Annotated in this window: 200 protein-coding genes, 8 pseudogenes and 1 other annotated feature (2 of these 209 only partly in view); of the genes and pseudogenes, 96 read left to right on the plus strand and 112 right to left on the minus strand. The window is 59.9% G+C overall.

Annotated elements, in window-relative coordinates; translation table 11 throughout:
• Together IVB40_RS22060 and IVB40_RS22065 are read right to left on the minus strand one after the other, a co-directional pair.
• A protein-coding gene (locus IVB40_RS22060; RefSeq protein ID WP_247816265.1) for an Mrp/NBP35 family ATP-binding protein crosses the window boundary here: on the minus strand, positions 1-289 show its 5' end (the start). It extends 854 nt beyond the left edge of the window; 289 of the gene's 1,143 nt are visible here — the first part of the coding sequence; it begins with the start codon at positions 287-289; its stop codon lies beyond the left edge, outside the window.
• A gap of 53 nt (positions 290-342) precedes the next feature.
• Positions 343-780: a VOC family protein gene (locus IVB40_RS22065; protein WP_247816266.1), complete on the minus strand. Its 438-nt coding sequence runs from the start codon at positions 778-780 to the stop codon at positions 343-345.
• Positions 781-962: 182 nt separating this feature from the next.
• On the opposite strand from IVB40_RS22065, the gene IVB40_RS22070 reads away from it, so the two are divergent.
• From IVB40_RS22070 to IVB40_RS22090, 5 genes are all read left to right on the plus strand, one after another.
• Positions 963-1,835, plus strand: a complete 873-nt coding sequence (locus tag IVB40_RS22070) for an NAD(P)-dependent oxidoreductase (protein ID WP_247408074.1) — start codon at positions 963-965, stop codon at positions 1,833-1,835.
• Positions 1,836-1,859: 24 nt separating this feature from the next.
• Positions 1,860-3,137, plus strand: coding sequence for a sodium:proton antiporter NhaD (nhaD, locus tag IVB40_RS22075; protein WP_247816267.1), 1,278 nt, complete (start codon positions 1,860-1,862; stop codon positions 3,135-3,137).
• A 137-nt stretch (positions 3,138-3,274) separates the two neighbouring features.
• Entirely contained in the window at positions 3,275-4,870 is a 1,596-nt protein-coding gene (locus IVB40_RS22080) for a HAMP domain-containing sensor histidine kinase (RefSeq protein WP_027569397.1), read from the plus strand.
• Between the two features lie 44 nt (positions 4,871-4,914).
• Positions 4,915-5,118: a DUF1289 domain-containing protein gene (locus IVB40_RS22085; protein WP_027569396.1), complete on the plus strand. Its 204-nt coding sequence runs from the start codon at positions 4,915-4,917 to the stop codon at positions 5,116-5,118.
• Positions 5,119-5,146: 28 nt separating this feature from the next.
• On the plus strand, positions 5,147-5,701 hold the full coding sequence (locus IVB40_RS22090; RefSeq protein WP_027569395.1) for a TIGR02281 family clan AA aspartic protease: 555 nt from the start codon (positions 5,147-5,149) through the stop codon (positions 5,699-5,701).
• Positions 5,702-5,733: 32 nt separating this feature from the next.
• On the opposite strand, the gene dusA is transcribed toward IVB40_RS22090, so the two are convergent.
• Complete coding sequence (gene dusA / locus IVB40_RS22095) at positions 5,734-6,732, minus strand: tRNA dihydrouridine(20/20a) synthase DusA (RefSeq protein WP_256468228.1); 999 nt, start codon at positions 6,730-6,732, stop codon at positions 5,734-5,736.
• Between the two features lie 129 nt (positions 6,733-6,861).
• On the opposite strand from dusA, the gene IVB40_RS22100 reads away from it, so the two are divergent.
• Both IVB40_RS22100 and IVB40_RS22105 read left to right on the plus strand, forming a co-directional pair.
• The gene (locus tag IVB40_RS22100) at positions 6,862-7,950 is read left to right on the plus strand and encodes a site-specific integrase (protein ID WP_247816268.1); all 1,089 of its coding nucleotides are present in this window, start codon (positions 6,862-6,864) and stop codon (positions 7,948-7,950) included.
• 783 nt (positions 7,951-8,733) lie between these two features.
• On the plus strand, positions 8,734-9,579 hold the full coding sequence (locus IVB40_RS22105; RefSeq protein WP_247816269.1) for a hypothetical protein: 846 nt from the start codon (positions 8,734-8,736) through the stop codon (positions 9,577-9,579).
• A 196-nt stretch (positions 9,580-9,775) separates the two neighbouring features.
• Here the strand turns inward: IVB40_RS22105 and IVB40_RS22110 are convergent, their stop codons facing one another.
• The 3 genes from IVB40_RS22110 to IVB40_RS22120 form a co-directional block, all read right to left on the minus strand.
• Entirely contained in the window at positions 9,776-10,381 is a 606-nt protein-coding gene (locus IVB40_RS22110) for a hypothetical protein (RefSeq protein WP_247816270.1), read from the minus strand.
• Between the two features lie 157 nt (positions 10,382-10,538).
• Positions 10,539-11,588, minus strand: a complete 1,050-nt coding sequence (locus IVB40_RS22115; RefSeq protein WP_247816271.1) for a hypothetical protein — start codon at positions 11,586-11,588, stop codon at positions 10,539-10,541.
• Positions 11,589-11,859: 271 nt separating this feature from the next.
• Complete coding sequence (locus IVB40_RS22120) at positions 11,860-12,975, minus strand: Fic family protein (RefSeq protein WP_247816272.1); 1,116 nt, start codon at positions 12,973-12,975, stop codon at positions 11,860-11,862.
• Positions 12,976-13,214: 239 nt separating this feature from the next.
• On the opposite strand from IVB40_RS22120, the gene IVB40_RS22125 reads away from it, so the two are divergent.
• Positions 13,215-13,625, plus strand: coding sequence for a hypothetical protein (locus IVB40_RS22125; RefSeq protein WP_247816273.1), 411 nt, complete (start codon positions 13,215-13,217; stop codon positions 13,623-13,625).
• Between the two features lie 1,066 nt (positions 13,626-14,691).
• Here the strand turns inward: IVB40_RS22125 and IVB40_RS22130 are convergent.
• On the minus strand, positions 14,692-15,195 hold the full coding sequence (locus IVB40_RS22130; RefSeq protein ID WP_247816274.1) for an isochorismatase family protein: 504 nt from the start codon (positions 15,193-15,195) through the stop codon (positions 14,692-14,694).
• 428 nt (positions 15,196-15,623) lie between these two features.
• Between IVB40_RS22130 and IVB40_RS22135 the strand changes: the two genes are divergently transcribed.
• A complete protein-coding gene (locus IVB40_RS22135) occupies positions 15,624-15,872 on the plus strand; it encodes a helix-turn-helix domain-containing protein (RefSeq protein WP_346283263.1) in 249 nt (82 codons plus the stop codon).
• Positions 15,873-15,874: 2 nt separating this feature from the next.
• Here IVB40_RS22135 and IVB40_RS22140 read toward each other — a convergent pair whose 3' ends face one another.
• The gene (locus IVB40_RS22140; protein WP_247816275.1) at positions 15,875-17,266 is read right to left on the minus strand and encodes an EAL domain-containing protein; all 1,392 of its coding nucleotides are present in this window, start codon (positions 17,264-17,266) and stop codon (positions 15,875-15,877) included.
• A gap of 302 nt (positions 17,267-17,568) precedes the next feature.
• Between IVB40_RS22140 and IVB40_RS22145 the strand changes: the two genes are divergently transcribed.
• Positions 17,569-17,775: a hypothetical protein gene (locus IVB40_RS22145; protein ID WP_247816276.1), complete on the plus strand. Its 207-nt coding sequence runs from the start codon at positions 17,569-17,571 to the stop codon at positions 17,773-17,775.
• A 125-nt stretch (positions 17,776-17,900) separates the two neighbouring features.
• Here IVB40_RS22145 and IVB40_RS22150 read toward each other — a convergent pair whose 3' ends face one another.
• From IVB40_RS22150 to IVB40_RS22170, 5 genes are all read right to left on the minus strand, one after another.
• Positions 17,901-18,911 (minus strand): M23 family metallopeptidase, encoded by a 1,011-nt coding sequence (locus IVB40_RS22150; RefSeq protein ID WP_247816277.1) that lies wholly within the window; start codon positions 18,909-18,911, stop codon positions 17,901-17,903.
• Positions 18,912-18,927: 16 nt separating this feature from the next.
• Positions 18,928-20,010 (minus strand): helix-turn-helix transcriptional regulator, encoded by a 1,083-nt coding sequence (locus IVB40_RS22155; RefSeq protein WP_247816278.1) that lies wholly within the window; start codon positions 20,008-20,010, stop codon positions 18,928-18,930.
• A gap of 177 nt (positions 20,011-20,187) precedes the next feature.
• Positions 20,188-21,552: an HlyD family type I secretion periplasmic adaptor subunit gene (locus IVB40_RS22160; RefSeq protein WP_247816279.1), complete on the minus strand. Its 1,365-nt coding sequence runs from the start codon at positions 21,550-21,552 to the stop codon at positions 20,188-20,190.
• Entirely contained in the window at positions 21,549-23,264 is a 1,716-nt protein-coding gene (locus IVB40_RS22165; RefSeq protein ID WP_247816280.1) for a type I secretion system permease/ATPase, read from the minus strand. The genes IVB40_RS22160 and IVB40_RS22165 overlap by 4 nt, the downstream gene beginning before the upstream one ends.
• A 128-nt stretch (positions 23,265-23,392) precedes the next feature.
• Positions 23,393-24,694, minus strand: a complete 1,302-nt coding sequence (locus IVB40_RS22170) for a calcium-binding protein (protein ID WP_247816281.1) — start codon at positions 24,692-24,694, stop codon at positions 23,393-23,395.
• A 1,532-nt stretch (positions 24,695-26,226) separates the two neighbouring features.
• Here IVB40_RS22170 and IVB40_RS22175 point away from each other — a divergent pair.
• On the plus strand, positions 26,227-26,493 hold the full coding sequence (locus IVB40_RS22175) for a hypothetical protein (RefSeq protein ID WP_247816282.1): 267 nt from the start codon (positions 26,227-26,229) through the stop codon (positions 26,491-26,493).
• A gap of 128 nt (positions 26,494-26,621) precedes the next feature.
• Here the strand turns inward: IVB40_RS22175 and IVB40_RS35800 are convergent, their stop codons facing one another.
• Both IVB40_RS35800 and IVB40_RS22180 read right to left on the minus strand, forming a co-directional pair.
• Positions 26,622-26,753, minus strand: coding sequence for a hypothetical protein (locus IVB40_RS35800; protein ID WP_256468199.1), 132 nt, complete (start codon positions 26,751-26,753; stop codon positions 26,622-26,624).
• Positions 26,754-27,095: 342 nt separating this feature from the next.
• Complete coding sequence (locus tag IVB40_RS22180; protein ID WP_247816283.1) at positions 27,096-27,263, minus strand: hypothetical protein; 168 nt, start codon at positions 27,261-27,263, stop codon at positions 27,096-27,098.
• Positions 27,264-29,296: 2,033 nt separating this feature from the next.
• Here IVB40_RS22180 and IVB40_RS22185 point away from each other — a divergent pair.
• Both IVB40_RS22185 and IVB40_RS22190 read left to right on the plus strand, forming a co-directional pair.
• Positions 29,297-30,082, plus strand: coding sequence for a hypothetical protein (locus IVB40_RS22185; protein ID WP_247816284.1), 786 nt, complete (start codon positions 29,297-29,299; stop codon positions 30,080-30,082).
• 202 nt (positions 30,083-30,284) lie between these two features.
• On the plus strand, positions 30,285-31,424 hold the full coding sequence (locus IVB40_RS22190; protein ID WP_247816285.1) for an FAD-dependent oxidoreductase: 1,140 nt from the start codon (positions 30,285-30,287) through the stop codon (positions 31,422-31,424).
• 479 nt (positions 31,425-31,903) lie between these two features.
• Here IVB40_RS22190 and IVB40_RS22195 read toward each other — a convergent pair whose 3' ends face one another.
• From IVB40_RS22195 to IVB40_RS22220, 6 genes are all read right to left on the minus strand, one after another.
• Positions 31,904-32,575: an ATP-binding cassette domain-containing protein gene (locus IVB40_RS22195; protein WP_247816286.1), complete on the minus strand. Its 672-nt coding sequence runs from the start codon at positions 32,573-32,575 to the stop codon at positions 31,904-31,906.
• Complete coding sequence (locus IVB40_RS22200; RefSeq protein WP_212256425.1) at positions 32,572-33,315, minus strand: ABC transporter ATP-binding protein; 744 nt, start codon at positions 33,313-33,315, stop codon at positions 32,572-32,574. The genes IVB40_RS22195 and IVB40_RS22200 overlap by 4 nt, the downstream gene beginning before the upstream one ends.
• Positions 33,315-34,271, minus strand: coding sequence for a branched-chain amino acid ABC transporter permease (locus IVB40_RS22205; RefSeq protein ID WP_247816287.1), 957 nt, complete (start codon positions 34,269-34,271; stop codon positions 33,315-33,317). Before IVB40_RS22205 ends, IVB40_RS22200 begins: the two co-directional genes overlap by 1 nt.
• A complete protein-coding gene (locus IVB40_RS22210; protein ID WP_247816288.1) occupies positions 34,271-35,170 on the minus strand; it encodes a branched-chain amino acid ABC transporter permease in 900 nt (299 codons plus the stop codon). Before IVB40_RS22210 ends, IVB40_RS22205 begins: the two co-directional genes overlap by 1 nt.
• 69 nt (positions 35,171-35,239) lie before the next feature.
• Entirely contained in the window at positions 35,240-36,544 is a 1,305-nt protein-coding gene (locus tag IVB40_RS22215; RefSeq protein WP_247816289.1) for an ABC transporter substrate-binding protein, read from the minus strand.
• A gap of 36 nt (positions 36,545-36,580) precedes the next feature.
• Positions 36,581-36,877 carry a hypothetical protein gene (locus IVB40_RS22220; protein ID WP_247816290.1) on the minus strand — a complete coding sequence of 99 codons (297 nt, stop codon included), beginning with the start codon at positions 36,875-36,877 and terminating at the stop codon, positions 36,581-36,583.
• A 348-nt stretch (positions 36,878-37,225) separates the two neighbouring features.
• On the opposite strand from IVB40_RS22220, the gene IVB40_RS22225 reads away from it, so the two are divergent.
• From IVB40_RS22225 to IVB40_RS22250, 6 genes are all read left to right on the plus strand, one after another.
• Complete coding sequence (locus IVB40_RS22225) at positions 37,226-38,104, plus strand: N-acyl homoserine lactonase family protein (protein WP_247816291.1); 879 nt, start codon at positions 37,226-37,228, stop codon at positions 38,102-38,104.
• A complete protein-coding gene (locus IVB40_RS22230) occupies positions 38,101-39,138 on the plus strand; it encodes an ABC transporter ATP-binding protein (protein WP_247816292.1) in 1,038 nt (345 codons plus the stop codon). The genes IVB40_RS22225 and IVB40_RS22230 overlap by 4 nt, the downstream gene beginning before the upstream one ends.
• Positions 39,135-39,836 carry an ABC transporter permease gene (locus IVB40_RS22235; RefSeq protein ID WP_247816293.1) on the plus strand — a complete coding sequence of 234 codons (702 nt, stop codon included), beginning with the start codon at positions 39,135-39,137 and terminating at the stop codon, positions 39,834-39,836. The genes IVB40_RS22230 and IVB40_RS22235 overlap by 4 nt, the downstream gene beginning before the upstream one ends.
• Positions 39,837-39,840: 4 nt before the next feature.
• Positions 39,841-41,376, plus strand: coding sequence for a GldG family protein (locus IVB40_RS22240; protein WP_247816294.1), 1,536 nt, complete (start codon positions 39,841-39,843; stop codon positions 41,374-41,376).
• 8 nt (positions 41,377-41,384) lie between these two features.
• Complete coding sequence (locus tag IVB40_RS22245; protein ID WP_247816295.1) at positions 41,385-41,915, plus strand: DUF4340 domain-containing protein; 531 nt, start codon at positions 41,385-41,387, stop codon at positions 41,913-41,915.
• Positions 41,916-42,007: 92 nt separating this feature from the next.
• Positions 42,008-43,015, plus strand: a complete 1,008-nt coding sequence (locus IVB40_RS22250) for a HupE/UreJ family protein (protein ID WP_247816296.1) — start codon at positions 42,008-42,010, stop codon at positions 43,013-43,015.
• Positions 43,016-43,635: 620 nt separating this feature from the next.
• On the opposite strand, the gene IVB40_RS22255 is transcribed toward IVB40_RS22250, so the two are convergent.
• Positions 43,636-44,253 (minus strand): hypothetical protein, encoded by a 618-nt coding sequence (locus tag IVB40_RS22255; protein WP_247816297.1) that lies wholly within the window; start codon positions 44,251-44,253, stop codon positions 43,636-43,638.
• A gap of 313 nt (positions 44,254-44,566) precedes the next feature.
• On the opposite strand from IVB40_RS22255, the gene IVB40_RS22260 reads away from it, so the two are divergent.
• A complete protein-coding gene (locus IVB40_RS22260; RefSeq protein WP_247816298.1) occupies positions 44,567-44,755 on the plus strand; it encodes a hypothetical protein in 189 nt (62 codons plus the stop codon).
• Positions 44,756-45,035: 280 nt separating this feature from the next.
• Positions 45,036-45,284, plus strand: coding sequence for a hypothetical protein (locus IVB40_RS22265; protein WP_247816299.1), 249 nt, complete (start codon positions 45,036-45,038; stop codon positions 45,282-45,284).
• Positions 45,285-48,343: 3,059 nt separating this feature from the next.
• Here the strand turns inward: IVB40_RS22265 and IVB40_RS22270 are convergent.
• Positions 48,344-48,715, minus strand: a complete 372-nt coding sequence (locus IVB40_RS22270; RefSeq protein WP_247816300.1) for a hypothetical protein — start codon at positions 48,713-48,715, stop codon at positions 48,344-48,346.
• A gap of 31 nt (positions 48,716-48,746) precedes the next feature.
• Here IVB40_RS22270 and IVB40_RS22275 point away from each other — a divergent pair, with 31 nt between their 5' ends.
• Positions 48,747-48,974, plus strand: coding sequence for a hypothetical protein (locus tag IVB40_RS22275; RefSeq protein ID WP_247816301.1), 228 nt, complete (start codon positions 48,747-48,749; stop codon positions 48,972-48,974).
• 14 nt (positions 48,975-48,988) lie between these two features.
• Here the strand turns inward: IVB40_RS22275 and IVB40_RS22280 are convergent, their stop codons facing one another.
• The gene (locus IVB40_RS22280) at positions 48,989-49,378 is read right to left on the minus strand and encodes a response regulator (RefSeq protein ID WP_247816302.1); all 390 of its coding nucleotides are present in this window, start codon (positions 49,376-49,378) and stop codon (positions 48,989-48,991) included.
• Between the two features lie 664 nt (positions 49,379-50,042).
• Between IVB40_RS22280 and IVB40_RS22285 the strand changes: the two genes are divergently transcribed.
• From IVB40_RS22285 to IVB40_RS22315, 7 genes are all read left to right on the plus strand, one after another.
• Positions 50,043-50,795: a Crp/Fnr family transcriptional regulator gene (locus IVB40_RS22285; RefSeq protein ID WP_247816303.1), complete on the plus strand. Its 753-nt coding sequence runs from the start codon at positions 50,043-50,045 to the stop codon at positions 50,793-50,795.
• Between the two features lie 31 nt (positions 50,796-50,826).
• Positions 50,827-51,096 carry a hypothetical protein gene (locus tag IVB40_RS22290; RefSeq protein WP_247816304.1) on the plus strand — a complete coding sequence of 90 codons (270 nt, stop codon included), beginning with the start codon at positions 50,827-50,829 and terminating at the stop codon, positions 51,094-51,096.
• Between the two features lie 516 nt (positions 51,097-51,612).
• Positions 51,613-52,014 carry a response regulator gene (locus tag IVB40_RS22295; RefSeq protein ID WP_346283264.1) on the plus strand — a complete coding sequence of 134 codons (402 nt, stop codon included), beginning with the start codon at positions 51,613-51,615 and terminating at the stop codon, positions 52,012-52,014.
• Between the two features lie 375 nt (positions 52,015-52,389).
• Positions 52,390-52,749, plus strand: coding sequence for a hypothetical protein (locus IVB40_RS22300; RefSeq protein ID WP_247816305.1), 360 nt, complete (start codon positions 52,390-52,392; stop codon positions 52,747-52,749).
• Positions 52,750-52,754: 5 nt separating this feature from the next.
• Positions 52,755-52,961 (plus strand): GDCCVxC domain-containing (seleno)protein, encoded by a 207-nt coding sequence (locus IVB40_RS22305; RefSeq protein WP_247286735.1) that lies wholly within the window; start codon positions 52,755-52,757, stop codon positions 52,959-52,961.
• A 399-nt stretch (positions 52,962-53,360) separates the two neighbouring features.
• On the plus strand, positions 53,361-53,582 hold the full coding sequence (locus tag IVB40_RS22310; RefSeq protein WP_247816306.1) for a hypothetical protein: 222 nt from the start codon (positions 53,361-53,363) through the stop codon (positions 53,580-53,582).
• 17 nt (positions 53,583-53,599) lie between these two features.
• Complete coding sequence (locus IVB40_RS22315; protein ID WP_247816307.1) at positions 53,600-54,022, plus strand: hypothetical protein; 423 nt, start codon at positions 53,600-53,602, stop codon at positions 54,020-54,022.
• Positions 54,023-54,160: 138 nt separating this feature from the next.
• On the opposite strand, the gene IVB40_RS22320 is transcribed toward IVB40_RS22315, so the two are convergent.
• From IVB40_RS22320 to IVB40_RS22330, 3 genes and pseudogenes are all read right to left on the minus strand, one after another.
• Complete coding sequence (locus IVB40_RS22320; RefSeq protein WP_247816308.1) at positions 54,161-54,382, minus strand: hypothetical protein; 222 nt, start codon at positions 54,380-54,382, stop codon at positions 54,161-54,163.
• Positions 54,383-54,384: 2 nt separating this feature from the next.
• Positions 54,385-54,606, minus strand: coding sequence for a hypothetical protein (locus IVB40_RS22325; protein ID WP_247816309.1), 222 nt, complete (start codon positions 54,604-54,606; stop codon positions 54,385-54,387).
• Positions 54,607-54,669: 63 nt separating this feature from the next.
• A pseudogene (locus IVB40_RS22330) lies at positions 54,670-55,014 on the minus strand (transporter substrate-binding protein); the annotation flags it as partial.
• 93 nt (positions 55,015-55,107) lie between these two features.
• Between IVB40_RS22330 and IVB40_RS35805 the strand changes: the two are divergent.
• Positions 55,108-55,233: a hypothetical protein gene (locus tag IVB40_RS35805; protein ID WP_256468200.1), complete on the plus strand. Its 126-nt coding sequence runs from the start codon at positions 55,108-55,110 to the stop codon at positions 55,231-55,233.
• A gap of 295 nt (positions 55,234-55,528) precedes the next feature.
• Here the strand turns inward: IVB40_RS35805 and IVB40_RS22335 are convergent, their stop codons facing one another.
• From IVB40_RS22335 to IVB40_RS22345, 3 genes are read right to left on the minus strand one after another with little or no spacing between them, the layout of a single operon-like run.
• A complete protein-coding gene (locus tag IVB40_RS22335) occupies positions 55,529-56,350 on the minus strand; it encodes an N-acyl homoserine lactonase family protein (protein ID WP_247816310.1) in 822 nt (273 codons plus the stop codon).
• 19 nt (positions 56,351-56,369) lie between these two features.
• Positions 56,370-56,756 (minus strand): carboxymuconolactone decarboxylase family protein, encoded by a 387-nt coding sequence (locus IVB40_RS22340; RefSeq protein WP_027568074.1) that lies wholly within the window; start codon positions 56,754-56,756, stop codon positions 56,370-56,372.
• 28 nt (positions 56,757-56,784) lie between these two features.
• Complete coding sequence (locus IVB40_RS22345; protein WP_247816311.1) at positions 56,785-58,161, minus strand: MmgE/PrpD family protein; 1,377 nt, start codon at positions 58,159-58,161, stop codon at positions 56,785-56,787.
• Between the two features lie 238 nt (positions 58,162-58,399).
• On the opposite strand from IVB40_RS22345, the gene IVB40_RS22350 reads away from it, so the two are divergent.
• From IVB40_RS22350 to IVB40_RS22415, 14 genes and pseudogenes are all read left to right on the plus strand, one after another.
• Complete coding sequence (locus tag IVB40_RS22350) at positions 58,400-59,293, plus strand: NAD(P)-dependent oxidoreductase (protein WP_247816312.1); 894 nt, start codon at positions 58,400-58,402, stop codon at positions 59,291-59,293.
• Positions 59,294-59,323: 30 nt separating this feature from the next.
• Entirely contained in the window at positions 59,324-60,718 is a 1,395-nt protein-coding gene (locus IVB40_RS22355) for an MmgE/PrpD family protein (RefSeq protein WP_247816313.1), read from the plus strand.
• Positions 60,719-60,812: 94 nt separating this feature from the next.
• Positions 60,813-61,748: a branched-chain amino acid ABC transporter permease gene (locus IVB40_RS22360; protein WP_027568078.1), complete on the plus strand. Its 936-nt coding sequence runs from the start codon at positions 60,813-60,815 to the stop codon at positions 61,746-61,748.
• Positions 61,745-63,523: a branched-chain amino acid ABC transporter ATP-binding protein/permease gene (locus tag IVB40_RS22365; protein ID WP_247816314.1), complete on the plus strand. Its 1,779-nt coding sequence runs from the start codon at positions 61,745-61,747 to the stop codon at positions 63,521-63,523. Before IVB40_RS22360 ends, IVB40_RS22365 begins: the two co-directional genes overlap by 4 nt.
• On the plus strand, positions 63,510-64,217 hold the full coding sequence (locus tag IVB40_RS22370; protein ID WP_247816315.1) for an ABC transporter ATP-binding protein: 708 nt from the start codon (positions 63,510-63,512) through the stop codon (positions 64,215-64,217). The genes IVB40_RS22365 and IVB40_RS22370 overlap by 14 nt, the downstream gene beginning before the upstream one ends.
• Positions 64,218-64,249: 32 nt before the next feature.
• Positions 64,250-65,499, plus strand: a pseudogene (locus IVB40_RS22375) (ABC transporter substrate-binding protein).
• A gap of 35 nt (positions 65,500-65,534) precedes the next feature.
• Positions 65,535-66,770 carry an ABC transporter substrate-binding protein gene (locus IVB40_RS22380; protein WP_247816316.1) on the plus strand — a complete coding sequence of 412 codons (1,236 nt, stop codon included), beginning with the start codon at positions 65,535-65,537 and terminating at the stop codon, positions 66,768-66,770.
• A gap of 27 nt (positions 66,771-66,797) precedes the next feature.
• The gene (locus tag IVB40_RS22385; RefSeq protein WP_247816317.1) at positions 66,798-67,178 is read left to right on the plus strand and encodes a carboxymuconolactone decarboxylase family protein; all 381 of its coding nucleotides are present in this window, start codon (positions 66,798-66,800) and stop codon (positions 67,176-67,178) included.
• Between the two features lie 15 nt (positions 67,179-67,193).
• Positions 67,194-67,964 (plus strand): SDR family oxidoreductase, encoded by a 771-nt coding sequence (locus IVB40_RS22390; protein WP_247816318.1) that lies wholly within the window; start codon positions 67,194-67,196, stop codon positions 67,962-67,964.
• A gap of 24 nt (positions 67,965-67,988) precedes the next feature.
• A complete protein-coding gene (locus IVB40_RS22395) occupies positions 67,989-68,729 on the plus strand; it encodes an SDR family oxidoreductase (protein WP_247816319.1) in 741 nt (246 codons plus the stop codon).
• Positions 68,730-68,752: 23 nt separating this feature from the next.
• A complete protein-coding gene (locus IVB40_RS22400) occupies positions 68,753-69,469 on the plus strand; it encodes a GntR family transcriptional regulator (RefSeq protein ID WP_247816320.1) in 717 nt (238 codons plus the stop codon).
• Between the two features lie 24 nt (positions 69,470-69,493).
• Positions 69,494-70,468 (plus strand): tripartite tricarboxylate transporter substrate-binding protein, encoded by a 975-nt coding sequence (locus IVB40_RS22405; protein WP_247816321.1) that lies wholly within the window; start codon positions 69,494-69,496, stop codon positions 70,466-70,468.
• 832 nt (positions 70,469-71,300) lie between these two features.
• Positions 71,301-72,497: pseudogene (locus IVB40_RS22410) on the plus strand (IS3 family transposase).
• Positions 71,585-71,701 (plus strand) — a sequence feature (AL1L pseudoknot). (Overlaps the previous pseudogene by 117 nt.)
• 155 nt (positions 72,498-72,652) lie before the next feature.
• Positions 72,653-73,444 (plus strand): Crp/Fnr family transcriptional regulator, encoded by a 792-nt coding sequence (locus IVB40_RS22415; protein ID WP_247816322.1) that lies wholly within the window; start codon positions 72,653-72,655, stop codon positions 73,442-73,444.
• 210 nt (positions 73,445-73,654) lie between these two features.
• Here IVB40_RS22415 and IVB40_RS22420 read toward each other — a convergent pair whose 3' ends face one another.
• A complete protein-coding gene (locus IVB40_RS22420) occupies positions 73,655-74,143 on the minus strand; it encodes a phasin family protein (protein WP_247816323.1) in 489 nt (162 codons plus the stop codon).
• Between the two features lie 1,343 nt (positions 74,144-75,486).
• On the opposite strand from IVB40_RS22420, the gene IVB40_RS22425 reads away from it, so the two are divergent.
• A complete protein-coding gene (locus IVB40_RS22425) occupies positions 75,487-75,759 on the plus strand; it encodes a hypothetical protein (RefSeq protein WP_247816324.1) in 273 nt (90 codons plus the stop codon).
• A 12-nt stretch (positions 75,760-75,771) separates the two neighbouring features.
• On the opposite strand, the gene IVB40_RS22430 is transcribed toward IVB40_RS22425, so the two are convergent.
• Positions 75,772-76,518, minus strand: coding sequence for a response regulator transcription factor (locus tag IVB40_RS22430; RefSeq protein ID WP_247816325.1), 747 nt, complete (start codon positions 76,516-76,518; stop codon positions 75,772-75,774).
• A 957-nt stretch (positions 76,519-77,475) separates the two neighbouring features.
• On the opposite strand from IVB40_RS22430, the gene IVB40_RS22435 reads away from it, so the two are divergent.
• Positions 77,476-77,817 carry an H-NS histone family protein gene (locus tag IVB40_RS22435; protein WP_247816326.1) on the plus strand — a complete coding sequence of 114 codons (342 nt, stop codon included), beginning with the start codon at positions 77,476-77,478 and terminating at the stop codon, positions 77,815-77,817.
• A gap of 58 nt (positions 77,818-77,875) precedes the next feature.
• On the opposite strand, the gene IVB40_RS22440 is transcribed toward IVB40_RS22435, so the two are convergent.
• The 4 genes from IVB40_RS22440 to IVB40_RS22455 form a co-directional block, all read right to left on the minus strand.
• Positions 77,876-78,106, minus strand: coding sequence for a hypothetical protein (locus IVB40_RS22440; RefSeq protein WP_247475334.1), 231 nt, complete (start codon positions 78,104-78,106; stop codon positions 77,876-77,878).
• Positions 78,107-78,276: 170 nt separating this feature from the next.
• The gene (locus IVB40_RS22445; RefSeq protein WP_247816327.1) at positions 78,277-78,816 is read right to left on the minus strand and encodes an acyltransferase; all 540 of its coding nucleotides are present in this window, start codon (positions 78,814-78,816) and stop codon (positions 78,277-78,279) included.
• Positions 78,817-79,598: 782 nt separating this feature from the next.
• Complete coding sequence (locus IVB40_RS22450) at positions 79,599-79,742, minus strand: hypothetical protein (protein WP_247816328.1); 144 nt, start codon at positions 79,740-79,742, stop codon at positions 79,599-79,601.
• A gap of 229 nt (positions 79,743-79,971) precedes the next feature.
• Complete coding sequence (locus IVB40_RS22455; protein ID WP_247816329.1) at positions 79,972-80,364, minus strand: hypothetical protein; 393 nt, start codon at positions 80,362-80,364, stop codon at positions 79,972-79,974.
• 243 nt (positions 80,365-80,607) lie between these two features.
• Here IVB40_RS22455 and IVB40_RS22460 point away from each other — a divergent pair, with 243 nt between their 5' ends.
• The 3 genes and pseudogenes from IVB40_RS22460 (at position 80,608) to IVB40_RS22470 (ending at position 83,179) form a co-directional block, all read left to right on the plus strand.
• Positions 80,608-81,468: a YqaJ viral recombinase family protein gene (locus IVB40_RS22460; protein ID WP_247816330.1), complete on the plus strand. Its 861-nt coding sequence runs from the start codon at positions 80,608-80,610 to the stop codon at positions 81,466-81,468.
• A pseudogene (locus IVB40_RS22465) lies at positions 81,452-82,607 on the plus strand (ERF family protein). Before IVB40_RS22460 ends, IVB40_RS22465 begins: the two are co-directional and overlap by 17 nt.
• Positions 82,604-83,179, plus strand: coding sequence for a hypothetical protein (locus tag IVB40_RS22470; RefSeq protein ID WP_247816331.1), 576 nt, complete (start codon positions 82,604-82,606; stop codon positions 83,177-83,179). The pseudogene IVB40_RS22465 and the gene IVB40_RS22470 overlap by 4 nt, the downstream one beginning before the upstream one ends.
• A gap of 178 nt (positions 83,180-83,357) precedes the next feature.
• Here the strand turns inward: IVB40_RS22470 and IVB40_RS22475 are convergent, their stop codons facing one another.
• The 24 genes from IVB40_RS22475 to IVB40_RS22590 all read right to left on the minus strand — a co-directional run bounded on the left by IVB40_RS22475 (position 83,358) and on the right by IVB40_RS22590 (position 114,324).
• Positions 83,358-83,969 carry a hypothetical protein gene (locus IVB40_RS22475; protein ID WP_247816332.1) on the minus strand — a complete coding sequence of 204 codons (612 nt, stop codon included), beginning with the start codon at positions 83,967-83,969 and terminating at the stop codon, positions 83,358-83,360.
• 637 nt (positions 83,970-84,606) lie between these two features.
• Positions 84,607-85,209 (minus strand): hypothetical protein, encoded by a 603-nt coding sequence (locus tag IVB40_RS22480; RefSeq protein ID WP_247816333.1) that lies wholly within the window; start codon positions 85,207-85,209, stop codon positions 84,607-84,609.
• A gap of 465 nt (positions 85,210-85,674) precedes the next feature.
• Positions 85,675-86,289, minus strand: a complete 615-nt coding sequence (locus IVB40_RS22485) for a transglutaminase-like cysteine peptidase (RefSeq protein WP_247816334.1) — start codon at positions 86,287-86,289, stop codon at positions 85,675-85,677.
• Positions 86,290-87,090: 801 nt separating this feature from the next.
• Complete coding sequence (locus IVB40_RS22490; protein ID WP_247816335.1) at positions 87,091-88,404, minus strand: HlyD family type I secretion periplasmic adaptor subunit; 1,314 nt, start codon at positions 88,402-88,404, stop codon at positions 87,091-87,093.
• On the minus strand, positions 88,401-90,104 hold the full coding sequence (locus IVB40_RS22495) for a type I secretion system permease/ATPase (protein WP_247816336.1): 1,704 nt from the start codon (positions 90,102-90,104) through the stop codon (positions 88,401-88,403). The genes IVB40_RS22490 and IVB40_RS22495 overlap by 4 nt, the downstream gene beginning before the upstream one ends.
• Positions 90,105-90,427: 323 nt before the next feature.
• On the minus strand, positions 90,428-93,160 hold the full coding sequence (locus tag IVB40_RS22500) for an Ig-like domain-containing protein (RefSeq protein WP_247816337.1): 2,733 nt from the start codon (positions 93,158-93,160) through the stop codon (positions 90,428-90,430).
• 652 nt (positions 93,161-93,812) lie between these two features.
• Positions 93,813-94,850 carry a glycosyltransferase family 2 protein gene (locus IVB40_RS22505; RefSeq protein WP_247816338.1) on the minus strand — a complete coding sequence of 346 codons (1,038 nt, stop codon included), beginning with the start codon at positions 94,848-94,850 and terminating at the stop codon, positions 93,813-93,815.
• Entirely contained in the window at positions 94,840-95,988 is a 1,149-nt protein-coding gene (locus IVB40_RS22510; RefSeq protein ID WP_247816339.1) for a glycosyltransferase family 4 protein, read from the minus strand. The genes IVB40_RS22505 and IVB40_RS22510 overlap by 11 nt, the downstream gene beginning before the upstream one ends.
• 125 nt (positions 95,989-96,113) lie before the next feature.
• Positions 96,114-97,304, minus strand: a complete 1,191-nt coding sequence (locus IVB40_RS22515) for a GNAT family N-acetyltransferase (RefSeq protein WP_247816340.1) — start codon at positions 97,302-97,304, stop codon at positions 96,114-96,116.
• An 88-nt stretch (positions 97,305-97,392) separates the two neighbouring features.
• The gene (locus tag IVB40_RS22520) at positions 97,393-98,190 is read right to left on the minus strand and encodes a right-handed parallel beta-helix repeat-containing protein (protein WP_247816341.1); all 798 of its coding nucleotides are present in this window, start codon (positions 98,188-98,190) and stop codon (positions 97,393-97,395) included.
• A 303-nt stretch (positions 98,191-98,493) separates the two neighbouring features.
• Complete coding sequence (locus tag IVB40_RS22525; RefSeq protein ID WP_247816342.1) at positions 98,494-99,846, minus strand: hypothetical protein; 1,353 nt, start codon at positions 99,844-99,846, stop codon at positions 98,494-98,496.
• 90 nt (positions 99,847-99,936) lie between these two features.
• Positions 99,937-100,794: a 2OG-Fe(II) oxygenase gene (locus IVB40_RS22530; protein ID WP_247816343.1), complete on the minus strand. Its 858-nt coding sequence runs from the start codon at positions 100,792-100,794 to the stop codon at positions 99,937-99,939.
• Positions 100,795-100,985: 191 nt separating this feature from the next.
• A complete protein-coding gene (locus IVB40_RS22535) occupies positions 100,986-101,843 on the minus strand; it encodes a hypothetical protein (protein ID WP_247816344.1) in 858 nt (285 codons plus the stop codon).
• Between the two features lie 269 nt (positions 101,844-102,112).
• Positions 102,113-103,303, minus strand: coding sequence for a glycosyltransferase family 4 protein (locus IVB40_RS22540; protein WP_247816345.1), 1,191 nt, complete (start codon positions 103,301-103,303; stop codon positions 102,113-102,115).
• Positions 103,304-103,306: 3 nt separating this feature from the next.
• Positions 103,307-104,344, minus strand: coding sequence for a glycosyltransferase (locus tag IVB40_RS22545; protein WP_247816346.1), 1,038 nt, complete (start codon positions 104,342-104,344; stop codon positions 103,307-103,309).
• Positions 104,345-104,538: 194 nt separating this feature from the next.
• A complete protein-coding gene (locus IVB40_RS22550; protein ID WP_247816347.1) occupies positions 104,539-105,738 on the minus strand; it encodes a DegT/DnrJ/EryC1/StrS family aminotransferase in 1,200 nt (399 codons plus the stop codon).
• A complete protein-coding gene (locus tag IVB40_RS22555; protein WP_247816348.1) occupies positions 105,678-106,679 on the minus strand; it encodes an NAD-dependent epimerase/dehydratase family protein in 1,002 nt (333 codons plus the stop codon). The genes IVB40_RS22550 and IVB40_RS22555 overlap by 61 nt, the downstream gene beginning before the upstream one ends.
• The gene (locus IVB40_RS22560) at positions 106,676-107,851 is read right to left on the minus strand and encodes a DegT/DnrJ/EryC1/StrS family aminotransferase (RefSeq protein ID WP_247816349.1); all 1,176 of its coding nucleotides are present in this window, start codon (positions 107,849-107,851) and stop codon (positions 106,676-106,678) included. Before IVB40_RS22560 ends, IVB40_RS22555 begins: the two co-directional genes overlap by 4 nt.
• A 93-nt stretch (positions 107,852-107,944) precedes the next feature.
• Complete coding sequence (locus IVB40_RS22565; protein WP_247816350.1) at positions 107,945-108,466, minus strand: acyltransferase; 522 nt, start codon at positions 108,464-108,466, stop codon at positions 107,945-107,947.
• Positions 108,467-108,493: 27 nt separating this feature from the next.
• Positions 108,494-109,969 carry an oligosaccharide flippase family protein gene (locus tag IVB40_RS22570; RefSeq protein ID WP_247816351.1) on the minus strand — a complete coding sequence of 492 codons (1,476 nt, stop codon included), beginning with the start codon at positions 109,967-109,969 and terminating at the stop codon, positions 108,494-108,496.
• 51 nt (positions 109,970-110,020) lie between these two features.
• A complete protein-coding gene (locus IVB40_RS22575) occupies positions 110,021-111,082 on the minus strand; it encodes a Gfo/Idh/MocA family oxidoreductase (protein ID WP_247816352.1) in 1,062 nt (353 codons plus the stop codon).
• 61 nt (positions 111,083-111,143) lie between these two features.
• On the minus strand, positions 111,144-112,406 hold the full coding sequence (gene wecC / locus IVB40_RS22580) for a UDP-N-acetyl-D-mannosamine dehydrogenase (protein WP_247816353.1): 1,263 nt from the start codon (positions 112,404-112,406) through the stop codon (positions 111,144-111,146).
• The gene (gene wecB, locus IVB40_RS22585) at positions 112,399-113,523 is read right to left on the minus strand and encodes a UDP-N-acetylglucosamine 2-epimerase (non-hydrolyzing) (protein ID WP_247816354.1); all 1,125 of its coding nucleotides are present in this window, start codon (positions 113,521-113,523) and stop codon (positions 112,399-112,401) included. Before wecB ends, wecC begins: the two co-directional genes overlap by 8 nt.
• 3 nt (positions 113,524-113,526) lie before the next feature.
• Positions 113,527-114,324 carry a WecB/TagA/CpsF family glycosyltransferase gene (locus IVB40_RS22590; RefSeq protein WP_247816355.1) on the minus strand — a complete coding sequence of 266 codons (798 nt, stop codon included), beginning with the start codon at positions 114,322-114,324 and terminating at the stop codon, positions 113,527-113,529.
• Between the two features lie 191 nt (positions 114,325-114,515).
• Here IVB40_RS22590 and IVB40_RS22595 point away from each other — a divergent pair, with 191 nt between their 5' ends.
• On the plus strand, positions 114,516-115,403 hold the full coding sequence (locus IVB40_RS22595) for a glycosyltransferase (RefSeq protein ID WP_247816356.1): 888 nt from the start codon (positions 114,516-114,518) through the stop codon (positions 115,401-115,403).
• 1 nt (position 115,404) lies between these two features.
• Here IVB40_RS22595 and IVB40_RS22600 read toward each other — a convergent pair whose 3' ends face one another.
• The 9 genes from IVB40_RS22600 to rfbC all read right to left on the minus strand — a co-directional run bounded on the left by IVB40_RS22600 (position 115,405) and on the right by rfbC (position 130,818).
• A complete protein-coding gene (locus IVB40_RS22600; RefSeq protein ID WP_247816357.1) occupies positions 115,405-116,592 on the minus strand; it encodes a hypothetical protein in 1,188 nt (395 codons plus the stop codon).
• 24 nt (positions 116,593-116,616) lie between these two features.
• Positions 116,617-118,044: an HlyD family type I secretion periplasmic adaptor subunit gene (locus IVB40_RS22605; RefSeq protein ID WP_247816358.1), complete on the minus strand. Its 1,428-nt coding sequence runs from the start codon at positions 118,042-118,044 to the stop codon at positions 116,617-116,619.
• Positions 118,041-120,245 carry a peptidase domain-containing ABC transporter gene (locus IVB40_RS22610; RefSeq protein WP_247816359.1) on the minus strand — a complete coding sequence of 735 codons (2,205 nt, stop codon included), beginning with the start codon at positions 120,243-120,245 and terminating at the stop codon, positions 118,041-118,043. Before IVB40_RS22610 ends, IVB40_RS22605 begins: the two co-directional genes overlap by 4 nt.
• Positions 120,223-120,549, minus strand: a complete 327-nt coding sequence (locus IVB40_RS22615; protein ID WP_247816360.1) for a hypothetical protein — start codon at positions 120,547-120,549, stop codon at positions 120,223-120,225. Before IVB40_RS22615 ends, IVB40_RS22610 begins: the two co-directional genes overlap by 23 nt.
• An 11-nt stretch (positions 120,550-120,560) precedes the next feature.
• Positions 120,561-127,301 (minus strand): DUF4082 domain-containing protein, encoded by a 6,741-nt coding sequence (locus IVB40_RS22620; RefSeq protein WP_247816361.1) that lies wholly within the window; start codon positions 127,299-127,301, stop codon positions 120,561-120,563.
• 91 nt (positions 127,302-127,392) lie between these two features.
• Positions 127,393-128,268, minus strand: a complete 876-nt coding sequence (rfbA, locus tag IVB40_RS22625) for a glucose-1-phosphate thymidylyltransferase RfbA (protein ID WP_247816362.1) — start codon at positions 128,266-128,268, stop codon at positions 127,393-127,395.
• Positions 128,177-129,166: a dTDP-4-dehydrorhamnose reductase gene (rfbD, locus tag IVB40_RS22630; RefSeq protein ID WP_247816363.1), complete on the minus strand. Its 990-nt coding sequence runs from the start codon at positions 129,164-129,166 to the stop codon at positions 128,177-128,179. Before rfbD ends, rfbA begins: the two co-directional genes overlap by 92 nt.
• A 7-nt stretch (positions 129,167-129,173) precedes the next feature.
• Entirely contained in the window at positions 129,174-130,232 is a 1,059-nt protein-coding gene (rfbB, locus tag IVB40_RS22635; RefSeq protein ID WP_247816364.1) for a dTDP-glucose 4,6-dehydratase, read from the minus strand.
• A 28-nt stretch (positions 130,233-130,260) separates the two neighbouring features.
• Positions 130,261-130,818, minus strand: a complete 558-nt coding sequence (gene rfbC / locus IVB40_RS22640; RefSeq protein ID WP_247816365.1) for a dTDP-4-dehydrorhamnose 3,5-epimerase — start codon at positions 130,816-130,818, stop codon at positions 130,261-130,263.
• 350 nt (positions 130,819-131,168) lie between these two features.
• Here rfbC and IVB40_RS22645 point away from each other — a divergent pair, with 350 nt between their 5' ends.
• The 3 genes from IVB40_RS22645 (at position 131,169) to IVB40_RS22655 (ending at position 137,158) form a co-directional block, all read left to right on the plus strand.
• Positions 131,169-133,505, plus strand: coding sequence for an AAA family ATPase (locus tag IVB40_RS22645; protein ID WP_247819575.1), 2,337 nt, complete (start codon positions 131,169-131,171; stop codon positions 133,503-133,505).
• A 67-nt stretch (positions 133,506-133,572) separates the two neighbouring features.
• A complete protein-coding gene (locus IVB40_RS22650; RefSeq protein WP_247816366.1) occupies positions 133,573-135,579 on the plus strand; it encodes a hypothetical protein in 2,007 nt (668 codons plus the stop codon).
• A gap of 223 nt (positions 135,580-135,802) precedes the next feature.
• Positions 135,803-137,158, plus strand: a complete 1,356-nt coding sequence (locus IVB40_RS22655; protein ID WP_247819576.1) for an exopolysaccharide biosynthesis polyprenyl glycosylphosphotransferase — start codon at positions 135,803-135,805, stop codon at positions 137,156-137,158.
• Positions 137,159-137,226: 68 nt separating this feature from the next.
• On the opposite strand, the gene IVB40_RS22660 is transcribed toward IVB40_RS22655, so the two are convergent.
• Positions 137,227-137,595, minus strand: coding sequence for an H-NS histone family protein (locus tag IVB40_RS22660; RefSeq protein ID WP_247816367.1), 369 nt, complete (start codon positions 137,593-137,595; stop codon positions 137,227-137,229).
• A gap of 31 nt (positions 137,596-137,626) precedes the next feature.
• On the opposite strand from IVB40_RS22660, the gene IVB40_RS22665 reads away from it, so the two are divergent.
• A complete protein-coding gene (locus IVB40_RS22665) occupies positions 137,627-137,983 on the plus strand; it encodes a hypothetical protein (protein WP_247816368.1) in 357 nt (118 codons plus the stop codon).
• Positions 137,984-138,303: 320 nt separating this feature from the next.
• Positions 138,304-138,687, plus strand: a complete 384-nt coding sequence (locus tag IVB40_RS22670) for an H-NS histone family protein (RefSeq protein WP_247816369.1) — start codon at positions 138,304-138,306, stop codon at positions 138,685-138,687.
• Between the two features lie 70 nt (positions 138,688-138,757).
• On the opposite strand, the gene IVB40_RS22675 is transcribed toward IVB40_RS22670, so the two are convergent.
• From IVB40_RS22675 to IVB40_RS22685, 3 genes are all read right to left on the minus strand, one after another.
• Positions 138,758-139,834 carry a nucleotidyltransferase family protein gene (locus tag IVB40_RS22675; protein WP_247816370.1) on the minus strand — a complete coding sequence of 359 codons (1,077 nt, stop codon included), beginning with the start codon at positions 139,832-139,834 and terminating at the stop codon, positions 138,758-138,760.
• Entirely contained in the window at positions 139,821-140,936 is a 1,116-nt protein-coding gene (locus IVB40_RS22680) for a serine/threonine protein kinase (protein ID WP_247816371.1), read from the minus strand. Before IVB40_RS22680 ends, IVB40_RS22675 begins: the two co-directional genes overlap by 14 nt.
• 219 nt (positions 140,937-141,155) lie before the next feature.
• Positions 141,156-141,401, minus strand: coding sequence for a hypothetical protein (locus IVB40_RS22685; protein ID WP_247816372.1), 246 nt, complete (start codon positions 141,399-141,401; stop codon positions 141,156-141,158).
• A gap of 695 nt (positions 141,402-142,096) precedes the next feature.
• Here IVB40_RS22685 and IVB40_RS22690 point away from each other — a divergent pair.
• Positions 142,097-142,312 (plus strand): hypothetical protein, encoded by a 216-nt coding sequence (locus tag IVB40_RS22690; RefSeq protein ID WP_247816373.1) that lies wholly within the window; start codon positions 142,097-142,099, stop codon positions 142,310-142,312.
• A gap of 616 nt (positions 142,313-142,928) precedes the next feature.
• Here the strand turns inward: IVB40_RS22690 and IVB40_RS22695 are convergent.
• Positions 142,929-143,132 carry a hypothetical protein gene (locus IVB40_RS22695; RefSeq protein ID WP_247816374.1) on the minus strand — a complete coding sequence of 68 codons (204 nt, stop codon included), beginning with the start codon at positions 143,130-143,132 and terminating at the stop codon, positions 142,929-142,931.
• 1,577 nt (positions 143,133-144,709) lie between these two features.
• Between IVB40_RS22695 and IVB40_RS22700 the strand changes: the two genes are divergently transcribed.
• From IVB40_RS22700 to IVB40_RS22720, 5 genes are all read left to right on the plus strand, one after another.
• Positions 144,710-146,110, plus strand: coding sequence for a hypothetical protein (locus tag IVB40_RS22700; RefSeq protein WP_247816375.1), 1,401 nt, complete (start codon positions 144,710-144,712; stop codon positions 146,108-146,110).
• A gap of 124 nt (positions 146,111-146,234) precedes the next feature.
• A complete protein-coding gene (locus tag IVB40_RS22705) occupies positions 146,235-147,254 on the plus strand; it encodes a TAXI family TRAP transporter solute-binding subunit (RefSeq protein WP_247816376.1) in 1,020 nt (339 codons plus the stop codon).
• Positions 147,251-147,811 (plus strand): hypothetical protein, encoded by a 561-nt coding sequence (locus IVB40_RS22710; RefSeq protein WP_247816377.1) that lies wholly within the window; start codon positions 147,251-147,253, stop codon positions 147,809-147,811. The genes IVB40_RS22705 and IVB40_RS22710 overlap by 4 nt, the downstream gene beginning before the upstream one ends.
• Positions 147,812-147,845: 34 nt before the next feature.
• Positions 147,846-148,442 (plus strand): DsrE family protein, encoded by a 597-nt coding sequence (locus tag IVB40_RS22715; RefSeq protein WP_247819577.1) that lies wholly within the window; start codon positions 147,846-147,848, stop codon positions 148,440-148,442.
• Between the two features lie 473 nt (positions 148,443-148,915).
• On the plus strand, positions 148,916-149,212 hold the full coding sequence (locus tag IVB40_RS22720) for a hypothetical protein (RefSeq protein WP_247816378.1): 297 nt from the start codon (positions 148,916-148,918) through the stop codon (positions 149,210-149,212).
• Between the two features lie 610 nt (positions 149,213-149,822).
• Here the strand turns inward: IVB40_RS22720 and IVB40_RS22725 are convergent.
• The gene (locus IVB40_RS22725) at positions 149,823-150,353 is read right to left on the minus strand and encodes a hypothetical protein (RefSeq protein ID WP_247816379.1); all 531 of its coding nucleotides are present in this window, start codon (positions 150,351-150,353) and stop codon (positions 149,823-149,825) included.
• 181 nt (positions 150,354-150,534) lie between these two features.
• Between IVB40_RS22725 and IVB40_RS22730 the strand changes: the two genes are divergently transcribed.
• Positions 150,535-150,693: a hypothetical protein gene (locus IVB40_RS22730; protein ID WP_007592914.1), complete on the plus strand. Its 159-nt coding sequence runs from the start codon at positions 150,535-150,537 to the stop codon at positions 150,691-150,693.
• 663 nt (positions 150,694-151,356) lie between these two features.
• Here IVB40_RS22730 and IVB40_RS22735 read toward each other — a convergent pair.
• Entirely contained in the window at positions 151,357-151,572 is a 216-nt protein-coding gene (locus IVB40_RS22735) for a hypothetical protein (RefSeq protein WP_247816380.1), read from the minus strand.
• 80 nt (positions 151,573-151,652) lie between these two features.
• Between IVB40_RS22735 and IVB40_RS22740 the strand changes: the two genes are divergently transcribed.
• From IVB40_RS22740 to IVB40_RS22755, 4 genes are all read left to right on the plus strand, one after another.
• Positions 151,653-152,081, plus strand: coding sequence for a hypothetical protein (locus IVB40_RS22740; RefSeq protein WP_247816381.1), 429 nt, complete (start codon positions 151,653-151,655; stop codon positions 152,079-152,081).
• 1,143 nt (positions 152,082-153,224) lie between these two features.
• A complete protein-coding gene (locus IVB40_RS22745) occupies positions 153,225-153,428 on the plus strand; it encodes a hypothetical protein (protein ID WP_247816382.1) in 204 nt (67 codons plus the stop codon).
• 899 nt (positions 153,429-154,327) lie between these two features.
• Positions 154,328-154,732 (plus strand): hypothetical protein, encoded by a 405-nt coding sequence (locus tag IVB40_RS22750; RefSeq protein WP_247816383.1) that lies wholly within the window; start codon positions 154,328-154,330, stop codon positions 154,730-154,732.
• 1,043 nt (positions 154,733-155,775) lie between these two features.
• The gene (locus IVB40_RS22755) at positions 155,776-156,108 is read left to right on the plus strand and encodes a hypothetical protein (RefSeq protein ID WP_247816384.1); all 333 of its coding nucleotides are present in this window, start codon (positions 155,776-155,778) and stop codon (positions 156,106-156,108) included.
• On the opposite strand, the gene IVB40_RS22760 is transcribed toward IVB40_RS22755, so the two are convergent.
• A complete protein-coding gene (locus IVB40_RS22760) occupies positions 156,109-156,333 on the minus strand; it encodes a hypothetical protein (RefSeq protein ID WP_247816385.1) in 225 nt (74 codons plus the stop codon). It abuts the gene before it with no gap.
• 43 nt (positions 156,334-156,376) lie between these two features.
• Complete coding sequence (locus IVB40_RS22765; RefSeq protein ID WP_247816386.1) at positions 156,377-156,589, minus strand: hypothetical protein; 213 nt, start codon at positions 156,587-156,589, stop codon at positions 156,377-156,379.
• Positions 156,590-157,284: 695 nt separating this feature from the next.
• On the opposite strand from IVB40_RS22765, the gene IVB40_RS22770 reads away from it, so the two are divergent.
• The 3 genes from IVB40_RS22770 to IVB40_RS22780 all read left to right on the plus strand — a co-directional run bounded on the left by IVB40_RS22770 (position 157,285) and on the right by IVB40_RS22780 (position 162,792).
• Entirely contained in the window at positions 157,285-157,503 is a 219-nt protein-coding gene (locus IVB40_RS22770) for a hypothetical protein (protein WP_247282802.1), read from the plus strand.
• Positions 157,504-159,650: 2,147 nt separating this feature from the next.
• Positions 159,651-160,229 carry a DUF2939 domain-containing protein gene (locus IVB40_RS22775; RefSeq protein WP_247816387.1) on the plus strand — a complete coding sequence of 193 codons (579 nt, stop codon included), beginning with the start codon at positions 159,651-159,653 and terminating at the stop codon, positions 160,227-160,229.
• Positions 160,230-162,387: 2,158 nt separating this feature from the next.
• Positions 162,388-162,792 carry a hypothetical protein gene (locus IVB40_RS22780; RefSeq protein ID WP_247816388.1) on the plus strand — a complete coding sequence of 135 codons (405 nt, stop codon included), beginning with the start codon at positions 162,388-162,390 and terminating at the stop codon, positions 162,790-162,792.
• 1,276 nt (positions 162,793-164,068) lie between these two features.
• Here the strand turns inward: IVB40_RS22780 and IVB40_RS22785 are convergent.
• A pseudogene (locus IVB40_RS22785) lies at positions 164,069-164,303 on the minus strand (transposase); the annotation flags it as partial.
• A gap of 439 nt (positions 164,304-164,742) precedes the next feature.
• Positions 164,743-164,976, minus strand: coding sequence for a hypothetical protein (locus IVB40_RS22790; protein ID WP_247816389.1), 234 nt, complete (start codon positions 164,974-164,976; stop codon positions 164,743-164,745).
• A gap of 802 nt (positions 164,977-165,778) precedes the next feature.
• Here IVB40_RS22790 and IVB40_RS22795 point away from each other — a divergent pair.
• From IVB40_RS22795 to IVB40_RS22805, 3 genes are all read left to right on the plus strand, one after another.
• The gene (locus tag IVB40_RS22795) at positions 165,779-165,952 is read left to right on the plus strand and encodes a hypothetical protein (protein WP_247359611.1); all 174 of its coding nucleotides are present in this window, start codon (positions 165,779-165,781) and stop codon (positions 165,950-165,952) included.
• A gap of 711 nt (positions 165,953-166,663) precedes the next feature.
• Entirely contained in the window at positions 166,664-166,834 is a 171-nt protein-coding gene (locus IVB40_RS22800) for a hypothetical protein (RefSeq protein WP_247816390.1), read from the plus strand.
• Positions 166,835-166,867: 33 nt separating this feature from the next.
• Positions 166,868-167,080 carry a hypothetical protein gene (locus IVB40_RS22805; RefSeq protein ID WP_247816391.1) on the plus strand — a complete coding sequence of 71 codons (213 nt, stop codon included), beginning with the start codon at positions 166,868-166,870 and terminating at the stop codon, positions 167,078-167,080.
• 335 nt (positions 167,081-167,415) lie between these two features.
• Here IVB40_RS22805 and IVB40_RS22810 read toward each other — a convergent pair.
• Positions 167,416-167,715: pseudogene (locus IVB40_RS22810) on the minus strand (transposase); the annotation flags it as partial.
• Between the two features lie 371 nt (positions 167,716-168,086).
• Between IVB40_RS22810 and IVB40_RS22815 the strand changes: the two are divergent.
• Positions 168,087-169,619 carry a patatin-like phospholipase family protein gene (locus tag IVB40_RS22815; RefSeq protein ID WP_247816392.1) on the plus strand — a complete coding sequence of 511 codons (1,533 nt, stop codon included), beginning with the start codon at positions 168,087-168,089 and terminating at the stop codon, positions 169,617-169,619.
• A 6-nt stretch (positions 169,620-169,625) separates the two neighbouring features.
• Here IVB40_RS22815 and IVB40_RS22820 read toward each other — a convergent pair whose 3' ends face one another.
• The gene (locus tag IVB40_RS22820) at positions 169,626-172,976 is read right to left on the minus strand and encodes an adenylate/guanylate cyclase domain-containing protein (RefSeq protein WP_247816393.1); all 3,351 of its coding nucleotides are present in this window, start codon (positions 172,974-172,976) and stop codon (positions 169,626-169,628) included.
• 513 nt (positions 172,977-173,489) lie between these two features.
• Here IVB40_RS22820 and IVB40_RS22825 point away from each other — a divergent pair.
• The gene (locus tag IVB40_RS22825) at positions 173,490-175,103 is read left to right on the plus strand and encodes a glycosyl hydrolase family 17 protein (protein ID WP_247816394.1); all 1,614 of its coding nucleotides are present in this window, start codon (positions 173,490-173,492) and stop codon (positions 175,101-175,103) included.
• 3,495 nt (positions 175,104-178,598) lie between these two features.
• Here the strand turns inward: IVB40_RS22825 and IVB40_RS22830 are convergent.
• Positions 178,599-178,742: a hypothetical protein gene (locus tag IVB40_RS22830; protein ID WP_247359613.1), complete on the minus strand. Its 144-nt coding sequence runs from the start codon at positions 178,740-178,742 to the stop codon at positions 178,599-178,601.
• 423 nt (positions 178,743-179,165) lie between these two features.
• The gene (locus IVB40_RS22835; protein ID WP_247816395.1) at positions 179,166-179,657 is read right to left on the minus strand and encodes a DUF4142 domain-containing protein; all 492 of its coding nucleotides are present in this window, start codon (positions 179,655-179,657) and stop codon (positions 179,166-179,168) included.
• A 780-nt stretch (positions 179,658-180,437) separates the two neighbouring features.
• Here IVB40_RS22835 and IVB40_RS22840 point away from each other — a divergent pair.
• Both IVB40_RS22840 and IVB40_RS22845 read left to right on the plus strand, forming a co-directional pair.
• Positions 180,438-181,055: an NYN domain-containing protein gene (locus IVB40_RS22840; protein WP_247359614.1), complete on the plus strand. Its 618-nt coding sequence runs from the start codon at positions 180,438-180,440 to the stop codon at positions 181,053-181,055.
• A 145-nt stretch (positions 181,056-181,200) separates the two neighbouring features.
• Positions 181,201-181,533 carry a hypothetical protein gene (locus IVB40_RS22845; RefSeq protein WP_247816396.1) on the plus strand — a complete coding sequence of 111 codons (333 nt, stop codon included), beginning with the start codon at positions 181,201-181,203 and terminating at the stop codon, positions 181,531-181,533.
• On the opposite strand, the gene IVB40_RS22850 is transcribed toward IVB40_RS22845, so the two are convergent.
• The gene (locus IVB40_RS22850) at positions 181,534-181,740 is read right to left on the minus strand and encodes a hypothetical protein (RefSeq protein ID WP_247816397.1); all 207 of its coding nucleotides are present in this window, start codon (positions 181,738-181,740) and stop codon (positions 181,534-181,536) included.
• A gap of 455 nt (positions 181,741-182,195) precedes the next feature.
• On the opposite strand from IVB40_RS22850, the gene IVB40_RS22855 reads away from it, so the two are divergent.
• Entirely contained in the window at positions 182,196-182,432 is a 237-nt protein-coding gene (locus tag IVB40_RS22855) for a PilZ domain-containing protein (RefSeq protein WP_247816398.1), read from the plus strand.
• A gap of 520 nt (positions 182,433-182,952) precedes the next feature.
• Here IVB40_RS22855 and IVB40_RS22860 read toward each other — a convergent pair.
• Entirely contained in the window at positions 182,953-183,111 is a 159-nt protein-coding gene (locus IVB40_RS22860) for a hypothetical protein (RefSeq protein ID WP_247816399.1), read from the minus strand.
• A gap of 2,504 nt (positions 183,112-185,615) precedes the next feature.
• Here IVB40_RS22860 and IVB40_RS22865 point away from each other — a divergent pair.
• Together IVB40_RS22865 and IVB40_RS22870 are read left to right on the plus strand one after the other, a co-directional pair.
• The gene (locus tag IVB40_RS22865; RefSeq protein WP_247816400.1) at positions 185,616-185,807 is read left to right on the plus strand and encodes a hypothetical protein; all 192 of its coding nucleotides are present in this window, start codon (positions 185,616-185,618) and stop codon (positions 185,805-185,807) included.
• Between the two features lie 154 nt (positions 185,808-185,961).
• A complete protein-coding gene (locus tag IVB40_RS22870; protein ID WP_247816401.1) occupies positions 185,962-186,261 on the plus strand; it encodes a hypothetical protein in 300 nt (99 codons plus the stop codon).
• Between the two features lie 695 nt (positions 186,262-186,956).
• Here the strand turns inward: IVB40_RS22870 and IVB40_RS22875 are convergent.
• Together IVB40_RS22875 and IVB40_RS22880 are read right to left on the minus strand one after the other, a co-directional pair.
• On the minus strand, positions 186,957-187,133 hold the full coding sequence (locus IVB40_RS22875) for a hypothetical protein (protein WP_247816402.1): 177 nt from the start codon (positions 187,131-187,133) through the stop codon (positions 186,957-186,959).
• A 56-nt stretch (positions 187,134-187,189) separates the two neighbouring features.
• Entirely contained in the window at positions 187,190-187,351 is a 162-nt protein-coding gene (locus IVB40_RS22880) for a hypothetical protein (RefSeq protein WP_247816403.1), read from the minus strand.
• A 204-nt stretch (positions 187,352-187,555) separates the two neighbouring features.
• On the opposite strand from IVB40_RS22880, the pseudogene IVB40_RS22885 reads away from it, so the two are divergent.
• From IVB40_RS22885 to IVB40_RS22895, 3 genes and pseudogenes are all read left to right on the plus strand, one after another.
• Positions 187,556-187,917 (plus strand): annotated as a pseudogene (locus IVB40_RS22885) (hypothetical protein).
• Between the two features lie 158 nt (positions 187,918-188,075).
• On the plus strand, positions 188,076-188,279 hold the full coding sequence (locus IVB40_RS22890; RefSeq protein ID WP_247816404.1) for a hypothetical protein: 204 nt from the start codon (positions 188,076-188,078) through the stop codon (positions 188,277-188,279).
• Between the two features lie 349 nt (positions 188,280-188,628).
• Entirely contained in the window at positions 188,629-188,823 is a 195-nt protein-coding gene (locus IVB40_RS22895) for a hypothetical protein (RefSeq protein ID WP_346283265.1), read from the plus strand.
• Positions 188,824-189,547: 724 nt separating this feature from the next.
• Here the strand turns inward: IVB40_RS22895 and IVB40_RS22900 are convergent.
• The 3 genes from IVB40_RS22900 to ligD all read right to left on the minus strand — a co-directional run bounded on the left by IVB40_RS22900 (position 189,548) and on the right by ligD (position 193,230).
• Positions 189,548-189,751 (minus strand): cold-shock protein, encoded by a 204-nt coding sequence (locus IVB40_RS22900; RefSeq protein ID WP_247816405.1) that lies wholly within the window; start codon positions 189,749-189,751, stop codon positions 189,548-189,550.
• Positions 189,752-191,932: 2,181 nt separating this feature from the next.
• The gene (locus IVB40_RS22905; protein ID WP_247816406.1) at positions 191,933-192,109 is read right to left on the minus strand and encodes a DUF3606 domain-containing protein; all 177 of its coding nucleotides are present in this window, start codon (positions 192,107-192,109) and stop codon (positions 191,933-191,935) included.
• 185 nt (positions 192,110-192,294) lie between these two features.
• The gene (ligD, locus tag IVB40_RS22910; RefSeq protein ID WP_247816407.1) at positions 192,295-193,230 is read right to left on the minus strand and encodes a non-homologous end-joining DNA ligase; all 936 of its coding nucleotides are present in this window, start codon (positions 193,228-193,230) and stop codon (positions 192,295-192,297) included.
• 324 nt (positions 193,231-193,554) lie between these two features.
• Here ligD and IVB40_RS22915 point away from each other — a divergent pair, with 324 nt between their 5' ends.
• The 5 genes and pseudogenes from IVB40_RS22915 (at position 193,555) to IVB40_RS22935 (ending at position 198,880) form a co-directional block, all read left to right on the plus strand.
• The gene (locus IVB40_RS22915; RefSeq protein ID WP_247816408.1) at positions 193,555-193,788 is read left to right on the plus strand and encodes a hypothetical protein; all 234 of its coding nucleotides are present in this window, start codon (positions 193,555-193,557) and stop codon (positions 193,786-193,788) included.
• 400 nt (positions 193,789-194,188) lie between these two features.
• Positions 194,189-195,718 (plus strand): SUMF1/EgtB/PvdO family nonheme iron enzyme, encoded by a 1,530-nt coding sequence (locus tag IVB40_RS22920; RefSeq protein ID WP_247816409.1) that lies wholly within the window; start codon positions 194,189-194,191, stop codon positions 195,716-195,718.
• A 17-nt stretch (positions 195,719-195,735) separates the two neighbouring features.
• A pseudogene (locus IVB40_RS22925) lies at positions 195,736-196,026 on the plus strand (DUF4399 domain-containing protein); the annotation flags it as partial.
• 264 nt (positions 196,027-196,290) lie between these two features.
• Positions 196,291-197,352: a hypothetical protein gene (locus IVB40_RS22930; protein ID WP_346283301.1), complete on the plus strand. Its 1,062-nt coding sequence runs from the start codon at positions 196,291-196,293 to the stop codon at positions 197,350-197,352.
• Positions 197,353-197,779: 427 nt separating this feature from the next.
• Positions 197,780-198,880: a tripartite tricarboxylate transporter substrate binding protein gene (locus IVB40_RS22935; protein ID WP_247816410.1), complete on the plus strand. Its 1,101-nt coding sequence runs from the start codon at positions 197,780-197,782 to the stop codon at positions 198,878-198,880.
• Positions 198,881-199,078: 198 nt separating this feature from the next.
• On the opposite strand, the gene IVB40_RS22940 is transcribed toward IVB40_RS22935, so the two are convergent.
• The 4 genes from IVB40_RS22940 to IVB40_RS22955 form a co-directional block, all read right to left on the minus strand.
• The gene (locus IVB40_RS22940) at positions 199,079-199,573 is read right to left on the minus strand and encodes a hypothetical protein (RefSeq protein WP_247816411.1); all 495 of its coding nucleotides are present in this window, start codon (positions 199,571-199,573) and stop codon (positions 199,079-199,081) included.
• 117 nt (positions 199,574-199,690) lie between these two features.
• Positions 199,691-199,918: a hypothetical protein gene (locus IVB40_RS22945; protein ID WP_247430601.1), complete on the minus strand. Its 228-nt coding sequence runs from the start codon at positions 199,916-199,918 to the stop codon at positions 199,691-199,693.
• A gap of 254 nt (positions 199,919-200,172) precedes the next feature.
• A complete protein-coding gene (locus IVB40_RS22950; protein ID WP_247816412.1) occupies positions 200,173-200,679 on the minus strand; it encodes a hypothetical protein in 507 nt (168 codons plus the stop codon).
• Positions 200,680-200,773: 94 nt separating this feature from the next.
• Positions 200,774-201,373 (minus strand): SGNH/GDSL hydrolase family protein, encoded by a 600-nt coding sequence (locus IVB40_RS22955; protein WP_247816413.1) that lies wholly within the window; start codon positions 201,371-201,373, stop codon positions 200,774-200,776.
• A gap of 2,242 nt (positions 201,374-203,615) precedes the next feature.
• Between IVB40_RS22955 and IVB40_RS22960 the strand changes: the two genes are divergently transcribed.
• A complete protein-coding gene (locus tag IVB40_RS22960; protein ID WP_247816414.1) occupies positions 203,616-204,203 on the plus strand; it encodes a site-specific integrase in 588 nt (195 codons plus the stop codon).
• Between the two features lie 33 nt (positions 204,204-204,236).
• Here IVB40_RS22960 and IVB40_RS22965 read toward each other — a convergent pair whose 3' ends face one another.
• From IVB40_RS22965 to IVB40_RS22975, 3 genes are all read right to left on the minus strand, one after another.
• A complete protein-coding gene (locus IVB40_RS22965) occupies positions 204,237-204,500 on the minus strand; it encodes a hypothetical protein (protein ID WP_027569393.1) in 264 nt (87 codons plus the stop codon).
• A gap of 288 nt (positions 204,501-204,788) precedes the next feature.
• Positions 204,789-205,202, minus strand: coding sequence for a nucleoside diphosphate kinase regulator (gene rnk, locus IVB40_RS22970; protein ID WP_035962398.1), 414 nt, complete (start codon positions 205,200-205,202; stop codon positions 204,789-204,791).
• Positions 205,203-205,211: 9 nt separating this feature from the next.
• Positions 205,212-205,703: a GreA/GreB family elongation factor gene (locus IVB40_RS22975; RefSeq protein WP_247359630.1), complete on the minus strand. Its 492-nt coding sequence runs from the start codon at positions 205,701-205,703 to the stop codon at positions 205,212-205,214.
• A 479-nt stretch (positions 205,704-206,182) separates the two neighbouring features.
• Here IVB40_RS22975 and IVB40_RS22980 point away from each other — a divergent pair, with 479 nt between their 5' ends.
• The 8 genes from IVB40_RS22980 (at position 206,183) to IVB40_RS23015 (ending at position 213,592) form a co-directional block, all read left to right on the plus strand.
• Positions 206,183-206,338 (plus strand): hypothetical protein, encoded by a 156-nt coding sequence (locus IVB40_RS22980; protein ID WP_155809939.1) that lies wholly within the window; start codon positions 206,183-206,185, stop codon positions 206,336-206,338.
• Positions 206,339-206,501: 163 nt separating this feature from the next.
• Positions 206,502-209,423 carry a monovalent cation/H+ antiporter subunit A gene (locus IVB40_RS22985; protein ID WP_247816415.1) on the plus strand — a complete coding sequence of 974 codons (2,922 nt, stop codon included), beginning with the start codon at positions 206,502-206,504 and terminating at the stop codon, positions 209,421-209,423.
• The gene (locus IVB40_RS22990) at positions 209,423-209,764 is read left to right on the plus strand and encodes a Na+/H+ antiporter subunit C (RefSeq protein WP_027569389.1); all 342 of its coding nucleotides are present in this window, start codon (positions 209,423-209,425) and stop codon (positions 209,762-209,764) included. The genes IVB40_RS22985 and IVB40_RS22990 overlap by 1 nt, the downstream gene beginning before the upstream one ends.
• Positions 209,761-211,392: a monovalent cation/H+ antiporter subunit D gene (locus IVB40_RS22995; RefSeq protein WP_247816416.1), complete on the plus strand. Its 1,632-nt coding sequence runs from the start codon at positions 209,761-209,763 to the stop codon at positions 211,390-211,392. Before IVB40_RS22990 ends, IVB40_RS22995 begins: the two co-directional genes overlap by 4 nt.
• A complete protein-coding gene (locus IVB40_RS23000) occupies positions 211,389-211,877 on the plus strand; it encodes a Na+/H+ antiporter subunit E (protein WP_247816417.1) in 489 nt (162 codons plus the stop codon). Before IVB40_RS22995 ends, IVB40_RS23000 begins: the two co-directional genes overlap by 4 nt.
• Positions 211,874-212,155 carry a K+/H+ antiporter subunit F gene (locus tag IVB40_RS23005; protein ID WP_247468046.1) on the plus strand — a complete coding sequence of 94 codons (282 nt, stop codon included), beginning with the start codon at positions 211,874-211,876 and terminating at the stop codon, positions 212,153-212,155. The genes IVB40_RS23000 and IVB40_RS23005 overlap by 4 nt, the downstream gene beginning before the upstream one ends.
• Entirely contained in the window at positions 212,152-212,502 is a 351-nt protein-coding gene (gene mnhG, locus IVB40_RS23010; protein WP_247468042.1) for a monovalent cation/H(+) antiporter subunit G, read from the plus strand. Before IVB40_RS23005 ends, mnhG begins: the two co-directional genes overlap by 4 nt.
• Positions 212,503-213,298: 796 nt before the next feature.
• A complete protein-coding gene (locus tag IVB40_RS23015; protein WP_247816418.1) occupies positions 213,299-213,592 on the plus strand; it encodes a universal stress protein in 294 nt (97 codons plus the stop codon).
• Positions 213,593-213,852: 260 nt separating this feature from the next.
• Here IVB40_RS23015 and IVB40_RS23020 read toward each other — a convergent pair whose 3' ends face one another.
• The 14 genes from IVB40_RS23020 to acnA all read right to left on the minus strand — a co-directional run.
• Positions 213,853-214,779: an alpha/beta hydrolase gene (locus IVB40_RS23020; RefSeq protein ID WP_247816419.1), complete on the minus strand. Its 927-nt coding sequence runs from the start codon at positions 214,777-214,779 to the stop codon at positions 213,853-213,855.
• Positions 214,780-214,783: 4 nt separating this feature from the next.
• Positions 214,784-216,703: a CoA-transferase gene (locus tag IVB40_RS23025; RefSeq protein WP_247816420.1), complete on the minus strand. Its 1,920-nt coding sequence runs from the start codon at positions 216,701-216,703 to the stop codon at positions 214,784-214,786.
• The gene (gene phaC, locus IVB40_RS23030; RefSeq protein ID WP_247816421.1) at positions 216,703-217,824 is read right to left on the minus strand and encodes a class III poly(R)-hydroxyalkanoic acid synthase subunit PhaC; all 1,122 of its coding nucleotides are present in this window, start codon (positions 217,822-217,824) and stop codon (positions 216,703-216,705) included. The genes IVB40_RS23025 and phaC overlap by 1 nt, the downstream gene beginning before the upstream one ends.
• Positions 217,821-218,495, minus strand: coding sequence for a poly(R)-hydroxyalkanoic acid synthase subunit PhaE (locus IVB40_RS23035; RefSeq protein WP_035962397.1), 675 nt, complete (start codon positions 218,493-218,495; stop codon positions 217,821-217,823). Before IVB40_RS23035 ends, phaC begins: the two co-directional genes overlap by 4 nt.
• A gap of 22 nt (positions 218,496-218,517) precedes the next feature.
• Positions 218,518-219,690, minus strand: a complete 1,173-nt coding sequence (locus IVB40_RS23040; RefSeq protein ID WP_247816422.1) for an iron-containing alcohol dehydrogenase — start codon at positions 219,688-219,690, stop codon at positions 218,518-218,520.
• Entirely contained in the window at positions 219,687-220,301 is a 615-nt protein-coding gene (locus tag IVB40_RS23045; RefSeq protein WP_247816423.1) for an adenylate kinase, read from the minus strand. The genes IVB40_RS23040 and IVB40_RS23045 overlap by 4 nt, the downstream gene beginning before the upstream one ends.
• 21 nt (positions 220,302-220,322) lie before the next feature.
• Entirely contained in the window at positions 220,323-220,850 is a 528-nt protein-coding gene (ppa, locus tag IVB40_RS23050; RefSeq protein ID WP_247816424.1) for an inorganic diphosphatase, read from the minus strand.
• On the minus strand, positions 220,847-222,817 hold the full coding sequence (acs, locus tag IVB40_RS23055; protein WP_247816425.1) for an acetate--CoA ligase: 1,971 nt from the start codon (positions 222,815-222,817) through the stop codon (positions 220,847-220,849). Before acs ends, ppa begins: the two co-directional genes overlap by 4 nt.
• Positions 222,818-222,942: 125 nt before the next feature.
• The gene (locus IVB40_RS23060; RefSeq protein WP_247816426.1) at positions 222,943-223,311 is read right to left on the minus strand and encodes a phasin family protein; all 369 of its coding nucleotides are present in this window, start codon (positions 223,309-223,311) and stop codon (positions 222,943-222,945) included.
• Positions 223,312-223,384: 73 nt separating this feature from the next.
• Positions 223,385-225,043: an acetolactate synthase large subunit gene (locus IVB40_RS23065; protein WP_247816427.1), complete on the minus strand. Its 1,659-nt coding sequence runs from the start codon at positions 225,041-225,043 to the stop codon at positions 223,385-223,387.
• Positions 225,044-225,117: 74 nt separating this feature from the next.
• On the minus strand, positions 225,118-226,440 hold the full coding sequence (locus IVB40_RS23070) for an MFS family transporter (protein WP_247819579.1): 1,323 nt from the start codon (positions 226,438-226,440) through the stop codon (positions 225,118-225,120).
• A gap of 4 nt (positions 226,441-226,444) precedes the next feature.
• A complete protein-coding gene (locus tag IVB40_RS23075) occupies positions 226,445-227,482 on the minus strand; it encodes an isocitrate/isopropylmalate family dehydrogenase (protein ID WP_247816428.1) in 1,038 nt (345 codons plus the stop codon).
• A 62-nt stretch (positions 227,483-227,544) separates the two neighbouring features.
• A complete protein-coding gene (locus IVB40_RS23080; protein WP_247816429.1) occupies positions 227,545-228,864 on the minus strand; it encodes an MFS transporter in 1,320 nt (439 codons plus the stop codon).
• 24 nt (positions 228,865-228,888) lie between these two features.
• Positions 228,889-230,686: the 3' portion of an aconitate hydratase AcnA gene (gene acnA, locus IVB40_RS23085; RefSeq protein ID WP_247819580.1), read on the minus strand. The gene runs 914 nt beyond the window's last position; only the last 1,798 of its 2,712 coding nucleotides appear in the window; its start codon lies off the right edge, out of view; it ends in the stop codon at positions 228,889-228,891.

The raw sequence follows: 230,686 nt of genomic DNA on the forward strand, positions 1-230,686 counted from the left end.
TGCCGCGACTGGGCGTTGGCGGCGGCGGTGGTGCCGCGCCCGCCTTCCGCTCCGCCGTGAGCGCCACCATGACGGTGGTGACGCCGGGAATGGCGCGCACAGCGGCCTCGGCCTCGGCCCGGACGGATTCCCAGGCGCGCGCCTCGGCGGCATCGACATTGATCGAGAAGAACACCTTGCCATCGGCCGCGCTGATCGCGCTCAGCACGTTGGCATTGGTGAGCGCGACCCCGCGGGGCGACTTGATCCTGGCGAGGCTGTCGAGAACCTGTTGCTGCGTCACGCTCAAAGCGCATCTCCTAGAATTCAAGATGCCCCATTAGAGCGGAAACGCCCAAAATGCTACTGCCTGCCGATATCGTCAGCCATCTCGGCGGGCGCCGCGCCCTGCTCCAGGGCAGCCTCGTAATTCAGCTCGATCATGACCCCGTTGGGGTCATGGACGAAGATCTGCCAGAGTTCGCCGCCGGGCACCTGGCGGGAGTCGAATTTCATCCCCTTTGAGGCCAGCCGCTGCTTCATGCCGTCAAACCCGCGGCTGGCGAAGGCGACGTGGTGGACAACGCCGGAATCCGGCTTTTGTGGCTCGGCAGTCGGAGAAATATCGACGAGGTGCACCACCGGCTTACCCTCGCTGTACATCCAGGCGCCGGGAAAGGCGAAATTCGGCCGGGCGCCCTTTTCCAGGCCCAGCACGTCCTCGTAGAAGCCGACGGTCTCGGCCAGATTCCGGGTCCGGATATTGAAATGATCGAGCACGCCCACGCTTACGCCGCCCATGCCTTCGCTCCCTTTTTTTGAAGTCCTTAGGTCCGCCACCCTAGCACAAGCGGGGGCCAAACGAACCCGTTGCCCTCCGGCCTCAAGGGTTTATGGTGCGGCCGATCTGCCGCAATGGCGGAACCGGGCGGCCCTCGCCCGGCAAGAACCGTAAAACCCAAACTACGGACAAGGTACCACAGATGGCTAAAGTCGCTTTCCTCGGTCTCGGCGTGATGGGCTTCCCCATGGCCGGACACCTCGTGAAAAAAGGGGGCCATGAGGTCACCGTCTACAACCGCACCGCGGCCAAGGCGAAGGAGTGGGCGGACAAGTTCGGCGGCAAGACCGCCGCGACCCCGAAGGCTGCAGCCGAGGACCAGGACTTCGTGATGTGCTGCGTCGGCAACGACAACGATCTGCGCGCAGTCACGATCGGTGCCGACGGCGCGTTTGCCGGCATGAAGAAGGGTGCGACCTTCGTCGACCACACCACCGCGTCCGCCGAGGTCGCGCGTGAGCTCGATGCTGCCGCCACCAAGGCCGGCTTCAAATTCATCGACGCACCCGTGTCCGGCGGGCAGGCCGGCGCAGAGAACGGCGTCCTGACGGTGATGTGCGGCGGCGCACAGGACGCCTATGCGGGTGCCGAGCCGATCATCACAGGCGCCTATGCGCGGATGTGCAAATTGCTAGGGCCGGCCGGCTCCGGCCAGCTGACCAAAATGGTCAACCAGATCTGCATCGCCGGCCTCGTCCAGGGCCTCTCCGAGGGTGTTCACTTCGCCAAGAAGAGTGGCCTCGATGTCGCCGCCGTGATCGAAACCATCTCAAAGGGCGCCGCGCAGTCCTGGCAGATGGAAAACCGCTACAAGACCATGAACGAGGACAAATACGATTTCGGCTTCGCGGTCGAATGGATGCGCAAGGATCTCTCGATCTCGCTGGCCGAAGCCCGCCGCAATGGCGCCAATTTGCCGGTGACCGCGCTGGTCGACCAGTTCTACGCGGAGGTCGAGAAGATGGGCGGCAAGCGCTGGGATACGTCGAGCCTGCTCGCGCGCCTTAATCGCTGACCTCTCTGACGAAGTGATTCTGCCTTGCTGATCGCACTCGCCGCAATCTTCGTCCTCGCCTATGCGGCGATCGCGCTTGAGCATCCGATCGGGGTGAACAAGAGCGCGTCTGCGCTACTCGGCGCCGGCGTGCTCTGGACAATCTATGCGCTCGCGACCGGTGACCACACAGTGGTCGGCCGTCAGCTAGATGAGTCCGTCGCCTCCACCGCGCAGATCGTGTTCTTCCTGATTGGCGCGATGACGATCGTCGAGGTCATCGACGCCCATGATGGTTTCGAAGTCATCACCTCCCGCATCAGCACGACCAGCCAGGTCCGTCTGATATGGCTGATCGGTTTCGTGACCTTCTTCCTCAGCGCGATTCTCGACAATCTGACCACCACCATCGTCATGATCTCGCTGATCCAGCGGCTGATCGCCAAGCGCGACGACCGATTGCTGTTCGCCTCCCTCATCGTCATCGCCGCAAATGCCGGTGGTGCATGGACCGTGATCGGCGACGTCACCACGACCATGCTGTGGATCGGCGGACAAATTTCGCCCCTGAAAATCATGGGCGCGGTGTTCCTGCCCTCCCTGCTGAACCTGCTGGTGCCGCTCGCATTCATTAGCTTTTCGCTCAAGGGCAAGACCATCGCACCGCCGCCGAAAGAGGACGGATTGCAGGGCGTCGATCCGTTCGAGCGGAACGTGATGTTCTATCTCGGACTCGGCGTACTGATCGCGGTGCCCGCCTTCAAGACGGTCACGCACCTGCCGCCCTTCATGGGTGTCCTGCTCGGGCTTGGCGTCGTGTGGCTGGTGGGCGAGATCGTTCATCGCGACAAGGATGAGCATGTCCGTGGTCCGCTCACGCTGGCGAATGCGCTGACGCGGATCGACATGGGCTCGATCGTGTTCTTCCTCGGAATCTTGCTCGCGGTCGCCTGCCTCGAACATGCCGGCTTGCTCTCCATGCTGGCCAAATGGCTGGACACCGCGATCGGCCGACAGGACATCATCGTGATCGTGCTCGGGCTGCTTAGCGCCGTCATCGACAACGTGCCGCTGGTCGCCGCGACCATGGGCATGTACGACCTGGCGCATTATCCACCCGACAGCTTCCTCTGGGAGTTCATCGCCTATTGCGCCGGCACCGGCGGTTCGATCCTGATCATCGGCTCGGCCGCGGGCGTCGCCGCCATGGGGCTCGAGCGCATCGAGTTCCTCTGGTACGCCCGTCGCATCGCCCTCCCGGCGCTCGCCGGCTATCTGGCGGGAGCCGTGGTGTACATCGCGCAGCACGCGGCGCTGCATTGAGCGGCTCACGTCGGATCCAAAATTAACGCCGGGTTAACGTAATTCTTTAGCTCCTTAAGTCACCTCTTAAGGATTTCTTGCCAGAGATAGACAATGCAGAAGGCCCGTCCCGCGCGGGCAGGAATTGTTGTTGTGCGATGAGTAAACCCGCTGAAAAGCCCGAGGTTGTGCAGCTTCCGGCCGAGCCGGTGAGCGTGCCGTCGGCGAGCCATCGCCGGGCTGCGGCACAGCGGGTGCGCGAGGCGCGCGACAAGTTAACGTCGACCAGTGGAACCCGGCCGGCTTTCGACGCAGAGATGCTGCGCCATTACGCCCAGACCCGGCTGTCGGCCTCCTATGTCGTGATGCTGCTTGTGGTCGCGACGGGCGTGTTGTTTGGGCTGTGGATGCAGCCGATCCCGGCGGCGGCCTGGACCGCCGGCATGCTGTGCATCCATGCTGCGATGATCCGCAGCTGCCACCGCTTCCTGGCCGAACCCGCCTCGCCCGCAGCAACGCGCGCATGGCAGACGCGTTTCGTCGTGCTCGACCTGCTCTATGGCCTTTGCTGGATGGCGATCCTAATCCATCCCGTGCTCGACATGATCACGGAATCGCTGATGATGTTCCTGATGCTGCTGGTGATCGCAGTATCGAGCATGCTGGCCGCCAATCTGCCGATCGCCGCCCTCGCCGCCACTGCACCGGTCGCGGTCGCGATGGCGCTGAGCTTCGTGATGACGGGCTCGCTGGACAATTACATCCTGGCCGCGCTCGCCCTCGCCGCCGAAGGCTATTTCGTGCTGCTGGCCCACCGCCTGCACTCTTCGACCTTCGCCACGCTCGAGGCGCGCGCCGAGAAGGACGCGCTGATCGGTGAGCTCGAACAGGCCAAGGCGATCTCGGACGAGGCGCGCCACCGCGCCGAATCCGCCAACGTCGCCAAGTCGCGCTTTCTCGCTCAGATGAGCCACGAATTGCGGACGCCACTCAATGCGATCCTCGGCTTTTCCGAGGTGATGAAGAGCGAGATTTTCGGCGCGCATGCCGTGCCGGTCTACAAGGAGTACTCGGCGGACATCCATAATTCCGGCGTCCACCTGCTCAACCTCATCAACGAGATCCTCGATCTGTCGCGGATCGAGGCCGGCCGCTACGAGCTCAACGAGGAAGCGGTCTCGCTGGTCGGCATTGTCGCCGACTGCCATCATCTGATGAAGCTGCGCGCCTCGAGCCGTGGTATCACCATCCACGAGGTGTTCGAGCAGGCGATGCCGCGACTGTGGGCCGACGAGCGCGCGATCCGCCAGGTCGTGCTCAATCTGCTCTCCAACTCGATCAAGTTCACTCCGCAGGGCGGCGAGATCTGGCTCAAGGCCGGCTGGACGGCCTCAGGCGGACAATATCTCTCGGTGAAGGATACCGGCTCCGGAATCCCCGAGGACGAGATCCCGGTCGTGCTGGCCTCGTTCGGCCAAGGCTCCAACTCGATCAAGTCGGCCGAACAGGGCGCCGGTCTCGGCCTGCCGATCGCCAAGAATCTGGTCGACCTGCATGGCGGTACGTTCACGCTGAAATCGAAGCTGCGCATCGGCACCGAAGTGATCGTCACCTTCCCGCCCGAGCGCGTGATGAGCGCGCTGGCGCCGATGTCGGATGATTCTCCGCCGCTCCAGCCCGAGAGTTCCGCGGTAGCGGACGAGAAGCGCCGGCCCCGTCGCAAGCCGATCATGAGCGCAGGTACGGGCTCGTAACGAGATGCTTGCAGACATGCCCGACCATCCGCCACTATGTCCGAATGAGCAAAGAAACGCCGTGCGTGGCCGTCTGCATGATCGATCCCAAGACCAGGCTGTGCTTCGGCTGCGGACGCACGTTGCCGGAGATCGCGCGCTGGCACGCCATGGAGAGCGCGGAACGGCTCGCGGTCATGGCGCTGTTGCCGGCGCGCATGAATCAGGCTGGACTTGCGCCCATCGCGGGATCGCCGGAACGCACCTGACCGGCCTGAGCGCATCGGGAGGTGCGCAATGATCCGATTCCTGCTCGTTCTCACCATGCTCGCCTGCACGGCAGGTGCCGTCGTCGCCTATGGCGATTCCGACCAGATCGCGCGCGCGAGCAGCAAGGTCTCGCATATCTTTCGCGCGCAGACCGCAGCGCCCGCCCCCGCCGTGCAGATCCCGCGCGGCCAGGGCGGCGAATTCGCGCTGCGCGCGAAGATCAACGGCGTGGCCGCACCGATGGTCATCGACACCGGCGCGACTTCGGTAGTGCTTACCTGGGAAACCGCGAAAGCGATCGGGCTGCCGCTCGAGATGCTCGAATACGACGTCGATCTCGAAACCGCGGGCGGTCACACCAAGGCGGCCCGCCTCACGATCGACCGCCTCTCCGTCGGTCACCTCGTCGAGAAATCGGTGCCGGCCCTCGTCGTGCAGCGCGGGCAGATGAAGACCAACCTGCTCGGCATGAGCTTCCTGGACCGCCTGGAGAGCTGGGGCGTGCGCGCCGACAAGCTGATGCTCACCGGTTATCCGGAGCTCCAGACCAGTCAACGCCGCTCGCGCCTGGCAGTCGACTAGACTTTTGCAATCCGGCTCGCCATGTGCCTCGGCTAGGCTGCCGCCTCCGCCGGCGCGCGGGCACCGACACGCGCAATCGCATCGCGCAGCACCTCGAGGCCGGCGCCCGGCTTCACCCCCTGCTCGGCAAGATGGCGGCGGAAGGCGCGCGCGCCGGGCACGGCATGGAATGCGCCGACGAAATGCCTCGTCATGGAGTGCAGCCGCGTGCCGCGCGCGAGCTGTCGTTCGATGTAGGGCATCATCGCTTCGAGCGCATCCTGCATCGAGGCATGCGGCGCCGCCTCGCCGAAAATGTCGGTATCGACCGAGAGCAGCCGCCACGGCTCCTGATAGGCGGCTCGTCCAAGCATCGCGCCGTCAACGTGATCGAGATGTGCTCTTGCCTCGTCGATGCCGGGGATGCCGCCGTTGATGATGACAGGCATATCGGCCATCGCTCGCTTGAGGCGATAGACGCGATCATAGTCGAGCGGCGGGATGTCGCGATTTTCCTTCGGTGACAAACCGCTGAGCCATGCTTTCCGGGCATGCACGATCAACGCATCGCAGCCGGAGGCAACGACCCCGCGCGCAAGGTTGTCGAGCGCGACTTCCGGATCCTGGTCGTCGATACCGATGCGGCACTTCACGGTGACGGGCACGGCAACCGCACCCTTCATCGCCTCGACACACCTCGCCACGAGATCGGGCTCTGCCATGAGGCAAGCGCCGAAACGGCCGTCCTTCACGCGGTCGGATGGACAGCCGACATTGAGGTTGATCTCGTCATAACCGAACTCCTCGCCGATCCGCGCCGCCAGCGCCAGCTCGCGCGGATCCGACCCGCCGAGCTGAAGCGCGACCGGGTGCTCCACCAGGTCGAACCCAAGCAACCGCTCCCGGTCACCATGAATGATGGCACCAGTGGTCAGCATCTCCGTATAGAGCAACGCCCGCCGCGTCAGGTGACGGTGGAACACCCGGCAATGCCGGTCGGTCCAGTCCATCATGGGCGCAACAGAAAAGCGATAGCCTTGATCTTTCAACAGTTTATCTTACTCTTCAATGGGATGAACCGCGAACGTGTGCACTCCAAACTAGGCGAAATTGCACACGTTTGTACCCGTTTTGACCTCTCAGTGCACACATAGTGCACACGAAAGTCGGAGTGCACACGCGTGGCGACCTTCACACAAATGGCATCAGGGAACTGGCGCGTCCAGGTCCGCCGGAAGACCCGCTATGTGGCCGAGACATTTCGACGGCGCAAGGACGGCGAAGAATGGGCGCTCGAGATGGAGCGCAATATCGATCGCAACGGATCGTCCAAGCCACGCGTGGCGCGGAACGTTCGCACGTTTGGCGATCTGATCCACCTGCACGATGAAGACATGCATGAAGTTGGAAGGCCCCCTCGCCGGTCAAAAGCTGCTGTAATGGCGTCGCTCAAGACTGCGCTCGGAAGCGTGAAGCTTCCCGCGCTCAATCGAGAGCGGCTGATCGAATTCGGAAGGAAGCGCGCCAAGGAAGGCGCCGGTCCCGCAACGTTGGCCATCGATTTATCTTTCATCCGGACAATCATAACTCATGCCGCCGCGGTGCACGGTATCGAGGTTTCTGCCGAGGAAGCCCGCCTCGCACGCGTCGCGTTAAGTCACCTCAATCTGATTGGAAAGAGCAACGAGAGGGACCGACGGCCCACACAAGACGAGCTCGACGAACTAATCGAATACTTTGAGACGAACCCGCGGCAGTTCATACCGATGGGACGAATCGTCAGATATGCCGTGGCAACGACATTGCGCCAGGAAGAGATATGCAAACCCGAGTGGCCCCTGGTCGACATGAAAAAACGACTGGTGGTCATTAGAGACAGAAAGGATCCGAGGAATAAGGATGGAAATGATCAGAAAGTACCTTTGCTCAATCTAACAGGGTATGACGCATGGGAGGTCATACTTCAGCAGAGGATTGTGACTCGTGGCTATGGACGGATCTTTCCCCATAACCACAGATCCGTAAGTGCGGCATTCACCCGCGCTTGCGATGAACTCAAGATCGAAGACCTGCACTTCCACGATCTGCGTCACGAGGGAACGAGCCGTCTGTTCGAGGCAGGCCTTCCAATCGAAAAGGTAGCACTGGTCACCGGCCACAAAGATTGGCGCCAACTCCAGCGCTACACCAACCTTAAGGTTGAAGATCTTCTCAAGCTGCAACACGCGCAGCAACCGTCGATGGAAGAGTTCATAAAGTTGTTGGCGTAACTACTATCAACGCACGTGGCGCGATCATGGGTGCGGCGCCGAACTGCGCACCAGCAATCACGGGCTAGTTTGCTTGGTAGCGTGCACGTGACGTGAAACGGGAAATCCTGTGAGAGATTCTCTCGGAGAAATTCGCAAGGGCAAAGGAGGCAGGGCCCGCCGAGAAAACGACAAGCCCGAAGCGGACGATGTTCAAGGACAATGCTAGCGATATAGGCCGTGAGTCCGGACGCGGACGAAACATCACTCCCAAGCCGCCCGGAGGTAGAAAACCTACTTGAACCCGCTTCCAGCTTCGAGGCGATACTTAAATTCTATGAGGTATAAGGGAATGTTTCGGGTACAATTCAGAGGCCATGCTCAGCCCGGAACGATATCAAGGTCATATTCTTCTTAAAAGCGCCCGCATTCCGCTGACTACAACTGTCTCTGCAGATTCATCCGGAGAACTGAAGTTTGACGTGGAGCCTCTGCCATTTGAGGGACAACAGTCGGCCCTCCTCGAGCTGATGCAAACGATCGGAAAGTTGGGAACTGAAATCGCGGAATTCGGGATCGAGTGCAGCGAAAGCGGAAAGCAGCTAAAGTCGGAACGCGTTTTTCTAGCCGGCTACCACCACAAGAGCGGCGTCCTTGAGATCTCCCTTGAGGCTTACGAAGCCGAGCTTCGGATCCAGATTTCCCAGCCGTCGCCGCCGGCTCTGCAATTCCGCCTTCGCGGCATTCGCAGCTTTGGTCCTGGACTCAATGGCACGACGCGCTTGGGAAACGTCTACGCGCGGAATGACGGAAGTCTCCGGTCCCTATGCAATAACGGGGCATCTTACAGTTCAAGCGCCAGAAGGTGAGTTGCCTGCCAACTGGCGCGGCGAGGCCAATGACCTCCTCCTGCATCTCAGGATGGCTCTGTCCTTTGCGAACGGGCGACACCTTAGTTCGCCCATCGTTGAGTATCGGGTAAATGACACCCTTACGGTGACATTCTATCGCACAGCCAGCAGTGGGACTTCTGAGCTGCCGGTGCAGCACTTCCTGAATTTGCAGCCGTTCTTCCATTCCGTCGCGGCTAATTTCGATGCTGCTCGACATAATCGCGACGCGTTGGCCAACGCGATCGGCTGGTTGCACGTCGAGACAACGCACGATGAAGTACGCTTCCTAAGCGGCATGACCGCTCTTGAACATTTGGCCTCGCATCATCTTCCCGAAGAATCGCGGCAGCTTATCCCCGCGCCTGATTTTGAAAGGATCAGAGGCGAGATTGAAGACCTCCTAGAGAGGAGCACCTACCTGTCCGATGATGTCAAACAGGCCCTCAAAGTTCGGCTGGAAGGATTAAGTCGCCAATCGCTCGCACAAAATATCAGGGCACTCTTCGACCTCTGGGGCGTCAGCAAAACCGACATCACGAATAAAATGTTGCGTCGACTGGTGACGACCCGAAACGATATCGTGCATCGCGGCATCGCTTCCGATAGAAAAACCCTATGGGATCTCATCGTGATCGTGCGCGAAATTAACGCACGGCTCATTTTAGCCCTGCTGAAATTTCAAGGTAATTACGTGTGCTATATGGGCGGCCGCCACATGCGGCAGTTTCCAGCTTGCGAACGGATTCCGAACTCCTGAAGGCCCGTCCCAACGGCGAAAGTAGACTACTTTCACCCGGCGTGATCTGATCGACGCAATATCCGAAGGCGTCCGTCTGCCCTTTGGCTTCCTAGAAAGAGGCGCAGAATGCACTTTCGGGTCGGAACCTGCATATTGGCTCTCCGTTTTGAGAGCCACGAGGTCCGTTGCCGAGACGCAGCTTCGGTAAACTCTCTCAGGAGGTTTTTTTCCTTGCACCCGATTTTGCACGTGCTTTTACAGCATCCAAATACGGCGACTCCGTACTTAGGAGAAGTTGGCGTGCATAGGTGCGGGAAGCCTCGCGAACGGCATCCTCTGAAGAGAACACTGCGAGATATACAGCGTGCAGAACGGCGATCACGAAAACGGGGATGAGATCAAGCGAGTATTTCTGCGGCAACGCGTACCAATATGCGAGGGCGCAGCCGATCATAATTGCGGCGTTCAGAGTCAATGCCGGCCATTTGAGCGCATATAGATTGCGCCGGTAGCCGTAGGTGACATTCTCGTTGAACAGGATATCGAACTTCTTCTTGTCGCGCGTATTCTCGCGCAGCCACGTTCCTGCACGCATGTAATAACCGTCGGCCGCAGCGGGATCGGCTTGCTCCTGGGCAGCGGTGGGTGCCTGCTCGGACAGCTTTGCAGAAATGATCGCGTGCATCCTCGCCTTCGTCAGAGCGTCGATGGAGCTATCTTGATGCCGAAGCATGGTGATGCTGGGAAGGCCTCCCATACGGTCGATCAATTTTGGTTCGATGCGCTTGCCCTGGCGCCGGGCAACGTCAGCAAAAACCATAAGGAGGACTGTGAGCGCAGTTCCGGCTTATTGCATGGGTGACGCTTAGAGATTTGCCCGATACAGCGACCCAAGCAAGAGCGATCGCTGGCGCCGCTGCGATGATGGCAGGGAACAGCCGCGCGAAGAGCGTGTACTTATCGAACTTTGGCAGAGGTTAATCCTCAACGTCTGGCGAAAAGGGAACAGTTGTCGCGTAGCCCATATTTGGTCTGCGATCATAGCCGCTGTGGAAGTTTACCCAGCCCGTGTCGGTCTTGTAGACATCAAAGCCCCGTCGAACAAAAGCGTTGGCAACCTTCGCGCGCGGATACCGAGATTCATCCTTGCCAACCGACGCGATTGCGTCGCCACGGCGTGATGATGGATACGAACCGAGCCAACGATTGAGGACCGCAGCCGTGACATTGCGGCGGCTTCCGTGGTGGGGGATTTGAATCAGGTTGGGTTGGATTTGGAGATAGAGGCTCTCGGCATACTGGGCGGCTTCGTCGAGTCCCTCGGGGCCGACATCGCCCGTGAGCAGCACGCGCTCTGTGCCGAACGTGCCCATCTGGACCACCGAGGACTCGTTTGATGCAGACGTAGCTGGCGGGTTGTTATCTAGCGTCTCGAGGTCCAGGCGTTCTTTGATCTTCTCGACGATATTCTTTAGCGCAGACCCGAAGATGCCGCCAACTGTCGACGCCGAATCGCTGGCGTAGGAAGGCGGCGTCTTGTCGAGATCAGGGATTAGGACGACGTATCGTGCGCGGCTCGGCGCTAAAACAGTAAAGGCACCGATCTGGGCTCCCTGCAACGGCGCGCGGATAGCGATGCCGCGCCGCGCGGCGATCTTTTCCATCTCAACCAGATATGGATGCATCTCGCGCATCTTCTTGACTAAGCCTTCGCGAGTATAAAGGCGGTGGAATTTATCCAGTACCTCATCAACGTAATCCCATGGACGGTTCATCCAAAGGGTATGAATCGTGAAATGTGGGTGCTCCAAGAGCTTGATGAGACCAGTAGCGTGATCATTGTCGGCGTGTGTCAGAACGACGTTGGCGATGATTGCTCGGTTCGAATGATACCGCTTGATGTGAGCGATAATCTGGTCGCCAGTGTCGGTGAAACCACCATCCACGACATTGAGATAGAAATCGCTGTATTTGGAGTCGCCCCATTTGACGACGATGGCATCGCCGTTACTGTCGCCGGCACGCAAGAAATCAATCTCGCATGGCAACGCGCGAACTCCTATGATCGCTACATGGTAGGCGACCGTTGGATCGACGTGAAACGCGGGCAGTATTCTGGCGAGTACAACCCCCTCCGCACAGCTATGTGGTGCGCGGCTCGGAGGCTGCAAGCGTAGAAGAGAATTTAAATCTCAAAGATTGGCTAATCGAGAGGCCAAGTGGCTACAATTCCAATAGGTCAACTTTATTGACTGTATCGAGCTTGCCGACCTTCACGCCGGTCCGTGGCCCGACCAGCTATTCGTCTGCGACCGAAATATTCAAGTGATATCTCGTATGACGTAGCTCGCCAGTTTTTGTGAGCGCGCCCATGTTCACGAGATTCTGCAAATCTCGCGTTGCCGTAGCGCGGGAAGTCTTCGTGATGCTGATGTAGTTCTCTGCGCTAAGGCCACCCTTAAAGCCGTCGATGCCTTCGCGAAACATCCGGGCAATCGCCTTATCTTGACGTTCGTTGAGCTGGTCTCGCAGCGTTTCGTACAACTTGGTCTTGGCGAGATAGAAGTTCACGCGCTTGATCGTATTGGCCTGCGCATCAGTGATAGTGTTCGCGAAATAAAGAAGCCAGTCGGTGATTTCCATGTCCTTGTTGTTGCGTTCGAGAGCGGAATAGTAATCCTTTCTCGATTTCTCAATTGTGTATGAGAGTGCAATCAGGGTCGGTTGCGCCAGATTTTGCGCGAGCGATTTTTCCGCGAGGGCTCGCGCAATACGGCCATTACCATCCTCGAACGGATGGATGCTTACAAAATATAGATGAGCGAACCCGGCGCGCGTCAACGCCGCAAGCGGATGCTTTCCGCCCGGTGCCGTTTCGTTGAACCAGGACACGAACGCATCCATCTCCTCCGTCATTTTTGAAGACGGGGGCGCTTCGAAGTGAACCTTCGGATGACCGATGCTGCCCGAGACCACCTGCATGGGGTCCGGGTGAGTGCGATAGGCCCCAATTGTATGGATGCTCCCAGCCCCGCTCATAAGCATGCTGTGCCAGGCAAACATGGTCTCGTGAGAAAGGGAGGTGTCAAAGTTCTTGTAGAGATCGGCCATCATCTCCGCGATGCCGTTTTCGGCTGGCAGAATGCGTTGGCCATCGTTCCCCAGGCCGAACTGCCGCCGAAGGGAAGATTGCACGCTATCCCTGTCCAGCACCTCGCCCTCGATCTCTGAGGTTTTCAGCGCCTCGTCACTTATCAACTCAATTTTTAAGGTCTCCCGGTCATCCGGGCCGATGTGCTTAAAAGCGCCTATGAACTCCCCTGCGCTAAGCAGAAATTTGCGCTCCAGCGCCTCTAAGTCGCTCGATTGATAAGTAAATTCTGGCCAAGACGGCCGCTCCCAGTTCCATGGCATGAGCTATAGCGCCCCTCTCTATAACTCATGATACCAGAAATAATGAGCTATAGGGAACCTTCCTATAGCTCATAGTACAACCATGCGGGGAAATCAGTAGGCTCTGCCTCAGAAAAACCCTGAATCGGGTTCCATCTCTGTTCTCGTAAATCCCCAGACAGCCGAAATACTGCCTGTGCTCGAAGGACTGCAATCATTTGATCAATCGCTAGAACAAATATCGAACGAAAGCTCCGCTCATGACCGCTACTATTACCTTCTTCCCCGTGTCGAACGGCGACATGACCCTTCTGCGTTTTGACAACGGTCAGACGTTTCTTGTCGACGTGAATATCCGTGGGGCCGCCGACGACGAAAACGACGATACGCCCGATGTCGCGAACGAGCTGAAGGACCGGAAAGCCCCGAACGTGAAGGCGGACCGCACCGGAACGGCCGGAGCGTCAGCGGAGGACCGCGCCAAGCACACAAGCGGCGCAGAGAGCCTAAGCGAGGCGCGGTTGCGGACCGCCGGTTCGGGGCTATGCGGGAGCGCCGCCCACCGCGCCGTCCGGGGGCTCATCAAAAGCGCCGGCCGCCTGCGGCCGGCTCCCCGAGAGCATCGCCCTCAGGAGCCTTGCCGGCGGGTCACCGAGACCCGTCGCGCTTGACCAATCGCGCAGTCGACACGCACTCGCCGGCGCAGACGACGCCTATTGCGCCAGGGCTCGACGCCGGAGGTCAAACCGCCAAGCGGCTCGGTCCACGAGAGCCCGGCCCGCAAGCAGCTGCTTGCGCGAGGCGCCATTTGGGAGAGCAATTCCTGAACCTTCCGGCTGAGGGCCTTGTCGTCCAGCGACACGACGCATTCGAGCAGAGCCTGTTGGACGGTGGCGGCGAGGACGCGGTGATCAGCTAAACGCCATAAGGCAAGGCACCGATCGGCTTCATCACGTGCGACCGACAATCCGAGTGCAACCGCATGTCGCAGCCGTGCCGCAAGCCTTCCAACGCTGCAATCAGCAGCTCTTTTCAAGGAATGCTCCGCCCTGAAAGACGACGCCGGCACCTGATTCCGCAAGGCGTGTCGGAAGTCGTGGATCCCGCCACACGGACGGGGCGTCGACATCGAGATGCACGAGCCAAGCGCAACATGATGGGGAAGCTGCCCCGCTGCCAGGCGTGCGCCAAGGGCGCATCGCCTTGACGCAAAATGGCACCCGGAGAGCGTGAGCATAGCGACCCGAAGGGGCACGCGGGTCCGAGTGCAGCGAGGAGACCGGTTAACAGCGGCACCCGGGAACGGGGCAGTGATAGCGATCGCCGAAGGCGAGCCCCTTTTCCGAGTGCCCCCGGCGAGGAGCTCTGTCATTCCCGCATGAGAGATACCGCATGGCCGAGACGCAAAGCGGCTCGGTGCACGAGAGCCCGCTGCGGCGCAGCCGCGACGCGCACCACAGCGAGGCTCACGCCGATGGAAGCACTGTATCGTCCCGACCATCGGTCTTGGCATCAAGGACTCCGATCTGAAGCTTGGGAAAAAGCAGCGTCAGCTGCCCGGCAGCGCTCTCGGCAGCGCTCCTGGCCCCCTCCCTCCTTGCAAATTCGGGCTTACGGCGCCCGCCAATTTCAAGCGCGTAAGCTGAAGCAGGCAGTTCAAGGGCGGCAAAAACCATTTGGTTCCAGAGAGCAGATCGGCGTTCGCGCTGTGCTGTCGCCCCGGCAAGCTAGCGTCCGTTATGACAACAACCGCCCGACCTTGTGCTTCAGGAGCGGATCGTTCAAGAACACCGCCCATTCCAGCAACAACTGACGAACAGTCGTTGCGAGCACGCCATGAAGAGCTAACCTGTCAAGCACGATCGCTCCGTCGCGCTCCACGCGCGGGGACGTGAGGTCGCAAGGCAAGCGGACGTCATAGCCCCGCCTGGCGGCTTCCAATGCCGCAATGAAAACGTCCTCCTCGAGCCAGGCGCCTCCCAGCACGATCGCCCCCGCCGTGGACGCCTCCAGCGCATCTGCAAAGCCCTGATCGTCCCAAAGATAGAGGCCGCTCGCATTCACCTGCACGAATGACGCGCCGGCCTGCTCGGGAAGCTGTAACAGCTGCGATTCTCCGGCGACGATGATCTTGGTGCCAAATAGGCCGGCGCCGGCCTGCAGCAACGAAAGGGTTGCAGCACCCGCTGCTCCGTCCGATGTCGTGCGGGTTTCGCCACGCATCGGGTTGACGAGGACCACTCGACTGCTCCGCGGGTCTATCAGCATCTCGAGCTCCAGATCGAGCTGGCCCGGACCGCGCTGCCGAACAGGCAGCGGCGCCTACCCAGCAACGCGAGCTGCGCCTCTGCCGATGCGCCCGATCGGGACACCGGCCGCAGCATGGCTGCGCAGCGACTCGGTCCCTGAACGCCCAGCGGCTTGCAAGCGCTCAAGTCTCGGCTATGGCGACGAATCCGTCAGGACGTACCAGGATGATGGCATCATCCGCTCGCTCGGTCAGAGACGACCAGTTGAGTCCGCTCAGCGCAGATCAAGGCGATGGAGCAGGGGGTCCGTGAAGCGCGACGGGCAAGTTGCCGGCACCGATCGCCGCCTTGACCAGATCACTGATATGCGCGTCCGACCATAGTTCGGGGTTGGCGTGAGCGGGACGGCACCGTGCGCGCTTGATGCGCGCGCTCGAGAGGCTGGCGGAAGGGAACGCCGTGACCACGGTTGCACTTGACCTTGGATACAGCAGCGTCAGCGGATTTATCGCCCTATTCCGCCGCGCATTCGGCGTAACACCGGCCGCCCATCCTCTCAGCCGGGTCCGATCGGCACTCAAGCTTCCTACTATATCCAGCTGGCCCGGAGGAGCTCCCGGAATAACGCGGAAGAGGACTGAAGCACTCACCGCCGAACCGGGCCGCTGAGCTCAGGCGCCCACCCAGGCGGGCGTGGGAAGGAAGTCCTCACCGACTCCCTGTGGCAAACCTTGAGGACGCCCGATCAGGTATCCCTGCATTTCGTCACACCCCATAGACACCAACATCGACATCTGCTCGTTGGTTTCGACGCCCTCGGCGAGCACTGGAATACCAAAGCTGTGGGTCAACCCGATCACTGCACGAACAATGCCGATCGACTTATCGCTCGTACCAAGGCTTGCGACAAAGAAACGATCAATCTTTATGCGGTCGAGCGGAAATGCGTAGAGATACGATAGTGAGGAGTAGCCGGTCCCAAAGTCATCCAAGGCAATCAAGACTCCGAGGGATTTCAATCGTTTCATCGTCTCACTCGCCCGGCCGACGTCTTCAATCAGCACGCCTTCCGTGATTTCCAATTCAAGTCTGGCCGGCGCAAGCCCGCTCTCTCGCAGAGCTCGCTTCACCTGGGTCTCGAGGTTTTCGCGACGGAATTGAGCCGCGGAGATGTTGACGGCGATCCTGAGCGGCGTTTCCCACAACGTCGCGGCGCGACACGCTTCCTTGAGGACCCACTCGTCGATTTTGGTGATCAAACCGCTCTCTTCCGCAATCGGAATGAACTCGCCTGGTGCAATAACGCCGCGAATGGGATGCTGCCACCGCACCAGAGCCTCGTAACCGACGATTTGCCTGAGGCTGTCCACTTGCGGCTGATATTCCAGGAACAGCTCGGCATTTTCTACAGCCGAACGCAGATCGTGCTCGACGGCACGTCGCTGGCGCAGCTGCTGATCCATTGCGCTGGTAAACAGGCGGATCGCGCCTCGGCCATCGTGCTTGGCGCGGTAAAGGGCCGCATCCGCATTGGCCAGCAGCGAGACGTCGTCCTCGCCATCCCTTGGGTATACCGCGACCCCGATGCAGAGGTCGAGCTCCAGACTATGACCGCCTGTCTCGATCGGGATCTCAAAAGCCGCGCGCATTCTTTTAGCGAGCAGCTCGGCAGCGCCTGGAAGCGGCACCTGTTCGGTAATCGCCATGAACTCGTCGCCCCCAACCCGGGCAACGTAGGCCCCTTCAGCGGCATTGTTCAAGCGGCGAGCAGTTTCGCGCAAAACGGCGTCGCCGATTGAGTGCCCGAAGAGATCGTTGATGTCCTTGAACCGGTCCAGATCAATGCACAGCACCCCCACACTGCCATTGATTTCCCGCGCTCGCTCCATCGCGGCCAGGAGTGCTCCATCTAGCGCGGTTCGGTTCGGCAGCTCGGTTAAAGCGTCGTGGGACGCCAAATGACTGACCCTGCGTTGGCTTCGGTTGCGCTCGGTGACGTCGAAGGCGGCGACGACGTGTGCCGGCTTGCCCTCGTACATCAAGGAACGACGTTCAACGACCACCTCGATTTCACAACCACTACTGCGCCTATCGCCGTGCCGGCAGAGTATCAAGAGCAGCCCGCACCGCATCTAGCGTATGTTAAATCGGGGTGCCCCACGTTGACGCCCCTGATTACTCTCTTGGCCCGAAGGCGAGACGATGCGCAGCAGTTCGGATTCGCCTCAATGCCCCGTTCTTTCCCAGTGACTGCTCCTCTTTCGGAACAGGAAAATATGGCAGCAAACTTAGCGTAGGTTATTTCTCACTGCCGCGATCCGGCGAAGCATCGGCTCCCTTCCAGTGGCGTTCTGGGGAGCTTCACATGTCAATCAAGAGCACAACTATTGCTGCACGCGCCGAACTTCTCACCGACCGGCTCCGGCGGCTTGCCGTCAGATCGCACATTGAGGAGCAGTACGACGAGGTCCTCATTCAGAGAGAGACACTTCGGATCGCCAGCGCCGATGCCAGGAAGCTTCGGCCGCTGCACGCGAAGGATACCGATGGTAACCTTGCTGCGTTACCTTAATCCCAGCGCGCACTTGCAGGGCGCCTGACCACCGCAGCAGTATCGCAGTGCCAGTCGTCTGACCGCGTATAGCGGGAGCGGGCGTTCCGGCAACCAGTCGGGCGCCCCCGAGCACAGGCGCGGCGCTAGAGCATGAGCTCCAGGTCCTTCCTGAGCACGACCTGGCCATCCCGCTCGACAACATAAGTGGCCTTGTAGGACCCGCGTTCCCAACCCCCAGGGGGTCGCTTCTTACCCGCAAAGAGCATGAATTGCGCCTTGTTGGCCTGAAGCGGCGCAGACCGATTTTCCGCAATGACGTGCTCGAGAGGATCCTTGATGACCAGCCATTGCGCATCGCCTGCCTTGAGCCCGATAGCCCGCACGAATGCGACGATCGCCATCGAACTGGCAGACGGCATTTGCCTCTCGGCACTACCGTCCTCGATGAGTTCCATCGTGACCGGACCCGTCGTAAAGCCGGCATTGAGGATGGCTCGTTCCTGATACTCGAGTTTCTGGCGCAAGGCAGTAAGCCAGAGGGATTGACCGCCTTGGCAAGACTCGGGACGTACGCCATACGCAAATGGATCGACGACCACGCCATTGTGCCTCACCGTGAAATGCAGGTGAGGATACTCCGTGAGGCCGGAGAGACCGACACGGCCGATCGGCTGTCCAAGTTCGACCTTGTCTCCAAGTTTGACCAACACACTTCCGGCGGCCAGGTGGCAGTACTGGGTTTCCCACTGCTCCGGGTGTTCGATGACGACGCCATTGCCGCATTCGGTCTCGCGCACCGCTTCGCGCCCCGATTTTGTAAAAGTCCCGTCTGGAGCGTCATTGCGGATACGAAGAATGCGGCCGCCTGCCGCTGCGCGCACTTCCACGCCGGCCTTTTGCACTGCCAGTGAGGGCAAGCGAAAGTCGGTGCCGTTGTGTTCGTCATAAGTCAGCGTGCCGCACTTGTAATCTCGCGCCGACCGAGACGGATCGAGATCCGTGTAATTCTGGATGTAGCAGGTGCGGCCAGGCTCGCAGGCAATAGGAAGCGCCAATTGAATGCTCTGGGCATCGGCATGGAAGCCGGCCCCAACCAATACCAGGGCGGCAAACGCCCGGTGGAGCAAACCTGCGCAGCTCATGCGATTCGACATCGCGGAGACCCCGTACTCAGTCAGGCGAATGCTTGCCAACCCTCCGCAATCGCATCGAGCCCTCTTCATCCAATCGAAGGTCGGAGACCAGCCGGCTCATCGAGTTCTCCCGCCTGCCAGCGCCAAAAGGCGATTGGGTGAGATGATACAGAAGAAAGAATTCCGACTGTCGATTGATCCCTAGTTTCAGCATGATCCTCTTGGTGTAGGTTCGCACCGTTGCCTCGGTCAGCCGAAGCTCGGCTCCAATATCGCGAGGGCACTGGAATTGAAGAATCCGGGTGACGATTCTTTCCTCAGCCCAGTTCAATCGGAAGGCAGATGCAATGCAGTGCGCGCCCTGCACGTCGTCGAATTGCGGCACGACAATGAGGGCCTGTCCCAGCTTGTCATGCGTTGGAACAACGCCGATCTTGGCGAAGGCGAACTGCTGACGATCCATCGAGAGCGGTACCGTAGTATTGAATGATCCATGAGTCCCGCTCTCGATCAGCACCTTCCCGACTGCCTCCCGCAAGCTCTCGGTCACGGAGCCGCATGAGCCCGCGAGCCTGCCTCCGTCCATCCTTAGCAGCTGGCGCTTGGCAAGCAGTACTCGTCCACCACGATTGACTGCGTAAATGTGCAGGCTCTGGTCCGCAACGATGGCGGGAAAAGTCAGCTCTTCGAGCCAGAGTTGCGCATCGACATGCCCCGGGGTTTGCCGGGCAAGTGAATGAGCGGCGTTCCATAGCGGGCGTACGGTATGCGCCAAACCAGGAATCTCGGCTGCCGCAAGCGCGGTCGGTCGCCATCCGGCCACGAATACGACCGTGGCTCGCTCATCGGAAGCAAACCTACCAATGACTGAATGACTCTTTACTGGGGGTTCCGCACCGATCAACTTGCGGACGAACCAGGTCCGGGAATTGATCGGCTCGAGCGAGGCGATGTCCTCAGGGGTGCCCGTGCGCGCAATTCGCTCAACCATCGTCGTGCATGACGGATCGGTTGGGGCGTCTCCGATTCTGACTTCTTCAAGCCCGGAGGAGGATATCATCGCTACGTAGCAGCTCCGGCAACCGAGCAATTCCGCCATGGCCTTCGCGAAATATTCCATTGCGATCTGTGGCGGGCGCGGCTCCGGACAAGGCCCTGATAGACCACATCCATCATTGCCTTGCTTCGAAGCGCGCTCGACGCAACCGGAACGAAAATCATCCTGTGCGGACGGTAGTGCCTTACTGCACTCATGCACGGTCGCCTCCCTCGTAGGCCGGCCCACCCTCACCAGCTCTTAATTCTCCCTGAACGCACGGTTGATCCGTAGCGTCATCGGCTGCAACAGATATTCCGCAAAGGTTCGTTCCCCCGTCTCGACAAATATCTCGACAGGCATTCCAGGCATCAATGTGGAGATGTAGGAGGCTGTCGGCGCGTTGGGGTCCAGCTCAACCTCGGCCAAATAGGAGCTCTCGCCGGAACGGGTGTCGGTCAGCGCGTCTGCCGCAACGCCGACGACCCTTCCCTCGAGCATCGGCCGGCGACGAACGTTCAGCGCGTGAACCCGCACACGCGTCATCTGTCCGACATAGACCTCTTCCCGATCGGCAGGCTTCAATGTCGCCTCGATGACAAGCCGATCTTGCGTCGGAACGATTTCCAAAAGGGTTTCCCGAGGTCCAAGCACGGCATTGAGGTCCCTGCTGTTGAGGCCGACGATCCTTCCACTTTCCGGGGCACGCAATTCGGACCGGACAAGCTGGGCACGCAACGCGGCAATTCGATGTCTGAGGTCACCGATTTCCTCGCTCGTCGCATGCCGCTGCTTGGCGATATCCTGATTTTGGTTGAACCCTAGCTGCCGGCGTCTGTCCTGCAACTCCGAGATCTTGCCCTGCATCTCCGAAATTGATGCGGCATTGCGATCGACCTGTCCGGCAGCCTCGGCTTCCGCGCGTTGCAACGCCAACACACGTGGTTTCCGGGCGAGGCCCTTTGCGAGGAGATAGCTCGTGTCGGCTATCTCTTCTCGCAACAGTTTGAGCTGCTGTTCAAGTCCTTGAGCGTTGCTCTCCAGGCCGCGGATGGCATCCGCGTTTTGGAGCATCTGCTGATCGATCACCTTGCGCTCGTTTTCAATCGCGGCCAGTCGCGCGGCAAATTCAGCCTCCTGGGTTTGAATGGCGATACGTGCGGAGAGACGGGTCGCACTTTCCCGCAATTCGTCCGGAAACCGGATTGACTTCGCGGCGTCTTGCTCCGCCGCCAGCCGGGCCTCCATCGCTAGGTCAGCAAAGAACTTCGTTTCGAGGGAACCAAGGGTCGCTTCAATCTGCGCGGTGTCGAGCCGCGCAATGAGTTGACCGGCTTCGACATGATCGTTCTCCCGAACATAGATCGATTTGATGATTCCGCCCTCCAGATGTTGCACCGCCTTGCGCTTTGAATGGACCTTGATGAATCCTGGTGCCACGACGGCGCCGCGGAGCGGAACCGTGGTTGCCCACAAGCCGAAGCCGCAAAATTGCAGGACGAGCAGCACACAACCCCAGGCGATGATCCGTCGCATGTCGGATCGCGGTTGCTCCGTCGGCCACGTCTTCGAGCCGAGGCCGGCAACAGGCGCGGAAATCGCGGAGGCATGACCGGTCTGCGTCATGGTAGGACCCTCCTGCCTGGCAGCTTCTGAGGTTCGACATTGCGAGGGAGGCCAGGCGAACCGGGTACCGGTGCCGGCCGCTGGGCGCGAAGAACTTCAAATGGCGGTCCGAAGGTGATCTGGTTGCCGTCCCTCAACAGCAGCACAGCATCGGCGATGGTCAACAGCCGCGGTCGGTGGGTGACGATCACCGATGCCGCGCCGCGCGCTTTGGCTGATTGAATGGCGGAGCACAATGCTTCTTCGCCGTCCGGGTCGAGATTGGCATTGGGCTCATCCAACAGGATCAATTTGCGATCGCCGAAGAAAGCGCGTGCAAGACCAATGCGCTGACGCTGGCCGCCAGATAGCCTGCTGCCGTCGCGGCCGATCTCGGTCTGATAGCCGGCCGGAAGGGACAGGATCATTTCATGCGCCTGCGCGAGCATGGCCGCGGCGACGATAGCCTCGTCCCGTGCGCATTCATCAAACCCGGCAATGGCTTCGGCCACCGTTCCACCCAAGAGCTGCACGTCTTGGGGAAGGTAGCCGATGAATTGCCCAAGCTGATCGGGATCCCAGGTATGGAGTGCTGCGTGGTCCAACCGGATTGTACCGCTGCTCGGCCGCTCGAGGCCTGCCATCAAGCGCAGCAATGTGGATTTTCCAGCGCCGGTCGGTCCGATCACGACGACAAGTTCGGATGGCCGGCATTGAAATGATGTGCCCGCGAGAACGGGACGCTGCGTTCCGCCAATCCGGAATGTCACCCGTTCGACCTGGAGAATGCCGGATGGCGGCGGAAGCAATGTCTTCCGCGCACGTGCAAGAACCGGCATCGCAGCGTTGCTGACTTGCGTCCAGGCGTCCTGCGCAGATGCCAACGCGCGCCAAGCCGAGACCAACCCTTCCATGGGCTGCAATGTGCGAGCTATCAGGATTGAACTCGCGATCAGACTGCCGGAGAGCACCTCGTTCCGGAGCACGAGCCAGGCACCGGCGCCGATCGCGGCAATCTGCAGAATCGTCCTGACCATTCGGGCGGCGGCCGCAATCGTGTAGATGCGTTCGCTGGCCCGCACCACCGGAGACAGGGCTTCGTCATTGAGGCTCATGAAGGCGCGGATGGCGCCTCGGGTCCAGCCCATTGCCCGCACCACGCTGGAGTGACGGACGATTCCATCGAGCATCGCCTGCGTCTTCAACGCGGCTTGCGAAGCCTGCGCAATTTCCCCGCGCGCGATCCAGTGGCTTGCAACACCCATCGCCAACAGGACCCCCACCCCAATCAGGGCTATGACGCCATACCAGGGGTGCAGGAAGAACAGGAGAAGAATGAACACCGGGAGGAATGGAGCATCTATCAGCGATGTGACCGTTCCGCTCGACACGAAACTTCTCAACTCGCGAAGCTTGACGAGATCGTGCTGCCGTCCGTCGCCCGGCGCCGTGCCGATGATGCTGCCCTCAAGGATGATCGGAGCGAGGCAATGCTCGAACCCAACCGCGAACCGACTCAACAGTCGGTTACGAAACGTGTCGAAGGCGGCGCTGAAGGCGAGAGCGCCCACGGCGATGAGGGTGAGGCCGACAAGCGTCTCAACGCTACCGCTGCTGAGCACACGGTCGAACACTTCGATGGAATAGAAAGGTACGACCAGCAGCAGCATGTTTACGCACACGCTGAAACACACGATCCACATCAACGCGAATCGTCCCGGAATCAAGGTCACCAGCAATCTTTGGCCAGATGCTGGGATAGCACCACGGTTACGAGAATACATAACGGGCCGACACTATCACTGACTGAAAACATGCAGACGGCGGGGCGGCCTGACAGCCGCCCCGCTGCTAGTCGGCGCTAGACAACTTCGATCGCCGTATAACCGGCGGCATTGTTGATGTCATCGATCGACTCGAACGGCGTCGCACCGCCCGAGACGCCGTCGAGCTGGATTGTGCCGAAGCCGAAATCCAGCACGGTGTTGGTGCCGTCGTCGTCCACGACGACGGTGGCCGGGTCAAAGCTGGGCGGAGCATCGACATGAACGACATCGCCGTCCGCAGCACTGAGATCGGTGACCTCATCATTGCCGAAGTTGGTCGCCGTGCCGTCACCGAAATTGTGCGTATCGGTACCTGCGCCGCCCGTCAGCACATCGTCGCCAAGCCCGCCGCTGAGGACATCGGCGCCGTTGCCGCCGCTCAACTCGTCATCGCCGGCATCGCCATTCAGGGTGTCGTTGCCGGCCCCTCCCGACAGTGAGTCGGCCCCATCTCCACCATTCAGGACGTCGGTGCCGTCGCCGCCGGCCAGCGTATCGTCTCCGGCGTCGCCGTTGAGCGTATCGTTGCCGGCTCCGCCGCTGAGTTCGTCATCGCCATCACCACCGTTCAGGATGTCGTTGCCCGCACCGCCGGCCATGACGTCGTCTCCGGCATCACCGAACATCGTATCGTTGCCCGCGCCGCCATCCATGAGATCATCACCGGCATCGCCGTGCATGGTGTCGTTGCCGTCGCCACCGTTCAGCGTATCGGTGCCGGCACCACCGTTCAGGATGTCGTCGCCCGCACCGCCATTCAGCAGGTCATTGCCAAGTCCGCCGTTCAGCGTGTCGTTGCCGGCGTCGCCATTCAGAGTGTCATCCCCGAGGCCGCCGTTGAGTACGTCGTTACCGCCGCCGCCGTTCAATACGTCATTACCGGCGTCGCCGCTCAAGGTATCGTCGCCGGCGTCGCCCCACAGGGCGTCGGCACCCGCGCCGCCATGGACGTCATCGTTGCCGTCCCCGCCGTGAATGCTGTCGTCGCCGGCGTCACCAAAGAGGTGATCGTCGCCGGTTCCGCCATCGATTGCATCAATGCCCGCGTTTCCATGGATGGTGTCCACGCCGGCATTTCCGCTCAGCGTATCGTTGCCCGCGCCGCCATTGATCGTGTCATCGCCATCGCCACCGGTGATCGTATCGATACCGGCATTTCCATCCAGGGTATCATTGCCGGCACCGCCATCTATGACATCGTTGCCCGGGCCGCCGCTTACGGTATCGTTTCCGTCGAGAGCGCTGATGGTGTCGTTGCCTTGCAGGCCGTTGATCTGATCATCCGCAGCCGTGCCAACCAGCGGATCGTCGCCTGCTGTTCCATTGATGAGTGCCATGGTCTCCGCTCCCTTTGCATGGAAATGCGCGACGCGAGTCCCATTGCGACCCGTCATGGACGTCGCAGATTTCGGGTTTGGCTTGATGCCCATCACCGATCGATGTGGGCTCCGATCAGGCAATCTTGGACGAAAGGAGAGCGATGCCGCAATCCCCATTTGGGGACAAAAGAATACGGCAATCTGGTGGACCCAATGACGTGGCACCGAATGAGTCCGTCAAGGTGCCGTCGGCCTGAGTGCGAGCGGAGATGCTGCCGTTAATGTCCGCCATGTACCCGACGACGCCTTTCAAGGTGGTCGGTGACAAAACGGTAGAACTTCTCACAGTGCATATCGTCGATAAAGGCAAGCCCCTCTACGACAAACCTCCAGCGAAGTAGATCGGCTGTGAGAGGTAGGTTCGCAATTGCCGGCAGCATCGCGAGAAAATCCATTGACCGCTGACATCTGTTGCAGATGTGGGTTGGTGCATTGTCCGTGTCACCGCCGCGCGGCTTTGCGGGTCCGGCCAAAGGTGAGGCTGAAGGGCCGCGGAGGATTCGAAGATCGAAGGGAAGCTGACTACCTGCCGAATGGGCGTGCTGAACAAACGAGAAGCACCGATCTGAGCCGCCCTGATCGGTATCACCCACTGTGCTGGCGGGGTTTCCGGTAGTCAGAAAGTTTGAGCCCGAGTATTACATTCAGCTATGCGCGGATAGCTATGCTCGGATCACGAAAAACATTGCGGCAAGCTCATCAGCTGACGAGATCACCGAGTTGAAATGTAAGCTCACGATCATCAGAGATGGCGCCCTGGCAGAGGCCGAAGCTGAACGTCGATGCCGAATGTGGAAACTCCCAGATGTCTGGAAGCGCATCATTGGTGGAGCGGGCGTACCGGAGAAGCCGATCCCGAGGGCGGACGCACTTCGCCTGATCGATTACTTCGCTGTACCTCCAGCAGGTACACTAGGCTTGCTGTCGAGCTCGCAGATGGCACATCTTGCCGACCAATGCGAAGGATGGCGTGCACACCGAACTTGCACGACTATGAAGCGGCTCGCCTGGACGGCAAGGCGATAGGATTGCGCCGTTTGGCAGAATACCTAGGGCCTCTTCACCAACCTCATGAGCCCCCTGAGTCACTTCATAGGGTTCTGGCAGGAAAAGCCTGACGGAGCAGCTATGATCCCCCGCAGTCGCTCTGAGTGCGATTTTACAAAATTGCTCCCGGAGCTTGGAGACTTGTGGCAAGGTCAAGCACAGCGATACACGAGACGGTCCGGCCACTATCCGCCCAGGAGCCGTGCGGAATGGCTGGCCGACCGCCATGTGACCTGCAACATCCAATGCCTGAACGGCCGCTGCAATCACAAGGTCGAGTGCGGCTCGTGTGCTCCCGCAGGATCAGCCGTGGTCGCGCGTCGGTTTGCGCTTTGTCTGTTCGGCATGCGGCGCCGCAGGATCTGTGCATATCGTCCCGGACTGGCATGACAGTCGCGGGCAAGTCAGGCCAAGCATGGGCGCTTGAGGTTTTGATTCCAGCGATGAAGCACGTCACCGAACGCCCTTTTGCAAATCCACAAGCCGCAGCCCGCAAGCTGATCGAGCTCGCCGCCGGCATACAGCCGGTTCAGGACGGCCGTATCCACATTGAGAAGGTAAACTATCCCTTCCTCTTCACGCTGAAGGGAAGCGGCCCGGAGTTCGGCGCCGGCATCAAGTGCGCTATCGAGAAGGGTTGGCTGGAGCTGCACGAGAGCGGTACCTACGTGCGGCTGCTGACGCTGGGCGAGGATTTGTTGGCGCCTTAAGGAACCTGCCGGGGGCGTTTCCGCTTGAATCCGCGCTGGCTCGCCGCCCGAGCTGGCGGAGCGGCCTCGGCCTAACCTCAAAAGCCCCCCTGAAGCCGGGGCCGTCTCTCCTGCGATGGAGTGAGCGTCTAGCTCTCGATATTTCGTGCGGCTAATTCCTGGTCCAGCTCCTTCAAGCGCCCGAGGAGGTTTTCCACGATCTCCATGCAATCGGATTGCCGCAATGATTGCACGCCGCGCGCCGCCAGCTCGCGCTCCAATATAGTCTCCATGATTACTTGGATGCTCACAAATCCCCCTCGAAAACCTTGTTTCCTCAGGTGCGCTCATGGGAAAAGCCGCAGCGTGGTTCCAGCCCCACTGCGGCATTCCCGGGAAACTTGAAATTGGTTGGTATTTAAATCGCGCCGGTGTTCTCACAGTAGAACGCCCCGTTCCGAAAATGGACTCCGGACAACTACCGGATTCCGGTTTTGTACGCGTTGTCGATGTAGGGCGAACCTGGCATCGCTTGGTTTCCAGCCCCCAATGCTCCCGGCAGCCGATCCAATTGCGGATTAGAGCGCCGGGAGTGCTAGGGCCGCCAGCGTGACCGGCAGCCCTCAACCCCGCAGTTGGATACCAAAGCTTCCCGCCACACGCTTCACTGATGCAACGTATCTATCCAACGCGCTTGCAATCTGGACCGCGCCGGCGCCTTCGCGCGACAGCGCGAGCAGAAGTTGCACCTCTGCATCGGTCCATTCTTTGGGTTTGTCGTTTCTCTTCATCCGCGCAATGCTTTGATGAACTAATCAGACTGGTTTCGAAAAGCAAGAAAGCCCGCCAGGTGCGTTAGCTAGCGGGCTTCCAGCCGGAAGTCGCAGCGAGTTCACCATTGCGACCGACGAATATGAACGGAACAAGGTTTACACTTTGTTAGCGGCGGCTGCGTAGCGTGTTGCTTGGGACGGGGCCGTGGGGGACATACGCCGCCTTGTGCTCGGGGTGAGAGCCCGCCAGCTAGCCAGCCCCGGCGGCGCTCTCCCTCAGCATAGATGGTTCGGATTCATTACAAATTTGAATTGTGATTTAGATCATATTCCCTTGCCCAATGGCCCAGTATGATGGCCTCCACCCGGGCTGGCTCCATATTTCACTTAGATCTTTTTCACCCGTTTTTCTTGACAATGAGGCCGCAGCGGGCCCCCTGCTGCGGCCTTCGTTTAGGGTGCTTAGCATCTAGGATCAACCCGGCTGCCGCCATTTCACACCAGTGCTGATTGCCCTTGGAGAACGGATTGTGCCCAAAGCAAATTGCCTGATCGTTCGTGCTGCCGGAAGACAACTGGACCTTTTACGCGGCGAAGCCTCCCGCATCGCGAGAGGCAATAACGTCGATTGGTCGATTGATCGCGCGGAGGTCGGAGCTCGTTTCTGCTTCGAGGATGCAAAGGCAAAAGAGTCATTCGCTCTCGCGTGTGACAACCTCGGTATTTCCTGCCAAGACGGCTAGTCCACAGTCCTGCTGTAAGCCAATCGCAGTCGGAAACCATTATAGCACTCAGCGCTAATCCGGCCCCCGTACCTGGAGGTCCGCACCTTCGATCCAAAGCACGGGAGCCGAGCGCGTCGGCGCCGCCGCCGACAGCGGGCTTATGAAGCACGCACCTGTGAAGGGAGCAACAGAGTTGGCGTAGTTCGATTAGCGGTCGAGCAGCCATTGCCCCGGGGGTGCCTTGCTTTTCTCGATGCTGGAGGTATGCGGTCCTAGCTCGTTCGCCAATGACATGCTGACGCCCACCAGCTAACGAGAAGGCCGCCCCCTGAGGCGGCCTCTCGCTTCCGCTCTCAGGCTCGTGGCACGCCTTTCCCGGCATCTGCGCGGCGCGCCTAGCCTTCGATCCAAATCGTACATCTGGATGCCGTGAACTACGCTGGGGCGGTGCTACGAGGTGACGGTGGAGGCAAGAAGAGCGCGCGACGAGCGGAACCCGCTAGGACAATGGATGGGTCGAATCCAGACACTCTGTAGCTGAGCGACGGCTGCTAGGGGAACTTCGTAGCTAATCACCGTACCAATTTGCGCGCAGCTTCACTGAAGCGCCAAGAAGCGTTGCCTTCACAGTAGCTTGCGACCGATGGTGAGGAGGAGTGGATATCCTCGGCGCGGCGAGAACCAGGGGACCAGTAGCTCGCCCCCTTCCGCGAAAGCGCTCTGCGTTTTTTCCGCGCGGAGCTTGCCACTTCTACGGTTCGAGCCACGTTGACACATTAGATCGCGGGAGCCGCTAGGCTCAGTCGCGCTTGACCGAAGTGAGGTGTGGGGCTCCCGGCTGCGGCTAGCCTCACAAGCCACTTGCGGAATCCTCCGCGAAAAGTGTGGAGAGGTAGTCTGGAGCGGCCGGATTATGGGCGCGATGATCCATGCGCAAGGAGCCCGCGAGCGCGCCCAGGAGGCCGTTCGAGAAGCCGACCGGGCGGAGGCGGAAGCCTGGTCCGTCCGCATGGAATGCTACGCGGGCCCGGCGCAGCCCTGCCCGACGATCGATCAATGCTTAGTGGCGGACTCGCCTGGCTGGAGGTTGAGTGCGCCCCCTGCAAGACACGCGAGCCTGCCAGTCGACGTCATACATCGGCATAAGCACACGCCGCTCTGGAGTTTAGGCGCTTTTTCCTGCCTCGATCAGCCTCGAACTTTCGGCGATCGGACTCATTTGCCGACGGCGCCTTCGCGCGCAGCGCTGGGCCCGAGCGCACAGGCTAAAACTGTGCTAAACAACGAAAGTCAGCACCGTCGTCAAGGGTTCATATGGAGCACCAAATGGCTTCCACGCGGGACGACAGCGTCGCGGAACGGCAGATCGCGGAGGAGCTTTCGCACCTGACGCGCAAGGCGGAAGACGGTCCCTCGGTCCAGCCGACCATGGAGACGTCTCGCGCACCGGCAACGAACCATCAACCGACGAAACAGCCCCACGTGGCCTTCGTCTGCTCTCTGTTGGCTGTGTCCTTTGCTGCTTGGTGGTGGTGGTCGTCCTCCGCTCAACCGGCGATGAGGGCCCCTTCGGACCCTGCACCCCTGACGCGGGGCCCCCGAGATGCTGCGGCGCCGAAAGACGCGGCGCCGTCTGCAATCGACCTGGTTTCCGACTTGACGCAGCAGGTGCAGGCGATGACGCGCGATCTCGCTGCCTTGAGGCAAGCAGTCGAACAGCTTAACGTGACGCAAGAGAAATTGGTCCACGACAATGAAAATGTCGCGCGCCAACTCAAGACAGGCCAGGAAGAACTCGCACGTAACAGCCGTGTCATCGACGATGTCAAAGGGATCCAGATCCAGATGGCACGCGAAAGTCAAACGCTCACCGATCGCCTCAACGCAAACCAGGAGCAACTCGCCCGCGCCACGGCGAACGCCTCAGCACCAAAGGAGATGATGCCTGAAGTTACGAACGCGATCCCAGAAAAGCCACAGGTCATGCAGGAAGTAACATTGCCGCGTCCACGGCAGTCGGCCAATGTTGCCCAGGCGCCAAAGCCGGCGCCAATTGCCAGACCGCAAGCTATAAAACCGCAACCGTCGTTATCGTGGCCATGGTCGCGCTAAGCTGCGACCGACCTGCTCCTGCGGCCGAACTAAAGCTATGGAGACGGGCGCCGTTGACTGCGGCTCCTATTCAGACTTTCGGATCTGGCCCGCTGTCGCCCCGTGGTCCCTTTCGCTACGTAATCGCCCTCCCGTAAGACCTTGTAAACCCGCGAAATCATCAGGATGATCGGCGAGTCGTAGCATCGCTCGCGAGGCCTTCATGCGAAAATGCGAAGTCGCCGTGCTGGGTCTAGGACTCATGGGCGGAGCAGCGCTCAACTCATTGTTGGATGCCGGCGTCGATGCGCTCGGCTTCGACCCTGTCGGACCCGGTTCGGATCGAGGCTCGTCACATGGTTCATGTCGAATTTTCCGTCGCTTCAATTTCGAAAACCCCAACTACACCAGCCTGAGCGACGAGGCTCATGCCGGTTGGATCCGGCTGCAGGCCGAAAGCCGTCAAACGGTACTGACGGAAACCCCTGTTTTGGAGGCAGGCCTCCCCGGCTCTGCGATGGTGGCGTCGTCACGCGCGGCCGCGATCGCGAAAGGGCGCCCTGATCCGATGTTGACCGCGACCGTAGCGAACAAGGAATTTCCGGCTTTCACCCTGCCCGACGACTGGGACGTCGTAGTACAAGACGGTGGCGCGATACTGCGGACCGGTGTCGTCATGAGACTGATGCGCTCACGCGCCGGGAACCGTGTGATTCCGGAACGCGTGAGCTTCACGCCGCACCACGACGGCGTATCGATCCGCACGGTGACCGAAGAGTTCTTCGCCGAGCGCGCGATTCTGGCGCTGGGTCCATGGCTCGGTCGCGCACTCCCGAGACTGGGCGCGCTGCTCAACGTGACCCGACAGGCGGTCGGCTGGTTCAAGCCGACCCGCCCTGACACTGTGGCGCTCGGTCGTTTCCCGATCTTCATTCTGGACCGAGGTCCGAACGACGTGGTCTACGGCTTTCCGGACTTCGAACAGCGCGGCGTCAAAGCGGCGCCTCACAACCACGGGCCCGTGGTCGGCCCCGATGACTGGGGTCCGCAGGCCACCGAGGCCGAACTCCGCCCGGTCGGCGATGCGTTGGCGGCCCTTGTCCCGGGCGCGGCCGGGCCAATCATCGATCGAGACGTCTGCCTCTACACCAACACCGTGCCCGCCGACCGCCTGCCCGATGCGGGCGAGGAATTCATCATCGATCGCTGGCCGGATTCCCGCCTAATCGTCTGCTCCGCGTGTTCAGGCCATGGTGCGAAGTTCGCGCCAGCCATCGGGCAAAGGCTTGCCCGACTGGCCACCGATCCGTCCTACGAAGCAGAGTCCTTCTTTCAGCTTTCCCGATATTCTCAATTCGCCTGAGCGGATATCGCGGCGTGGCCGGATCGGCTACGTGACCTTGGCGGTGTCACTGGCCGATATGTTCTGCGCCGGCGAGCTTCGGCGCGGGACCTCCGAATTCGCGCGCGAAGACTCTTGAAGCGCGAATTGAGCCTTGAGCCGTGGTGTGAATCGGCGTGGGGGTCCTGAGGCTGATCGGCACGATAAGTCTCTGATTCACATCACATTGGAGGGGGCATGCTTCGATGCCGATTCACATCCCGGCCTTCCGCCGACCTGCACGCTCGTCGGCCGGACGTGCTGCGGTGGTCTCGGGTCTCGCCGAGCATGCTTCGTCGCTAGGCCGTCAGGCGGCCGTGGTGCGACCACCGCAAATCCCCTGGCGGCTTCGCCGGCGCGGGCCGCCTCGTGTTGCATTGAGCGCCAGTAGATTCGTCTGTTCGGCAAGCCTCGATGGAGCTTGGCTTGACCGTCTGTTTTGCGCGCCGAACGGGCGAGCGCTACACCCGGACCCGGCTTTCGATTTCGCCGCGCTCGATCGTCAGCGTCACGTCGGCGAAGGTCTCGAGCAGCTTCGGATTCGACTCCGTGATCAGAAGGGTAATGTCCCGGTCCTGCGAACGAAGCCGACGCAGCGCCTCGGCGTACCTCTGCGCCAGCACAGGGGCGAGGCCCTGGAAGGGCTCGTCCAGAATGACGAGGCGGGTTCCTAACATCAGGGCGCGTCCGAGGGCGACCATCTTGCCTTGGCCGCCCGAGACGGAGCCCGCCGGGCGACTCGCCAGTTCCTTGAGCTCCGGCAGGACCGAGTAGGCTCGCTCCAGCCGCCGGCGCGCCTCGTCCGCGCCAAGTTTCGCGACGCGACCGGGCAAAAGAATGTTTTCTTCCACCGTAAAGGCTGAGAAGAGACGACGGTCCTCGGGGGCGTAGCCGATGCCTAAGAAGGGCCGGCGGTGCGGAGGAACATGTCCCAGGTCCTGTCCGCCCAGGCGCACGGTGCCGCTCGCCTTCGTGAAGCCCATGATGGTCCGTACGGTCGTGGTCTTGCCGGCGCCATTTCGCCCGATGAGCGCGGCGGTCGCACCCGGCGGCAGCGAGAAGCTGACGCTGCGCAGCACCGGCGCATCGGCGATCGCGACGTTGACGTTCTCGAAGTCCAGCATCGCCGTCATATGCCGATCACCTGTTCGCGGACCTTGGGATCGGCCAGAACCTCCGCCGGCGTGCCGACCTTTTGAATCTTCCCGACGTTCCACACCGCGACTCGGTGGGCATAGCGCTCCACCATGTCCATGTCGTGCTCGACGAAGACCGAAGTCACATTCTCCTTGGCGAGCGCGGACGTCAGGATGTCCATGATCTCCAGCTTCTCGGCGGAGGCGACGCCCGAGGTGGGCTCGTCCATCAGCAGCAGTCTGGGCTTCAGCGCGAGCGCCAGAGCGATGTCGACCAGCTTGCGTTGTCCCTCGGGAAGCTCCCTCGCCTTGCGAGACGCGTACAACTTGACGCCGACGAGATCCAGAAGGCGCTCCATTTCAGGCAGCTCAGGCAGGGCGGAAAGAGCCGTAAAGCCGGAAGGGCTTCCCAGCCGTGAGGCCGCGGCGATCAGCATGTTCTCCATCACAGTCTGATCGAGAAAAAGCTGCGGTATCTGAAAGGCCCGCGCGATGCCGAGCTTGGTGATCGTGCGCGGGAGCTGCGCCGTGATTTCCTGGCCTAGGAAGGTGATGCTTCCGGCCTGCGGCCGCAGATAACCCGTCGAGATGTTGAGGAAGGTGGTCTTTCCGGCGCCGTTCGGTCCGATGATCGCGAGGTTCTCGCCTTGGAGCACGTCTAGGTCAATACCGTCGGCGGCGACGACGCCACCGAACCGGATCTTGATGCCCTTCGCGGAAAGGAGGACGTTGGCCATCAATGTCCTCCCTGCTTCGCCTGGCCGTGGCGCTGCCTGAGACCTATCAGTCCGTTAGGCGCATAGAGAATGATGACGATCAAGACCACGCCGAGGATCAGCTGCCAGGTGTCGGCCAGGTGGGCCGCCGCATAGAAGCGCACGCACTCGAACATCGCCGCGCCGGCGAACGCTCCGAAGGCGTGGGCGCTGCCGCCGAGGATCGCGATAAAGACGAACTCGCCCGACTTTGTCCGGAACCCGAACTCGGGCGTGGCGATCTGCTGGATGATCGCCACCAGCGTGCCGCCGATGCCGCCGAGAAAAGCCGAGATCACGTAGCCTATCAGAAGCACGCGCCGTGCGGACGTCCCGAGGTACTCGAGCCGGGTCTCGTTCGATTTGACGGCACGCAGCATGTGTCCGAGCGGGCTATCGAGATAGCGCTGCACGCCGTAGAACGCGACGACCGCGATCAAGAGGCTCACGTAAAGAATGACGTACTGGAAGGTTTCGGGCGTAAACGACAGCCCTAACAGGGCCGGACGAGGGACCCGGATGCCGTCGGCGCCGTTGGTGTAATGAAACATCTTCTCCAGCAGCGACCACAGCACCATCGAAAACGCCAGATTCAGCATTCCGAAAAAGATTTCCCGGTAGCGCACGACGAAGAGCCCGATGACAAGGCCGAAGACGGCGGAGGTTGTGCCGCCCAGCACGATGAAGAGCACGATGTCGCCGCCACCGACGTACTTGCCCCAGAACGCCGCGGTATACGCCCCGGTAGCGAAGAACATTGCATGTCCGAACGACACCTGCCCCGCCTGCAGCAGAAGAATGATACCGAGAACGACGATGCCCTTCGCGAGGATCAACGCGAACAAGGTCGCCCAGCTCGATACCAAAAGGGGCGCGACGGCGCTGACCAGAAAGAAGATGATCGCGATCGTGGTGACCGGCTTGATGCGACCGCTCATCATATTTTCCTTGCCTGCACGGCGCCGAACAGGCCGAACGGACGCACCAGAAGCACCAGCACCATCAGCAGATAGGGAACGAGAACTTCGAATTCCGGCTGGAGATAGATCACGAAGGCGCGGGTCAGGCCGATCATCAGCGCGGTGAGCGCGGTGCCCTCGATCTGGCCGAGACCTGCGGTCGCAGCGACGGCAAAGGAAAGCACGATCATATCGGCGCCCATACCGGGGACCAGCGAGGTCGTCGGCGATGCCAGCGCTCCTCCCAACGCGGCCAGACTCGCGCCGATCACGAAGGTGACGAAATATACGCGTTTTGCGTCAATCCCGATGGCCGTCGAAGCTTCGCGGTCCTCCGTGACCGCAAGGATCACCGCTCCCGACAGCGTCCTGCGCAGGAAGTAGCGGAGCCCGAACAGCGTCGCCAATGCGACGCCGGGCAGCAGAATGACCTGGTACGACGTGTAGCTGACGCCGAACACGGCGACGTTGGGAAGTAGTCTCAACGGCTCCGCGGCGAAGATGGGCTGCACGCCCCAGATCAGACGCTGCAGGTTGTCCATGATCATGAAGGCGGCGAAAGTGATCAGAAGCTGGAGGACGTCCTCCTGTCCGGAGAGCGGCCGCAGCAGAAACCGTTCGATGAAACCGCCGCACACGACGCCGATCACGACGGAGGCGACCAGCAGCGCGGGATAGGTGAGCCAAGGCGAGATCGGCGCGATTGCAAGGCTGAACGTCGCAGCCAGGTAGGCGCCGAACGCGTACAGCGAACCGTGCGCGACGTTGACCACGCGCAGCACGCCGAAGATCAGGCTGAGCCCGACCGAGACCAAGAACACCAGTGCGGCGTAGCTGATCCCATCGAGGATAGCCAAGATAGCGAGTGTCGAGTTCATGATGGCCTTCGGAAAAGGTCCGTCCTCCGGGACGAGGCTCGGAGGACGGGAAAAAAGTCGAGCGTGCCGCTACTGAGCTTTGAAGGTCGGCACGTCCATCTTGACGAAGTCCGGCTTGAGCGTCTTGAGCCACTCAACCGACCGTACGCCAGCCGGGTTGGTGATCATCTTCGGATCGAAGATCATAATGTTGTCGAGCAGCTTGAAGTCGTACCCCGGAACGGACTTGGTGACGCCGACGAGCTGAGCTTCGAGACCCTGGTTGTCCTCTGGCCGCAGCGTAATCGGACGGCCGAAGCCGGTGGCGAACTCGGCGCCCGCCGTCGCGTCGACGACCTGTTCCCGTGTGGGCCAGTTGCCGCCGTTGGACTTGATCGCCTTGTCGTAGGCCGTCTGCAGGGCCTTGAACGCCTGCGCCATGTGATAGACCGGGTAGATCGGCCATGCACCGGTCTTCGCCTTGAAGGCTTCATTGAACGCCTTGAAGGCCGCGTCGTTCTTCTTCTCGGGATGCAGGAACCAGTGGTCTCCGCGCGCGCCGACGATCAGGCCTTCAGGCAAGTCCTTGCCCAACCGCTGGATCGATGATTCGCCGATCCCGAGCACGAAGATCGACTGCTGCAACAGGCCGCGCTGACCGGCCTGGCGGACCAGCGTGTCGAGATCTCCGCCCCAAGACGTGGTCAGAACCACATCCGGCCGCAGCGCCAACAGACGGGAAACTTCAGTGGAGTAGTCCGGTGCGCCGAACTTCGGGAAGAGCTCCGCGACGACTTGCACGTCCGGCTTCATCGCCTTGAGCGCGGTCGAAAAAATCTCCCAGCTCTCCCGACCCCATGCATAATCCTGATTGACCACCGCGATCGTCTTAAAGTCGGGCTTGGTTTTGAGCAGGTAAAGGAGCACGGCCAGCATTTCCGGCGTGCCGTTCGCCTGAGTCCGGAAATTGTAGCGGTACTTCTTGGTTTCGAGGATCGAGGCCGCACCGCAGTCCCACATGAAATTCATGACTTTGAGGTCTTCGGCGACCGGCACCAACTGGGTGCAGCTGCCCGACGAGATCGAAGCAAACGTGGCATCAACCTTTTCGTCCTGCACCACGCGTCGGTAGTTCGAGACGAGCGCTTCGCCTCCCGCGCCTTCGTCGATGAAGGAGAGCTTGACCGGCACGCCGCCGATGCCGCCCTTCTTGTTGAGGTCCTCCGCGATCATCTCCGCTGCGACCTTCGCCGGCACACCGAAGACTGACGCAGGGCCCGACAGGAACGTCGTGATGCCGATTTTGAGCTCCGACGGCTTGCTCTGCGCAAGCGAGGTGCCCGTAAAGGTCACAACTACAAGCCCGGCCGCAACCGCAGCCTTGAGAAATTGCATCGAAAGTCCTCCCTCTTCTATGTGTCGCGTCCGGCTTCAGCCGCCGTGCGCTTCTTCTTGCAACAACGCTACTATAATTGGCGCGTGTTGCCAGCCCTCTTCGCCGCCATTCGCGAGCCTACGGTTCGACGACGCCGCCCATTTTGTCGGCTGCGCATCGATTGGAACGGACAAGGTCCCCGAAATGATCGATGCCTCCAATCCCAGGGTGGGATAAAAGCTCCGGCCAGAGCTGCTACGCTCCATTCGTGCCTGCTCTTCCTCTGCGACGTAGGCTTCCGAATAGCGTCGAAAGGCCATGGCCTGTCCTTCGCGTACCAGCCAGCCGTTCACGGACTGCCTGGAGGATTGGGTTTGGACCATAGCGGGCATTGGAATTACGACACGTGACATTTGGAAATTGAGCGCCCCAGGAGAGCTATACGTCTACTGAAATTCCACATTTGGCCTGCTGCGGTTGAAGACTGGTTTCAGCAGGAATGCCCCTCCCATCCACTCACGCAACGAGCCTCAGCCAATCCTGACCACCGGCGCCGCAGTACCGTCGGGTGAACCGATACACCGTCCAGAATTATTGACAGGTCTACTGCGGCGTGTTGAACTTAGGTGCATCCTGCCGGCGCCTCTGCGGCTTTGCACAGAAGCAAAACATAACAAAATTCGCGACGAGGGAGGCAAAGAATGACCTGCAAATATTTGACGGCAATGGTCGCTCTTCTCGGGAGCGTATTATCGAGTACGGCACTAAGCGCACAAGACCTTAAGCTCTACGCGTTCAGTTCCGGCGCGTTGACTCTCGGCAAAGGATTTTTGGTGAACGGCGCACCCATGGAGCCGGCGATCCAGGTTCCGGTCGGTTTTTACGTGATCAAACATCCGAAAGGGAATGTTCTCTTCGATACGGGTAACAACGACAAGATTATCACCGACCCAGGCTACTGGGGTGCCGCGTTCACCGGGTTGAAGCCGGTCAACACGCCAGATGTCGCGATCGATACGCAGCTGAAGAAAATCGATCTTACGCCCGACGATATCACCTACGTCGTGGTGAGCCACCTCCACCTCGACCACGGCGGCAACGTGGCCAAGTTCCCGAAGTCGACGCTCGTCGTGCAAAAGAGCGAGCTTCAGAACTTCTTCTGGCCGGAGCCCGGCACCGGCTCCAATTACGTTCTCGGCGACGTCCTGCCGCTGCGCGGAAACATGACACCAAGCGCAAACGCGGTGAAGATGTTGCAGCTCGAAGGCGATCAGGACCTGTTTGGAGATGGCACGCTCGTCGTGAAGCGCTGGGTTGCCCACACGCCGGGCAGCCAGATGATGACGGTGCGGCTGAAGAACACCGGCCTCACCATCCTCACCGGGGACAACGTCTATTTCCGCGAGAACGTCGAGCAGAATATACCGCCGAGCACCCCGTTGGTCTATTCGACATCGGGATACTACTCGGCCTTCGAGTGGATCAGACGGGAGATGGCGACGCAGAAGGCAAATTTCTTCACTGCCCACGACCCAGACGCGTTCAAGGCGATGAAGAAGGCGCCGGAATTCTACGATTGACCGGCTCGACGCCGACAGTGGACCGGCACCTGACCGATCGACCGCCCCGAGCCCCGGCGGGGCTTGGCATTGCGCCGGCTGAAAGCTCGCGGCACGGCATCGCCGTCGCCTCCGTCGAACGGCTGGGCAAACGTTATGGCCGCCGCCAGGCAGTGGACGGCGTCTCGTTCGAAGTGAAGGAGCGGGAAGTGGTGGGCCTGCTTGGTCCCAACGGCTCCGGTAAGACCACCATCCTGCGCGTCATCACCGGCTATCTGAGGCCGAGCGAAGGAACTGTCCGCATCGACGGCTTCGATGTGGTCCGCGACGGACACCAAGCGCGCGCGCGGATCGGCTACGTGCCCGAGAACGCCCCGCTCTACGGCCATATGCGGGTGGACGAATTTCTCCACTTCATGGGCCGGTTGCGGGGCTTGCGGGGAGGCGCGTTGCGCCGAGGCATCGAGTCCGCCCGCGCGCGGCTCGCGCTCGAGCCGGTCGGCGACGCCGTGATTGGCCGGCTGTCGCGCGGCTATCGGCAGCGCGTCTCAATCGCCCAGGCCGTGCTGAACGAACCCAAGTTGTTGGTGCTCGACGAGCCGACCAACGGCCTTGACCCGCGTCAGGTCATCGAGCTGCGCGGGCTGCTGCGGACCCTGGCCCGCGACAGCGCGGTCCTTGTCACCTCGCACGTCCTTGCCGAGATGGAACGCGTCGCCGATCGGGTCGCGATCCTGCTCGACGGGCGGCTGCTCACCGTCCACCAGCTCGCCGGCGCGGGGCGCGGCACTTCGCTTCGCGTCCGCGCCCGAGCCGATCGGGCGGACGAGGTCGCGGCGGCGTTGTCCGGCCTGGCGGGGATCGGCGGCGTGACCCGGGAGGAGCCGGAGGACGGCCTCGCCGGCTGGCGGGTGGAGATGTCGGAGGCCGGCGCAGCCCCCCGTGTCGCCGCCGCCCTCTGCCTCGCCGGCATCGCCAGCGTCGAGACGGTTGAGACGGCTTCAGACCTGGAGGAGCTGTTCCTCCGGCTAACGGCGAGCCGAGCGTTCCAGTGACGGCGTTCCTCGCCCTGGTTACCAAGGAGTTGCGCGCGCTGTTCGTCTCGCCGATCGCTTACGCCGTCATCGCCGTCTTCCTTGTGCTCAACGGCTATGGCTTCGCCGTCACGCTCATCGCCACCAAGCAGGCGACGCTGGTGAACGTCTTCTTTCAGGCGGCCGTGCAGCTCGTCCTGTTCGTGCCGCTCGTTACCATGCGGCAGTTCGCCGAGGAACGCCGGGGCGGCACCCTCGAGCTGCTGCTGACGTCGCCGGTGCGCGAGGGCGACATCGTGCTGGCCAAGTTCGCAGCCTCGATGGGCATGCTGCTCGCGATGGTCGCGCTCACTTTGGTGTATTCATGGATATTGGCGCGGTTCAGCACTCCCGATTGGGGCCCGATCTACAGCGGCTACCTCGGCCTCACCTTGCTCGCCGGCGCCCTGGTCTCGATCGGTCTTGCCGTTTCCGCGCTCACCGCCAACCAGGTCGTGGCCGCGGTCGTTTCGCTCGGCGTGTTCGGGATGCTGTGGGCGATTGACGCCTGGGCCGCGTTGCTGCCGTCGCCGATCGACAATTGGGTGCTCGGGCTGTCGCTGCTGGCGCGCTTCCAGCCTTTTGCCCTCGGAGCCATGTACGCTTCGGATTTCGGCTTCTTCCTCGCGGTGACCCTGCTCGGGCTGTTCCTCGCCGCGCGCGGGCTGGCCCGGCGCTGACGCCATGGAGCACCCCGAGCTCGACTGGAACGCGTTGCTCTGGGCTGGTGGCTGGCTCGCTGCCGTCCTGGTGCTGTTCGCGACCGGGCTGAGACTGCCGCTGCAGACCGCGCTCGCGGGCTGGCGGGGGCGGGCCTATTCGGCCGGAGTCATCCTGATCGCGCTCGGCGCCGCGGTGCTGGCCAATGTCGCGCTGCATCTGCATGACGTGCATTTCGACCTGACTCGCGAGAAGGTCTATACGCCCTCGGGGGCGGCCATGCGGGCGATTGACGAGGTCTCCCGCGAGGTAACCGTCACCTACTTTTATCGGTCGCAGGATCCCGCGGGGCGGCGCGCGCGCGACCTCCTTGCGATCATGGCCCGGCGGAACCCGCTGCTCAAAGTCGTCGCAGTCGATCCGGACCGGGACCCGAGACTCGCACGCGAGAAGGCAATCCAGATCTACAATGCCGCGGTCGTGGAGGCGGAGGGACGTCGGGTGCTGGTGCAAGGCACGGACGAGACGGAGATCGCGATAGGTATCCAGCGCGTATTGCGCGGGCGCGCGATTACGGCCTGCTTCCTCGAGGGCCACGGCGAGCTGCCGATGGACAACTTCGAGTACCACACGCACCTGGAAAGCGGCGCTGGCCACAGCCACGACGACGCCAGCTCGCAGGTGGTGGAGATGCCGGGCCACGGCGCGGGGCGGCTGCGCCGCGCTCTCGAAGCGCAGGGTTATGAGGCGCGGAAGCTCATCCTCGCCACCGAGGGTGACGTGCCGACCGGGTGCACCCTCCTCGTCACGGCAAATCCGCGGACCACGTTCCTGCCGGCTGAAAGCGCGGCCTTGCGCGCCTATCTGCGGCGCGGCGGGTCGGCCCTTCTCCTGCTGGACCTGGGTTTCGTGCTCGAACCCGGGCTCGCCCGGCTCGTGGCCGAGCTCGGCGTCCGCCCGGAGCAGGAGGTCGTCGTCGATCCGTTGAGCCACTACTCGACCAACCCCGAGATCGTGGCGGTCACGGGTTACGACCCTCACCCGGTTACGCGCTCGGTCTCGCTCACCTTCTACCCCGGCATCCGCCCCATCACGATGCTACCGACGGCGGGCGACCTCCGCGTGACGGCCCTGCTGCTCAGCAGCCGGGACAGCTACACGCGCCCGGTCAAACCGGTGGGGTCACACGCGGTCGAGCCTGACGCGGCGCGTGATAAGGACGCGGCAGCGCCCCCGGTCCCCGGCCCGCGCGTCTTGGGCGTCGCCGTGGAAGGGCGCCTCGACAGCAACTCCGAACCCATGCGCGCCATCGTCGTCGGCGACAGCGACTTCGCCAGCAACTCGTTCTTTCCTTATATGGCAAACAGTGACCTTTTGCTCTCGGCGGCCCGCTGGCTGGCACGTGAAGAGCGCACGACAGCCGTCGCCGCGCGCGTTCCCGTGCCCCCCCTCATCGCGTTGACGGGGCGGCAGTCGAATGCGGTGTTCTTCCTGGTCGTCTTCGCAATGCCGCTCCTGGTGGTCGCGCTCGGCTGCGTCGTTTGGTGGCGGCGCCGATGAGGCGGCACGTGCTGCACCCGGTCCTCGCGGCGCTCGCGCTCCTCTACCTTGCGGCGATGGTGGTGAGCGGCGCCATGCCGGTGCAGCGCCAGCTCGTGCGGTTCGAGCCCAAGGGCGTGCTCAGCCGCGCGCCGGAAGAGGTCACGCGGGTAGAGTTGAGCCGCGGCACGCGACGCGTTACCCTGCTCCGCGCGGGCGAGACGGCGTGGGCGACGCCTGACGGAGTCAACATCGGCACCGCCGGGCTCCGGGTCAGCAAGGCCGTCCAGATCATGCACAATTCCGGTCCTGTCCGCGAGATCGAGGCGGCGGAGCTGGCGGGGAGCGACCCGGCGCCGTTCGGCCTCGACCCGCCGCAGCTCTCCGTGAAGCTCTACGGCGGGCACGGCGAGCCGGTTCTCAGCGCCCGCTTCGGCGAGTTCAACCCCGAGGGGTACCTCCAGTACATGCGCATCGATGGCAATCCGCGGCTCTACCTCATGTCCCGCTTCGTCGGCGGCGAATGGGCCGAGGTCATGACTGAAGCGGACGCGCGATGACACCTCCTGCCTCTCTGCGCCGCGCCGCGCCGTGGACTGCCCTCGCGCTGCTGCTACTACTCGGACCAGCACAAGGGCACATCGCCGGCTCCATGGGCTATGCCACCGTGAGCCTGCACGGCGGAACTGTCCGATACAGCCTCACTCTCGGCCCCGATGCGCTCGCGGCGGCCGGCGGCGAGGCCGCCGGGGTGCGGCTGGCGCCTCGTGGAGACTACGCCACGCTGGCCGATTTGGTGGCGCGCAAAGTCGGCATTTCCGCGAATGGGGTGCGATGCGAGCCGGTGCCCGGAACGGTCACGCCGCCCACGTCCGACCGCGCCAATGCCGTAGTGATCATCGATTACGCCTGCCCTGGTACCCCGCGCGAACTTGTGCTGCGCGACGACCTGTCCGACGTCCTCGGCAACGACTACCACACGCTTGTCCGCGTCGAAGCCCTGGGGAGCGTGCAGCAATACACCCTCGAACGCGACCGGCGCGAGGCTCTCCTCGCCGTCGCGGCACCGAGCGGGAGGCCGGCGCCCGAGGTTACTGCCGGGAGCGGCGTCTTCGCCTTCTTTCGGCTCGGCATCGAGCACATCCTGACGGGAGTTGATCACCTCCTGTTCGTGCTGGCTCTCGTCCTGGGCGGCGGAGGAATCGGATCCTTGTTCGCCGTCATCACCGCCTTCACGGTGGCGCACAGCATCACCTTGGCCGTGGCGGTCCTGGGCGCGGCGTCGCCGCCTAGTTGGATCGTCGAGCCGGTGATCGCGCTGTCGATCGTATACGTCGCGGCCGAAAACATTTTCCTCAGACGCACGGCGTCGTGGCGCTGGGCCGTTGGCTTCGCGTTTGGCCTCGTGCATGGCTTCGGCTTTGCCGGCGCGTTGCTCGATCTCGATCTGCCCCCGGCCGCCCTGGCCGGGGCGCTCGTGTCGTTCAACCTCGGCGTTGAAGCCGGCCAGGCAGCGGTGATCGCCGCTTTCCTGCCGGTCCTCCTTTGGTTTCGGCGCGCCGCGTGGGAGCGGCAGGCGGTGACGGCGCTCTCCGCGCTCGTGCTGGTCGCTGGGCTCGCCTTCCTCGTCGATCGCGTTCTGGTCGCCGCGAACTGGTGAGATTCCGCCAAGTCGGACGACCGCCTCGTTATGTTGACCTCCTCAACTGGTGCGGCTGGTCATCTTCAAGTCGGAGGGCTTTCGCTGCAGGATCTGCTTCTGGGCCTGTTGCAAACATTGCAGGATTAGCATCGTCGCGCGATGATCAACAACTGGCTTGCCGATATCCGTACATCGCTGTCTGTTTGATTGCTATTGCGCTGGTTCCCGCGCACCATGGGGCTGTTCTTTCTTGGAGCGTTCATCTGGCGGAGTGACGTTGTACGAAAGCCAGACCGGGTGCTCTTATGCTCAACAGCGGCCGCATGCGTTGGTCTGGGCGCAGCTTTGATCTTTCTGAAAGTCAACGGCGTTTTAGCGAGCCGCAGTCTTGACGGAGTGGCCACACCCGCCGGCACGATCCTGCTCGCTCTCGGCTATCGAAGGCATTCGGCCGAATTCCGCGATTTGACAAATTCGTAGTGCCCTGCCCTTCGGGCCCGCTCGCAGCGGCGAGCAAATCTGTAGCTTGTAACCGTAGTTAGTCACGTCAACCGCGCCTCACCGCGCCGAAAATTTTAGAATCCTCAACGCCTTGGTCATTCCCGTTTGGAGGAGCGGTGAACGTCGGCAGCACAACCTTAGTCGTTCTTGCGTGCGTGTTCCTTAACTCTCTCAATGAATTTGAGAGCTTCGCCCTGCGGCAATCCTTTTCCGATCGAAAGGCTGAGATCGCGCCGCACGGAGCTGATAAACCTCGCTTCGTCAAATCCAAGATTTTTTTCACGATAGTTGATCAACTCGACGTGCAGCAGCCGGCCCTCTTTGATCGAGTCCTTCAGTTTGTCGGAGGCGTAACCGCTCAGCTCCACCATGGGCCGGGTTTTTTGCGGCTCCTTCGAACCTTCTCTTTTGTATGTCAGTTCCTGCTCGTCGGCTATTATCTTGAACTCTGCTCGCAGAAATCCTTGCAACAGCGATCTGCCGAACCCCGAGACATCTTCGTAAACCATCCGGTAGAGATGACCGCCTTTCTGGGTGGGCCTGAGGGAAACTACGGCATGTACCGAAAGACCACCCGCTTCGTCGGCGGCCCGCCTCGGAATCCTGACCTTTCCAGTTTTGATATTGGTGAACCCTGGATCCGCCTTGTCTCTGTCGCCCAAACAGAACAGCATTGCGACTGCCGGCGAGCCATTGGAGAGCTTCACTTCCCTAACGGCGGAGAGCCGGATCACGCGTCGTTCGTTGTCGATCACCTGGAAGCACAGATCATTCTCCTGCCGCTTCTTTAGGTACGGAATGAAGTCCGTTAGCGGCAGAGGTGGTGCGTCAGAAGGATGCGGTGCGCCACGGCGAGATCAAAAAAACAAAATGAATCGCTGATTGCCTTTAAGCATAATGCCCCGAAATAATTTTCGGGAAGACTTGCACATCCAGCAATAGACTCAACAGAGTGAAATGTCTTTGCACCAACGAATTTGGGCTTGACCGTCAGCTTGAGCTTTGGAGCGGACCTGTCCCCCAGCGCTAGCGGCTTTCCTCGGGATTGATTCAGCGCGATTATGCGCGGTGTCCCCACGCATCATCCAAATTCCGCTCCCAGGCGGCGACCGCAAGGCCCAGGTCAAAGGCATCCGCCAAGCGCACGGGCTGCATGCGAGCTACTACGCCCAGTCGGTCCTGATCCGCAGTGCGGCAGAGGAGAAGCTTCGCGAGGCCGACCGGCTGGAATGCGACGCCTGGAACGCGATCATGTGAGCCGGCGGCCCCGCGATGCCGTCACCCAGCGAGCCACAGGCCAATCCGACCATCGCCAAGGCGCGCCGGCTATGACCTGATCGAGGCCAAGTGCAACCGCTGCGGCGGATCTCCCTGCTCTCGCTGCGCGCGATCAAGCGGCCGGCCGCCCCCCTCTGGAAGCTGGAGCCTGTGCTGTATTGTGAGCCGTGCTCGGTCATGCGAGGCAGGCGGCAGCGTGCGCATATTCTCCGGCTGACCTTCGCTAAGCCTGATGGGAGTCGACGGAGCAAGCCCAACCATGAAATACGCCAACGCCCGCCCGTTCTCCGATCCTGAAGCGGCCGCCCGAAAGCTGGCCGAGATCGCTTCCGGTATCGAGTCGGTCCAGGACGGCCGCATTCATATCGAGAAGATCAATTACCCCTTCATCTTTCGGTTTCAGGGAAGCGGGCCGGAGTTCGGCGCAGGTATCCGCTACGCCGTCGAGAAGGGCTGGCTAGAGCTGCATGAAAGCGGCACTTACGTGCGGTTGCTGACGCCGGGCTGAGGCAGCCTTACTCTGGATTTGTAAGGTCGCTCTGGATCCACCCGGCCGCCGCTTTTATCGGGTCTGGCACTTCGATGTCCCACGAGTGGTCGCAACTCGGACACTCGTAGCTCTCTCGAACGATGCCAGCGGTTACTGGCATGACCCGAGCAAGCATGGACCGCTTACTACAGTTCGGACACACCGGACGCTGGAGCATGACTGAACCACGACGTGCGTTAGGGATGTCGAAGCTTAGGCTCCTTCTCCCGAACCCAGCAATAACAAAAGTCAAACCAGGCCGTCGCGAGAATGAATTGGGCGACCAGACAAACAGGCCAGTACCCATCCGGCCGCCGCCTAACTGGGCAGCGAAGGGCCATAGCGAGCACGGCGTCCACAGCAAAAGCGGAGGTCGCCCGGCCTCGAAGGGACCATCGTCAGCCATCCCGGAAGTAAGCTCTTGTGCGAAACAAAACGGCCCCTGTCGGTTACCGACAGAGGCCGTGCGGATGGATGGCATAAGGCTAAGCCGGGTTTAGGTGTCACGCACAAGGACCCGCCTTTCTGAAACGCTCGGCGCCCGTTTTGGGATCAGCGGAATTTGCAGGCAATGTGCGCAAAGTTTGACGGTGACTGGAGAATTTACCGGTCGGCGCCCCTGTTGGAACGACAGGCGCGGCCGGACATTTGAATCACAGCTGGCTCGCCGCCAGAGCTGGCGGAGCGGCCCCGGCCTTAACCTCCAGTGTCCCCAGCAGCCGGGGCCGTCTCTCCGCAAGTGAAGCCATTTCGCACCTCGGCGAAATCTTCTTGAAACAAAGCAGGTGGAAGCTGGCCGCATCAAATACGAGGAAGCCAAGATGCTAGTCCTAATGAACCTGATATGGCGGCGGCTTGCCTACACGATGCTGATCGGTATGCGCTCCAGGCTCGTACGGCAGTAAGGGTAAGGCGGCTCTCGTCCGGAGGCCACCAACCGTGCCTAAAGAAATCGCTATAGCGCTCTGGTCCTTGGCAGTTGCCTGCGTAATCGCATTCAGCATGGCGGCGCTGGTTGCGACCCACTAGATAAGAGAACTCGAGCGTGAGCCTGCACCCGGCAGAAGGTTTGCCGTCCGAGGCCATCGATCTCGCTTCGGCTGTTCCCATGAGATTTTTTGGCAACCGGAGCACCGAAAGATAGTCATCAGTCCGTCCGGCGAACTAATTGCGGCCATGAATAGCATGGGTTTGTTGCACGCTGCACAGATCGGCAGGTGGTTTCTCGTTTCGCCATTTCCGCGCAACGCGGGAACAGCGGGGGAGTTTCTATTCTTCTGGAAGCTCAGGGTGCCAGATACTCGGAACCTTATGCCGGAGCAGTGCCATCGAAATCGCGATCTGCTCCCGAGAACGGCACAGCATCTCTCGCGTCATTTGGCTTCCATCGATCCGGTGCATTGTCTGCTCGTCCAGATACGCCTCAAATCCTTCTTGGTGAGCATGAGACAGGCCCTTTCGTCTTTCCTGTTCCATTCGCGAGAGTAGGTCGAGAACCAAACTTGGACAGTCCAAAAGTGAACTCAGGACGCTCTGAATCATCGCGGACAACACGCGATGCCCACGGGAGCTAGGGCGACGACCACGGGGATTTAGGGGTTGCAATCACGCGCGTTCGGCAAGTTAGCGATGATGACGAAACCGGATGCGCGCAAGCAATCGCTAAACCGGGCCGCGCGCCGGTTCTGGAACGCAATACACGATAGCCATACTTCGGTTCCCCCGAACTTTCGCTTGCAATCGAGAAAAGGTTAGCGCTAAATTTCGCTACCGGGGCTGGCTGCATATTTCACTTAGTTCATTTTACCCGGCCAATTTGGACCATGCGCGGGCCGCAGCGATTTAACCTCCCGCTGCGGCGTTCGCATGTGCGGTCACACCCGCCGCGTGAACCGGCGGGCCTCTTTGCAAAAGCGAGCAAGGATGCTCCTAGGCCCCACAGTCCCTCAACTACGCGATCGCCTCTCGTTACGCTTCCGTCAGCGAACAAGCGCCCATCTAGCGATGCGTGCCCATAGTTCATCTCGTTGTAATCCTCGCGCACGTAAGCCCTGGCTGTTCTCGCGACAATCTCGATAGCAACGCGCCCTCCGAGAATATCGAGTATCAGTCGCCCCATCACTTCGTCTCGGATGTGACGGGGCAACTTTCGGGACACAGCGGCATCGACCGCTGAGAACGTTTCATCAGGTTGCGCCGCGATCCGCCCCGTGAGTGTGGGAATCCGAAGATTTGACGTGCCGATGCTGCGCCTCAGATTGAGACGTGGCGTCTTCTGCGCGGTTGACGATATGACGAACCGATCGAACTCCGGATTTAGCCCGCGGTAAAACTTTAGCTTCCGATAGCTGAAAAGTTCTTGAATCCGTTTGGCTGCAACTTGTCCTGTGCAAATGAGGTTTAGCGAAGTACCGCTGCTTAATGCTGCCATCACCTGCGGGATCTGCTTTTCAATGGAGGCCAGCGGGGGGTTCTTCTCTTGCCTCTCTGGCACGTTAAACACCTGCGGAATCTTCCTCCTCCCTCAATTCGGATGTTTGCCCCTGAAAGCGGGTGTCCAAATCTGCAGTTGGTCTGGTTGCGCCGGTGACCTTTGTCCACGGCTTTAGCGTTCGCTTCTGCTAGTCGTCTGGCTTCAACAGCCCACACGGGGTACAAATCGCAAATGTTTTTTGAACCGCTGGGGAGTCACCAGCGAGGCGCCACACCTTTTGTCGCCCGACGTGATCTTTCGCAGCGTGTCTCCCGCAATCAACTTCGCATAAACACATCAGCAAGTTCTGGCGTGATGCCTGGGGGTGCATTGAGCCACTTCAATCTGGCCGCGCTGCGTTCTTCATGAGATCGGTATTTTTGAACACGGGATGGCATGCTCGTCTCCCACTAGCGCTTGATTGCGCTTGTGGGATGCCGGACCTGAGTCGCGGCGAGCAGGTGGCGGCTCCCGCCATCCTGGTTTCACATTGAGCGTAGCTCCGCGATTCGTCAGCTAACCCGAATGAAAGGCGTGGCGGGAACGAACGCGGTCTGGGTCATGCTCACAAAACCCGCATGATCTTGTTGAGTGCGATCGTCGGTTGCATGTTCGTGAAGGCCGTAGCGTTCTGCCCCGAAAACGCGGTTCCGTTAAAGCTCGCTGTGGTGGTCGCCTGAGATGCCGACAGAGGCGAACCAGACACACCGAACGCGCCGCCGCCGCCCACACCCGAGCCGGAGCCAGAGCAAATAAGTTGGCTCTGCCCGTTGATCGTGATCGCGCCGTTGCTGACGGAAATCGTACCTGAAGGCGTCTGCGCCGGCAGGTTCGTGGTTGCGAGTGCGCCGGACTGTCCGCCGCCCGTGGCGCCAAGCGTCGCGCCGTCCGGCGTCATGCTTGCCGAGGTAATGACGGTTGCCCCGCTGTCCAGCATGGCGACGACGCGTCCGCGGAGGTTCGGAAGCATGAAAGTCGTGGAGCCATCGCCGCCGCCGATACCGAGCGGGCGCACCAGTAGATTTCCGTTGAGTGGTTGGCTGGGCTTGCCGCACCCGCGGGCCGAGCGGGGCCTCACCGCCGCTGATCGCGCGGATGCACTTCGCGTCGTCAACGACGCGCTCGGGTCTTTCCTGCTGCGCGCTGGCGAGGTGATTGATCAGGTGCGGATGTCTGCTTATGACCCCCAGAGCTGACATCGGCGGCCCCGTCACGCCGAGCTAAGCTGACGGTCACACAGCATGCTGATCTCACCCGAGATCGTCTCAACGTCACAGGGCTTCTCAAATCGCCGCACATTCCTGAAACGGTGAGGAATGGCATCGGCACCGTAGCCTGTTGCAAAAATAAAGCGTTTCCGGAGACGTATCAGTTCGTCCGCAATCGGATAGGCTAAACATCCGCGCAGGTTTATATCGACCACGGCAACATCAAAGGCATCCGGCTCGATTGACATCGCATCGCCAAGCTCGGGGACGGGCCCGATCACTTCGTAGCCGAGCAACCGAAGGGCGGTCACCAAGTCGTGTCCGAGGAAGTATTCATCCTCAATGATCAGAACGCGGCACCCTTTCACCGAACGTTGAGCGTGGTCCGTCATCGGGTTCACCTCTCGATCGCGCCGTCTGCCATCTTGATCAAACGGGGGCGCTGGGTTCCAAGTTCCGGCGAACTAGCGCGTCCCCGAAGCCTACGTCGGAAAGGTTAGCGTCAAGGTCCGGCAGTAGTAGCCTGTCACCTGCGCACCGGCTGGAGCGCCCCCGCCTCCGCCGGCTCTGTCCGAGTTCGGCGCTTTTCGAAGTAGCATCTGGCCTCGCGGATGTCCGCTGACTGAGGCACGGGCCAGATTTGCTCAGGTTGAGTTCTTCGCCTTGTGACCCCGGAGCTGACATTCGCATCGGCGCATGACCTTCAGCCCGCGCAGCCGGGGTCTCGTTACGGCATCTTCGAACCCTGCTGTCAGCAGCGCAATCAGTCCGACGGCGCGAAGTGCATCCCGCCCCTTTTGGTTAGCCTCATCAAGCGCTGATTTGCGAGGAGTCCAGTCAAGCTTCCTGCATCCCTTCGCTGCATGACAGACAGCCCGATGCGTGCAAACGCCGCTCCATCTGGCCGGAGCGCGAGGAAGCCATCTTCGTTGCCGAAGAATCTGGAGCGCTGGCGAATTTCATGCTTTACTGAAGCATCACCGGCCGAGGCTTTGTCCGTAGGCGTCGGTGGCTGAGAGATCGTGCGCTCCCGCCTGCTTGTGCAAGGGAGCGATCATGCCGCACCGCAAGCTAATAGCGCGCCTACAGGCAGTCGGCGGTCTGTTCGAACAAGATAAGCTTAGACTCGCGCGCATACCATACAGGGTGAAGTCCTTGGCTGACGGCGAATACGCGGTGCGCGAGGGAGACAAGCCTAGCAGCTGCATCGTTGTGATCGACGGCTTTCTAGCCCGGCAAAGGGTGGTGAATGATCGAAATCAGATCTCGTCGTTCTACCTAGCGGGGGACATGCCCGACTTGCCTACCCTGCTTTTGCCGATCGCGGATTGTGATCTTTGCAGCGTCGGCAACTCGACCATAGCCACTGTGCCCCATTCATCTCTCAGAGAGATGATGACCGAATCTCTCGGACTTGCACACGCTTTTTGGCGCGAAACGCTGATACACGCTGCCATCTATCGCGAATGGGTTGAGAATCTCGGAGCGCGCCAAGCCTTAGGTCGACTCGCGCATCTTGTTTGCGAGCTCACCACTCGGATGGAATTCGTCGGGCTGGCGGACAACGGCAGTTTCACGATACCGCTCACGCAACAAGATGTTGCCGATGCATGTGGACTTTCGATAGTTCACGTGAACAGGACGATCCAGGAACTCAGGGCTTTGGGTCTCATCGAATGGGAAAAACACACCGTTACTCTGCTCCGCGCACAGGAACTGCAAGCTGTAGCCGAGTTCAGCCCTGAATATCTGCATGAATTGAACCCAAGCGCAGGATCAAAGCTCGGCAAATCTGGCTCAGGGTTTTAGGAACGCGCGGGCATTTACTAACTTAGCGCAAATGCCGCGTTTTCATTTCGACTATCATGAAGCGGAACGGGTCACTCTCGACGAGTTCGGCCAGGAAATGCAGAGCATTGTTGCAGCTCACAGGATGGCCATGGTCGCGCTAGGCGAGGCCGTGCGCGATTTTACCCTTGCTGCTCGTCCAGGCACCATCGCGATTGTCGTTAGGAAGGACGGCGGCGTTCTCCTGACAGTCTCTGCTACTGTTGCGCAGACTGAAGGGGAGACTTGGGCGAAAGAGGCCGCCGACTGCCGCGGCTTTTAAGGCTTACTCCGTCGCGCCTTGTGCATCCGGATTTGCTCCGCGCAACGCGCGAGGCATCGTTAGTCTGGGCGATGTTCCGCAGCGTTTCCCTCACAGGCGGGTGTTCTGCGTTGTCGGCCTTAGTCCGAACTCGTTTGCGTCGGGAACAAAGCCGCCAAGGTGTCCCTCAGCGGCTTGTGGCGTTGCATTGCGTTGCGTTTGTTGCCGCGCCGAGCGGTGCTCTAACGTAGCCCAAGCCTGCCACCCACAGGACGCACAACCTTCACGAATGAGGCAGTGGATGCGTCATCGCATGAGGCAGTCGATGCGCTACGTACAGCCGTTTTGTTCAAGTTGGAACGAACAAATCCGCGCCTAGAAACACGACGTGCCGATCAGCGGATCCGTGACTTCTACCAGCCAGCAATTCGCTCCCTTTGAAGTGAGCGGACGGCATCGTATGTGCACTTTGGAACATAACTCGCTCTCATGAGTTCCTGATCCGGAACAAACCTGACCGGCGACAGGGAGCGAGGGATGCAAGGGGCCGCGGTTCTAATCTTGGTCGTGGAGGACGATCAGCTTGTCCGTGACCTGGTGGCAGATGCATTGTCCGACGGCGGCTTTACGACCGAGGTCAGCGTCTGTGGAGAGGATGCCGTCAAACTTCTTCTAAGCGACGCCACCAAATATCGAGCCCTCATCACCGACATCAATTTGGTTGGTACTGTTGACGGTTGGCAAGTCGGCCACCACGCCAGAGAGTTAAATCCTGACATCCCTGTTATTTACATGACGGGTGCGGCGGCCGATCAGTGGTCCGCTCACGGCGTGCCCAACAGCATCCTATTGAGCAAAGCCATTTGCGCCAGCGCAGATCATAGCAGCCGTCGCTCAGCTTCTGAACAACGGCGCGCCTCCAGCGTAGTGTCACACTGATGCCTACAAAGAAAAGAAGGCCAAGAAGTCAACCGCTTCGTCGAAGCCGGGTCGAGAAGCTGCCATGCAGCAGACGATCCTGAATGAAATGGCCGAACTGCGGGCCTTGTGAAGAAGCTGCTGCGCAAGCCCAACTGATCGGTGCTCCCTTGAAGAGAGTGATCGGCGCCCCTAGGGAATGCCAGGGAACAACGGCCGTCGATCGGCCTTAATATGCGATGACGGAGACCGCACCGACACAAGTCGTCTTTGCATGCGCGAGATGCGGCCAAGCGTACAGCGCTGTTCAATTCCGCTCTTCGTTGACGAGAGCAAGCTCTTTCAAGTGCCTATCCTGCGACGCTGTAGTTATCGCCTGGATGGGTGACTACGACTATGGGAATTGGAAGCCACTTCCCCGCACCACCCCAAAGAACGGTCTGCCCCGAGCGCAGTGACGCGCCGCAAAAAAACGGCAGCAATGTTGCCTGTTTATTTCTAGCGACGCCGCACCGCAGTTGGCTGTATCGTTCCATTTTTCCAACAGCGGATTTGATTGCCATGCACCATATCCAGAGTAGGCATGTTGCCGCGATCCTCAAACTGACCGACCAGCAGCTTGAAGCAGTTCGCACCGCTCCAGAGATCCAAAAGGAATATTCCGAAATCCTCGTCTTGAGAGAGAAGATAAAACTGGCGACCGATCTGAAGAAAGCTCGCCGGCAGCTCCTTGCTCCCTGCCTGCCACGCGCCTGAGGTAAATGATCCTGAACTCCACGATCACGTGTCCCAACTGCAGTCACGCTGCTGCCGAGGTCATGCGGACCGACGCTTGCCAGTTCTTCTATGACTGCAAAGGCTGCGGCGAGCGCCTGAAGCCGCTCCGTGGCGACTGCTGCGTGTTCTGCTCCTTCGGCACCGTTCCCTGTCCGCCGGTTCAAGAGAACGGCAAGGGCTGCTGTAGCTAGCTGCCCTGAAGGGAGCGAGCCGACATCCCTGAGGGAGTGAACACTCGCCGGAAGGCTTGCCGTGTGGATCCAGCCGGTTTTTAGATCGGAGAAGGAAGCCGCTTCTGTCGGGCGCGCGTCCGCCAACGGGCTCTTTGAAGCAACCGCTGATGGCGCTGCACGACCGCGGAATGCAACTTAGGTCAGGAGCGCGCTCCTAATCGCTCGCGAGGCCGACCCGATATCTTCACGTGCCCGCAAATTTTGATCCATCCATTTTAGAACGCTGCAAAATTTAATCGCGCTTCCGGTGCCGCCCGCATTGCGGCGGGTGCCGCGACGAAATCCGGCGAGAATGAACACTATTCGGAGCCGCGAGGTTCTTCCCGTTAGAGGCTAATGGAATGCGGAGTTTCTTCCATGGCTACCCAGATCGTTATGGACCACAGAGGCGACAGCAGACATTTCTTTGAACGAACTGATCCGAAGGGGCTCGCCAAGGCTGAACGGCGATTTAAGCAGCTCACTGATCAGGGATTTACCGCCGCCACGCGGACGGCGGGCAGTGAACTAAAGGTCACACGGTCGTTTGATCCCACCGCGGATGAGACGCTATTTTATCCGCGGCTCGTCGGCGGCTAAGCTATCGAGATGCGACAATGTTTCTGTTCAGACGCAGGGACGTCAACAGTGCGCGCTTCCGTGCCCTCCGTGAGCTTTATCGGAGCTTCACCGAGCAAAACGGCCCGGAAGCGCGTTCGCGGCGTCTGCTGCGGGATTGGCTATCTCCAGAGCAGCGCGCGCAATTCGATGCCAACAACTATTTCGAAGTCACCGGTTCTCACACCGGCAGACGATATCGAGTTCAATATGGTACCCTGAGCAATGTTGTAGAGCTTGACGTAACTGGGAAGCCCGCGATCGGCTGGTGTTTCGTTCCCGATTGTGCTCTGGCGGCTGGCGATGTGATGCTGGCTCAGAAAATCGCTCTCGAAACCGACGAAGCCGCGGTGCTCGCGCTTGCCCACCAGTTTTCTCCGAGACTGCCATCCCTGCCCCAAGTAGTGCGGCGTGCTTACTAGTTCGCTCACGGACCAGGCTGCCGTTGTGACGGTGACGTCTAGCGGTTCCATTCACGATCAGCGAGGTAGCGCCGAACGCGATCCTATTGGAGACCGCGCCGATAGAAGCTGTGTCGCAGGAGACGACCGCATTCCGTCCTACTGTTCAGGATTTCCGATGTCGAACGCGCCGAGACGATATTCTTCGCCGACTGGCTGCTCATCCGCCGTTTGCCTTATCAATGTAAACGTCGCGCCCGGATAGTGTGCCCACACATCGAGGTCCTCGGGCGTGACTGTGAGATATCCGAAAAAGCACTTATAGCGACCCGGCTCCGTCACCCTGCCGATTTTGTCCGAATTGATCTTGTTAACGCGCATCGCTAGCTCCACTCGTTCTCAGGGAGTGAACCGGGCGGAGGTTTAAGTTCTTCGAGCCCGGCTTCGATCACAGCCAGTTCGTCCTGGATCGCCCTGACCGCGTTTTCGGGGTTGATGCCTGATACGGCCTGCAATTCAGCCAGCACCTTGCGCCGATGCGCCAGCAGGTCCGTCAGCGCGCGACGGTCCCGCACCTTCACGTAGCTGGCAACGATCAATTCCATGGCCTGTGACACGTTCGTCGATTTCCCACCGGTTTGCGCCTATCTGCGGCGGCTAAGTTCAGTCGTGTAAATGACGTTATCCGAGCTCTCGAAGCCCTCGTAGTGAGACGGATACCACAACAGTCCATCGAACTTCTCAAAGCACGGGATTACCTCCTTGCGGCTCGACGAGGTGTAGCAGCCGACCACGTGCCGGATGCCGGAACCGAGCAGCTCGAGACTGAGCGAACGATAGCGCGCGAGGTCGCCGGATGGGTCGACGACCACGGGCTCGAGCGCCATCTCCTCACGGCTCGCATTGACTTCCTGGAACGCCAGCAATGCTCCGTTGAGGATAGAGCGCGCGACGACGCTGTAGGGACCCGTCGTCGAGAACATCACACCGATCCGGTATCGCTTCTGCGTCATCACTCGATCGAAAACAAAAAAGCACCCGTCGGCTGTGAAGCCGAGGGCGCCCTCGCCGCCAACCGAACACGCGATGAAAGCGTGGCGTTGGAAATGGTTGAACTCACCGCGTTGATGGGCCGTCTTGCCCTACGCTTGCACGATACGGTCGTTGAGATCGGATACTATGTCAAGCGCGTTGTTGCAGCGGAAATTGCCGCAATTCGTGCTGGCCTGTAGCAAAACTATGCACGCTAGTTCATGACCGCGAAAGGGCCTACCAAGGCGGCAGGCATGACGGCGGGCCAAAGATCGCCCGCATGCCGGACCTCCACCGGCACGGCGAAATACGGACAATGCTGCCTCAGCGCGGCATGCGAGGGATGCCAGATGCGCTCCCAACTGAAGTTCAGCCCCCGCGGTTCAATCTCCGTCCATTGAGGACTCCCGCACATATGGAACTGTAGCGAACTCGTCGGATGACCCAAAGCTGCGAACAGGATGAAATACGAAACCGAAACAAGTCAGGCTGCCGCTAGGGAACGTCCGAGCGCCGAGCAGCGCCGGAGGGTGCCACGTCGAGGCGAACCGCTATGCCGTACAGCGCTGGGCTGGGCGCCGGATAGAATTCCATGACGAGCGGATCGTGGCCGGGAACGATGTGGTCCGGATCTGGCGCTGCGGCCCGCAGCTTGTCGAACCCCACCAGCATGTCACCGACATGAAACGCTGTCGTGAACGGACGCTCGCTGGTCATGTTCTCGTAGAAATGGCTGACGTCGGAGGCGAGCACGACGGGGCCACGGCGCGTGTTGACGCGGACGAACTGGAGGCCGGCCGAATGCCCGCCCGCCGCGTGGACCGTCAACCCGGGCGCGATCTCGGCGTCGCCGTCATAGAACAGCACCCGGCGCGCGTAGTTCAGCCGCACGATCCCGCAGACATCCTCGACCTCGAAGGAATGCGACAGCCGCGGATATTGCATGTAGCGCCCGGTCGCGTAGGCGAGCTCGCGCTCTTGAAGGTGAAACCGTGCGTTCGGAAACCGGTCGAAATTGCCGGCGTGGTCGTAGTGCAGATGCGTGAGGATCACATTCCCGATGTCGGCGGCATCGATATCGAACGCGCGCAGCGTCTCCACCGGGCAGCGCAGGAAGGTCCGCCTGCGCTGCTTCGCGATTTCGGCATTGAACCCGGTATCGATGACGAAAGAGCGCCCGCCGCCCCTCGCCAGCCACATGAAATAGTCCATCGGCATTGGTTCATCATGCGGATCACCGCCGATGAAGTGCTCGCTCCGCTGCGCGTCGCGCGTTGCGTAACGGATGGCGAAGAGCTCGTATTCCGGGTCGGCCATGGGGCTTCCATTCAACGGCTCAGGAGGCAGCATCGACCTCGTTGAAGGCCTCGCGCGCATTGCGGAAGGCATCGATTCCGGCCGGAACGCCGCAATAGACGGCAACCTGGAGCAGGATCTCCTTGATCTCCTCCTTGGTCAGCCCGTTCTTCAAGGCGCCCTTGACGTGCAGCTTCAGCTCGTGCGGTCGGTTCAAGGCGCCGAGCATCGCCAGATTGACGATCGAGCGTGTGCGCCGGTCGACGCCGGGTCGCGTCCACAAGGCGCCCCAGCAGAATTCGGTCGACCATTCCGCCATCGCGCGCGTGAAGTCGTCGGCTCCGGCAATCGACTTGTTGACATAGTCTTCGCCGAGCACCTCTTTGCGAACCTTGAGGCCCTTTTCGAATAGTTCGGTCTTGCTCATGATCGTCCCTTTCCGGTCTTGAGAGAGTCTAGTTGGAAGTTGTTTGGAGCGATGCCGATTGCGGTCGCAGCGATTGCAGGAGATGGCCGGCGTCGTCCACCATATCGAATCGCCAGACCGCGTCGATCACACGGTCCGCATCCCAATCGCTTCGACCGGACCGCACGCCTTCGCGCAGCTTGCCCTCGAGATCACTGTCAGTGAGAGGAGCATCCCGGCTACCACGCGGCGACACTGCGGCCTCGCTGAGGACATCACCGGACGACAGGCGCAAGATCACGCGCGCGGCACCGTCGGGCATCCCGCCGTCGAACTCCGCCCTCACTTTCTGCCGCAACTGCGCGATGTCGGAACGAACCACGCTCTCGTGTGCGAATTCGGTAACGCCGGCCGCGCCGAGCAGCAATCCGCACGCCACGCAATGATGGATGCTGACCCGCGCATCGCGCTCGTTGTTGACGGGGCGGTCGCCGCGGGCGAGCAGCAGCGCCGAGCCCTGCACCGTCACCGACTCGACCTGGTCGACCCGCAGACCCATGCGTTCGCGCAGCAGCAGGCAGGCGTCGATCACCGAATGGAACACAATGCCGGCGGGATAGGGCTTGTAGGTGTTCTTCGCGATCTCCCAGGTCTTGCCGAGGCCGTCGAACAGGCGGGCGAGATCAGGCTCGTCGCCCATGGTGCGGGCCCAGCCGAGCGGACCTTCGATGGCGCGCGGCGCGGCCTCATAGCCCTGCTGCGCGAGCAATGCGGCGAACAATCCGTTACGTGCCGCATTGCCGACGCTGACATTCTTCGCCGCACTCGGCAGGTTCTCGACATTGCCGGCCGATTGGCTCGCCGCCAGTCCGATCGCGTTCGCAATCCCCTCAGCCGGCAATCCCAGCAATTTCGCACACGCCGCCGCCGCGCCGAAAATCCCGCAGGTCGAGGTGATGTGCCAGCCGCGCGCGTAATGGCGCGGCGAAACGGCATTGCCGATGCGGCACTCGACATCCACGCCGAGGATGAAGGCACTCAAGACGTCACGCCCCGACAGCTTACGCATCTCCGCCAGTGCCAGTATCGGTGCGGCGACTGGTGCTGCTGGATGAATGATCGTCCCGGGATGGGTGTCGTCGAAGTCGAGCAGGTTCGCAGAGACGGCATTGAGAAACGAGGCGCACAGCGCGTCCATCGGCTCGGAGTGGCCGATCACGGTCGATGTCGCGGCACCGCTGAACGGCGACAGCGTGCGCATTGCCGCGGTGACCACGGGATCGCGCGCAGAGCCGAGCGCGGTCGCAAAGAAATTGAGGATGGATCGCTGCGCCTCGTGGCCTTGCGCCTCCACGTCCGTCCATGACGAGGACGCGACGAAATCGGCGAGCGTCCTGCTCACACTCGGAATTGAATCTTGCGGCACGCGGGGCGTCTTCCTCGTTTTCCCGGACCTTATGCCGATCCGCGGCAAACTGTCGACCCCAAATGTTATGCTTGACAGCTTGTCTGACAATCATAACAATCCGACCATTGGCGCGGGATCCCGCGGCCACGACGACGGCGGCTGACACGGCCGGCCGGCGAAAACGGTCGACCGGAAATATCGGCCACAAGATCAAGAAGGCGCGCCCGGCACGGGATCGCGCGACAGGGAGTAGACGATGGCGGGAGAGATTCTCGGCGTAATCGGCACGGGCCGCATGGGCGGCCCCATGGCGGGGCGACTGATCGATGCGGGCTATTCGCTCGTCATCTATGACACACAAAGTGAGGCGACCCAGCCGCTGGTCGAACGCGGCGCGCAACTTTGCAAATCGCCGGCCGACGTTGCTTCCCGCGCCGACATCGTGCTCGCCAGCCTGCCGACGCCCGACATCGTCAAGGCGGTCACGCTCGGCCAGGACGGCATCAGCAGCGGCAGCCGCGCGAAGATCGTCATCGATCTGTCGACCTCGGGACCCGGCGCGGCGAAGATCGTCGCGGAAGGCCTGAAAGCCAAAGGCATGACGCTGGTCGACGCGCCCGTGAGCGGCGGCATCAAGGGCGCCGTCAACGGCACGCTGGCCGTGATGGTGTCCTGCCCGCAAGCGACCTACGAGACCGTGCAGCCGATCCTGAAGAATTTCGGCAAGCTGTTCTATACCGGCGACAAGCCCGGCGTGGCGCAAACGGCCAAACTCGCCAATAATCTGATGGCGGCCGCGGCGCTGGTGATCACGTCGGAAGCGGTCGCGATGGGCGTCAAGGGCGGCGTCAACGCAAAGGTGCTGATCGACATCATCAACGCCAGCAGCGGCCGCAACAGCGCGTCCGAGGACAAATTCCCGCGCGCGGTGCTACCGGGCACGTTCGATTTCGGCTTCACCACCGGCCTCTCCTACAAGGACGTCCGGCTTTGCGTCGACGAGGCCGAGGCCATGGGCGTGCCGATGGTCTGCGGCGCGGTGGTGCGGCAGATGCTCGCGATCACCAACGCCAAATACGGCGCGGCATCGGATTTCACCTCGATCGCCAAGGTGCTCGAGGAGTGGGCCGGCGTCGAAATGCGCGGTTGATCACGCATACATTCAGGGAGAGCGATTGCGATGACGATCGGCCCGACCGTATCAGGCAAGGTCTCGCTCGCGCGCCAGATGGCGCGGAGCGTGCTTGCGCTCGATCTCGGTGAGTTCGGGCGGGACGTCGTCGCCAAGGCCAAGCTCTGTCTGCTCGACTTTTTGTCCTGCGCTTTCGAAGCAGGCAACCATCCCTGGAGCCGTCAGGCGGTCGCGATCGCGCAAGGCAGTGGCAGCGCGACGATCATCGGGACGTCGCAGCTCTCCTCACCGGCCGACGCCGCCTTCGCCAATGCCGTGATGGGACACGGCCTGGTGCGGGAAGACATGCATGCGGCCAGCATCGCCCACCACGGCGTCGTGATCTGGCCGACCCTGCTCGCCCTATCCGAGCAGACGCCGCTGCACGGGGCGAAGCTGCTGACCGCCGCCATCATCGGCTACGAGACCGGTGCGCGGATCGGCCGTGCGCTGCTGACCTCCGATCTCGCGCGCCTCTATCGCCCGACCGGCCTCGTGACACCGCCCGGCGCGGCGCTGGCGGGAAGTTTTGCGCTTGGCCTTTCCGAGGATGCCGCGACCAGCGCCATCGCGATCGCGGCCAATACATCCAGCGGACTGAACGAATGGCCGCATGCCGGCGGCTCCGACATGTATTTCCATCCGGGCTTTGCCGCCAGCAATGCGATGAAGGCCGTCGGCCTTGCTGCGGCCGGCGCGTTCGGCTCTGAGACCATCCTCGAAGGCGAAGCGGGCCTGTTCGCCGCCTATCGCCGCCAGGCCGCGCCCGACAGCATCGCGCTTTTCCCGGATGGCGAGTGCGAAATCATGGCCGTCTACAACAAGCCGGTTCCCGCCTGCAATTTCGCGCAGACCGCGGCGCAGGCGGCGCTTCGCGTCTCACTTGAGCTTGCGGACGCCGGCGAGATCGACCGCGTCGTCATTCGCGCCCCCGATGCCGCCGTTCGCTATCCTGGCTGCGATTCCACGGGCCCATACCGCAACGCGCTCCAGGCCAAGATGAGTATTCTCTTCAGCGTCGCCGCGACGCTCGCACGGGGCGACATCGAGGAAGAGAACTATTCCGACCTCGATGATGCCGACATCCTCCGCCTGGTTTCGGTCACTGACCTCAAGGTAGACCTCGGCTTCACCGCCGCCTTTCCCGGCAAGCAGGGCGCGGACGTGACCGTGCATCTGCGCAGCGGCCGGACGATCCGGCACGCCCTGCCCGACGTCGTCGCCGCGACGCCTTCAGATATCCGCGCGCGCTTTCGCGCTGCCGCCGGCCGTGCGCTCGGCGAGGACCGTGCGCACCGGCTCGAGCAACTCATCGACGACTGCGAGCAGCTCGGCAACGCCGGTGTCATCGCAGCGCAATGCCGTCTGGACACGACGGAACGGGTTTTACGATCGGCATCATAAGAAATGCCGGAGAGTACGGGGGAAACATGGTCGATCTGGAGACCAGCTTGGCATCGTCAGCAATCAGCACGACTGCTGCGCGGAGGCGGGGCTGATGGAAGGATTTCTGCAAGCGCTCGCCGCGGGCCTCCTGATCGGCGCCGTCTACGGCCTGATGTGCGTCGGGCTCGGCCTGATCTTCGGCGTCATGCGCGTCATCAACTTCGCCCATGGCGATTTCATGATGCTCGGCATGTATGCCGCCTTCTATCTCTTCACCACGGCCGGCATCCAGGCGCTGTTCGGTAATACGGTCGGACCGTTCGTCGCGATTATCCTGGCCGGGCCGGTGCTGGCCGTGTTCGGCTATTTCGTCCATCTGGCTCTGATCTCGCGCGTCTCGGGTACGCGTACCGCCTCGCTCGAGGGTGATGGCCATTACGCCCAGCTCATCCTCACGCTCGGCATCGCGCTGATCCTGCAGAACGGCGGCCTCATCGTGTTCGGATCGGTGCTGGCTTCGATCCGCACGCCGCTGTCGAGCTCGGCGTGGGAGTTCATTCCGTTCCTCGACATCAGCATCTTCCTCAACAAGGCGCGCAGCATCGACGCGATCGTTTCGCTGGCGATCATGATGCTGCTGTCGCTGCTGATCACGCGGACCCGGATCGGCAAATCGCTGCGCGCCGCCGCGGACAATCCAACCGCCGCGACCTATATGGGCATCGACGTCGACCGCGCGCATCGCACCGCTTTCGCGCTCGGCTGCGGCATCACCGCGATTGCCGGCGGCCTGCTCGCCACCAACTATCCGTTCCATCCCTTCGTCGGCCTCGAATACGTCATCGTCATGTATGCCGGCGTCGTGCTCGGCGGCATGGGCAGCATCATCGGCGCCTTCTGGGGCGGCATGACGATCGGCCTCGTGCAGCAGATGTCGACGCTGATCCTGCCGACGCAGCTGCAAAACGCCGCGATCTTCGCCGTCTTTCTCCTCATCATCTTCTTCCGCCCGCAAGGCTTCTTCGGGCGCATGGTCGAGAGGACATGACCATGCTCCCGCTGCGATCATTGCTGCCTCCCCTGCTGTTCACGCTCGCCTATGCCGGGATCTCGCTCGGCGTCAGCAACTCCTATTACCAGCTGATCCTGACGCTGGTGCCCGTATGGGCGGTGTTCGGCCTGTCCTGGAATCTGCTCAGCGGCTACACCGGGCTGATCTCGTTCGGCCACGCGGCCTTCTTCGGGATCGGCGCCTACGCGACCGCGCTCGGGCAGATCTATTTCGACATCTCGCCCTGGCTGCTGATCCCGATCGCCGCCATGCTCGGCGGCATCGCCGGGCTCCTGATCGGCTTTCCGACTTTCCGCCTGCAAGGCCACTACTTCGCGCTCGCGATGCTCGCCTATCCGCTCGCGATTCTCTACGTGTTCGAATGGCTCGGCTTTCAGGAGGTGACGCTCCCGATCAAGCGCGATGCGCCGATCGCCTATATGCAGTTCGCCGATCCCCACATCTACACCCTGCTGGGGCTCGCCATCATGCTGGCGACCATCGTGCTGACGCAAATGATCGAGCGCTCGCGCTTCGGCATGGCGCTGCTCGCGATCAAGCAGAACGAGGCCGCGGCTGAAGCTGCCGGGATCAACACGCTGGCGTGGAAGCTGCGCGCGATCATGCTCAGCGGCGCGATCGCCGCCACCATCGGCGGGTTCTATGCGCAGGTGCTGCTGGTCGTGACCCCGGCATCGGTGTTCGGCATGCTGGTATCGGCTCAGGCGCTCACGGTTGCGATGTTCGGCGGTGTCGGCACGGTCTGGGGCCCGGTCATCGGCTCGGTGATCTTGATCCCGCTTGCCGAGATCCTGCACGCGGAGGCCGGCGCGCGAATCCCCGGCATTCAGGGCGTGATCTTCGGCATTGCCATCGTCTGCGTCATCCTGCTCGCGCCGGAAGGCCTGTTCTGGAAACTGCGCGATCTCCTGCGCAAGCGGAATGCCCCCACGGCGGCGGCCAGCGCCGCCCCGGACACGACCGCGGTCAAGGTCACGGCGCTGAAGCCCGCCGCGCGGCAACGTACAGCGACCGGTGAGGTCGTGCTCGAGGTTCGCAACCTTTCGCGCTCATTCGGCGGCCTCAAGGCCGTGCAGGACGTCAGCTTCAAGCTGCACAAGAATGAGATCCTCGGCATCATCGGCCCGAACGGCGCCGGCAAGACCACGCTGTTCAATCTCCTGAACGGCTTCCTGAAGCCGAGCCAGGGCGAGGTGCTGATCGACGGCCGCAACATGTCGGGCCAGCGGCCGCATGTGATCTGCGAGGCCGGCATCGGCCGCACCTTCCAGGTGATGCGGCCGTTCCTGCGCATGTCGATCCTCGACAATGTCGTGGTCGGCGCCTATGTGCGCGCCCGCACCGACACAGAGGCTCGCAAGCTCGCGGCCGATGCCGTTGCCAGCGTCGGACTCTCCGCCGTGGCCGACCGCGTCGCCGGCGAGCTTTCGACCAAGGAACTGCGGCTGATGGAGCTCGCCCGCGCGATCGCCGGCCAGCCGCGCATCCTGCTGCTCGACGAAACGCTCGCGGGCCTGGGTCACGGCGAGGCGGACGAGGTCGTCGCCGTGATCCAGCAGCTCGCGCGCAACGGCATGACCATCGCCATCATCGAACACACCATGCAGGCGATGGTCCGCCTGGTCGACAGCTTCCTCGTGCTCGACCACGGCGCCGTCATCACCGAGGGCCTGCCCGAGGTAGTGACGCGCGACAGCCGTGTGATCGAGGCCTATCTCGGCAAAAAATGGGCGGGCCATGTTGCGAATTGAGGGATTGAGCGCGGGCTATTCGGCAAAACCGGTCCTGAACGGCGTGTCGATCAACGTCGGCGCAGGTCAGTTCGTCGCGATCGTCGGTCCCAACGGCGCCGGCAAGACCACGCTGTTCAAGACCATCTCGGGCATCGTGAAGCCGAGCGGCGGAGCCATCTGGTTCGACGGCGTCGATCTCCTCGCGGTACCGCCGCCGCAGCGTGCGCATCTCGGCATCGCCCACGTCCCCGAGGGGCGCCAGGTATTCCCGTCACTGACGGTGATGGAGAATCTGGAGATGGGCGCGATGACCGAAAGCGGCCGGCGCGACTGGCCGGCCAATATCGAACGCATCCTCGAGTGGCTGCCGGTGCTGAAGGAGCGCCGCACCCAGTTCGCCGGTACGATGTCCGGCGGCCAGCAGCAGATGCTCGCGATCGGCCGCGGCCTCGCCTCCTCGCCGAAGCTGCTGATGTTGGATGAGCCCTCGATGGGGCTCGCGCCGTCGACCGCGGATTTCATCTTCGAGCGGCTGATCGATATCCGGCGCCAGTCCGGGCTGACCATGCTGCTGGTCGAGCAGCGCGTCGCGGAGGCGCTGGAGTCAGCCGATCACGGCTATGTCCTCGAAGCCGGCCGCGTCGTGCTCGAAGGCAACAACGACACGCTGCGCGCCGACGACCGCGTGCGAAAAGCTTATCTCGGCATGTGACGAACAGAAAACAATGACCAGGGAGACGACAAATGAACAAGGCATCGAGAGGCAAGACATCGAATGGCTTGACGCGCCGTACCGTGCTCTCCGGCGCTGCCGCGATCGGCCTCGCCGGCGTCGCACGCGCGCAAACGCCGGCCGAAGTCAAGGTCGGGCTGATCGTGCCGCTGTCGGGCATCTACACCCGCCCCGGCCAGGTCATGAAGATGGGCGCCGAGATGGGCATCGAGCACATCAACGCGCAGGGCGGCATCAAGGCGCTCGGCGGCGCCAAGCTGAAGCTGGTCGTGATCGACTGCGGTGACACCACCGAGAAGGCCAAGAACGCGGCACAGCGCATGGTGGCGCAGGAGCCCGACCTCGTCGCCGCCACCGGCTCTTATCTCTCCTCCTTCACCCTCGCCGTGACCGAGGTGACCGAGCGCGCCGAACTGCCGGTGCTAACGCTGTCTTATTCGGACCTGCTGACCGATCGCGGCTTCAAATACATCTTCCAGACCGCGGCAACGGCGAGCCGCCAATCGGAGCTTGGATTGCCGACATTGATGAAGCTCGCCGAGAATGCGTCGGGCAAGAAGCCGAAGACCGTGGCGATGCTGATGGACAATACCGCGACCTCGGTTGCGACCGCCAAGGCGCTCAAGGAAAAGCTGCTGGCGCAGGAAGGCCTGCAACTCGTCGTCGAGGAGGTCTGGACCCCGCCGCTGTCGGATGCGACGCCGCTGATCCAGAAGGTTCGCTCGGCTAAGCCCGACCTGCTGCTATTCATGCCGAACGCGGTCTCCGATGCCAAGCTCGGGTTGGAGAAGATCAGCGAGTTCGGCCTCGGCCAGGGCAAGATCCCAACGGTGTCCTTCAGCATCACCATCGCCGAGCCCGACATGCTCCAGAGCGTCAGCCCCGAGACCGTGCAGGGCATTATGACCATCGTCGCCAATTGGGGCTCGAAAGGCCACGAGGCCCTGATCGCCGAGCTGAAGACCAATACAAGGAGCCCTGGATGACGCAGAACGTCATCTCGACCTATGGCGACATGTGGTTGATGAAGGAGGCGCTGGAAAAGGCCGGCAAGGCCGACCGCAATTCGGTCGCGCAGGCCTTCCGCACCATGGATGCCGGCCCGTCGCAATATTATCCGGGCGGCCAGCTCAAATTCGACGAGAAGGGCCGCCGCGTCGGCGCCGGCGTCGTCATCGTGCAATGGCAATCGGGCGTGCCTGTCACCGTTTATCCGCCCGAGCTCGCGCAAGCGCAACCGTTCTGGCCGAAGAAATCATAAAGCGCTGCGAGAATTTTTCAGGGAGGAGAATTGTCATGACTGCAAAGAGCAAGATCACGATCTCGCGGCGAACATTGCTGGCCGGCGCCTCCGGCACGCTGATCGCATCCCGCGCCTGGGCGCAGCAGCCATCCGAGGTGAAGGTCGGCCTGCTGGTACCGATCTCCGGGCTCTACGCCCGCCCGGGAACGGTGATGCGCGAGGGCGCCGAGATGGCGGTCGATCACATCAACGCGCAAGGCGGCATCAAGGCGCTCGGCGGCGCCAAGCTGAAGCTGGTCGTGCTCGATTCCGGCGACACCACGGAGAAGGCCAAGAACGCCGCCCAGCGCATGGTCGCGCAGGAGACCGATCTGGTTGCGGCCAGCGGCGCCTATCTGTCCTCGTTCACGCTTGCGGTGACGGAAGTGACCGAGCGCGCCAGCCTGCCCGTCCTCACCCTCTCCTATTCCGACCTGATCACCGACCGCGGATTCAAATACGTATTCCAGACCGCGGCCACCGCTGGTTCGCAGGCACGGCAGGCGCTGCCCCAGCTCATCAAGCTGGCGGAGACGGCCGCCGGCAAGCGGCCGAAGACGGTCGCGATCCTGACTGACAACACCGGGGCCTCGATCGCCTCCGCAAAGGCGATGCGCGAGGGTTTGCTGGCGGAGAACCAGCTGCAGCTGATCGTTGACGAGACCTTCACACCGCCGCTGGCGGACGCGACCTCGCTGGTGCAGAAGATCCGTTCGGCGAAACCCGACCTGCTGTTCTTCCTGCCGACGGTGATATCGGATGCAAAGCTGCTGCTTGAGAAGATGAACGAGTTCGGCCTCGGCCAGGGCAAGGTACCGACCATCTCGTTCGGCATCGCGATCGCCGAGCCGGACATGCTGCAAACCGTCAGCCCCGAGCTGCTCCAGGGCGTGCTGACCTGCGTCGCGAGCTGGGGCGCCAAGGGCCACGAGGCGCTGATCGCGGAATTGAAGACCCGCTACAAGGAGCCGTGGATGACGCAGAACGCGATCTCCACCTATGGCGACATGTGGGTGATCAAGGATGCGCTGGAGAAGGCGGGCAAGGCCGATCGCGTCGCGGTCGGCGAGGCGCTGCGGACCATGGATGGCGGTCCCTCGAAATATTATCCGCTGGGCGAGATCAAGTTCGACGAGAAAGGCCGCCGCGTCGGCGCCGGCATGACCATCGTGCAATGGCAGGCCGGCGTACCCGTGACGGTGTTCCCGCCCGAGCTCGCGCTGGCAAAGCCGTTCTGGCCGAAGAGCTGACCCCGCCTCAAGACAACGGAGAACAACATGGATAAGGCGACTTACGACCGCGGCCTCGAAATCCGCAAGAGCGTGCTCGGCAACGGGTTCGTGGACAAGGCGATCGCATCCGCGGACGACTTCAATCGCCCGATGCAGGACCTCACCACGGAGTATTGCTGGGGCTACGTCTGGGGCCGCGAAGGCCTGACGCGCAAGACCCGCAGCTTCCTCAATCTAGCAATGCTCTGCGCGCTCAATCGCCCGCATGAATTGAAGACCCATGTCCGTGGCGCGCTCGCCAACGGCGCAACCCGCGAGGAGATCCGCGAGGTCTTCATGCAGGTCGCGATCTATTGCGGCGTGCCGGCCGGCGTGGATGCGTTCCGGAACGCGAAGGAAGTCTTCGCCGATCTCGACAAGACATAGCGGAGCGTGGTTGCGATGAAGGGCAAATGGGCACTTGTGACCGGAGCGACGGCAGGCCTTGGGCTGGCCGTCGCGGAAGGCTTGGCTGGTGCCGGCGCCAATATCATCCTTCACGATCTCGTTGCGCCGAAGCAGGCCGCGGATGATCTCCGCACCCGTTTCGGCGTCGAGGTCGTCACGGCCGGCGTCGATCTCGCGCAACGTGACGCGATCGAGGCCATGGTGACCGATTTGCTCGACCGTTGCGGGGCCGTGGACATCCTCGTCAACAACGCGGTGGTCCGGCATTTCTCGGCAATCGAGCAGTTTCCGCCCGACCGCTGGGAGCAGGCGCTGGCCGTCAACCTGTCGGCGCCGTTCCATTTGATCCGCCTGGCGCTGCCGGCGATGAAGCAGCGCGGGTGGGGCCGGATCATCAACATGGGCTCGATCTATTCGAGCCGCGCGATCGAGGACCGCATCGACTACGTCACCACCAAGACGGCCATCCTGGGCATCACCCGCGCCGTCGCCATTGAGACGGCGCGCCGCGGCATCACCTGCAATACGCTCTGCCCCGGCACGCTGCCGACGCCCGCCATCCTCGACAAGATTGCCACTTCGGCGGCGGATAGCGGCCGTCCGGTCGAGGACATGACGCGCGAATATCTCGGCGAACGCCAGCCGACGCAGCGCTTCATCGAGATGAATGCCGTCGCCGCCATGGTCGTCTTTCTCTGCGGACCCGCCGCAAACGACATCACCGGAGCCAGCCTGCCGATCGACGGCGGCTGGTCGGTCGCATGAGGGCATCGGAATGGGAGTGTTGCGATGACTGAACAATTGGGCCAGACCGTCGTGCTGACGGGCGCCGCCGGCGGCATGGGACGCGCCATCACCAAGGCGCTGCTGGAAAGCGGCCGTCGAATGGTGCTGGTCGACCGCGATGCAACGGCACTTGCGGAGCTGGCAGCGACGGTCGGTGACGCGGTGTTTCCGATCCAGCTCGACATCAGCGATGCAAAGGCCGTGGATGGCCTGCCGGATGCCATTCCCGGTCATTTCAAACCGGTCGACGTCCTCATCAACAACGCCGGCCACGATATCGGCGGCCGGACGCGCTTCGATGCCGGCTCCGCGGACGACTGGTCCAATATCATCCAGACCAATCTGATCGGCCTGATGCGCGTCACGCGCGCGATCCTCCCTGGCATGGTCAAACGCAATTCCGGTCATATCGTCAACATCAGCTCGATCAACGCGGTCCGGATCGTGCCTGACATGGCCGCCTACAGCACCAGCAAGGCGGGCGTGCACATGTTCACCGAGACCCTGCGGGGCGAACTGGCGGAAACCGCGATCCGGGTGACCGAGCTGCAGCCCGGCCTCACCCGGACCAACATCATCCTGACCCGCTACCGCGGCGATCGGCAGAAGGAAAAGGACTATTTCGACCAGTTCAAGCTGGCGCTCGAGCCGACCGACATTGCCCGCTCGATCGTCTTCGCCCTTGACCAGCCCGCCCACGTTCAAATTGCCGAAATGATGATTCTGCCTGTAAACCGGTACTGACTTTTCCCGAACAGGATTCGGACATGGATAGACGTAGCGAATTGCAGTCGACACTCCGCGTCGAGGACGTCCCGACCGTCCGCGCGATCGTCGCGCAGAAGCTGCGCGAGGCGATCATGTCGGGCAACCTGAAGCCGGGCCAGCGGCTGGTCGAACGCGAGCTCTGCGAGATGATGGGCGTCAGCCGCCCCTCGATCCGTGAAGCGCTGCGGGCGCTGGAGGCCGACGGGCTGGTGACGACGGTCCCCCACCGCGGCCCCTTGGTCTCCACCATCAGCCTGGAGGAGGCCCGGCAGCTCTATACGGCACGAGCCGTTCTCGAAGGATTCGCCGGCCGTGAATGTGCCAGGCTGCACGACCCGGAAGTCGTGCGCCGGATAGGCGACGCCCTGACACGGCTGAAGGCGGCCGCAGCGAAGCAAGACCTCGTCGGCTGCCTCGAAGCCAAGACCGACTTCTACGGCGCGCTGATCGGCGGCTGCCGCAATGCCTTCATCGAACGCATGCTGCGGCCCTTGCACGATCGCATTCAGCTGTTGCGCATCACGTCGATGTCGCAGCCGAAGCGAATCAACAAGAGCCTGCGCGAGGTCACCGCGATCTGGCGTGCGATCCAGAGCGGCGATGCGGATCTAGCCGAGCGCTGCTGCGTCGACCACATCAATGCAGCCGCAGTGGCCGCGCTCGACATGATCGAAAAATCGTCGGCGGCCAAGGAGGCGGCGCCTTCCGACGACTAAAATAATGCCGCCAGGGAGTGTTCGATGACGTATCTCGTACGATCGCTGATCCTGTTTTTCCTGCTCTGCCCCTCCGGCTCCGTGATCGCGGACGACTATCCCGCGCGTCCGGTCACGATGATCGTGCCCTTCTCCGCCGGCGGCCCCGGTGACGTCATCGCACGGATTCTCAGCAACGCCATGAGCCCGACGCTGAAGCAGTCCATCGTCATCGAGAATGTCGTCGGCGCCGGCGGCACGCTCGGCACCAACCGCGTCGCCAAGGCCGCGCCCGACGGCTATACGCTGCTCCTGATGCATGTTGGGCAAGCCACCGCGCCCGCGCTCTACGCAAAGCTGCCGTTCGACCCCGTCGGCGATTTCGCCATGATCGGGCTCGTCACAGACGTGCCAATGATCCTGGTGGCCCGGCCGAGTTTTCCGGCCAAGGATTTGGCCGAGATGATCACGCGCATCCGCAGCGAGGGAGACAAGATGACCTTCGGCAATGTCGGTCTTGGCTCCGCCTCGCAGCTCTGCGGCCTGATGTTCATGAGCACCACCGACACGAAACTCACGCCGATCTACTACAAAGGCGGCGGCCCGGCGCTGAACGACGTCATCGCGGGTCATATCGACGTCTATTGCGATCCCGCGACCGGACCGACGCCCTATATCCAGTCAAACACGATCAAGGGCTACGCGATCACCAGCAAAGCGCGTGTCGCGACGCTGCCGGACGTGCCGACCTCGGCTGAAGCCGGCGTTCCCGAATTCGACGTGACGACCTGGTATGGCCTCTACGCGCCGCGTGGCACGCCGAAGCCGGTCGTCGACCATCTGGTGGGCTCGCTCCAGACGGCGCTGAAGAATCCGGCCCTGATCAGCCGCTTTGCCGAGCTCAGCATGGCTCCGGTCGAGCCCGAGCGCGCAACGCCGGAGGCGCTCGAGGCATTCTTGAGGTCTGAGATCGGCAAGTGGGGACGAATTATCAAAGCAGCCGGAATCGAACCGCAATAGAGTACGAGCTCAAGGAGGCCACTAGGTGTCTGGTCCCGTTCATCGTCAAGGAGACCGCAAGTTACAAGCGGATGATCGACCGCGCAGGCATCGCCGTCCGTTAGCTCTGGCGTACGGCGTCAAACACCGGCCACAGCAGTGCCGCTGTTCGCACGAATGTCGTGTTCAGCAAATTCTGAAAATGTCTTGACGCGGGGTCAAGTATTTCAGCGACGAGTGCGGGCGCTCCGCCACGACAGCAATTGGTTGGGTCTGGTGAGAATGCCGCTCGTGCTGACGTGATGGCTGCTATTGGCCCCCTATGGCGTTGGCCGTGGATCACCTGACGACTCAGCATCCTGCCATGACTAAAGCGAATCCGCCCGCGCGGTGCATCGAAGGTTAGTGTCCTGAGGCCCCGCCGAGAATTGGGAAATTGCCTTCTTCGCAGACTGCAACGAACAACCGCAGTGTAACGAGGTCTATGCGTCGGATGAAATCAGATCCCTGCGACATGCTCTACCCGCATGAGTGCGCCTCTTCGTCTCCTGAAAAACGATACAGGATACCGGCAGTCGAGTTTTCTCATTCTTTTCGAAGAAAAGGCTGATTCGCGGGATAGTATCCCAGTAACGTCAGTCCTTTCGCGTCCATTTACTAACAGATGGCGGCAGCGCCTGTGCCGAGATCGTTGAGACCCGCTTGCTTGGCTCGCCGTGTGCGCGACTCCAACGCGATGCATACTAAGAGGCGGAAAGCCTCTTCGGGCTAGTCCTTAATCGGAGGTGCTCTTCTAGCGGCGATGAACCGCCCCGGGTTTGCCGGAGGCTCCAACTCCTGAGAGGATGGAGCCATGACAAGCAAGACGACGAACAAGTTTTCAGCCGAGGTCCGGGCCCGCGCGGTTCGGATGGTTCTAGATCACGCCGGCGAGCACCCTTCGCGCTGGGCGGCGGTGACATCGATTGCGGCCAAGATCGGCTGTACGCCGCAGACGCTGCATGACTGGGTCAAGAAGGCGGAGATCGACAGTGGGCAGCGGGCCGGCGTTCCGACCGACACGGCCGAGAAGCTGAAGGCCCTGGAACGGGAGAACCGCGAGCTTCGACAGGCCAACGAGATCCTGCGCAAGGCGAGCGCTTATTTTGCGATGGCGGAGCTCGACCGCCGGTCCAAGCCATGATCGCCTTCATTGACGATCATCGTGGGGCGCATGGGGTCGAGCCGATCTGCAAGGTGTTGCCGATCGCCCCCTCGACCTACCACGCCCATGTTGCCAAGCGGCGCGATCCGGCCACGCGGTCGGCCCGCGCCAGGCAGGATGCCGCGCTGAAGATCGCGGTTCGCGCGCGTGTTCGATGAGAACTTCCGGGTCTATGGCGTGCGCAAGGTCTGGCGGCAGCTCAAGCGCGAAGGCTTCGATGTTGCCCGTTGCACGTGTCGCGAGTGACGCGGGACATGGGTTGCAAGGGGTTATCCGCGGCAAACCGGTCAAGACCACGATCAGCGACAAGGCCGCGCCATGCCCGCTGGATCACGTCAACCGCCAGTTCAGGGCGCCAAGGCCGAACGTTCTTTGGCTCTCCGACTTCACCTATGTCGCGACCTGGAGCGGCTTTGTCTGTCGCCTTCGTCATCGACGCCTATGCCCGCAGGATCGTGGGCTGGCGGGCCTCGCGCACAGCGCATGCGGGCTTCGTGCTCGACGCGCTGGAGCAGGCACTGCATGATCGACGGCCGATCCATCGTGGCGGGCTCGTGCACCATAGCGAAAGGGGCAGCCAATACGTCTCGATCAAATACACCGAACGCCTGGCTGAAGCAGGCGTGGAGCCCTCTGTCGGCAGTGTCGGAGATTCCTCTTTACAAGGCCGAGGTGATCCATCGGCGCGGGCCATGGCGAAGCTTCGAGGCCGTCGAGTTCGCGACCCTGGAATGGGTGGATTGGTTCAACAACCGACGGCTCCTCGAGCCCATCGGCAACATCCCGCCTGCCGAAGCCGAGCAACGCTACTACGCAATGCTGGAACAACCCGCCATGGCGGCATAACTTAAACCAAATGGCCTCCGGCAAACCCGGGGCGGTTCACTCCACAATGGGAACCATATCCGCCGTGACCGGTTGGACCCCTGTTGAGTTGTGCAAACAGCTGGGCACCAGCCGGCACGAGGCCTAGCGCCGGACATCCGTGGGGGACGAATCCCATGATGGACCACACGACCAGAGTTGGTAATCGATTGTTAGCAGCGTTGCCGCCGGCGGATTTTGCTTTGCTTGCGCCTCACCTGAGGAAAATCATGCTCGGACGCGACGCCGTACCGATCCGATCGGGTGATCGGATCGACCACCTTCTCTTCCCCTGTGGTGGTGCGGTTACGTTTATCGTGGACTTGCCGAACGGCCAGACTGTCGCCGTAGCGGTGATCGGTCATGAAGGTGCGATCGGCCTGACCTCGGCGCTTGGCACATCCCACTCACCCGTGACGGTGGTGGTCCGCGTACCAGGGCCCGTGCTGCAGATTCCGGCGGCGCAATTTTTGTCAGCTCTGGGTCGCAGCCCCGCGATCGCATCCATGGTGCAGATTTTCACGAGATCGCTGCTGACGCAGGTTCAGCACGTCGCGGCTTGCAATGCACTACATTCCGTCGAAGCCCGGATGGCCTGCTGGCTGCTTCAAATTCACGACCGGGCGAATGGCAGCAATCCCCTCCCTTTGACGCAGGAGACTATGTCGGAGCTACTGGGCGTCCGGCGCACCACCGTCACGCATGTTGTGAGGGCGTTGCGCGCGTCAAGAGCGTTGAAATCCAACCGCCGCGGTCAGCTCGAGATTGACCGGCCGCGGCTCGAAGCCGTGGCATGCGAGTGCTACAAGGTGATGAGCCGCAGGATCGATCGGATCGTCTCGCGTGGCGGAGCAGGGCTTCTTCACGCCGCGCCTTCACGAGACGCCCGCCAGCCGCCGGGCAACCGACTATCCAGGGCAGGCTCGTAGAAGCAGGCCTCTCGCGCGAGCCATTCGTGAGTAGCCGCACAGACCCGGGCAATAGACGCGCGAGAAGAATACAGCGCTGCAGCGAAACCTTCGCGATCGGTCTCGATACCCGTCGAAATGGCGTCACCCGTTTTCGGGCACTTGATCATCACCACACCCCATCTTGATTTCCTGCAATCTGTTGCGGACTCTAGGCACGCTGGCCCGCCATCAACTGGACCGAGCGTCCGTCCTGGCGGAGACGCCCTCCAGCCGATGCGCGCGCGCGGCAGGTAGCCTCGGTTCAGGCGGTCTTGTGCAATAGCCGGTTGAAGCTGGTTTTGACGGCTCGGTCGTCTCGATCGCTACTTTCTGCGCGAGCTCCCAAAGCTCCCGATTCTGTGCGGAGACGACTTCGAAAGCCTCGCTGCTTCGGGCGGTTGAAAGACGCACAATATCCAGCAGCGGTCTGGTCTCAACGAGCCGGGAAAAACTCCAGGTGGCGCTGGTATTGTCTTTGGAAATCTCGATGACCTTGGCGCCGTAATCGACAGCACCCCTGGCGTTCATAGAGCAGGCTTCGCGGAGAACATCGCTGATCTCCTCGGAAATTGCTTTCATGCTCGCGATATTTTTCTTGGTCGGTGCGGCGAAGCCACGGAGGAGTTCCTGGAAACTCAAAACGAACTTTGGCTTGGCTCCGTTCACGTTCTCATTCACGGAAGCGGCCTGCGTTTCGACTTCATTTTGGCATCATTCACGAGCTTTCATCCTTCCAAGCGAAACTAGTAAATGAATTGAAGACTCCCCGCTCCCGGCACGTATTGCACCAGGAAACCAGCGCTCCTATTCTCGGCGTAACTGGATGCTGCTGCAGATGAACCGCTCGACCAGGCGGAACAGGCAGGAGCTTTACATCTGCGACCTTGCAGCGACCGCTCGGTTGCACTCTGAACTCGCTCGTCTGAGATAGCCGGACCGGCGTAGCTCGCGCTGATGGTTCTCTTCTCGATCCACCCGGTCCCTGAGACTCTCAAGTTCTGCGAGTTGGGCGGCAAGCGCTTCGAGACGCTGGCGAAGAACAGCACCGGGGTTGTCCACTCGAGCGCAGATTTTCATGTGAGGTCTCCTAGCAATATGTCCGCGAGAATTCCGCCAGCTTTGACGGTGGGCAAAAAATGCAATCACAGGAAAACGCGACTAATTTGGCATGCTGCGTTGCCGATAACGATGTGGCGGCGCGTTAAAAAAGTACTCATGTGCCCAGGCGCGCGGCACGCTCCATTGGGCCTGGCTGCTCAGCCTGCGATAACAGCGGGTCGAGCCGTTGTTAATGCTCGGAGCGGGTTGCGCTCGAAAGTCGAGTGGCGGCTCGCTCGCACTCGGGCTTGTGCCTCCGCTCGTCGTCCTCTTCATCTGCACAATCGACCCCTCCATATGCGGTCGGATTTCCGGAGTTCCCTCCCGTCGCGAAAGGTCCTTTGCCACCTGCCGCTCCGCCGGATCCGCCGCCACCGCCGGATGGCGGCCCTCCAGCAGCAGATGGCCCACCACGGCGCCCCTCCGGTCCGCCACCGCCTCCAGGTGACCCGCTGCCAGAGGACCCCGACGCTGCAGAGGACGGACGATCGTTGTCGAAGAATGACTGGTCTCTGTCATCGCCATGCGTTGCTCCGTTCTGTCCGCCTGAACGTGCGATGGCTGTCGAGGTCAGCGAGGTCGACAGCAGCAGCGTCATGACGGGGGGTGTCACGGCCGCGAATCTTCCGCAGGTTTTCAGGAACGCCCGCCGGTCGTCATCTTCATTGCTAGCTTGGGTCACCATGCGCTCCCCTTGATTTAAATTTGCTTCATTTGTATTATATATTAAATAGACTTTCAACGGAAACTTTGTTTGAAAGATGGAGATTGCGAAGCGTGCACCACCGGCAGATTGCCAGCATTTCCATGCCTCGAGCTTGCTAGCCCCGGCGCCGGAGCCCCAATCGGGGGTGTCAAATTAATATTTAATATTCATATATCTGATTAGCTTGGTTAAGGGCAGCGCACGACGGATGATTTCCATGCCACTGCAATTTCACCGGCCCATCGAAAACATGGAGATCTGGAGCGCGAGCGGCGATGGCTTCTCGTTTGTGATCAGCCTGGAGAGCCCTACCGGTCCGGGCTTTCACGGACGCTCCGGGTACCTGGCGAGTTGGCGGCCACTCTACGAGAACAACGGCGCGATCAAGATCAGCGGGTCGCCCTTCCGAACATTGGCTGAGGCCGAAGCAGCCTGCCGCAACATGGCCGAGCATCTGCGCGCCGCAACCGATGCTCACCGCTCAGCATGATGCGATGTCCAGCTAACGCGTACGTTCCGGAAGGACATTGCTTCGCTTGACGTCCTCGTCGTTTCGAACCGCCGAATCCTGCTGTAGTAGGCCGGAAGAGGCGAGTTCACATGCGGCCGCACGTTGCCCGTTTTGCGAAATGGCAAATGCTGCGAGAACTGTTCGATTGCTGATATCGAGCTTCTGGAAGATGTGGTGAAGGTGGACTTTGATCGTACCATCGGTAATGCTTAAGAAACGCCCAATCTCCTTGTTCGACAGCCCTTCCGATACAAGTCTCATGATCTGCCGCTCCCGGTCGGTCAGCTGCGTCGGAGCCTTTTCCTCACCGGTGTGAGACTCCCCACGGACCTCGCCACCTGTGCACGGCGACCGCGATGCCGGTCCCTGGCGTTCCGCAACCTTCCTCAGGGTCGCGACCAGCATCTCCGGCTCAGCATCCCTCGTGAGGACGAGGCAGGCGCGGCCCGCGGCCAGCGTCTGCAACCTTTGATCGCCGGCCTTTTCAGCGAAGAAAATGACGCGGGTACCTTGGCCAGCGGTGTTTGCGATAGCCAGAATGTCCGGTCGACTGATACTGGGCATTGCAATATCGACCAGTGCAATGTCGGGCACCAGAAGTCGGATGGCCCCAATGCAGCTTGCAGTATCGCCGCAGGCGGCCACGATCGCAAAATCACGCTGCGCCGCAAGGACGCTGCTGATCCCCTGCAAGACGATCGGGTGCCGATCCGCGATGACGACTCTGATGCGGCGCATGCTTCCCCTGCCTATTCCTGATACCCCGCGCGGCAGTTTTTATTCCTGCATTCACCTCAAGACGCGCGGGAAGCACAACCATCCGTTCTGCCAAAACGCCGCACTGTCAATTGGTCACGGCGCGCGGCAACGCATGATGGCCACACCACTGTAACTCGCTTTGAGAATGCGTGCAGCACCGTAGGATTCCGGTCCTCCATGGAAAATCCGAAGCAGCCAATTCATCTACAAACAGCGCCTTCTCGGCTGGCTATGATCTGCAAAACTCTCCCGCAGATCTGGCGGTCCAGTATGTGGCTGCCTTGTCAGGATTGGTTAACCGCCATCAGGCTCATCACCGACCACTTATTACGAACGATATATAGTCACATTGATGATTCAAATCTAACATTCGACAAACTTGACCGGAGCGAGGCAGCTGAAAAGCCTCGCCCCATAACATGAAGAAGGAGGCTCAAAAAGTAATACTATTCATCCAACATCAATATGAGGAGTGGAAATTAATCAGACGTCTCGAACGATAACGGCCCTGCTTCGGCAGAAGCACCGATGAAAACCTGGTCAGCAAAGTTCGGGCGACATTTTCGCTAACCCGGCAAACTTCAATCTGCGGTCACGGGTCATCGCTGGTAATGAGTAGGTGGTCATATGTATTCTTCGGCTGTTTTGCGGCAAACGCATGAATCTCTGATCGTTCAATTCACCGAATTGCAGAATTTACGAAGTCGCGTGTCGATGGCCGAGCAGCGCTTGCTCGGCCCGACGCGAAGGGTCCGCCGGCGGAGACCGGCTGGGAGGCGACCGGCCGGTCGAAGGCACAGGCCCGGCTGGTAGCCCCAAAAAGTACCGCACTGCACACTAGAGTTCTGTGCGCGGGCCGATCAGGCTTGCCCGACGGGGCTTCGACCTGATAAGCCCCCCTCCTATTTCAAATCGGAAGTAGTGGGGACGGCTTCCATGGGGAACGACGAGTGGGCACCTGCGACCACAGCCGAGCTGTGGCGGCTTTACGATGAAGTGACGACTGTTCTAAGTCGGAGAATGATTGCGGAAAAGGCCAAGCTCGAAGAGCGGCTCCGCAGGATCGAGGGAACTGCCGGAGCCCCCAACGGGGAACGTGCGCGCCGCCCCTACCCGCCAGTGCTGCCGAAGTATCAAAATCCGAAAAACCCATCCGAGACCTGGTCCGGTCGCGGCAAGCAACCCCGATGGCTGAAAGCGCAGCTTCGAGCCGGCAAGAAGCTAAACGATCTGTTGATCAACCGCTCATCGAGCCAAAAGCGCCGCCGGACCGGTTGAGCACGGCGCGGCGCCGACGCCGTACACACCGCAACGGCGCGGCCGTCCACAGCAACATCTAGCGATCGCGATCCTCTTTATTGTTCGGACTGCCGTCACCGCCGCCGTTGCCGTAGCCATTGTTGCCATGAACAATATGACCGCCTGAACTGGCTATCGCGGTTGACGTAAGAGAGGTGGACAGCAACAGCGTCATGGCAGGAGGGGTGACGGCGGCAAATTTTCCGCAGCTCTTCAAGAACTCACGACGATCTTCGCCGTCGGTATCAAGATGGGTCATGGGGATCATCCTGCAACAGCCAGCCCTCAATTAAATGGTACGTCAAATTAGCGGAAGAGCAACTTAAATTTGCTAATGCAGTAATTTATTCCTCAGCTTGCCCGATGATACTTGCCATTAAATCGGCGGCGACCGGAGTTGCGGCGAAAATGGAAACTTGGGCCGGCCGCGGATTGCATTTATTTCGACGTTGAGGGCTGCTGAAGGCGCGCAGGACAGCCAAACGCCTTGGCACCTGTAGGAATATCCCTGTTGACCAGTGAATTTGCACCTATGATCGCGCGATCGCCGATCGTTACACCCATTTGGATCACGGAATTAGGGCCCACATATACTCCATTGCCGATCCAGGTGGGTGCGTAATCGATCGGGTCCCTGCCGAGCGAAGTTGAACGATTTACGGTGTTATGTGTGTAGATCTGGACGCCAGCGGAGATGGAGCACCAGTCCCCTATCCGCAAAACTCCACCCGAGCCATCCAGGATACATCCTGGTCCAATCCAGGTATTTCGTCCGACCTTGACAGACCCCAGAACGAGCACGTTGTCGTACATCGTGGTGCCCTCGCCGAAGCCATACGCTGCGGCGTTATCGTCGCGCTCGGTGAGAAGGTCTCCGATCGAGACTCTTCGGTCAAATTGTTCTTTTTTGCGAACTGCAAGAACTCGCAGAAACTCTCGGATGAGCGCGACCCATCGATCGGCTCGGCGATCGGGCATTCTGGGATCTAAGGGCATCGGAAGCCACCAGGTGATTTGCAACTGCGAACAATGCAACCGGAGCCGGACCCGCGGTCGTTTGAATCTGGGAGAATGGCACTGGCTTCGGCTCCGCACAAAGCGTTTTCGAACATACGCGGTCCAGGCCGTGCTCCGCGCCGGAGCTGCGAGCGGGCCCTTTGATAAGTCGCGGCCTACTTGCTCATTGGCCTCAAGGAACGGAAGCCCGGGACGTAGACGGCCACGCCTGATCGTCAACGCTGTGGGCTCGGTCGGTCAAAACCAACTTTTCAACGGTTCGGGTTCAATGCCCTTCCGGACGAAGGGCGGGCGCCTATCTATTCCCTGCGAACAGGGAAGTTTACAGGGATAGCGCGCCGGGCGCAGGGCCGCTACCCCCCTTCCAAGCTGCGGCAAGGCCTTAGATTCGCGAAGCAAATCCCAACCGTGAACCTGCCCTGCGCCCACGTCTAACAGGGAAATCTTCGCTGGCGAACAGGGAATTTGTTTGCCTTGCGCAGGGAAGTACCGCTGCGGGGCGGCTCCGAGCCGAACTTGAGGGTGTTCGCTAGAGGGCTATCGTAGCCAGGACAAAGGGGATCCCGGCCAAGGGGTTTCTGGGAATCTTGGGGCCGGGGCCGTGCGGTAGGTGGGGATCGCCGAGCATTGCGGAGCGTCCCGCGATCGAGCGAGCCTGCGCGATCAGGAAGGCGTTAGCCCCGCTCAGAATGCCCCTTAAGAATTACGATTTTGTCCGGGTGGTCGGAACCTGAGTTCTTGCTTTACCTTTTGACCACCTGCTCAAGCTCAAGCGCCTCTATGGCAAGCTCATCCGCCAAGCGTCCAAACAGTTCACGCTTTTCCGGGTCGATCGCCCGTCTGCTCATCAGGGCGAGATCTGCGGCATCGGCGCGGAGCTTGTCCAATCTTTCCCTTAGGTCTCTCATGTGATCCGGCCCAGGTCCTAAACCACCTCACCTTCGGGTGGCGTACAGGTCAACGACGGAAACAGGCTATGGGTTCTTCCTTAACCGCGCATTAGGCCGGCGCCCCGATTACCATATTGAATCGATCACCATTCTGAATTGACGATGTAGCTCCGCTCCGGCCATTCACCAAAGAATTCCGGAACGAAGCCAATTTGCTCGCCGCGCATCAGCCCCGCGCGATTGAGGACCGAAGCGCCCGCGTCTGCCTGACCAGAGCGGCGCGCTCATAGCGGTCAAGGCCCGTGACGCGCTTAACATCCGCCGGGACTGGGCAGTCCAGCAGCGCCGCCAACATCCGCTGACGGGCGGCGCGGATGCGCACCAGTTCGAGCTTGGCCCGCGCGAGGTCCACCACCAAGTCGGATATGCCACCATGCCGAAGTCCGGAAATGATGGCGCTGACCAGACGCGCGATATCCGGGTCAGCGCGGTCGCGGGGACGCGCCAATCCGTGACGGAGGGCATTGCCGCTGGACCTTGCCTTTCCACCCGCCGTATTCGGGCCGGTGCTGCGCCTGGCGTTGGCGCGATTGGCTTTGATTTGTCGAATTGACGCCATCTCCGAGCTCGTTGTCCGAGGCTGGTTGCGGCACTCGGAAGCATCACTCCAACATCTTAGTTCATCAAGGTTTTCGGGCTAAAAAACAGCAAAATTGCTGCAGAAAAGGACTGGCATTCCCGCGCCAAAGGAGCGTTAATAATGGCAACCGGGCCTTTGCCGTTGGCCCCGGTCTCTCTCCTCGCTGGTGCGGGGCTTTTGGTGGTGCGGCGGCAAGCCGCGTTTGCCAAACCAAGGAGACCGGTGATCCCGATTGCAACCGGCGGCGCCGAGGCGCCACATCGCATCGTCAAGTTCGACCCCATTGACCGGCGCGCCTTTGTCGGCGGCTCGGACGCGCGCATCATCATGGGCCATGATCAGGAGGATCTCACGCGGCTGTGGCAGGAAAAACGCGGCGAGATCGCGCCGCAAGATTTTGCGCACAACCTGATCGTCCAGCTCGGCAGCGTCACCGAAGACCTCAACCGCAGCTGGTACCAGCGCGCGTCGGGTATGACCATTACCGACATTCAGAAACGGGTGCGGCATCCGGTCCACCACTGGATGGCGGCCACCCTCGATGGCATTGTCGCAGAAACCGGCGCGGTGTTCGAGGCCAAGTTCATGCTGCCCTGGGCCTTCACCGAGGAGACCGCGGCCGACAAGCACATGGCGCAGCTGCAGCACAACATGTGGGTGATCGCAGCGCGCTCCGCCGTGCTGTCGATCATCACCGGCGGCGGCAAATGGGTCGAGCTCACCCTCCACGCCGATCCGCTCTACCAGCACCTGCTACTCACGGCAGAAAAGAAGTTCTGGCGCTGCGTGCAGAGCGGCGAGCCGCCGCTGCTGTTTGGGATCGAGACCCCACGTCCGCGGCTCGCCGCCGTCAACGTCGTCGACATGACCGCGTCCAATCTGTGGGCCGCATGCGCGGCGACCTATCTGCGCACCCGCGAGGCCCATGCCGAGCACGAACTGGCCAAGACCGAGCTGAAGAAGTTGCTGCCTGAGGATGCCAAGGAAGCATTTGGCCACGGACTTCGCGCCAAACGCTCCAAAGCCGGCGCGATCAGCTTTGATCCGGTTGAGATGGAGCGCGTCCATGCACCAGGCCAGTGAGCATATCGGGGCGATCGCGGCGGCGCTGGCCCGCGCGCAAGCCGAACTGACCAACCCGGAAAAGACCCTGACCGCGCAGATCCGCTCGCCGTTCCTGCGCGATGACGACCACACCTTTCGTTACGCCTCGCTGGCGAGCGGCCTCGACATCGTGCGCAAGACCTTGAGCCAGCAGGAGATCGCCACCATCCAGAGCACCCGGGTAGAGGCCAGCACCGGCACATTCACCTCACCACCCTGCTCGCCCATTCCTCCGGCGAGTGGATCTCCTCGGACTGGCCGGTCTGCGCCTCAAGGGACATCGAGGCGCCGCATCGCATGGGCGCGGCGCTCACCTACGCCCGACGCTATGCCCTGTTCGCGCTGGTCGGGATTGCCGGCGAGGATGATCTGGACGCTCCCGATGCCCTCTCGCCGGTGGCAGGGCCGCGAGTAGCTCAAGGGGCGACAGCCAAGCCCGCCCGGGAGATTGTCAACCGCGCACCGGTGCTGGCGCCGCCAGACTCCGCCGAGCTCCGCGACCAGCTCTTGCGCCAGCTCGCATCCCTGACCGAGAGCGCGGACCTGCTCGCCTGGGCCAAGGCCAGCCTGCCGCGCAAGAACACCCTTTTGGAGCCGGACGCCAAGCTCGTCGAGACCGCCTATCAGGCCAAGCTAAAGGACGACGCAGGTCTCGCAGCCGCCGACCAAGCGGCCGCCTTGGATTGCGACCCAAGCTCGCCAGCGGCACCCGGTCCTGCTGCAGGCACCGCGGCCGCGTTGCAGCCAGCTCTCCCCGAGTCCGGGCTCGTCCATCCCAAGCCGCCCCGCAAGCGCAGCAAGGCGCACCTGCTGTCCGGGCGCAGCCCTGCTTGGTGTGCCAGCAAACCCCGTGCGATGCCCATCACCTAAAATTCGCCCAACCCAGAGCACTCGGCCGCAAAGTCGGTGACGAATTTACCGTGCCATTGTGCCGCGCCCATCACGAGGAGCTGCATCGACACGGCAACGAGCGGGCTTGGTGGGCCAACCTGCAGATCGGGCCGTTGCCGGTCGCGCAGGAGCTGTGGGCGGCGAGTCCCGTCCACGGTCCGGCCGACACCGCGATCGACACCGCGCCGTTTCCGGTCAACCTTGGATCGGAGGCCTCAGTCCGATGAACGGCCTCGTCCAAACGGCGCGCGAGCTCACCACCACGGCACTCCCGGTCGAGTTGGAGGTCTTGGCACCGCCGCCCCTGCTGCTGCCGGGCGAACAGCTCGAACACTACCAGGCACTCCGGCAGGCGATCTTTGCCGACCTTGCGCCGCAATCCGCCATCGAGTGGCTCCTGGCCATCGATGTCGCCGAGCTGTCCTGGGACATCCAGCGCTACCGCATGTTGCGGCATAAATTGCTCGAGACCTATCGCCAAAAGGCGGTGGCGGCGGCGCTGCGGCGCATCGACCTGGTCGGGATCGATCCCGAGTTCGAGGCGGAGGCCGAGTACCATACGCTGCAAAATGCGTTGAGCTGGCGGTGTGATCCGATCGCTGCGACAGAGATCGACGCGCGGCTTGCGACCTATGGCTTCGACCAACACGCCATCACCACCGAAGTCTACGTTCAGGCGCGCGAGGTCCTGGTCCTGTTCGAGGGGCTGCTCAACGCCGCACAAACCAAGCGCATGCTGCTCCTTCGCGAGATCAACAACCAACGCCTCTTGGCTGGACCGCTGCGTCGGCGGCGCTGAGTGATCAGATTGAAGACCCCGAGCTCAACAGCAAGGCCGAGCCGAAATTGCCGGTGCGGAGGACGAGGCGAGCGGCCATGCCGCGCGCGCCGAGCGCTCGACGTCCGGCGATTGACTCTGCGAGCTTCCGGAAAAGGTGGACGGGTTAAGCGGTTTTTGCCCAATTTCGATCGGGGTTCTAGCCGGTCGCGGAGTGAAGCCGGGCCCCGATATAGAAGCCGTGGAAGGCAAAGGTATCCCGCATCGGCTCACGGATAACAAAATTCCAAAGCCAAGTACGCGCTATGAAGCCTTTGTCAAAGCTTACGCAGATAACTGAGGATGGCTCGGCGTTCGGTCGCGCTGGCATCACCGGCGAAATCCATTCTCGTTCCAGGACAGAACGCGCTTGGTGCCTTAGGAACTCGTCAAGGCGATCTTCGGTCCATATGCCCCCCAAACCGCGTAAGCTTGATGAGTAATCCGGATAGCTCGCGACCGACGCAATTTGACGACCGACAATGCCGGGTAAATCTGGTCCGATCCGATTGCTACTCATCAAATTCGGCTGACGGCAACCGCCACACTTCTGCGCGAAAAGGGTTTCACCCGTCGCGCCTTTCTTGGGATGAAGCGCGATCAATTTTTGCTCATCCGTCCATAGCACGAGACTGCCATCACTGCCCTCGATCAGGTCGCGGATGCGACTCCCGATTGGGATCGCCTCGAGGTATTTGACTTGTCCGTCCCGCACGCGTGCACGATCAGCGTCATGGCTTTGAGCGTGGCGATCAACAGATCGCCTTCCCACTCCGAAAACAATCCACGCTCCACGCCAACTAAATTAGCGACTGCGATCGACGGGACCCATGCAAACACGGGAGTTTCATAGTTTTTCCGGTCCAGTTCGGGCTTGTTCAGTGGCCATGAGAACGAACCGCAATCCGTTCCATATGTCGCATACGGCCAACCGTAATTTGCGCCTTGGACTACCCGATTGAGTTCATCGCCGCCCTGCGGTCCGTGTTCGGTCGACCAAATCGTTCCAGATCGATCGACGTACAAGCCCTCCGAATTTCGGTGGCCCATCGTAGCGCGTCCATCCGCAATCTTAATGGCCAGTGTTTTTCCGTACGAGGCTGCCGGGTCACTGCGCATAGGCATGAACCGAGGCGACACCGTCAAAGCCGAAATCCTACGGTCAACAGCAGCGTTTCCGGATCTAGAAGGGCCATCCGGCCCCCACCAAAATAAACGACAAAAGGAATCCCGCGGCGGCGGTGTTCTCCGCGCACTGGCAGGCAAGGCGAGGTCTCATATAGAGTTCTCCACCGGAGGCAGATTCGCCGCGAAGTAGCCCCGCACCGTTCGTAACGAGGACGGAGATGCGTTCGGTCCAACATTCCTGACCGACATTCCAGTAAGCGTGCGAAACGAAAATGCGTACGCTAGCGCCGACCTCCTGAACCAGTAAGCCATACGTTCGGAACCATTCGGGATTGAGGATCTCGCGTCCGGCCTCCCTGCTCTGGGTCTCTTGAGGCACCCAGTTGGAGCCATCCACGCATGGACGCCCGGCAGCCGCGGAAAAACGCCTCGCCGTTGATCGGTACCCGGTACGGCAGCGTGTGGACCGTCATCTGGTCGATCGCTTTCCAGTAGAAGATATGGAGTTGACCGTCTCCGCTCACGAGAAGATAACGATCCCCGATCCGTGCCAGCGCGCCGCCGCGCACTGCAGATTTTGGAAACGCGTTCGAATAACTGTGAACGTCCAAATTGTAGAACTCGGTCCTGATCAGGGCATTGGTATGCACCGCGACCCCGGGTGCAAGGCGGAATCCGAACGAACCCGCGGCTGCCGTAGCCAGCAGCCCGCCAAGCGCCAGAGTTCGGTGCAGCGCAGCGGTTCCCAGGAAGTACGGTGCGGGGACGAGCACCAGGGCAGACGTGAAAATCCCGAGCGTGATGGCGCGGGAATAATTGGTGAGTACAAACCCCAAGAAGACCACACCAAAAATCGCCGTTGTGGACACGATCGTCCAGCCCAATCGCCCCCCGGAAATGAAGGCCTAATCAAAAGAGGACATGCGGCGCTTACGACGAAAGACGCCACAAGTCAGCCAAATGGAAGTGACTGGGCGGCAGGAAGCCGCCAAAATGGCACGCCAAAACCTATTATTGGAAATAGCAAAAGCAACACGATAGAGGTCGCATACCACAAGACCAGACCATGACGCGTGCTGGCGCCGGCCGGGATTCACTCCAGTTCTCGTTTGGTCGAGGAGCTTGAAGCGTGTCACCACACCTTTGCTCAAAGGCGGAATAATCCTGGCCTCTCGAACCTCCTCAGCCTTCAGCTTATCCCGCAACTCCATTTCATTCTCGCGCTTTTAATATGACGAAAAGGTCGCGCCCATATTAAATTTCTCATATTTATTTTATAACTCTATTAATGCGGACCCATTATAGAGCACGGCAGCGGCGCGCAGTACGAATACCCATCGTCCACTCGCTCACGCCCCTTCCCGCCCAACCGCCGCCCACAGCCCATCGCGGCCCGGACTCTGCACGCGAACCCAGCGATAGGTCGTCCGCGACCACGGCACGATCTGCGGCGTGAGATTATCGAGGACGACATCGCCGCTTTCGGTACGCACCAGAAGCACCAAATGATGTTCTCCGGAATCGACAACGACCTCGCTCAATAACAGTACTCGCGCCGGCCAGCCGCGCCGAAGCAACTCGTGGCGCTTGCTCACCGCGTAGTCGTTGCAATCCCCGCGAGCGGGGTTGATGATCCAGGTCTCACCCGCAAGACCGAGCTCGTTGCGAGCTGGCGCTATCGCCAAGTTGACCGCGCGATTGATCTCCCGCAGATCCGCCCATCGCTTCTCGGTCAGCCAGATCGGCCCGCCCCGGAAGAAGCGCCGCAGGCGGCATTCGGCCTGATAACGGAGGCAAAACACCGTGTAAGTGAGGGGCGGAAGCCTCGGGCGTCCCAGCTCGATATGCGCAAGAGCCGCTCGCTGGGCCGTCTGCACGGTCAACGGTGCCGCACGCGCCCACTGGACCCCTGCGATCATGACAGTTACGGCTGCCGCGACGATTGGCCCCGAGATACGTTGCATCTACGATCCCCCGCGAACGCCAAGTGAGGCCCGGGTTCAACTCAGAGCGCGGGCCGCCCCGTTGCAAGAACAATTTACCCGCAATTATAATATTAAATCTTAGATAGTTATAATATAATGTGCAAGAATAAATTAAATAATTAAATATGCACAACCGACTGCAAGGAGACGCGATTGCGCTCAATCTGGCGACGAAAGAATGGGGGAGAATGACGCAGCAGAAACTGTTGGTCGGCTCGGGTGTCCCGCTGAAAAGCCGCTCCACGGTACGTGCTTCGCGCGTCTAGAGCCGGGGCAACCATTTAACGCCTCATACGATTTGAAGCGTTGGTCTAATTTTCGCCGGGGCCAAATCGATCGGGACAGTTTCATCTGCCAGATGAGCTACTCGTATCCTGGAGCTGAACTTGTCTTCTTGGCCGCGATGACCCTGTACGCTTAAGCGAATGGATGTGCTGAGCGGACGGTGGTTCGAGCGATCCGTAGTCTCGCCCGCGGACGACCGACATCCGCTACGACCCGTCCGTCGAAAGCCGAGCGATCTATCCCCATTGATCAGGAGGTGGATCGGTTTCGCCATCTCTTGCGATGGCCCGACATTACCAGAACGCCGCGGTCGAGCCTTAAGACCAGACCGCAGTTCCGCCCCGACTTGTAAGGCGCACTCTTCGGCCAGCCGCGGTCCGCCGCGGATGCTTTCCGGCCGCCCAGCAGCAGCGGCTGGTCGCATCGCTGGCGCGCACGGATCGGGCGCCAGGCCCAAATTCGGGCAGTCGAGCGCTGCTATCTTCTCGCGAAGAGTCAGCGCTCCTTGAATGCGCGCTCCGCCTGATCGTGCAGCGGCTTGAGCAGGTAGGATAGCGCGGTCCGGCCTGCCGTCTTGATGAAGACCTCGACCGGCATGCCGGGCAACAGCTTGGCCGACCCGAGTTTCGCCAGCTCTTCCGGCTTCAGCAGCACACGGCCCGTGTAGTAACTGGTGCCGGCACGCTGATCCTGTGTAATGTCTGCCGAGACCATGCTGACCTCTCCGTCGATTTCGGGCGTGGTCTTCTGGTTGAACGCCGCGAAGCGCATTGTCGCGGTCTGCCCCATATAGACCTGGTCGATATCGCGGGGTACGATCTTGACCTCAACCGCAAGCGAGTCCGCATCGGGCACGATCAGCATGATCTGCTCGCCGGGAGATATCACACCTCCAACGGTGTGCACGCTCAGCTCGTGGACGCGGCCAGTTTGCGGTGCCCTGATATCGACCCGGTTCAGTTGATCGACCGCCGCAGTCTTGCGCTCGCTCAGCTCGGAGAGCTTCGATCGCGTTTCGATCAGATCCTTGCCCACTTCCGTCCGAAGGTCCTGGTCGATCTGAATGATCTGGAGTCCGATTTCGGCAATCTTGCCCTTCGACTGAGCAATCATTCCTGCCAGCTGGCTGCGCTCGCCTTCGAGGCGAGCGGAATCACGCTCGAGGGAATTGAGCCGCGTGATCGGCACCAAATTTTTTTGCCAGAGACTGCGCACGCCCTCCAGTTCCTGCCGGATAAATTCGACTTCCTTCTGCTTGGCCTCGGTCTGCCCCGTAAGGCCTTTGATCTCATTTTCCAGCTGCGCGCTTTTCTCCTGCAACTGCGCTTTTTGGCCGCTCCGCGCCTGACGACGCAGATCGAACAGCTTTCGCTCCGCAGTGATCGCACGGCTCGCCTCCGAGTTGCTCTCCTTGGCCCGGTCGAGCAACACCTTGGGAAAGATGGCCTGCTCGGCGCCATCGCGCTCGGCCTCCAGGCGAGCCTGCCGCGCGAACAGCTCATCGAGGCTGTTCGTGACGATGGTGGCATTTGCGAGCGTCTGAGTCTCGTCGAGGCGGATCAAAATATCCCCTGCATTAACCCGCGCGCCCTCCCGAACGCGCAACTCTCCCACGATCCCACCAGTGGAGTGCTGAACCTTCTTGACGCTCGAATCCACCACGACCACGCCTTGGGCGATCACCGCGCCCGACAGTTGCGTGGTTGTCGCCCAGCCGCCGACCCCAAAGGTTACCAAACCAAACATGATCATACCCACGATCATATAACGCTGGATGGATTGCATCGCCGGCGTCACCTGGCCATTCATCGGCCACCTCCTTGAGCTTCCGCGACGACCTTGAGCGGTGTGGGATTTTGCAACACTCTCTTGAGGACCTCCTCTCTCTTGCCGAAGGACTGCATCTTGCCTTCCCCGAGGCACAAGACATGGTCCACACCTTCCAACGCCTTCGGACGATGCGCAACAACGGCGACAATTCCTCCCCGACGGCGCACGTTCAAGATCGCCTCGGTCAAGGCGTCCTCTCCCTCGGCATCGAGATTGGAAGAGGGTTCATCAAGTACGACCAGGAACGGCTTGCCGTAAAAGGCGCGCGCGAGCCCGATGCGCTGCCGCTGCCCCGCCGACAGCGCCAACCCTCCTTCGCCGATCTTCGTGCCGTAGCCGTCTGGAAGCGAGAGGATCAGATCGTGCGCGCCCGCGGCATGCGACGCTTCCAGAACTGCTGCGGCCGTTGCCTGCGGGTCGAACCGTGCAATGTTCATTGCAATGCTGCCGTCGAACAATTCGACGTCCTGAGGCAGATAACCGATGTGCTTGCCGAGAGCGTCCGAAGACCAGTGATCGAGCGAAGCGTTGTCGAGTCGGATCCTGCCTCGAATGCACGGCCACACTCCCACCAGCGCGCGTGCCAACGTCGATTTGCCGGATCCGCTCGGACCAATGATTCCAACCGCCTGCCCGCTCCGCAGCTGGAACGACACTTCACTGATGGTGGGCCTCTCCGAGTTCGGAGCGCCAATATAAAGGTGCTCGGCGGTGAGGGTTTCAACAGGCGCAGGCAATTCCAACCGCTCCTCCTCGCTCGGCAGAAGCTTCAGCAAGCGATCAAGCCGTTGCCCCGATTGCCGCGCGGCGACGAACCCTTTCCAGTTCGCAATGGCCAATTCAACGGGCGCCAGGGCCCGCGCGGTGAGAATCGATCCGGCAATGATGATGCCCGCGGTCGATTCCTGGTTGATGACGAGAACGGCGCCCACGGCAAGAACCAGCGATTGCAAGATCGCCCGAAAGATCTTGGAAACGCCACCGAGTCCGTTTGCGACATCGCTTGCCTGCTCATGGGCCGCGAGGTACTTCGCGTTGACATCCCGCCAACGTAAGCCCGCCTGTTGCCGCATGCCCATGGCCTGCAGGACCTCGGCATTTCGCCGCCCTTCGAGCGCCAGTGCGGTCCGCGAGACGGCGAGACGGGAGGTTGCCTTTGCCGGCCCTCGCGTGCGCGTTTCCGTAAGGATCGTAATGCCGACTAAGACCAGCGCGCCGGCCAGCGCAGTCACGCCAATCCAGAAGTGAAACAGGAAGCAGATGCCGAGATAGATCGGCATCCAGGGGAGATCGAAGAGCGCAGTCGGCCCTCCACTCGACAGGAAGCTGCGGACCTGATCGAGATCCCGCACCGGCTGCAAACCATCGCCATCCGCTCTGGTCTTCAAAGGCAAGCGAACAAGCGAGTCGAATATGCGAATGCTGAGCTTTTCATCGAAATACCGGCCGACCCGGGAGCTGATCCTGCTCCTGACGAGATCGAGCCCGCCCTGGAACAGGTAAAGAACCGTGGCCAGAACCATCAAGGCGATTAGCGTCGGTATGCTGCGTCCGGGCAGCACCCGATCATAGACTTGCAGCATGAAGAACGAGCCGGTGAGCATAAGGAGATTGCTCATGCCGCTGAAGGCGGCGAGAGCCCAGAAAATCCGGCGGCAAGACCGCAGGAATGCCGACATCTCTGACTGCGACTCGTCATAGTGATTCACCGGCCGGGGTCGACCAGCGAATATCCGTTGCCGCAGGGCTTCGATCGGACGCTTTGCCCAGCCAATCAGTTGCGGTGTCCCAAATTCGGCGTCTTCCGCCCACTGCCGTCCAGCCGCCCAGAGCTCTGATATGTGAAGAAGTGGAATCCGTACGAGATTCGCGGGCGGGGGGAATACCCCCCGCCGTCCAAAGTCAATCATGGTAGCCGCCCTTAAACCATGCCTTTGTCGGAAGATCCGCAAGAGATCCCCAAGGCCGTTGTTGAGTACTACTCGGTGTGGATGCCCATACCTTACGCGAAGTGGAAGTCCTCGTTGGTCAACGATCCGACCTTCATGTTCTTCAGCGTGAGCGTGTCGCCCCCCGTCGCGATGACGACGTCCTGACCCGATTGGGTCGCATGGGAAAGAACACTCGCAAAGCTGTCGAACACGCTCTTGCTGAACTGGATCGTGTCGTGAGCAGGTCCGCTGGCAGTGAAGTCCTTGATGACATCGCTGCCGAAATTCGCAGCAAACGAGAACGTGTCGGCCTTGGTGGTGCCAACGAAGGCGTCATTTCCTGACGTGCTCGTCTGTACGTTGCTGCTTGTCGAGCTCGAAGTCGCAGCGAGGGAAGTGGTGCTCGTGGACGACGTTGCAACGCTCGACGTACCGACCTGCCCATCGCCGTTGAGATCCTGATGGAAGCTCGTCTCGAGCGATTTAAGGCCGGAGTTCGTACCCGACACGGTGCCGCCCGACGTGGAACCGGTCAGGCTGCTTACGTGCGAAACGTAGTTGCCGTTGCTGTCGGTGTTCCACGCCGTATAAAGGCCGGTGCTCGCTTCCTTCCAGACGACCTGATAGCCCGTGGTGGTCTTTTCCGCGGCAATGGGAGCCCAGGTGTGATCTGACCCATCGATGAAATCCACGCCGCCTTGCTTCAGCGTGGGGCCCGTCCCGGTGCTGCCGTTGAGGTAGAACTTGTCGCCACCCTCAACGAGACGTGTCGCTCCAGCGGACTCGATCACCGTGCCAGCAGTGGGCGATGTCGGAGACGTCGGTGTGGACGTGCTGGAACCGATCTGTCCGTCACCGTTCAGATCCTGGTGGAAGGTCGTTTCGAGCGATTTGAGGGCAGAGCTCGTACCAGACACGGTGCCGCCCGACGTGGAGTCGGTCAGGGCGCCGACATGGGAAACGTAGTTGCCGTTGTTGTCGGTATTCCACGCCGTGTACTGACCCGTGCTCGCCTCTTTCCAGACAACCTCATAGCCCGTGGCCGTCTTCTCCGCACCAATCGGCGCCCAGGTGCCATCTGACCCGTCGACAAAATCCACGCCGTGAGACTTCAGGGACGGGCCCGTCCCGGTGCTGGTGTTGAGGTAGAATTTGTCACCACTCTCAACGAGACGTGTCGCACCGGCCGACTCGATCACCGTGCCAGCAGTAGGCGACGTCGGGCTGGTGGGAGACGTCGGAGCGGTGGGGGACGTCGAGGTGATGCTGGCCGTGACCACGGAGGACGCCGCGCTGGTGTTGCCTGCCACGTCCGTGGCCTTCGCCGTCAGGCTGTGCGCACCGACCGCAAGGGCAGCGGACGTATAGGCCCACACACCGCTGCTGTTTGCCGTCGCGGTCCCGATCTGGGTCGTGCCGTCGAACACCTTTACGGCGCTGCCCGTTTCGGCATTGCCCGACATCACCACCTGATTGGCGCTGTTCACCTTGTTGCCGGCAATGGTCGGCGCAGTCGGCGCCTTGGTATCGACGGTGACCACCACCGCAGCCGACGTCGCGCCGGTCTGACCCGATGAATTGGTCGCCGTTGCGGTGAGCGTATGCTTGGCGTCAGTCAGGACCTTTGTGATGTAGTCCCAATTCCCGCTCGAATCCGCAGTGGTCGAACCGATTTGGGTCGTACCGTCATAGACTTTGACGGCGCTGCCGGCAGTCGCCTTACCCTTCAGCTCGAGAGTGTTGTCGTTCGTGATGCGATCGCCAGCGGTGCCGCTATCGTTCGAGATGGAGTCGATAGTGGGCGCAGTCGGCCCGGTCGGCGATGTCGGTGATGTCGGTGATGTCGGTGATGTCGGCGCATTTGCGTCCTGAAGGACGGCACCAGTCTTCATGTTGACGTTGTGGATATAGATCGACTTCGAACTGGAGTCGTTGGGACCGCCCCGGACGCCGCCGAATGCCAGTCCCGAAGACGAGCTGGACGGATCGAAGTAGTTGTCGTGGACGGTGAACGTATTCTGGATATCTGCCACCGTGACGCCTGTGAAGGCGTTGACGCTGCCAGTGAATACATTGTTGCCGATTTCGCCGGAAACAATCTCGCCCGGGCTGCTGCCGATGTCAGGCTCCACCATGAAGCCCTGGCTCGCCCCGCCGTTCTGGGTGGTGGTGTTGTACATGATGGTGGCGGTAAACGGCCCATCCATGAACTCGGTGTAGTCGCCGTGCGCACCGGATGCCATTCCGGCGTTCTGAATCAGATTGTACTCAACGATAAGGCCGGCCGACTTGCCGCCATTGTGCATTTGAATCATGTCGCCGCCGGCATTCTTGAGCCAAGAATACTCCACGGTCAGGGTACCTGAACCACGATTTTCAATGAGCCCGCTGACGCTGCCGTTGTTGTTGCCGTCAAGCGTGGAGTACATGACAGTCAAATTCGACGACGAATCCGTCGCCAAGATGGGTTTGAGGCCATTGGCCCCGACCTGGAAGTTGGAATTCAGAATCTTTGTATTTGCGCTCTGGACGACAACGCCCCAGCCACCGTTGAGCGAGAAATCATAGCCGTCGAGCGTAACCTCGCTGCCCGTCACCGTGATGGTGTGGTTCGCCGTATTCACCGATACCCCGGCCATCGAGATCGTCGCCGGATTTTTCAGCGCTAATCCCTGAGGTGTCCCGGCGTAGTAATCCACGCCCGCGACATTCCAACCGGGCCGGTTCGCACCGTAGGAATCGAGCAAGTTCGGAAGCTGCGGCGTTCCAGTTGGAGCATTTGCGAAGCCGTCGTTAATTGCCATCTACCCTGTTCTCCTGATTTAATACCCGATAGGGATGCGCTCAACCATGAAGGTCCCCCAAGCGACATGCCATCTTTAAAAGCCGAGCATCTCGGCCGCGGCGACTTTTGGCCGAGTACGGCGGACTTTTTTTGGACTAGATCTAGGCCGTGCTGGGGTGATGTTTGGCTCAGACCGCCATACTCACGCGTTTATTGAATTAAACCCGGTACCGCGACGCAATCCACAGACAAGAACAGCATCATTACCGAGCGCAGAAAACGAAGCGGCCAAATTTGCCAGAGATAGATTGACACTAAGAGGTCTTAGAGAATTTGCATTGCCAATTAATAATCCGGCTCGACATAACCGTCTTAATCGAGGGACATAACCTGAACCAGCCAAACAGTAAATCGAAGTAAGGCAGTGCGCCAAGCAATGCCACAATATTTTGCCGAGTCTAACCAATCCAGCGAAGCTCTTTGCGGTGGAAGGTTAAAGAACTTTGGTCGCTCCGATCCAGGCCGCGCGGGCTCAGACCCAGCTCTTCGTGCGAGGAGCGCGTATTACAGTGCCTCTGCCGCTCGATCAACGCGTTTTCCCAAATCCCGGCTCGCGCAAGACTGACAGACACAAGCCGCCCCTAGAGACCGAAGCTGGAAATGTGCAGCGCCTAGCTGGACTGAGGCAATCGCACAGAAGCGTCGGGTTTCCCGGACTTTCCGTGCGCGCCGTCTATTAGGCCGATGAGCGCAATCTTCGCGGCCAAAGGAGCGCCAATAGCGGCATACCTGGCGGCGTGCAGCAATCCCCATCCAAAGTGAAGCACCCACCGGCGTCCGGCCCATCGGCGTGCGAAGAGGATGCTGTTGCGCGCAGACAGATAGACCGAAAGGAATGACTGCTTTCTGGGATCAATCGCAGAACCGATGGCGGTGCCGCCAACGTGACGTATGATCGCCCGTTCCGCGAAGCCAATCCTGTGCTTACCGCGGCGACGACCCCAGTCTATATCCTCCATATAGAGGAAATAATCTTCGGCCATTAGTCCGACGTCCTCGATAAACGCTCGCGTGACTAACACGCAGGCGCCACTAATCGAATCGATCCGTGAAAGCACCTCAGCTGTGGGAGAAGTGCCGGCCGCCAAATTTCTGCCGACTGCGAGAACCCGGCCTGTCACGGGCGACCATCGAAGCCCGTAGTTGATGATTTTGTCGGGCGCATGATCGAAAACCAGGGTGCCGCCAATCATTCCGAAACCCTGATCTGCTTTGGACATGAACTCCGTCAGGCAGCTATCGTGGACCTCGGTATCGGGATTAAGAACGAGCACAGCTTCCCAGCCCCCCGTGTCGAGCAGGCGTTCGAGCCAGGCATTTATCCCGCCGCCATAACCGAGATTATCTGTCGCGAGTCCAAGTCGAACAATAACTGCCCGGTTCGGAAATCGACATTTAAAGACAGAGCCAAACCGTCCGCCGGGGGCGTCTACGGCATCATCTGCATCTTGAATGCACGGCAGCATCCGCTCCTGATCGATAAGAGCAGCCGCCAACGTTTCGAACGCGTCTTTCCCTCCATTTTCGCAAACAAAGATTTCAAACTCCTGCCAATCGGACGCTGCGAGCGACCTCAAACAACGCTGAATGTCATCGGGATTGCGATACGCGACAATCAGTACGACAAGCTTTGTGCGATTAGAGGCCATCGCCAAGACATTCCTTGATCTGCTGACGGCGCTGACTGGCGACCTCAGCCCAGACGAAATGCTCTGCACGCTCGGCAGCGGCTTCCGACATTGCTCGTCGAAGCTTGAGGTTGCCAGCCAGCGAACGAATAGTCTCGACCCAACGGGGCGCATCGTAGGGATCGAGCACAAAACCTTCATGGCCGTCTCGCACGAACCGCCCCGCCCCCATCTCCGTCGTGACGACCGGAAGTCCAGCGCCGCTCGCTTCGTATATGACCAAGGGACTACCCTCCTCCAATGAAGGAAATAGGAAGAGATCGGCCGATCGATAAAGCGCGCCAACATCTCTAACATAGTCCAAGAGGATCACGTCATCCCTGGCAAGAAGACTGGCGCACTTCTCCCTAATGGTAGGCTCCATCTCCCCCGCAAGCACGAGCCTACCCTTCACCCCGCTCTTTGCCCAATAATCCAGAAGCAGATGGGCCCCTTTCCGCACGCAAATGGCGCCGACGAACACCGCCGTGACGCCTGCGCTCGGCTCAAGCAACGGCTTCTTTCCGAAAAGCCGTGCCGGCTCCCAGCCGTAACTCGCGTTCAAGAACTTGGATCGTGGCACGCCGTTCTCCAGCAACGAGGCCTCGACCAGCGGGCTGGGACAAAACACGTGATCCACCGCCTGCAGGACTTGAGCCTCACGATCGACCTTCTCGGCCGTGATCCCATGCGCCGGCGCCACTCCAAGCCGCTCGTACGCATGATCAAGGATCCGCTTTGCAGTCCCGGTGTGGCAATTGAACTGTTCCCGAAACACAGTGACTCCGCGTCGTTTCAGTTCCTTGATCGTGTCCAGGCTTGCATCCGGCCAAAGATAAGCTGCCGACCTCTTGGATTGAAACTTGTCGATATGAGAGAGAAATACGCCCTCGATCGTACGGCCGACCCAACGTCGCACGCACCCGTACGGGACGTATCGCGCCCAATCCGGCAGCACCTCGATGAGTCGTACCGGTGGCAACGCCCACTGCGCCCGCGGCGTCACGATCGTGACATCGAAATTCTCGCTCGCCATGCCCTTTGCGAGGGAACTGCACGTATAGCCAACTCCCATCCCGTTGAGTGGCAGCGGCATCATCACGCCTAGCGAGATGCTCATTGCGGCGTCGCGCTCAGAAGCTTGATCCCGCCTCTGGTGAACGCGTCCAGGTTCTTCCGCAAGAACTCGGGGAAGTACATCCTCCGGCACATGCTTGTTCCGGTGCGATCCAGGGAGCTTCGCAATCATGACGGAGGCGCCCGATAGAATGGTTGACTGCTAACCCCGGTACGCCACCTTCGCTTAATTCCGGCAAGCCATGATCTCCCCAGCAAACTCCGGGCCAGACGATTCAACTTGCCGATGGAGGTGCGCAGGAGGTTGATGCAGACCGCCTTGAATCGCGGGGCAAAAATATAAACCGTCGACTCCTGCCTCGATAGGTTGGCCAGCAATTCCTTGTAAGTTGCATCGCCGATACCAAAGTCGACCAGCCGCACCGGCCGGCCCGAAGACGCCTGTAGTTCTTCCAATATGCTTAGAATGAGGTGGAGGCCGGGGCCGTACTTCGCGTAGGCCGGATCGTAGGAAACATACTCGCTGAGAAAGACCCCATTGCGCAGCGAGCCGATCCAGAGAGCGACCGGTTGGCCGTCGAGGTAAAGAATGTATCCTTGCAGCCAGCCCTTGCTTGCTTCGAAACAGAGCCGCGATCGGATGAGGGGCGTTTCCGAGAAGCCTACGCCCAGCCCCCGTTGATAGGATTTGGCTGCGATGGTCTCCGCGTCCCGCATCAACTGATCCAAGTCGGCAGGTGAACCAAATCGCTCGATCCTGCTTTCCGCAAAATCACAAGCAATACTTTCGGCGCGTTTGCGCTGGTTGTATCGCCCCTTCTTCGGAAGGCCAGCCAGGAACGAACCAGCTTTCTCCGGAATTTCGCACAACCGATGAGCTAGTGGGTTGATCAAGTGATCGGCGCACAACCAGGACGGAAGACCGCGGGCATACTTGACGAGCGGAGAATTGACGTCCGGAGAATGGAATGAGGCCGCATCGGCCTCCCCGGCCGCCAGCGAATTCATGATGCTCTCGAGCAGCATCCGTGCGTTTTGCTCGGAGATTTCTCCCAACCAGCCGCCGTGCACAATCTGCAGGACTCCTAACTCAGGAACCGGAAGAGCAAAATACCCCAGCTTGACCGGCACCTGACTCGCCTCCAATCGACCGACGAGAAGTGCGACGGGAAGCCCTCCATAGTAGAGGACTACGATGTGCGGCCGCTGAACCTGCGGATATATGTCCAGGATAAATTGGAAGAAGTCGATATCTGCGTCTCGAGGGGGATTGCACGAGTTCCAGAACTCCCGAAGCGACTCGATCTCGGAACGTGTTCTGACGACCCTGATCTGGTGGCGCGCAGTGATTTCGTTCATGGTGTTGACCTGATGAACACTCCCTCGGCTCTCATTCCCGACCCTACACGCCACCGATGGAGCTAGGCCGCTACACGAGCTCGGGCGATCAGCGACGGGATATCCCACTTGTCTTGACATCCTGCACAATGGCGCCCGTGAGCATGTTCACGTTGCGCAGATAAATCGACTTGGCGCTGTTGTCGTTGGGGCCGCCGCGGATGGGACCACCAAAAGCCAGTCCCGACGAGGTCCTCGAAGGATCGTAATAATTATCGCGCACGATAAACGTGTTCACGATATCGGCGACCGTGACACCAGTGAATGCGTTGACGGCGCCGGTGAACGTGTTGTTGCCGATCTCGCCCGAGATGATCCTGCCGGGGTTGGAGCCAATATCGGGCTCCACCATGAACCCCTGACTCGCTCCTCCACTCTGGGCGGTGGTATTGTACTCGATCGTCACCGTAAACGGCCCGTCAATGAACTCCGTGTAGTCGCCGTGGGCGCCAGGCGCCATACCGGCATTCTGAATGAGATTGTACTGAAGAACGAGGCCTGCCTCCCGGCCACCATTGTGCATTTGAACCATGTCGCCGCCGGCGTTCTTCAGCCAGCAATACTGCACCGTCAGCGTACCTGAACCACGATGTTCAATGAGGCCGCTGACGTTGGGGTCGTTGTGACCATCAATCGTACAGTTGGCGACCCTCACATTGGATGACGATGGCGCCGCAAGGATGGGCTGGTTGCGATGGACGCCGACAAAGAAGTTGCAGTTTTGAATCTTTGTATCGTCTCCTTGGACAACGACGCCCCAGCCACCATCGAGAGAGAAGTCATAGCCGTCCAGCGTAATGCCGCTTGCCGTTATGGTGATGAGGTGCATCTTGCGATCGACAGTCACCCCGGTCCTCGAGATTGCAGCAGGATCCTTGGGTTCGATGGCCGCTGGATGTCCCACGCAATAGTCGACCCCCGCAACAGGCCAAGAAGGACGAGCGGGATATCGGCTTAGCAGCGATGGATATTGAACATCGCAATGGGGCGCACCGGAGGCCCCATCGCTCTTCTCGCTGTATGCGCGCGGCGCGCCCGTGTCCTCGAGCGCTCCTGCGAGGGAGCAAGCGGTGTGTAGTGCCACCACGGCGGCGGATGAGAAGGCAATCAAGCCCCTAACGGCGGTTGTCAAAGGTAACTGCATGGATACCTACCATCGACGCGTAGTCGCCGGAACGTAGACCGGAGGACCATGCCAAGCAGAATACAGTTGGCCGAGGTGTCGCGTTCCCAGAAAATGCTCGTAGAGCGAAGCCCGTATTCCGATATATGCCCCCCAAAGCATCCACATGGTGTTCCAATAGTGCACGGTTAGTCCGACCAGCACGAACGTTATGACCGCAAACGTAAAGCCCGACCGCATCCTGTCCATATACTCATCGAGCGTCGGGCCAACGGTCGTTCGTCCAAACCCGACAAAGAAGGAGGTCACATTGGCCAGCAGCAAGAAGACAACGATCGGAATGCCAAACCGGAGCGCGATGACCAGCCAAACGGCGTCCACCGAAGCGTTGTCGAAGAACTCCAGGCCTTCGCCAATATCGCCAAATCCAAAGCCTATCCAGGGAGCAAAACCGATGTTGTAGAATGCTCGATCCCATGTGGCCTTACGAAAATAGCCCGTCGAGGGATCGAGGGTGAGGTGCGCGATGATCCAGGAAGTCGGATTGTTTGTGGTCAGGTAGATGAACGCGAGCACGGCTCCGATGACCGCTGCGAACGCTTTCCATCGCCATGGCGAGGATTTCAGGAGCCGATCATAGCTGTAGACCGACAAGACCACCATGAACATCAGCATGGGGGCTGAAGACATCGCCAAGAAGCATCCGACGAAAGCAACTCCAACCCAGCAAATCTGAGACATCCGGTGTCTTCCCGCATACAAAAATATCGCTCCGGCAGCAGTGCAGAATGTCCCATAGGAGATCGCGTGCGGAAAGACCGACGCTCCTCTCATCAGGCCGTTTCTGTACTCCGGCTCGCTATTCAGCCCGAGAAAGCTGTTGACGATGAGCTTTCCCGACATATGGTCGACCATCGCAACTGCGACGATGACCACGACTGCGACTTTCAAGCCGCTGATGAACTCGGCGACCGCCAGGTGCCCGAAGAAGTATGCGCGCGCGACGAAATAGCCGCCCAGGAGTTCGAGCGCCACTGCACCTGCCGACGACAATTCGGCCGAACGGTTGTCTGCTGATACGACCAGCATCCATGCTGACGCCAGCAAGACGAACAGATCGCAGACGACGAACCGCCGTCCCCTCTGCAGCAACAAGAACAAGGCCGGAATCAAGAGCAGAGCGATGATGAACCGTTCAGGATTGAACTTCGCGCCCGCGAGCAGAAAACTCATATCGCCGGGTAATACTACCCCAAGAACGAACAACCAGGTCGCGAATTTATGGGCGCGTTGCGAAGCCGCACCGGCACTCGCAATTATCCAAGGCTCCTGCTTCACCGGGCCCTTGTCTACCGTAACGTTGGGGAGGCGGTTCCTCAACGAATGTCTCCCCACCTGTTGGACCGGTCGGCTCGCAGTGCCTGCCCCGGGACGCTCTTCGCCATGCCGACGCCGTCGAATGAAAGATGATCAGCGCCTGAACATTCTCGGAATCTGCCAGACGATGGGCGGGATGAAAGGCTTGATGATCTCGAGGGTTGTTCGGTTTCTGACCTCGCCCGGCCGCATTTTGAAAATCGTCGTGTGGTCTTCGGACATTTCGTCTTCCGGCCGACCATTAGTGTAATAGTAGAGCGCGATCGATCTGCGATACTTTCCTTTGGGACTCGTCAGGGGATCGGGATGTCCGTGATAGGCAGTATCGGTCGTTGAGAATACAACGATTCGATTTGCGATCGGCAGATATGCTTTTTGCCTTGCCTTGACGTCCTTATCCCACAGCTCAAGGGCGCCGCCCCACTCCTGCTTCCAATCGTGGTTCAGATAGACCAGCAGATTGAGCCGGCGGTCCAGCCTGAGCTTCTTGTGCTTGTTGAAGTCGGCGTGAATGGCGAGCCGACCTCCGCGCGGAATCATGTGCAACCCGCCGCCAACGAGGTAAGGATCGGGAATAAGGCCCTCGATGCCCGTGAGGCGCTCCAAAAACTCCAGAAAGAGCCGCGAATTCAGCGAGCTGACGAATTGCTGAATGTAAGGAGGAAAGTCTTCAAAGCGGTCAAGTCCGAGCTTCTGCTCTTCATACGCGCCGGCATCGAGAAAGGTCCGATTCCACGAGCTCTCGAATTCCCCGGGAAACTCCGCGGCGACTCTTTCAATGACCTCGTCATCAAAAAAGGTATCAATTCCGATGTGGGAAAAGGGCTGGTTGTCCCGATACTGCTCGGCCCATGCGTCGGCATGGCGACGCATTTTATCCAACGGAAGGAAGGACTTGGTATCGAGACATTGAGACTCCGCAGACCGCGGCAGCACAGCTGTGGCAACCATTTCTACCTCTTTCCCCGTTCAGCGGGGTAAATGACGTCACTCGAATGCCGCTCTCTCGAGTGGCCGGCCGCATTATTAAATCACAATACATTATGATATTATATGCATCAAGCTAATTAAATAAACCTAATCAGGAACGTTAATGGCCCACCAGGGGAGACACCGGGCTTGCCCCAAGAAGGCGGAATGAATCACGCCGGCGTCAGGCAGCCAATCTCCGACAAAGAAGCAGCCAGCATCCGGTCCAACCCCAATTCCTTAGATATTGCACAGGGGTCCGAGGCGCGCTGCGTCGAATAAGTTGACCTCCGGAATATCGCCTTATGTCGCATGCGCAGGCGACGCATCGGCAGGACGAGCGGATTGCGGGTGATCGTGCCGCACGTGGTCTGGACGGGAAGGCGATCCCGCCATTTCCGCACCATGTAGCGATAGGCTCGAACGTAGTCGCGCCCTAACGATAGCTGTGCCTTGGCGTTGTGGATCAACGGCAGGTCCAGACCGTAACAGGACCTGCCCAGCCCCTCGGCTTCGAGCACGATGTCTGCCCCGTAGAGGTGAAACTCCGGCAGCAAGGGATCGAAGGACACGCCCGAGTCCCGGCGAACAATGATCGCCAATTCATCCACGCTGACCACGCGTACAGGTACCTTCAATTCCCCCCCATGAATCCCTCCAGTTTCGGGAAATAACGGGGCTAGCGAGGCATCCCACGTACGACCAACCACGTCCCCTGCCGCAGTGACGCTGCTCATTCCAGCCACGGCCCACCGGCTGTCTTGCTGCGTGAGCCGTCGGATTTCCCAATCCAGCCGCTCAAACCAGTATTCGGGCAAGAACACGTCGCAATGGGCAAAGATGAGGATGTCCTCCTTCGCACTTGCGATCGCCTGGGCATAAGCGCTGGAAGCGCTAGGGTGATTCCATAAGACCGTGAGCTTTACGTCGCCCCTGGCAATCGCCGGCGAGCGCCGAAGGTCACGATCGAGGATTTCGGCATCACTCGATCGAGCACAGGTATAGACGTGGAAGCCAGCGACCGGAAACATTGCGAGATCACCATACAATAACAATTAAATAGGCAACTACATTAACTTGGGACAAATCGCAATCAAGCCTTTCAACGAATAAAATAAAGTCATTTGCTCGGCGCAGATCCTAGCCCTTTCGCTAATGGGAGTCAGCATCGCGCTCTGACAGCTTGGCGGCAGTGGGCGGCGAGCGAAACTGCCGCCGAATCCCCTAAACGGTAGCGGGATGCAGAATGCCGACGGGCCGGGCATGGTGCTGCCGTTGCTCCATTCTCATTTCGCGCAAGTTAGGTGAACTCTTCACTCGGAGCCGCGGCACTTTTCCGTCTCATCGCATCTTGGATGAGCGACGCGATCGCTCGCCCCCCTTGCTTGGGGGTATGGCACGTCTCAAATTTTCGTTTCGCCGCGCGTCCCATTTGTTCGCGCAGCGCAGGCGACGAGAGGAATTCGATCACTTTCCTGCTCATTTCCCCAACATCAAATTCGGCCACGCTGAAACCGGCGTCCGGTTCGACAAATCTGCGCGCCGCGCCGCTTGCATCGAAGCAGATCGTGGGCGTGTTGCGCCGCGCTGCCTCCAGAACCACAAGGCCAAACGCCTCCTCGCGCGACGTGAGAAGAAAAATGTCGGATGCGGCAAAATATGTATCGACGTCCGCCTTTCGCCCAACGAAGCGCACCTGCGCGGCCGGCGCTTCGCTCTTGAGCCTGCGCTGCATGGTTTTGACTTTGTCCGGGGCGCCGCCCACCCACACGAATTGGACATTTCGCCCACTGACGCCGCCTGCGACTTGGCGAGCGACCTCTATGAAAAGGTCCGTGCCCTTGCGCGCCTCGATCGAGCCGCAACCGCACACGATGCTTACGTCAGGCGAAATGTCCAATTCGTGCGCGAGCCTGAGGCGCGCTTCCTCCGCGTCGGGGGAAGCCCCTTCGAGCTCGGGAATGAACGGCTCGACGACCTCGATCCGGTGCGGTGCTATGTCGAACTTTTCGATCAGGCAATCCCTCACGGCGTCGGACACCGCAATGTATCGGGGGCGCCGCCGCTCAAGCGCCGCGAGATTGGTCAATCCGACGCTTCGGATGGCTCCAGCAAGCTCGTGGACGTGACAGAGGACCTCGCAATCCCCGATGGGCAATCGTTCGAGCAACCGCCCAGAAGCGATCGAATTGACATAGACGAGACCGAAGCGGTCCTTGGAAAGATCCTTTTGCAGGCGCGCCAGATGATTTGACTGCGCGAAATGATGCACATCGAAGCGCCTCATCGCACGATAAAGCAGATCGCCGGGTTCGACGGAGTCGACCTTGCCAAGCATGGCGAGTTCCCTGCTGAGGTCGCCCGGGCTCGCAGTCACAGTACGGAAGGAAATGGAATCGTTGCGCCGGAGCCATCGCTGTATGTTGAGGAGCATGATTGGCGCCCCCGTCCGCGACGCCTCATGGCTGAGGAAGAGAACCTTGTTCGTCATAACCTATCTCTGGCGCTCCCTGTCCGCGCGTAAAACGGGAATGGCGGCTGATTTCTGCAACACCTTTCGCCGTCGCGCCTTCGACTTGCCCATCAAGGACAGGAGTCTTTGGCGTCCCTCCGGCCCAGGCATCCGCAGAAGCCGCCAGACCGGTGGAAGGTAGCGCATTCGCGAGTCTAGGCTCATGGCCCAGCGCAGAAGCGTCAAGCCGCTTTCGATGCGCCCCTGTCGGATATAACTGATCCCGGTGTCGAAGGCCTGATCGGCGAGCGAGTGCGCCACCTGCCGCTGCAACAACGATATGTCCGGGCGTCGATCGCGACAGGTCTCGAAGAAGCTGTCGAACGCTGCTTTCCTCTGTCCATACTCCGCCAGCATTTCCGCGAGATAGGCGTTCGACATAGCGGAGTCGTGCTTCCGATAGATCGCCTGCACGGCCTCGATTTTGGCGACTTCCGCATGCGCGCCAAACCGGAGCCACATCTCCAGATCGCCGCTGTGAGGAAGCGACGGTCTATAGCCGCCTACAGCCTTCTGGACGGTTGTTCGCGCGATCGCTGTCCCCGTGGCCACGAAGTCAGACGCGGTCCGGCACATCTCCGCGACCAGATCTTGCTTGGTCCATCGCAAGTCCTGGACAGAGTTGACGAACGGCCGAGGAGTGTCCCGACGCCACACCAGGCATTCGCCAAAGGTCAATCCTACTTCCGGACACGAATCCATGATTTTCGCCGCACGTTCGAGCGCTCCCGGCGCGAGGAGATCATCAGCGGAAAGCAGCAGAAAGTAGTCGCCGTTCGCCCAGTCGATTCCCTCGTTGTACGTTGCGATATGTCCCTTGTTACTTGCATGCGCCACAACCCGTACACGCGAATCTCTGTCCGCGAGGCCGCGCGCGATTTCGACCGAAGAATCTGAAGATGCGTCATCGATGATGAGGATACGAACGTCGGCGACGGATTGATCAAGCACGCTTCGTACGCAGTCCGTCAGGAAGCGTCCGTAATTGTAGCAGGGGACAACGACGTCAAACTTAGCCATCGCTTTGATTTCTCTCGTCGTGGCGACCTCTCAAAAATAAGAGGCGACTGCGGCGACCGTCGCCTCACATGTAGCGGCGTTCAACCCGGACTAGCTTGCTACTCTTTCCTGATCATCGGCGTTCGTCTGCGCGTAGAGGGAAGGGGAGTCGCGTACAGCGACCAAGTGTCTGCCGAATGTCAGCCTCGCAATAGCTATCCATGGGCCAGTTCCGCTTTAAGGCACTCTGCGACGCAAAGCTGCTCTGCCTGGCTCATCTGCGCGTAGATCGGCAGCAGGATCGAACGATCCTGGGAGAGTTCTGACTGGCTAAGGTCATGACGCTGCGCCGCCGTCGCATAAGGCAGCTCCCGATGCGAGCACATGATGCCCCGACGGGTGGCGATTCCCTGGTCTAGCAGCGATTGCATCGTCGCCCTCTGGTCGATGCGATCAGGCAAGCGTACACAGTAGCTCTGCCAGTTGGATCGCGCCCACCCCGGCTCCAAAGGTAATCGCAGCCCCTCTATATTCCCAAGCAGTTCGGCGTAACGGGATGCCAGCCTGCGCCGCCGCGCGATCAGCTGCGGAAGCCGCTCGAGCTGTTTGCGCCCGATCGCAGCCTGCATATCCGTCATTCGATAATTGTAGCCGAGAAGGACGTACTCCTCGAAAATGACGCGCTGCGACCCGTGACGTACAATATCCGGAACGCTCATGCCGTGTTGCCGCAGCAGCCTGAACTTGCGATCAAGCTCGGCATCCGCGGTGGTGAGCATTCCACCCTCGCCTGTCGTGATTACCTTTCGCGGATGAAAGGAAAAGCAGGCAATGTCTCCATGCGGCTTGCCGATCGGCTCCCATTCGCCGTTCATCCGGATCTGCGATCCGGCGGCACAGGCCGCGTCCTCAATCACCACGATGCCGTGGCGTCGCGCCACCGCGATGAGCGCTGCCATATCACACGGCATGCCCATCTGATGGACCGCGATGATCGCACGCGTGCGCTCGGTGATGGCTTCGGCCAGCCGAGCGCAATCCAAATTGTAGGTCTCCGGGTCGATATCGACGAAAACCGGAGTGGCGCCCTGGTATCGGATGACGTTCGCCGTCGCAATGAAGGAGTGGCTAACCGTGATCACCTCGTCGCCGGTGCCGATACCCAACGCTGCCAAAGCAAGCTGAAGTGCGGTCGTACAATTGGCGACGGCACAGGCGTGCGGCGCGCCAACAAGTGCGGCGAACTCACCCTCAAACGCGGCCACCTCCGGGCCTTGCGACACCCAGCCCGACAGCACGACCGCGCGCGCAGCATCGGCTTCTTCATCCGCAAGCAGCGGCGCCGCGATCGGAATCACGATGCCGCCGCCTGCCGCTGGGAGCCGGAAGCAAGTTCGCGTTCGGATCGCCACCATTTCACGAGCTCGGCGAGCCCCTGTTCCAGCGAAACCGTGGTGCGGAACCCCAGCAAACGCTCTGCTTTGCCAGTTGATGCCAGCCGTCGAGACACGGGATTAACGGAGCGTTCCGGCGCGAATTCGGGTGCCAGGCCGCGGCGTCCCATCACGGAGGCAAGCACCGTAGCCAGCTCCGCCAGGCTGGTTTCCGTGCCGCTCCCGACGTTGAACACCTCATCAGTGATCTTTGCCCTGGCCGCAAGGATATTGGCACGCGCGATGTCGCGGACGTGGACGAAATCCATGGTTTGATGACCGTCACCAAAAATGATCGGAGGTAATCCGGCTTCCAGCCGCTCCATCCAGCGGATCAAGACCTCGGTATACCGGCCGTGGATGTCCATCCGGCCGCCGTAGACGTTGAAATATCGAAGCGCGACGTAGTCGATGCCGTACGCATCGTTGAAGGTACGCAGCAGAGCCTCATTAAAGGCCTTAGCGGCTCCATAGAGAGTTCGGTTGTTGTACGCATTCTGGCGCTCGGTGGTGGGAAATTCCTCTGCCATGCCGTATACGGATGCCGACGACGCCGCGATGATCTTCTCAACATCGTGCTTGATGCACAACTCCAGCAGGTCGTAGGTGGCGTCCACCATGACCTCCTTGGCAAGGCGTGGTTCGGCCGCACAATGAGTGATTCGGAGCGCCGCCTGGTGAAATACAATATCAGCAGCCTTGAGCAACGCTTCCATCAGCTTGCGATCGCGTATGTCGCCATGAACCACTCTCACCGGGCCACGTCCGAGCGCGCGCCCGAGATTTTCCGGCCGGCCTCTTATCATGTTGTCGATGGCAACGATCTCGATGCAGCCCTCATCGCAGAGCAGATCAATGATGTGGGAGCCGATGAAACCTGCGCCGCCGGTGACCAGAACGCGTTTTCCCTTGAGATCAATCAAGACGCTCTCCTGTTGTGGGACCTTGTCACGAGACTCTCTGGATGCTCTGCTCGGTCGCTTGTCACTTCGCTGGGCTGCAGTGCCGCGTTCCTGAGTGTGGAGGCAACCTCGACCACCTGTTCCGGCAGCAACTCTGGATAGATGGGAAGAGAGAGGAAATCGTTCGCCAGCATCTCGGTGACGGGAAGATCACCGGCACGATAACCGAGTTCTGCATAGGCAGTCTGCAGATGCACCGGAACGGGATAGTGAATCCCGGCGCCGATGCCGGCTTCACGCAATAGCGTCAGCGCTTCGTCGCGCCACGGCAATCTGACCGCATAGACGTGATACACGTGACGGGCGTACGGGGGCGGCTGGGGACGCGGGCATAAAAGATCAGACAGCAGTGCATTGTATCGCTCAGCGAGCGAACGACGAGCTTCCGTCCAGCGCTCAATGTAGTTCAGCTTGACGTTCAGTATCGCGCTCTGAATTTCGTCCATGCGATAGTTGTATCCGGGAATAACGTGATTGTATTTCGTCTCCTGTCCCCAATCCCGCAGCAGTGACACGCGGCGTGCCAATTCAGGCCGATCGGTTACGACGGCCCCACCCTCGCCAAAGGCTCCAAGATTCTTGCCGGGGTAAAAGCTGAAGCATCCCAGATCGCCAATCGAGCCCGCGCGACGTCCGCGGTATTCCGCGCCATGCGCCTGCGCGGCGTCCTCGATGACGACCAGACCGCGACGACGCGCGATCTCCATAATGGAGTCCATGTCGGCCATCTGCCCGTGGAGATGAACCGGCAGGATCGCCTTCGTTCGCGGTGTTATCGCAGCCTCGATCGAACCGGGATGCATCGTCCATGTTACCGGGTCAACGTCGACAAACACCGGCCTGGCTCCGCTGTAGAGGATCGCTGCGGTTGTCGCGACGAAGGTCATGGATACCGTGATGACTTCGTCACCGGTTCCGACGCCCGCCGCCAGCAAGGCAAGATGAAGTGCCGAGGTTCCGCTGTTCACCGCGCGGCAATGGGCGGTCCGGCAATATTCCGCGAAGCGACCCTCAAAGGCAGTGACCTCTGGGCCGAGCACAAAGTGCCCGCTGCCGACGACTCTCGCGACCGCGGCGTCGATTTCCGGCTTGATCTGGCTATATTGCGCTTTCAGATCCAGGAAGGGTATCAAGATTCAAGTCCTCCATCGGACCAACATTATAATACATTTAACCCGCATTATTATATTTAATCAACCATTGAATCTTGCCGTTTATGTGGGAATTTAAAATGGTTTACGAAGGGCCTCTGCTGAGCCGCGATCGCCCAAGACCGCCGTTTCAGCCGCAGACAATACCCGAGCGGGCACTCCCGCGACGACAGCGCCAGGCGGAACGTCCCTCGTCACCACCGCACTCGCGCCTACGGAGGCCCCCTCTCCGATCGTCACTCCGCACAGAATCGTGGAGTTCGAGCCGATCGAAGCTCCCCTACCGACGCGAGTGCGCTGCAGCGTCCAGTCCGACGCTTGCTGAGGACGACCATCCGCCGTCGTTGCCTTCGGGTGTTTGTCGTTCGTGAACATCACGCCATGACCGACGAACACTTCGTCCTCGATCGTGACGCCCTCGCAGATGAAGCTGTGCGACGATATCTTGCAACGTGCACCAATCGTGGCGCCCGCCTGGATTTCGACGAAAGTCCCGATTCTGGTCTCGTCGCCGACCGTGCAGCCATAAAGATTGACCAGTTCCGCATGGAAGATCCTGACATCGCGGCCTAGCTGTACGTCATTCGTAATCGGCATCTTCGTCTCCAAAATAGCCGCAAGGCTTTACAGGGCCGAACGCGACAGTCGCCACCTTGGCGTAATGCGAGCGAGACCCGCTACCGCCTGATGAAGCTGATAGAGCAAGGGGTGCCCAGTCAGTAGCAGCCCCAGCCACCAGCAAAGCGCCGCAGCACACGATGCCAAAGCGAGCCCGGTGAGGGACGTCAGCAATCCAGCTTCCGTCAACGCCGCACAGACGGCGACGCCGAAGGCAGTTGCCGCCGTAACGAGTCCGCTCTTCATCAGCGCCCGCAATAGATCCTTTAGCCCGAAGCGTAGGTGCCGTCCGATAAAATAAATCGCGACCGCGGCCTGAAAAGGCAGCGTCAAAAGTGCGGATCCGGCGACAGCTTGCACACCGCAGAAGGATGCTCCTAGAATTACAAGAAGCGACGGGGGTAGCGAGATGCAAGAGGAGATCAACGCATCCCGGACACTTCCAACGGCTACGAGTACCGGATAACTCAAGCACGCCGCAAAAACTGCCATGTTCGCGATGCACAGCAGGCGCACGAGCGGCACGATATCCAGCCAGGTCGGGCCGAGCCAGATCGCAATGATCGGCCGGGCCATCAAGGCCACGAATATCAGGAATGGCCATTGCGCGACGGAAAGCAGTTGGATCGCCTCAAGGTAAATGGCCTTCAAGTCCTCCCCGGCTTGGCGCCTTGCGACAATCGCCGGCATGATGACGGGGTTCAGGACCTGCGTGACAAGCCTGTCAAAAATCTGCGTCAAATTGATCGCGCGGCTGTACAGACCGACGGACCCAAAGTCGATAATTCTGGCCAGAAATAGCTGGGGCGCCAAATTGTAGAAGACATTGACGACGCTGACCCCACTGGAATAAACGCCAAAGCTGACGATGTCGCGGTAGGCGAAAAGCGAAGGACGTAGCGCGCTGGGGTCTCGATGGCCTACCAGCAGCGCCAGGGTCAGGATCACGTTTCCTGCCAGACCACCCCAGATCGGGGCCATATAGCTCAATTCTGCTATCGCAAGTCCGATCGAGACCAGAGCGACCGCCACACCAGACACAAAGTTGCATAAAGCCAACGTTCCGAACTTCATGTCCCGTCGCAGCAAGGCAGAAATCGTCCCGGAGATCGGCAGTAGCAGAAAATTCAGGGCTGAAACCTCGATGGCTCCCTTGAGGCTGTCCTGCGCGAACAACTGCGACAGACTGTCAGCGAGGACGAACAGAAGAGCGGCAATTACGCCCGAAATGCCGAACGTGATGGTGAAGGCCGAGCGCACGTCGTCGGGCGACAAATCGCGCTTCTGAATCAGATAATTTCCGCCTCCGAACTCCTGAAAGGAGGCAGCAATGACCACCGCGATGGCGTTGACGACCGCATAGACCCCGAATTCCGCTGGCGACAACAAACGGGAAAGGACCGCGGTAGCCACAAAGAATAGGACAAGGCTGCCATAGCGGTCGGCCGCCGAAAACAGAATGGAACGTTGGACCGAATTCATCGGGAAACCGTCGCCCTTCGGCGGATAGCAATGCCCCGCCGGCATCACGATTTAGACCGTGGCCCGGGCGCGCTCCCGGACCTGATGCGGTTGCTTGAGGAGGACTGGTTTCCCCTGCGCGGCTATCGAGCGCGACGCCGCCTCCAGCACCTCAATCACCTGCAATGCGGACAGGCCGCTGGAAATTGGCCGCACGCCATTGTGGACGCAATCGATGAAGTGCTCGACCTCGGTCTGCAGCGCCTCTTTCGTGGAAATGTGAGGAGCCCACATGTCGCCAGCTCGATATCCAATACGGAATTCATGGGCATTTTCAGTCGGAGTATCAAGAGTTATCCCCCTGTCATAGACCTTGATCTTTTCGGTCGGCTCGACATCGTCGTAGACGATCATCTTCTTGCTCCCGCCAATGAACGTCTGGCGCACCTTGACCGGCGACAACCAATTGACGCTCACGTGCGCCACGCAGGCGCTGGCGAAGAACAACGTGATATGCGCCATGTTTTCCGGAGAACCGGCGACGTGACACGAGCCCGTTGCCGACACCGCAACCGGCTCCTCGTCGAGAATATAGTGGATGATCGAAATATCGTGCACCGCCAGATCCCAGATCACATTCACGTCCTTCTGGAACAGGCCGAGGCTCGAGCGCGTGCTGTCATAGTAGTAGATGTCTCCGATCTCCTTCTTCGATAGGAGCTCTCGGATCTTCTGGACCGCCGGCGTGTAGAGAAAGGTGTGATCGACCATCAGCGTCAATCCGCGCCGATCGGCCTCGTCAATCAGGCGCCGAACCCTATCCGCACTTTGCGCAAGCGGCTTCTCGACCAACACATGCTTGCCGGCCTTAAGTGCAGCCATTGCCAGCTCATAGTGAGTGTGCACTGGTGTAGCGATGGCGATCGCATCGACGGCTGGGTCTTTCAGCAGGTCCTCATAGCAGGACGTCGTCTCCACCCCCGGATAAAGCCGCTTGCTCGCAGCAAGCTTGCTCGAATCGAGATCGCTCACGCACACGACCCGCGCCGATGAATTGCCTGAAAAACTACGGACAAGGTTCGGCCCCCAATAGCCGTACCCCACTACGCCGATTCCCAATTGGCTGCTGTTCATGCTTTCCTCGAATTCCTTCCGCGAATTTCACTCACCGTCGCCTGTCGAGCGAGCGGCAGCATTATGTCCGCGCCGGCATATCCTGCCATATGCCTCGCGTATCGATGACGTCGAGGTGCCGCCGCTCTGCCAGCGGCACCATTTTGAACTCATCATGATCGACGAGGAGAAGCGCGATCTCGCAACTGCGCAGGGCTTCCTCGATACTCACGAATGCGACACGATGATCCGCCAGCCGAGGAGGCAGACGGCGCAAGTTCGGCTCGACAACCTTAATCCGTTCGCCGTATTTCGCCGCGAGATGCGTGGCTATCTCCATGGCCGGGCTTTCACGCAAGTCGTCGACATTGGCCTTGAAGGTCAATCCGCAACAAGCAACGTTCGCATATGGATGATCGTCGATCAGCGCCTCTGCGCGCTCGATGATCTTCTGTGTTTTGGCATTGTTCACTTCCCGACTTATTCGCATCACACGTGCGAGGTCCGGCGCAGAATCGATGATGAACCAGGGGTCTACCGCAATACAGTGCCCGCCAACACCTGGCCCCGGCCGCAATACGTTTACGCGAGGGTGACGGTTGGCGATGTCAATCACCTCCCAGACGTTGATGTCGAACCTGTCGCAAATCAGCGAGAGTTCATTGGCAAATGCTATGTTGGTATCGCGGAAGGCGTTTTCCGTCAGCTTCACCAGCTCGGCCGCGCGCGCCGTTGTACCGACGCAAGCGCCGCGAACGAACATTTTGTAGAACCGTTGAGCACGCCGCGTGCAGGTTGGCGTAATCCCGCCGATGCACCTGTCGTTGTTGATAAGCTCGGTCAAAATCCGTCCCGGCAACACGCGTTCGGGACAGTAGGCCACGTAAATCGCTCCATCCTCCTTGCCGTTGACGCCTATGTGCAACTCTGGCCTGCGTTCAACGATCCGCTTTGCGATAGCTTCGGTGGTTCCGATGGGCGATGTCGATTCGAGAATAACAAGATTGCCTGGCGCGAGGAGATCTACGATACTGTCGACGGCCGCATTCACGCTCGACAGGTCCGGACGGTTCTCGCGATCGATGGGCGTCGGCACCGCGATGATGAAAACGTCGGCCGGCTGCGGCGTTTTGGACGTGGTGAGCGTACCACTCGACACGACCTTGGAGACGAGGCCGTCCAGATCGGGCTCGGCGATATGAATTTTGCCAGACGCAACGGTGTCGACGATGCGCTCATTGGTATCGATGCCAACCACCTGCAGACCTCGACTCGCAATAAGCGCTGCGGTCGGCAGACCGATATAGCCAAGTCCTAGGACATTGATTTTTTGGAATTCATGCATCGAGAAGAACCTTCACGATCCGCTCGCTCGCGTGCCCGTCACCAAACGGATTGTGCGAACGCGACATGGCAGCATAGGTCTCGTCATCGTCGAGCAGGCGAAATGTCTCCGCAACGATCCTCTCGTAGTTCGCACCGACCAGGCGTGCCGTTCCCGCTTCCACCCCCTCAGGACGCTCGGTCGTCTCCCGCATCACCAGCACCGGCTTTCCGAAAGTCGGTGCTTCCTCCTGTACGCCGCCTGAATCTGTCAGGACCAGATAAGATAGCGAGAGCAGGCTCACAAAATCAGTGTATTCCTGAGGAGAAATAAGTACGACCCGCGGGTGGTCCGAAAACCGAGACGCAAACACGTCACGGACATTCGGATTCGGATGCACGGGGAGCACCACAGCGACATCCTCCCGTTGCAGGATGGTCTCCAGCGCGTTCACGATGTTAAGGACCCCGCCGCCGAAATTTTCCCTGCGATGGCAGGTCACCAGGATGATGCGCCGATTGCCGTGACGCTTCTTGATGCCATCCCAGCGGCACGACAGTCCTGGGTCGGATTCGACCATGGCTTTGGCGAGGATGAGAGCGTCCACCACCGTGTTTCCGGTAACGTGAATGCGGTCATCCGCGACGTTTTCAGAACGCAACGCGCGCGCCGCGCGCTCTGTCGGGGCAAAATGTTGATCGGCGATCGAGCCGACGATCTTGCGGTTTACCTCTTCGGGCCATGGCGCGAAGATGTCACCGCTGCGTAGCCCGGCCTCGATGTGCGAGACCGGTATACGGTGGTAATAGGATGCCAGTGCACCCGTCATGGCAGTCGCCGTGTCGCCTTGGACAATGACCCTGGTGGGCTTCAACTTCTCCAGAAGTTCGCCAATTTGTCCGAGCAGCCGCGCGGTCAGATGATCCAGCGTCTGATTGGTCGTCATGACGTTTAGATCAAAATCCGGGACCACTTTTGCCAGCTTGAGGACCTGATCAAGCAGTTGCCGGTGCTGTGCGGTCGCACAGATCGTCACGGAAATGTCCTTGCTCTTTTCGGCCTTGAGCAGGTTGATGACTGGAAAAAGCTTGATTGCTTCCGGCCGGGTTCCCAGAAGGATGAAAAAATGCTTGCGCACGCCTTACCCTCCGATCCGGCTGGGACCCGGCGGAACGACGACGCCGGGCGCACCAAGCCAGTACCGAAGGGCCTGCTTGATGAGGGCCTGCGCCAAGACGCCCGCAAACAGTGTGTTCGTCGTGGCGTATCGCCACCACATCCGTCCAGGCTCCTGATAGATGCGGTACAGCCATTCGAGCCCGAGCCGCTGCATCTGTACCGGCGCGCGCCGAACAATGCCTGCTAGAACATCGAACGCACCACCCACGCCCATGATGAAGGGTACGCCGAGATCATCGCGATGGGCGGCGAGAAAGCGCTCTTTCCGGGGTGTCGGCATGCCGATGAAAAGACAATCAGCCGCGCTGGATTGGATGTCCCGGACGACGTCATTCTCTTGCTCGGGTTTGAAGTAGCCGTCGTGCCAGCCCGCAAAGGCAAGTGAAGGATACCTCCCGCGCGCCACTTGCACAGCTTGTTGTAGTACGACGGGAGTGGCTCCCAGGAAATAGGGCTTGAAGCCCTCGTGCGCACATACCGCAAGCAACTCGGCAAGCAGATCCACGCCCGCGACCCGCGACGTCGCCGGAAGCCCGAGCGCTCGGGCGCCCCAGAGAATTCCCATGCCGTCGATGCCAACGACATCGCTGTTGGCGACATCGGCCGCAAGCACGGAATCGGATCGCATATTGACGAATTTGGCGACGTTCAGCGCCACATGTTGCAACCGCTGACGGCTACGCATGGCCCCGCGCGCCAATTCGACGGTTTCAGCCATTGTCAGGAAGTCGACGGGGCATCCCAGAAATGATGCGCGCATTGGAACCTACTCCCAGAAAATCAGATCCCATTTAAGTTTGCATTTAAGATTATTATAGAGATAATACGCAGCGGGATATTTAATTGCAAGGTTTAAATGATCGAACTTGGCCACACGCTGCGGAGAATGAAAGCTGCCGGGCAGATGAGGCAAGCGGCGAACGGAACAGAAATTAAATAGAGAATTAAACGATGATTTCGGTCATTATTCCCCACCTCAACCAGCCTGACGCGCTGGAATCCTGTTTGCGTAGCCTGGATGCACAGACCCTGAGTCGGCACTCGTTCGAGGTCATCGTGGTGGACAACGGCTCGGCAACGCCCCCAACGGACGTCGTTGCTCGACATCCCGGCGTATCTTTGCTGCATGAATCGGAGCCCGGTCCCGGTCCAGCGCGCAATGCCGGCGTGACGATTGCGAGAGGTGAGATGCTCGCCTTCATCGATGCGGATTGCAGGGCGCATCCGGATTGGCTGCACACCATAGTGCAATGGTCGCGCTCGTCGCCGCCGGACACGGTCCTCGGGGGCGACGTTCGCATCTGGACGGCGGAGAATGAGAGTCTTAATGCCGTTGCAGCTTATGAGACCGTCTTCGCTTACCGCTTCAAGCTCTATATCGAGCGCCACGGTTATTCCGGCACAGGCAATATGGCAGTGCTTCGTCGCGATTTCGATCGCGTCGGCCCTTTCGCTGGCATCGATGTTGCGGAAGACATGGAGTGGGGGCAGCGTGCACTACGTGCCGGACTCCGATTTCGGTACATCCCCGACATGATCGTCTTCCATCCAGCCCGGAGCTCCCTTCGGGAGCTCTATGCAAAATGGGATCGACAAATCGCACACTATCGCAACATGGCTGAAGGTAATCCAGCATGGCAATTGCGTTGGATTGCGCAGGCTTTGCTGGTCCTGGCATCACTTGCTCCAGGCGCTGTTACGATACTAACCAGCGACCGCCTACATGGCGGCAGCCCCCGTCTCAAGGCTATCGCCGTTCTGTGTGCTGTCCGAGCACATCGTGCCATGACGATGCTTTCGCACCTGGGCGGGCGGCGAGCAATGGCTTGGAACCGTTAGTTCACGCCAGTTCAGCAGGTTCCACGGCAAAGACGTGGTTGTGCGTCAGTTCCGGCAAGCCGGTACGCCGACCGAATGACCACAGAATCCAACCGAGTTCGTAGCTGCGGCACTCAAGCCGAACACCCACGTTCGCGTTGTCGATCAGCGTCCCCCCCTTGTCGCGCCAGACGTTCTTGACCGCGCGCAACACCCGCGGCGCCTTGGTCTTCAATTCATGCTTGCGTACCTGCGAACGGATGGTCAGGCCTAGTTCAGGCACGAGCATGGTCCGGCCTAGCTGGTTGTGACCAAGTACCCAGTTGAATCCCTTGATCAAGGCGTCCCGCGTTTCTCGCCGCCCAAAGCGCTCTGCCCATTCCAGCAGCGCCGGGGCCATTCCATACTGATGGACTGAATATACTTCGTAGAAATCAAGGACGCGGCCGCTCAGCGCGTCGAAAAACCAGGGCCATTCGCCTTGTGGCCCCTGGACCGCTATGAGATCGCGCACACAAGTATCGGCCATGACAAGCGCAGACGCATCGCCAAGGAATTCGCCATACTGATAGCAGGCGATGGAGAGATAGGTCTGGGTCGCAAATGACGCGAAACGGCGTCGAAAACCACACGGCGCATCGAAGAACAGTCCTGACTCGCTATGGAAACGCTCCTTCAGGAAACGGAAGAGCGGGGCGGCGAAGCACGTCCACTCCCTGTTACCTGCCCTTGCCTGAGCAACGACTCCCGTCAGCAGCATGCCCAGATCCTGCGCCCGAAACGTACTCCACCGCGACTCATCCGAAAGTATTCCTTTCACCTCGCCCGTCACCTGCTCCGGAATCGGAAGGTCGAGCTCGGCGGCGGCCCACAAGGCCATGCCAAAGGCATATTTGCGCACTGGAAGTGCGGTGAGCTGCATGACATTTCGATGGAATATCTCTGGGATATCGATACCGATCGGACGTTCCACGACCCGCGACATCCCAAGCAGGACATTGAGGGTATAAAACACGTCACTATGCGGTATCGACTCGTTTGGGGAAGCACGTCCGTCGAGGTGATAAATGTGCGACCAACGGCGCTCCCCGGGCAACCAGCAGCGTTCTAGGCCCTTGAGCGCATAGTTTATCAGCGGTGAGTTGAGGGACGGCCTGTTCGCCGCGGCCGGCACTGCCAGCTTCACACCAAAATTGGGACCGATCATCATCGCACTACACCATAGTCAATCGGGTCAGTATTCCCGGATGCTTTCATCCAATCCGCGAAGCAAGGGATAGAGGAAATAGGAAATCACCGTCCGCTTTCCGAGCTTTATTTCGGCGGTGACCGCCATACCTGGCATGAACTGAACGCGTTCCGGCGGCAGCCGAAGATGCATGTCGCGCAAATCGATCAGTACGCGATAAAAGGGAACTGACGGGCGGCGCGCACCTTCGGCCTTCGCGTCTGGCGAGAATGAGTCCTGGCTGATGACCCCAATCTCACCAGTTGCCGTGCCGTACTTCTGGAACGGAAATGCTTCAAACTTGATTCGTACGGCCTGCCCGACCGTCAGCTGTCCGATATCCCTGCCTTCGACGTTGACCTCCGCCCGGAGCGTCTCGTCGCGAGGGACCAATACAAAAAATGTCTCGGCCTCGCGAATTACCGAACCCACCGTCCGATTGGCAATTTCAAGTACCACCGCATCAGCCGGTGCGTGCAGCACGATCAATTGCCGGCGAAGCTCCGTCTTCTTGAGCTCCTCCGCGGCGCCGTTACGCTTGGGCAACGTCTCCACGAGCTCCTGATAGGCAGTACGGCGAAACTCTGCAGCGAAGACCTTTTGGTCTGCACGGGCCTTGTCCAAACGATGCATGTTGTCGACAATGGCGCCACGAACACGCGCCAGATTGCTTTCAACCTCCAGCCGCGCGTCCCGGGACAGCAGGAAGTTCAGTCTTGAACCGACCTCCTTCGCCATCAACACATTTCGCATGGCCTCAATGGACTGCATGGTCTCCAGCCGCTGGGTCAGAACGAATTCCTCATCCTGGGCCGTCTTCAGATTGGCCTGAGCGGACGCAATCTGCGCGTCGTAGTTCTGGATCTGAAGATCGTAAGCCGTCCTTCTCTGGAGAAATACCTTTCGCTGCAGCGCCTGATCGGCATTCGCGGACTCCTCGAGGACGTACTCAACGCCGTCCAATTCCGCCCGGACCCGGTCGATGGAGGCGTCGAAACCCGCCAGGCGGCTGCGCAGTTGATCAAGGTCGGCCTGAGAAAATGTCGGATCGAGGATCGCAAGGACATCGCCGCGATTAACCGGATCGCCGGCCTTAACGCGAATGTCCCGAATGACCGATGTTTCCAACGGCTGGACGACCAGGTTGGGACGTGTGGTGATCAGTTTGCCCTGTGCCGTCACAATCATGTCGACACGCGACACGCACGCGAACGCGATCGCGGTCGCGATCAGGGCGACGACACAATAGAGCGTGATCCGTCCTCCGCGCGGTGGCGTTCCCTGCTCGATCTCGGCAGCGTCGGACTGAAATTCCGCAACTACGCGAGATGCCGTCGACGCGGGCCTCGACAGCCCTCGCCGCTTCCGCGAGACGGTCGAAGGCCCCGATCTGCCGGAGCTCCCCTCCGCCCTGCTTTTCTCGGCACCGGTCATGCGACCTGCCTCGTCTGCTGATTCCAGAGATGCCTGTAGATGGTGCACTTCGACAGCAGGCCGTCGTGACGATCCACATCGACGATTCGTCCACGGTCGATGACCAGAATCTGGCTCGCATCCGACAGCATCGAAAGCCGGTGCGATACGATGATGACGGTCCGTCCCTCTGCGATACGCCGCAGATTGCGCCGGATGATCGCTTCGCTCTCGGAGTCCAGCGCGCTGGTCGCTTCATCGAGGATCAGAATGCGCGGGTTGACGATCAAGGCGCGGGCGATCGCAAGCCGCTGCTTTTGCCCGCCCGACAGGTTCGATGCCTGCTCCTCGAGCATGGTATCGAATCCCCTCGGCAGCCGCTCTATGAACTCGTCGGCGCCGGCGAGCTGGGCCGCCCTGACAACTTCGTCGAACGTCGCGTCACGCTTCACGCAAGCGATGTTTTCGCGCACGGTGCCCCGGAACAGGAAATTGTCCTGGAGCACGACCCCGAGATTCCGCCGCAGGTGGGTAAGATCAATCTCGCGCGAATCATGGCCGTCGATCCGTAGTAATCCCTGCTGCACCGGATACATTCCCGCGATCAGTCGCGTCAGCGTCGTCTTGCCTGAGCCGCTGCGACCGACAATCCCAAAGACCGAACCGGGAGCGATCGTAAACGAGACGTCGTCCAGCGCCGGCGCTCCCTCGCCATAGCGGAAGGTCACGTTTTCAAACTCGATCTGGCCGACCAAATCGGGACGCAGCCCGTCGCGATGACCGTCCCGTTCCGGCTGCTTATTCATGACCTCGCCCAGCATCTTAACCGCCAGCGCGACCTCCTGATACTCGTGAACCATGGTCACCATCTGAACCAGCGGCCCCGAGACGCGTCCCGCCAGCATGTTGAAGGCGACCAGTGCGCCGATCGTCATCTGGCCACCGAAGACGTCCAGCGCGCCCAGGGCCACGATACCGAGCGTCATCATCTTCTCGAGAAAACCGGTCAATGCCTGCGCGCCCGCCGAGATCTTTTCAACCCCGAAACGCATCGATACCGATTGCGCGCAGCGATCGTCCCATGCCCTGTTCTGGTTGGGCTCCATGGCCAAAGACTTCACCGTGCGCATTCCGTGCACCGTCTCGACCAGAAGAGCCTGGCGGCCGGCTTCGGCTTGGTAGAGCTGGTAGAGCCGTCGTCGGAACGGTCCCATCAAAATCACAATCACGCTGCCGCTGATGGCGGTAAAGGCCAGGACGACGCATGTCAGCTTAACGCTGTAGAGCGCGAGGACAGGCAGGAAGACGAACAGCGAAAGCGCGTCCAATGCGGTCAGGAACAGTCGACCGGTCAGAAACTCGCGAATTCGCCCGGCCTGCTGCATGTGCTTCACCAGCACACCGGCCGAGATATGCTCGAAGAAGGTTACCGGAAGCCCCAAAAGATGCCGGAACGTTTTGGTCGCAACCCGGATGTCGATCTTGTTCGTGGCATAAAGCAGCAGGTAACGACGCAAGAAGCTGAATATGGCATCGAAGCAGAGCGCGATAATCGCGCCAGCCGAGAGTACGTAGAGCGTCGTGAGACTCTCGTGGACAAGAACCTTGTCGATCACGAGTTGAAAGAAGATTGGAAGCGCGAGGCCGAGCGCATACAGGAAGACGGCGGCGATCGCAACGTCAGAGAGCAAGCGCCATTCCCGGAGCATTTCGGGTACGAACCAGCGCAATCCAAAGGTCCTAGGGCCCTGTGTTGAACGACTCTCGCGCTTGAACAAGATCGCCTTTCCGAGCCATCGGGCACAAAACCGTTCAGCATCGACAAGCAGCGGCTCGTCCGTCCGTTCAGCCAAGGGATCGAAGACAGCTACGGCATCGCGTTCCGGCCCGGCCTCGACAACAAGAACGCAGTTCTGATTCGAGAGCTGAACAAGAGCCGGATAGGCTTCGCCGAGCCGACACAGCGCCTTCCAATCGAGCTGCGTCGCCTGGGCGCGAAGCCCGGCCTCATGCGCCATGCGCAGCAAGAGGTCGGTCGAGATGCCGGCATCATCGACGGCATAAGCATGCCGCAAACGGTCCGACGGCAGATCGATACCGTGATGGGTGGCGACCCTCGACAGGCATTCAAGGGCGGTTTGAGCGGCCCAACGCGGCTCGTCCTCAGACGAGAGCGGTGCTGGTTCACACCGCTCGATTTCAACGGAAGTTGGCTGAGACATTTGGAGATCGTGAGCTGTCCGAAACAGATGACGCAGGCTCCACCCGCGCAGGCGCTGCAGTCGGCGCTTTTGGCCGATTGCGCTGGACGACGCCGGCATCCACGAGACCCTGAAGCGCGTTTTGCATTACCTCGACGGAGTTCGCGAACGACTCCGCCGAAAAGATCAGCCTTTGCCGAAACACCTTCTTTGGCGCATTGTTGGCGTCACGTTCCGTGGGCGAGAGACTGACCAAGTCCACCCGCACGATCGCCCCGCCAATTGTGACCTCGTCAATCCCGTCGGTATAGAGCTCCGTATGCATTCCGACTCTCCCTATGCTGCGAGCTGTGGCCTGAAGACGACGTCCACCGCGTAGCTCGTCGCGTTAAAGGTGTTGGTGGGGAAGAGGCTTCCAGATCCGTACGCATAGACGCCGTTCCCCCCGCTGGACGCGGATGATGGGGCTGTCAATGGTCCGTTGGTTACCGAACTGGCAAACAGATTGGGATCTGCCGAGTAATTTCCCGCAGTGTGATAGGCGGCGATATAGGTCGTGCCCGCTGCTATCGTCACCGGCGTACTGAAACTGACCTGCTGCCAGCCGCTCGCCGCCTCGTTGGAAAAGGTGGCGGTGGCCAGCAAAGTCCCTGTGCTGCTCCAGAGATCGGCGACGTGCGTTCCCGTGTTGGATGGCCCCTTGTAGAAGCGCAGACCGACGATGTCGCCCGAGCTGGACGCCAGGAACTTCATGCCCAGCTCCACGGAATTCGGATCATTCACTGTAACCACACTGGGCGTTGGATTCGCGCTGAACAGGCTCACAGTGCTCGCTGACGGCGCATGAACGGTCACGTCCACCCTCGCGCTTGCGGTGCCGCCCCGGCCATCTGCCATGGCGTAGTTGAAGGAAGCCGGCCCGGTGTATCCGTTGGCTGGCGTGAACGTCACAGTGTTGTTCTGAGAACTGAAACCGACTATACCATTGACGGCCCCACTGACGCCCGTGATCGTTAGAGCATCCCCATTCGGATCGGTATCGTTTGCTAGAAGCGTCGAACCGGAAATGCTGAGGGGTACGTTTTCGGTCGCATTGAAGCCACTGTCGTTATTGGCGATCGGGGGCTGGTTCGTGCCGCCGCTCGAATTGTTGAACACGACGTCGACCCAGTAATTGGTGGCGGCGAACGTGCTGGTGGGAAACAGATTTCCTGACCCGTAGGTGTAGACACCATTGTTGCTCGCGGGGGCCGTAAGCGGGCCATTCGATTGAGCCGTGGTGAAGTCGTTGGGCGTATCGGCATAGTGGCCGTTGCTGTGGAAGCTTGCGACATAGGTGGTCCCGGCCGCGATCGAGACCGGGCTGCTGAATATGACGGTTTGCCAACCGCTGCTGGTCTCGTTGGAGAAGGTTGCAGTCGCCAGGAGCGTGCCTGTGCTACTCCACAGCGAGCCGGCGTGAGTGCCGGTATCATTCGCACTCTTGTAGTACTTGATGGCGGAAATGGTGCCGGCCGCCGAGGACGTAAACCGCACGCCAAGATTGACTTGCGACGTGTCAGACGTCGATAGCACTGACGGCGTATCGGCGCTCGAGAACAAACTGACCGTCGAGGGCGCTGTGCTCACCGCAACATTGAACGTCTCGCTGGCGGCGAGGCTGCCGAGATCGGTCACGGTTGACTTTACGCTGAGCGTGCCGACATCGCCAGACGCCGGCGTGCCGCTGAAGGTCCGGTTCGTTGCGTTAAAACTCAACCAGCCAGGCAGTGGCGAGCCATCGGCGGCGGTTGCCGTGTAGGCGAGCGAATCGCCGGAATCGACGTCAGTGAAGGTGCCGGCGGGCAGCGTCAGCGAGAAGGCCGAACCAACCGTTGCCGTTTGGTTGCCGGTCTGGACCGCCAGCACCGGTGCGTCATTGGCGCCGTGAACGGTGATCGCGAGTGTCGTGGACGATGTCGCGCCGGCGGCGTCGCGCATCGTGTAATTGAAGGTGTCGGTCAGCGTGTTGGTCGCAAGCCGTAGGGCCTGCACGGCGGGATCGGCTTCGTTGACGGTATAAGTGAAGGCTCCCGTGGCATTGAGCACCAGACTGCCGTGCGCCCCATTCAGAGCCGAGCCCAGCGTGCCGGAGGTCGAGCCGAAGTTGACCGCAGTCACCGTCTTGGTGTCACCGGAATCTGGATCAGTGTCATTGGTCAGTACGTTTCCCGTAGCGGGCGAGCCGCCGGTGCCGTTGGCGAGGCCGCCTTTCTCCGTGGCGTCGCCCGTATCGGCGACCGCTGTCGGCGGCGCGTTCGGCGTCGTCGTCACGGCTATACTGAACGTCTCGCTGGCGGCGAGGCTGCCGAGATCGGTCACGGTTGACTTTACGCTGAGCGTGCCGACATCGCCAGACGCCGGCGTGCCGCTGAAGGTCCGGTTCGTTGCGTTAAAACTCAACCAGCCAGGCAGTGGCGAGCCATCGGCGGCGGTTGCCGTGTAGGCGAGCGAATCGCCGGAATCGACGTCAGTGAAGGTGCCGGCGGGCAGCGTCAGCGAGAAGGCCGAACCAACCGTTGCCGTTTGGTTGCCGGTCTGGACCGCCAGCACCGGTGCGTCATTGGCGCCGTGAACGGTGATCGCGAGTGTCGTGGACGATGTCGCGCCGGCGGCGTCGCGCATCGTGTAATTGAAGGTGTCGGTCAGCGTGTTGGTCGCAAGCCGTAGGGCCTGCACGGCGGGATCGGCTTCGTTGACGGTATAAGTGAAGGCTCCCGTGGCATTGAGCACCAGACTGCCGTGCGCCCCATTCAGAGCCGAGCCCAGCGTGCCGGAGGTCGAGCCGAAGCTGACCGCAGTCACCGTCTTGGTGTCACCGGAATCTGGATCAGTGTCATTGGTCAGTACGTTTCCCGTAGCGGGCGAGCCGCCGGTGCCGTTGGCGAGGCCGCCTTTCTCCGTGGCGTCGCCCGTATCAGCGACTGCCGTCGGCGGTCTGTTGGTGCTGGAGGATCCGTTGAAGACCACGTCGACGAAGTAGTTGGTCGACTTGAAGACGTTGGTCGGGAATACGGTTCCGGTTCCGTAGCTATAGATGCCATTTCCCGTGGCGGGGGCGCTCAGCTGGCCATTGGTAATCGACGTTGTGAAATAGCTCTGAGTGTCCGAATAATTGCCGTTGGTGTGGTAGGAAGCGACATATGTCGTGCCCGCGGTAATGGCTATCGGGCTCGAAAAACTTACCTGCTGCCAGCCGCTGGCGGTCTCGCCGCTGAAGGTCGCTGTGCCCAGCAGCGTTCCCGTCGCAGTCCAGAGATGCGCGACGTGGGTACCCGTGTTCAACGAGCCTTTGTAGAAGCGCAGGCCGGTTATCGTCCCATTGACCGAGGCGCTGAACTTGACGCCCACCTCGACGGAGCTTGTATCACCCGAATTGGTCACGCTCGGCGTGTCGTTGGTGCCAAACAGGCTCTGGGCAGATATCGGATAGTTGACGTTGAGAAACACCTGCCCTGTTCCACTGGCGCCACCGGAGTCGGTGATCGTGTAAGCGAACTGTGCCGCTCCCGCGTAATTCGCGATCGGGGTGAACGTCACCGTCTGAGTCTGGACGTTGTAGCTTACGGTGCCATTGGCCGGATTGCTCACGCCGCTGATCGAAAACGATAGGCCGGCGGGATCCGTGTCATTGGCAAGCAGCGCCGATGCCGCGATGTTCAGCGTCCCGTTTTCCGTGACCGTGAACCCGCTGTCGTTATTGGCCTGCGGCAGCTGGCTGTTGTCCCTGAAGACGACATCAACCCAGTAATTGTCTCCCTTTGCCATCGAGATGCTGTTGGGGAAAAGTGGTCCTGTCCCGTAAGCGAAGACGCCGTTCAGGCCGCCGCCCGTCGCTGTCAATGAACCGTTGGTGTGCCCTGCATTGTCGAAGTAGAAGTCGGTGGTGGAATAGTGACCGGTGTTCGTATGGTATGATGCGATATAGGTCGCCCCGGCCTGTACATGCACCGGGGTCGTGAAATTGACCTGTTGCCAGCCACTCCCCGTTTCGTTGGTGAATGTTGCGCTTGCAAGCAGCGTCCCGTTCGCCGTCCAGAGATCGCCGAGATGCGTTCCCGTGTTCTGGGTGCTCTTATAGAACCGGATGCCGGTGATATCGCCCGAAGCCGCGGCAACGAACTTGACACCCAGCTCCAGAGCGCCCGCGTCGGGAGTGTTGACAACGGCCGGCGTGTCCGAGGGACTGAAGATCGTCAGGTTCGACGACGGCGTCACTGTGTAAGCAATGCCCGTACCAGGCACTTCGAGGTTCAAGCTATCATCGACCGCCCTGCTCCGGATCTTCAACTGTCCCGGCGCGCCGGCCGCAAATGTATAGGTCCAGGTAACATTCGACGTTCCGGCGGTGCTGCTGGCCGGATGCCAGGTGCTGCCGCCGTCGCTTGAAATTTCGACACCACCGATCACCCCCCCGGAGTCGCTTGCCGTCCCGGTCACAGTGATAGATTGGCCTTCCACGACGCTTGCGGAGGAGAGATTTGTGATGGTCGAGGTCGGTCCCGTATGATCGGTCGATTGGGCGGCAATCACCAGACTTGCCTGCAACGTCGCGGGTTGCACGCCCATGTCCGCAAACAGATTGACCATGGCCTGCTGGACGTTCGGATCAGTCGGAGTCGCCGGCGCCAAGTTGTACTGGTCGTGATCCGATGCAAGACCCCAGGACCAGAACACGGTGCCGGCGCTAAAGACGAGAGCGCCGCTCACAGGATCACGAAATTCCACCAAGTTGTGGGTTGCGGTACCGCTGCCCGTCGTATTGCCGTAGTCAAGTAGGTATTTTGTGGTTTGGAGAGTGGTCGACGAGACATCCACCAGTCCAGCCGGACGGAAGCCGTTATCCGGCGACGAATCCCATTCGTAGCCCAACAGGTTCGGTGTCAGCGATGCAGTTTGGCCTTGCGCCGTCCCCGCGATCGGCGCGTTACGCCAGAGCCTCAACTGCGTCATTCCATACGGAATCTTGATCGTGCCGTAGGAATCCCCGTCCACCTGAAAGACAGTGCCGGTCAGTGCGTTGGAGGGAATGCCTGACATGCCTCCGGTTGACGCAAAACGCGCGTCCATAAATGTTCCCGTCGCCGTCCCTGTTGGGTCGATCAACTGATTGGCATGAGTGTCCTTGTACGTGATCAAGGTGCGGTTTGCCGTGTGACTGGGATCGATGCTGGCTGCAAGCCTCGTCTGCCAATACACTTCGTTTCCGCTCAGAAACGTCAGATTGACGCCAGCGTGACCGGCGGCCTGGACGTTGGAGACCTGGCTATCGGTCCAGTACTCGTCGTGACCGACCTCCATATAGATCTGATGATTCAACAGCAGCGATCCGTTGGTTGCCGCGTCGATGCCCGAAATGTAGGAGACGTCGTATCCGTTTTGCTCAAGCCAGTAGATCGCCGGAAATTCCGCCGAGAACACCATGTCATTGGAGGTGCCCTCGAGCCCCCCATCACGCGTGGTGATAGGACGATTGTAGCTCACGGCGTAAGCGGAACCGTTCACGCCAGGTCCGTTGCCAGTGTAGAGATTGGCCCCGCCCCAAGGGTTATATGCCTCCCAGGTTTGGTCAGCTGTCTGGAACACGATTGCGCTAGTTGACGCATCGCTACGGACGACAAACGGAATTTGGAAAACCTGCGTACCGTCAATGACATTGGCAATGTAGACGCCTGACACAGCGGTCGTCGGAACGGTCCAGGAATCAGTCACGCTCCAGTTGCCGGCGTCCACGAGACCCGTGGACGCGTCCTTTAACGGGGTCGGTTGCACAACCGATGTTGCAGCCTGATGCTGCAAGCTCGTAATCAGTCGAGCACCGTTGCCGCCGTAGTAACCAAGCCGATAGATATCGACATGGTAGTTCGGCGCGCCGGTCTGGTTGTTGATCTTGAACTGAACGGTGCCGCCGATATTGGTACTTATCGCCGTCGTGAAGCCCTGGACCTTCGTTGAGTCTGCGCCAGCGTTGATCTGCCAGATGCTTTGCGGCGTGCCTTGTTTCTGATTTTCCAGCACGATGGGGTTCGTTGCAGCTGGGTCCGCAACAATGGTGCCGCCCTGCCCGTCGCTTGCAAACGTCCAGTTCGGGTCATTTCCAGAGAACAGCAACGTGACGTTGCCGGCCCCGTTGCCGAAATCGACTGTGCTGATGTTTGAGCTGCTGTCGTAATGAACCGACGCCGACATCGTTGACGTGAAGGAAAAATCCCGGAGATCAATGAGATTGCCAGCCGAAAGCGGTCGATCCGGCGATGAACTTCCGATCAGACCGTGGAATTGGGCGGAGTGACCGAGGATGAGACTGCCGGCTTCCGTCTCGAACGAGACGGTTATTCCGGAAAATGATCCACTCAAGACTTGCCCAGAGACCGCCCCTCCGATCTCGAGAGTTGCCCTGTCGGAAATCGCGAAGACCCCCGATCCGCGGACGTCTCCCTTAAAATCTGCCGCAGCTGCGCGATCTCCGCCCAAGGATCCGAGCGTGATGTTCCCGTTGTTTGTCGCATGGCCCTCTACGACGAATGAGCTTCCGGCCGCGAGCGAGACTGCCGCCTCTGCATCGACAACCAGCCTGCCTATGTCGACATTGCCTGCGGTTGCAACAACATAGGATCCCGGCGCATCGATGAACGCCGTCGACGCGATATCCGGAACGCCGGCACTCCAGTTCGCAGCAACATTCCAATAGCCGCCGCTCGCATTGATCCAACGAGTCGCGCCGGACGGCTGGGCAGAGAATGTTGTCTGCAATGCTGCGGCAGCGTGACCGCGCACACCGCCGATAGCGGTCAGCTGCCAGGAACTTGCAATTTGACTTGTGCCCACACTTACCTCGGCCCCGACATTCGAGCTCCCACTTGGCAGGTCTGCGCGGGGCGGAATCCAGAGCGGCTGCCACGCCGGCAGATTGCTGCTCCAGGTCGCGGCCCAGAAGGGCGGTCGCTCCAGGCTTGGGATCGTCGGGTTGAAGTCACTTTCTTCCGAGAGGAGAGGCCTTGCTCCTCGATAGAAGACGCTCGACCTTTGATTCAGCATGGTCAGCCTCTCGAAATCAGCATAAGCAGAACGCGATTCAATTAATAATTAAATCGACCGCAATTTCAATCCATTTATTTTAGCATTTAATTTAACGATGAAACTGCAAGATTTCGTTGAGATACCTGCCATACCCGCTCTTCTGCAGCGACTCGGCCAGCGAGAGAAGTTGATCACGATTGATGAAGCCGAGTCTGAAGGCGACCTCCTCAAGACAGGCGATCTTCATTCCCTGCCGCTTTTCGAGGGTCTGCACGAACGTCCCAGCATCGATGAGCGACTCGACCGTGCCGGTATCCAGCCAGGCAAACCCCCGCCCCATGCGTTCGACATGGAGCGCGTCGGCTGAAAGGTAGCGCATTTGCAGATCGGTGATCTCAAGCTCGCCGCGCGGCGACGGTTCAACGCGACGAGCGTAGCGGACAACGCGATTATCGAAGAAGTAAAGACCGGTGATCGCCCAATTCGACGCTGGCTTGCTCGGCTTCTCCTCGATCCGTATCGGACGATCCGCCTCGTCAAACGCCACGACGCCATATCGTTCCGGATCGCGCACATGATACGCGAAGACCGTGGCGCCTTCCTCACGTCCCGCCGCCCGGGCCAGCAGTTCACTCAAACCATCGCCGAAGAAGATATTGTCGCCAAGCACCATCGCCACACGATCGCTTCCGATGAAATCGGCACCAACAATGAAGGCGTCCGCGAGACCGGCAGGACGGGTCTGTTCCGCGTAGCTGAGCCGAATGCCCCATTGGCTGCCGTCCCCCAGCAACCGCTCGAACTGGCACCGGTCTGACGGCGTGGTAATAATCAGAATTTCGCGGATCCCTGCCAACATCAGCGTCGACAGGGGATAATAGATCATCGGCTTGTCATAGATCGGGAGCAACTGCTTGCTGACCACGCGCGTGATCGGATAGAGGCGCGTTCCGCTGCCGCCAGCCAGCACGATTCCCTTCAGCATCGGTGTCTCCTTCTTCGACCAGCTGGTCAAGACAGGCTTCGAGTGAATGGCGCCAGGACGCCAGGCGAATTCCGAACACGCGTTCGGCCTTGGATGAATCTAGGCGCGAGTTTCGAGGCCGACGCGCAGCGGTCGGAAACTCTTCAGTCGTGATCGCCTCGAGCGTCGGAATCCGCGCTCCACGACGGGAAAGCTCGTCGAAGATTGCCTTCGCAAAGTCGTGCCAGCTTGTCTCGCCTTGACCGGCGAGATGAAAGATGCCGGCCGCGGCCCTGCGATCGACTGTTACTGACCGTTCTGCGATCTGAAGGACGGCCTCCGCGAGGTCGTATGCGTAGGTCGGATTTCCCTGTTGGTCCCGGACAACCCTTGCGATGGGCTGCGTCTCGCATAACCGCAACATCGTTCGAACGAAGTTGCTGCCATAGGGGCTGTAAAGCCACGAGCATCTGATCACGGTCGCGAGCGGATGCGCGGCCAATACAGCAGCTTCGCCGGCAAGCTTCGACGCGCCGTAGACATTTAACGGCGCGGGAATGTCGCTTTCGTCGTACGCATCCAGTTTTGCGCCGTCGAACACATAGTCGGTCGAGAGATGGATGAGTGGAATATTCATCTGCCAAGCGACATTTGCCAGCGTTGCCGCACCATCGCGGTTGATGCTGAACACTTTCGCCGCTTCAGATTCGGCCCGATCGACCGCCGTATAAGCGGCCGTATTGATGATTGCAGACGGCGCGATCGATGCGATGAGCTCGTCGATCCCTTCGCGGTTCTCCAGATCGAGTTCTCGGTGCCCGAGAGCCACCGCAGGCAGACCGCGCATTACAGCGAGATTACGAAGACACCTTGCCAACTGACCGTTCCGCCCGGCAATGAGGATGGGTCGATCTGTCATCTTCACCTCAATGTTGAGTAGCGAGCAGGCCCAGACGCGAGCCGTCATAGACACCGCAGCGAGCACGCTGCCACCATGCACGATTGTCGAGATACCATCCGACTGTTTCGGCCAAGCCATGTTCGAAGGTTCTCGTCGGTTCCCAGCCTAGTTCGCGATGTGCCTTCGACGCGTCGATCGCATAGCGCGCATCATGTCCTGGACGATCCGGCACGAACCTGATGAGAGATCGTCTCGCTCCCGCGCCCGGGGATAACCGATCCACCACGTCACAAATCCTGGTGACCACCTCCAGGTTGGATCGCTGGCCATCTCCGCCGAAATTGTACTTCTCGCCCGGTCTTCCTTCGTACAGAAGTTTTATCAAGCCAGCGGCATGATCATCGACATGAAGCCAGTCGCGAATATTTCGGCCGTCGCCATAGACCGGTAGGGGCTTCCGGTCGAGCGCATTGAGGATCGTCAGCGGGATGAGCTTTTCCGGGAACTGGTACGGCCCGTAATTGTTCGAACAATTCGATACGATGACCGGCAGACCGTAGGTTCGAAACCACGCGAGTGCGAGGTGGTCCGAGGCCGCCTTGCTCGCCGAATACGGCGAACTCGGCCTGTAGGGCGTGTCCTCGCGAAACAAGTCCTCCGGCCCCAATGAGCCATAGACTTCGTCTGTCGATACGTGGATGAAGCGGAACTGCTTCCGCCGCGGAAGCGGCAGACGTTCGTAGTAGGTCCTGGCCGCCTCCAACAGCGTGTAGGTACCAACTATATTGGTGCTGACGAAGGCCTCGGGTCCGGTGATCGAACGGTCGACGTGGCTTTCGGCGGCCAGGTGTATGATCGCATCCGGCTCGTAGTCGGCGAACGCGAGACCCATAGCCTCTCGATCGCAGATGTCGGACTGCAGGAATGCATAAGACCCCAGCCCCTCGATGCTCGCCAGCGAAGTCAGGTCGGCTGCGTATGTCAACTTGTCGATGTTGACCACCGCGGCACTGGTCTGCAGCACCAAACGGCGACACACAGCAGAACCGATAAAGCCCGCTCCGCCGGTCACCAGGATACGCATTCCACTCATCTCCACTATTTCATCTCCACTATTCGAAAACGCAAGCAAGCTGGTTGAGCGCAGGAAGGGTCTGGTCCTTTGGCGATATCTGAGCCTCTGACGGTGTGACGGGCCACTTGATCCCCAATGCGGGATCAGCCCAATAGACGCCGCTGTCATGGCTCGGCGCGTAGACTTGGTCGACCTTGTACAAGACGACGGTCTTGGGCTGCAGCGTACAGAAACCATGCGCGAATCCCTTCGGAATGAACAGCTGCTCGCTGCTTTCGCTATCCAACTGGATGGCGATGTGCTTGCCGAAGCTTGGCGATGAACGCCGGAGATCAACAGCAATATCGAGAATAGCCCCGTTCAACACCCGTATGAGCTTCGCCTGGCCGAAGGGTGGTCGCTGAAAATGCAAGCCGCGCACCGTGCCGACCCGATCCGAGCTGGACTGATTATCTTGAACGAAGTCGTGCAGGATTCCTTTCTCAGCAAAAGCCGATCGCTGAAAGGTCTCACAGAAGTAGCCGCGGGCATCGGAAAACCGATCCGTTCGAAGGACTTTGACATCAGGGATCGCTAATGGTCGCAGTTCCAGCATTGGGCACCCTCCTGCCGGCCCTCAATTTCCCCATCGGGGTTCGTTGCGACGGACCATAAGTAAATATTCGACGGAATTTAATTATCCGCCCGCCGATCCGTCTCGAAACGCTCACATTATTTTCGATGCAAATACCGGCTAGACCGTAACCCTCAGAAGCACCTTCCATTTTGCCAACACCGGGCCGAAACGACAGACCCATCAGCATTTTCAATTTCAGCCTCGATTAATAGATGATTTATTTAATTTGGCAAGCGGATTTTTATATGCATATAATCCCCCACCGCCTGCGCGCCCCTCGGTCTGCGGGCGAGCGGCCCCAACGTGACCCACCGTCGGACAGGTACGTGATGCTCCAGAACAATCTTCGACACACGGATAGCGTACGACTGCCTGTGACCGGGCTGGCCCAACCCGTTCAAACGGACAGCGGAGGAATCAGCGACGTCATCAATTTCGGCATCGGGCTTCTACGACGCCAATATCTCATGATCCTTGTGACTGCTGCACTCGTGACTGCGGCCAGTCTGCTCTATCTGCGCTTAGTGTCTCCAACCTATACCGCGCAGGTTCAGATCCTGTTGGCCAATCCAAGGGCCCAATTTGTCCAGCAGCAGTCACTCCTTGCAGAGCCGGCTTTCGATCTCACTCAAATCGAGACCCAGCTTCAGCTCCTGAGATCAAAGGCCACTGCGGTCGCGGTCATCGACCAGTTGAAACTGTCGGACGATCCGGACTTTAGTGCGACAGGGCTATCTCTACAGGCGCTCTGGCACCGAATTCGGTCGTGGGCGTCGATTGGATCGAAGAAGGATGGCCCATCCGATACCCATGGCGAACCTTCGGACACTATCGTAGACGCATTTCTCAATCGGCTTTCCGCGGGGCGTATCGGCTACAGCAACGTCATTGAGATCAATTTCAACTCGAGCAACGCAGCCCGAGCCGCGGAGATCGTCAACGCGGTAGCCAATACCTATGTTGCGGACCAGCTCAATGCAAAATTCGATGCTAATCGCAGGGCAACAAGCTGGCTGCAGGACAGGCTGCGCGATCTCGGTGACCAAGCCCTCGCTGCACAACGTGCCGTCGACGTCTACAAGGCCCAGAACAATATCGTCTCTTCGGACGGAAAGCCCATCAACGACCAGCAGGTCACAGAAATCAACAATCGATTGGCTGCCGCACGCGCCCAGACCTCTGATGCCACGGCCAAGTTGGCTCGCTATGAAGCTCTTCTTGCCTCCGATCCGACAAAGCCGTCCTCGATGGGCAATTTGGATGCTGTCGGGGCCGATGCGACAAACAGCCAGATCATTACTGGGCTGCGCCAGCAGTATCTGGAACTCCTGAGGCGTGAGGCCGAGTTGACGGCCAGGGTTGGTCGCGACCACCTGGCAGTCGTCAATGTTCGGAACCGCGCGCGGGAATTTCGCGTCTCCATTTTCGACGAAGTTAAAAGACTTGCCGAAGTCAGCCGAAGCGAATTCGAATTCGCCAAACAGCGCCAGCAAGAAATCGAAAAGCAACTGTCCAAGGCCGTCTCGCAGTCCCGTTCAGTCAATTCTGCCGAGCTAACCAACAAGGATTTGGAAAGCCGGGCAAAGGGCTTGCGTAGCTTGTACGAGACTTTCCTGCAGCGTTACATGGGCTCCGCACAGCAGGAGACATTCCCCATCTCGGAAACGCGCGTACTTTTTCCCGCTTCGCCGCCGCCGAGCAAGAGCAAGCCAAAGACGACGTTGGTGCTGGCGCTCGGCATCGTCGGCGGCCTCGCGATGGGCGTCGGCTTGGCGCTGCTCAGAGACATCATGGACCGCGTCTTTCGTACCTCCTCACAAGTCGAAACTGTGTTGGAATTGCCTTGCCTATCCTTGGTCCCATTGTTGCCGGCCCGCAAATCCGCGAAGATACCAGTTCGCCCCCAGCTTACCGATGATGATGTTCAACAACGGATAGTTCCGTCTCCAACGGCAATTCATCGCACCGTGGTCGGGATGCCGCTATCTCGGTATACCGAGGCAATTCGCTCCATCAAGCTAGCCATCGACCACAATCCGGCCAAAATCTCCTCCCAGGTCATCGGGATTACCTCGGCCCTGCCGAATGAGGGGAAGACTACGATTGCAGCCTCGCTCGCGCAATTGATCGGCCACACCGGCAAGAAAGCTATCATCATCGATTGCGACCTCAGGAATCCCTCACTTTCTGCTATCTTTGCGCCTAAGGCTGTCAACGGAATCATCGAAGTTGCAAACGGCAGCCGATCCCTGGCGGACACGATTTGGCGAGATCCCACGACGAACCTTGCATTTCTACCCGCCGTGCGGCGGGGATCTCTGCTTCACACCAGCGAGATTCTGTGCGCCGACGCAATAAGCAAGCTGTTCGACCGCCTGCGAGCTGACTATGACTACGTCATCGTCGACCTTCCTCCCCTGACCCCGTTAGTTGATGTCCGAGTCACTTCATCTCTAATAGACGGCTATATTCTAATCGTTGAGTGGGGCCGAACCAAAATAGATGTCGTGCAGCACGCACTGCACACGGCACCCAACATTCATGAATCGCTGATTGGGGCAGTTCTCAGCAAGACGGATACCAAGGCAATGGCTCGATATGACGGCCATCGGAGCTATTACTATCATGACAGCCACTACATCCGTTATGGCCTTTCCGGCTCTTGATGCTGTCTCGTAGCGGCCTGCACGTTCTCCGGCTAGCGGAGTGGCCGCACCACACCATGGTGTTTACATGATTATCCGGCTTGTCCTGTTAGCCGAGTTTGTGGCGATCACCGCGGCGCTCGCAATGCCGGAAAGCCTGCAAAGCTTGGGATTGGCATCCTTCATACTAGCAACAGCCGCGCTGGTTGTAGCGATCTTTCCATCGCCCGCCTCCCTCGGGCTCACTAAGCTGCTCCGGACTGGTCCCGTCGTTGTGCTCGCGGCTCCGGCCCTCTGGATGGCGTTACAGGTGGTGCCGATGCCTATGGACACGCTCGGAAATCCCATCTGGGCAACTGCTTCGGCGGCCTTAAGCGAGCCCCTCGCCGAAAAAATCACAGTCGATATGGGGGCGACTATGCTCTCGCTGGCGCAGTATTGCGCTGTGCTCGCCGCGGCCCTCGTCACTTCGGTCATTACGCTTGACCGATATCGCGCAGCGCACGTCCTGCATATACTACTGTCGATAGCCACGATTGCCACGGCCATGTGGTTCGGCAAGGAAACTGCCGGTGTCGCCGGGCCCGATGGCTCAACCGTCGCAGTGCTCGGCGTCTTGCTCTCCTGCGCCACGGCAATACGCGCGGCTGATCAAATAGCGCGGCACAGTCGGCCAGGAACAGTTGCGCCAGTTCCGCTCCTTGCTCTGTCCGCCGCGACCATCGCAATGATTGTCTGCTTGGCCGCGCTGCTCATTCGGACCAACTCCACCGCCGTCGTCGCCGCCCTCCTCGGATCAGCAATCTTGCTCTCGGTGTTCGTTATTCGCAGGTGGTTCTTGGGCTTGTGGGGTACCGCTGGCGTTTTCGCAACCGCCGCAATATTCTTTATTGCCAGCGTAACGGTTATTCCGTTTCGGACGAACACCGATGTGACGATCGCCTTGTCAACGAGCAGTCAGATCGCGACAGAACGGATGCTACAGGAGGTCAGGCCGGCGGGATCCGGTGCCGGCGCTTCGACGGTCCTTTTGCCGCTTTATCGGGACATTGGAATCGGCGCCCCGCGAGAAAGGCCAACGGCTGCCGCCGCAATGGTTATAGACATGGGCTGGGCGTTCCTTTGCGGCCTTGTAGTAATAGCGATGCTCGGCGCTTGTATTCTGATCAGGCGTTCTCTGTCACGAGCTTACGACTACGTGTACCCCGCCTTGGGCGCCGGTGCTTCGATTGCACTGACGGCACTGGCCTTTGCCGACCATGGAATTCTGGGTTTGGGCGCATCGCTTTTGGTCGCTGCGCTTTTTGGGCTGGCGTTCGGTCAAAGCGTCTCCGGTGCGGGCCGTGAGGCCATATCCTTGGAGTCGAAAGAGGCTTCGGACTGGACGGCCGGTCCAGCTCCGGCGTCTCGTCCAAGGCTCGCGCCAGCGTTTGTCAGCCTATGGCCGCGCGCTGCTCTGGCGGTACTTGGAATAGCGCTGATCATACAGACGATATGGATGGTCCTCCCTGGGTGGTATCTCGGAGGTCAGTCTTCTTTGTCGGCAGCTGTTTCGGCCGCAGCAGCATGGCCAAACGGGATCTCGAAACCAGTTTCGGCCGCGGCAGCGCATGAAGACCTTTGGATCCGAGGGGAATCACGATCCCGTGGAGATCCGGCTCTCGCCGCGAACGAGCAAAAAACGGAACTTCCGGCAGCGTCGAATGCGTTTGCCCGCGCGCTGCGCTCGTCGCCGCTCCGCGGCGACATTTGGCTCATGCTCGCGGTGGCGCCGAAACAGAATTCGATCCAGACGGCAGCCATGCTTAAGATGTCGTACTATACTGCGCCGAACGATCTGGATCTGCTTCCGTTAAGGCTGTCCGTCGCGCTCGCTACAGATGCTGTGGTACGCGAGCTTGAATTTCGGGACTTGATCAAGCGGGACGTCAGCCTCGTCGTTACGCGTCGACCTGCTATCAGACCAGCGCTTGTGGCCGCGTACCGGTCAGCCTCGGCCGAGGGGAAGATCTATCTCGAGAACTTAATTTCGGAGCTCGATCCGACCTACCTCGACAACATGCGCGCGCGGAATTCGCGACAGGGATCTCGATAGGATCCTCTGAGCAGTGCGACATATTTAAATGGCGGACACCAGGATTTTTCTCTTGATAAATCGGATTAATTAATAATATATTAAATATTAACTCGCGGGTGTCCCGACAATGAATTTCGTGAACCGACATTTCCCCGATCGGGAAGTTACGGATCGTGTCAGTCCCGGGCCGATAGTATCCCGCCAGCACAAATGGCCTCTCCGTTACGACTCGATCGAATACGTGGCGCTCTGTGCTGATATTGCGACCGTTGTTTTTGCGAGCGTCGTTTCGACGTGGCTATGCCAAGCGCAGAATGGGTGGGCTGCAGGCGACTTAAGCAACGCACTTGGCCTGGCGCTAGTCAGCGCAACATGTCTCGTTTGCCTCTTGAAGACCCACGGCCTTTATCGGCCAGCCGAGCTCCTTGTCCTGCGAAGTCAGATGCGCGCCGTCTGGATGGCATGGGCGTCATTGTTGTTCTTGATATGGGCCGGGTACGGTTTTGCAATTGGTTCGGGCTCTTCTCACCAAGCGGGCACACTTTTCGCTGTCCTGGGCCTCGGCTTGCTTATGGCCGAGCGGTGGGGAGTGAGAGCGCTTCTCGGGAAGGGCCTGAGCGGCAGAAAATTCGCCAGCACAAACATTGTTCTGGTCAGCGACCAGCCGCCATCGAAAAACGCCGGACTGCCTGAAACGCTGGCGATGCATGGTTATTGTGTCCGAGGCCGGTTCAGCTTGCCCCCAATCGGCTTCGGTCCTGCCTGTCGAAGGCGGCTCACGGCTCGCGTGATTGACTACATTCGCAGCTCCGAGCTCGACCAGGTGGTTGTGGAAGCGAACCCGGAACGATGGCCCGAACTTCGGGCCTTCGTTGCCGATTTGCGGGTTTTGCCGCTACCGGTTGTGTTCGTGCCGGTCGGTACGACATCCGAATTGCTTCGACACCCCACGCGAAGCCTTGGAAGTGCGGTTTGTGTTGAACTCCAGCGTGGGCCGCTTACGCAGCTGGACTGTGCGGCCAAACGAATCATTGATCTTTTCGGCGCCGCGCTCGCCTTGACGATACTTGCCCCGCTGCTTGTGCTGGCCGCACTTGCAATCAAGCTGGACTCGCCCGGCCCCATATTCTTTCGACAACAACGCTGTGGTTTTAATGGCCGGATCTTCCTGATCCGCAAATTCCGGACGATGCATGTGCTCGAGGACGGGCCGGCGATCCTTCAGGCCCATCGCCTCGACCGACGGGTGACGCGCGTCGGCAAATGGCTGCGTCGAACAAGCTTCGATGAACTGCCACAGCTGTTAAATGTTCTCGACGGCAGCATGTCGCTGGTCGGTCCGCGTCCTCATGCCTTGGCTCACGACGGAGAATTTGACAAGCTCGTGCGGAACTACGCCCTACGCCGCAGGGTCAGGCCAGGACTGACCGGATGGGCCCAAGTCCATGGCTGCCGCGGTCCAACCCCCACAGCCATCACGGTCGAAACACGCGTACAATACGATCTCTGGTACATCGACAACTGGAGCCTTCGGCTTGATCTCGTAATCCTGCTGCGAACTCCCCTCGAAGTGCTGCGGGGACGCAACGCCTATTAGGCCCACAGGATCACGGGCACTGCGGCAGCCATTTAACCCAACCACCCCGTCGAACAGTGCAGATCAGGTTACGCGCGCTGACGAAGCTTCGGACTTGCATCCCCTATGCGAAAGTCCTCAATTCTCCGGCCAGACTTCATGGCAGCAACCAACCACCGCGGCCGCTTGCCGCGCCCCGACCAGGTCTCGGAGGTCTGGGGGTTCCGGTATTTCGGCAGCACACGCGGATATTTGCGTCTCGCCTTGGCAGTCGGAGACACGCCCGGTCCGCTTGAGTCCGCCACAACAGCCACCCCGCCCCCGAGAACCGCCAAGCGCTTCTCCAGTTCGTGCTTTTCTGCCTTAATTCGGTCCGATAAGATCCCGCTAATTTCCTCATGAAGCGACCAGAGATCGTCAAGGGACATTGATTCTAACTCGAGTTTCTTAGCTGGCATGCTCGCACCCTGTAGTTGCGCCAAACTTAATATGCCCCGGATCGACATTAATCAAGATGGTGAACTCGATTTACCCAAGAAAATACATGGAACCGAACTGAAATCGCATTCCCCAGATAACTGCGTCGCAGCAATCAATCAAGCCGAAACAATGGGCTGTCCGCATAATTTAATTGCGGAGCGGGTAAATTCACACGTCCAGCGGGCGGCCGGGGAACCATTCAAGCGAACTGATATGATGGGATCACATGGAGCGCCGGTACAAGCCATCCGCGACGCAATATTCTCGATGAATATGGTTGGCGTAGGCTGTCCTTTTGTTCTGGGCAATCTCGATATTGCAGCCTTCGGATGTGCACGAGCGCCAACGAATGTCCCTCAGCGCTAGCCGCCTGAACTCGATTTGAGCTTCAGGTCCCGAATGTCCGAGGGGCCAGCCGGGGAAGGATGCTCCGACTGTGCCGCCGAGAGGAACTCGATTGAGAGACTCCCCTTTCTTGCTTTGCAGCAAGTCCTTGATCTGCCTACCCCCATTTAATAAAATAACCCTAGTAATAATTATTAAATAATATACTATTTATTTATTGTAGCGTCGATTTGAAGCACTGGCTTTGGTCCATCGTTGATTTGGGCGTTCGGGCAATGATGCGCTCGTAAGCTGAGAATGACAGATGGATCAGGCGTCAGTCAAACGGTGACGAGAATGCTATGCGTCGGCAAGATCTCGAAGCCATGGACTTTGAGGAACTCTGGCTCCTTCACGAAGAGCTGACAAAGATACTTGCCGAAAAGATCACAGTCGAGAAGCGAGAGCTCGAAAAACGTCTTGCGCAACTCAACCAGCCGGATCAATTCGGTGAAACTGAACGCCGGGTCGCCAACGCCGGAACGAGCGAGCCGCCGCGCCGCAAATACCCGAAAGTCGTGCCAAAATACTTCAATCCACTCCGCCCGACGGAGACTTGGTCGGGGCGTGGCAAACAGCCTCGCTGGCTAGTTGCCGCGCTCCAATCGGGGCACACGCTCGAAGAGTTCAGGATTCGCGAGAACGACGAGTCGTCCGATCGGAATGCCGGTGGACAAGGGCATTGACTCCGCGCAACTGCAGACATGTCGTTTGCTAAAACTGTTTGGCCTTGAAGGCGTGCGAGCGTTGCCGGCTTTACACCTTTCCGACACGAACGGCGGTGGCGGCCCTCAACAGGAACTGTAAGGTGTCCGTTCTTGGCACGGACCACAATCCAGGCCGGCGCATACCGGTTTGCGTGCAACCAGAGGTCGCCTCCCGCCGGTAGTTTCTGAGGTCCAGGACCGTCATTGCGAGGAACGGCACACGTGTGGCCGGAAAGCGCGCTTGCATTAATTGTCGCATGAACTGCAGACGAGGAATCAGCCGGGTGCGCATTGAGCGCGGGATATCGACCCCAAGCAGCGCAGCAAGGGCGAGCAGTTGGGTTTCGACCGCGTTTTTCATCAATTCGCCCGAGACATGAGAGGCAAGTTCCTGCCAGTCCAACCCTTCGGACGCGTTCAAGTCGCGCAACCCAACCAGATGCCGGAGATCGAGTTCGCCAAGCCAGTAGCCGTAGTCTTGGAACTGATCGTGGATGATCAACATCAGCGCTCGATAAGTGGGCGTCGGGACGTACACGCGTCCGCGCCCCAGCAGCGCGGGGACGCAATGGTCCAGGGCATGTCCCGAGCCAGCATAGAGGTAGGCGGGGCCTGGAGCGGCCCGCTGCAGATCGATGGTTCCGACATCCCGCGGTCGACTTAGCTCGACATACCACCTCCGGCTTGCAGGGCGCGCTTGATCGTGAATTTCATAGCCAATTGCGCCCAGAGCGGCGACCGCCCTTTCAGCTTCGTCCGGCATGACCATAATATCCAGATCACACATCAGCCGAACTCCCCGCCGCTCGACAGGTACTGTGGCTAGCGTTGCCGCACCCTTGAGCAACACCGGCGTAACTCCCTGGCCATTCATCGCAATGACGGCCTCTTCCAATTGACCGGCCAGCCGATCGTTGCGCAGCACGTTTCGGCGATGGATCTGGCGGATATATGTGCACACGTCCTCTGGCAACACCGATGCAAATTGATCGACGAAGTCAATGAGCGCAGGCGTCGTCAACGTCTGGTTTGCGAGGCCGATTACCGAGGTCCACTCCACTTCGACGGGCGGCAAGCCTCGCAAGCAGTTGCAAAGGCTTGTCAGTGCCGCACTATGCCTTGTCATTGCACAACTCCATCAGCAGCTCCCGAGCCTGCGCCGATTCGGAAAAAGTAAGTTGAAACGATCGCGCGCCCGCAACAATCCGCTTCAAAGCGAAAAAGCCGGGCTGCGACAGCTTCCCGTCTGCGGCAAAAGCGCCCTCAATGAGCCGCTCGATTGAATCAAGCTGATCCAGCGGGGTCAGCTCGACGGGGCCGCTTGCAACCCGGTTCAGAAAGATGATCCAGTTGGCAGAGAGGCTTCCATTGTGCGCATCCGGAATCGGCAGATACCGCACTTCGGCGCCATCGGACCGGCGGTGCGTCACGTCGTTCCACTCGCCATACACTCGGGATAGCAACCGCCACGATCCCTGCTTGAGGGTGAGAGCAAATGGGATGCCGCAGATCGTTCCGTCAGCCCCAATCAGCGCAACATCATCGCCGGCATACTGAAATCCAGCGTCTACCAGTTCTAGCGCAAGAGTCGACTTGCCGGCTCCCGGTTGGCCGCACAGCAGCAGGCCCTTGCCGCACTTCATAAGAGAAGCGGCGTGGAGCGCGAAGGCCCACTGATTGCTTCGGATAAGTCGCTCGGTGATGTGAGCTTTGATTGTAGGGGCCAGAGCTGCGGCTTCACATCTTTGGATGCTCGCGTCATTCCCGCGGAAGAATACTCGGTCGCCGAGCATCATCGTCTCGATCGCAATATCCTCCTCCTCGCCGCTGTCGTCCGTAACACAAAATAGCGAAATCAACTGTTGCGAGAGCTCCCGATTTGCAGCCCGGACGCTGATCCTGCGCTGACCAAGAACCGTTGAGAAGGCACAATCGGCCGACATTCGCCAGTCGAGATCGAGCACCCCTCGATCGATCCAGACGTTCATCGCCTGGCACGTGAACTCGCGCGCTGCGCGCTCGCCAATGCCTAGATGCCCAAGCTCCTGATGGACGTCTTCCAAAGAAGCGCCTTGTGCCAACTTGCACCAAATGAATGCCCCTAGCTGGTCCAACTCATAGAGCTTCTGCCTTGTCTCGCTGAAAAGCACTGATCGACCGTCCACCAGCGCGAAGACTGCACCCGCGGCGGGTCTCAACACGATCTCTGCCGATGTTTTTTCCAGCATGGCTATGCCCGATAGCGACGATATCTGTTTCTCCGTCGTGTCGACGCGACGGCGACAACATCCTGATCCTGCAATGTCCTGTCCGCGGCGCGTTCAAACCAGCTGCAGTTGCCGAGGAAACTCGGCTTGATCGCCGTGCTACAGCGGCGCAAATCCACCTTCAGTGCGGATGCACATCGCCTGACTGGGATTCGGTTCGAATGACCCTACGGCCTCGGGTCACGCCGCCAGCTGACCACCCTCGTTCACCCCAGATGGAGAAATATTCAACACTTGTCCTCCGAGAAAGGTCGCCGGCGCGGTCAACCGGTGAGAGTCCAGCAGATAGCGGTAAAGTTCGCGAGCAGCACTCCGCTCTCGTAGAACGCGCTCCCTCTCGCTGATGCTCGCTAGTTTCTCGCGCATTTGAGCCAACTGCTTCGCAGCCGAGGTGGAGTTGCGCTTCTTCTGGACTGATTCCCGCATCGTCTCCTCCGACCAAAAAATGACGAAAGCAACTTACGTCATTGACAACAATTAACAACGAGATTTATATGATCTCAATATAATCAATATTTATTTCATGTTTGAACCGGCTGCAACCATTCAAATACCAAGAAGCGGGTCCTTCATCGAAAATAGCAGCCGACCGAGAAACAGCGTCGCAGAAATCGCCGCGATGATCTTGGCCTCCTGCGTGCAGACAGCAAAAAAATAAAACTTGACGAGAGTCGCAAACCAGACCGACAGCGCAAGGCTTAATTTGCAGGATTAAATCCTAACGACGAATATTTCGCTGACGGGAGTGGAGTGAAACCGGTGATCGAATTAGCCAATTTGCCCATCACGGGCGACATGATCGTCTCCGTCGCGAGCGGCATAGCACGCGCAAAACTCCCACCCGCTCAGATTGGCCCATTTTCAGTGGCGCCCCAGGAGCTTTCGAGAGACGAATAATCAACGCCCGCGCTGCCGAGCCAAAGAGCGGCGGCGTCCAAGGAATCGCTCAAGCAGCGATCCGGCCGGTTGGAAAAACGTCGTCACGAGCAACCCGCCCTGCTCGAACAAGCACTCCCAGTGTGCGATGCCCCCCAAATAACCCACACTGAGATGACGACGCACTCCAGCCGGCCGATTCTCTTTCGTTTGACAACGAATAATAATTTCCTAGGGAGGCTCGCATGGGAATGATCATGGTCAAATGTCCGCAAACCGGTCGCGCAATTCCTACTGGTATTAGGTCGAACCGTGAGGCTTTCCTGCGGAGCGTTGTGTTTTATGGCAATACTCGTTGCCCGGTCTGTCGCGCCAATCACAACTGGTTCGCTCGCGAGGCCTGGGTCGATGAGCCGGTTGTGCGGCCCAGGGAGATATTCGAGGAAACGCCGCTGTGTTGATGGGTAGCGGGCTTCGGTACAGACGCGGAGCCGAACTGACTAGCATTACACGAATTTGGGCCGACCGCCTCATTTGACGCCGCGTGTGCGGAGTTGATCTGTTGCGGCATGGCTGCCGCACCGGCTGGGAACTAGTGTTGGTACGGACTGGATGCGCTGCTCAATCATCGCGCAGCGTTCATCTAGATCCCTGTCTCGGCGGCTATTTCTGCCAGGACTTACTGGAGGGATGCGAAATATTTTGGCCTATCGTCGCAAAGCGAACTGACGCCCGCATGAACCGTAAGTTAAGCGTCACACCGGCAGGTCGGCGCAAACTAACGCTTCCAATCGCTGATCCTGCAAGGGCCTGTTTGGGGGTATTGTAGTGAGTAGTGGGGTTTGCAGCCGCTTGGCTGTTCTGCGTCAAACGGCGATGGAGCTCGTTAGCCTGCTTGCCCAATTGCACAGGCTACGAGAGCAAGTGCGAAGGGCGGAAGGGCGAAGCCTCGGAGAAAGAGCGAGATTAGGGCCGGCGTCACGGATGCGTAGGCCCCGGTTTGGGACGAGTTGCCGCACGCGGATTCAATGATGGCGAGCGGCGCTCGTAATTTGAGCGAACTCGAAGACGATCGTTTCACGGATCGACCTTGAAGCCACCAACAACCTTGGGCACAGCTCCAAGCCGCCCGATCGCTCCCAATGAGGCGTGCGCGTAGCGGAGTTTCAAGGCAGGCCGATGCGAGTGAAGGCTCTGTGCCAGGAAAAGTGCTGCACTTGGATCCGGCGTCCCTTTCCGGCTCTGACCGAGATCATCCACGAGCGGCATGCTGCGGATCATGTCCCGCACCTGAGTTGGCTTAAGCCTGACTTTTATCTGTTTTTGGTTTTATGAAGCAGCGCTTCATCTGAAAGACGATTTGAAAGCAAAACGAAAGTCGTTCGCGTCAAATCGTTTCGGCAGTCGGGCCATGGAAAGCAAATTTAGTTATCCAGTATAATCATAATTAATATGGCGTAAAACAGAAAATAAGGTGAGGAAAACTAAATGGGAGGAGTGGATGGAGACCGTACGCCGCTTGCGCGCGATGGCGTCGCTGTGCCGACAGACTTCTGCGCATCATCCTGATCGAAGCTGGAAGCTTCTCGCCGAAGCTGAGTTCTGGGAGCACTTGGCTAATGACATGCTTCGCGAGCATTTCGAACGATGCACGGCTGGCTCCTCGCTCCGACCGATCGGACATGATCCGAATGCCGCGGAATCGAGCGCTCGCATAACCGCGTGAATGCTCTCGCCTAGCCCAAATCCCGCTCGGCCGTGTGCCGGGCGTCAGTCCTCTTCAAGGCGCCCCATGGAGAAGCAAGCCCTGCCGGCGCCTTCGTCTGGCGGCGCGCAGACCTGAGCAGGGACGCCAAAGCGCGCTCGGCTGCCCGGCTCGGTCCGCTCAGACTATCGAGTTCTGTTTTCTGGGTCGGGAATACGCTTATGCGAAACTGTCGTTCGCCGTTGGACTAGCACTTTGGCGTCCAGCACTTTTTCCCCAGCTCGTGCGGCGCGCGGCCGGCTCACCTGGTCCGAAAGGCCGGAGCCCCTACCAACTGTTCCAGCGATATTTCCGTCGACCGTCGCTGCCGGTATTTTTCGGTTAGGTGACGGCCCAACGATCATCTGCTCCTCGTTGCTCGTGCCGGTGCCAATAGCTCCGATCGGCAGACCATTTTGAGCGTGGCCAGCGCCGGCATTTCTTTTGGCCTGCGCCGCCGCCCGCGACTTCGACGTGGCGGGTTGAACGTCCGGGCTGTTGGTTTGACTGGTGCGGTTCAGGTTTGCACCGGTACCAACGTCTCGTGTCCGCATTCCTGGAGGCGCCGATGGACCAGGGTTGGCGCTACTCGCATTTGTACCCATGCCGGACGGAGCTGACCCGGCAGTGTTGGCGCTGCCCGTGCCCGTCCCAGTGCCGGCACCCGCGGAGCCCGCCACTGCGCCGCCTGCTTGGGCCAGGGCCAGCACAGATACGCTCGTGATAATCGCAACGATCAGCGATGGGATTCGGTGGAGCATTGGACGATCTCCTTCTCAAGCGACCGGCCGCATCGGCCGAAATTAAATTGCGATATAAATCATTGAATAAATTATAATATAGTTTATTTTGCCTATCGATAAGTGCAATTGGGAAACGGATTGACGCATTAATGTCGCGGATGTGGGCACAAGCGCCGATGCAGGCAGCGCCGGGCCTTGGATCGCCCGTTCGCGCAGACGTGTGGATTGCCTCGGATTGTGTTCGTAGCTGTGCGCTCACCTGCGCAACAAGGTCGTCGTGGGTTGCACCGACTGTCCTGACGGTAATATCGGCATTAACCATACCCGTTCTCGCGCAGCAGCCAAATCGGCCGGCGAGCGACGCCCATGTCATGGCGACGCACCTGCGCGGCGCGACCGGCTCGGGAGGGTGGCGCGCGGCGCGGCTGAAACCATCTGCCGATACGCCCCCCCTGAAGCTCGCACAAGCCACAATCAGCAATACCGAGCGATCGCGGCAAGTGCTCGCCGCAGAACAGGAGAGGATACAGGCCCTTGCTGCTGACCTTCGAACATGCCGGCGGGAGCAGGATACCGTGCTGGGGCTGTTGCAGCATGCACGCGAGCAGTGGACCAGCATTGCGGAGGCCACCGAGAATGAAACTGATAAGCTGCAGAAATCGCTCCGGGAGGAGCGCTTGCACACGCAGCGTCTGGAACAGGAACTTGTCAAGGCGCGCAACGATTTCGAAGTGCAGGCACGGCTAAGCCGCGAAATCGGCACCGAGGGTCGCGAACCCGAACGCCGGGCACAGAGTGATCCGAGAGACCTGCAACAAGCTGTCGAGCGGGAGAAAGATCGGGCAAACCGGCTGGAGCAGAATCTGACAGCCGCTCATCACGACCTGGAGACCCAGTCAGCAGAGGTAACCAGACAAGCCGCAGAGATCAGTGCAAAAGAGGCAGCGGAGGCTCAGGTACAGGCAAGCCTCCGACAGGAACACGATCGTACCAAACAGCTGGAGGAGACGCTCGCGACGACGCGAATTGAGCTCGACAACCGATCCCAGCAGATCGCGAAGGCAATCGAAGAGACGGCGCAGGCGAACCGAACCGCGGAGAATACCTCGGCCAAACTGAAGCTCTCATTGAGGGAAGAGCACGGAAGAGCAGATGCGCTGGCGCAAGAGCTCTCGTTGGCGCGTTCCAAGCTGTTCGCGTATGAAGCGCAAGCCGCGGCAAACGATGATCGAGCCGAACAGTTGAAAAAGCAGCTCCGGCGAGAATGCAACCAATCCGGCCGACATGAGCAAGAATTTGCCGCAGCACGCCCGAATGTCGGACCGTGGCTACCCTCCGGGGTATCGGGTGAAGGCGGAGCCGGCAATTCACCAACAAGGGAACTGCTCCGAACACTGCTGCTGGGATCGCCGCAGGCTCCGCCCGCGCAGATCGCGCGAGAGCTCGTGGTCACAGCAGCTGAGCCTAAGGCGCCATCCTCGGTTCTCGGGAACGAAAACGCCGCCGAGCTCGTGCGATTGATCGCTCGCGCAACCGGATTGCTTCGACAAGGCGACATTGGCGCGGCACGAGTTGTCCTGGAGCGTGCTGCTGAATTAGGGAGCGCACCGGCAAGTTTCGCCCTCGCAGAAACGTATGACCCGAGCCTGCTTGCAAAATGGGGCTCGAGCGGAACGCGCGGCGACACGTCCAAGGCGCGAGAGCTTTACGCCAGAGCAGCAGCCGGAGGGGTCAAGGAGGCAAGGGAGCGATTCGACGCACTTGGTCGTTAGCACCATCGGTGCAGACAAATGGTCGTGCGCTGTATCGACTAGTCAGATCGAACTTAAACTTACGTGTCGGAGTGAAGAGCGCAGCGGACAAAACAGAATAGACGTTCCCAGGGGAGCCGGATCGATGAAGCAGCTGGTTGGAATACGCTCTTGGTTTCTCCTCATCGTGATAGCCGCTCCGCTTCTGATCATGGGCTGTTGCCCAGCAATGGCCCAGCAGACTCCGCGGGCGCGTGCGGATCATGCAAGGGCGGAAATTGCGGCCATGAACGATTGGACTGTTGGAATTGCCGGAGGTCTGCTGGAAGGAGCTCCCATTCGGCTTGCCGCGGAAATGGCGCGAGTGGCCGATGATGGAACGGACCTCCACGTGCTGCCCATCGTGACCCGCGGCGCAACCGAAAACGTCAATTCGCTGCTGTATTTGCGGGGTATTGATGCAGCAATCATCAATTCCGACGCACTTGACGAGTACAAGAGCCAAGTGCCGGACATCCAGCGACGGATCACCTATGTGCTCAACCTGTTTCCATCTGAACTGCACGTATTCGTCAGGCCCGAAATTCAGAGCTTGAGTGATCTGGTCGGAAAGAAGGTCAATTTCAACACCCAAGGTACCGCCGCGGCTTATTCGGGCCCACTGATCTTCAGCCGGCTGGGGATCGAGGTCGATAAGGCATTCATCCCCCATCAGGTTGCGATGGAACAAATGCGCAGGGGTGAGCTGGCCGCTGTCGTTTTCATAACATCGAAGCCGGTGGATGCATTCATACGTGGTCGCTGGGATGCCGGCTTCAAGTTCTTGCCGGTCCCCTACGAGAGCAAGTTCGAAGATTATTATCTGCCATCTTCGCTGGACGCAGCTGATTATCCGAACTTGATCAGGCAGGGGGAACGCGTGACAACTATTGCCGTTCCAACCGTGCTGGTCGCTTTCAATTGGCCGATCAAATCCAATCGCTTTCATCGGGTGGCGCGCTTTGTTGACCGCCTGTTCTCGCGGATCAACAAGCTGCAGGAGCCCGGCTTCGATCCGAAATGGAAGTCGATCAACTTGGCGGCGACGGTCCCTGGCCTGACGCGCTTCCCCGCGGCGCAGGCTTGGCTCGATCGTCTGCCGCGTTCGAGCCAGGCGGCACAATGACGTTCACCCTGATCGCTCTCGTCGCGACGCTCGCGATCGCAAATGACCTCGCTCGGGCCCGAGGCGTCGAAGACCCTATGGCGCCGCTTCGCGTCTCTGATCGGCCCCCAAATGGAGCCGGGGCGTGGATCGTCAGCGAAACCACATCGCCAATTGATTATTCCTCGATCATCAAGGCTACGCTACCATCTCAAGGTGGCAGTTCCGACGCAGCAATGAGCCTGTCGATTCGCTGTCGAGGAGGCCTGACCGACGTGTTGCTTGAGGGAGCTGGCTTGTCGGGCCGCGGCGGGGACCATATCCTTTCCCTGCGCATCAATGATGATCCACCTTTTCGGGTCTCGACAGTTGCATCGGCGCGCGGTGTCGCGCTTGAAAGCGATGTGGTTCACCTGTTGCAAACAATCCCCGACCACGGCCAACTTTCTGTGCATGTGTCACGCCGGGCGGGGACCGGCGCCGGTGCAGTGTTCGTTTTGGATGGTATGGACCGCGTACGTGCAAAAATGGCGACAACATGCAAATGGCCAGGCGCTTTCGCGAAGCCCAAGAATTGATGATGAACCCCAACTCGCTTGGAGAAGCAACATGATGAGCAATTTTTCGCAGACTATCAGCGCAATGAGCGCGACAATCATCTCGCTCCTGGTCGGGCTGTCTAGCTCTGTGGCACAGGAGGCTGGCCTTGTCCCGGCACAGACCAGCGTGACCGCTGCCTCATCGCACGGCGCGGCAAGAACGCACGCAAATTCATTGCCAAGGAGCGGAACGCAAAAAAGAACCGAGCTGGCGCGCATCGCACCACCGTCTGCTGCCAAGCAAGAGCACCGCTTAATCCTTCAGGTTAACACAAACGACCCTGCGTCAATGAATCTTGCATTGAACAATGCACTTAATGTCACGCAATACTACAAGGAGGTTGGCGAAGCGGTGAAAGTTGAGGTGATTACCTTCGGCCCCGGCCTGCATATGCTCCGCGATGACACGTCGCCGGTGAAAGCTCGAATCGAGGAAATGGCTCTGAGCACGCCGGAAGTATCGTTCAAAGCCTGTGGAAACACGCAAGAGAAAATGCAAAAGGCCGAAAATAAAGACATTCCGATCGTTGCCCAAGCCCAGGTGGTGAGGTCGGGCGTCGTTAGGGTGATGCAGTTGCAGGAGCAGGGATGGACCTATGTCAAGCCGTGAAATGGCGACCGGACAATGCCTATCGAGCGACTAGGTGCCGGCCTGCGGTCGCGACACCCCGATCGAGTGGGTCGCCGGAGCCGATGCAAATTGAACTGGCCTCGATCGGGACAGATCTATCGTGCGCTATTCACCGGGCAGCGCCAGACCGACTGTCTGATTACGAGAGCGACTTCGGAAGAGGGTTGAGCGAACATCGGTTCTCAGTCACTTGCGAGGTCTGGTAGCAATTTTGCGGGGCAGCCTCTGGCCCGCCTATCCTACTCGGCAGCCTGCTATGGTCGATTGTCCGTAGCAGCATAGGGTATCGGAGACGCAGGACGGCGCGAGCTGTGACGCACGGTGCTTCGATTTACGTCAGTTCCGATGACCTCTTTTTCGAAGACAAGCGATTAAATTCTACTGGATTTTATTTTGTTAACGCGCCAGATTTCTAGACTTGAAACGAGTCGATTTTACGTTGGGGATGTTAAATGGCAAAACCTGCCGTTTCCCGTAATACCTTTCGAGGGTTATCCGCTTTTTATGCGAAAGCTGATCCCAAGTACGATGGCGAACAATGTGTGTTGAAGCTGTTTGGATCCGCTCAAGACATTCCTGATCGGCTGCTACAGCAGCGGTCGCACCAGGCTGATCTACCCGGCGCGGAATCCATCGCCAGCACACTGGAGCCGCGCACCCGCGAGATCGTGAATGGTCGCAAACGCTATGACCACGCCAGCGACTTTCTCCACGTGCTGCTGAGAGACCTAGAGCTAAGGGAACACTGAAGAGACGTCGCTGCGTCAGGCTCCGCGAGGTCTTGCAGACCTGAATGATAATGCCTTTTGCCTCGCGCTCTATATGCACCAGACTGCTATTCCAATGCCGGGCAGCCGGCCCATTTGTCGACATAGTGCCCGCATGCCGAGGTCGATTTACCAGCCATTGCATGAAAGGCTGCGAACGGAGAACGGTCAAAGTCTCCGCCTGACCTTTTCAGAAATTGAAGCGATATTGGGGAAGCCCCTGCCGAGATCAGCTTACACCTTCACTGCGTGGTGGAGCACACTGAAGAGAGCAGGTCCTCAAGCGAGAGCGTGGATATCCGCTGGTTATCGTGTCCGGGTCTCAATGAAGCACCGCATCGTCGAATTCTATCGTTCTGATGTGGACGCCAATGATCGTCATGGAACGCCCTGGCTGCATTGAAGCTTTCCATAATGGCGGACCTATCGACCTCGATGTTCGGAACAAACTGCCAGAACAAGCCGGCGCAGGATCACGTTTTGACTTCAGGGCCGCAGCGAAACCCACTGCGGCCCTGTTTTTGAGCGGAAGCCGCGAGCCGGATGCTCCGGAACGTGGCGATAAGAATCTAATGGAAACGCTGCGACGGCCTTAGGCAGCATGAGGGTTGACGATGGTGTACCCTCGCAGGGAGCGCGGGTGAATTCGCGTTGCGTGCCCGCCTGAGTTGGCATCGTACGCCTTCCAGATGTCACCGCCGATGTGCTGTTCGAGGACGAAGACGTGTCCACGTCGCGCGGCAACCATTCCCGGTGCTGGCGAGGTGCGGGGAAAGCGCAGCCAATTGGCTGCGAGGTTCAGTTCCGGTACCACGCGACCGAACACTCGTATCGCCGCACCACATCCACAGAACGCTCGAGGACAACCGGCCGGACGACCGCTGACGATCTCGGTCCTTGAGGCCTCGGAGCCGGCCACGGACATCCGTAGGCTAGCAACAGCAATTCGCTGCAGGCGCGGTGCCGCTCTCGTGTATCTCTGCGCCTGCACCAGCGAGGATGAAAAGTCGCACGGCATGATCACGTTGCATTCAGGTGGCGAAGCGGCGCGCAACGGGCGTGCTTCAGAAGAAATGGATGTCGCAAAAGCGAGCACTAAAGCTACGACTACTCGATTGAACATGCAGGACTCCGGGTTAATAGCCCTGCCCCGACGCGAAGAAGGCGCCTTTTAATTTGGCGAAATTAAGTTGCAAACCATAATTAAATAGGATTTTAAGGCCGAATTAAATAAAGAAAGGAACGTTTCATTTTGCCTCGAGTCCTGCTTGTGCGACCGATCGCTTGTTGTCGTGGATCGACAGATGGAAAAGGCAGTCGCCTACGCAATCTCAGCGGCCCTCGTGGGTATTGGTGTATTGATACTGGTCGTTGGCCTGTCCTCCAGCTCGCCCGCTCTGTGGGTGGTGGTCGCGCTCGTGCCGATCACGATCGGGATCGTGAGCGCTTTTGGCCCCGTGTAAGGATGGGGAAAACAGCCGATGGGTCAGATCGTCTGCATTTTACGAATCGGGCCTCTGTGCACGCTCTCAAGGGGTTTCGGATTGCGGGTACACGCGCGTGAGCCATTTCGTCTCTATGCTTCTGCTTGCCCTCGCCCTGACGCTGACCTTGTGCTTCGGGGTGGCAGCGTGGCGCGTGTCGGCCGGCAATGACGTCGAGATCACCGCAACGATTCCGCATGGGGAATACGGATGGAGGTCGAGGTCGAGGAACTGAATGCCTTGCGCTCACCCTTCGGCTACATCCTGGCGACTATGAACGTGGACCTTGACGACTCGCCATCGAGCGGAGGCTGCCCCGCGTCTCCTACCGTTCCTACCTCCGGCTCGCCAACGGGCCTTTAGGACCGCAGGTCGTCCGTTCGCAACATAACGATCAGGTTCGCGACCGCCAGCTCCAGGTGCGGCAGGGCATCACAGGGCTTTGCGGCATGGAGATCGTCCACGTGCCAATTCTGGACCCGGTCCGCGATGGCCAGGAAAGCGGCGTTCGACCATCGATTGATGCTCCGCCTCTTTTAATCCTATGACGATATCTGCTTGCCGGTAAGGTGCACGGCAGCGGAAGTTCATCAGCATCGTTGCGGAAAAATCCCGGACACGCGGCGAGGTCATAGCTTACCGTCAACTATTCTGACGAAGGAGGAATGGCACCAGCTTCTCAAAGATTTCTATCCGAAAGCGATCAATCTCCCAACTGAGCGCATCGCTAAATCCCGCGGCATGCGCATGGATGATCGCTCGGTCCGCAGTCACTTTGGTCGTCACGCCATTTACGACCACCGAACCTGTCAGGATCTTTCCGTCCCATTCAACAGCGCGACCACAACCCACCGACATGGCAACTCCAAACACAAAAAGGGTTGGTCTTATGCCGCACCAGGCAGTTATCTCACACCCACGTCGTCGCTTGTTTGTTCGTGCTGCCGCTCATCATCCTCGTCTCGGATAAGTTTGTGAGATTAGCGCAAACCAAAGCAAGGCACGACTGCGCACCACAGTCAGTTCCTTCCGACTCTCTCGATGAATTCCAACGCGGCTGGCGCAATGTCATCGAACTCGACAAAGCAGCGGCGCAGTTCATCTGCGATCTCTACGGTTACATCACGCGACCATCCCTCAACCGTGTTGAAGACCACGATCCGAGCAGGGTGCTTGTATTGACCTTCCATTATTTGCCGCATCAGCGTCGCTCGACCAGTGTCGTCTTCGGAGGTTTCGCTCCAGGCACGTCCGAGCCCACCTCCATAATCCTCGAGCACAAGATAGACGTCACGTGGATATGGATGAGGCACGATGGACGGAGAATGAGGCATGATCCCAAAACCCTGAAAATCGTCGCGATTTAATTTCGATATTAAACTATAGTAAATATGGAATTTCAATCTAATTTACAGCCGTCCGGCTGCGCTTTCGATCGGTCGACACTGCCTATTGAGCGACCCACTCGCCGGCGCACGCGCTTATGGAGGCGAGCAAAAAGCGAGCCGTGGGGTAACGGCGGCGGCGATGGCAGCCCCAACGGCAAGGACGACAGAGGCCGCTAACGTTTTCGGAGGCACCGCGGTTGGTACGGGCTCGCCAATTACCGCGTTTTCCCGATCCCTCTCCCCAAGTGGGCGATGCAGTCGGGCCCCAGCTTTCCCCATTGCCCCAAGAGGCTAGGCTCATTTTTGTTCGGCTTGGAACGACTTACTGATTGCCAAGTTTTCCCGTGCCCTCCCAAGGGGCGGCTGCCTTCACCAAGGCAGATCGATAGCCCCAGCTTCACCGCCCTGAGGCTGGGGTCCTTTTGCTGTCTGGATAGCTGCAGACTCAGGAGGGCGTTGATGCAGGGTTATAGCTCGATCCTTCTTGTCCAACGGTTGAACGACCTCGTTTGTCAACTGTCAGAGCTGGAAGATCTGCGGCTTAAAGTCCAAGAGGCGGAGCGACGCGCCTCGGCTGGACCTGCATTGCAGTCGCCTCCGAGCACTCAATCGCAGCGGCGGCGAGCCGCGGGGGAGCGGACCCCCGAGGAGTGACTGGAACCCGATTTAACCTGCGTTAGCGAACGAGCGTAGAGGCTGTGCAGCTCGACTGCCCTGAAGGGAGTGAACTTCACCATCCTCGCGTGGTGAGGCTTGAGCAAGGGGCTGCGCATTTCGCATTTAGGTGTCTACCGCCCGGGCCGTTGCTATCTTCGGCTTTCTCGCGCGCGACAACGGGCGCCAGTCAGTTATCCGCGCAGAGCGACTGAACGCCGAACTGATTGAAAATATCGATAGGCTGTTTGCCCCTTTCCTTCTCGATGAAGGGGAATAAGGCGCAGCACGCTCGAGCGGTCGATGGGCGCAAGCGTGCATTAGCGGACTAGCTGGGTGCACAGGCCGCACGCGACAGCAATAGCGATGAGGCAGCATGGCGTCTGAAGCCTTGCCCACGCTGATGTTCGTCACGGAGCCGGCGAACTCGACCAAAAGAAGGACCAGGACTTACGTGATAGCTGCGTCATGCTGCTCGATCGGGCAGGCTGCGACTTGCTGACGATCTGCGACGTCACTGGGCATTCAAACCGAAGTGCGCAGACCATCGTGAAGCACTACCGCGCCCGCAATGCGGCTCGCGCCGATTCTGGCATCGACAGGCTTGAATTGCAGGTGCGGAAGGAAGGCATGAAGAGTGAACGCAGACCGGTAGGGCTCGTGTTAAAGTAGTGGATGGGCTTCGGTCCTAATTATCCGCCTCGTCGCACGGCGTGCGACGTACGACCATTAAAAGCGTAGTACGAGAGTCGCGCGCAGTCTGTAGCCAGGCCCGAGCGGGCGCACGGCCGCCAGCGCCGCGCGCCCGGTCCCCGCCCTACGGGAACGTCAGGCCGAAAGCGGCCGGATCGAGCTGCTCGCCTTTGCGGGGGACCAAGAAGCGCTCCAGCCCACCCAGCACGAAGCTGAGCAGCAGGGTCGCTTGACCGCCGACCACCTCGATTGTATGCGGCACACCGCGGGGAAGAGCCGCGTAGGCGCCGGGCCCCACGCGACGCGGGCATCGCCGACGCGCGCGATTAGCTGCCCCTGCACAACGTAGAGCAGCTCGTCCTCGCGCGAGTGGGTGTGCAGCGGCGGCTCCTCCCCCGCGCGCACTGTCCAAAGGACAGTGCCATATTCGCCTCCGGTCTGGCTGCTCTCCACTTTCATCTCGACGCTTGAGCCCCCAGTCGAGGTCACCGTCTCACCGCCTTGAGGCGGCGTGAGAACCGGCTGCTTCACTGACATTTGTACCCTCCTAATTGTGGACCCTTGTCTTCGGGTGTGTGGCGGCGAAAGTTGCCGCTCACGCTCGTCAGCATGGGATTGCCCGCGGCGAATGGGAAATGACCTCGCGCCATGAAGTCGATAGCCGCGCGTTATGATGGCCGCAGGCACGTGCACGGCTCTTTGCGGTCGCGCAGACTTCCGATTCCGGGATTGTGGATCCACCTGCGGCACCCAGTTTGGTCTGCAAGATCCTCGAAGCCGCAAAGACCGGCGAACGACACCGGACAAGCTGCGGCAGACCGGCCGAAAAGCCCTGACACAAGCGCCGACGACGTAGCCTTGATCGGGCGAGGTGCGGGTTGAACTTGCAGGTGACGGTGTTGAAGATCTTGGTGAGCTACCCGGACAGGTTCGCTTTGGTGGCGGACCTCAACCGCCATGTGGCGATCCTCGCCACCAGCGGCCCGGAGTGGGCCGAGCGCACCAAGCGACTGGCCGCGCGCGTGCCCGGACTGGACATCTTTTCGGACGGCCTCGTTGAGCGTCAAAATGGCGGCTGGATGATCGCGGTCAAAGGGCGAGCCGTGCTCGAGTCCATGGAGGCGCGCCGAAGCGAAGACCCTATGGTTGAGAAGGTCGCAATAGAAGCGGCTGCCGCGCCGGTGCCAGGGTTGCCGCAGCCCATGGAGCGAGCGAAGCGCCGACGCGAATGTCGCCAGCGCCGGCGCGAAGCCCGCGAACGGGCGCGAGCGCATGCTTCCTGATGCGCCCTAAGTTGCCGGAAGGGCCGAAAGGTTGACCGTTGGCTCGCATTGAAGACGAACAACTCCCCCCGACGTCCGAGTTGCTGCTGTGCCGGGTTGGCCCGGAGCGGACAATCCCGGCGGGGGCGTCGAAGCGGCCGGGCATTCCGCGGCGAGTCGCGCGAGATGGGTCCAAGTGAACCGCCGTGCACGACTGGTAATGTTTGGCGACAATCCTTATCAGTCTAGAACCGTATCTACACTTCGGATCGTTACAAGCAAGCTGACTGATGCTCCGTTCTTCAAATTGTCATCAGATTGGGTGCCACTTTCCGCCGGTGCGCTCGTCTTCAAGAGCGGATGGCGTCAATCGCGTGAGCTATCAGGACCGCAACGCTGGCCGCGATTATGATGACTAACAGCCAACTGATCACGCTCGTCTCCATCAACATTATGGATGTGAACGCGCTCAATCCCGCACAGTCAAAAAGAACCTGCCGGAAAGCTTAATTTCAGCGAGGGCTGAGGACTCAAGGCAACTCTTGCGTCCGCAGTGGTCCTATCGGCGTAATGCCAGTAGCCGGGTCCCCACCGGCTAGATTGACTGGGTCTCTGTGCAGCGCCCCCTCCCTTCGTAGCGGTAGAAAATCAGAATTGTTCCGCCGCTCGGAACAGAATGCCCGCTAGGTGGATTTCGGTTCCACCGAATTGTGTTTGCAAAACAGACAAAGGTGCGGCAGAATTTTTGCTACCGGGGCTGGCTGCATATTTCACTTGGTGTTTTTACCCGGCTTCATTTGACGACGCGTGGGCCGCAGCGATTTAACCTCCCGCTGCGGCCTTCGCGAGCGCCCCTCAAGGTACGCCCTGTCGTTGAGGCCTCATAGTCGGAGGACCGTGAGAACTCCAGCCGCAGCTTTCCCGTCTGCTCCGCTGATCGAGCTTCGCAGGAGTGGCTCGCTCTGGGCATTTAGCCATTGAGATAGTTGACCGCGAATCGATGCCGGTTGCATGAAAAGGGGCGGAATCCGCATTATGGTTTTGCTGGGCGAAGCGGATCTACCGTGGCTCAGAAGAACCCCGACGCTATTGCGGCAGTCGTGACCGCGCTCCGGCTTACTTACGGCGACGAAACGGCACGAGCCATGCTGGTCGGCGGCATGAGCCTGGCCGCGCTGATAGAGGCGATGTTCTCCGCCTCGGTTGAGCGACGCGATGCCGTTCGATACGTCGCGTCTGCCTTGGACGATCTCGCCATCTCGCCGGGACCCGGCCCGGTCTGGCACCTTCGCTACGTTTACGAAAGTCATGGCTCGTTTCGGGTCGTCGATATGGAGATTGCGACGCCAACCGGCACACTGTCCAGTAAAGACGTCTGGCTTCGTCTGCCCGTTTAGCTATCTCGCCACCTCTGCGATGTGGCCGGTGCTGTCGACGATTAGCGAGCGCGCGGTGCCTTCCTTGACGGCCCTGTAGGTCTTTATCTTTCCGGCTGGTAGTTCCTGGATGTGCGAATAGCCGGCGGCGCGAAGCTTAGCGATGATCTCCTCCGACGTCAGGCTGAGCGCGGACGAGGATCCCCAGACCAGTGCGAGGGCAGCAATGATGAAAGATCGCAGCACTTGGCTCCTTGCGCACTCGCCGCCATCGGATTGGCGCCTTAGCTTAACCGCCGACCGGCCCCGACAACGTCTCCAGGCCCGCCTCGATGGCCTCGATGTCCTGCTCGATCTGCGCAATCGACAACCTGCAGTCAAAGCCCGTCCAGGCTTTCAGGTCTCCGGCAAGGCGCCGGCGGTGCACCCTCAGCTCCTCAAGCGACTGGCGGTCTTTCAGTCTCGCATAGCCGTCCACAATCAACTCAATCGCACTCGACATGACGCTACTCCACAAAAACAATTCGGATCTAATCGGATGAGCTTAGTGCAACTTGAAAGGTTGGTGCAACTTCTACGCTGGCTTATACACCCATGCCCCTTTTGAATCCGAACGCCCAACCAAGCTTTCGACAAATAGGTCAAGATCATTGACGGGCTGGCCAGGGAGTGGACGCAGTCCTGAGGCCATTAAGCCTGAGGTGTTGAAATCCGCTATTTGCCGATGTAGTCTTCTACTTTTACTACTCGCGCTATTTGAGGCCACCTGATAGTGCTTTTTTTGTGCTGGGGAGGACATTTATGCGAGGCTCTCGCGCAATCCGTTACGCCGAACGACTTAGCGAACTCACTTCTCAGCTCTCAGAGTTGGCAGATCTTCGAGATCTGGTCGAAGAAGCTGAGCGAAGCGCCCGCGGTGTGCCTCCATTACGCTTGACACATCCTCCGTCGCGCCGCGTTCGACGCCGTGAACGGGGCGAGCCTGACGAAAGATCGCACCACTTGCCCTCCCTGCGCGCTCGCCGCCACCGGTTGGCCCGTTAGCCTAACTGGCCTCAGACCCCGAAAGCGCCTCCAGCCCCGTGCATATCGCAGCGATGTCCTGTACTGCAAAAGCGAATGTCACTTGTCGGCGAGAACACCGGCGTCAAGTAAGGTCATTTCGTAAAGATTGGTTTCAACACCTCTGGAATTGCCATGACGAAGAACGACACCGCCGTGTTCGACGCGATGCGCCCTGATCCAAACGGACGGAGACAATGGGCCGGCCGACTGGGGACGGGCGAGGCAATAAAACGGGATGGCCTGGAGCTCGACCCCGGCTCGCTCGTTTACTGTCCTCACGAGTGGATCAATGCCGCCGGCTATGTTGACCTCGAACTGGTCCGCAAATACCCGCTGATGTTCGCGGTCTAAAGTCGTGACGAACCAGAGCCGACGCGCAAGCGATCCGCCGTCGGACGAACCAGCGATTCGACGGCTGCTAAGCCGAGCGGTAAAACGCAGGCGTCCAAAGCCGCCTGTGCCACCTGTCCCGTTCGGCACTGAAACAGATCCCAACCGCGAATTTTCCCGGCACGAACCGGAGGCCGTTTGGTTCTTCGTCTTCTTGCCGATTTTCATGCTGCTCTATGCGATCGTCGAGAAAACGCACGTGAGATAGCACAGGGGCGCTAACGTGTCGCAGGTGCCGCCAGCCGCCGGGACATGCGCCGGGGAAGTGTCCAGCCGAGCGAGCACCGCATTGGGGTGATCTTGGCGCAACGAAAACTGAAGCGGCACGCATCCCTGTGGACGAACAATCACCTCCAACAGCGGGAAGTCGGCCGCTAGTCCGGGAGGTTCGTGCCACTGCGATTGACGAGTCACGCATGGGCTTAGAAGGTAGAGGGGGCGTCCGACGGTGATCGTCGCTGGCGGCAACAGGTCGAGATCTCTGGCTCGACCGTTTTGCCAGCTCCCGGGCAATCAGAGCGCGCTCCTGTGAGTAAGCCTTTTGGACTTCGATCAATGTGTCCAAAATGGAAAGCGCAAGTGTGAGCTCGCGTCCCTCGCGCTTGAGCCGAGCGATCAGCTTTTCCTGGTGGGCGATGTGTTGCTCGCCCTTGAGAACGCGGCCCTCGGCCACCGTCAAGAGTTCGCTCAGACGCAGCAGCGGCCTGACTCGACTGCGATCCGGCTCATAACAAGCGAGCCGCCGGGAACCGCACCAAACTTCGACCCGATCTTTTAACGCGGCAACTGAGCCTAGCTGAAGAGCATCTCCCGGGCCAACGCACTCAATCTCTTGCACTTCCAGTGTTCTGCCCCAGTCGTCGAGCGTGAAGACATGACAGCGCATGGACTTTTGATCAGCGCGAACAACTCAGTGCCAAGCCACACCTGCGCGGGCCGCGAGTTGGCACGCGGGCGCGGTCCTGTTGGAGGGCCGCGACTCGCACGCTGGCTGGCTCCGTGGGAAGGGGGCTTCCGTAGACTGCCAACGTTAGAGTGTGGACGGTGCCGCATTTTTCAGGCCTCTGCATTTCAGTATGTGAATCAGCTTTCGCAGGGTCTTGGGGCGACACCTCACATCCGAGCCTCGCGCAATCCACCTGCGCAGCCCTGGTCGAGTGCACCGACAGGGGCTTGTTGGCTTGAGGGCCGCTAGGCTGGACCGCGGCACGCCCGGGATAACAACTCAGTGAATGAAACTGTCTGCTGAACCCCGCGAAGCAGCCCGGAAACAGACCGAGCCCACATTGGTTCTCGCGACTTAAGTGGAGATGTCAAATGCTGACACTCAAAGTGATTGTAGCTGCTCTGGCCGCGGGATTTCTGATTTCGGTGTATTCGGGAGATTTCGGCGCCGACATCGTTCTCGCTATTGCCACCTGCCTTCCGTAGTTGTGCGCGATTGCGGAGTCGCGGCCCGACGCGTCCTAGTCCGGAAGATGCGCCGGGCCTAACCATTCCCTGCTTTCCCCGTAAGGTTTGGCTGAGTCAGCATAGTGCGATTCTGGAGGCGGCCGATACGTCTGCGTCTTTGTGCAGCGCTCCTCGCGCTTCGCAGCAAAAGGCCCATGTCCGGGAACGGCTACTCACTTTTTCATGCAAAGCCCAATCGTTGGAGAGGTCACGCACTTCGCCCCGTCCGCGGCACCGCCACTCGGGCAGAACACGGAAACTAGTGCTTCGCTGCTATCGCAATTGACTGCGCCGTCGGCCTGAACCGCTCGGATGTTGACCGTCGCCGGATCACCCTTGTCTCCCTTTTCGCCGGACCCTGCGGGCCTTGAGGCCCGTGCGCGCCGGCGGGGCCTTGTGGTCCAGGCACTCCTTGCCTTGGGCTCCCTGCGGGCCGGCTGGACCTTGCGCGCCTGGATCTCCTTTAGGCCTTGGGTCTCTCCCACACGCTGCAAGTGAGAAGCCAGCGCTCATTGCGGCCACAGCGTCATTTTATGCATTGCCAACCTCCAACGATAACATGATTAAACTTCTCGGCTAACAGCCGCGTAAGAGGCGTCAGAGGCCCTTGCTGATCGCATCTTGGAACAATCCCCTTGAACCATGATTGCCGCTCCATGAGGTGGCTCATTGGCATCCTGGCGGCGTTCCTGATCTGCCTCTTCATCTACGCCGGATCAGCCTTCGTTTCGGTCCTGGGCCTAGTTTCGGCGGTGCGAAGCGGAGATGCCGCTCAGGTGATGGCCCGGACTAATCTTCCGCGCCTCCGTCATTCGGTAGTCGATCAGGTTGTGTCCGCTTATCTCGACCGAATTGGCCGAAAGCGGCCGGTGCAGCCGTTCGAACGAATGGCAGTCAACGCATTCGGTGCGACAATTGCCGACGATCTCGCGGTCAAGCTCATGACACCGGAAAATTTGTCCGTCCTGTTGAGGAGCGGCACCGTCCGCAACGCGGCAGAAAACATTACATTTGGGACGATGTCTTCGTTTGCCGAGCTTGACCTTTCGAACATCTTTGTGTTCGTGGGGCGGATAACGCTAGTGAAGCCGGTCGAGTTTGCGGTGAAGCTCGGAGCAAATCAGGACGCCGGGAGCGTTAGCCTGCATTATGAAGGAGCGACCTGGAGGCTGTCTGGCATCACGTTGCCTCCAAAGGTCTTGTCCAGCATAGTGGACCGGCTACCAACGCGCTGAGCCCACCACGTTCAGAGAAGAAGCGAGGTTCGCGCTCTACTCGGCGCCACGTCCGACAACCAGCCATTGCTGGTGTGCGGGGAAGGCCTTGATGCCGGAGACGAGTTCGTCTCCTGGCAGATGAAACGCTCGCCTCGGACTTTCGAGCTCAAGCCAAGTAGTCCTCTGGCGGTGCCTTCCTTCAGCCCAGAACGATAGTTTCAACTCTCAGGCAGGGCATGCACCTGTAGGCATTGGCGGCGGGCAGGTTTGCAATTGCTGGCAGGAACGCGAGAAACTCCATTGGACGCTGACATCTGTTGCAAATGAGGGTTGGTGCCTTGTCCGTGCCACCGCCTTGCGCCATTGCTGGTCCGCCAAAAGGTGAGAACGGTAATTCCAATGGCCGGCGTTTACACCTCCGGACGACTACAGGGTGGCTGTATGGAAAATTGGCCCGCCAGCGTGAGCCGCTATTGCTCCTGAACCGAGACTCAGTTCTGATTTCGATCATTGTGGCCAAATTGCTTGCGGGAGGCGATCGTGAACGGCGAAGCCGGATGCACCGTTTGTAGCCAAGCTCGACTGCTCAAAGCTGTTTTCCCCGTCACCAAAGGCTACGAACTGAAGCGTTATGAATGCGGTAGTTGCGGCAGCGATCTGTGGCTGGTTACGAGAGTGTCCCGATCATCCGCGCCTAAGCAGCAAAGCGGAATATCCCGACGAGGTGCGCGGCTCAAGACCATCGAAGCGGCCTTGAGGGGCGCCCGTGGCACAGCTAATCAAAAACGGAAAGCGCCGCAAGCGTGACTGGCCCCCGCACTCCTCCATTTCTGTACGGTCAACCGCGGCGTCCCGATTGCCAGTTGAAAGCGAGATTTTGTCGTCGAGTTGCGAGACGGCCGCGACTGGGCACCATTATGATCCCCATCGCTCAGACCTCCTTCGCGGCGTCAACGACCCCACCATGCCGACCTCGCACGAAGCCATTTCCCGGCCCCGCGAAATCTTGCTGAAACAGAGGGGGCCGAAAGTACCAGAATCGAACACGGGGACGCGACATGCTAGTCCTGATGAACCTGATCTGGCGGCGCTTTGCCTACACCATGCTGGCCGGTATGCGGTCCAGGCTTGTGCGCCAATGACCAGAAGGGCGGCCGCGTAAGAAGCATCCGTGGCCGCGTCTGGCGACCCGCCCCGGAGCCCTCCCCTTGGGCGCCGCGACTTCAACCGCCCCTTCGTGAGAAAGGGGCTTTCCGTTAGACTGCGAGCGTCGAAGCCGCGACATCCCGCGGCGATGCCACCCTCTTCCGGGGGTGCGCATTTCATTGTGTGACTCATCTTTCAGTCAGGCTTGCCAAGAAGCGGCCCCAGGACGGGAAAGACCTGAAGCCGAATTACCTTCCCTCCGCGCCAGGCTGATAGGCGAACAAGGCTCGAGCCCATGTTTTTTTTAGCGGGCTAGACCGGTCCTTGCTATCCCGAACAGGCCACCCAAGTGAACCAGCGCGTTTGTTTACCCACCTTGCGCGCCTGCTGAGCCGCTAAGGGCCGGCCATTGACTCTCGGCGACATGGCCGTGAATACCGGCATGCGGCTTCAGAAGATCACCTTTGGTGAGATGCGCGAGATGGCCGAAGCGGCACCTGATCTTCTGCCATTGGGCTCGCAACTCCGTGGCCGGAGAGGTTCGCTTGTCTGGTATCGAGCCGCGCTGTGTGTGCGCCGGGCGCGGCTATCGAGGGGCGGAGGTCAGGCCGGATTTAGCAACGGCAGGCCGCCGCAGTTTGCGAGATCGAGCGCTCGTTAGAGGAACGAACGCGCAGAGGAAAAATTGGAGGCTTGTTAGCTCTCTTCTTCGAGCTGGCGGAGCGGCCCCGGCATCAACCCTCAGGCCCCCAAGCCGGGGTCGTCTCTCAGTGCGCCAGCTTCCGCTGAATTGACAAAATATCCCGGATAGCTTCCGACCGCCACCCTTTCATCTGCCAAATGGCATAGACGACCGCTAAATCAAACTGGCGCCAAGGCGGTCCTGCAAAAAGCCGGCCCCAGATGATGATTCCTGAGGCCGGAAGTTCTACGCGTCCGCTCCGAGACATCGCCCGGAGCTGGAGGCGAACGCACCCAGATTGCCGATTGTTCCCGATCAACATGGACCTGAGAGCCGGCGCACTGATGCATGTTAAGCCTTCTGCCGATTGTGAAACTGATCATATTGCGAGCCAGAGATGTTGCGGTACGATCATCGCACCGGGGCTGGCTGCATATTTCACCTCGTCGTTTTTCACCCGGAATTTTTGACCGCGCCGGCCGCAGCAGCAGTCCCCCTGCTGCGGCCTTCGTGTTCACGGCTCTTAGTACCAATGACTTCGCGTCCTGTGCCATTGGAGAAGGTATTATGCCCAAAGAGAAAAATTGCCTGATCGTTCGTGCTGCGGGAAGACAACTGGACCTGTTACGCAGCGAAGCCTCCCGCATCGCGAAAGGCAGCAATGTCGATTGGTGGATCGATCAGGCAGAGGTCGGCACTCGCTTCTGCTTCGAGAATACAAAAGCAAAAAGAGTCATTCGCTCTCGCTTGTGACAACTTCGGTATTCCCTGCCAAGACGGCTAGTCCGCAGTTGAGCTGTAAGCCGGCGGCAGGGCCGCACAACCATCAAGCAGTCCAGCGCTATCCGGCTCCCGCGCCCGGAGGTCCGCACCTGATCCCAAGCACGCGAACCGAGCCCGTCAGCGCCGGCGCCGACAGCGGGCCTTGAAGCAACGCACTGGCCGAGATACAGGCCAAGCTGTTCCGGTCCGAACTCGTTGCCACCCGCTCTGTGGCCATCGCACTGAGATCAGATTGCGCTGTGTAGAGCGCGCCTGAATGGGGCGCGAGATCAGAACCAGCTGCGGTTATTTTGGAAGCATGCCTGTTTGGTGCGGTCCCAGATGAAATCCCCGCCGCCGCAGGGTGGACGGGGGCGAGAGGTCGCCGGGCATTCGTTCCGAACCTTGGCTCCCGTGCCCCAGCCGTCAACGACACATGCGCCACCGCTTGTCCTATGACAGCCCTCGCCACAGCCACCCGCTGCGTGCGCCCCACTAGCAGCAGCGAGAACCGTGGTCGCGAGGAGCATTCCTTGCAAGATTTTGATCACTGCCAGACTCCTTGGAAGCGAATGACCCGAGCGAGAAGGAAAAGATCATAACTCCTGCCGTGCCTCTTAGCTACGATCAGCGCGGCGCGAAGTCCCCGGCTCCGCACGAACCGCTCGATGGCTGCGCTCCCCGTTCGAAGCTGTTGATCCAGCAATTTTTACAAACTGCAACCAGGTCAGCACAGCTGCATTTTTCGAATCATCCACCTGTTCTCCGGACTGGAGGGACGTTCTGTTCCCGAGGCGCGTGTGAGCCACTTGCCTCGGTCCTGCTCTTGCTGGCCAACTTAATGCTAACGCTATGTTTCGGCTTGGCAGCGTGGCGCGTTTCCGACGAGGGGACGCTGGTAAACCGGTAGCAATGGCCTAGGCTGGATGCAAACCTCGGCCTACTGACATATCCGCGTAGCCCTCGCATTGCTGAGCGCAGGCGACCACCTGCCCCGCTATGCGCCGCGACGCTGCTACGCTCTCAAGTGCAAGGCGGTCCTGAAGCATATGACGTCTAGAGTGGGTCACGAGCGGCCTTTGGTGTCCCAGGCTGCTTACTTCCGCTTGAGCTCCGGGGACGGACATCATCAGCGCCGGTCAGAATGTCCGAGATGGGCCGATTTTGTTGCAAAAGTCGGCTGCAATGGATTTAGCCGTTGGGCCTTTCGTTGAGCCGCGCTCTGAAGCACTGGCCCTGACGCATTTTACGCAACTTCGACGCCACGCTACCCGGTGCGCAGAGCCTGAGCCGGTGGCGGTCGTGCGACCAGCGATGCAAACCGCCTCAGATTCTGGGCGATGGCGGCTAGAACAAACTCATCCTGGGCGCCTTGCGGGCCGCCAATCGGAGCCGATCAAGCTTCGGATGCGCTTCAAGTGTGCGAACCTCATCTCGATCTTTTTGCGCTGACGCCGAGAGAGCTCGAAGCCCTCGGTGCCAGCGAACGACCGGGCAACGTCTCAACCCGACGAAGGGCTACGGGTTTATTCAACCTGACAACGGTGGCAAGGGTGCAGACCGCTGCATCCGTTAAGGCCGCCGGAGAGTTTCGCGGCTTGTCCGCGAAATCTAACTCGCGAAAAGGCGTACGCGCGAGCCCATACCCTCTAAAGGAGACGACAGAGTAGGCGCGAGCCGATCGGCCCCGGGAAGTTATTGGCGACGCTCAACGCGAGGCTCTCCTCGGTTTCGAGAGCAATTTCTGGGCAAGCGTGACGTCGCCCTCGGCCAAGCCACCTAATGGGACGAAGCAGCGCCCCGGTCGGCCCGGCAGCCGACGGAGTTTGGCCGGTAGACCGAGATCCGGACAGACCGCGAGGCTTTGTCGCATGAAGACCGCCAGCTGTGAACGAGGGGCCGCGAGTTGAGGCGGTAGCCCAAAATAGGAAGCGGGATCGGTCAGCGACGATCTGGACGCACGTGGAGGGGCACGACTTTATCCATGTCGCTGTGACCGGAGCGCCGGCTTTGCAGCTTCACCACCTGCTCGAGTTCGAGAGCCTCTATGGCGAGCTCATCTGCCAAGGGTTCGAAAAGTGCGCGCTTTTGCGGGTCGCTCGATCGCCTGCTCATACGGGCCAAATCCGCGGCATCGGCACGGAGTTTGTTCAATTTTTCCGTTAGGTCCGCCATGGTACCGGCCCCGTCCTAGACCCACCTCGTTATGCGTGACGGGATGCAGGTCAACGGCGGAACACGCCAGGGGTTCTTCGTTAACCGATTGTAAGGCCGACATTCGTGAAGGCCGAGATGTGTGAGCGAGCGCCCGCTAGCTTTGCCGAGCGCGTCTGCGGCTATCCGATCAATGCTTCAGTGCGCACACGTGGTTACGAGCAGCATGGTCCGGCTGCATTGCCAATCGGACCCCAACATTGGTTCATGGACTCCACGAGGAGTACCGATGACCATAGTAGTACCAGCCGCGACCAGAACAGCGGCCGTCAGCGCGAGCATTCGATACGTTGCCAAGTTCCACTTCATTGCGCTTCCCTCCAGTGGAAGCGCGCACGCTAGGCTCAGGAAATACCTCCCGCTTGTGAACTACTTCACAGGGCGTTTCCTAACAGTCATCACAGTCGCGTGCAGCAAGCACGCTGCATCAACCGGCGGCCCTCGATGCGCTAGGCCCCCGAGGCGTAGTCATACGTGATGCTGCAGTCCCCAGAAGGCGATCAGCAGAAGGGCTGCGGCCCCAATTCCCAGCAATAGGAGAATGGCTTCCAGCATGACGAATCAAGCCCCGCCCAAGGGAATCATACACATGGGTGAAACTTAGTCATCGTGGACTGGCCTGCCCCGGTCCGATCTGATCAAAGAAAAACCCGCCGGCCTCCCCACCTGTCGTGAGCACCGCATCATCAACCGGCAGTTAAGGGATTTGGAACTATCTTACACGTAAGTTCTTCCGTTCTGAATGGCCACTGGAGGCTAACAGATGACGGATGAACAGCTAGCTCTTCAGGCTGTTAGCGACGCCCAGCGCATTCTGGAAGAATACTTAGAACCGAGGCCCCGGAATAACGAGCGCATCATCTTGGACAAGCTGGTGGAAGTGCTCGAGCGGCCAGATCTTCTGGTCGCTATTCATCGGATGCAGCGCGGCTCGTAGGCGCTCCGTTGTCGCGCCGTTGCTGGTCGGCTCGTGCGAATTCGAGCCAGTCCTCAGCAAGCTTTAGCCACGGCTCCGCGTCGGCGGACTGACGGGCTTGCGCCGCCCGTTCCCTGCACACCTCAGCAAACTGGTAGAAGCGAAGTACATCTTCCGACATGCAAAATGACGCGACTAGGCCCATCATCCCGCATCAAGAGTATCGCCTCTTCCGACACTGTCTGTCGAGTATCTCACATATCATCCCTGATTGGGGTGAATCCTCGCCAATGTGCTAAATGGGCAACCCCCACCGGCCCGCAGACGCTTTCAGGTGTCGGCTTTGCCGGTTGCCAGCACCATAGAGGCAGACGCCGCGTCACAACTCAGCAGGTGGCGTACCAGCCATCAGGGAACGGCAGCAGAGGCCATTCGCCCGCGATGTCATTCGCGGCTTCCGGCTCGGCGTCGATTGGCCCACTTGCCGAAGGACGCCACGCAGGAGGCGCACCCGGCTCGCGATCATAGGGGTACTGGTCGGAAGGCCCTGTGCTGCTGAAGTGCATAGACTCTATCGAGGGCATAAGTGCACCCCGCGCTCTTAATATCTCACAATTAAATGGTTAATTTACCTATTAAATATATTAAATATTTGACTTGTCCAATTACGAAATGGTTGAATAGGTTTGTCCTACCGGCGCCCGTGAGCGCGGTATTTTGAGGCCAGCGACCATGTCCTTGGCATTCCCGCACTGGCTGAAGATCGCAGGGGCCCTACTGGTGGGTGACGGCTATATTGGTGTCCTCGTCAGCGGAAAGAAAGCGAACAGGGTTGATCGACCTCCAGGCGAGCCGATCGATGTGCCGGCTTTACCGCTCGTCAACTCGCATGACCCGCAGTAGCTCGCGCGCGTTCCCCCAAGAGCGAGGTTAGCAATGGCTGTCAGAATTGATTGGGGTCCGCTTGCGGCGATAACGAACGTCCGCAACGAAGCGTGCAAGGCCCGAGACTTCATCATCCAATCCCATGATGGACACGTGCAGGGGCAGATTGTCGTGCCTGACGACGCCGATCAGTTCGTCATGGGGGCATGTGAAATCCGGCTTCTCGAACTGCTAAAGGATGCCGTCAAGGAACTGGAGCGGTGAAAGCGCCGAAGATCGCAGCACCAAAGCGTGTACTCAATTTCGATACACGTGATCAAAGCGCCCGGCCCGCCGGCGCGAATCGGCGGGTCCTGTCCAGCCACGCCTACACTCTCAGATTACCTGCGGACTGCTTGTCCGATCGCTCACGATCAAGCGCCCGAGGAGGTTTTCAGCGATCTCCATGCAAGCGGAATGGTCTCTCAGCAGCGTGTGAAGAAAGTCTTCGGGCTTTGCTCCGCTCATGAAAGGCAGTTCACTGTCGCGGGCGAGCGGCTCGACGTAGAAGCAAAGCTACCGCACGCGCCTGCCGCCGTCGTCATCCGTGCCGACCTAGCGTCCTCGATGCCGAGCTTGCAAAACCAGCGATAGGCGAGGTTCGCCTGCACTTCACGGCAGATCAGCCCTTCAGAGCGGATCGCAAAGACATACCCCACGACCAGCATCCGGATCACCAGTTCCGGATCAATCGACGGGCGCCCCGTCGTTGAGTAGTGAGATGCAAGGTGACCGCGAAGCCAGGACAGATCGAGAGTAGCATCGATCTTGCGCACCAAATGATCTTCCGGAACTTCATCGACACGACGAAACTCGTAGAACAGTTGACCTTGGTTACCCTTCAGACGGCCATCATAGATCGACCTCGCCGCGATTCGCGTCAGCACAACGGAGTCACGCCTCGCGCCCTGTCTCAACTGGCTTTTGCAGCAAAATCGGCCAATAACGGAAGTCACGTGGACTGCACCTACCCCATACTATCGCCAGCGATAAATGCCTAACGTGAACGGGTTCACAAATGGACGAGAAGGCCAAAATGTAACCGCGGACGATACGCGAGACCGGGCGCTTAGTGGATGTGCGCTGGTGCGATCGGCAGGTTAGGAGAAAAGCGTCGAGCATCGACGCCACCGCGCTTTCCAATGATCCCAAAAACGATTAATCTCCTCTTCACGCAACTAGGAAGCCTGATCGGAGAATAACCCACACGATAAATTAGATGGAGGGACCAATGGCGAAGAGAGCGACTACGCTCGGCGGTGGTGGACCAGTGAAGAGAGCGATTACGCTCGGCGGTGGTGGACCAGCAGCAGGGCTGCACATCGGGGCTCTGGAAGCTTTTGCCGCTGCCGGTATAACCTTTGATGTATGGGCGTTGTCCTGCATCGGCGCGTGGGTTGGAATCGTCTACAATCAATTCGATGACGACGAAGACAGGGCCAGACTAACCTATCAGTTCTTCAAGGATGGCGTATTTCGAGACGACGAAAGCTATGAGCGCTTTCCGATCAATACGGTGTTCGGGCCCGATTGGCGCGCTAACATGAAAGCTCTGAGTAAGTTCGTAACGGATTTCGATAATTACAAAGATTTTGTATGGGACCCGTACAGAATGGTGGATTCGTTTCAGGAATCCATGTCGCTCCTGCTCAATCGCATGAAGGACAGTGACGGGAGGAAGAAATACGACAAATTGGACGAGGGAGATATCAATGGATGGATTCTCAATCACGGGATGGCCCCGAATCCCTTCATTCGCTATCTAACATCCATGATGTACTTGTCCAACGTCACCGGACTTTCAAGGATCAACTATCCGAAAAGCGAATTTATGAAGCGCATCAAATTCGAAAACCTGTTCGACAAGAAGAAGGGAGGGAAGGAAGGAGAGGAGAAAGAGAAGAAGAAGCCATTTATTTTTCACAATGCGTGGAATCTAGATGAGCAGGAACTCGCGTTGTTTTCAAATCGTCCTATGCGCGATAGGTTTTATCAGGGGCCGATCGACGCATCAACTTTGTGCGCATGTTCGGCTCTTCCCTTCGTCGAGGAAACTGTAAAGATCGATGGAGACACGTACTGCGAAGGAGCGCTGGTCGACACCGTCAATTTCGAAAGCTTGATAGACGAGGAAGATCCTGACGAGATTTGGGTGATGCGGATTGTCGATGCGAAGCAAGTCCGCAAACCGGACAACCTTCATGATGCCCTAGCAAATCTCTGCCAGCTGTTTGCAGCAACCGTCGGTGAGGATGACGTTAAGTTGTTCAAATATCACGTCCAGTATGACAAACCCGCCCCTGGGAAGAAGCCATGGACCGGTACGGTCGTTGAGATTCACGTGCCGGCGGGCATTAATTTCAAGTGGAATCATAGCAATCTGGATAAGGGGCGGACGCTGGGAAGAAAGGCGGCGGAGGAAGCAGTCGCCGCGTATCAAGCGAGGGATAAAACGCCTTTTGCCGAAAGCGAAAGAGTTCGGTTCATAAACGAGAGGAAAGACGACAAAAGGGGGCGGTATATCGAGAGGGAGCGGCTGGCAATCGCGATTGCCGAAGCGAAGGGCACGCGCGATCAGAAGCGTTGGTTAGAAAGAATGGAATCGTGGGTTGATGCTGCGTCGGGAAAAGAAGTCGAGTCGGACGAGACTGGCAAATATCCGATAGGCGCCATTCCTTTTCCCGACTTCGCACTACGCGTCCCCCAGGTGAAAGCGATCTACGACCGCCTTGGTGCGCCAGCCTCGCGTTTGGAGCAGTTGTAGTTCGTGTCACCGCAACCGGTCGAACAAAGCCTTTGCCTGCTTTAGATCCTGTGTGTCGAAGCCCTCGGTGAACGAGGCGTAGATCGGCGCGAGGACGTTGAGCGCTTCATCGCGTCTGCCCTGATCGATCCACAGAGCGGCTAGATCCGTTGCGGCGCGGAGCTCAAGCGTCCTGGCGCGTTGGCTTCTTGCCGTGCTCAATGCCCGGTCGAGCAGCGCCTGCGCCTCGGCTTCAACGCCCGGTCCGCCGCGGGCGACCAGCACCCGTGCCTTCAGCCGATACAATTCGGCCTCCAAAATTCGTTCGCCGTTTCGGTTCGTTGTAGCGAGGCCGTGCTCGATCAATTCCAGCGCCGTCTCGTAGTCGTGACCAATTAGCAATGGCGGACACAAAAGCACGTACAGCGCGGTGATGGCCAGCTGATAACCTGCGCTACGATATTCGTCCAGCGCGGCACGGATCTCCCCGAGTGCGCTGGGTGAAGGTTCGAGCGACGCCGCGCATATGCCCCGAATAGCGCGCGCCAAGCGCCATTGCCGGAATCCATGCTCCTCCGACAGGGCGATACAGCGTGCGGCATGACCTTGCGCAGTCAGGAACTCGCCGCGAAGAGCGTGAAGAATGCATGCATAGTAACAAGCATACGCTTGCGAATGCGGATGACTGATGGCGTCGGCACGCTGAATGGCGAAGTTCACTCGCGTGAGTGCCGTATCAGCATGGCCGAGCAGCCAGAGCGCCCACGACATCAACGCCAGGTCAGCAACGCCGGCGTCCTGGCCGGCCACACGTGCCGCCAGCCTATCCCCTTCGCTGCTCGCCTCAAACGCATCGTAGGCCCGTTCGATCGCTTCATGGGCACCAGTGAGACGTCCCATGAAAAGGCGGATCATCCCCTGCCCGCGCATCGCATTGAGCAACGTCGGTCGATCGTCGCGCGCTTCGGCGAGTTGCAACAGGGCGGCGATCGTTTCCTCAGCCACCGGCAACTCACCGCGCATTACGCTCGCGGTGGTCAACCAGAACATCACCTGGAGTTGCTCGGGAGGGTCTCCAAGGCGCTCGCACAGCCCACGCGCGCGGGCAAAGGTTGCCATCGCCTTGTTCGAGGCTGGTCCTTGAGTAGCGATCAGGCAAGGCCCGAGAGCGAATTGGAAGTCAAGTTCCAACCTGTCCTTTCGCTCGCTGTCGGGCAGATGGCCCGAGGCCTCGATACCTCGTTGCAAGTGCGCGATGGCCTCAAGGTTGGCCGAGCGCATGGCGGCCTTCTTGCCGGCGCGCAGCCAATATGCCTCCGCCCTTTGAAACAGCCCGGCCTCCTTCAGATGGTGCGCGAGAGTTTCGGGTTGAGTCTCCACAATTTCCGGGAATCGTTGCTCGAAGGCGTCTGCGATGGTGGCATGCAGCGCTGCGCGTCGGCTCTTCAGCAGCCCCGAGTAGGCAGCATCCCTGACAAGCGCGTGCTTGAAGGTATAGACCGCCTGGGGTATCTCGCCCCGGCAGAATATCAACTCCGACCGAACCAACTGGGCAAGCGCCTCCTCAAGTCTCTCTTTTGGCAACCCGGCTACGGTGCTCAGCAGTTCGTAGGAGAACTCGCGACCCACCACAGCGCCGATCTGAGCCACCTCCCTCACCGGAGCCAATCGATCAAGCCTCGCCATCAGCGATGCGTGCAAACTCGTCGGAATCGCCATCGGGGGCAGAGGACGGTTGAGGACGTAGTGATCGCCCTGCTCATGCAATAGCCCGGTTTCGAGCACAGTCTTGGTCAGTTCCTCGACGAACAGGGGCACGCCATCGGTCCGGGCAAGGATCTGGTCCATTACCTCTTCCGGGAGCGTCTTGCCGGCGGTGACGCGCTCGATCAACGCCGCCCCGTTGCCTCGGTTTAGCCGCGTGAGCGAGATCGTCGTTACATGCGCATGACCTGGCCACGGCGGCGTGAACTCTGGCCTCGCCGTGATGAGCAGCAGCACACGAAGGCGGGGTAGCTGTTCCAACGTCATCGTGAGCAGCTCCAGCGACGTCGGATCTGCCCAATGGACATCCTCCACAATGACGAACACGGGCTGTCGCGCCGCCAATAGATTGAGCTGAGTCAAAAACGCCGCCAGTGTCATCTCCTTGCGCTTCTGCGGGCTCAGCTCTGGAATGCGGTAGCGCTCACTGGTTGGTAGCGACAGAAGGTTAGCTAGAGGTAGCAACACGCGGTCGGCATCAGCCCGCACGAGCAGAGCCTCGAGCTTAGCGAACTTCTCTGCGGGCGGATCGCCTCGCTCGAACCGGGCAGCGCGTTCGAGCTGGCGGGTGAAAGGATACAGCGCACTGTTGGTGTGGTGCGCCGAGCAGAACTGGCGCACCGTGATATGCGGTCCGCCCTGGAGCCGCTCCTCAAGCGCCAGCGCAATGTGCGACTTGCCGATACCGGGCTCTCCGATGAGCATCACCGCGCAACCTTCGCCACGCCTGGCGTGCTGCCAGCGACGCAAGAGCATCTCGATTTCCTCGTCACGCCCAATTGGCGGTGCCAATCGGGTTTTGTGCTGTGCCTCGAACCGGCTTTCCACTTCGGTTGTTCCCAGAACCTGCCAGGCTGGCAGTGGCTCCGCCCATCCTTTAAGCGCGACAGGGCCGAGATTGCGGAATTCGAAATGCCCATCAGTGAGCCGGTGCGTACTTTCGGAAATCAGCACGGTACCGGGATTGGCGAAGGTCTGCAGGCGCGCAGCCAGGTTCGGCGTCTCGCCAATGACCGTCTGCTCTTGAGCTGAACCTTCGCCGGTCAAATCGCCCACGACCACCATACCGGTAGCGATGCCAACGCGAACCTGCAGCTCGGTGGCGGGGTCTGTCCGGAGGCTAGCTACGGCATCGACAAGCGCCAGCCCGGCGCGTGTCGCCTGTTCGGCATCATCCTCGTGCGCCTGGGGATAGCCGAAATAGGCGAGCACGCCGTCTCCCATGTACCGCGCGATAACGCCTTCATTCCTGGCAACAACCTCTGCGATGCAGCGGTGATAGGTGCCCATTACGGCCCGCAGGTCCTCCAGATCAAGGCGGGCCGAAAGTGCCGACGAGCCGACCAAATCGCAAAACATGACTGTAAGCTGACGCCGCCCGGCGTGATCCGCCGACGCCGGCTTAGCGCCGACTTGAGGCGTTCGCGGGACCTCTCCCTGAAGTTCTACGATCGCGCGCAGCATCTTGCGGCGATGCCCAAGCAGGACGCCCAAATCCTTTAGATCCTGCTCCGTGAGATCTCGAACCACCGAGAGGTCGATGGCGTTTTCGCGGAATCGATCGGCGTACTCGCCCAAACCGATCGATGCCAGCCACTCTGCAACACCGGTCATGTTATACCTATGGCTTATACAATTCAGAATAGCACATGGGAGAGCCTTGCGAAGCCACATCTGTCGACGAAGCGCCGATCGCCGGACTGCTCGCGCAATGTAACCAGTGGCCACTGCATAAAAGAGACGCTTCCAAGCGCGATGTCTGTTGGGGGTCAAAGGGTGAAGAATTCAACCTGAGCAAATCTAGTCCGCTGTGCCACTGAGCGGACTTAATGAAGTGCGCCGCTACTTCTCTAATGGGCCAGCAGGCGACGTTCGTTAGCTGGCATTGCGACCGCCAGAGAAAGGCCACTCTGCTGCCGGTCCCCGTAGGCCGTGTCGGAAGATGGCGAAGATTATTTCTACCTGCCCTGCCCTGCGGTAGCCTTAAGGCCTTCGTTGGATGTGTACTCGCCTCTTGCGCCACGGACGATTTGTCAGCAGCTTTCAGCATCAAGTAGGTCCCGGCGAACGATGATTTCTGTTGTGGTCGGGTCACGACAGCATGCCTTTTGACCGACGATATCTACGTTGGAGGGTCAAACCATTTCGCTTCGTACGCCTCTGGCGCTTCTGATCATATCCCTAGGTGCGATCGCGGCGGCCTGGTGGTGGCTGGCCATACCGATCAACTTGGCGCGCGCACCGATCGACCCGAATGCCAAACTGCATTGCATATCCTACGCGCCCTTCCGCAACAACCAAACGTCAGAGCCGCCGACACCAGTGCCGCGAGACCAGATCGCGGAAGATCTCGCCCAACTTGCCAAAATAACCGACTGTATCCGTACCTATGCGACTGATCTCGGTCTCAATCAGATCCCCGAACTTGCGTCCAAGGTGGGGCTGAAAGTCATTCAGGGAATTTGGCTCGACAGGGACCGACAGAAGAACGCGACGCAGATATCCACGGGCATACGGCTGGCCCAGCATTATCCGGAAACCATCACCGCGCTCGTGATCGGCAATGAGGTTCTGTTGCATCGGAAGATGACGCCTTCCGACCTTGCTGCCTTAATCCGCTCGGTCAAGGCACAAGTGCCGGTCCCCGTCACCTATTCCGACGTCTGGGAGTACTGGTTGCGCTATCGGGAACTCGGTGACGCGGTCGACTCCGTCACCGTGCATATCCTGCCATATTGGGAAAACGTCCCGGTCCCGGCGAAATCTGCCGCTGCTCACGTCGACGCCGTTCGAAAGCAGGTGGCGTCGGCGTCTCCGGGCAAGGAAATCCTGGTTGGAGAAACTGGTTGGCCGAGCGAAGGGCGGATGCGCGGTTCGGCGCTACCGTCGCGCACCAATCAGGCGCGGGTGGTCTCGGAGGTCCTCGATGTTGCCCGGCGCGAGAATTTCCGCGTCAACCTGTTCGAGGCGTATGATGAATTGTGGAAGCATGAGTTCGAGGGCACCGTCGGCGGATCGTGGGGCTTATTCGATTCCGCGCAGCGCACGCTGAAGTATCCGCCCGGCGTCCCCGTCAGGAATTATCCGCTCTGGAAGCTGCAAATGAGCGCCGGAATGGCGCTGGCGATCCTGGTGTTCGGCGCTGCATGGCTGACCTCGCGCCGGAAGCCCTCGCAGCCCCGGCTCGTCTCATGGTTTGCGGTCGGAATATTGGCAAGCACCGCCGGAGTCCTGTTTGGGGTGGCCGCTCAAAAGATGTTCTATGAAAGCCACCATGCGGGCAGCTGGCTTCTGTGGGGCGCACTTCTGGTGGCGGCAACTGGCTCGCCAGTGTTCGGCGTTAACGCCTTGATGTCGGGGCGCGCACCGCCCACATTTCTTGAACTGCTGGGCCCGAAGGACTACCGCACCCTATCGGTCCTGGCGATGATGCACGGATTGATCTTGATCGTAACCGTCGTGATCGGCGCGGAGACCGCGCTCGGCTTCATGTTTGACCCGCGCGAAAAGGATTTTCCTTTTGCGGCCCTCACTATGGCGGCGGTCCCTTTTGCGGCTATGACGCAGCTCAATGGCCCCAAGAAAGGAATCCGCCCTATGGCGGAAGCAATATTTGCCGGCGTGTTCTTGGTGGCAGCCCTCTATGCGGCGCTTAGCGAAGGGCCGGACAATTGGCAGTCGTTGTGGACTTGTGCTGCCTATATACTGCTTGCGGTTACGCTATGGCGGGCGCGCGCTTGAGAAAACCTGGCCTGCGGACTTCCGGTTTCGGTCATTCGCGTCGGTCCGCCCTGAGTCGAAGGCTTCCTGTTCTCCCCCACTCCAGACCTGCCGATGCGCTGCCTCAACAGGCGATGGGCCATCCACCGCCATGAGTACGAAGTCGTGAGGGTAATCTGGGCGGCCGGATACTGGGCGCAAAGATCGATGCCCCAAGTAGCCCGCGAGCGTGCCAAACAGGCAATGACGGACGGAGGCCGAAGCCTGGTCCGTTCGCATGAACGGCTACGGACGCTTTCCCTTCAAAATGGCCGGGGAGCGGATCTAAGGCGCGCACGGACGCCTGAGCACATGGCTTTCGATCAGGGGTCCTGGGTTCTAGCCCCAGCGCGCTCACCAGGCAAAATCAATGACCCAAGCCCAGCATTTCCCGCCTGAGAATCAAGCCAGGACACATCAGGGTAGCACCGGGGTAACTAACATGTGATCGGCAGAGACCGCGCCTCCGGCAACGCCTGTTTGCGCGCGGCGGAGCGCACAGGAAGAGACGGCTCTGGTGTATCCCAGCCTCGCGAGGTGGAGCCGTTCTCGTTTGCGGGTTTGGACTGGCCACTCCGCGCAGGTTCACGTGCCCTATTTCCAACGCCGTCATTCCGCGCCGCTGCCGCGCATGCTCCGCACTGGCATCGCTCTTGCTGATGAAACGGTAAACCGACCATTAGGCATTGAAATGTGTGACGCCATGAGATCGATGGTGTGTCAAAAGAATGCGGCCGGCATCGCTGTCAGATACGCACCCGTGTTCTTACTGGCCCGTCTGCAGCCACGGCGAAAAACCCTCCGGCTGCACCGAAAGCTGCCAGCCAACTCTAGGCAGATGCGCTCCATGCGCGAGAACTCGTCGGTGTCGTGCTGATGTCGCCCCATGCGGCCGCAGACTTCCGATCGCCGACGCGGTCCCCTCTTTCTCGCAGTTGTGAAGCCGGCACAGATTGTGAGGGAACAGTCGGAGCATCAGATAGGGGCAGTTGCGGAATTGGAGCTGACCCTATGCGCTCGGTTTTGGCGGTGAGTTTCTCGATGCTCCTGTGCACCTCGGCCGACGCTGCGAAGGTGCGTCACTCTCGGGCACGCCAACTCGCGGCGGAACGTCCGAGCCCAGATGTCAATTCTCGGGCACGCTTCGCGGTCCCCGGATGGAGTGACGACGCAACGCGGCGATGGCTGGATAACGCTTCGTCCAATGTCGGCCGCGGTGGCTAACGACCGCCTCAGCCTCTCGCGGCTGCGCGTAACCTCTTTCGTGATGGGGCTCGACGTCCTATCTCCGAGACATTCGTGACGCGTTCGAGTGGAAAGGGATCCAAATGCGCAACTCATAATTGCCGGCGTCACCCTTGCTTCGCTGGTTTCAGCCGAGGCGGCCGATGATTGCCGCAGACAACAAAGAAGATGGACAGCTGCAGCTACATGCTTATGGGCGGGCAGTCGGTCGATCTACCAGTTGGCGCAGACGTCTGCGTCCGCTCACCCGCCCCATATACAAACGAATACGCGCTGCTTCACTGTTATCTGCCCCTTCAACAGGTCGATCTCGTATCGCGTGGCGGAGATCGCCAGCGGAAAAAGTAGCCATTCCTGGCCGACGCCTCTCGTTCCGGCTTATCCCGGTCAGGGCGCTGTTCCGGCGCAGCGACCCTGGCTTTTAATCGGTGCCAGAGACCGAAAAACCCGCCGGCTCCGGTAGCCGACGGGTCCTCTATGCCCATGCGTACCGCGGTACTCGTCACCAATCCGCGATGATAGATCCTAACGCGATACCTGTTTACGGTAGGTTACCGCTTTAACCGCCGGCGGTGCGTCAGTAGCCGCTGCCGGGCCCGCCGCTCGGCGCCGGCGCTTCATTGGTCACGCTCCCCTATGATTCGCTTGATCTCATCCTTCACGATCGCCTGATCCTCGGGCGAAGGTTGAGCATATCTCGCTGCGACCTGCTCGGCGGACGCAGCTGCGTCTCTCGACCGCGGCGCTCGTCGACCATCTTCTTGAGGTCCATCAGACAGCCGCCGAGCATCCAGTCGAAGCTGATGCGGTGACGTCGGCAGTACTCGGCAAGGTCCTCGGACGGGGTCCGGCCAACCATGGGCGGCGCATCGAGCTTCCACTCGACCTCTCGGAAAGCTCTGTGCTGAAGTGCGTAGACACTATGTAGGGCATAAATTGCAGTCCGCGCCCTGGGAGCGCTGAAATTGAAATTGAGGGAAAACGTTCGGCTCAGATCACGCCCACAAGGATCAAAACTCCGACCTCGACCAGTAGGAGCGTACCCGTCGCTGCGGAGATGAAAAACCAATCACCTAATGACAGGAACTGCATGATCCGCCTCCCAATTTGCCAAAGAAGCGGCCCCTACATCCATTGGACCGCGTAAGCAGGGGCACGATGATGGGGCCGCTTCCAGGAGGTCCTTGACGCGTGCGTCCGGCGCCAAGCACTCGCATTCTAATCCAAATTTAAATCTCGTCTAGCATTTAATTCAGTTAATTGATATTTAATGGGTGACATTTGAAAAGATTGCAAGCCGCCGATCTCCTCGTGGGGCGAGCGAGGGTCGCTTTTTTGGCGGCGAGCTATCCATCTGCTTGGTCGCGCCATTCGAGCGGCGAGCTCGGGCCTTACGTACATCGGGCCGCCGCCGCATCGGGTTTGTTGGTGTCGACGCCCACAAAGGGAAAGGGAATGGGTCAGCGACGATCTGGACGCACGTGGAGAGGCACGACTTTATCCATGTCGCTGTAACCGGAGCGCCGGCTTTGCAGCTTCACCACCTGCTCGAGTTCGAGAGCCTCTATGGCGAGCTCATCTGCCAAGCGTTCGAAAAGTGCGCGCTTTTGCGGGTCGCTCGATCGCCTGCTCATAAGGACCAAATCCGCGGCATCGGCACGGAGTTTGTCCAATTTTTCCCTTAGGTCCGCCATGGTATCGGCCCCGTCCTAGACCCAACCTCGTCATGCGGTGACGGGATGCAGGTCAACGGCGGAACACGCTATTGGTTCTTCGTTAACCGATTGTTAGCTCGACATTCGTAGGGCCGAGATGTGTGAACGAGCGCCCGCTAGCTTTGCCGAGCGCGCGTCTGCGGCTATCCGATCAATGCTTCAGTGCGCACACGTGGTCACGAGCAGCATGGTCCGGCTGCATTGCCAATCTCAGCCCAACATTGGTTCAGGGACTCCACGAGGAGTACCGATGGCCATAGTAGTACCAGCCGCGACCAGAACAGCGGCGGTCAGCGCGAGCATTCGCTAGGTTGCCAAGTTCCACTTCATTGCGCTTCCCTCCATTAGAAGCGCGCACGCCACGTTCGGTGATACTCTGCCAGTTGTGAACTACTTCACACAATGCGCATCACAGCCGTGTGCAGGAAAGCCCGCCGGCATGAATTGGTGGGCATTGTTCGCCAACGTCGCGCTTCCCTACCCGTTGACGATTGACTCTGACGGCGGCGCCGCTTGGCTAATCATAGTCGGGATCACTGGCGATATCCCGAGCAACACGGGCGCCGTATTCGATGGCTAGTTCAGCAGAGCCAAACACCTCCCCTGCATCGTCCGCCTGTGTCTCTCCCTTGTGGAAAATCGGGAAGTAGTAACGTCTCATTGCTGCGGCCCTCGTCCTTAGGCGCGATTATGCCCGAGCCTCGGGACGGCGCGCACCTTTCGGAAACGACAGGGGTCCGTCAAACAGCGCCGGATGGGCGTGTGCGAGAATCCGCAGTACCTAAACCCGATCAGCCGGCCGTCGAGTGCGAATTGCCCGAGGACCAAACTCAATGCCAGGCTAAACCCGTCCGCCGGCGGGACATGATCGGGTGAACACGCCTTGTTGCTCAATCCGGTCGCAACGAAACGTGCAGCCGTGAGCGCAGGCGAAGACTTAGGCCTCCGCAATTGCGAGCGCACCTCGAACGCGTGTCGATATACCGGTCCCGAATTATCACCTGCTGGCGTGCCGATATCATCCAAAACGCTCGCCAGCCGGGGCAAGTAGTCTTCGCACGTCTCCACGAACGCGTCGGATCAATTACGGACTTTTCAAAGATTTTGCGGTGTCCAGATGCTTTTGCAACGTATCTATCTGGCCGGAAGCATATTCTCCGGCAGCATCCTTAGTTTTTGATGCCTTCTTGTACTCGGCGATATCCTTTTCGTGGTCTGCGACCATGTGATTCGCGAACATCTTATCGAAGCCCGCGCCGGACATTTTTGACATCTTGTCATGGTCGGCTTTTTGCTTCGCATTCGGTCCGCTTGGTGAGTTCATTCCAAGTCCTTGGGCAGCATCTAAAGCCTTCTGGTTGGCGGCAGCGTGGTCTGTGGAAAGCATTCTGCCAAATGACTTTACGGCATCGCTTTGACCGTTCTGCTGGGCCAGCTCTCCCATGCTCACTTCAGCGAAATTGCCCTCGATTGCTTTCTTCAGGAACGTTTCGCTTTGCTTATCTTTCGCAGATGCGTTGGCAATTGAGATCGCCATCAAGGTTGCTGTCCCGAGCGACACAAGCAGTCTGTTCATCGGTAAACTCCTACGGGTTCTTTGCCGTGAACACGCCTATCGTGGAAGAGGTTCCAATTCAGCACATCGGGCGCGTTCCCTCTAGCACTGCGAGCGCAGGTACGAGGGGCCAAGTGAACAGCGGCTCAAATCATGGAGATGCGGAACGTCCGGCAGGTCCGATAGCCGTCCACGGGCGCCGGTCTGCTCGGTGCACTAGTCCTTTGAACCTATCCGGTGGCGCCCCGCTCCGAACTGCAGACCCGCCTCAATCGCCGCGACGTCCTTGTGGGCCTAAGCGATCCACTGCCAACGCCCCTCCTGGCATTCAGGTCGACGCCACGGTTCCGACTTATCTTTAGATCTCATTCCGTTGCGACAAGGAGCGGTCAGCAGCAACTGGAACATGGCTCGAGCAGCCATGTAACGCGCCGCGGACCGGCTCCTCTCGCTTCCGACCAACAGAAGGTTTCCGGATGGACTTGAAACAGACCACCGCCAGCCGCGGCCGCGCCGCCGAATCCAAAGATCAAAGAGAGCAACGTCGCCAACTGTCATGGCGCGAGCACCCTGAAATAAGCGCCCGAAAATAGACAGGACACATTACAAATCTGACAGCCCAACTTTCGGCTAATGTCAGGTTCCAAGGCGTGATACATTTAAAAATAGTAGAAGCTTAAAGCATCCGTCTCCTCGACGATCTGCGGTAGTGACCTATATAGAATGCGACTGCCCATCCGCGTCGCGCGCCCGCGACGCTTCCAGCTCAATCCGCGCTGCTTCACCGAAAGCGTGAACTGAATGTCACCTTCCTCTTCCGACAAGATCGCGCTCTTCATCGATGGAGCCAATCTCTACGCGACGGCGAAAACTCTGGGCTTCGACATCGATTACAAGCGCCTGCTGAAGGAGTTTCAGAGTCGCGGGACGCTGCTGAGGGCGTTCTACTACACCGCCATCATCGAGGATCAGGAGTACTCCTCGATCCGGCCGCTGATCGACTGGCTCGACTACAACGGCTACACCGTCGTCACCAAGGCGACCAAGGAGTTCATCGACGCCTCCGGCCGCCGCAAGGTCAAGGGCAACATGGACATCGAGCTCGCCGTGAACGCGATGGAGCTCGCCGAGCACATCGACCAGATGGTGCTGTTCTCGGGTGACGGCGACTTCCGCTCCCTGGTCGAGGCCGTTCAGCGCCGTGGCGTGCGGGTCACCGTGATTTCCACGATCGCGAGCCAGCCGCCGATGATCGCCGACGAGCTGCGCCGGCAGGCCGACGTCTTCACCGACCTCGTCGAGCTGCAGTCCAAGCTCGGTCGCGACCCGTCCGAACGCCCCGCCCCGCGCGATCGTGATGCGCGTGGACACATGCCCAAATTCTTGCAGGAACCGAAGGGAAACGACCCACACGAGTAGACCCTGAAGGCGGCGCCCACATTCCGCAAGCGCGGCTCGCAGTGGGCATGTTTGTCGCTTGAGATATCTTGGCGTCGGCTCCTTGTCGCTTGCATGAAAAGGGCGGCATCCGGCATTGTGTTTTTGCTGGCGAAGCGAACCTGCTGTGGCTCTGAAGAACCCCGACGCTATCGCCGTCATCGTGACCGCCCTCCGGCTTTCTCACGGCGACGAAGCTGCACGAGCCATGCTGGTCGGCGGCATGAGCCTGGCCGCGCTGATAGAGACGATGTTCTCCGCACCGATCGGGCGACGCGATGCCGTTCACAACATCACACGCGCGTTGGACGACTTCGCCATTTCGCCGGAACCCGGCCCGGTCTGGCACCTTCGCTACGTTTACGAAAGTCATGGCTCGTTTCGCGTCGTCGATATGGAGATTGCGACGCCAACCGGTACGCTGTCCAGTAAAGACGTCTGGCTTCGCCTGCTTGTCTAGCTACCTCGCCACCTCTGCAAGTTGGCCGGTGCTGTCGACGATTAGCGAGCGCGCGGTGCCTTCCTTGACGGCCCTGTAGGTCTTTATCTTTCCGGCTGGTAGTTCCTGGATGTGCGAATAGCCGGCGGCGCGAAGCTTAGCGATGATCTCCTCCGACGTCAGGCTGAGCGCGGACGAGGATCCCCAGACCAGTGCGAGGGCAGCCATGATGAAAGATCGCAGCACTTGCCCTCGCTTGCGCACTCGCCGCCACCGGGTTGGCCCGTTAGCCTAATTGGCCTCAGACCCCGAAAGCGCCTCCAGCCCAGTGTCTATCGCCGCGATGTCCCGCTCTATCTGGGCAATCGCTAACCTGCAACCAAAGCCCTCCCAGGCTTTCAGGTCGACCACCAAGGCGCCGGCGGTGCATCCTCAGCTCCTCAAGCGACTGGCGGTCTTTCAGTCTCGCGTAACTCCCACAACCTAAGGGACTTCCATTTATAGCTAATTTTTAGATTTATTATAAGCATATTTAATGTAACAGCCCGATTTAATGTGGTATTTATTTAGGCCACGCCGGGTTGGATGGGCTACCGAGATTCTAACGAACTCATTTTGAGGCAGTAGGTGCGACGACAACCGACGTGCGCTCTGCGGGCGAACCCTTTTCTCGGAGAAAAACTATGGAGCAGAACAGTTCTCATTCGACACGCATCCCAAAGTCCGGCTCAATCAGCTTCGGCCGTTCAAAAGCAAATTGCTTGATCCGCAGCATCTCTGTACACGGTGCCGCCCTTGATATTGCAGGAAATGAAAAGATTCCCGACGAATTCGCGCTGACTGTCATTCCGGACGGTGACCCACGTCGCTGTTCAGTCGTCTGGCGTAAAGAAAAACGTATCGCCGTCGCGTTCTATTGATACGCCGCCAACTCATGCGGATGCAGGATTTCAGCAGCGGCGAGCCGCCGCAATTTGCGAGGCCGAACGCTCGTTAGCCAACGCGTATTTTGCCAAGGGCAAGGCGCTGCCAGCCTGCGTAATGCGCGATTAGCACTCGCGGCCCGACGCGTCCTTGTCCGGTAAGACGCGCCGGGCCTAACCATTCCCTGCTTTCCCCGTAAGGTTTGGCAGAGCCAGCATAGAGCGATTCTACAAGCGACTTATACGTGTCTGTGCAATCCCCAGAACGCGATCAGCAGGAGGGCCACGGCCCCGATCCCCAGCAACATGAGAAAGTTTCCAGCATGACGAATCAAGCTCCGGCTCGTGTGCAAGATACACGGGACGAAATTCGCCTGATAGCCGCTCTGATGGTGGAGACGGGCCGCTGAGCATCTAGAATTTCTCTGACGATCTTTAGCCTCTTCATCCGTCGGCAAAAAAGAATCCACCGGCAGAAAGGCGCAACTGAGGGCACCTTCCTTATCTATCTTAATGCCTAGCTGCGAGGAGTCTTGTCTTCTCGGTTGAGCAGGCCAAGCCGTCGCTCCAGCTCTTGCTTTTTGGCCACGAGCCTCACGGCAAGAATGTCATTTACAACCGCGTGGAGTTGCCACAGCTCTTCAACCGACATGCTCTCAAACGGCTTCCGTTTCATGAATCCCCCGACTCACGTGTTTCCCATAGCCTGGGCTTACAAGCGGGAGCCGGCAACTCGTTGTCGGTTGAGCGCGGAAGGTTATCTACCGTGATGACGTGTGTGCGATTTTTCGGAAGCTCGCCGGCTCGACCTTAACCGGTAGCGTCGCAACTCAGCTTGCATTAATCGGTGTCGCAACACGCCCAATTCTGCAATCTGATGTTCTAGAAAGGCGACACGTTGATGCAAGGCGATAGCGGCATAGGGGATACGATCAGAAATACTCATCACGACCTCAAAATAATAAGACCGCAAAAACATCTCGACAATCTGAGCATTACACCAGAGGACCGGCACAATTGCAAGTCGAGGCCCTTTTCGCATTGGCACAAAGCTGGCAGAGACGTGGGCCGCGAGTTGAGGCTTTGAAGGAACGGAAAGGCGCGCGGGCATTTGAATTCGCGCTACCTCGCCCAAGCTGGCGGAGCGGCCCTCGGCGCACCCCAAAAGCCGCCCTGAAGCCGGGGCGGTCTCTACGCCATCAATGCCAAATGAGAGAGGCCGCTTACTGAGGCGGCCCTATTTTTGAGGGCCTTCGGCAGCACTGCCACGAAGGGAGTGAATATACTTCCGTGCCGGACTCGTCGGTGACTACCACCGCCTCCGGCACATCAGGTTTTCGGGCCTTGATTGCCTCTGCCAATAGTTCCCGAGCAGCTTGTTCGGCCTCCCGTGTCGCGGCCGAGATGTCCGGTAGGTCCACGCCGTCGTCGTCCGTCCGTGCCTTGTCACCGCTCTTAAAATGGAAGTAGTACCGAGCCATTAAGTGCTCCTGTATCGGAAGCCCGATGGGAGCGTTCGGCGGTAGTTCCTAAGTTTGCGACGTTCACTCCCATTTCCAAATCAGGCCACCGAGGTCGGAAACAGGCCAGGTACTCCAGTCTGCATGAGGACGGCGGAGAACGAACCGCATTGGGGGCCGGCGCCTGAAGAGGGATCAATGAAGAGGTCGGGCGGCCCTACTGGCCGCTTCTCGTCGAGAAGATTTGGCCACAGTTGCATTGGAAGGTCAGCACGTAGCCGTTCGATTCCCGTTCGGGGCGCTCCTTGCCGACAAGCCGCATAGTATCGAGACAAGATGGACACGGAAACTCGCTCATCTCTCACTGTTGGTCTTCCTGCTTGCACTTAGACATGTAACGTCTCCCGTCGAGGCGGGAGCGCGATGGCGTCTCTCAGTCACCGATGACAGCCGAGGTCCGGACGGTGATGCATGCTAATACCTGCAGTCGGAAGGCGCTCCTCGGCCAAACTAAACCAGTACTGCGGCTGGCGGCGGTTCAATGCCCATGGCCAACCCTTTCCAATTGGACCGTCCATAAATCGATGGGCGTTCAGGCCAGCTTGTTCCGGGATGCACGCGAAAATAGCATAAAGCAGAACAGGCCACTGCTGAAATCAGCCGAGGCCAGTAGTGATGGAACAGGCCCTTACAAACACCGCCCGAATAGGGAAAAGCCGCAGCGTGGTTCCAGCCCCACTGCGGCATTCCCGGGCAACTTGAAATTGGTTGGTATTTAAATCGCGCCGGTGTTCTCACAGTAGAACACCCCGTTCCAATAATGGAGTCGGGACAACTACGGGAGTGCCATGGCATGGTTTGGTTTCCAGCCCCCATGCTCCCGGCCGCCGATTCAATTTCGGATCAGAGCGCCGGAGCCTCGAAAGTGAAGGTCGCAGGAACGGCTAAGAGGCTGCTCCTGCGACCGACGCCGCGACGTTCCGCACGGCACCGTGGTGCTAGCACAGCGGCCCGCCAGCGTGAACCAGCGAGCCTCAAGTCGGACCTGCGATCACCTTACCAAGGAAGATAGAGCGCGACGAACAGCGCGAGGCCGACCAGAACTAGTCCCCACATGAGCGGCCTGCCGGTTGCTAAACGATCCACGATTGTCCCCTGAGCTGCGACGAGATGCTTACAACGCATCCGAGGCGAAAGTTGGGGCTCAGCCGCATGGAGGGTCCCAATGCCATGCGCGCCGCTTTGAATTAAAAAGATCCCCGCTAGGATCCGCAGCGCTGCCCGCGCATGCGTTAAAACGACCCCGCCTGTGATCGCGCAAGCATGTAGCAGATCGTGAAGGAAGGTCCATCGCCGGCTGGTGGCGCATGGACTACCTGGTCACCAGGGTCTTGCAACTGCCGCATAGCCTCGCAGGCCATTGCGGGCAGGTTCTCGTCTGCGCTAACGACTCGGTGCAGCTCGCCGGCATTGATCTCGACGTGAGGGCGATCCTGCCTGGCCGCCCTGGCAATCTGAGCCTCAAGTCCTCCCGGAAGTCGTCCATTGTCGCCATCGTGGCCCCCCGCTGGTCGTCGCACCCGTGCGGTCCGGCTCGCATTCATCATCCTCTGCGGCGCAACCTTAGAGCTCGGACCCTGGGAAATTTCCCAGGTGCCCGGCCCGGGCGCTAGTCGCTACGCTTCCGCCCATTGGGGCGTTTGGTCGGGGACGTAGCGGTATGGAAGAATCGATTGCCCAGCTCGAGAAGTTTCGGGCGGAGGTGGAATATTGTGCTCGATTGTCAAGAACTGCGCCCGACAGGCAGACGCGCGCGCTGTTCGAACGGCTCGCCGAACGGCTCGGGGAGATGGTGCAAGAGATCGAAACGACGATCGCCGCGCGGACCAAACTGAGTGGCCGCTGGGAATAGGTGCGATAAAAAACGTCGTCAGCCGCGCGCGTAAGGACTGACTTAGCCTCGCTGATTTCGTTGACAAAAATGGCTTGGTTTTTCTCACCTTTTGAACACCCTTTTCGCGTGAGGGAAATTCCTTATTCGTTCTCGCATGTCAGACGACCTCACCATGCGCCGCACCGTGATCGGCGGCGAAACCGAGCCCGACGATTACGAGGTGATCTGGGACGAGCTTTCGATCGGACGGATCTTCCGCCGCGTGGGCGTCGCCGGCATCAACGGGTGGTCCTGGTCGGTCTTCCTGCCGAACGCGCCGCAGCGCGACCAGCACCGCGGTGGGGCCGGCAACCTCGCCGAGGCCAAGGCCCGCTTTCGAAACGCATGGGACGATCTGCACGGGCAGATCAGTTACGATGAGACAAGGAAGGCCCGCGAGATCCAGGGCCGCCGGCGGCCGTGGTACCGCTAGAGCACCGTCCGCCCGCTTTAACTTGCTTGAAGGCACCGATCTGACGCGCGTTGTATAAACGCGAAGGTTGGGGACCGAATCAATGCTGAAGCGAGTGGCCAGAGCAGAGCAGCATCCACGCTGCGAGAACTGCGACATCCCGACAATGCTGAGAACCTTCGTTCTCGACACCCAGTCCGGTCGCGAAGTCGGGGTGTACCAATGCCCTAACTGCGCCAAGCTGCACTGGAAAGAGTGAAGCAGATCAGGACGAAGCGCGCGACCCTAATCAGCTGGTGAGGTGAGGCGCTGCGATCAGTTCGGCTTCGCTCCACGTTCGAATTCGACCGTCAGATTTTTTAGCGAGACCTTGACGGCGAAGCCAGCATCGAGCCAAGCGCGTGCTTGACTGTGACCCGCGCGGACGTTCTCGTTGCTCCACCACGAGGTGAACTTTCGAGCCGACGCCGGGAGCTTGCGTCCTAGGACTTCCTCGATTTCGGCGAACGTTAGCCGAACGATCGGTCCACGCTCATTCGACAGCCGAACATGCAGTGGGTTGTAAATAGACTTTCTAGGGTTCATGGCCTCAACGCCGCAAATGTAAAGCCTTCATCATAGAACATCCGCGCCGCGCTGCACTGATCGCAGACCGCTTCGACCTCGCAATAGCGGCAGTGCCTGCGGCTGAGAAGAGGCACGCCATTGAGGCGGCCTTACTCCTTCTCGGCTTGCGAAATTGCGCGTTCTAGTTCGGCTGCCGGGATCGTGTAGTGCGCGACGATCCTTTCGAAGGCTCCGCGCTTGACGGCGAACTTTGCGGCGTCCCTCAATTGCTCACACTTCACGATCTGCTCGCGCAGTGTCGCAAGATGTTCGAGCATGTCTTTCATGACGCGTTCCCGGCGGGAATACGCTACCGGCAAATTCGGATATCTGCAATCGGGCCTCAGTGCTCGGTTCGGCCGAGCTTTCGATGCGACTGTGCCAACTGCTTGTCGAGCTGCTCCTCGACGAACATCAGGACAAGGCGTCGAGTGTCCTTGTCTGCGATCTTCTGGAAGGATGTGATCAGGCGCAGCATCTGCAGATCGTCAACTGGTTGGGTCATGGCAAAGACCTCATCGGAAAAGCGGCACATTGAAATATGTTAAATTATGCCGCCGTTATTGCCGAAAAGGAACATGGAACTTGATTGAAAGTTAAACATCCGCCGGCTCGCCGCCCGAGCTGGCGGAGCGGCCCCGGCCACCCTCAAGAGCCCCCCTGAAGCCGGGGCCGTGTCTCCGCCCGGGCGGATTGTAGGAGTAAGCGTATACGTTCCTCGCCCTCGATCGTGCCGGCCGACCGCCTCGACCGCGACATCTACCTTGTCCTTGAAGACTTCGGCGCGCGAGCCGGCTGCGCTTGGCGCGAGACGGACGAAGCGGACACCGACCTCGAGACCGTGCTGCAAGGCCTCCTGTCCGGCCAGTACGTCTATCCGGTCCGGATCGTCTGCTTCAACGCGATCGAGGGATGGTCGCGCGACGCAACCTCGGACGTCGCCGACGTGCTGCCCAGCGCGCGGCCGACAGCGATGACGATGTCTCGGACGCCCTTCAGGGTTTCATCAGCGCCAACGCCACCAGGCGGTTCGATGTCCAGCTCGCGCTGCCGTTGAAAGGCGCAGCTTGATGTTCCGGGAGGGCAAGCCGGAAGGCCCTGCGCCGCAAAGCGAGCGCGAGCACTTCATCCGCTGACCGGTCCTGCGGCAAGATGCTCGACATGCGTGACCTCGGCGACGTGCTCGACCATTTGCACGGGCTTGAGATCGAAGAAGAACCGACCCTGCAATGACCATCAGTTGCTCCACTTGCGACGATACGGGCTGGGTCTGCGAGAACCACGAGGACCGACGTTGGGACGGCCCGCGCGCATGCACTTGTGGCGGCGCGGGCGCACCCTGCCCGGTTTGCAACGTCGCCGCCGAAGGCGAGACGCCACGCATGCCGGAAGGCTTCCGTACCGAGATCGACAAGGACGGCTGGCGGCACTGACGGGTTTGCAGTTCGAGAAGTAAAAAGGCCGCAGCCTAGGTGCGGCTGCGGCCTGTCTTCTGAAAAAATATCTGGGTGAAAAATTTTAAGAGAACTATGCGCCAGCCCCGGTGCGCTAGTTAAAGCACCGGATTGTTTCAGGCGTGTTTCGTCACACAAAGAAAATGTGTTCCAATTCAGGAACTTAAACCGCCGTGAGGGAGGCCCGCCGGGGCTGGCGAGCTGGCGGGCCTCGACCTCGGAGCAAGGCCGGGTATGTCCCCCCAACGGCCCGTCCCAACAGCACACTGGCAAATTCTCGCTTAACATTCAGACTCCAAACAGCGTCCCGCAGCCCCTATCTCAAAGCATGCCCAAAACGTTCGAGTTCTGCCTGCCTACGGCCGCCAAAGCCGTGCCGGTCGGCCCCGACTGGATCCACGAAATCAAATATGACGGTTACCGCCTCCGCGTCGAGCGCCAGGGCAAGACCGTGCGGCTGATCACCAGGAACGGCCACAACTGGACCCACCGATTCCCTTGGATCGTGCAGGCCGCGCTGTAGAACCGCGAGCAGCAATTCGTCGTCGACGGCGAGGCCGTGGTGCTCGGCGTCGACGGCGTCTCGGACTTCAACGCGCTGCATTCGCGCAAGTACGACGACGAGGTGTAGCTTTAAGTGCGCTGGTTGCGAACTGCGCACTATGTTGTTAGACCGCGCCTTCAACATTGAAGGAGCGCCGCTTGCCGAAGAAGAAACAAGTAGTTCGTCGCGAGTGGACCACGTCCGACGTCAAGGAACTCAAGGCGCACTCAAAGGCACGAACGCCTGTCGTGAAAATAGCCAAAATGACCCAGCGAACCGAGGGCTCGCGATGTCAGAAGGCGCTCTACTTGGGAATTGGTCTGGGCCATCAACGGTGATTGAAAGCTCGCTGGCTCACACAGAACCGACCTGCCGAATTTCGATACTGGTTTGACATCAATCTGACACGCTCGGGTGCAGGTTATTCATATTGCGATGCGCCGCTGAATCTCGCGGCCTCGTGCTAGAGGTTGAGGGCTCGCTACCGCCAGCTCCGGCGGGCCCTCCCTCAGTCAGCAAGACGGACGTTTAAGTTTTCCATAAGTGTGACATCGACGACATTGCGCCCCCGCACTGTCGCTCTAGGCTGTCTTGCCGGGGCTGGAATCAATCTTTCACGTCTTCGTTTTACCCGGCTGGCCGCAGTGGTTCGCCGCTGCGGCCTTTTCGTGTGGCGCCTATCTTCACGGCGCGTTTGGAGGGCTCACCCGACGCGCAGATTTTCCGCCGAGTCTTTTCCGCGATTGTTCACGACGTCAAAACTGACTTTGGCTCCCTCATTGAGGCTGCTTAAGCCGGCTTTCTCAACCGCCGAAATATGGACGAAGACCTCCTTGCCGCTGTTGTCAGGTTGGATGAACTCGTAACCCTTCATCGGGTTGAACCACTTCACCCTCCCCATAGCCACGTAACGTCTCCCTTTCCAAAAACTAAAACGAATACTGGAACTCAGACAAAAGCAAGGCTGGTGCTAGCGGCTTGGAGGCCACGGGCTCCACAATCGCTGCTCGCGGTCACAGCCGACGAGGATTGCCTGGCTTTCGTCGATGGCGATCTCGGAGTGATCAACACATGGTCGAAACCGCTACTCGGTGTCATTGAGCAACGAATAGGGGCGACTGCCCGGCGGAGGCTAAAGCATGTAAGTAAGTGCAAGCCAACCCGACACTGCGAAACACACTACAAGTCCGACATAGGGAAGAGCCACCCTCATTGGAATCTCCCAAGGAAAGAATTACGTAGAAATGGCCGTCTCTCCGACGCTCGCATCTCCGACAAGCCTAAAGCCTCGCCTTGTCGCAAGGCGGGCTTTCTTAGCGGCCGTCTGTTTTCGGAATTCGATCTCTGCTAGCGCAACGCGCCTGCGCAGCCGTTGGACCTCCAGCATCAAGTCGTTTAGCTTTTGGAGTTCCTCAGAAAAATGGTGGCGACGTGGGCTACAAAAAGCATCCATTGGCCCCTCACAAATCAGTCAGATCATGCAAAAAAGATAGATCAATAGAATACTAATATACGTATTTCCGCTTTTCGAAAATAGATTATTTTTGCGGAAGTTCCCTCAAAGGAACTGACGGGCGCTTGCGAAATCGACTTATTTAATTCAGACTATTTAAATAGGTATTATTAGAAGCCCGGACGTAGGGCTGTAGCGCGCTATTTCGCTGCGGCTACCGTCGCTTTTGATCTGCCGGAAGGCATTATCTCAGGACTGATTTCCGTTCGCTCATTAGCCGCGCGCGGTGCTCGGCGACTTCGGGTGACCCCGTGAAGTGATTGAGAGTTCGAGGCTCGGATGATTTTGGATCTTCTTGTCGTCGTGCTTGCCGTATCCGCCATCTCGTTGTTAGTCGCAAACCATGTTGTTCGGCGACGAGACGTTCTGTGGCAGGTGCGAAAGAATAATCGAGAAGGTCGTCAGGCTCTTCATGCAGCGTCTCTCATGAATAGGCGCCGCTCCCCAATTTCCTTCAGAAGCCGCGCCCGCAATTCGAGCGCGACGTCGGCCGACTCAACGTCGCAGCCGATCAACGACCTTGGCTCGCGATCCAGCGGAGATGCGCGGAACTTTGATCGCCCGAGAGCGGCGGCGATTGCGATCCTTAGGTCCCTGAACTCGTATGGGTCGTGAGGGCCGCACAAAACTTTTGATGTCTTGTGAATACGGCAACTGCCTCAGGCCTCACCTGCGCAGGACGACGCCGCTTCACGGCACCAAGCCGGTAAGAAAAGACGCGCGCGGGATCGAATGCGCTGAGTTTTACCTCACCTCGAGATCAGCATCCGTATGGATCAATACGGTTCAAAGGTCGGAACCCGCGTCGACAAAGACGTTGCGATCAGTTCAGAAACTTCACAGCGAGACGGCGTTCATCACGCCATACAACGGAACAATCAATATTCAGTCCAGCACTTGGAACGCGCAGCCCAAATGCCGCGGGCACGATAGGCGCGCTATCGATTTGGACAATCGCAGAGGAATCCGTGAGGTGCCGGACCTTGCACCGCACAAGACTGCCGTCGACCAATATCTGCGCAGCATAGACGTTACGTCGCCGCTCATTCGCCACGTCTCGCAGTCTCCCCCGATCTAGCGCGCCAGAGATATTGATCGGCGATTCCAGTCTCAAATGAGGCTGGACAATGGTTTCATTGCTAGGCTACGCGTCTTTTCTCCATCGCAGCCAGAGCCTCCAAAACCAGGTCCCGCGCTGCCAGCGCCATCTCGCTCGCGCCTAAGGCCGACAACTCTGTACCCTCGGATCGAAGGCCTGATTGGCGATCCATTTGCTCAAGAGCCCCAACGGCACATGGCGAGTTCAGTTCTTATGCCGCTGGCGTCACGAGCGAGCTCCATTGTGCTTCGAAACGTCGAAGCGCCTGTTCTGCAAGCAGGTCTCGCTTCGCTATTTTTTCGGCGCGGAGCCGTCCTTTAGGGAAGCATTGTAGTCGGCCTACGAACTGTTGATGTTTGATTGATCGTTGGGTGTACTGCTTCCGGTTGTTGCAGATAGGACAGTTGGGATCAGTCATGGCATGAAAAAGCGCGCGGGCCTTGCTCCAAAGATCGCAAGCATACCGCGCCCCTCGGTTACGCCACTAGCTCTTTGCGAACAGCGGCGGCCGAATTGCCTACCTTGTCGACGGCGTTCTGCAACTCATCCTTCGGGACACGAAGCTGCTTGGTCCAATACTTGATCTCGAAGTCTTCATGCATGTTGATCTTGCTACGGTCGCGCTGGTCCCGCTTGGTGAGATTGTCGCTCATCTTCCTCCTCTATCGCCTGGACAAGCCGCTCATCGTCAAGAATGGTCAGCAGGTCATTGATCGTCTTCTCGCTGTCCCTCGGCCCAGGCTCGACGTAGCGAGCCAGGATAGCTTGGGCTTCTTTTACCGCTTGGGTTACGCGATCCGGCATGTCGGTACTCCACTCACACGTGGAGAAAACGCGGTCAGGAACGCCGCGTTCCCTTGCTGAGCCCCTTGAAAGAGCTGGCCCGCAGCGGGCCTTGGGAGGTGATGTCCCGGTATTCGAGGTCGGCGTAGAACTTCGGCTCGACCCAGGTCGCCTTCGGTTTCCTGACAGGCTTGGTGAGCTTTTGTTTCGGACTGATGACGGTATCGAGAGCCTTGCGGATCTCCGCCGATTTCGTCCGGCTCCAGCCCGTCCCGACTTTCCCCATGTACCGCAGCTCTTTCCCTTCCTGCTTGCCGAGGTAGAGCGCGGCGACGCCGGACGGGTCCTTGACGAAGCCAACGACGGGAAATTTCTCGCGCTGGACGGTCTTGATCTTCTGCCAGGTCTCAACCCGCTCCGACCGGTACGGCGCATCAACCCGCTTGGAGACGATGCCCTCGTAGTTCAGCTTGCTGGCCGCCTCGGACAGCGCCTGCCCGTCACCTTCATGGTGCTCACTGTAGAAGATCGGTGCTTCCAGTCCGTTCTCGTCTATCAGCTGCTTCAGGAGCTCCTTGCGGGCAAGCTGCGCATGTTTGCGGAGATCTACGCCGTCCAGCCACAGGAGATCGAAGGCGAAGAAAACAAGGCGGTCCTGGTCGCCTCTACCGAGGTCCGCCTGAAGTTCGGAGAAGTTGGTGCGCACTTCGTGGATGACGACCACCTCACCATCGACAATGGCTTGCCCTTCGATGTCGAAGGCGCCGGCAATGACCGAGAAACGGTTCACCCAGTTGTGCCCGTTACGGGTGAAGGCCTTCCGGTCGTCGCCGTCGATGTGAAGCTGGATGCGGTAGCCGCCGTATTTGACCTCGTGCATCCACTGAGCCCCCAAAGGCGCTTTCATCTTCAGGGTCGCAAGCTGGGGGCCGACAAAGCCCGGCATGGCAGCTTTCGGCTTCTTGGCCGGTGCCCGGATACGCTTTGCCACTAACGCAACTCACAAAAAGCCCGCCGCCGGTGTTCGGGAGCCGACGACGGGGCAGTCTACCTACCTTATTCGCGACTCTCCAACCGCGGAGCCGAAGCGGCGTCCCGGGCGTTCTCTCATACAACCGTAATCAAGATTCCAGGTTGTATTTTCAACGTCAACGAGAACGGCAGCCGAACAGGAAGCGAACGCTGTGTGCTAATTCCTTCTCAGTACCGCCGCCGCTGCGGCGCGCCCGGGCCGGCGGGAGATCAGTGCCGACAACACAGGCCGGCTTGGCGGGAGTTTGCTTGCACCAATGATTGGCTGCGGAGATGATGCGGAATGTCAAAAGCCATGGAGTTGATTGTCGCAGGTTATGTGAGAGGCAAGGATCGACGCGCTCTCGCAGAATTGCTCGCGCATCGGCGCAAGATGCTGGGCGAGCTGCAGGCCGTCTCGGGTATCGATCCGACGAATGCCATTCAAGCCGTTCAGGACGAACTTGCTATCATCGAAGCCGGCTTGGAAGAGCTTAAGCCGCCGCCTGGCTCAGTGCCCGAGAACGAGTGGAGCTAGGCATGTCCGCACTTCGTACATCTCGCCGCCAGCATCAAGCCAATTCAAAGCGACCCCATCCGCATCGATAGGTTCAATGCGCCGCTCCTGTCGCTCGCCGGAATGGCGAAGAGGCGCTAACGGACGCCGGCCTTTATCTTAGGGCCGCCTCCCATTCAGCTTCGTCGCTCTTGAGGAGTTCGCCCGTGTCGTCAGTGGGCTAAGCCCCGTCCGTACGCACGACGGTCATCGGCGGCGACCGCGTCGCGACCGGCAGGTGATCTGGATGGCCTTTCGATCGGCAGGGCGATGCGAACAAGTGCTTCGATGTTGCCTACGTTCGTCGATGTGATATCTTTTGCGGACGATCCTTTTGAGGAATCGTATGCTGGGGCGCCTGTGCAGTTTTGTGGGGCCCGCTATGGGCGAAATTCGCAACTTCCGATCCGGGAACAACGGTGACCCCCCTTCCCGCGGCGTCGGGCCTCGCCGTCTGGCAGCGATCATTGTCGGTGACATCGCTTCCTACAGCCGCCTGATGCAGGTCGACGAAGAAGGCACGCACGTTCGCGTCAAGCGGATCGAGCGGGATCTCATCCAGCCCAGCATCATCGAGCATCATGGAAGTCTGGTGAAGACGACGGGCGATGGCTTCATCGCGATTTTCGACAGTCCGGTCGAGGCCGTGCGATGCAGCATCGTCATCCAGCAGAACCTCATCGGACGCAACGCCTCGCTTCCGAGGGAGACCCGGATCGAGTACCGGATCGGCGTCAATCTCGGTGACGTCATCGTGGAGCCGGACGACGTCTACGGCGATGGTGTCAACATCGCCTCACGCATCGAGGGCATTGCCGAGCCTGGTCAGGTCTACATCTCGGGGGCGATCTACGAGCAGATCAAGCACAAGGTGGTGTGCGGCTACGAGTCGCTCGGGGACCGCAAAGTCAAGAACATCACCGATCCCGTGCGCGTCTATCGCGTGCTGCCGGATGCAGATGCGGTCGGCAAGACCAAGGGCCGGCGTGAGAATATCTTGATCTTCCTCCTGAGCCTCACGCTGCTGGTCATTGCCACCGGCGTGCTGTGGTATCTGCTGGCTCAGGCGCCGCGCAGGGCGAGCGAGCAGGCCGCCCTGCCCACCGCTTCTCCTGCCGCATCACCGAGCCCGCAGCCTCCGCCGCGCGAGGCGGCGCCGCAGACGCCGCAGCCTTCTCCCTCGTCGGCTTCGTCGCCTCCCTCGCCCGCTCCGGTGCCAAGTCAATCGACTGTTCCCGTCCGCGAACCCGAGATGGTCGTCATTCGCGGCGGCAGCTTTGCGATGGGAAGCAATGACGACCCGACCGAGCGTCCTGTCCACCAGGTTGCGGTCAAGCCGTTCTCGATCGCCAAATATCCGGTGACCGTGCAGGAATGGAACGAGTGCGCCGCTGCAAAGGCGTGCAGCTTCACCGCCATCGGTAAGGACGATGCGCCGGTCAGCAATGTGAGCTGGACCGACGCGCAGCAATATGCGGCCTATCTCGCTCAGGCGACGAAGAAGACTTATCGGCTTCCGAGCGAAGCCGAATGGGAATATGCCGCGCGGAGCGGAACGCAGACCAAATATTGGTGGGGCGACAAGCTGCAGCCGGGCATGGCCGGTTGCAAGGATTGCGGTGATCTCGCGGCCGAGCAGCCGGCGAAGGTCGGCAGCTTCAGGCCGAATCCGTTCGGTCTCCATGACATGGGCGGCGGCGTCGATCAGTGGGTCGAGGACTGCTGGCACAAGACCTATCAGGGCGCGCCCGGCGACGGCTCGGCATGGAGCAGCGGGGACTGCAGTGCTCATGTCCTGCGCTCGGGCTCCTGGAAGAACGATTCGAGATATGTGCGGCCGTCCAACCGCGATGGCTACGACACCAATGTTCGTTATCCGACGCACGGATTCCGCGTGGCGCTCAGTCCTTGAGTGGAGGAGTTGGTTTGATGCAGGTCCTTCGTTGCGTCGCGCTGCCGGCGGCGCTCGCATTGCTCCCGGCGGCAGCCTTCTCGCAAGGCAAGGCAGCTCCCAAGGACGCAAAGCTGTATTTCATCACCCCGCACGACGGGCAGAAGGTACGCGGCGGATTCTGGATCCGGTTCGGCTTGCGCAACATGGGAGTGACCCATGCCGGCGACGAGTATCAGAACGCCGGTCACCATCATCTGCTGATCGACGTCAACGACCCCATCGATCCCAAGGAGCCGATCCTCCAGGACAAGTCGCATCTGCATTTTACCATCCTCGCGGACCGCGAAGTAATCTGCGATGTCTTCCACAAGACCCCGAACATCGGAGGTCACGTGCTTTTGCTGATCGGCTTCGATCGCAATCGACAGGTGTTCTTCGCTAAGAACCACTGGGGCGAAGGCAAATTCATCGAGATCGCCTACAACAACGATCCGAACTGGCAGATTAATTCGGGCTGGTACATCACGGACGTCGTCGATCCAACGTTTGTGCAGAGCGAGGCTTGTTGGCTTGGCAACTGGCACGCAAACGTGGGGAACTCCTCGTTTCGGCTTATCCTGCGGAGGTCTGAGGATTTTGCCAATCCGGGGACGCCGACGAAGCTTGGGACGGCGTACTTGAGCGATGGGCCTCACGACGTGAACGGACTATTTCTAAACGGGGGCGCTCATCTGCGTATGTTTATTGCGCCGACAACCGCCCCAGTTCCCATTGGAACACTGAGCGGCTGGCAGATCGACGCCGACCTGAACTTTTCCGACATCTACAACGCGGCTGGGCAGGCCGGACAAGAGTCCGCCGCACTCTCCCGCTTCAACACACGCTTCGCAGCTCTGTTCGACAAGGGTGACGGATCGGCATGGCAAGCACGGCACGGGATCACCCCAGAGGCCTATCAATCGATTTTTGATTTGCTGGTCAGAGAAGGGTACCGGCTGACCAATGTATGCGGATACAGCGAGGGGACGGGCTCCCGGCTCAATGCTGTCTGGCAACTGCGCGATGGCCCCGCATGGCAGGCGCGCCACGGCCTGACTAACGACCAGTACCAATCGACATTCGATGATCTCGTGGCAAAAGGCTACCAACTCGTTTGCGTCAGCGGTTACGCCGAGAACGGACAGGCCCGGTACGCCGCGATCTGGGAACAGCGGACATCTTCTGATTGGCAAGCGCGGCACGGGATGTCGCGGAGCCAATACCAGCAGACCTTCGACCAGATGGCCGCCGACGGCTTCGCGCCCGTGCAAGTTTGCGGTTTCCGGGTCAATGTTGATGTACGTTTCGCAGCGATATGGGAACGGCGCCCTGGCCTGGAATGGGTTGGTCGGCACGGGTTGACGGCGAGTGAATACCAAAAGGCTTTTGATGACCAGAACGCCGCAGGTTTCCGTCTGGTTTCTGTGAGCGGGTACAGTGACACAGGGATCGCTCGCTACGCTGCAATTTGGCACAAGGACCAGCCGGGCGAATGGCAAGCACGGCACGGTCTCGATGGCGCGGCGTATCAACAAGCCTTCGACGATCTGTCCCGGCGAGGATTCCGTCCCGTCCAGGTGTGTGGATACGGTGATGGATTTTATCCGGCCTAGACCCGGAGCTGCCGCCGCTCAGCAGCCGACAAGCTCTCGAACTGCGCGGCTAATTGTACCGATCACGCGGGCGAGGCGTAACGCCTCGCCCGCGTGATGATCATGTTACCTTTGCGGGCTGTAAGTGCTCCGGTCTTGACGGCTTGGCAGAAGTCTCGGCTCGGGATGGGTGAAGCAAGCTTTTCCGTATCCGTCTTTGACGTCGATAATTCTGTTCTGACTGAGTAAGTGTCCTCAGCGCACGGGTTGCAGCGAGACTCGCGGTGGTTGCAGAGTTTCAGAAATGGATGCCGACTTACTGCAGCTTCGCCGCGCAAGGGCCACCAGACCAAAAAACGAGCGGCCCGGCTCCGAAGGGTGATGAGCTCCGTCCGAGCCGGAATCTCAGCCAAACTTCATCATAATTTCAGGACAGTAACGCCCGGCCATGGTCTACTGGGAGCGGCTTAGTCGCGAACGCGGTGCCATCCAAGTCCTGGCAACATCGTGTTTGAAGACCTTTTCGAAATTCTCCTTCGAGGCCGACCGGGAGAAGCTAGTGGGGTTGCGAGACCTTCGAAATGTCGTCCGCGTCGCGATGCTTCTTGCCGGAGCCACCTGGGCGACTGTATCCACCTGTCGTGGAGACGACACCTGGCCAGTGCGCAATGTGAAGATCATTGTCCCATTTGCCGCAGGCTCCGCCAACGATGCAAGCGCGCGTTTCTATGCCGACGGTTTGACCAGGCGTTGGGGCAAGCCGGTCATCGTCGAGAACCGGCCCGGCGCCGATGCCGTCGTCGGAGGCGGCGCGTTTGCAAACGCCAGGGACGATCACACCCTTCTCTATGGGACCGCCTCGATGGTCACCGTGAGCCCGCTATTGCAGGACTCGCTTCCCTACGATCCGTCCCGGGACATGGTACCGATCGCCTCGACAGCTAGTTCGATCCTGGTCATCGCGGTTCACGACCGCCTCCCAGTGCGCTCGCTACGGGAGCTGGCGGAACTGGCCCGAGCGAAGCCCGGTGAATTGTCGTGGAGTTCGGGTCCGAGCCTGCCACACTTCGTGTTCGCGGCAATGCTGGCGCGGCACGGGCTCAAGCAGATCTACATCCCCTATCGGGATGCCTCGGCCCAGCAGGCGGATTTTGGCGAGGGACGCGTGCAAATTCTTTCCCACGCCCTGCTGTCGGTGAGAGCTCCTGTCCTTGCGGGCAAGGCGCGGATACTGGCCGTCACAAGTCCCGAACGCCAACCAAGCTTGCCCGACGTACCGACCGTCGCTGAATCCGGGTTTCCTGAAATGGAAATCGAGGGTCTTGCAGGCGTGTTCGGCTGGCGCGACATGCCGCCGGCGTTGCGCGACCGGATTTCCGCGGACGTGAAGGCGGTGGCCGCCGATCCCTTGGTCCGCTCTCGAATTGAGGCAAGTGGCGCGCAAGTCCTCGGCGGCACGCCCACTGAATTTTCGGCGGCCATTGAACGGCAGCGAACGCGCATCGAGCAGATCAGCCGCATCGTCGATTTGAAAAATGTCGCAAGATAGTGCGAGATCACGCAACACTCTTCAACCACCAAGGTTGTGGTTGCAATGGACGAGACCGCTGTGGCGTCGCCGCATGAGCGTGGCTCGAATTTAGCCCGGGGAAAGGCGTACGTCCGAGCTCCTCGCCTCTGCGGGGCGACGCCTGGGGCGCGTCCGCGGTGAATGGCGCTCGCCGAGGTCCTATAGTCGGCACCGTCATCAGTTCAGCTTGAAAAACGTCTGCCCTAGCCGCTCCTTGAGCGTTTCCAGTAACGACAGTCTTGTATCAGGCGCCGCAGCTTGCGCTCCCGTTGCGGGTGCGGGAATAATATTCAACGGTTTCGCTGTTCGGCGGTTAGAGGCTTTTTTCCCAGATTCGCCTTTTGCCGCATGCTTCGGCTTCAAGACCTCGCCGCCTGATTTCGGAGTGACCGGCTTCCCGGCGACGTCAAGTTCGGAGAATGCGCTCTGCAGAGGCCGAGCAGATTGCACCAACGTCGTCGATGTTGAAGGACTGATGTTCGACGGAGCCACAAGCGTCGGCAAACTGGTATCGATTATTACCCGTTCAGGTGCCCACTCAACTGAGCTGATCCTTATGGACGGTCGCTCTACGTCACTGTTCCCTGGGCCCAGCGCCTGCTGCGGCAGGCACCAGCCGATTCCGATCATCAACAGGACGAGAGCGCTGCCGACGAATCCGAAGTATTTCATCAAAGGCACAGGCCGCCTCCGTTTGGGGACGACCTTGCGGCCTCGTTTGTTAGCAAAAAGCTAAAGGTAGATTAAAACGGAAGACATGGTTACTACGCACGTTGCGATGCAAAGTGGCTATCTCGCGGGCGTCCGTGACTTCGATGCTGCGTCGTAGATCTCGATCTTCAGCATCGGATACTTGGCCAACAATTCAAGGGCCGCTTTAGTCGCGGCGTCCTGATCAAGAAATTCAGTCTTGAAGCGACCATCGACGAGCATCGCAAAGCCGGTGGCCGGCGCGAGGTCAGCACGCCGAACTTGGCTTGGTTGCGGACGTTCCAGGTGAAGGGTTGTTTTGTTCATTCCTTACTTATCCGGCTGGAGAACGCTCTTGCTGCTGAGGCTCTCGCAAATCGCCGAATTGAATGCTTGGGGTTTCCCAACCGGCGTAAGCACAGAACAAGAGAACAGAGATTCGAAATGCAATCGACATGCCGCCCGCCTTTTCTTGTTGGTGAGGACGGTACAAGCAACGTCTTACGGCCAGCTTAGGAGAAAGGGTTTGCGCGAGGTATACGCCTGATCAAACGTGCGAGGCTGGTTTGCCGAAGCCCCCGTCACATTTCTGTCGGTGCCCGCACCGATTCAGCATTCATGAATGAATTCGCTATCGTGACCAGGTGTACTGCGGCGGTGCCCAGCTGCTCCATTTCCTTGTCAGCAGTGTAGGCTGAAGCCGCTCGTCGATAGGCGATTGCAACGGTTGCGTATGCATCCGTGATCAGTACAGCTGAATGGTCGTGCGCATCCTTGGCTTTCCGATCACGTGCTTGGACGACTTTTGTTGCCGCCTGAGCGGTTAATTCAGCAAGCTTCTCGTTACTTAAGCTCGGATCATCAATACCAGGCTGACATGCAGAAGCCGCGCCGGCGATGGCCTGATAGTATTGGCGCTTTTGCCACTCATTGGCCGTCAGGTAACTCTGCAGCAGGCGGCGAGCCCTCACTTCAAGCTGCTTTCGATCGCTTCGGATCTTTTGATGATCTGAGCTAAGCCAGCGGAGCATCGTCTGCCTATTCACTTCGGCGCCTAACGCAAAGATCAAGGGGCTATAGAGTTCCATCAGCACACTTGAGCGTTCGCCCAGCGCCCTCGGGAAATGTTGAAGTCGATTACAGCCTGCAGGTCTAGCGAATGAGAACGAATTCTACGATGAATCAAGTGAGAGGAAAGAGGGAGTTGAGCGCAGGTCGAAAGTAATTTGCCTCCATGTTGCTTTGTCCGCCCTGCGAAGGATGCGTGCCGTCAGGGTATAAAGCTTGGTTTGCGGCAGCGGAGTCAGGGCCCCAGGTCGGATCGGCAGCCCAATCGACAACAAAGTCGCACTTTCCTTCACTCGGAAAACGTCGCAGACCCCCATCGGCGGTGGCCCGATTAACATTGAAGAGACCTTCGTTACGAGGATTGTGAGTGCTGATTCCGAGCTGCACGATTTTGCGTGAGGATTTAATTGCATCCTGGAAAGTGGCCAAATACCTTGCAAATGCAGCAAGCCACGCAGAAGCGTCAGTCGAACGAAGATCGTTTTGTCCGGCCTGAACGAACAGGATGTTCGGGACATCTTTGAATGCGGCGATCACTGACGGTTGTCGGCCGAGCATATCTGCAAGAAGAGCACCATCCGTCGCAAAGCATTGCTGACTAGTCTCATGGACAGCGTTTGGTAGGTAGAGGGTGTGGTACGATATCGTCCTAGCCCCACCATTATCGACACTGGAGCTTGAACCTTCGACGATGAGGTGACGCATCAGAGGCATTCACGTCGTCTCCCAGTTGCAGATCATCAGCGCAGCTGTACCAAGAGCATTTCGTCCCTACCTAGCTGCTCGGCGAAAGTGCATGGCGCCCTGCGCTGGCTGCAGAATCCGATCATGCTCCCCCCAAGTAATCTGATTCAGCGCCTTATTGTCCTGTTGCGACTTCCATTTGGAACGGGATCGAGCTGGGGCGTTTGTTCCTTGCAGCATAGGAGTTCAGAATGAGATCTTCCAGATTTCTCTTGGTAGCGGCGCTCGTTTTGACCAGCACCTCGGCTTTGGCGCAAGCTGGCGGAGGTGGTTCAGGTGGAGCTTCGGGAGGAGGAACAGGCTCAGGCAGCACAGCGGCCGGCTCGATGTCGAGCAGTGGCACCGTGAACGGTACGGGTGGTTCGCCCGGACCTAACACGAGCAACGCTCTCAACCATCAAACCACGGGAAATCGGCTGGGCGATCCGGCTAGGAATGAGAACAATGGCTCTTCAACCCCCGCCAGCGGCTACGTCAACGATCCTACGATGAACAAGGCTGTGCAGGATTTGGGTAATACGAATACTGGTATTGTAGCGCCTACGCGCTAGGCCTCCGCCACCGGCGGGCGCCCCACAGTGAGCGCCCTGGGTGGAATTAGAACGGCTACCGCACGCCACGACGTGAAGACTATGCGGCGCGGCCCGAACGGGTTTAGCCAGACGGGCTCTTGGACTGATAAGCTTTTGCGTATTTCCTTATCAGTCCCCGAACTGACTCCGATTGCGACCGTAGCTGATACGGCCGTTTCCAATCGCGCAAGTTCGTCATTCGAAGGCACGCCTTCCATGACCATAAGGTTGACCCTGGAGAATATCAAAGCGAGGCGCTCGCGTTTGTTGGGCTAGGACCGCAGTGCAGCTGTCGCATCCTTATCGAGGTCGCGTTTATAGCCCGTATTACAACACCATAGATCGATCGATCCCTCTCCGGGCTTACGAGTCCATCGCGAACATCGCGTAGCACTGCCTGAGGATCCGGACGAAGCGGGTCGCCATAGCCTGGCGAAGCCATCGATACGGCCATGTCTACGCGCCAGAACACTATGTGGAAGCATGGGTTGCAGTCGTCGACGTCCGCGATTGGCCGGCCGAAGCACTTGGAAATCTGAAGAGTCATCTCGGAAATGCTGCGAGGGCCTCTGTCGGCGCCGGCGGCGACAATCCCAACATCGATAGGGGAGGATAGCGCGCCCGCGATCCTACGGCAGCCGCGCCAGCTTAGCTGCGTATCACGCTTGATGAATTCGGCACCAATATTCGTCAGTTGGCTAAGACGGCCGCCAATCTGGCGGTGGCGCTGGAGGGGCGTTTGCCGAAAGCGCCTAACGGCGGTCGCCGATCGCGCGACATCGGTTCGGTACACCGACGGAACTCTGCTAGCAGGTGAGCTGCGGCGTCATCGGAAGGCGCCTATTTCCCGGAGGCGGCAGCCGCGCGAGCATCTCAAAGAAGGTTTCTCACTGCGGGAGGCCGCTAACGCGCTGACTACCAGCGCACGCACCCCGCGGTGCGTTGCGAAGCAGTAGTGGAAAAATCGCCGCTCTCCTATTTTCAGAATCTTCGTGGCGAACGTGCACAACCCCTGCTTCACGGCAGCGGACTCGACCTTGACGCCAACGCAACTGAAGTTGGCAACCTTGACGGAGCAACATTACGAACCCTGCTACGCTAACGTTGAGACGAGGCGTCTGAAAACTCCGCGCAAATCGCGCTGACGCTTCGGGAGAGAGCCTTACGAGACGTGCGCCAGGCGCACACGAAACCCCCTAAGCTTCTGCAGAGGTCGCATTGCCTCAAGTGATCGCCCACGCTTGCCGTCGATGCATTTTTCTTGATCTCCTGGTGCACACGTCGTGCACACGCCGACTTCTAACTATTTGAACGAACAAGACTCTCGCTCCAATCCATCATGGGCGCCACAGAAAAGCGATAGCCTTGATATTCCAAGTAGTTATCCTATCCTTACAATGGACTAGAGCAGGAACAAGTGCACACGTGTGCACCCCAAACTAGCCCAAATTGCACACGTTTGTACCGCGTTTGATCTCCCGGTGCACACGTAGCGCACACGAAATCGGGGTGGAGTGCACACGCAATGCCGACCTTTACGAAGCGCAAGTCGGGCAGCTGGCGCGTTCAAGTCAGGAGGAAGAACGAGTACGTCGCAAACACCTTCGTCCGGCGGCGTGATGCGGAAGAGTGGGCACTGGATGTTCGAGCGTTCAATCGACCGCGACACCCCAATTCGACGCTCCCGGCCTTTTGAGCAGCCTCGAATATTTTCCGATTTGATCGCGCTGCACCTCGACGATCTTGCGCAGGCCATGCGCCAAGCCGAGATCTGCCGGATCGAATGGTCCGATGTCGGTATGACAAAGCGAACTGTCACCATTCGCGACCGCAAAAATCCGAGGTGCAAGGACGGAAACCATCAAATCGTCCCTCTCCTAAATTCGACAGACTATGCTGCGTGGCAGATCATGCTGGAGCAACGCATTCTGACGCGCGGTCTCGGGCGCGTATTTCCTTACCACTCGAAGTCCGTCGGGGCCGCTTTCCGCAGGTCTTGCAACGCGATCGATATCGATGATCTCTGCTTTCACGATTTGCGTCACGAAGGGACAAGCAGACTCTTCGAAGCGGGTTTCTCAATACAGCAGGTCGCTATGGTGACGGGCCATAAGGATTGGCGAATGTTGCAACGCTATACAAACCTCAAGCCCGAGGATCTGCACAAGATGCAGAAAGCCGCTCAGCCGTCGCTGGAGCAGTTCCTGGCAACGCTGGCAGCAAGCTAGGGTGACTACCCCCCTGCTCGCTTGCGGGCCCGACTATCTGTCTTCGCCGCTCCGCCGACGGAAGGGATCGGCGACATCGTCGTGGCCGCTGCGGCTGCTGAAGAACATCAGGGCCATCAGCCCGCAGCCGATAACCAGCGAGAAGAAAGCTCCGAGCCCAAGCGCGATCCAGCCATGCTTGCCCATTTCGACCCCACTGCTGGCTCCCCAGATCGAGACAGCCCAAACGCCGGTCAGGATCAACATGGCTCCCAGAGCAACCAACAGCGCGATCTGGCCGGCACTGATGTTCTTCATGGCTGTTTCCGCTGTGTGTCTAACGAGGGTCAACGGCGAAGAGCGAGGAGGCGTTCCTGAACAATGCCAAACCCCGAGTGGCTCGTCTGAGTTCGGTGCCGGAACGTGCCGGGCGCCGATTCGCGAAGCTTACGGCGAGTGACTTGCTGCACGGCAGCAACCTCCGTCGCAGGCAATCCGGTCCATCGAATCCAATCAAAAAACACGCCCACATCCGGGCGCGACGCCTCGGGACGGCGCCCCCACATCGCAGAGGCGGCGATGTTCGATCGGACTAAACGCGAGGGCTTATTCGGACACAGCGAGAACGGTCAGGCCCCTGGTGCGCCTGTGGGGCGTCTCGAAGTCGATCCGCTGCCCCGGCGATAGGCCGATCAAGGCCGCTCCAACAGGGGTCAGGACCGAGATCTGATTGAGCTCGATGTTTGCCTCATGCGGATAGACCAGCACGACCTCTCGGCTCGCACCCGTCTCGTCGTCGCGATAAGTCACTTTCGACCCCATCCTGATCACGCCTCGCAAGTTGTTCTCGTCCGTCACCGTGGCACGTTCCATCTCTCGAGCCAGAAAATGGGCCACTCGCGGAAACAGATCCATGCTCGAATTGGCCAAGGAACTGAGGCGCCGTGATTCGTCCTCAGTGATCTTGATCGGTGGCAACGCCGGCTGTTCTCGCCGGCTCTCAGCTTCGAAATTGCGCATTGGTCGCTCCTATGCTGCAGTTGGTCCGGGGTCGTCGTCGAAAGGGTTGCCTGACCGCCTCGTCCCTCTCCGGAAGAGTGGGACGACCTTTGAATCCGATGGGGTCAGGCTTTGGACCCTGACGACATTCAGGCATCCGGCGACGAAGTACGGCATCTGGTCGCCGACCTGCAGTCCGATCAAAGCTGTACCCAGTGGGGTCAACACCGAAATGCAGGCGGGATCCGACCAGCACTCCTCGGGCCAGACCAGTTGCACGGTGCGACGCGGAACGCCCCAATTCGTGCAATGGGTTACCCAAGATCCGATCGTCACGAAAGGACGGACGTTGTCCGCTTCGTCCGGGACGATATCGGCGCGGTTGATTTCGCCCATGAGGAACATCCCGTCCAAATCTCCTTTTTGGACGGCGAGGCGGGCGAGCTGTTCGAGCCGCGGATAGTCTGATGAGGTCAGTGCGATTTTTGGAAGAGGCAGCACGGCGCACTCCTTCTGCTTCAAGACGACCTCTCGAGTGGAGGTCACGAAAGCTGGAAAAGAGCCCGGACGGCGCGAACACCGTCCGGCTAACCGCCTGCTTGGAGGCGGCCGGCGTGAAGAGCAAAACGCGCGGTGCGCGCATCAATGTCGATGACATAAGCCATGATGCTCTAACTATAGTAGTTCATTTCTCTGGAAACATTGCGACGAAACCGCACAGCACCTGTGCACACGAAATATCGAGAGGGGACAAAGGAGCGTCATTGAAGTGAGAGGGGCGGACAATCACGCGGGTCTACCCAGCTGCGCAAGAACGTGTGTCGAAGTTTGCACCGCGTGGGATGGCCAGGCTGGCCTTGCTGCAGGCGATCGCTCTTGTCGCACCGGTAGGCCTGGGCGGCGGTTTGACATGAATGTGAGCCGTACATCTACCGAACCATTATTATAGTCGGCGTCGATCGCTTGCACCTGGCGATGGAACACTGAACGGGCGCCATGACATGCGATACCGCTCCGAGGTCAGCCCAGCTGAGGACACCGAGCCGGCCCAGATGAGTGGCTGGCGGGTGATCGCGCTCTGCGGATTCTACGCGTTGCTCGGCGCTTTCGCGGCCCTCGTTGCCGCCGCGACTGGCACCCTTCCACACTGGATCTGAGCTGCTCGATCGCGGAGCCAGTGTCTGCCAGAATGGCGGTTTCCGGGCCAAACCATCACAACGGCGCTAAATCTAGCAGTGGAGATATCGATCCGCCTCGGCTAAGCAATTGAGGATCAGCGAAAGCATCTCTCCACCTCGCAGCCTGGGGCAATGAACGCAAATGTTCCTGCTTGCCGTTCTCGTCCTTCCTTTCGCAGGAAGCTTTATTGCGGCACTCTTGCGGGTCAATGCACGCAACGCTGAGGCATGGCTCGCTGGAGCGGTCGCACTTACAGCTTTTTGCCTCATCGGCGCGGCTTATCCGAACGTGACGAATGGCGGCGTTGTCGGGTGGCGAACGGACTGGGTCGCTGAACTTGGACTCGCATTTGTGCTGAGGCTTGACGGGTTCGCATGGGCCTTCGCCATGCTGATCACCGGCATCGGCTTTCTGGTGGTGCTGTATGCCCGCTACTACATGTCACCCAGTGATCCCGTTCCGCGGTTCTTCTCCCTGCTGCTCGCCTTCATGGGAGCAATGCTGGGAATCGTGCTCTCCGGAAACCTGCTCCAACTGGTTTTTTTCTGGGAGCTGACCAGTCTCTTTTCATTCCTGCTGATCAGTTACTGGCACCACAATGCGGCGGCGAGAGACGGCGCGCGGATGGCGCTTGTGATCACGTCGACGGGTGGGCTTTGCCTCTTCGCCGGCGTGCTGCTGATCGGACACATCGTCGGCAGCTATGACCTGGAGCAGGTGCTGGCTTCCGGAAACGCGATCCGTTCGCACGCGCTTTATGTCCCCGCACTCGTTCTGATCCTTCTCGGCGCTCTCACAAAAAGCGCCCAATTCCCGTTTCATTTCTGGCTGCCGCACGCGATGGCCGCTCCAACTCCCGTTTCCGCTTATCTCCATTCGGCAACAATGGTGAAGGCCGGAGTGTTCCTTCTGGTGCGGCTCTGGCCGGCAATGGGTGGAACGAATGAATGGCTGTGGCTGGTGGGTTCGATCGGCCTGATCACGTTTTTTCTGGGCGCGTTTCTCGCCGTGTTCCAGCAGGATCTGAAGGGGCTATTGGCCTACTCGACGATCAGCCATCTCGGACTGATCACGCTTTTGACCGGACTCGATACCCCATTCGGGCAGATCGCGGCGATTTTCCATATCATGAACCACGCGACCTTTAAGGCATCGCTGTTCATGGCGGCCGGCATCATCGATCACGAAACCGGCACGCGCGACATCCGTCGCCTTAGCGGGCTATGGGCCTTCATGCCGATTACGGCGACGCTGGCCATGGTGGCTGCCGCGGCAATGGCGGGAGTGCCGTTGCTGAACGGTTTTCTGTCGAAGGAAATGTTTTTTGCCGAGACGATCGAGGTTCATGACAATTCCCTCGTCGATCAGGCGCTGCCGTACATCGTCACTCTCGCCAGCACGTTCACAGTTGCCTATTCGTTGCGCTTCATTCGCGACGTGTTCTTCGGCCCGGCTCCAACCGGCTTGCCACGCGTTCCACATGAGCCGCCACTGTTGATGCGACTTCCGGCCGAACTGCTCGTGCTGGCATGCCTCATCGTCGGCGTCGCGCCGGCTCTCACAGTGGCGCCGATCCTCGATACGGCTGCCCGGGCGGTTCTCGGCTCCGCGATGCCGGAGTACAGCCTTCGTCTCTGGCACGGAATTACGCCTGAACTTCTGATGAGCATCGTAGCGATGGCCGGTGGTTTGGGCGTCTACGTCATGCTGCGGTCCTACCTGCTCTCGCATGAGGGACCGCCCTTGCTCGGTCGCATCAATGGCAAGCGGATATTTGACTGGGTGTTGGTGACATTGTCCTGGCGGCTTGCGCGATGGCTCGCCACCAATCTCGGCACGAGGCGTCTCCAACCACAATTGAGACTGTTGGCTGGCGTGGCGTTCGTCGCTGCCCTGCTGCCCCTCTACGCCCGCGGCCTCTCGCTGACGGGACCGTCAGAGAGGGAATTCGACCTCGTCTTTGGATTACTCTGGGTGGTCGGCGTTGGTTGCGCGGTGGGGACCGCGGTCCAGGCCAAATTTCATCGGGTGGTGGCGCTGATACTGCTCGGGACCGCGGGTCTCGTCACCTGCGTCAGCTTCGTCTGGTTGTCCGCTCCCGACGTCGCGCTGACGCAGATCGTCGTTGAGACGGTTACGACGGTTCTCCTGTTGCTCGGCTTGCGGTGGCTGCCGAAACGCATTGCGCGACCAGGCCCGGCCGAGGCGCCCGACAGCATTCGGTGGCACCGCGTTCGCGACTTCTTCATCGCGCTCCTCGCCGGGCTCGGTTTGGCCACCCTTGCGCTGGCAGCCATGCAGCTCCCGGACAATCACAGCATTTCGCGATACTTCGTGGAAAACGCATACACGAAGGGTGGCGGAACTAACGTGGTCAACGTCATCCTGGTGGATTTTCGCGGGTTCGATACGCTCGGCGAGATCACGGTGCTTGCGGTCGTCGCGCTGACCGTCTTTGCGCTTTTGCGCCGTTTCCGCCCGGCCCCCGAAAGCATTCCCGTTCCCGAACAGCAGCATGTCCAGGATGCCCACGACGAGGCTCATCCCGATCGACAGAAGGGCGACACTGCCAAAGACACGCTGGCTACTGCGGCATTGATGATGGGCTTGCTGTTTCCCGTGATCGGCGTCGTGGCCATCTTCCTTCTCTTGCGCGGGCACGACCTTCCAGGCGGCGGCTTCGTCGCCGGCATCGCAATGGCAACGGCGTTCATCCTGCAGTATATGGCTCGCGGCACGGTGTGGGTGGAAGCTCGTCTTCACGTCATGCCGGTGCGTTGGATGGGTTTCGGCCTCTTGCTGGCAGGATTTGCGGGAGCTGCAGCCTGCGTTTTCGGACACCCCTTCCTGACCTCGTACTTTGCATATGCCGAACTGCCTCTGCTCGGTCGCGTCCCCACGGCCAGCGCTCTTCTTTTCGATATCGGTGTGTTCTCGCTCGTCGTCGGCGCCACGGTCTTGATGCTCATCGCAATCGCGCATCAATCGCTACGTCGCTATGGCGTGCCGCTCCAGGCGGGGCAACGCGCGCCCGATGAGCGAGCGAAAGAGGAGTTGGTGTAATGGAGCTTAGCCTAGCCATCGGCATAGGTGCGCTTACGGCGTCCGGAGTGTGGCTGATCCTCAGGCCGCGCACGTTTCAAGTCATCATCGGGCTTTCGTTGCTCTCTTACGCCGTCAATCTCTTCATCGTGGCCATGGGACGGGTGCGGACGGGAGCGCCGGTGCTGATCGCAAAGGAGATCGGGGATCCAACGAAACATGCTGACCCGCTACCACAGGCGCTCGTACTGACTGCAATCGTCATCAGTTTTGCGACGACCGCGTTGTTCCTTGTCGTTCTCCTCGCGTCGCGCGGCCTGGCTCGCACCGATCACGTCGACGGTCAGGAGCCCGAGGCGTGAGCGGAATTGCAAATCTGGTCGTTGCGCCCATCGTCCTGCCCCTGCTTGCCGGCGCAGGCATGCTGCTCTTGAATGGAGAGCGGCACCGCAACATCGTGGCTGCGGTCAACGTCGCCATAACGGTTGCACTCGTTTGTGTCGCGGTGATCTTGCTCGGAATGTCTAATTCGGGTCACCCCGAAATCAGGGAAGTCTATCGCCTGGGCGATTGGCCTGCTCCGTTCGGAATTGTCCTCGTTCTCGATCGGCTCTCCGCGCTCATGCTGCTCCTGACCAGCATCCTGGCGCTGGCGTCAGTTGTGTTCTCTCTTGCCCGTTGGCACCGGACAGGCGCGCATTTCCACCCGCTCTTTCAGTTTCTGTTGATGGGCCTCAATGGTGCCTTCCTGACCGGCGATCTCTTCAACCTGTTTGTCTTCTTCGAGTTGTTGCTGGCCGCTTCGTACGGACTTCTGCTGCATGGTTCCGGTCTCGCACGGGTGAAGGCTGGGTTGCACTACATCGTCATGAATCTGGTCGCGTCTCTATTGTTCCTGATCGGGGTCAGCCTGATCTATGGCGTCACCGGGACGCTCAATATGGCGGACCTCTCGGCGCGGATACCTGCAATCGCCGCGGAGAGCCGCGGTTTGCTCGAAGCAGGCGCCGGCATGCTGGCCGTGGCCTTCCTGCTCAAGGCCGGCATGTGGCCCCTGTGTTTCTGGCTGCCGACGGCCTACGCAGCCGCGAGTCCACCGGTGGCGTCGATCTTTGCGATCATGACCAAGGTCGGCGTGTATATCATCCTGCGTCTATCGCTGTTGCTTTTTGGTGAGGGCAGTGGCGCGTCAGCGGGCTTCGGCAGTGACTGGCTGTTATGGGGTGGGTTGGCGACGATCGCCTTCGGAGCAATCGGCACATTGGCATCCCAGGACACCGCCCGTCTCGGCGGCTATTCGGTGCTCGTATCCTCCGGAACCGTGTTGGCGGCCACGGGGACCGGGCAAGTCAGTGTCACCGGTGGAGCGCTGTTTTACCTGGTCAGCTCGACCCTCGGCATCAGCGCGTTCTTCCTTCTGGCCGAACTCATCGAGCGCGGCCGCGAACCCGGAGCTGACGTGATCGCCGTCACGCGAGAAGCTTACGGAGAAGACGACGATGCGGACCATACCGAAGAGGAAGTCGGCACGGCCATTGTGGCCACGATGGGATTGCTTGGCGTCGCCTTTATCGGGTGCGCACTGGTCATCGCCGGGCTGCCGCCGCTGTCGGGTTTCATAGCCAAATTCGCGCTGCTGACGGCGGCGCTTCATCCTTCAGGCATGCATCGGGGCGCTGCCGTTCCTGGCAGTGGGTGGGCGCTCTTGTTGGCGCTCCTCGTGTCCAGTTTCGCGGCGTTGGTCGCGCTGACCCGAGCAGGTATACGCTCCTTGTGGGCGTCGCCAGATCGCACCGTGCCGCGTGTGCGCCTGATCGAGATGGCGCCCATCATGTTCCTGTTGATCATTTGCGCGGCCCAGACAGTGCTCGCCGGTCCGGTGATGCGCTTCATGCAGGCAACGGCGCAATCGCTGCACGCGCCGGCGGGCTACATCAGCGACGTCCTGGAGATCAGCGCCCAAGGCAGCCGAAAGGCGGGCGGCAAATGACGCGATTCCTGCCCTTTCCGCGGATGAGCTTCTGTCTGCTCGCATTGTGGCTACTGCTCAATCAGGCAGTCACGATCGGACACGTCCTCCTCGGTTGTGTGATCGCGCTCGTCGGCGGGCGGCTTCTCACCGTGCTGGAGTTACCAAGCACGCGCGTCAGGCGACCCGGCGTCCTTCTACGCCTGTTGGGATTGGTGGCGATCGATATCATCCGCTCCAACTTGGCGGTTGGCCGGATCATTCTCGGTTTTGGGCGCCGACAGCGAAAATCCGGGTTCGTGAACATTCCGCTCGATATGCGCAATCCCTACGGACTGGCGTTGCTGGCTTGCATCATTACCTCGAGCCCCGGAACGCTGTGGGTGACTTTCGATGCACAGAAGGGCTTGTTGATGATCCATGTTCTCGACTTGGTCGATGAAGCCGAGTGGATCCGCACGATCAAGCAGCGCTATGAACGCCATCTGCTGGAGATATTCGAATGAGCCAGCTCTTGCTGATCTACGCGCTGGTTGCCGCGCAGGTACTTCTGGTGCTGGCTATCGGCTGTGGCGCGGTTCGCATCTTTCGGGGGCCGCGAGCACAGGATCGCGTTCTGGGTTTCGACACGCTGTCCGTGAACGCGATGTTGTTGCTTCTGACGTTCGGGATGCGATCCGGCGAAACGCTCTATTTCGAGGCGGCTCTGGCCATGGCCCTCTTCGGTTTTGTCGGTACGGTTGCGCTGGCGAAGTTTCTGCTGCGCGGCGAGGTGATGGAATGAACGGCATCGAACACCTGCCGCCCTGGGCTGCGGCTCTCACGGCACTTCTCCTTCTTGTTGGCGCCGCCGTCACACTGGTCGGTTCGCTGGGCCTTTTGCGGTTCGGCACATTCTACGAGCGGGTCCACGCGCCGACGCTCGGGACGACGCTGGGCACCGTATTCATTGCAGCTGCTTCAATCGTTTGCTTTTCGGTACTTCAGAGCGGGCCCGTGCTGCACGAAATCCTGATCATCGGGCTTGGCTTGGTAACCACGCCTATTGCTCTGACCGTATTGGTGGGCGCAGCGCGATTTCGCGATACCGCCGAAAAGAGTGCGCAGGTTCGCGGACCAGAGGGCAATTAGCGCGAGACGCGCGAAATCTTGCGGCAGGTTCCTTGACCGGCGAGTCGGTCAATCCAGACTAAATGTCGCATTGGATACCTGCATCGCATGCCCACTTCTAAGTACATGATGCGTGATGCTGAGTAGTAGGCGAGTTCGCCGAAGTCTTTGCATGTTGGCCGCCTGATCATAGGCAATCAGCCCCGAACTCAGTCCATGCCGCGTTCGCGAGGGCTGGAAGCTCGGTGCCCGGCAGAGCAACGCACATGCCGCTCGCAAGCGAGCCGCACCGCAAACAGAGGCAGTGATGACTACAACGCTACGACGCCGGATTTATAGGACCCAGCTGCAGATCCGCCGGTAACCCGGACGATTCACATCGTCCGGGACGGTACCTTATTAGTTCTGCAACCAAAGCCAGGAGCTTCTTATGTCGGTGTTCTTCGCGCTGCTCGTCCTGACCTCTTGGGTCATGTTCATCTGGATTTCAGATCCCGATGGTTTCCGCGAGGCATTCGCTCGCCGCCGAGCGCCAATTCCTCACGATCCTAAAAGGTGACCCTGGGAGGTTCACCTCCCGTCACCGCATACACAGTTGCGTATGAGAGAGAAAGATATTGTACTCCGCAGCTCGCGGTGCGCGATGTCTGTTTCTTGTCGGCTCCAGATCGTCGGTCCAGGCCAAATTGCTGGATCAGACGACTGGAGCCCGCCCGCAGCAGCATCAAAGGCCCTTCGCAATAGAACCCAGTTGCCGCGCTGGTCGACTTGGCAAGCCATCGTTCTCGCGGCCGTTCGCAATCATAAGGAGTCTGACGTGAACATCGTCGCCGCGACAGATTTCTCGACGCGGTCCAATCGCGCTCTGCGGCAGGCCGGCCTCCTGGTGCGCTCCCCTGATGCAAAACTGCACCTTGTTCATGTCGTCGACGAGGATCAGCCAGCAGAGCTGATCCGTATCGAAGAGCAAGAGGCACAGCGGGTGCTGGTTGAGCAGATCGCATCCATGCCGGAGCTGCACAACGTTCAGTGCTACCCGACTGTGGTCAGGGGCCATCCCTTTGATGGGATATTGCGAGCGGCTGCAGCAGCCGACGCGGATCTCGTGTGATAGGAGCCCATCGTAAGCAGTTTCTGCGCGACATCTTCACAGGCACCACAATCGAGCGTGTAATTCGCGGAGGCAACATCGCTCCTGGTGATGCGCTTGGCGCGCTCGTAGGCGTGACTTTCAGCTGCGTCTCCGGAAACTAAACCGCGCATCAGGTCAGGCGCGTTCGTGAAATAGAAGATCGAGTATGAGTTTCGGTGAGTACAGCCAAGTTGGAATTAACACCGTCAATGGTGCGGTTCGGCATAAAGCGCTCACGGTTAAGTGGGGTCGTTGCCGCTCAGAAACTGCACAACGATCTCGATCTGGTCGTCAGCGATCAGGGCCGGCGCATGGCCGCAATCCGCAATGGTGTGGACGCGGACATTGCGATTGCGCCGCATCATGTCCCTGAGGACGGCTTCGGGAAGCAAATCCGATTGCTGCCCGCGTATCACAAGAATGGGGACGTCGATCGCGTCCCAGTATTTCCAGAGATCGACGCTGTAGTGCCAGGGGTTTCGAAAGGCATGGGCGATATTCGGATCGCACAGCGGCCTGAAGCAGCGCCCCTCCGCGCTCCAGATCACACTATGCGTTGTCAGATGCCGCCAGTGCGCATCCTCCAATTGCCCGAAAGGCGCCAGAACCCGCCGGTAGTAGCTTTCGGCCTGTTCGATCGTCTCAAAGGATCTTGGCGCCTCGTTGAGATTGGCACCGAGACGAAGCAATCCAGTCCAGGGCAGATAGGGTCCGATATCGTTGATGACGATGCGACGGATCGGACTGCCCGGAAGGGCGGCCAGCACCATCCCGATCAGGCCACCGAGCGACGTGCCGACCCAGTCGATCTCCGTTGCACCGAGGCCTGCCATCAGCACTGTCATATCGCTGCAATATTGCGGCAAGGCATAGTCGCTGCTGTCGTGCAGCCGTTCGCTTTGTCCGCGGCCCGGCAAGTCCGGGCAAATGACGCGCCGGCCCGCGCTGGCGAGAACTGCGGCGAGATGATCGAAGTCCCGGCCGTTTCTCGTCAATCCGTGGACACAGAGCACCGGCCGCACCGCGGACGCCGGTCCCCAATCCGTGAATGCGATGCGATGGAAGCTGCGGCGGGTCAGCCCGCGCACCGATCCGATACGGTCGGGCGCCATCTGCCGTCCTTCAGGCCAATCCGCGGGGCGCACCTCGGTGGATTTCAGCCGCATCGGTCTATTCGACAAACCGGTGAGCATCGGCCGAGGTCTCGAAGATATGCGGCGCGACGTCGCGACGTGACAACGCGTCGCCGAGCTTCAGGCGCATGAATGCGCTGGTGGTGTAGCGCGATGCATGATCGTAGCAGGTCCGCTCGACCTCCGCGGCCATCGAAAACCATTTGTCCGCCATGTCGGGAGCGATATAAGACGAATCGTAATTGACGACTGCGGAAAACCGGCCGACACGATGGAAGAGCTCGAGGATCGACGCCCGGATTACCTCGACGTCGGCATCTCTATGGACCCGATAGCCGTCGAGCCCGAGGAATAGTGTGTTGCGATCAGCATCGTACGACAGCCGCTCCGCCAGAGGCCTGTTGAGCAGCCGGTCGTCGAGCTGCATCAGCGCTTCGCTGAACAGCGACACATCCATGGATTTCGGCGCTTGGATGATGGGGCGAAAGCCCATCAGCGCGAGAATGTCGTGCTCCATGTCGACACCCGGCGCGATCTCCGTTAATTCGAGACCTTCCTGGGTAAGCTTGAATACGCATCGCTCGGTCACATAGAGAACCGGCTGCATGTTGGTTGCGGCAAGCTTGCCCGAAAACGTGATCTGATCCACTTTGTCGATGAATTTCGAGGACTTGCCTTCGCTGAGGATCTTGAGCTGACCATCCACGACCGAGGTCTTGAGCCCCCCGGTGGTGAAAGTGCCTGCGAAGATCAGCCGGCGCGCATTCTGGGATATGTTGATGAAGCCGCCGGCGCCGGCCAGGCGGCCATTGAACAGGCTGACGTTGACGTCGCCGCGGCCATTGACCTGAGCCATGCCGAGACAGGCCAGATCGAGCCCGCCGCCGTCGTAGAAATCGAACATCTGGTTCTGGTCGATGATCGATTCTGCATTGATCGAAGCACCGAAATCGAGGCCGCCTTGCGGAATACCGCCGATGATGCCGGGCTCGGCAGTCAGCGTCACAAAGTCGAACAGCTTCTCCTCGGCGGCAACCGACGCAACGCCCTCGGGCATGCCGATGCCGAGATTGACCACGCCGCCCATCGGCAATTCCAGGGCGCAGCGGCGCGCAATGATCTTGCGGTTGTCCAGCGCCATCGGAACATTGCGATCGGCCGGCGCGCGCAATTCGCCGGAAAATGCTCCGTTGTAACCGGTGGCATAGGTCTGAACATGGTTTTCGGGCTGGGCAACGACAACGCAATCGATCAGCACGCTCGGAATCTTGACATGACGCGGATTGAGCGAACCGGAGGCGGCAATGCGCTCCACCTGCGCGATGACGAACCCCTTGCAATTCTTGGCGGCCGTTGCCAGCGCCAGATTGTCGAGGGTCAACGCCTCTTTCTCCATCGAGATGTTGCCGTTGTGGTCGGCGGTGGTACCTCTGATGATCGCAACGTTGATTGGAAATGCCTTGTAGAAGAGCCATTGTTCGCCGTCGATTTCGATCAACCGCACCAGCTCTTCGGTGGTGCGCGCATTCAGCTTTCCGCCGCCATTGGCTGGATCGACGAAGGTGCCGAGCCCGACCTTGGAGAGAAGCCCGGCCTTGCGCCCCGCAATTTCGCGAAACAGATGCGATACGCATCCTAGCGGCAAATTATAGGCCTCGACGTGATTGTCGACCGCCATCCGGGCGAGCTTCGGAACCAGGCCGAAATGTCCGCCGACCAGGCGTTTGATCAGGCCGGGATGCGCCAGGCGGTTGAGGCCGCGATCTGCGCCGTCCCCCGGCGCCGCCGCGAACACCAACGAAAGGTCCCGCGGCTCTCCGGTCTGCACGAAGCGCCGCTCCAGCGCCTTGATGATCTCGTCGGGCGTTCCCACGCCGACGAAGCCGGACGAGGCGACGGTGTCACCGGAACGGATGATGGCCACCGCCTCTGCGGCGTCGACGATCTTGTTGCGCATCAGGCTTCACTTCCGGGATTGGCGTCGCGGGCGACCAGCCAGTCGGCAATGCTCTGGCTCAGCTTGCCCTGCGACTTGCTGGAGACGAACAGGCCGACATGGCCGCCGGGCAGCGGAATTTCAGTGTAATCCGTGCTGCCGATCTTCGCTCCGAGCGCGCGCGAGCAGTCCGGCGGAATGATATGGTCATCCAGCGCAAAAACATTCAACACGGGTGCCGTGATCGACTTCAGATCGACCCGACGGCCGGACAGTTCAAAGCTGCCATCGACCAGGCGGTTCTCCTGGTAGAGATCCTTCAGCCACTGCTTCGCCGCTTCGCCGGGATGATGCGGACGGTCCGCGAGCCACTTTTCCATACGGAGGAAATTCATGAACTTGGCCTCGTCATCGACGACGTCGATGAGATCGACATTGTACTTCGTCAGTGAGCGCATCGGCGTCATCATCGAGAATACCGAGCTCATGAACTCGCCCGGCAGCACGCCATAGGTATCGACCAGCTTGTCGATGTCATCAGGATCGAGGCTGCGGGTCCAGAGGTTGAGGAAGCCGTGGTGCGCGGCCTTGTCCTTGACGTCGGCATGGAAGTCGATCGGGGTGATGGTGATGACGAGATTTTTCACCTTTTCCGGATGCAGAGCAGCGTAACACGTCGTAAAGACGCCGCCTTCGCAGATGCCGAGCAGCGTGACCTTGTCATGGCCGGTTTCCTGCGCGATGCGGTCGACTGCGGCATCGATGTAGTCATCGACGTAATCATCAATTTTCAGCCATCGCTCGGTTCGGCCCGGCTGGCCCCAGTCGACCAGCCAGAGATCGAGCCCTTTTGAGAGCAGGCTGCGCACCAGCGACCGGTCAGGCTGTAAATCAGCCATGGTATACCGCCCGATCAGGCCGTAGGCTAAAAGGACGGGCGTCTTCGCGGTCGCTTCCGCCATCGATTCGTAATGGAACAGCTCGACCTTGTCGCGGCGCATGAGGAGATGCTTCGGCGTGGTGCCAATGGCGACGTCTTCATCCCGCGTATTGGCGATCAGCTGTGTCGCCTTGAACATTTTCTCGGCGTTGGCCGCCATGTCGCGGGCGAAGCGCGAGGTCTGATTCTCCTGGTCGCTCATCGTGCGCCTTCGCTCTTCTGGTCACGCATCTGGCGGGTGAGCGTACGGACTTCACGGCGGAGTTCGGTCAATTGCCGCGTCACGTCGTCGAAGTCCTTGCGAGTCGGCAGGCCCAACATGGCTGACGCCGCTTCAGCCACGTCATCCTGCCGGCTCCGTAATTTGAGTCCCGCCTGGAGTAACTCTTTCTGAGCTTGCAAAAAGCCGTCGGTGCGCTGGTTACGGATCAGTTCCTCGTTGGAGATTTCGCTCCATTTGGCGAACGCCTCGCGCCACTCCGGATGCGGGGAGCCACCGCTAGCCGTTGCCGACATCGTCTCGTAGAACCGCTTCGACGCTTCAGGCCACGGAGCGGCAGCGACCGCATTGTAGCTCGCAAGCCGCTGACGCATCTCGATCCAGGCGCCAAAGGCCAACGCCATTTTCCGGTCGATGTCCCAGACGTCGGCTAGCCTCGGGCCCTGCGCCATTCGCTCGATCGCCGCCGACAATTCGTTGCCGTCGCCAAAACCACCCGGCTTTTCCGACAAACGCGCCAGCATGAACGGTGCCATCGACCCCGACCACGCCTCGACCATGCGGTTCGAGGATTCGGCCATCGTCTGCCAAAGCTTCGCCCATTCCAGGCCGGGATCGGACTCAGCGGTAGCCGATTTATCCTTCTCGCTCATGCTGCTCACTCTTTGTGCCCGCTCAGGCCGCCGCGCGGTTGCCGAAAGCCTCGGTGTAGATCGCCAGCGCATCGTCGAAGCCCAATTCCCTGGGATTGTTGACGAGAAGCCGCGTTTGCTTCATCGCGTCCTCGGCGAGCTTCTTCAGGTCGCCCCTCGCGATGCCGACATCGGCCAGCGAGGCCGGTACGTTGCAATCCCGGCAGATCGCCGCGATCGCATCGACGAACAGCCGTGCCCGCTGGCTGACGCTCATTCCTTCCGATTTGGGATCGACGATCGGCGCCAGTTCGGCGTAGAGGCTTTCTGCCTCCGGCAAATTGAAGCGCAGCACCTGGGTCAGCACCAAGGCATTCGACAGGCCATGCGGCACGTGGAACAGCGCACCGATCGGATAGGCCAGCGCGTGGACGGCGGCGACCGGGGAATTGGCGAACGCCATGCCAGCTAGCATCGAACCCAGCAGCATTTGCGACCGCGCTTCGAGATTAGATCCGTCCGCACAGACCGTCCGGACATTCGCCGACAGCAGGGCGAGAGCCTGCCGCGCCAACTGGTCCGACATCGGGTTCTTCCGATGCTTGCTGGTATAGGCTTCGATCGCATGGACCATGGCGTCGATGCCGGTCGCCGCGGTGACATGCGCGGGCATTCCGAGTGTCAGCTCCGGATCGAGGATCGCCCAGTCAGGGAGCAAGCGGGGCGCGACGACGCCCTTCTTCTCGGTCGTCGGCGTGGTGACGATCGCGATCGGTGTCACCTCCGAGCCCGTTCCCGCCGTTGTCGGCACCAGCAGCAGTGGAAGCCGTTCGCCCTTCGCAAGGCCGACGCCGTAAATATCTTCGAGGCGATCAGGCGTCTTGGCCAGATAGGCCACCAACTTCGCGGTATCGAGCGCGCTGCCGCCGCCGATCGAGGCAACCAGCTCGATGTCCTTGTCACGGCAAAGTGCGACCGCCCGCTCGATGATATGCGACGGTGGATCCGCCTCCACATCTTCGAATATTGTCAGTTCGCAGCCGCCGGCAACCAGGCCGGCCTCGGCGTTCTTCGTCAGGCCTGCATTGCGTACGCCCTTATCCGTAACGAGCAGGACACGTTTTGCCCCGTATCCCGCGACCAACTCCGCCAGTTTTTTCGATGCGCCTGCCTCGAACAGGATGTTGGGCGGTGCCTGGAAGGTAAAAGCTTTCATCTGACATCACTCCTGATCTGATCGGACGTTACTGCCGCAAGCGCCGCGGCGAGCTGTTCGGTTACGGCGTCAATCGGTTGCAAACCGTCGACGATGTTCAGCAATCCCTGCGACCGGTAGTATTCCGTGACCGGCGCGGTTTGCTCGCGATAAACGTCGAGCCGGGTCTTGAAGACCTCGGGATTATCGTCGCGGCGCACCGGCTCGCCTCGGCTTGCCGCCTCGTCGGCGCGCCCCTTGATGCGCTCGAGCAGTGCATCTTCGTCAACCTCGAGCTCAAGTACCGCGTCGAGCTTGATGCCCCGCATAGCGAGTTCCCGATCGAGCACTTTGGCCTGGGCGACCGTGCGCGGGAAACCGTCAAGGATAAAGCCGTTCGCCGCGTCGGAATGATCGATACGATTGGCGATCACCGATACCACGACATCGTCAGGCACAAGTTCACCGCGATCCATGATGTGCTTGACGCGCAATCCCGCAGCCGTGCCTTCCGCGACCGCCTGACGCAGCATGTCGCCGGTCGACAATTGCGGGATCGCAAATCGAGTGACGATCCTCGTCGCCTGCGTGCCCTTGCCTGCGCCTGGCGGCCCCAACAGAACCAGTCTCATATCGTTGCCCATATCTCGGTTTTAGCTCTTTGCCCGCGCGATTGCCTCGACGATCAGCCGGCGCGCTTCGGCACTGTCGCCCCATCCGATCACCTTCACCCACTTCCCCGGCTCCAGATCCTTGTAGTGCTCAACGAAGTGCTGAATCTGCTCGATCGTGATTTGCGGCATGTCGGCGATCCCGCGGACATGATCGTAGCGCATCGTCAGTTTCGGCATCGGCACGGCGATGATCTTCGCATCCCCGCCGCCATCGTCATCCATCCTGAGCACGCCGATCGGCCGGACATTGATCACAACGCCAGGAGCGATCGGCCGCGAGTTGGCCACAAGCACGTCGATCGGATCTCCATCGTCTGAAAGCGTGTGCGGCACGAAGCCATAATTTCCGGGATAGCGCATCGGCGTATACAGGAAGCGATCGACGAACAGCGCGCCGGCCGCCTTGTTCATTTCGTATTTGATCGGTTCACCGCCGATCGGCACCTCGATGATGACATTGATGTCTTCCGGGGGATTATCGCCGATCGAAATCGCGTCGATATTCATTTCGGCGCCGCCTTTTGGCTATGGCGGTTTTTGATCAGATCATCGACCACGGCGGGATCGGCCAGGGTCGAGGTGTCGCCGAGCGCGCCGACTTCGTCCTCGGCGATCTTGCGCAGAATACGACGCATGATCTTGCCAGAGCGGGTCTTGGGCAGACCCGGCGCAAACTGAATGACATCAGGTGCGGCAATCGGGCCGATCTCCGTGCGGACCCAGGCCACCAGCTCCTTGCGCAACTCCCCGGATGGCTCCGCATCGGCCATCAAAGTGACGTAAGCGTAGATGCCCTGCCCCTTGATGTCGTGCGGAAAACCGACGACGGCGGCTTCGGAGACTTTCTGGTGGGCGACGAGCGCGCTTTCGACTTCGGCCGTCCCCATGCGATGGCCGGATACGTTGATGACGTCGTCGACGCGACCGGTGATCCAATAGTACCCATCGGCATCGCGGCGGCAGCCGTCGCCAGTGAAATACTTGCCCGGATAGGTTGCGAAATAGGTCTGCATGAAGCGCTCGTGGTCGCCATAGACCGTGCGCATCTGTCCCGGCCAGGAATCGGCAATGACGAGGTTGCCTTCGCACGCACCCGTCAGCACCGCACCATTTCCGTCCACGACCTCCGGCCTCACCCCGAAAAACGGCAGGGTCGCTGAGCCCGGTTTCAAGGCTGTCGCGCCGGGAAGCGGCGAGATCAGGATGCCACCGGTCTCGGTCTGCCACCAGGTGTCGACGATCGGGCAGCGCTGATCTCCGACAACGCGGTAATACCATTCCCAGGCTTCCGGATTGATCGGCTCGCCGACCGAGCCGAGCAACCGCAGCGATGCGCGGCTGGTCTGTTTGACCGGCTCTTCGCCCGCACCCATCAACGAACGGATCGCGGTCGGCGCGGTGTAGAAGATGTTGACCTTGTGTTTGTCGACGACCTGCCAAAAGCGCGATGTCGAGGGATAGTTCGGTATCCCCTCGAACATCAGCGTGGTCGCGCCGTTGGCCAGCGGGCCGTAGACGATGTAGCTGTGGCCGGTGACCCAGCCGACATCGGCTGTGCACCAGTAGATGTCGCCGTCGTGGTAGTCGAACACATATTGGTGCGTCATCGACGCAAAAACGAGATAGCCACCCGTGCTGTGAACGACACCCTTGGGAGCACCGGTTGAACCCGACGTGTAAAGAAGGAATGGCGGGTCCTCCGCGTTCATTTCGACCGGCGTGCAATCGGCCGAGGCCTTTGCCACCTCGTCCGCGTACCAGACGTCGCGGCCGTCGACCCAGTCGATTGCACCGCCGGTGCGCTTGACCACGATCATCGTCTTCACGATGCCGGCCACCTTCTTCACCGCATCGTCGGCATTGACCTTCAGCGGTACTTTGCGGCCGCCACGCAACCCCTCATCGGCGGTGATCACGACTTTGGACTGACAGCCTTCGATACGCCCGGCCAGGGCATCCGGCGAGAACCCGCCGAACACGATGGAATGGACCGCCCCGATCCGCGCGCAGGCGAGCATGGCGTAGGCGGCTTCCGGAATCATGGGCAGGTAGATCGTGACGGCGTCGCCTTTCTTCACACCGTGACTTTTCAGGACATTCGCGAAGCGGCAGACTTGATCGTGCAACTGCGCGTAGGTGATGTGCCTGGATTCGGCGGGATCGTCGCCCTCCCAGATGATCGCGACCTGACCGGCACGCCGGGCAAGATGCCGGTCGATGCAGTTCATCGCCACATTCGTGGTGCCGTCCTCGAACCACTTGATCGAGACCTTGCCGGGCGCGAAGGACATGTTCTTCACCTTCGTGAACGGCTTGATCCAGTCGATCCGCTTGCCGTGCTCCGCCCAGAAAGCGTCCGGTGTCGATACCGACTGGGCATACATGCTGCCGTACTTCGCAGCGTCAGCATGGGCGCGCCGTGCCCAGCCGGCCGGTACGTCATGGATCAACGTATCTGACTTTTCCGTGCCCACCCTGGAGCCTCCCCGACGCACCGGATGCAATTGCCTTGAGAGGATGTTGCATCGTCCGCGCTCGGACTGCGTCCAGGCAACATCCCGTGATCAAGCGATTTTATTTCGCTTTGAGGCGACTGACCCTACTTTTTCAGGTCGACGGTCGACGGCTGGCTCATCGCACTCGCAAGCTCGCGAAACTGTGCGTCCATTTTTTCCATCTGCTCCTTGAGATGGCTTTGATAAACCGCACCCATTTCCTGCGGGTCCTTGGCATGCAACAGCCGTTGCGCCAGCTCGAAGCCCGAAGCCACATTTTCCTCGGCGAACGCGACGGCCCTTTCGTTCATCTCCTTGGCCGCCGAATAGGTTGAGCGAACGCTGGAATCGGCCTTCTCTCTCAACTTCTGGGATTCGGTTATGTATTTCGACACAGCCTCTTTCGCCTTGTCGAGCGTGGTCTGCGCCATTTCCCGCATCTTCTCGGCCTGCTCGTTGATCTGCTCACTCATTGCACTCTCCATTGCCGGCGTTTGCGATCACGCCAATTTCAGCTCAGCTCATCAATTGACCCTTGCCGACGGCTCACATGGTCGGCTCAACTACCTGTTTCAGCTTCTCGCGAAGTTCATCCACCAGCACGCGCGTATTCTCGCTGTAGTCGATCGGCACCACGACGAGGTGCACACCGCCGCCCTTGAACGCGTTTTCGAGTGTCGGAATCAATGATTCCGTGCTTTCGACCCGCGAGCCTTTCGCGCCGTAGCTCTCGGCATATTTGACGAAATCCGGATTGCCGAACGTGAGGCCAAAATCCGGGAAACTATCGACCGCCTGCTTCCAGCGGATCATGCCGTAAGCAGAGTCTTCCAGGATAAGCACGACGAGATTCAATTTAAGGCGAACCGCGGTTTCCATTTCCTGCGAATTCATCATGAAGCCGCCGTCGCCGCAGACCGCGATCACGCGACGTTCCGGATGCAGCATCGCCGCCATCATGGCGGATGGCAGCCCGGCGCCCATTGTCGCCAGCGCATTGTCCAGCAGCAGCGTGTTCGCCACATAGGTGCGGTAGTTGCGGGCGAACCAGATTTTGTACATTCCGTTGTCGAGCGCGACGATGCCGTCCTCAGGATTGACCTTTCGCACATCGTGCACGATGCGTTGCGGGGTCGGCGGCCAGCGATCCTCGGTATTGCGGTCGGTGATCCGCTTCAAAATGCCTTCGCGAAGCCCGAGCAACGCGCCGGCGTTGTGCAGACGACCCTCCACGCGATCCGCTAGCAGTTCCAGGCTGGGCCCTACATCGCCAACCACCTCGCATTGCGGAAAGTAAACCCGCTCCACGTTGGCAGGCGTGTAGCTGACGTGGATCACCTGGGGACCCTTCGGTCCCATGATGAACGGCGGCTTCTCGATCGTATCGTGGCCGATCGCGATGATGAGGTCGGCACGATCAACGGCCTCGTGGACGTAGTCACGTTCACTGAGCGCCGCCGTCCCCATATAGAGATTGCCGCCCCCGGGTACGGTCCCCTTACCCATTTGCGTCGTGAAGAACGGAATCTGAGTGCGGCGGACAAAGCCGCCGATGCCCGCCGTGCTCCGCGGCCGGGATGCCGCGGCACCGAGCATGATCAATGGCCGCTTGGCCTTGAGGATCATGTCGGCGGCGCGGTCCAGCGAGGCACGATGGGCGACCGGGATCTCGATCGGATGCTGCGCCACCATCGCGACATCCTCGGATTCTTCGCCGGCGATGTCCTCCGGCAATTCGAGCAGCACCGGACCCGGGCGTTCTTCCATGGCGATCCGGAAGGCATCGCGAACGATCGTCGGAATGCTGGTCGTGCTGACAATCTGGAGCGACAGCTTGGTCAACGGCTTGAAAGCGCTAACCACATCGACAATCTGGAATTTGGCCTGCCGGCTGCTCATGATGCCTTTCTGACCCGTGAGCATGATCATCGGCATGGCGCCGAGCAGCGCGTAGGCGGCGCCAGTCGTCAGGTTCAATGCGCCAGGGCCCAGCGTGGTGATGCACACGCCGGGCTTGCCGGTCAGCCGTCCATAAGTCGCGGCCATGAAGGCCGCACCCTGCTCGTGGCGTGTCAAGATCAGCTTGATCGACGAATTGCGCAGGCTTTCCACGACATCGAGATTCTCTTCACCGGGAACGCCGAAAATTCGGTCGACGCCCTCGTTCTCGAGTGCGGCAACCAATAGATCTGACCCCTTCGGCATTAGCGCGTCTCCTTTTTCAATTCACTTCTCAGCAGACACCGTCACACGCATGGACGAAGCCCGTGCTGTTCGATTCAGATCCGGCCATCGCCTTCGAGATAGCCTCGCGTCCTCGTATCTGGCATCCAGAGCGAGGCAATGAAGGCGACGCACGCCATCGCAGCGACGTACCAGAAGAATACCGTTTCGTATCCGGACGATTTCAGTGACAACGCAACATATTCGGCGGTTCCGCCGAACATCGCATTTGCGATGGCGTAGGGAAGCCCGACCCCAAGCGCGCGCACCTCGGGCGGAAACAGCTCGGCCTTCACGACGCCGCTAATTGAAGTGTAGAAACATGCAATCATGAGGCCGACCATGATCAGGCCGAAGACGACGTAGACGTTGGTCGTACTGGACAACATCATCAACAGCGGCACCGCGGCGAGCGTCGCGCATCCGCTGAACAGAAGCATGTTGTTGCGGCGACCAATCCGGTCCGAGAGTGCACCGAACACCGGTTGCAGCAGCATGAAGGCGATCAGGGCGGCGGTCATGATCGAGCTGACCGTCTTGGCATCCAGCTTGACGCTGTTGACCAGGAACTTCTGCATGTAGGTCGTAAACGTATAGAAAAACAGCGATCCGCCGATCGTGAATGCTAGAACGATCAGGAGAGCGCGCTTGTGACGCCAAAGGCCGGATAGAGAACCAGCCTCCTTGCGATGCATGGTCTCGGCCGACGCCGTCTCCTGCAACGAGCGGCGAAGATACAAGGCCACAACGGCTGCGACGGCTCCGAACAGGAACGGAACTCGCCAGCCCCATTCCTTCAATTCGTCGAGCGACAATGTCTGTTGCAGAACCACGACAACGAGGAGCGCGAGAAGTTGCCCGCCGATGAGCGTGACATACTGGAAGGACGAATAGAACCCGCGGTTGCCCTTGCCGGCAACCTCGCTCATATAAGTTGCCGCCGTTCCATATTCTCCGCCGACCGACAGGCCTTGTGCCATGCGCGCAAACAGGAGCAACGCAGGCGCCGCGGCGCCGATTGTTTGGTAGGTGGGCAGCATCCCGATCATTAGCGATCCGGCGCACATCAGGAGCACAGACAGCACCATCGAATTCTTGCGCCCATGCGCGTCGGCGATCCAGCCGAACAGCCAGCCACCGAGCGGCCGCATGAAGAACCCTACGGCGAAAATGCCGGCCGTCGCCAGCAACTGGCTGGTCTGGTCGCCCGACGGGAAGAACGCGGCCGCGAAGTAGATCGAGGTAAACGCGTAGGCATAGAAGTCATACCACTCGACCAGGTTTCCCGACGAGGCAGCCACGATCGCCTTGATACGTGAGAGCTTTTGCGCCGTGCTATCAGAGGGGATTGCCGGGTGCGATGCAGCAATGGCGGTCATTTGCTTACCCTCCCAATCGACGGACGATGCTTTGCGTGAAGTCGCCAGTGGACGCCTTGCCGCCCAGATCGGGCGTGCGAACGCCGTCCTTGCGCAAGACCTGATCAATTGCCGCTCTAAGACGGTTTGCGAGATCAGGCTGAGCAATGTGCTCCAGCATCAGCCCGACCGCCAGCAGCAAAGCGAGCGGATTGGCGATTCCCTTGCCGGCGATATCCGGCGCCGAGCCGTGCACAGCCTCAAAGATCGCCGCATCCGGTCCGATGTTGGCACCGGGAGCCATGCCGAGGCCGCCGACCAACCCGGCGAGCTGATCGGACAGGATGTCGCCGAACAAATTGGTGGTGACGATGACGTCGAACTGCCAGGGATTCATCACGAGCTGCATCGCCGTGGCATCGACGATGCGATCGTCCATTTTGACCCTGCCCTCGTACTTCTTCGCAACCTCGTGACCGACCTCGAGAAAGATGCCGGTCAGCGCCTTCAGCACGTTGGCCTTGTGCACGACGGTCACCTTCTTGCGACCGTTCTTGAGTGCGTAGTCGAATGCGAATTCGATGATCTTGCGCGATCCTTCGCGGGTGTTAACCCCGGTCGAAATAGCGACCGCGTGCGGATCGTCCCCGATCGGGATGTAGTGTTCGAAAGCGACATAGAGGCCGCCGAGATTCTCTCGCACCAGCACGATATCGATTTCGTCGAATCGTCCTCCGGGAACCATGCTTCGAACCGGCCGCAAATTGGCGTAGAGGCCGAATTCTTCGCGCAGACGAACATTGATCGAGCGGAATCCGCCCCCCACCGGCGTCGTTAGCGGGCCCTTCAGGGCGAGCCGCGTGCGTCGGATGCTGTCCAGCGTCGCCTGCGGCAGCGGATCACGGCTTGCCTCGATCGCTGCCAGGCCACCCTGCTGGATGTCCCATTCGAATGGAGAGCCGAGCGCTTCGAGAATGTCGACGGCCGATTTCACGATCTCGGGGCCGATGCCATCGCCTGGAATGAGCGTGGCGGGCCGCTTCGTTTTGGATTGAGCAGGCATTACTATGTCCTCGAAGATGAGAGCCGCGGGGTTTTGTGAATGTCAGACATGCTGCCTTGCACTCAATGTACGGGGCTTGCGGCGGAGGCGGCGGGTAGCGTTTCCTGCTTGCTGATCCAAAGCACCGCGATGATCCCGGCGATTTGAAGCAAAGCCAGCGGTATCAAGGCCACGGGGAAGCTACCCGTCGCCTCCTTGATGACGCCGAGCAGCCACACCGCGCCAGAAGTGCCGATGTGCGACAGGGTATTGATGCCGGCAATTCCGGCCGCAGCAGTTGCCGGAGAGAGTGTCCCAGTCGCCAGGGCCCAGAATGGTCCCTTGATCGAATAATTACCGATCAAGACCACGCTCAGAATAGCAAGCGTCACGGGTAATGAGTTCGTGAGCATGGTCGCAAGCAGCGCCGTTGCGCATAACGCAAGTGGTATTGCGGTGTTTTGGGCATGGGCGTTCGACCTGTCCGAATATCTTCCCCAGAAGATCATCGCGACGGAGGCGATGCCAAATGGGATGGCATTCAGGAAGCCGGTCTCCATGTTGGACATCCCGAACGATTTCACGATCTGAGGCTGCCACAACGACAACGCGTTGCTCGTGGCCGAGCTTCCCGCATAGATCAGACCTAGGATGAGCACATATTTGTTGGTCAGAATTTGCCACAGCGACATGTGGCCGACCTGCTTTGCCATCGATCGCTCGGACTGCAGGCGCGCGTCGAGCCAATTGCGCGCCTCCGGCTCGAGCCACTTTGCATCAGCGGGTTTGTTCGGAAGTCCGAAGAACGAGACCAGGCCGAGCAGGACCGCCGGAATGGCTTCAACGATGAAAAGCCACTGCCAACCACGCAGACCCAGCAAGCCATCCATCGCCAGCAAGGCGCCGGATATCGGCGACCCCAGAAAGCTCGATAGCGGTATAGCCACCATGAAAACCGCAACGATCCGTGCGCGATAAGCCGCCGGAAACCAGAAGGTCAGATACAGGATCACACCAGGAAAGAACCCGGCCTCCGCTGCACCCAACAAAAAGCGGCTCAGATAAAAAGTAATCGGCCCTACCGCAAAAGCGGAGAGAATACCGACTATCCCCCATGTGATCATAATACGCGCGATCCAGATCCGCGCGCCAACTTTCTGCATCGCCAGATTGCTGGGTACCTCGAAAATAATGTAGGCGATATAGAACAGCGCCCCGCCCGCCCCGAAGGCAGCCTGCGTCAGCCCCAGATCCTTGTTCATTTGCAGGGCCGCAAACCCGGCATTGACGCGGTCGACGTATGAAATGAAATAGCAAAGCATGAAAAACGGAAGCAGGCGCCAAGTAATGCGGCGCATGGTTTCCGCTTCGATCCTCGGTAGCGGCGCGGAAGTCGTTGGCATGGCGTCCTCGTTTCGGGTTGACGATCAGGCAGCCAGTTGGCGTAGGACGTATTGAAGAATTCCGCCGTTGCGGAAATATTCGAGCTCGTCGAGCGTATCGATGCGGCAGGTCAAAGGAACGACGATCTTGCTCACGCCATCGGACCCGCGGATCTCGATCGCGAGCTTCTGGCGCGGCAGCAGGCCGCTCTCGATTCCGCGCAGGGTCACGATCTCGTCGCCTTTCAATCCGACCGACCGCCAGGACGTACCCTCCTCGAACACCAGCGGCATCACGCCCATGCCAACGAGGTTGGACCGGTGAATGCGCTCAAAACTTTCGGCAACAACGGCGCGAATACCAAGAAGGTTGGTGCCCTTGGCCGCCCAATCGCGCGACGAACCGGTGCCGTATTCCTTGCCTGCGAACACCACCAGCGGCACCTTGTCGGCCTGGTAACGCATGGCGGCGTCGTAAATCGACATCCGCTGGCCGCTCGGCTGGTGAATGGTGTAGCCGCCCTCGACCACCTTGCCGGCTTCGTCCTTCACCGTTTGGTTCTTGATGCGGATGTTGGCGAAGGTGCCCCGCATCATCACTTCATGGTTGCCGCGGCGGGTGCCGTACTGATTGAAGTCGACGACGCGGATCTGATGGTCGCGTAGATAGCGCCCGGCGGGACTGCTTTCCTTGATCGAACCCGCGGGCGAGATGTGATCGGTGGTGATCGAATCCAGGAACATGCCGAGAATGCGCGCATTGATGACGTCGGTCGGCGGCGTCGGGTCGCTGGTCATCCCGACGAAGCATGGTGGGTTCTGGACATAGGTCGAAACCTGGTCCCACTCGTAGGTTTGCCCCTCGGAGACGCCGATATTCTTCCAGTTGGTATCGCCGCTGAAGACGTCCGAATAGCGCGCCTTGAACATCTCGCTGCCTATCGTGCGATCGATGCAATCCTGCACATCCTTGCTCGAAGGCCAGATATCCCGCAGATATACCGGCTTTCCGTCGCTGCCCAAGCCGAGCGGCTCCTTCACCAGATCCAATGCCATCGATCCGGCAAGCGCATAGGCGACGACCAGCGGCGGCGACGCCAGATAGTTCGCCCGGACGTCCGGATTGACCCGCCCCTCGAAGTTGCGATTGCCGGAGAGAACCGCGACCGCCACGAGGTTGTTGCCCGAGATGGTGTCGGAGATTGCCTGGAGCGGGCCGGAATTGCCGATGCAGGTCGTGCAGCCGAAACCCACCAGATTGAAGCCAAGCCTGTCGAGATCGGCTTGGAGACCCGATTTCCTGAAGTACTCCTCGACGATCTGCGACCCCGGCGCGAGCGAGGTCTTGACCCATGGCTTTGTCCTCAGCCCTTTGGCAACGGCGTTGCGCGCCAGCAATCCTGCCGCCAGCATGACGCTGGGGTTCGAGGTGTTCGTGCATGACGTGATGGCGGCGATCACCACGTCGCCGTGACCGAGATCGAAGTTTGCACCTTCAACACAATGCCGGCTGCCGGTCTGCGCGAGTTGGCGGAACTCCTGATCCATGGCGCCGAGGAAGGCAATTTTTGCGGTGTCGAGCGTCACGCGATCCTGTGGCCGCTTTGGTCCGGCGATCGACGGCACGACATCGGTCATGTCGAGTTGCAGGGAATCCGTGAACACCGGATCCGGGGTATCGGCGGAGCGCCACATGCCCTGGGCTTCGGCATAGGCCTTGACCAGCGCGACGCGCGCGGGATCACGGCCGGTGGTGGTCAGATAATCGATTGTTCGCTGATCGATCGGGAAGAAGCCGCAGGTCGCGCCATATTCAGGCGCCATATTCGCGATGGTCGCACGG

It is taken from the genome of Bradyrhizobium sp. 40, assembly GCF_023100925.1.
GTDB lineage: Bacteria > Pseudomonadota > Alphaproteobacteria > Rhizobiales > Xanthobacteraceae > Bradyrhizobium.

Coding starts and splice junctions, on each gene's coding strand:
- IVB40_RS22065 (WP_247816266.1), bottom strand. CDS start 780: ATGGGCGGCGTAAGCGTGGGCGTGCTCGATCATTTCAATATCCGGACC.
- IVB40_RS22070 (WP_247408074.1), top strand. CDS start 963: ATGGCTAAAGTCGCTTTCCTCGGTCTCGGCGTGATGGGCTTCCCCATG.
- IVB40_RS22080 (WP_027569397.1), top strand. CDS start 3,275: ATGAGTAAACCCGCTGAAAAGCCCGAGGTTGTGCAGCTTCCGGCCGAG.
- IVB40_RS22085 (WP_027569396.1), top strand. CDS start 4,915: ATGAGCAAAGAAACGCCGTGCGTGGCCGTCTGCATGATCGATCCCAAG.
- IVB40_RS22090 (WP_027569395.1), top strand. CDS start 5,147: ATGATCCGATTCCTGCTCGTTCTCACCATGCTCGCCTGCACGGCAGGT.
- IVB40_RS22105 (WP_247816269.1), top strand. CDS start 8,734: ATGACGGAAGTCTCCGGTCCCTATGCAATAACGGGGCATCTTACAGTT.
- IVB40_RS22110 (WP_247816270.1), bottom strand. CDS start 10,381: ATGGTTTTTGCTGACGTTGCCCGGCGCCAGGGCAAGCGCATCGAACCA.
- IVB40_RS22120 (WP_247816272.1), bottom strand. CDS start 12,975: ATGCCATGGAACTGGGAGCGGCCGTCTTGGCCAGAATTTACTTATCAA.
- IVB40_RS22125 (WP_247816273.1), top strand. CDS start 13,215: ATGACCGCTACTATTACCTTCTTCCCCGTGTCGAACGGCGACATGACC.
- IVB40_RS22145 (WP_247816276.1), top strand. CDS start 17,569: ATGTCAATCAAGAGCACAACTATTGCTGCACGCGCCGAACTTCTCACC.
- IVB40_RS22150 (WP_247816277.1), bottom strand. CDS start 18,911: ATGTCGAATCGCATGAGCTGCGCAGGTTTGCTCCACCGGGCGTTTGCC.
- IVB40_RS22155 (WP_247816278.1), bottom strand. CDS start 20,010: ATGGAATATTTCGCGAAGGCCATGGCGGAATTGCTCGGTTGCCGGAGC.
- IVB40_RS22160 (WP_247816279.1), bottom strand. CDS start 21,552: ATGACGCAGACCGGTCATGCCTCCGCGATTTCCGCGCCTGTTGCCGGC.
- IVB40_RS22170 (WP_247816281.1), bottom strand. CDS start 24,694: ATGGCACTCATCAATGGAACAGCAGGCGACGATCCGCTGGTTGGCACG.
- IVB40_RS22175 (WP_247816282.1), top strand. CDS start 26,227: ATGAAGCACGTCACCGAACGCCCTTTTGCAAATCCACAAGCCGCAGCC.
- IVB40_RS22180 (WP_247816283.1), bottom strand. CDS start 27,263: ATGAAGAGAAACGACAAACCCAAAGAATGGACCGATGCAGAGGTGCAA.
- IVB40_RS22185 (WP_247816284.1), top strand. CDS start 29,297: ATGGCTTCCACGCGGGACGACAGCGTCGCGGAACGGCAGATCGCGGAG.
- IVB40_RS22190 (WP_247816285.1), top strand. CDS start 30,285: ATGCGAAAATGCGAAGTCGCCGTGCTGGGTCTAGGACTCATGGGCGGA.
- IVB40_RS22195 (WP_247816286.1), bottom strand. CDS start 32,575: ATGACGGCGATGCTGGACTTCGAGAACGTCAACGTCGCGATCGCCGAT.
- IVB40_RS22200 (WP_212256425.1), bottom strand. CDS start 33,315: ATGGCCAACGTCCTCCTTTCCGCGAAGGGCATCAAGATCCGGTTCGGT.
- IVB40_RS22205 (WP_247816287.1), bottom strand. CDS start 34,271: ATGAGCGGTCGCATCAAGCCGGTCACCACGATCGCGATCATCTTCTTT.
- IVB40_RS22210 (WP_247816288.1), bottom strand. CDS start 35,170: ATGAACTCGACACTCGCTATCTTGGCTATCCTCGATGGGATCAGCTAC.
- IVB40_RS22215 (WP_247816289.1), bottom strand. CDS start 36,544: ATGCAATTTCTCAAGGCTGCGGTTGCGGCCGGGCTTGTAGTTGTGACC.
- IVB40_RS22225 (WP_247816291.1), top strand. CDS start 37,226: ATGACCTGCAAATATTTGACGGCAATGGTCGCTCTTCTCGGGAGCGTA.
- IVB40_RS22240 (WP_247816294.1), top strand. CDS start 39,841: ATGGAGCACCCCGAGCTCGACTGGAACGCGTTGCTCTGGGCTGGTGGC.
- IVB40_RS22250 (WP_247816296.1), top strand. CDS start 42,008: ATGGGCTATGCCACCGTGAGCCTGCACGGCGGAACTGTCCGATACAGC.
- IVB40_RS22265 (WP_247816299.1), top strand. CDS start 45,036: ATGAAATACGCCAACGCCCGCCCGTTCTCCGATCCTGAAGCGGCCGCC.
- IVB40_RS22270 (WP_247816300.1), bottom strand. CDS start 48,715: ATGCTGGACAGCGGGGCAACCGTCATTACCTCGGCAAGCATGACGCCG.
- IVB40_RS22275 (WP_247816301.1), top strand. CDS start 48,747: ATGAAAGTCGTGGAGCCATCGCCGCCGCCGATACCGAGCGGGCGCACC.
- IVB40_RS22280 (WP_247816302.1), bottom strand. CDS start 49,378: ATGACGGACCACGCTCAACGTTCGGTGAAAGGGTGCCGCGTTCTGATC.
- IVB40_RS22285 (WP_247816303.1), top strand. CDS start 50,043: ATGCCGCACCGCAAGCTAATAGCGCGCCTACAGGCAGTCGGCGGTCTG.
- IVB40_RS22290 (WP_247816304.1), top strand. CDS start 50,827: ATGCCGCGTTTTCATTTCGACTATCATGAAGCGGAACGGGTCACTCTC.
- IVB40_RS22295 (WP_346283264.1), top strand. CDS start 51,613: ATGCAAGGGGCCGCGGTTCTAATCTTGGTCGTGGAGGACGATCAGCTT.
- IVB40_RS22300 (WP_247816305.1), top strand. CDS start 52,390: ATGGGAATTGGAAGCCACTTCCCCGCACCACCCCAAAGAACGGTCTGC.
- IVB40_RS22305 (WP_247286735.1), top strand. CDS start 52,755: ATGATCCTGAACTCCACGATCACGTGTCCCAACTGCAGTCACGCTGCT.
- IVB40_RS22310 (WP_247816306.1), top strand. CDS start 53,361: ATGGCTACCCAGATCGTTATGGACCACAGAGGCGACAGCAGACATTTC.
- IVB40_RS22315 (WP_247816307.1), top strand. CDS start 53,600: ATGTTTCTGTTCAGACGCAGGGACGTCAACAGTGCGCGCTTCCGTGCC.
- IVB40_RS22320 (WP_247816308.1), bottom strand. CDS start 54,382: ATGCGCGTTAACAAGATCAATTCGGACAAAATCGGCAGGGTGACGGAG.
- IVB40_RS22325 (WP_247816309.1), bottom strand. CDS start 54,606: ATGGAATTGATCGTTGCCAGCTACGTGAAGGTGCGGGACCGTCGCGCG.
- IVB40_RS35805 (WP_256468200.1), top strand. CDS start 55,108: ATGGTTGAACTCACCGCGTTGATGGGCCGTCTTGCCCTACGCTTGCAC.
- IVB40_RS22335 (WP_247816310.1), bottom strand. CDS start 56,350: ATGGCCGACCCGGAATACGAGCTCTTCGCCATCCGTTACGCAACGCGC.
- IVB40_RS22340 (WP_027568074.1), bottom strand. CDS start 56,756: ATGAGCAAGACCGAACTATTCGAAAAGGGCCTCAAGGTTCGCAAAGAG.
- IVB40_RS22350 (WP_247816312.1), top strand. CDS start 58,400: ATGGCGGGAGAGATTCTCGGCGTAATCGGCACGGGCCGCATGGGCGGC.
- IVB40_RS22355 (WP_247816313.1), top strand. CDS start 59,324: ATGACGATCGGCCCGACCGTATCAGGCAAGGTCTCGCTCGCGCGCCAG.
- IVB40_RS22360 (WP_027568078.1), top strand. CDS start 60,813: ATGGAAGGATTTCTGCAAGCGCTCGCCGCGGGCCTCCTGATCGGCGCC.
- IVB40_RS22365 (WP_247816314.1), top strand. CDS start 61,745: ATGACCATGCTCCCGCTGCGATCATTGCTGCCTCCCCTGCTGTTCACG.
- IVB40_RS22370 (WP_247816315.1), top strand. CDS start 63,510: ATGTTGCGAATTGAGGGATTGAGCGCGGGCTATTCGGCAAAACCGGTC.
- IVB40_RS22380 (WP_247816316.1), top strand. CDS start 65,535: ATGACTGCAAAGAGCAAGATCACGATCTCGCGGCGAACATTGCTGGCC.
- IVB40_RS22385 (WP_247816317.1), top strand. CDS start 66,798: ATGGATAAGGCGACTTACGACCGCGGCCTCGAAATCCGCAAGAGCGTG.
- IVB40_RS22390 (WP_247816318.1), top strand. CDS start 67,194: ATGAAGGGCAAATGGGCACTTGTGACCGGAGCGACGGCAGGCCTTGGG.
- IVB40_RS22395 (WP_247816319.1), top strand. CDS start 67,989: ATGACTGAACAATTGGGCCAGACCGTCGTGCTGACGGGCGCCGCCGGC.
- IVB40_RS22400 (WP_247816320.1), top strand. CDS start 68,753: ATGGATAGACGTAGCGAATTGCAGTCGACACTCCGCGTCGAGGACGTC.
- IVB40_RS22405 (WP_247816321.1), top strand. CDS start 69,494: ATGACGTATCTCGTACGATCGCTGATCCTGTTTTTCCTGCTCTGCCCC.
- IVB40_RS22415 (WP_247816322.1), top strand. CDS start 72,653: ATGATGGACCACACGACCAGAGTTGGTAATCGATTGTTAGCAGCGTTG.
- IVB40_RS22425 (WP_247816324.1), top strand. CDS start 75,487: ATGCCACTGCAATTTCACCGGCCCATCGAAAACATGGAGATCTGGAGC.
- IVB40_RS22430 (WP_247816325.1), bottom strand. CDS start 76,518: ATGCGCCGCATCAGAGTCGTCATCGCGGATCGGCACCCGATCGTCTTG.
- IVB40_RS22435 (WP_247816326.1), top strand. CDS start 77,476: ATGGGGAACGACGAGTGGGCACCTGCGACCACAGCCGAGCTGTGGCGG.
- IVB40_RS22440 (WP_247475334.1), bottom strand. CDS start 78,106: ATGATCCCCATGACCCATCTTGATACCGACGGCGAAGATCGTCGTGAG.
- IVB40_RS22445 (WP_247816327.1), bottom strand. CDS start 78,816: ATGCCCGATCGCCGAGCCGATCGATGGGTCGCGCTCATCCGAGAGTTT.
- IVB40_RS22455 (WP_247816329.1), bottom strand. CDS start 80,364: ATGGCGTCAATTCGACAAATCAAAGCCAATCGCGCCAACGCCAGGCGC.
- IVB40_RS22470 (WP_247816331.1), top strand. CDS start 82,604: ATGAACGGCCTCGTCCAAACGGCGCGCGAGCTCACCACCACGGCACTC.
- IVB40_RS22485 (WP_247816334.1), bottom strand. CDS start 86,289: ATGCAACGTATCTCGGGGCCAATCGTCGCGGCAGCCGTAACTGTCATG.
- IVB40_RS22490 (WP_247816335.1), bottom strand. CDS start 88,404: ATGAATGGCCAGGTGACGCCGGCGATGCAATCCATCCAGCGTTATATG.
- IVB40_RS22495 (WP_247816336.1), bottom strand. CDS start 90,104: ATGTCGGCATTCCTGCGGTCTTGCCGCCGGATTTTCTGGGCTCTCGCC.
- IVB40_RS22500 (WP_247816337.1), bottom strand. CDS start 93,160: ATGGCAATTAACGACGGCTTCGCAAATGCTCCAACTGGAACGCCGCAG.
- IVB40_RS22505 (WP_247816338.1), bottom strand. CDS start 94,850: ATGGCCTCTAATCGCACAAAGCTTGTCGTACTGATTGTCGCGTATCGC.
- IVB40_RS22510 (WP_247816339.1), bottom strand. CDS start 95,988: ATGAGCATCTCGCTAGGCGTGATGATGCCGCTGCCACTCAACGGGATG.
- IVB40_RS22515 (WP_247816340.1), bottom strand. CDS start 97,304: ATGAACGAAATCACTGCGCGCCACCAGATCAGGGTCGTCAGAACACGT.
- IVB40_RS22530 (WP_247816343.1), bottom strand. CDS start 100,794: ATGGTTGCCACAGCTGTGCTGCCGCGGTCTGCGGAGTCTCAATGTCTC.
- IVB40_RS22535 (WP_247816344.1), bottom strand. CDS start 101,843: ATGTTTCCGGTCGCTGGCTTCCACGTCTATACCTGTGCTCGATCGAGT.
- IVB40_RS22540 (WP_247816345.1), bottom strand. CDS start 103,303: ATGACGAACAAGGTTCTCTTCCTCAGCCATGAGGCGTCGCGGACGGGG.
- IVB40_RS22545 (WP_247816346.1), bottom strand. CDS start 104,344: ATGGCTAAGTTTGACGTCGTTGTCCCCTGCTACAATTACGGACGCTTC.
- IVB40_RS22550 (WP_247816347.1), bottom strand. CDS start 105,738: ATGGTGGCGATCCGAACGCGAACTTGCTTCCGGCTCCCAGCGGCAGGC.
- IVB40_RS22565 (WP_247816350.1), bottom strand. CDS start 108,466: ATGCCGATTACGAATGACGTACAGCTAGGCCGCGATGTCAGGATCTTC.
- IVB40_RS22570 (WP_247816351.1), bottom strand. CDS start 109,969: ATGAATTCGGTCCAACGTTCCATTCTGTTTTCGGCGGCCGACCGCTAT.
- IVB40_RS22575 (WP_247816352.1), bottom strand. CDS start 111,082: ATGAACAGCAGCCAATTGGGAATCGGCGTAGTGGGGTACGGCTATTGG.
- wecC (WP_247816353.1), bottom strand. CDS start 112,406: ATGCATGAATTCCAAAAAATCAATGTCCTAGGACTTGGCTATATCGGT.
- IVB40_RS22590 (WP_247816355.1), bottom strand. CDS start 114,324: ATGCGCGCATCATTTCTGGGATGCCCCGTCGACTTCCTGACAATGGCT.
- IVB40_RS22595 (WP_247816356.1), top strand. CDS start 114,516: ATGATTTCGGTCATTATTCCCCACCTCAACCAGCCTGACGCGCTGGAA.
- IVB40_RS22600 (WP_247816357.1), bottom strand. CDS start 116,592: ATGATGATCGGTCCCAATTTTGGTGTGAAGCTGGCAGTGCCGGCCGCG.
- IVB40_RS22605 (WP_247816358.1), bottom strand. CDS start 118,044: ATGACCGGTGCCGAGAAAAGCAGGGCGGAGGGGAGCTCCGGCAGATCG.
- IVB40_RS22610 (WP_247816359.1), bottom strand. CDS start 120,245: ATGTCTCAGCCAACTTCCGTTGAAATCGAGCGGTGTGAACCAGCACCG.
- IVB40_RS22615 (WP_247816360.1), bottom strand. CDS start 120,549: ATGCATACGGAGCTCTATACCGACGGGATTGACGAGGTCACAATTGGC.
- IVB40_RS22620 (WP_247816361.1), bottom strand. CDS start 127,301: ATGCTGAATCAAAGGTCGAGCGTCTTCTATCGAGGAGCAAGGCCTCTC.
- rfbA (WP_247816362.1), bottom strand. CDS start 128,268: ATGCTGAAGGGAATCGTGCTGGCTGGCGGCAGCGGAACGCGCCTCTAT.
- rfbD (WP_247816363.1), bottom strand. CDS start 129,166: ATGACAGATCGACCCATCCTCATTGCCGGGCGGAACGGTCAGTTGGCA.
- rfbB (WP_247816364.1), bottom strand. CDS start 130,232: ATGCGTATCCTGGTGACCGGCGGAGCGGGCTTTATCGGTTCTGCTGTG.
- rfbC (WP_247816365.1), bottom strand. CDS start 130,818: ATGCTGGAACTGCGACCATTAGCGATCCCTGATGTCAAAGTCCTTCGA.
- IVB40_RS22645 (WP_247819575.1), top strand. CDS start 131,169: ATGCTCCAGAACAATCTTCGACACACGGATAGCGTACGACTGCCTGTG.
- IVB40_RS22650 (WP_247816366.1), top strand. CDS start 133,573: ATGATTATCCGGCTTGTCCTGTTAGCCGAGTTTGTGGCGATCACCGCG.
- IVB40_RS22660 (WP_247816367.1), bottom strand. CDS start 137,595: ATGCCAGCTAAGAAACTCGAGTTAGAATCAATGTCCCTTGACGATCTC.
- IVB40_RS22665 (WP_247816368.1), top strand. CDS start 137,627: ATGCCCCGGATCGACATTAATCAAGATGGTGAACTCGATTTACCCAAG.
- IVB40_RS22670 (WP_247816369.1), top strand. CDS start 138,304: ATGCGTCGGCAAGATCTCGAAGCCATGGACTTTGAGGAACTCTGGCTC.
- IVB40_RS22675 (WP_247816370.1), bottom strand. CDS start 139,834: ATGACAAGGCATAGTGCGGCACTGACAAGCCTTTGCAACTGCTTGCGA.
- IVB40_RS22680 (WP_247816371.1), bottom strand. CDS start 140,936: ATGCTGGAAAAAACATCGGCAGAGATCGTGTTGAGACCCGCCGCGGGT.
- IVB40_RS22685 (WP_247816372.1), bottom strand. CDS start 141,401: ATGCGGGAATCAGTCCAGAAGAAGCGCAACTCCACCTCGGCTGCGAAG.
- IVB40_RS22690 (WP_247816373.1), top strand. CDS start 142,097: ATGGGAATGATCATGGTCAAATGTCCGCAAACCGGTCGCGCAATTCCT.
- IVB40_RS22695 (WP_247816374.1), bottom strand. CDS start 143,132: ATGATCCGCAGCATGCCGCTCGTGGATGATCTCGGTCAGAGCCGGAAA.
- IVB40_RS22700 (WP_247816375.1), top strand. CDS start 144,710: ATGGCGACGCACCTGCGCGGCGCGACCGGCTCGGGAGGGTGGCGCGCG.
- IVB40_RS22705 (WP_247816376.1), top strand. CDS start 146,235: ATGAAGCAGCTGGTTGGAATACGCTCTTGGTTTCTCCTCATCGTGATA.
- IVB40_RS22710 (WP_247816377.1), top strand. CDS start 147,251: ATGACGTTCACCCTGATCGCTCTCGTCGCGACGCTCGCGATCGCAAAT.
- IVB40_RS22715 (WP_247819577.1), top strand. CDS start 147,846: ATGAGCAATTTTTCGCAGACTATCAGCGCAATGAGCGCGACAATCATC.
- IVB40_RS22720 (WP_247816378.1), top strand. CDS start 148,916: ATGGCAAAACCTGCCGTTTCCCGTAATACCTTTCGAGGGTTATCCGCT.
- IVB40_RS22725 (WP_247816379.1), bottom strand. CDS start 150,353: ATGTTCAATCGAGTAGTCGTAGCTTTAGTGCTCGCTTTTGCGACATCC.
- IVB40_RS22730 (WP_007592914.1), top strand. CDS start 150,535: ATGGAAAAGGCAGTCGCCTACGCAATCTCAGCGGCCCTCGTGGGTATT.
- IVB40_RS22735 (WP_247816380.1), bottom strand. CDS start 151,572: ATGTCGGTGGGTTGTGGTCGCGCTGTTGAATGGGACGGAAAGATCCTG.
- IVB40_RS22745 (WP_247816382.1), top strand. CDS start 153,225: ATGCTGCTCGATCGGGCAGGCTGCGACTTGCTGACGATCTGCGACGTC.
- IVB40_RS22765 (WP_247816386.1), bottom strand. CDS start 156,589: ATGTCGAGTGCGATTGAGTTGATTGTGGACGGCTATGCGAGACTGAAA.
- IVB40_RS22770 (WP_247282802.1), top strand. CDS start 157,285: ATGACGAAGAACGACACCGCCGTGTTCGACGCGATGCGCCCTGATCCA.
- IVB40_RS22775 (WP_247816387.1), top strand. CDS start 159,651: ATGAGGTGGCTCATTGGCATCCTGGCGGCGTTCCTGATCTGCCTCTTC.
- IVB40_RS22780 (WP_247816388.1), top strand. CDS start 162,388: ATGTTAAGCCTTCTGCCGATTGTGAAACTGATCATATTGCGAGCCAGA.
- IVB40_RS22790 (WP_247816389.1), bottom strand. CDS start 164,976: ATGGCGGACCTAACGGAAAAATTGAACAAACTCCGTGCCGATGCCGCG.
- IVB40_RS22795 (WP_247359611.1), top strand. CDS start 165,779: ATGACGGATGAACAGCTAGCTCTTCAGGCTGTTAGCGACGCCCAGCGC.
- IVB40_RS22800 (WP_247816390.1), top strand. CDS start 166,664: ATGTCCTTGGCATTCCCGCACTGGCTGAAGATCGCAGGGGCCCTACTG.
- IVB40_RS22805 (WP_247816391.1), top strand. CDS start 166,868: ATGGCTGTCAGAATTGATTGGGGTCCGCTTGCGGCGATAACGAACGTC.
- IVB40_RS22815 (WP_247816392.1), top strand. CDS start 168,087: ATGGCGAAGAGAGCGACTACGCTCGGCGGTGGTGGACCAGTGAAGAGA.
- IVB40_RS22820 (WP_247816393.1), bottom strand. CDS start 172,976: ATGACCGGTGTTGCAGAGTGGCTGGCATCGATCGGTTTGGGCGAGTAC.
- IVB40_RS22830 (WP_247359613.1), bottom strand. CDS start 178,742: ATGAGACGTTACTACTTCCCGATTTTCCACAAGGGAGAGACACAGGCG.
- IVB40_RS22835 (WP_247816395.1), bottom strand. CDS start 179,657: ATGAACAGACTGCTTGTGTCGCTCGGGACAGCAACCTTGATGGCGATC.
- IVB40_RS22840 (WP_247359614.1), top strand. CDS start 180,438: ATGTCACCTTCCTCTTCCGACAAGATCGCGCTCTTCATCGATGGAGCC.
- IVB40_RS22850 (WP_247816397.1), bottom strand. CDS start 181,740: ATGGCTGCCCTCGCACTGGTCTGGGGATCCTCGTCCGCGCTCAGCCTG.
- IVB40_RS22855 (WP_247816398.1), top strand. CDS start 182,196: ATGGAGCAGAACAGTTCTCATTCGACACGCATCCCAAAGTCCGGCTCA.
- IVB40_RS22860 (WP_247816399.1), bottom strand. CDS start 183,111: ATGAAACGGAAGCCGTTTGAGAGCATGTCGGTTGAAGAGCTGTGGCAA.
- IVB40_RS22865 (WP_247816400.1), top strand. CDS start 185,616: ATGGAAGAATCGATTGCCCAGCTCGAGAAGTTTCGGGCGGAGGTGGAA.
- IVB40_RS22870 (WP_247816401.1), top strand. CDS start 185,962: ATGCGCCGCACCGTGATCGGCGGCGAAACCGAGCCCGACGATTACGAG.
- IVB40_RS22875 (WP_247816402.1), bottom strand. CDS start 187,133: ATGAAAGACATGCTCGAACATCTTGCGACACTGCGCGAGCAGATCGTG.
- IVB40_RS22880 (WP_247816403.1), bottom strand. CDS start 187,351: ATGACCCAACCAGTTGACGATCTGCAGATGCTGCGCCTGATCACATCC.
- IVB40_RS22890 (WP_247816404.1), top strand. CDS start 188,076: ATGACCATCAGTTGCTCCACTTGCGACGATACGGGCTGGGTCTGCGAG.
- IVB40_RS22895 (WP_346283265.1), top strand. CDS start 188,629: ATGCCCAAAACGTTCGAGTTCTGCCTGCCTACGGCCGCCAAAGCCGTG.
- IVB40_RS22905 (WP_247816406.1), bottom strand. CDS start 192,109: ATGAGCGACAATCTCACCAAGCGGGACCAGCGCGACCGTAGCAAGATC.
- IVB40_RS22915 (WP_247816408.1), top strand. CDS start 193,555: ATGTCAAAAGCCATGGAGTTGATTGTCGCAGGTTATGTGAGAGGCAAG.
- IVB40_RS22920 (WP_247816409.1), top strand. CDS start 194,189: ATGGGCGAAATTCGCAACTTCCGATCCGGGAACAACGGTGACCCCCCT.
- IVB40_RS22935 (WP_247816410.1), top strand. CDS start 197,780: ATGGTCTACTGGGAGCGGCTTAGTCGCGAACGCGGTGCCATCCAAGTC.
- IVB40_RS22940 (WP_247816411.1), bottom strand. CDS start 199,573: ATGAAATACTTCGGATTCGTCGGCAGCGCTCTCGTCCTGTTGATGATC.
- IVB40_RS22945 (WP_247430601.1), bottom strand. CDS start 199,918: ATGAACAAAACAACCCTTCACCTGGAACGTCCGCAACCAAGCCAAGTT.
- IVB40_RS22950 (WP_247816412.1), bottom strand. CDS start 200,679: ATGGAACTCTATAGCCCCTTGATCTTTGCGTTAGGCGCCGAAGTGAAT.
- IVB40_RS22955 (WP_247816413.1), bottom strand. CDS start 201,373: ATGCCTCTGATGCGTCACCTCATCGTCGAAGGTTCAAGCTCCAGTGTC.
- IVB40_RS22960 (WP_247816414.1), top strand. CDS start 203,616: ATGTTCGAGCGTTCAATCGACCGCGACACCCCAATTCGACGCTCCCGG.
- IVB40_RS22965 (WP_027569393.1), bottom strand. CDS start 204,500: ATGAAGAACATCAGTGCCGGCCAGATCGCGCTGTTGGTTGCTCTGGGA.
- rnk (WP_035962398.1), bottom strand. CDS start 205,202: ATGCGCAATTTCGAAGCTGAGAGCCGGCGAGAACAGCCGGCGTTGCCA.
- IVB40_RS22980 (WP_155809939.1), top strand. CDS start 206,183: ATGCGATACCGCTCCGAGGTCAGCCCAGCTGAGGACACCGAGCCGGCC.
- IVB40_RS22985 (WP_247816415.1), top strand. CDS start 206,502: ATGTTCCTGCTTGCCGTTCTCGTCCTTCCTTTCGCAGGAAGCTTTATT.
- IVB40_RS22990 (WP_027569389.1), top strand. CDS start 209,423: ATGGAGCTTAGCCTAGCCATCGGCATAGGTGCGCTTACGGCGTCCGGA.
- IVB40_RS23000 (WP_247816417.1), top strand. CDS start 211,389: ATGACGCGATTCCTGCCCTTTCCGCGGATGAGCTTCTGTCTGCTCGCA.
- IVB40_RS23005 (WP_247468046.1), top strand. CDS start 211,874: ATGAGCCAGCTCTTGCTGATCTACGCGCTGGTTGCCGCGCAGGTACTT.
- mnhG (WP_247468042.1), top strand. CDS start 212,152: ATGAACGGCATCGAACACCTGCCGCCCTGGGCTGCGGCTCTCACGGCA.
- IVB40_RS23020 (WP_247816419.1), bottom strand. CDS start 214,779: ATGCGGCTGAAATCCACCGAGGTGCGCCCCGCGGATTGGCCTGAAGGA.
- IVB40_RS23025 (WP_247816420.1), bottom strand. CDS start 216,703: ATGCGCAACAAGATCGTCGACGCCGCAGAGGCGGTGGCCATCATCCGT.
- phaC (WP_247816421.1), bottom strand. CDS start 217,824: ATGAGCGACCAGGAGAATCAGACCTCGCGCTTCGCCCGCGACATGGCG.
- IVB40_RS23035 (WP_035962397.1), bottom strand. CDS start 218,495: ATGAGCGAGAAGGATAAATCGGCTACCGCTGAGTCCGATCCCGGCCTG.
- IVB40_RS23040 (WP_247816422.1), bottom strand. CDS start 219,690: ATGAAAGCTTTTACCTTCCAGGCACCGCCCAACATCCTGTTCGAGGCA.
- IVB40_RS23045 (WP_247816423.1), bottom strand. CDS start 220,301: ATGAGACTGGTTCTGTTGGGGCCGCCAGGCGCAGGCAAGGGCACGCAG.
- ppa (WP_247816424.1), bottom strand. CDS start 220,850: ATGAATATCGACGCGATTTCGATCGGCGATAATCCCCCGGAAGACATC.
- IVB40_RS23060 (WP_247816426.1), bottom strand. CDS start 223,311: ATGAGTGAGCAGATCAACGAGCAGGCCGAGAAGATGCGGGAAATGGCG.
- IVB40_RS23065 (WP_247816427.1), bottom strand. CDS start 225,043: ATGCCGAAGGGGTCAGATCTATTGGTTGCCGCACTCGAGAACGAGGGC.
- IVB40_RS23070 (WP_247819579.1), bottom strand. CDS start 226,440: ATGACCGCCATTGCTGCATCGCACCCGGCAATCCCCTCTGATAGCACG.
- IVB40_RS23075 (WP_247816428.1), bottom strand. CDS start 227,482: ATGCCTGCTCAATCCAAAACGAAGCGGCCCGCCACGCTCATTCCAGGC.
- IVB40_RS23080 (WP_247816429.1), bottom strand. CDS start 228,864: ATGCCAACGACTTCCGCGCCGCTACCGAGGATCGAAGCGGAAACCATG.